Consider the following 227728-nt stretch of genomic DNA (forward strand, 5'->3'; position numbering starts at 1 on the left):
CCGCGCCGTGCACCGTCAGCGGCAGCGCGCCGCGCCCGTCGTCGTCGATCCGGGCGCCCAGGGCCCTGAGCGCGTCGATCACACCGTTCAGGGGGCGCTCGTAGGAACGGGGGTCCCCGTCGAAGTGGACGGATCCGTCCGAGAGGCAGGCCACGGGCGGCAGGAAGCGCATGACCGTTCCCGCGTTGCCGACGTCGACCGAGGCGGGGCCGTGCAGCCCGGCCGGGATGACCCGCCATGCTTCACCCGAGCCGTCGGGACCGACGCCCTCCTCGATCCCGACGCCCATCGCGCGGAGCGCCTGGGCCATCAGCAGGGTGTCGCGCGAGCGCAGGGGGCGCCGCAGCCAGCCCGGCTCGGAGGAGAGGGAGGCCAGGACGAGGGCGCGGTTGGTGACCGACTTCGATCCGGGCACGGTGACGGTCGCGTCGACGGCTCCGGTCGCACGGGGAGCGGGCCAGAGGGCGGGGTGCACGGAACTTTCGGTCATGCCCCTCACTTTAGTGGCTCAGCGCAAACCTGGATCCTGAACAAATAGCCCGAAATAGGGGCGTAATACAAGGGTGGTAAGGGGCGCCGTGAGCCGTCACAGCCCGAGCAGCCAGCGTCCGCCGCCGATCAGCGCGCAGAGCGACACCGAGTGGAAGAGGAACAGCCAGAGCGCGGCCGGAGCCTGCGTCAGCCGGGCGAGCTGATCGGCGTCGGAGTCGGGCGCACCGCCGTGGCGCCGCTTGGACTGGAGCTCGAACGCCGGACGGACCCCGCCCAGCAGCAGGAACCACACCACCGTGTAGGCGAACGCCGACTGGACCTCCGCCGAGGTCAGCCAGGAGACCAGCAGGAAGGCCGTACCCGTGAGGATGACCGTCAGTGCCCCGTAGAGATTGCGGATCATCACCAGCATCACGGCGAGCAGAGCGGTCGACAGCCACAGGAGGAGCGTGATCCGGCCGTTGGTCAGCAGCCAGGCGCCGCCGAGGCCGAGCAGGGGAGGCGCCGTGTAGCCGGCCGCCGCCGTGAGGATCATGCCGACGCCGGTCGGCTTGCCGCGGCTGACGGTCAGGCCGCTGGTGTCCGAGTGCAGCCGGATGCCGGAGAGCTGCCGTCCGGTGAGCAGGGCGACGAGGCCGTGGCCGCCCTCGTGCGCGATGGTGATGGCGTTGCGGGAGAGCCGCCATATGAAGTTCGGCACGACGGCGATCAGCGCGACGGTGGCCGTCACGACCACCAGCCACTGCTCGGGTGCGGGCTGGGTCCCGAAGACGCGATCCCACAGATCGCCCAGATCGGTGCTGTCCATGGTGCGGGCTGCTCCTTGCGGTACTTGAGGGATCGGCGCCCACTCGACGTGGGGGTCGTGGCAGTCTGGCACTTATGTGCGGACGGTATGCAGCGAGTCGGCGGCCGGAGGATCTGACCGGGCTCTTCGCGGTGGAGAAGTGGGAACCCACCGAGACACTGGAGCCCGACTGGAACGTGGCGCCGACCAAAGAGGTCTACGCGGTGATGGAGCGTCCTGTGAAGGACGCGGAGGACCAGCGACCGGTTCGCCAGCTGCGCGCCCTGAAGTGGGGGCTCGTGCCGTCCTGGGCGAAGTCGCCGGAGGGCGGCGCCCGCATGATCAACGCCCGTGCCGAGACGGTCCACGAGAAGCCGTCCTTCCGCCGCCCCTTCGTCTCCCGGCGCTGCATCCTGCCCGCCGACGGCTACTACGAGTGGGTCACCGGCGCGGACGAGCGGCAGTTGGAGGAGAAGGGGAAGAGGAAGCGGCCCCGCAAGCAGCCGTACTTCGTGACACCCGCCGACGGTTCGGTCTTCGCGATGGCCGGGCTGTACGAGTTCTGGCGCGACCGGACCCTGCCCGACGACCATCCGCAGGCCTGGTGGGTGACCTGCTCCGTGATCACCACGGAGGCGGAGACGTCCCCGCTCGCCGTCGCCCCCGCCGAGGGCCCGGCGGCCCTCGCCGACATCCACCCCCGGATGCCCCTGATGCTGACCCCCGACCGCTGGGACGACTGGCTCGACCCGTCGCGCACCGACATCGGCGAGCTGAAGGCGCTGCTGGAACCGCCGCCCAACGGGCTGATGCGGGCCTACCCGGTGGCCACCACGGTCAGCAACGTCCGCAACAACGGCCCGGAACTGCTGGAGGAGCTGGCCGCGCCGGAGGTGAGCACGCTGTTCTGACCCGGCAGGATGGGCCCCGTGAGCCGTACAGGGACAGCGCAGAGGACCGAGACCGTCGAGACGGAAGCCGGGGTGGCCAGAATCACCTGGCATCCGGCGCGGGACGCCCGGCTGGTACTCGCCGTCGGCCACGGGGCGGGCGGCGGCATCGAGGCCGGGGATCTCCAGGCGCTCGCCGCGGTGCTGCCGGCGCACCGGGTGACCGTCGCCCTGGTCGAGCAGCCGTGGCGCGTCGCCGGGAAGAGGCTCGCACCGGCGCCCCGGACCCTGGACACCGGCTGGCGGGGCCTGTGGCCCGCACTGACCGTTCCCGGCCTGCCGGTGGTGGCCGGGGGCCGCAGCGCGGGGGCCCGGGTGGCCTGCCGCACGGCGAAGTCCCTGGGCGCCCGCGCGGTGCTCGCGCTGAGCTTTCCCCTGCACCCGCCGGGCAGGCCCGAGAAGTCGCGCGAGGACGAACTGCTCGGCGCCGGTGTGCCCACCCTCGTCGTGCAGGGCGGCCGTGACCCGTTCGGGCGACCGGAGGAGTTCCCCGCGGGCGGGCACGACCTCGTCGAGGTGCCGTACGGAGACCACGGATTCGCGGTGCCGAAGAAGGCCCCGCTGACCCGGGATCAGGCGCTGGAACTGCTCACCGGCGCGGTGGCCGGATGGCTGGACCGGCTCCCGCGTACGTGACGTGCCCCACGTGTCCCGGAGCCCCGTGAAGGGCGCGGGAATGCGGCGTGCGGGGCGGCTGTTGTTCGGGACGTCGGTACAACAACGTCGTACGTGGAGAGGGAGTCCGTCGCATGGGTTCGACCATCTGCCCGCAGCGCTCGAACACCGCTGACCTGGAGTGGACGGTGCTGCACGCGGGCAAGACCACTCCCGAGCGTGCCCTGAGCGGACCGGATCGACAGCCCGCGAAGAAGCCGGGTCGACTATTCTCCAAGGCGAGCGGGTCCGGTTTCGGCTCCGCCGCATCGTTGGAGGAGGTGGGTCCGGTCACTGGGACCGACACAGGGACCGACGACGGCCGTGCCGAGGAGACGACCGCGGAGCGCAACGCGCGCTTCGAGCGGGACGCCCTCGGATTTCTGGACCAGATGTACTCGGCGGCGCTGCGCATGACGCGCAACCCGGCCGATGCCGAGGACCTGGTGCAGGAGACGTATGCCAAGGCGTACGGCTCCTTCCACCAGTTCCGTGAGGGTACGAACCTCAAGGCGTGGATGTACCGCATCCTCACCAACACTTTCATCAACTCGTACCGCAAGAAGCAGCGCGAACCCCAGCGGAGTGCCGCCGAGGAGATCGAGGACTGGCAGCTGGCGCGTGCCGAGTCGCACATGTCCACGGGTCTGCGCTCGGCGGAGTCCCAGGCGCTCGACCACCTGCCGGACTCCGACGTGAAGTCGGCGCTGCAGTCGATCCCCGAAGAGTTCCGCATCGCCGTGTATCTCGCCGACGTAGAGGGCTTTGCCTACAAGGAGATCGCGGACATCATGGGGACACCCATCGGTACGGTGATGTCCCGCCTGCACCGGGGACGTCGCCAGCTGCGCGGCATGCTCGAGGACTACGCGCGCGAGCGCGGGCTCGTCCCGGCCGGAGCCGGTGAGTCGGACGACAGGAAAGGCACGACCTCATGAGCTGCGGAGAGCCGCACGAGACGGACTGCTCAGAGGTTCTCGATCATCTCTACGAGTTTCTCGACCGGGAGATGCCCGAGGGCGACTGCACCAAGTTCGAGGTGCATTTCGAGGAGTGCTCCCCGTGCCTGGAGAAGTACGGCCTGGAGCAGGCCGTGAAGAAACTGGTGAAGCGCTGCTGCGGCCAGGACGACGTCCCGACCGATCTGCGCTCCAAGGTGATGGGACGGATCGATCTGATCCGTTCGGGGCAGGCCGTTCCGGAACAGGACGTCGCCCTGGGCGGCGCCGACCGGCCGGCCGCCGCCGCCGAGTGACGGCTGCCGCCTCCGTCCCGGCAGCCGGAACCCCGGTCATGTCACCCGAATGTGCTAATCCGGCGCAGCTGGACCCCCGCCGCCCTCCCACTCGCTAGCCTGGCGCCCTCATTGACCAGGCTGGGGGCGGGCGGTACGGGTGAGGACCACACCGAGGGCTGCGCGCGCCTACATCCTGTGCGTGGCGCTCTGCGCGACTGTCTGCGCCCTCCCCGCACCGACCCCCGGGGCCGCCACGCCCTGGGGGACGCTCGCGCTCCTTGCCGCGCTCTACCTGGCCTGTGAACTTCCGGGCCGCTGTTCCTTCTTCGCCCGTTCCGTGCCGGTCGGTGCGGGATCGTTCTTCCCCCTGCTGCTGGCCGCGGCCTTCCTGCTGCCGCCGGCTGCCGCCGTCCTGGTGTCGGTCCCCGGCTCGCTGGCCGGCCGGGTCGAGCAGCAGCCCGTCGCGGCCCGCCGCGTCTGGCGGACCGCGCAGCTCGCCCTGACCGTGGGCGCGGCCTCGTGGACCTACGCGTTCCTGGGGGGTCCGGCCACTTTGGGCGGCGCCGGGGGAGGAGCCGTCCCCGACCTCCCGTACGCCCTTCTTCCCGCCGGTGCCACGGCGCTCGTGTTCAGCCTCGTCCTGGCGGTCCTGGACGGCGGCATCCTCGCCACGGCCGAACGCGTCGCCGTCCGGCACGCCTGGCGGGGGCTGCTGGCGCGTTCCGTGGGGCCGCACCTGGTGCACGCACTCGCGGGGCTGATGATGGCGATCCTCTGGCGCAGCTCCTACGGGCCGGTGTCCGCGCTGGTCGTCGTGCTCCCGATGTACATCTCCTGCTGGGTGTTCGCCCAGTACCACCGTCAGCACGCGGCGCACCGGGCCACCATCAGGGCGCTGGTGCAGGCCGTCGACATCAAGGACGGATACACCCGGGGCCACAGCGAGCGGGTGGGCCGCGCCTCCGAGCTGATCGCCCGCGAACTCGGCATGGAGGAGGAGCGGATGGAAGCGCTCCGGTTCGCCGGCATTCTGCACGACGTCGGCAAGCTCGGCGTCCCGACGCGGATCCTGCGCAAGGACGGGCCGCTCACCCCCGAGGAACGCAGGGTCATCGAGCTGCACCCCGAGTACGGGCACGAGATCGTCCGGGGCATCGGTTTCCTCGACGAGGCGCGCGCCGCGATCCTGCACCATCACGAGCGGCTCGACGGCAGCGGGTATCCGTACGGGCTCGCCGGTGACACGATCCCCGAGTTCGCCCGCGTCGTGGCCGTCGCGGACGCCTTCGACGCGATGACCTCGACGCGTTCGTACCGGCGGGGGCGCCCCGTTCCGGCGGCGGTGGCGGAGCTCGAACGCTGCGCGGGCAGCCAGTTCGATCCGCAGATGGTGAGGGCCCTCGCCCGGGCCCTGGACCGGCACGGCTGGTCCGCCGCGGCCAACACGGTCACCTCGGAGGAGCAGCCGCCCGGGCTGCCGCGCCCGCGGCCGGGGAAGCGGCCGTCCACAGCGGCCGGGACCACGCACCGGCCGGGCCGGCGGCGACGGTGACCCTCAGGTACGCCCCCGCGCCGCCTCCGGCCGTGCTCGCGGTGCGCGGCGCCGCGATGCTCCTCGCGGTCGTCGCGTTCGGTCACACCCTGTGGAACGGTGTCGCCGAACCCGGGCACGCCCTCGCCTTCGGGGTCCTCGTCACCGTCGGCGAGCTGGCCCGCTGGGGTTCCCTGCCCGGCGAGCGCGAGCCGGCGCCCCTCGGCGCGGCCGGCGCCCTGGCGTACGCGCTGCTCGGGCGCAGCGGGGGAGAGGCAACCACGCACGGTGTCCTTCAGGTGGTCACCGTCGTTGCGGCGGCGCAGCTGCTCGCCTCCGTCCCCCACACGGCCCGCGGCAGCGGCCCGGGGCCCGACCTGGTCGCGCGCCGCGTCCTGGCCGTGGGCTTCGCCGCCGTGTGCTTCCAGCCGCTCTCCCACTCGGGAAGGTCGGAGCGCTGGTTCGGTGAGGGGCTGTACTTCGCCCTCTTCCTCGTCCTGCTGCTGGCGCTCACCGCCCTGTGCGAGGCGGTGCTCGCCGCCCTCACGGCAACGACGCCCCGGCCGTTCGGGCCCCTGCTCCGGGACGAGCTCCGGGCGCTCATCGGCATCGGCTCGGCCGTCTGCGCGACCGGTGCCGTGATGGCGCTCGGGGTTGCCGTGGCGGGGCTGTGGGCGCTGCCCCTGCTGTGTGTGCCGCTGCTGCTCACCCAGGTCTCCTTCCGCCGCTACGCGGCCGTCCGCACGACCTACCGGCAGACCATCGCCTCGCTGGCCCGGTCCACGGAGATCGCCGGCTACACCCCGCACGGGCACGCCCGCAGGGTGGCCGAACTCTCCACCGCCGTCGGCAGGGAGCTCGGCCTCGCGGGTCCCGAGCTGTCCGTCCTGGAGTACGCGGCGCTGATGCACGACATCGGCCAGCTCTCGCTCGTGGACCCGGTGCCCGACGGGGCGACCGCCCGCCTCCCGGCGGCCGAGCAGCGCCGGATCGCGCTGCTCGGGGGCGCGGTGGTCCGGCAGACCGGGGTGGACACCGCGGTGGCGGTGGTGGTGGAGCAGCAGGCCGATCCGTACCGGGAACAGCCGACCGCCGCCAGGATCGTCCGTGCGGTCAATGCGTACGACGACCTGCGCGGGGAAGGCGCAGGAGGGCCTCTGGGGGCGCTGGAGCAGCTCAGGCTCGGCACCGGCCGCGACTACCAGCCGCTGGTCGTGGAAGCGCTGGCCAGAGTCCTGGCGCGTGGCGGTCTGACCTCGGTCGGGTCTGGGTAACCCATGGGTAATGAGCGGGCGTCCGGCCGGGCATGGTTGGATGCGAAGAGAGCGGCAGACGAGGGTGTCCAGTCGGGACAGGCGGGAATCGTGAGGATCTTCGGGAAGGTACGGCATCGGCCGTCCGCCTCTTGGCGGCAGGCCACGGACCGCGCGTTCACGCTGATCGGCGACGGCCGGTACGAGGACGCGGGGGCGTTGCTGACGCGCGCGGCGGACCTGGAGCCCTGGCTCTCCGAGTCCTGGTTCAATCTGGCGCTGCTGCACAAGTTCCGGCACGACTGGGAGCAGGCGAGGGCCGCGGGACTGCGGGCCGTCGCCCTGCTCGACCGGGAGTCCGGAGCGCCGGACTGGTGGAACGTCGGAATCGCGGCCACCGCGCTGCAGGACTGGCCGCTGGCGCGCCGGGCCTGGCAGGCGTACGGGCTGAAGGTGCCGGGCAGCGGCCAGCACAATGCCGCGTCCAACAGCGAGCCGACGGGCATGGAGCTCGGCAGCGCGGCCGTGCGGCTCTCGCCCGAGGGCGAGGCCGAGGTGGTCTGGGGCCGCAGGCTGGATCCGGCGCGGATGGAAGTGCTGTCGATCCCGCTGCCGTCGTCCGGCCGGCGCTGGGGCGAGGTCGTCCTGCACGACGGGGTTCCGAACGGCGAGCGCGTCACGGCGGCCGGGCCGTCCTACCCGGTCTTCGACGAGATCGAGCTGTGGGCGCCTTCTCCCGTACCCACCTGGGTGGTGCTCCTGGAGGCGGCCACCGAGGCGGACCGGGACGCGCTGGAGCAGCTCGCGTCCGATGCGGGCTTCGCCGCCGAGGACTGGTCGTCCTCCGTGCGGCTGCTCTGCCGGGCCTGTTCGGAGAGCCGTATGGAGAGCGACGAGGGCGATGGGGAGCACCTGGACCCGCACGACCACAGCGAGCCGGGGCATCCCGGGCCGCTGGGGCACCGCACCGCCGGTGACCTGTGGGTTCCGGAGCGGGAGTGCGGCATAGCGGCGCCGGCCGGGCTGGTGCGGGGGCTGTTGGACGGCTGGGTCGCCGACAGCCCGGACAGCCGCGAGTGGCGGGATCTGGAAGAAGTCTGCTGACCGGTGCCCGTAGGCTGTACGGGCACCGATTCCGGTGCGGTCCTCACGGGTTTCAGGTTTGCAGGAAGGCGTACGGCGGACATGTCGCAGCAGGAGACGGACGAGCAGGTCGGCGTGGACGACGAGGGATTCCTCGTGGACACCGAGGACTGTGAGGCGCGCGAGGCGGCGTACCGCGAGCGCGGCACCTCCCGCCCGATCACGGTCGTGGGCAACCCGGTTCTGCACAAGGAGTGCAAGGACGTCACGGACTTCGGCGCCGACCTCGCGCAGCTGATCGACGACATGTTCGCCAGCCAGCGGACCGCGGAGGGCGTCGGCCTCGCCGCCAACCAGATCGGCGTGGACCTCAAGGTCTTCGTCTACGACTGCATGGACGACGACGGGGTGCGGCACGTCGGCGTGATCTGCAACCCGGTGCTGGAGGAGCTGGCGCCCGAGCAGCGCCACCTCGACGACTCCAACGAGGGCTGCCTCTCGGTCCCCACGGCCTATGCCGCACTCGCCCGGCCCGACTACGCGGTGGTGCGGGGCCAGGACGCCGAGGGCAAGCCGGTGAAGGTGCGGGGCGACGGGTACTTCGCGCGCTGCCTCCAGCACGAGACGGACCACCTGTACGGCTACCTGTACATCGACCGGCTGTCGAAGCGGGACCGCAAGGACGCGCTGAAGCAGATGGCCGAGGGCACGCCCCGCTACGAGGTCGTCGCGCACGCCTGATCTTCTTCCGGACGGGGCCCTGCCGGCTTGCCGGAGCGGGGCCCCGTCCGTGTGCAAGCCGCTTCGGAGGTTTCGGCGGTGGGGCAACGGGTGTTTCCAGTGGGGTGGTTGACGCGCGTCGACTCGTCCGACAGGCTCACTCCGACACCTCACCGTGGTTGGGAGACCCCCATGCTCAGACGTTCCGCACACCTCCTGCTCGGCCTTGTCATGACCATGGCATTCGCCCTGGGTGGGGCCCTGGTCACCGCGGGTACCGCGCAGGCGGACGGGTGCTACACATGGAGCCGTACCCTGTCGCCCGGTGCCACCGGCAATGACGTCACCCAGTTGCAGATCCGGGTCGCCGGCTACCCGGGATACAACTCCGTGCTCGCCGTGGACGGCTCCTACGGCCCCGCCACCACGGCCGCGGTCAAGCGCTTCCAGGCCGCGTACGGCCTCGCCGCGGACGGCGTCGCGGGCCCGGCCACGCAGTCCAAGCTCTACGCGCTCCAGGACGACGACTGCACGCCGATCCACTTCACCTACCCCGAGCTGAACACGTGCAACAGCACCTGGGCCGGGGGCGCCGTCGCCGCGGGAACGGCCAAGGCCAACGCCCTGACCTCCATGTGGAAGCTGGAGGCGCTCAGGCACGCGCTCGGCGACCAGTCCCTCCGCGTCACCAGCGGGTTCCGGTCCGCCTCCTGCAACTCCGCGGTGGGCGGGGCGGCGAACAGCCGCCATCTGTACGGTGACGCCGTGGACCTGGGCTCCGGACCGCACTCCCTGTGCACCATCGCCAAGCAGGCCCGCAACCACGGGTTCAACGGGATCCTCGGCCCGGGCTACGCCGGGCACGGCGACCACATCCACGTGAACCAGGGGCCGAGCCACTTCTGGTCGGCCTCGCAGTGCGGCATCTGACCGCGGGCCCTCCGCGGATCCGGCCCGGCCGGGGTGATCACATGACCACCCCGGCCGGGCCGTGCCGTCAGGCGGCCTCGGTCAGCCCGGCCGGCCCCCTGAAGGTGCGGCGGTAAGCCTGCGGAGTCGTGCCGAGCGCGCGTACGAACTGGTGGCGCAGTGCCGCCGCGTTCCCGAAACCGGTCTGTCCCGCGATCATGTCCATGGTCTCGTCCGAGCTCTCCAGCAGATGCTGCGCCAGCAGGACGCGCTGCCGGAGCAGCCAGCGGTACGGGGTGGTGCCCGTCTCCTGCTGGAAGCGGCGGGCGAAGGTCCGGGGTGACATGTGGGTCTGGGCGGCCAGCTGCTCGACGGTCATCTCCTCGTCGAGGTGGCGTTCCATCCAGGCGAGCGTGTCGCCGACCGTGTCGCACGGGGTGCGCGGCAGCGGTCGCTTGATGTACTGCGCCTGGCCGCCGTCCCGGTGCGGGGGGACGACCATGCGGCGCGCGACGGCGTTCGCCACGGCCGGTCCGTGCGCCTGGCGGACCAGGTGCAGGGCGGCGTCGATGCCCGCGGCCGTGCCTGCCGAGGTGATGACGGAGCCCTCGTCCACGTAGAGCACGTCCGGCTCGACGCGGGCCTTCGGGAAGCGCCGGGCCAGCTCGTCGGAGTGCCGCCAGTGGGTGGTGCAGCGACGGCCGTCCAGTAGTCCGGCCGCGCCGAGGACGAAGGAACCGGAGCAGACGCTCAGCACGCGTGCGCCGCGCTCCACGGCCCGGCGCAGGGCGTCGAGGGCCTCCTGGGGGTACTCCCGGTCGATGAAGTGGCTCCCCGCGGGTACGGCGATGAGATCGGCCTCCTCCAGGCGGTCCAGCCCGTAGGGGGTGCTGATGGAGAACCCGGCGTGTGTCCGCAGGACCGGTCCCTCCGCCGACACGACGGCGAAGTCGTAGACCGGCAGCCCGTCCTCGGAGCGGTCGAGCCCGAACACCTCGCACACGACGCCGAGTTCGAAGGGGTGGATCTCGTCCAGCAGCAGGGCGGCGACATTCTTCAGCATGACGCCAGTGTGGCAGTAATTCGATGCTGTGTGACAGTCCTGCCACTGCCGGAATCCCGGCGCAGGGACGACAGTGGAGTCATGAACACATTCCTGAGCTACCTGGTCATAGCCGCACTTGTCGCCCTTATCCTGCTTCCCGCCCTCGTCGGGCACGCACAGGAGCGCCGGATCGACCGCCAACTGAGGGAGGCGGAGCGCGGCAGGACCCCGGCGCCACGGGGAACGGCAGGTGCCGCGCAGCCGGTCGTGGCCACGCGGCACCTGTTCGCCGGGAGTTGGGCGAGGGTCTAGAAGTCGTCGTCGAAGCCGACCGAGCCCTCCACCGCCACCTGGTAGGCGGACGGCCGGCGCTCGAAGAAGTTCGTGAGCTCCTGGACCCCCTGCAGCTCCATGAACGAGAAGGGGTTCTCGGATCCGTAGAGCGGCGGGAAGCCGAGCCGGGTGAGCCGCTGGTCGGCGACGCACTCCAGGTACTGGCGCATCGACTCGGTGTTCATACCGGGCAGGCCCTCGCCGCACAGGTCACGCCCGAACTGCAGCTCCGCCGCGACGGCCTCCTTCAGCATGTCGGTGACCTGCTGCTGGAGGGCGTCGTCGAAGAGCTCGGGCTCCTCCTTGCGGACGGTGTCCACGACCTCGAACGCGAAGTTCATGTGCATCGTCTCGTCACGGAACACCCAGTTGGTGCCGGTGGCCAGACCGTGCAGCAGACCGCGCGAGCGGAACCAGTACACGTACGCGAAGGCGCCGTAGAAGAACAGCCCCTCGATGCAGGCCGCGAAGCAGATCAGATTCAGCAGGAACCTGCGGCGGTCGGCCTGCGTCTCCAGCTGGTCGATCTTCTCGACGGAGTCCATCCACCGGAAGCAGAACTGCGCCTTCTCGCGGATCGAGGGGATCTCCTCGACCGCGTCGAAGGCCGCCGCGCGGTCCGCCGGATCGGGGAGGTACGTGTCGAGCAGCGTCAGGTAGAACTGGACGTGCACGGCCTCCTCGAACAGCTGACGCGACAGGTACAGCCGCGCCTCCGGGGAGTTGATGTGCTTGTAGAGCGTCAGCACCAGGTTGTTGGAGACGATCGAGTCACCCGTGGCGAAGAACGCCACCAGCCGTCCGATCATGTGCTGCTCGCCGGGGGAGAGCTTGGCGAGATCGGCGACGTCGGAGTGGAGGTCGACCTCCTCGACCGTCCAGGTGTTCTTGATCGCGTCCCGGTAGCGCTCGTAGAAGTCCGGGTAGCGCATGGGGCGCAGGGTCAGTTCGAAACCCGGGTCGAGCAGGTTCTTGTTCTCGTGGGAGCTCATTACTGGCAGGCCTCGCAGGACTCGGGGTTTTCGAGCGAGCAGGCGAGGGCGTCCGCGTCGGGTGCCGAGGCCTGCTGTACGGGAATGGGTGCGGCCGCGGGTGCCGTCCCGGACGCGGCACGGGCGATCCGGGTGGCGGGACGCGAGCGCAGGTAGTACGTCGTCTTCAGCCCCTGCTTCCAGGCGTACGCGTACATGGAGGAGAGCTTGCCGATCGTCGGCGTCTCCAGGAACAGGTTCAGGGACTGGCTCTGGTCGAGGAACGGCGTACGGGCCGCCGCCATGTCGATCAGCCCGCGCTGGGGGATCTCCCACGCCGTGCGGTACAGCGCCCGCACGTCCGCGGGGATCCAGGCGAAGCCCTGTACGGAGCCGCTGGCCTCGCGCAGTGCCTCACGGGTCCGCGCGTCCCACACGCCGAGCTTCTTCAGCTCGTCCACCAGGTAGGCGTTGACCTGGAGGAACTCACCGCTGAGCGTCTCGCGCTTGAAGAGGTTGGAGACCTGGGGCTCGATGCACTCGTACACGCCGGCGATCGAGGCGATCGTCGCCGTGGGCGCGATGGCGAGCAGCAGGGAGTTGCGCATCCCGGTCCTGGCGACCCGGGCGCGCAGCGCGTCCCAGCGCTCCGGCCAGTTCAGCTCGGTGTCGTAGTGGTCGGGGTGCAGCACACCGCGGGCCGCGCGCGTCTCGGACCAGGCGGGGAGCGGGCCGGACCGCTCGGCGAGGTCGCAGGACGCCTCGTACGCGGCGAGCATGATCCGCTCGGAGATCTTCGTGGAGAGTGCGCGGGCCTCCGGCGAGTCGAAGGGCAGCCGCAGCTGGAAGAAGACGTCCTGCAGACCCATCGCGCCCAGGCCCACCGGGCGCCAGCGGGCGTTGGACCGGCCGGCCTGCTCGGTCGGGTAGAAGTTGATGTCCACCACCCGGTCGAGGAAGGTCACGGCGGTGCGCACGGTGGCGTCCAGCCGCTCCCAGTCCATCTCCCCGCCGGCGACGAACGCGCCGAGGTTGACGGACCCCAGGTTGCAGACGGCCGTCTCGCCGTCGTCGGTGACCTCGAGGATCTCGGTGCAGAGATTGGAGGAGTGCACGACCCGGCCCGGCTCCGCGGTCTGGTTCGCCGTACGGTTGGAGGCGTCCTTGAACGTCATCCAGCCCTGCCCCGTCTGGGCCAGCGTGCGCATCATCCGGCCGTACAGCTCACGCGCGGGCATCGTCTTGCGGGCCAGGCCGGCCGCCTCCGCCTCGCGGTAGGCGGTGTCGAACGCGTCGCCCCACAGGTCGACCAGCCCGGGCACGTCCGCAGGCGAGAACAGCGACCACTCGGTGTCCGCGTCGACGCGCCGCATGAACTCGTCCGGAATCCAGTGCGCGAGGTTCAGGTTGTGCGTGCGCCGCTGGTCCTCGCCCGTGTTGTCGCGCAGCTCCAGGAACTCCTCGATGTCCGCGTGCCAGGTCTCCAGGTAGACGGCGGCGGCGCCCTTGCGGCGGCCCCCCTGGTTGACCGCGGCGACCGAGGCGTCGAGCGTCTTCAGGAACGGCACGATGCCGTTCGAGTGCCCGTTGGTGCCCCGGATCAGTGAACCGCGCGCGCGGATGCGGGAGTACGAGAGACCGATGCCACCCGCGTGCTTGGAGAGGCGCGCCACCTGGTGGTAGCGGTCGTAGATCGAGTCGAGCTCGTCCATGGGCGAGTCCAGCAGGTAGCAGGAGGACATCTGCGGGTGCCGGGTGCCGGAGTTGAAGAGCGTGGGGGAGGAAGGGAGGTAGTCGAGCCGGCTCATCAGGCCGTACAGCGAGGCCACTTCGTCCAGGGCGTGCGCGGAGGTGTTCTCGGCGAGGCCGGCGGCGACCCGCAGCATGAAGTGCTGCGGGGTCTCGATGACCTGGCGGGTGAGCGGATGGCGCAGCAGATAGCGGCTGTGCAGCGTCCGCAGGCCGAAGTATCCGAAGCGGTCGTCGGCACGGTCGGCGAGCGCCTGCTCGACCAGCACGTCGAGGGCCGCCGCGTGCAGCGTGACGAACTCGGCCGTGCGGTCGGCAATCAGACCCTCACGGTGACCGGTGGCGACCGAGGCGGAGAAGGAGACCGCGCCCTGGCCGGCCGCCTCGTCCGCGATCGAGCGGGTGAGGAGCCGGGCGGCGAGCCGGGAGTAGGCGGGGTCCTCGGAGATCAGCCCCGCGGCTGCCTCGGTGGCCAGCGTGCGCAGCTCCGCCTCGTCCGACCGGGCGCTGCGGCCGCGCAGCGCGGCGGCGGCGACCCGTCCGGGGTCGGTGTCGGGCAGATCGACGGTGAGGTCGGTCAGGGTCCGCAGCAGTGCGGTCCCGGGCCCGTCGGGCGTGGACTCGGCTGAATCGATCGCTGAAACCGGATCGGCTGGCGCGATGGTCACTGGGGCTATCCCTCGCTCGGCTCGGGGCCGGCGGGAGCGGGGGAGCCGGGCAGGACGGTGCCCGGGTGGGGGCAGCCCTGTGTACGGCGTCCACCGGCCCTCCGCGAGGCCCGGACGTGTGGCTTCCGGCTCGGTCGAGCCGGAAGCGCTGTCGGCAGGTCTTCGGACTCCCGGGTGCACAGAAGCACACCGATCACACCGTTGCGGGACAGTTCCGGATTCGCACCGGATTCCCCTGCGGCGACAGCGAGCACGAGCATACATGTGGGGGCCGTCCCGGGAGACAGCCCCCACATGTTGTGTCGCGCTTCGTCGGGGGTCGGGTGAAACGTCCGGAGCGGGATGTCGGCAATGGGCTTCCGTACCCGTTCCGGAGCCGGTGCGAGGCACGGAAAGAGGGGCCGGCGGCCGGCGTGCAAGGGGTGCGGCGCGCGCGGAACCGGCCCGGAGGCCCGGCGCGCGGGAAGTGCCCGGGCGGGTGTCCGCGGGGGTGGGGCCGCCGTCGACGGGCGCGGCGGGGGGTGCTCAGGACGACCGGGAACGCAGCGGGCCGCCGCCCCTGGGGAGGACGCGGCGGCCCGGACCGGAAGCCTGTGCCGGGGCGGGGTCAGTGGCCGCCCGGGGCGCCCACCGTGGCCGGCGGGAGCTTCTCCTGGACGCCGGGGTCGCCCACGTCCGCCGTGTAGTCGGACGGAGACGTCTCGTCGATGCCTGCCGGTGCCTTCAGCGCGTTGAGGACGAACGTCAGGACGACGACCACGACGACGTTGAGCACGAACGCGGTGAGACCGATGTAGCCGATCTCGCCGATACCGGGGATCTCCTTCGACGATCCGCCGAAGTGCTTCTGGGTGGGGCTCGCGACGCCGTACGCGGCCACGGTGCCGTACAGCATGCCGACCGCCCAGCCCGCGATCAGGGCCCAGCGGTGGAACCAGCGGGTGAACAGGCCGCCGACCAGGGCCGGCATCGTCTGGAGGATCCAGATCCCGCCGAGCAGCTGGAAGTTGATCGCGACCGTCTTGTCCATGGTGAGGACGAAGGCGAGCGCTCCGACCTTGACGAAGAGCGAGACCAGCTTGGAGACCTTGGTCTCCTGGGCGGGTGTGGCGTCGGGTTTGATGAAGTCCTTGTAAATGTTACGGGTGAAGAGGTTTGCCGCCGCGATCGACATGATCGCCGCAGGCACCAGTGCGCCGATTCCGATGGCGGCGAATGCCACACCGGCGAACCAGGCGGGGAACATGTTCTCGAACAGCTGCGGAATGGCCAACTGGCCGTTGTCCACCTTCACCCCGGCCGCGATCGCCATGAATCCGAGCAGGGCCAGCAGGCCCAGCATCAGCGAATAGAGCGGCAGGATCGTGGTGTTGCGCCGGATCACCTCACGGCTGCGGCTGGAGAGCGTCGCCGTGATGGAGTGCGGGTACATGAAGAGCGCGAGCGCCGAACCCAGCGCCAGGGTGGCATATCCCCACTGGCCCATCTCGCCCGGGACGAGACCCGATACGGGCTTTCCCGCAGCCTCGTTCTTGGCCGAGAACGCCTCACCGGCCTTGGCGAAGATGTCGTCGAAGCCGCCGAGCTTGATCGGGATGTAGATGATCGCCACCGCGATGACCAGATAGATCAGGCCATCCTTGACGAACGCGATCAGCGCGGGCGCGCGGAGCCCCGACGAGTAGGTGTACGCGGCGAGCACGGCGAACGCGATCAGCAGCGGCAGGTCCTTGATGAACCAGTGCGTGGTCTCGCCGCCGCCGACGCCCATCACGTCCAGCACGGCCTGGATGCCGACCAGCTGGAGCGCGATGTAGGGCATCGTGGCGAGGATGCCGGTGACGGCGACCGCCAGCGAGAGCCCCTTCGAGCCGAAGCGGCCGCGGACGAAGTCCGAGGTGGTGACGTACCCGTGCTTGTGCGAGACGGACCACAGGCGGGGGAGGAAGGTGAAGATCAGCGGGTAGACGAGAATCGTGTAGGGGACGGCGAAGAAGCCGGCCGCGCCCGCCGCGTAGATCGCCGCGGGGACCGCGACGAAGGTGTACGCCGTGTAGAGGTCGCCGCCGAGCAGGAACCAGGTGACCCAGGTACCGAACGACCGGCCGCCCAGGCCCCATTCGTCCAGGCTGGCCTCGTTCTCGGCCTTGCGCCAGCGCGCCGCCATGAATCCGATGACCGTGACGGCCACGAAGAAGAAGATGAATACGGCTAGTGCCACGCCGTTCACGCCGTCCTTCATGCCGACGCACCCCCCTTGCGGGCGCGCTGGTCACGCTGCCACAGCACGTACGCGACCATGGTGAGTGCGGTCGAGAGGAGCACCCAGAGCATTTGGTACCAATAGAAGAACGGGATACCGATAAAGGTCGGTTCAACCCTCGCGTACGAACTCACCCAGAGCATCGCGACGAACGGTGCGATCAGACAGAGTGCGATGACCACCCTCGCTGGTGTCACTGTCGGCGGTTTCACTTCGGTATCTTCTGACATGTGGCGACTCCGTCCCCTCGCTGATCACCTGTAGTAATGCGCAGGAAATCTAAGCGCGAGAAACGGGCAGCGTCACCCCCCGTCCGCATTGCGGTCCTGCAACGGTCCGGCGTCGCCCGAAATGACTGATCCCCCTGCGGGCGCAAGGGGATCGGTCCTACGTGACGGTCAGTCGGTCGGCCGTTTCAGGCGGGCCACGAACTTGTACCGGTCGCCCCGGTACACCGAGCGCACCCACTCCACCGGCTCGCCGTGTCCGTCGATCGAGTGCCTGGACAGCATGAGCATCGGCAGGCCCACGTCCGTACCGAGCAGTCCCGCCTCACGCGGGGTGGCGAGTGAGGTCTCGATGGTCTCCTCGGCCTCCGCCAGGCGGACGTCGTACACCTCGGCCAGTGCGGTGTAGAGCGAGGTGTACTTCACCAGCGAGCGGCGCAGTGCGGGAAAGCGCTTGGCCGACAGGTGGGTGGTCTCGATGGCCATGGGCTCACCGCTGGCGAGCCGGAGCCGCTCGATCCGCAGCACCCGCCCGCCCGTCGTGATGTCCAGCAGTCCGGCGAGCGTGTCGTCCGCTGTGACGTAACCGATGTCCAGCAGCTGAGATGTCGGCTCCAGGCCCTGGGCGCGCATGTCCTCGGTGTAGGAGGTGAGCTGCAGCGCCTGGGAGACCTTCGGTTTGGCGACGAAGGTGCCCTTGCCCTGGATGCGTTCCAGCCTGCCCTCCACGACCAGTTCCTGGAGCGCCTGGCGCACGGTGGTGCGCGAGGTGTCGAACTCGGCTGCCAGGGTCCGCTCGGGCGGCACCGGGGTGCCGGGCGGCAGGGTGTCGGTCATGTCCAGGAGGTGGCGCTTGAGCCGGTAGTACTTGGGGACGCGCGCCGTCCGCGCACCCGCACCCGCACCCGTCTCGCCCGTACTGCTGGCCCCGTCGGTACCCATGGCCCGCCTTCCCGACTGCTGCGTTGCTGCCGTCACCGGCTCCTCCGTCTGTCGCGGCTCACATGGTGGCACGGTCCGGTCACGGGTCGTCGCCCTCCCTTAGATGTCGGTCCTATAACGGACGCGAGTGCACTTCTTATACACCCTTGACACCCCTAAAGGTCTAGGCCAAGCTCCCGGTACTGGTCTAAACCATTAAAGACCAGGTCCCAGCCCCACAGGCAGTACTGGTCGTACATTTCCGCGGTGGGCGGGGGGTTGCTGGTATCCCTGAGGAGGGTGTGGCATGAAGCGCAAGCTCATAGCGGCAGTAGGCGTCGCAGCGATGATGACCGGTATCGCGGCGTGTGGTGGGGACAGTGGTGACAACGCTTCGAAGGACCCGAAGGACCGTACCGAGAGCCTGACGGTCTGGCTCATGGTCGACGCGCAGAGCACCTGGCCGGAGCTGGTCAAGGACGTCAACGCGCAGTTCAAGAAGAAGTACCCGAAGGTCAAGGTCGACGTCCAGTACCAGCAGTGGGCGGACAAGGCCAAGAAGCTCGACACCGCGCTCGGTGGTGACAAGTTCCCGGACGTCGTCGAGCTCGGCAACACCGAGACGATGCAGTACATCCTCAACGGCGCGCTCGCCGAGATCGACCCCGCGAAGTACGACAACTCGGACACCTGGATCAAGGGTCTCAAGGACACCTGTACGTTCGAGGGCAAGCAGTTCTGCGTGCCTTACTACGCAGGCGCCCGTGTCGCCCTCTACAACAAGGACATGTTCAAGAAGGGCACCGGCAGCGACGCGCTTCCGGAGACCGAGGCCGAGATGCTCACGGCGCTCGACAAGGTCTCGGCCGAGTACAACAAGAAGGACAAGCGCTTCTCGTCCCTCTACCTGCCGGGCCGTTACTGGTACGCGGCCATGTCCTACGTCGCGGGCTACGGCGGCTCCATCGCCGAGTACGACGAGGGCGCGAAGGAGTGGAAGGGCAACCTCTCCTCCGCCGAGTCCCAGAAGGGCATCGAGCACTTCGTCAACCTGGTCAAGAAGTACAACAAGGCCGACCTGACGAAGGACGAGCAGGACCACGCCAACGTCATGGCCAACGAGAAGGCGGCCCTGATCTACGGCAACGGCTGGGAGGCCGGCTCGGTCGTCGACGGTGCCAACAACGGCAACCCGAAGCTCGAGGGCAAGATCGGCACGGCCGGCATGCCCGGCCCGAACGGCAAGGCCCTCCCCTCCTTCATCGGCGGCTCGGACCTCGCGGTGACCGCGAAGTCCAAGGTTACCGACCTGGGCGAGGAGTGGGTCTCGCTCTTCACCAGCGAGAAGTCGCAGGAGGTGCTCACCTCCAAGAACATCCTCCCGAACAACGAGAAGCAGCTCGAGCCGCTGAAGGCGAAGCCCGAGACGGCCGCCGTCGCCAACGCGGTGCCGGACGCCTGGTTCACGCCGATCGCGCCGGGCTGGACCTCCATCGAGAAGGAGGAGGTCCTGGAGAACATGCTCCTCGAGATCCTCAAGGGCACCTCGGTGGCCGACGCCGCCAAGACGGCCGACGAGAAGATCAACGAGCTCATCAACAAGTAGTCCCGAGCCTTCGGCTCTCCAGGCGGGGGCCCGGCGAAATCCGGGCCCCCGCCCCCTTTTCTTAGGTTGAGAACGCCGTGATTCCCGGGTGCAGATCCCCGGAATCCCGATGGAAGGTCAGTCACGTGACTGCTGCCGACACCCAGGCCGCCGGTCCACCGGTCCCCGTACCGCGTGTCCCGGAGAAGACCGGGACCTCGCCCTCCAAGCAGGAAACCGCCGGGCCACGCCCGAAGAAGCGGCGGAAGAAGGGGGAGCTCCTCCCCTACTTCCTGATCCTGCCGGCGATCCTGGCGATCGCCGCCGTCTACGTCTACCCGCTGATCAAGACCGTGATCATGTCCTTCCAGGACCTGGGGCGGGCGGCTCTCTGGGGCAACGGCGAGACCCCCTGGGTCGGCTTCGAGCAGTTCACCAACATCCTCGGCGACCCGGAGTTCTGGTCGGTCGTCGGACGGACCGTCGTCTTCATGACCGTCTGCGTCGTGCTGACCATGGGCATCGGCCTGCTGATCGCCCTCATGATGCTGAGGCTGTCCACCTGGGTGCGGCTCGTCCTCACCGTGGCGCTGATCGCCGCCTGGTCCATGCCGCTCATGGTCGCCGCGTCGGTCTTCCGATGGCTCTCCGACTCCGACTACGGTCTGATCAACACCCTGCTCGCCGACCTCACCGGCAACGAGGACAGGTGGCTCGGCCACAACTGGTTCCTCAACCCCTGGCAGGGCTTCGGCATCATCACGCTCCTGGTCGTCTGGGGGGCCATCCCGTTCGTCGTGATCACGATGTACGCCGCCCTCACCCAGGTCCCCAAGGAGCTGGAGGAGGCGGCGTCCCTCGACGGTGCCTCCGCCTTCGGCGTCTACCGCTTCGTGACCTGGCCCGTCATCAAGCCGGTCTTCACGATGGTCGCCACACTCTCGGTCATCTGGGACTTCAACGTCTTCGGCCAGATCTGGCTGCTGCGCGGCAACAAGCCCGAGCCCGACTACGAGACCCTCGGCCTCTACTCCTTCTCCAAGGCCTTCGAGTCCACTTCCTTCAGCCAGGGCAGTGCGATCGCTCTGATCACCGTCCTGATGCTCTCCGGTGTCGCCGTGTACTACCTGCGCCAGCTGATCAAGACGGGAGAGGTCGAATGAGCGCCTCCACGCCCACGAACGCGCCGGCCCAGGTCCTGAGGCCCGACCGCAAGAGGAACCGCCTCGGCTACAACATCCTGGCGCTGGTCACAGCCGCGATCATGGCCTTCCCGGTCTACTGGCTGATCGTCAGCTCACTGCGCCCCAACCACGAGATCCGGTCGTACGACCAGACCCTGTGGCCGTCCTCCCTCACCTTCGACAACTTCGCGCGTGCGGTGAAGCAGGACAACTTCGCCACGGCGATCCAGTCGAGCCTCATCGTCTCGGTCACCGCGGTGGTCGGCGGCATGATCATCGCGACGCTCGCCGCGCTCGCCATCGGACGCTTCCGCTTCTTCGGGCGCAAGGCACTCATGATGATCATGATCCTGGTCCAGATGCTGCCGCCGACCGCGATGCTGATCCCCATCTACCTCCAGCTCAACGCCCTGGGCGGCATCGACGAGTACTGGGGACTCATCGTCGTCTACCTGGTGTCCACACTGCCCTTCGCGACCATCATGATCCGCGGGTTCGTGATCAACATCCCGGTGGAGCTCGAGGAGTCCGCGATGGTGGACGGCTGCACGCGCATGGGGGCGTTCCGCCGGGTCATCTTCCCGCTGCTCGCCCCGGGACTCGCGGCCGCTTCCATCTTCGCCCTGGTCAACGCGTGGAACGAGTACCTCTTCGCGTACATCCTGATCAACGACAACTCCAAGTACACGCTCAACGTCTGGCTGATGACCTTCACCACCGAGCGGGGTACGGACTACGGCGCCCTGATGGCCGCCTCCACGCTCATCTCCATCCCTGTCGTCATCTTCTTCATGATCATCCAGGGGAAGATGGCCACGGGTCTTACCTCCGGCGCAGTGAAGGGATGACCCGCGCCATGACCACCCTCGTATCCACCACGGACACCGTCACGCGCGACGCGCTCGCCGTCCTCCAGCCCGGGTTCACCGGGACGACCGCCCCCGACTGGCTGCTGCGCAGACTCGGCGAGGGCCTGGCCTCCGTCGGGCTGTTCGGCCGCAACATCGAATCGCCGGCCCAGCTGGCCGCGCTCACCGCCCAGCTGCGGGCGGTGCGGGACGACGTGCTCGTCGCGATCGACGAGGAGGGCGGCGACGTCACGCGGCTGGAGGTCCGGCACGGGTCCTCCTTCCCCGGGAACTTCGCCCTCGGCTCCGTCGACGACGTGGACCTCACCAGGGAGGTCGCCCGGGAGCTCGGCCGCCGGCTGGCCGAGTGCGGCGTCAACCTCAACTGGGCGCCGTCCGCGGACGTCAACTCCAACCCGGGCAATCCGGTCATCGGCGTACGGTCCTTCGGTGCCGACACCGCGCTCGTCGCCCGGCACACCGCGGCCTACGTCGAGGGCCTCCAGTCCGCGGGCGTCGCCGCCTGCACCAAGCACTTCCCCGGGCACGGCGACACCGAGGTCGACTCGCACCACGCGCTGCCGCGCATCGATGTGGACCTGGACACCCTGCACGCCCGTGAGCTGGTGCCCTTCCGTGCGGCCATCGCCGCGGGTTCCCAGTGCGTGATGAGTGCACATATCCTGCTTCCCGCGCTCGACCCGGCGCGGCCCGCGACGCTGAGCCCGCAGATCCTCACCGGTCTGCTGCGCCAGGAGCTGGGCTACGAGGGGCTGATCGTCACCGACGGCATGGAGATGGACGCCATCGCCGGCACGTACGGCATCGAGCGCGGATCGGTCCTCGCCATCGCCGCGGGTGCCGACGCCATCTGCGTCGGCGGCGGGCTGGCGGACGAGGACACCGTGCTGCGGCTGCGCGACGCGCTCGTGGAGGCGGTCAGGACCGGTGAACTGGCCGAGGAACGGCTGGCCGACGCGGCCGCACGGGTACGGGCCCTCGCGTCCTGGACGCAGCGGGCCAGGGGGGCGGCTCCGGCGCCGGGCGCGGACACGCAGGAGGGGACCGCGCCCGGCATCGGGCTCGTGGCGGCCCGCCGCGCCGTGACCGTCACGGGCCACGCCGCGCCGCTGGGCGAGCCCGCGTACGTCGCCGCCTTCACCCCGGTGGCGAACATCGCCGTCGGCGACGAGACCCCCTGGGGCGTCGCGGCCGAGCTTTCCCGGGTGCTGCCCGGCACCGGGACGGACACCTACGGCAACGGGAGCGGGGACCCCGCGGCCGAGGTACTGAGGGCGGCGGGGGAGCGGCGCATCGTCGCGGTCGTCCGTGACGAGCACCGGCACGCGTGGATGAGCGCGGCCCTGGACGCGCTGGTGGCGGCACGCCCCGACACGATCGTGGTCGAGATGGGGCTCTCCGAGGCGCCGCCCCGGGGAGCGCCGCACATCGCCACACACGGTGCGGCGCGTGTGTGCGGGGTCGCGGCGGCGGAGGCGATCATGGGAGCGCGTGACGCGTGAGTGTGCGGGGAGGTGTGGCCGGGGCGTCCGCCCCGGCCACACCTCCCCTTCACACGACCGGCTCGAGGCCGGCGACACGAAGGCCGGGCACCCCGCGGGGGGATGCCCGGCCTTCGTGTCGCGGAAGTCCTACAGGCCCTGCCACCGCGGCTTCGCAGCATAGGTGGCGCGGAAGTAGTCCGCGAGCTTCAGCTTCGACGCGGCGGCCTCGTCGACCACCACCGTGGCGTGCGGGTGCAGCTGCAGTGCGGACGCCGGCACGATCGAGGCGATCGGGCCCTCGACGGTCTGGGCCACGGCGTCGGCCTTGCCCTCGCCCGTGGCCAGCAGGATCGGGTGGCGGGATTCCAGGATCGTCCCGATCCCCTGGGTGATGACGTGGCGCGGCACCTGTTCGATGTCGTCGTCGAAGAAGCGGGCGTTGTCGACCCGGGTCTGCTCGGTCAGCGTCTTGATCCGGGTACGGGAGGCGAGCGAGGAGCACGGCTCGTTGAAGCCGATGTGTCCGTCGGTCCCGATGCCGAGCAGCTGCAGGTCCACCCCGCCGGCCTCGGCGAGCGCCTTGTCGTACGCCTCGCAGGCCGCCTGGACGTCCTCGGCGGTGCCGTCCGGGCCCATGAAGGACGCCTCGGAGAGACCGAGGGGGTCGATGACCTCGCGCAGGACCACCGACCGGTAGGACTCGGGGTGCCCGGCGGGCAGTCCGACGTACTCGTCGAGCTGGCAGATGCGGGCACGCGACGCGTCCACGGCGCCGGAGCGGACCTTCGCCGCCAGGGCCTGGTAGACGGGCAGCGGGGTCGAGCCGGTGGCAACGCCGAGCAGGGCGTCGGGCCTGCGGCTCAGCAGGGCGCCGATGGCCTCCGCGATGAGCTCGCCGCCTGCCGTGGCGTCCGGGACGATGACAACTTCCACGCTGTGCCTGCCGATCTGGAGAGTGGCGTCATGTGGTATAGACCAATATGGGATTCAATCTAGCAGACCGGGGCGTCGCGGGGGTGAACCGTTCGTGCGTGTGCGGCCCCTGTCGCCCCGTCGGCGGGCGCCCGGCCCGGCGGACGCGAACGGGCGGAGCCGGGGCGGCGGGGGGAGCTGCCCCGGCGGGGTCCGGCCGGCGGGAAAGGTCGCCGCGGTGACGGGAGCGGCCCCCGGAAACACCCGCGGGCCGCGGCGCCGGGACGGGACCCTCGGCCCGTCCGGCACCGCAGCCCGGAGCTACCTGGCCGGCGGTGTGCGGTGCCCCCGGCCACTGGAGGCACCGGCGCAGTCAGGGCAGAGAGCGCCGGTTGCCTCGGTCCGCTCTCCTGTGCGGGGAGAGCGGAGGTCTGTCTTGTACATGATGCTCGTACAGAGTGATGTTCGTACAGGATGCATTGTGGACTAGACCAATAGTCCGTGTCCATCCTCGGTCGCCCGCATCCGGCGTGCGACGCACCACGCGGCGTCGCCGCGGGGTCGCTCCTCCCAGTGTCACGCATGCGCGGGCCGATCGGTTCGGAACCTCACGGTATCCACAGGTACGCTCGCACACGTGCCCTCCATGAACGACCTTGTCCGCCAGCACACAGCCCTGAGTGACACCGACCTCGAGTGGCTCCATCTGCTGGTCTCGGAGTGGCAGCTGCTCTCCGACCTGTCCTTCGCCGACCTCGTCCTGTGGGTGCCCACCCGCGACGGGACCCGCTATGTGTCCGTGGCGCAGATGCGGCCCAACACCGGCCCCACCTCCTACCAGGACGACATGGTCGGCCATCTCGTACCGCGCGGCCGGCGTCCGCTGCTGGACGCCGCCCTGGACGAGGGCCGGATCGTGCGCGAGGGGGACCCGGAGTGGCGGGAGGAGGTCCCCGTGCGGGTCGAGTCGATTCCCGTACGCAGGGAGGGGCGCATCCTCGGTGTCATCGCCCGCAACACCAACCTCCTCACCGTGCGCACGCCGTCCCGGCTGGAGCTCACCTACCTCCAGTCCGCCTCCGACCTGGCCCAGATGATCGCCGCCGGGTCCTTCCCGTTCCCGGGGCAGCAGGTCGACATGGACGCGTCCCCGCGCGTGGGCGACGGGCTGATCAGGCTCGATGCCGACGGCGTCGTCCAGTACGCCAGCCCCAACGGCCTCTCCGCCTACCACCGCCTCGGCCTCGCCTCCGATCTGGTCGGCCACCACCTCGGCGCGACCACCGCCGAGCTCGCACCCTCGCGCGGGCCGGTGGACGAGGCCCTGGTCAAGGTGGCCAGTGGCTACGCGCCCCGGGAGTTCGAGGTCGAGGGCGCCGGCGGGGTGATCCAGCTGCGGGCGATTCCGCTCAAGCCCAAGGGCGTCCGCATCGGATCGCTGGTCCTGCTCCGTGACGTCACGGAACTGCGCCGCCGTGAGCGGGAGTTGATCACGAAGGATGCCACCATCCGGGAGATCCACCACCGGGTGAAGAACAACCTCCAGACGGTGGCTGCCCTGTTGCGGCTCCAGGCCCGGCGGATGGATTCGGAGCAGGGCCGCGAGGCGCTCAACGAGGCGGTGCGGCGCGTCGGTTCGATCGCGATCGTGCATGAGACGCTGTCCCAGAATCTGGACGAGCGGGTGGAGTTCGACGAGATCGCCGACCGGGTCATCGCCATGGTCTCCGAGATCTCCCCCGGCAAGGTCACCTGCCGCCGCACGGGCCGCTTCGGGGTCCTGGACGCGGAAGTGGCCACTCCGCTCTCGATGGTGCTCACGGAGGTGCTGCAGAACGCGCTGGAGCACGCGTTCACTCCGGCCGAGCGCGGCACGGTCGAAGTGTCCGCGGTGCGTGGCGGATCCCCGACCGAGGGGCGACTGCTCATCACCGTTGCGGACGACGGATGCGGCCTTCCCGAAGGCTTCGATCCGCAGCGGGCCGGCAATCTGGGTCTGCAGATCGTGCGGACGCTGGTGGAGGGCGAGCTGGGCGGCACCTTCGGCATGGTCCCGGCACCCGAGCGCGGCACGCAGGTCGTGCTCGACATCCCGGTCCGGAACGACAAGTAGCCGATCCGCATGCCGGCACCTCGCGGCATCAAGTGGCCTCAGCGCACAGCACAGTGGGCCCGGACCGTGGTGACGGTCCGGGCCCACTGTGCTGTGCTCACGTTGCTATGCGCTTCGGGGGTACTGCGCGCTGCGACTCGAAGGCGGGGCTGTGCGTACGCTCTGTACGCGCCGCCTGGCTGAGGCTCGTCATGCGGGGGGCGTCGGTCAGGCGCTGGCGTTACGCGCCCGGTTGCGAGCGGCGCGGCGCTTCATTGCGCGGCGCTCGTCCTCGCTGAGGCCACCCCAGACGCCGGAGTCCTGGCCGGACTCGAGCGCCCACTGCAGGCACTGCTCCATGACGGGGCAGCGACGGCAGACGGCCTTGGCTTCCTCGATCTGCAGCAGCGCAGGACCGGTGTTGCCGATGGGGAAGAACAGCTCCGGGTCTTCCTCACGACAAACGGCGTTGTGACGCCAGTCCATGGCTGCTACCTCTCCTTGGTATTACATGCTGATGCTTGTGAATGTGAACGCTTTCACGAATCCCCCCGCAGACGAAGGTCCGACGCCCAGATGAACTGGTTGTGGTCCTGTTGTGGTGAGGAGGGGTTCTGGCTCTCAGTGGATGCCGGTGTTGCGGGCTGTCCCGATCGCCATGTAGAGATTCGCAAACCTCGGCGGCGGATACAACCCCTTCTGGAAAGTTTTTTTTGATTCCTCGGTGTCGACTAGGTCACAGCCGTACTTCTAAGGGGTGCGGGCCAGCCCAAACGTTCGAGTCAAAGGACTTTGGGCCCTTCCACTCACACAATCACACGCAGTGCACGGCGTACGCCTGTGAACGTCACGCTCGTACGCAGTCCCAGGTGGTCGCCGTCCATCTGAAAGGGCAGTGGCGCCTTTGAATGCAAGGTGAAGTCGCTGAGGTCGTGGAGGGAGACGGCGTGCTTGCCGTGCGGGCCCTTCCGGGGGCTCGAAGTGAGCAGCTGGGTGGCGTACCGGGCCACCGCGGGGGTGGTGAGGCGCTTCAGTCCGAGGATGTCCAGGCCGGTGTCGAAGGACGCCCTGGGAGCGGCGTACATCGGGCGATTCCCCAGGTAGGTCCAGGGTGCGGTGTTGCAGACGATGGACAGCGCGAGGTCCGTGACCGGGTCCTGCCCCGGCACGTCCAGGGTGATCAGGCCGTTGCGCCGGTGCGGCTCCTCCAGGAACTGTCGCAGCACCTGGCGCACGTACAGCGGGTGGGTCGAGCGCTTGCCGCGCTCGCGCTTCTGTTCGACCCGGCCGAGGACGCCGGCGTCGAATCCGAGTCCGGCGCAGAAGGTGAACCAGCGTTCGGGGACGGCCTCGTCCGCCGTGCCCGGGGTGCCGGCCGCGAGGCCCAGGCCCACAGTGCGCTCGCTGCGGTCGGCGAGGGCGTCCAGGATGGCGCCGGTCGCTTCCACGGCGTCGTTGGGGATGCCCAGGGCGCGTGCGAACACGTTGGTGGAGCCGCCGGGAACCACGGCGAGGCTCGGCAGGCTGTCTATGTCGGGCCCGCGGTGCAGCAGGCCGTTGACCACCTCGTTGACCGTGCCGTCGCCGCCGAGGGCGACGACCAGGTCGATGTCGTCGGAGTCCGCAGCCCGTCGTCCCAGGTCCCGGGCGTGCCCGCGGTACTCCGTGGTCACGGCCTCGAGCTTCATCTCGCTCGCCAGGGCGTGGATCAGCACGTCACGGGTCCGCGCACTGGTAGTGGTGGCAGCTGGGTTGACCACGAGAAGTGCGCGCATGTCCGCCAGGGTACCTACCGTGCGGTACCGCTCCGACGCCGTGATCCACCGGTGCCCCGACAGTGACGGAGAGTGATCGGCGCCCCAGGGGGTGGCGGCGTCGGCCCCGGCTTCGCGTCGGGCGGGCCGGGATGCCAGTCTGAAGGGCGTGAGTACTCAGCAGAACACGCCGTCTTCGTCGCCCTCGGCCGGTCCGGAGAAGCCGGGCCGGATCGCCCTCGTGGCCGCGCTCAACGCCCTCGAGGGCGCGGCGCTCGTCATCGGCGGGATCTACATGCTGGTCATGGGGCTGCTCGGCAGCCCCGACAGCCCCCAGCAGGCGGAGATGGGCGGTCTCACCCTGCTGGTGCTCGGCCTGATTCCGCTGTTCGCCGCCCGGGGGCTGCTGCTGCGTCGCAGCTGGAGTCGCGGCCCGGCCCTGATCACACAGATCATGGCGCTGCCGGTGGCCTGGACCCTGCTGCGGGCGCAGGGCGCGCTGATCCCCGTGGGGATCGCTCTCGCCGTGGTCGCCGTGACGGCCCTGGTGCTGCTGCTGAGCCCCGCGACCACGCAGGCGCTGGGCATCCGGGGGCCGCGGACGACCCCCGGGGCCTGACCGCCGCGGCCCGGGGCTCCGCGTGCGCCCCGGAGGCTTCCCGGGCCGTCTACTCCTCGACGAGCAGCCGCTCGCGCAGCTGCGCGAGCGTGCGGGCCAGGAGGCGGGAGACGTGCATCTGGGAGATGCCGACCTCCTGCGCGATCTGCGACTGGGTCATGTTGCCGAAGAAGCGCAGCAGCAGGATCCGCTTCTCGCGCGGCGGGAGGTCCTCCAGCAGCGGCTTGAGCGACTCCCGGTACTCGACCCCTTCCAGCGCCTCGTCCTCGGATCCCAGCGTGTCCGCGACGGCCGGCGACTCGTCGTCCGTGTCCGGCACGTCCAGGGAGAGCGTGCTGTAGGCATTGGCCGATTCCAGCCCCTCCAGGACCTCTTCCTCGGAGATGCCCAGGCGCTCCGCCAGCTCGTGCACCGTCGGCGAACGGCCGTGCTGCTGAGAGAGCTCCGCGGTCGCCGTGGTCAGTGACAGCCGCAGCTCCTGAAGCCTGCGCGGTACCCGCACCGCCCAGCCCTTGTCGCGGAAGTGGCGCTTGATCTCACCGACGACCGTGGGGGTGGCGTACGTCGAGAACTCGACACCGCGGTCGGGGTCGAACCGGTCCACCGACTTGATCAGCCCGATGGTGGCCACCTGGGTGAGGTCGTCCAGCGGCTCGCCGCGGTTGCGGAATCTGCGGGCCAGGTGCTCCACCAGCGGCAGGTGCATGCGGACCAGCCGGTTGCGCAGCTCCGCCTTCTCCGTGGACCCGTCGGGGAGCTCCCGGAGCTCGATGAAGAGCGCCCGCGCCCCGCTGCGGTCATGTGGATCGTGGTGCCTGTGCTCGCTCATCTGGCCCGCCCGCTCTGCCTGCGGCTGCTCCACCGCGACCGTACGACCTTGCGTCCCGTCCGTACCGTCCGCACTGCCCGTACCGTCCGCGCCGTCCACCGGATGCGGCCGGGCCTGCTGCTCCGGGACCGCTGGTGGGCGCACCGCCCCGGACCGGATCGTTTCGTCCCGCACAGGACCGTCCCCGTTCCCGTCGCTCACGCCGGACCGGGTCCCGCGCCGCGCTGTTTGTAGAGGCTGATGCTGACCGTACGGTCGTCGGCGACCGTGGAGTCGACCTTCCCGGCCAGTGCGGAGAGCACCGTCCAGGCGAAGGTGTCGCGCTCGGGAGCGCGGCCGTCCGTCGTGGGCGCCGACACGGTCACCTCGAGGGAATCGTCGACGAGACGGAAGACGCAGCTGAGGACGGAGCCCGGCACGGCCTGCTGAAGCAGGATCGCGCAGGCCTCGTCGACCGCGATGCGAAGATCCTCGATCTCGTCGAGAGTGAAGTCCAAACGCGCTGCGAGGCCGGCCGTGGCCGTACGCAGCACCGACAGGTAGGCACCCGCAGCGGGCAGTCGGACCTCTACGAAGTCCTGATTACCGGGCTCGCCTGCGATCTGGGACACCCTCACCTCCAAGGTGGCACAAACTCGTTCGAGGCTCCGGGACGAGTGCCCGGAGCCATGCGGTCCGTCGTCGGTTCTGTGGTTCGGCGACGCTATCGCGCCCCATGATGCCGTGTCGCCGAGACCCCATCCCCGACCGTCACTCATGGTAGGCCCATGAGCACGCACAGTGGCTAGTGGTCTGCGGCGGTCAATTGCGAAGAACCGGCGCCGGTTTGACGTACCCAGACGTCAGACGATCGAACCGTCCGCGAAGCACCAGCGCCAGCTCTCGTCGCAATCGAAACTGCGCATGACCGGATGACCCGTGTCCTCGAAGTGTGCCGTGGCGTGTTTCAGCGGCGAAGAATCGCAGCAGCCGACGTGTCCGCAGACCAGGCAGAGCCGCAGTTGCACGGGATGGCTGCCCGCCGCCAGGCATTCCACGCAGGTCTCGCTGAGCGGGCCGGGCTCGGGGCGCGGCAGTTCGAGAAGATGCAGGCACTCACTCATGATGGCCACGTTACGTCGGATGTGAGGACAGTGAGATGGACGCATTGCAGCTGGTGGCACTCGTCGCGGTCAGCGCGGCGGTCGCCGGTGCCGCACGCAGGACCCCGGTGCCCGCCCCCCTGCTGCTGGTGGCCGTGGGCCTGCTGGCCTCCTACCTGCCGGGCGTGCCCGACTACACGCTGGACGCGCACATCGTGCTGCCGCTTCTGCTGCCGCCGCTGCTGTACACGGCCGCGGTGGACAGCTCCTACCTCGACCTGCGGGCCAATCTGCGGCCCGTCGCGCTGCTCTCCGTGGGGTACGTGCTCTTCGCGACCGTCGCCGTGGGCTGGCTGGCCTACCTGCTCGTGCCGGACCTGCCGCTCACCGCCGCACTGGTGCTCGGCGCGGTGATCGCCCCGCCGGACGCCGTCACGGCCGCCGCGATCGCCCGCCGGGTGGGCCTGCCCGCCCGGGTCACCACGATCCTCCAGGGCGAGTCCCTGGTGAACGACGCCACCGCGATCACGGCCTTCAAGGTGGCCCTCGCCGCCGCCGTCGGCGAGGGCATGAGCTGGAGCGCGGGCATCGGCGAGTTCCTGCTGGCCGCCGTCGGCGGCGTCGGCGTCGGCCTGGTGCTGATGGTGCCGCTGCACTGGCTGCGCACCCACCTCAAGGAGGCGCTGCTGCAGAACACCCTGTCGCTGCTGATCCCCTTCGTGGCCTACGCGGCGGCGGAGCGGGTGCACGCCTCCGGGGTGCTCGCCGTGGTCGTCGTCGCGCTGTACCTGGGGCACCGCTCCTGGCAGGTCGACTTCGCGACGCGGCTCCAGGAGGCCGCGGTCTGGAAGATGGTGGCGTTCGTTCTGGAGTCGGCGGTCTTCGCGCTCATCGGACTGCAGCTGCCCTTCGTGCTCAAGGGCCTCGGCACGTACGGCGTCGGCGAGGCCCTCCGGTACGCGGTCGCGGTCTTCGTCGCCGTGGTCGTGGTCCGCTTCGTCTGGGTGTATCCGGCGACCTATCTGCCGTTGTGGCTCTCCAGGCGCATCAGGGAACGCGAACCTGCGATGCCCTGGACCTCGCCGCTGATCGTCGGCTGGGCCGGGATGCGGGGCGTCGTCTCCCTCGCCATCGCCTTCTCCATCCCGCTGGTCATGCACGACGGGGAGGACTTCCCGGCCCGCAACCTGGTGCTCTTCCTGACCTTCACGACCGTCATCGGGACCCTGGTCGTCCAGGGCCTCAGCCTGCCGCTCCTGGTGCGTGTGCTGAAGCTCCCCGGGCGTGACGTGCGGGCCGAGACGCTGGCCGAGGCGCAGGCCCAGAGCGAGGCGTCCACGGCGGCGGAGCAGCGACTGGAGGAGCTGCTGTCCGATCGGCGCAACGCACTGCCCGGCCCCCTCGCCGACCGGCTCCGCACGGTTCTGGAACGGCGCCGCAACGCGGTCTGGGAGCGGCTCGGCGCGGCCAATCCGGTCACCGGGGAGTCGGCGGACGACACCTACCGGCGGCTGGCCAGGGAGATGATCGACGCCGAGCGCGAGGTCTTCGTCCGCCTGCGGGACGAGCGGCGGATCGACGACGAGATGCTGCGGGCCCTGCTGCGCCGGCTGGACCTGGAAGAGGCCGCGGCCTACCGGGAGTCGGACGGGGCGTAGGGGGACGGGCCGCGGTCGCCGTCCGGCGGCCAGGGCCGCCCGGTGACGACGGCGGCGACCGCCGACCCCCGGGGGAAGGCGCCCTCCCCGGCCAGCACGGTCAGCGCGTACAGCAGTTTGGCGACGTAGATCCGCTCGACGGGCAGGCCGTGCCGCTCCTCGAAGTCGTCCGCGAAGGCATGCAGTTCCGGGGGTGTGCGGGCGTATCCGCCGAAATGGAAGCGCTCGTCCAGGGACCAGCGTCCGGACGGTCCGCCGAAGGCCTCCCGCTGCAGGTCGCGGACCGCCTCTCCCAGGAAGCCGCCGAGCAGCACCGGTATGCCCAGGGCCCGCTGTTCCGGGCCGAGTCCGGCTGCCAGGCCCGCCAGGGTGCCGCCGGTGCCACACGCGACCGCGACCGTCGCGACCGTCCCGGGCAGCTCGCCGCCGAGGGCCGTGCAGCCCTGTGCGGCAAGAGCGTTGCTGCCGCCCTCGGGGACGACCGCGCAGTCTCCGAAGACGCTCAGCAGGCCGTCCAGGACCTCTGGGGAGGCCTTCGCGCGGTACGTCGCGCGGTCGACGAAGTGCAAGCGCATGCCGTCGGCCGCGCACTGCGCGAGGGAGGGGTTGAGGGGGCGGCGGGCCAGTTCGTCGCCGCGCACGACCCCCACCGTCGGGAACCCGAGCAGTCGTCCCGCGGAGGCCGTGGCGCGCAGGTGGTTGGAGTAGGCCCCGCCGAAGGTCAGCACGGTACGGCCGGCCGCCGCCCGCAGATTCGGGGCGAGCTTGCGCCACTTGTTGCCGGGCAGATGGGGGTGGATGAGGTCGTCCCGCTTGAGCAGCAGGGTCACACCGTGGCGCGCGAAGCGCTCGTCCTCGGCCGGCTGCAGGGGCGAGGGGAGGGCCGGCTGCAGCCGGGAGAGGTCGAGCGCTTCGTGGTGCATGCGTTCATTGTGGGCCGTCGGGTCGGCCGTCGCGCGCGGCGGTTACTTCAGCCGGTTGTGGATCCGCGTGCGCATGCCGGCCATCGAGAAGCCGCGCGGGTCGGCCTTGCCCGGTTGCCATTCCCGGTGGCCGATGACCGAGGGGGCGTTCCAGCCGTGGAATCGGCAGACCGCTGCCGCGGCCCTCTCGACGGCTTCGAGCTGGACGGCGGGCCAGGGGTCCTCCCCGTCCCCGACGTTCTCGCACTCGAACCCGTAGAAGTGCCGGTTCCCGTCGGTGTTGGCCTGGTGGTCCGCCGGGAGACGCTTCTCGGCGATGACGGCGCGCATCACGTCGTCGTCGCCGAGTCCGGCGTGGTTGGTCCGGCCGTAGCCGACCAGGTGGACCCGCCCGTCCTTGGCGATCACGCCGTGGCAGAGCGGCCCGGGGAGGTCCTCGTGGCCGTCACGGCAGAGGTCGACGGTGAGGCCGGTTCCCCTGGTGACGGTGTGATGGATCATCACCCCGTGCACCGGCCCCCAGGGGCCCTGCTGGTTGCGGTTGTGTGTGCGCCAGTCGCCCACCTGGACGACGATGAGTCCTTCGTCCTTCAGGGCCTTGAGGAAACTGCTCGCGGACATGGGTGAGGACATGGCCGACTCCTTTGGTACGTGGGGAGTGTGTCCGTACTGCGCTTGTACCGGAACGCGGGGTTCCGGTCCATCTGTTCGGACCGTGTGCGAGCCGATCCGGACACCTCGCCGCGTGCGGGAGCGGTGGCCGGTCTCAGTCCTGCGCGAGCCACAGGTCGGGGCCGAACACCTCGTAGTGGATGTCGGCCGCGGCCACGCCCTTCGTGAGCAGCTGGGAACGGACGGCACGCATGAACGGCAGCGGGCCGCAGAGGTAGGCGCGGGTCCCCGGTGCGACGACGAGCTCCGTCAGGTCGACCGTGCCGGTGCGCTCCGAGGGGTGCCCGGGCCCGGGGGTCTCGTACCAGAAGTGCGCGACGGCGTCGTGCAGCTTGCCGGTGAGCAGCGCGTGGTCGGCGCGGAGGGCGTGGTCGGCGGGCGACCGGTCGCCGTGCACGACGGTGACGGGGGAGCGGTGGCCCTCGTCCGCCAGGTGTTCCAGCATCGACAGCATCGGCGTGCAGCCGATGCCCGCGGAGGCCAGGAGCAGCGGTGCGTCCCCGTCCTCGATCACCAGGTCGCCGTACGGGGCGGAGACGCGCAGCCGGTCGCCCTCCCGGACGTGTGCGTGCAGGTGCCGGGAGACCTCGCCGTCGGGAGTGCCCTCGCCCCGTACCCGCTTGACGATGAAGGAGCGGAGGGTGGATCCGGGTGCGCCGGTGAGGCTGTACTGGCGTATCTGACGTGCTCCGTCGGCGAGTTCCACCTGTACGGAGACGTACTGGCCCGGGCTGAAGCCGGGAGCGGGGGCGCCGTCGGAGGGGGCGATGCGGAAGGTGGCGACGTCCTCGCCCTCCTCGGTCCGCGAGGCCACCGTCCACTCGCGCCACACGTCGCCGGCCATGACGCCCTGCTGTGCGTACAGGCGGTCCTCGATGGAGACCAGGGCGTTGGCCATCAGCCAGTAGACCTCGTCCCAGGCGGCGGCGACCTCGGGGGTGACCGCGTCGCCGAGCACCTCGGCGATGGCGGCGAAGAGGTGCGTGTGCACGATCTCGTACTGCGGTGCGGTGATGCCCAGGGAGGCGTGCTTGTTGGCTATGCGGTTCAGCATCACGTCGGGGCGCGTGTCCGGGTGTGCGACCAGATGTGCGGCGAAGGCCGCGATCGAGCCGGCGAGTGCCTGACGCTGGGTCCCGGAGGCCTGGTTGCCCCGGTTGAAGAGGTCGCGGAGCAGCTCCGGGTGGGCGTCGAAGAGCTTCTGGTAGAAGAGGTCCGCTATGTCGCCGATGGCCGCTCCGACAGCGGGCAGGGTGGCTCGGACAGTGGCGGTCGACGTCTCGGAGAGCATCGATGACTCCTCGGGTGTGGAGAGGGGCGGAAGGACATCTGAAACTTGCATTTCGCATGCATGTTTTTGGGCGGCCGGGACCGCGCGCCGTGGGCGTGCGGGGATCAGCCGGGTGCGGGGCGGCCTGCGCTGATGCCGATCAGCAGCGGGCCGGTGGGCGAGGAGACGAGATCCGCGACCGTGATGGGGTCGAGCGAGGCGTAGAACGCCTCCTCGGCCAGCCGGAGCGCCGAGCGCAGCCGGCACGCGGAGCGCAGGGGGCAGGGGGTGTCGCCGTCGCAGTCGACGACCTCGCCCGGCCCCTCCAGCTGCCGTACGAGTCCGCCGATCGACGCGGACCGGCCGGCGCCGGTGAGGGTGAGGCCGCCTCCGCGGCCCCGGCGCGCGTCGACCAGGCCGAGGTGCTGGAGGCGGGCGACGACCTTGGCCGCGTGGGTGTACGGCACCTGCATCGTGGCCGCCACCTCCCGGGTGGTCGGCGGGTCCTCGCTCTCCGACGCGACGGCCAGGCGCATGAGCACGCGGAGTGCCACGTCGGTGAATCTCGTCAGCCGCATGCACGCAGACTAGATAAGTTGCATGAGGGATGCAAATTAAACGGTGCGCGCGGCGACGCTGGGCAGCATGCCCCGAACGCAGCCCGATTAGTCACACTCTTTTGTGTAATAGCGCGCCGAGTCCTCCTGCTGAAAGGCTTCTTCCGCAGGTCAGCCCGTGATCGAGAGGATGTCGGATGTCCGTTGGTGAAGAGGTTCGCGACACGCAGCAGCCGCCGCAGCAGAGTCTCGGTACGGCAGCTGCGAGGAACCTCGCGACGACGACCAAGTCGGCCCCGCAGATGCAGGAGATCACCTCCCGGTGGCTGCTGCGCATGCTGCCGTGGGTGCAGGTGCAGGGCGGTGCGTACCGGGTGAACCGCCGGCTGAGCCACTCGGTCGGGGACGGCCGGGTGACGTTCGTCCAGACGGGCGACCAGGTGACGGTCATTCCCGCGGAGCTCGGCGAACTGCCCGCCCTGCGGGACTTCGGGGACGAGGAGGTGCTGGCCGAGCTGGCACGCAGGTGCGAGCAGAGCGAGGTGGCCCCCGGGGAGGTCCTCGCCACCTCGGGCGATGCGGCGGACCGCGTCTACCTGCTGGCCCACGGCAAGGTGGAGAAGGTCGGCACCGGGCCGTACGGGGACGAGACGGTGCTCGGAGTCCTCGCCGACGGCGCCTACTTCGGTGACCACGCACTGGTCGACGGCGACGCGGCCTGGGAGTACACGGCCCGTGCCGTGACCGCCTGCACCCTGCTGACACTGCGGCGTTCGGATGTGCTCAACCTCGCCGAACGCGCCGACTCGCTCCGGGACCACCTGGCCCGGCTGCTCGCCATCCCGCACCAGCGCACCAACCGCTACGGCGAGGCGGAGATCGACCTGTCGGCGGGACATGTGGGGGAGGCCGTCGTCCCGCACACCTTCGTCGACTACGAGTCGGCCCCGCGTGAATACGAGCTGAGCGTCGCCCAGACGGTGTTGAAGGTCCACAGCAGGGTCTCCGACCTCTACAACCAGCCGATGAACCAGACAGAGCAGCAGTTGCGGCTCACGGTCGAGGCGCTGCGCGAGCGCCAGGAGCACGAGCTGATCAACAACCGCGAGTTCGGGCTCCTCAACAACTGCGACTACGGGCAGCGCCTCCAGCCCCACGACGGGGTGCCCGGCCCCGACGACATGGACGAACTGCTCTCGCGCCGGCGCGGGTCGAAGCTGTTCCTCGCCCATCCGCGGGCCATCGCCGCTTTCGGCCGCGAGTGCAACAGGCGCGGTCTGGTGCCGGAGAGCGTGGAGGTCGCCGGTCACCACGTGCCCGCCTGGCGAGGGGTCCCGATCTTCCCGTGCAACAAGATCCCGGTCACCGAATCCCGCACCACGTCGATCATCTGCATGAGGACCGGTGAGGCGGACCAGGGCGTCATCGGGCTCCAGCAGAGCGGCATCCCCGACGAGATCGAGCCGAGCCTGTCGGTCCGCTTCATGGGGATCGACGAGCAGGCGATCATCTCCTACCTCGTGACGGCCTACTACTCCGCGGCCGTCCTGGTGCCCGACGCCCTCGGAGTCCTGGAGAACGTCGAGGTCAGCCGCTGGAGGTGACCCTCCCTGGCCCGGGTGGCGGCGGACGCCGCCCGGGCCCGTACGCGCAGGCCGCCACCAAGGTGCCTCCGTGGCGCCCGGAAGGAGTGACCGTGACCATGACGAGTACGGACGCCGCGACGGAAGGACACGAGGCCGCGGCGCTCCTCGAGCGCACCCGTGACCTCGTCGATCCTCATCTCCGGGCGGCCGTGGAGTCGCTGCCCGGGGGCATGCGCCGGGTCGCCATGTACCACTTCGGCTGGCAGAACGCCGACGGAAGCCCCGCCTCCGGACAGGCCGGCAAGGCCATCAGACCCGCGCTCGTCCTGGCCGCGGCCCGTGCGCTCGGCGGCGATCGTGAAACGGCGATGCGGGCGGCCGTCGCCGTGGAGCTGGCGCACAACTTCACCCTGCTCCACGACGACGTCATCGACGAGGACGCCACCCGCAGGCACCGGCCCACGGCCTGGGCGGTGTTCGGTGTGCCGGACGCGGTCATCACGGGTGACGCCATGCTCGCCCTCGCACAGCGACTGCTGGCGGACGACACGCACCCCGCGTCCGGGCGCGCTTCGGCGCGTCTGTCCACCTGCGTCATCGAGCTGTGCGCGGGGCAACAGGCCGACTGCGCCATGGAGGAGCGCGGCCCCGACGACGTGACGCTCGACGAGTGCCTCACGATGGCCACGGCCAAGACCGGTGCTCTGCTGGGCTGCGCCTGCGCGCTCGGTGCCCTCTACGCGGGCGCGGACGAGCGGGAGGTCGGTGCCATGGACGGCTTCGGCAGGGAGGCGGGACTCGCCTTCCAGCTCATCGACGATCTGATCGGTATCTGGGGGGACACCGCGCGTACGGGCAAGCCGGTGGGGGCGGATCTGGCGGCCCACAAGAAGTCCTTGCCCGTCGTGGCAGCCCTCACGTCGGGCACCGCCGCGGCGGCCGAGCTCGCCGCGCTCTACCGGGGTGCCATGAACACCCCGGACGAGGTGAACCGGGCCGCTGCCGCGGTCGACAGGGCCGGCGGCCGTGACTGGGCGCAGGTATGCGCGGCGGACCGGATGGCCCGCGCGGTCCACCACCTGTCCCGGGCGGTTCCCGATCCGGCCGCCGCCGGCGACCTGTTGGCCCTGGCGGAGTTTGTGACCCGCAGAACGCACTGAGTGCCACCCGCCCATGACCGGCGATCCGCCGCAACTCTAGGATCCCGTAAGTCGGTTGGGATCACCGCGGACGAAGGGGTGGGACGCGTGGGCGTACGCATACGGCAGGCGGACGAGCGGGACAGGGATCGGGTCGTACGGATTCTGGACGAGGCGTTCCACGATGATCCGGTCAGCACCTGGATCTTCCCGGACGAGGACCACCGGCGCGCGGTGCACGGCGCGTTCCTCGGTGTCTTCGCCGACATCACACTGGCGGGAGGCCGTATCGACCTCCTGGAGGACGGTACGGCCGCGGCTCTCTGGTTCTCCGTGCCCGCGGGAGCGCCCGAGGGGACCGACGACACACCCGCACTCATGCGGGAGACCGCGGATCCCGACAACGAACGGGCGGAGCTGGTGGGGAGGCTGACGGGAGCGGTCCACCCGCACGACCGTGCGCACGAATACCTGCTGATGATCGGTGTCTCCCCGCAGTGTCAGGGTGAAGGCATCGGGGAAGCGCTGATCAGCGGGGTCCTGGAGCGCTGCGACCGCGAGGGGATCCCCGCCTACCTGGAGGCGAGCAGCATGCGCAGTCGCGGCCTCTACGAACGGCTCGGCTTCACCTTCACGGGGCGGACCGTTGACCTGCCGGACGGGCCCGCCATGTGGCCCATGTGGCGTGAACCGCGGATCGGCTGATCGACCCCCTGGGCGGGGGCGCGGAAGGGGAGGGCGCCACGGGGCGGGCGCCGGCCACGGGCTACAGTCCCTGCTCATGACAGATGAGTCGTGGGCAGGCTGGTACCGGGACCGTCATGGCTCCGAGGCCGTCATTCTCACCACGGACGGACAGCAGCTCAGCATCCGGGTCAGAGGCAGCGACTTCGAGGGTGTGAGCTTCGACGGTCTGGGTCCCGTGGCCGGCGCTCCGCCCGCGGAGGGCGTGTTCGACCTGGTGGACGGCGTGCTCAGCGACTGCGTACTGGAATGGGACCTTCCGATCCCGGTCCTGGTCTCCGGCACGGTCCGCCAGGCCACGCTCAGCTGCCTGTTGTCCCTGCGCCGTGCCGACCCGGATCTGTACCTCGCCCTCCACCTGGACGGGGCGGTGTACGAATCGAACCGCGCCGAGGGCGACTTCGCGGCAGCGCTGGCCACGGTCCAGCGCATCCTGCCGCCGGGCATACAGCTGCAGACCTGCATAGCCTGCGCCTTCTCCGACTACTTCCCCACGCCGCTCCGCGGCCTCTCCGGCGGACTCGCGTGCTTCCGCGGCGTGAAGGACGCGTACCGCGGCGCGGCGGGCGGTGGCGACGTCGCCGACCTGTGGGAGCGGCGCACGGGCTTCGTCCAGGAGATCTGGAGCTGCCGGGAGTTCGAGCCGCGTCCGGCGGAGGGAGCGGGCACCGGCCACCGTGGCGCCTTCCCGCTGGAGCTCGCCTGACCACGTGCCTGCCGGGCCGGTGGGGACCGGTCCGCGTTCTTCCGGGCGGGCGGGGCCGGGCCCTTCACCAGCCGGGCCGGTGAGGGACGGGCCCGTGTGCTCCGGTCATGCCCGTGGGGCCGCTCCTCGCGCGGAGCGGCCCCACGGGGTGTTACGGGGATCAGGAAGTGGCGCGGGCGAGTGCGGCCGCGAAGCCGTTGCGCCAGAGGGTGTTCACCCGCGAGCGCTCGGTGGCGTTCGGATAGGCGTTGGTGCAGGACGTGCCGGGACCGCCGCCCGACATGAGCTCGCTGCACGGGCCCGTGTAGTGGTCCGGCAGACCGAGCACGTGCCCGGTCTCGTGAGCGGTGACCCGGGTCGAGTTGTACTGCCTGTTCTGGGCGTAGTCGAGGAAGATGTAGCCGCTGCCGTGCCCGTTCGTGCTCGCGTACGATCCCCGGGAGTCGTTGCCCTCGTAGTAGGCGAAGTCCGCGTTCGAGCCCTCCTGCAGCTTGACGTTGCTGACGGAGCTGTTCCAGATGCTGGTGCTGCTCGCTATCTGGCTGCGGAAGCTGGGGGCGTTCGCGGTGCTGTAGACCACGGTGACGGCCAGGGCGCCCGGCTTGGCGGCACGCTTCTCGGCGACCGACTTCATCACGGCCTCGAAGAAGGCCTTGTTCGAGGCGGCGTTCTCGCTCGAACCGGCGTACGCGGCATAGCCGGCCTGTGCGGTGGCGACGGGGGCGGAGGGTGCGACAGGTGCCGGTGCGGCGACTGCCGGGGTGGTGCCCAGCGCGGCGGCGAGGCCGAGACCGAGACCTGCCACGGCCGACATGATGGCTGTCCTGGGGTGTCTCATGGGGGGTTCTCCTACCTGTCCGAGGAACCCCGTCCGGGAGACCGGACGGGGAACGGGTGGGCGGTACGGAGAGAGTGTCGGGCCCGGCGGGGCCCCGGCGGATGATGTCAACCGGTGATAGCGCCGCCCTATCGCCCCCACAGGAACCGCACAGCACCAGCACGTGCATCTCGCCCCAACACCCGCTGAATAGAGCCCGTTTAATGGGGTTGGGCCATCTGGTGCCCGTAGCGCGAACAGTCATACGCTCGGCTCATGGAGCTGGAGGTGAGACACCTCAGGGCGCTCTGCGCCATCGCCGACACGGGCAGCCTGCACCAGGCCGCCCGGCGGCTCGGCGTCAGCCAGCCCTCGCTGACCACCCAGCTCCAGCGCATCGAGAAGTCGATGGGCGCGGAGCTCTTCCGCCGCGAACGGACCGGCTGCCGGCCGACCCTGCTCGGACGCGCCGTCCTGAGCCGGGCCCGCCCTCTGCTGGACGGCATGTCCGCCCTCGTCGGCGCGGCGGTCGCGGAGGCCGAGGCGGCCGGATCCGGTGGCCCCCGCCTTCGCATCGGGTCCACCGCCAGCCGGGTCATAGGCGGCTGGCTGCGCCGGCTTCGGCTGCGGCTGCCCGGGACCGACATCTCGCTGCGGGTCGATGTCTCGGCCCGCACGCTGCTGGACACCGTGGCGGCCGGCCGGCTCGACGTGGCCTTCGTGCACGAGGTGGAGGGCTGTCCGCTGACCGTCCCGGACGGCCTGCAGCAGCGTGTACTGCTGGACCGCGAGCCGCAGTTCATCTCGCTGTCCCGCGACCACCCCGCGGCGGGCCGCCCCGTGGTGGACCTCGACGACCTGGCCACCGACCGCTGGATGGTCGACCCGTCGGTGGACGGCGAGTGGGACGGGGTCCGCCGGGTCCTGGGCGCTGCCGGTCTCGACCCGCCCGTCCTGCACGGCGACTACCTCACGGCGGCCTCCCTGGTGGTGCTGGGCGAGGCGGTGGCCCCCTGCCAGCCCACGTCCGGCCCGCGCGACGACATGGCGATCCGTCCCCTGCGCGGCGATCCGCTGGCCGTGCGGCTGCTGCTGGTCTCCCGGCCGGGCGCCGACATGGACGCGGTGTACGGGGAACTGGAGGCGGCCTACCGCGAGGCGGCACAGCGGGCGGCGGACTACCACCAGTGGCTGGTGCGCCACCACAGCCCACTCGCGCAACTGGCCTGAACGCGCTGGCCCGACCGCGCTGGCCCGACCGCGCTGGCCCGATCGCGCGGACGTGACCGCGCGGACGTGACCGTGCTGACGTGACAGGACCGGACCTGGCGCGCGATCCGTCCGCCCTGCGCCTACCGGCCCTCCCACATCTCCGGGGCTCACCGGTGCCGGGGGCCGGGGAGCCCCGCGCCGAACTCCTTCCGGCCTCCGCGAAGGCTCGCCGCCCTCGAATAGTTCCCGGTTCTGCCGACAGCGAGGGACCGTTTCCGGCGCAGGTCGGCACGGGCAGGATCAGCCCATGAAGATCTTGATGCTGGGTGGCACCGAGTTCGTCGGACGGGCCGTCACCGAAGCGGCGCTCAGCCGGGGATCGCAGGTCACCGTGTTCCACCGGGGTCGTCACGCACCTCCGCCGGGGGCGCGCGCCCTGATCGGTGACCGCACGACGGGCGCGGCGGGCCTCGCCGCCCTGACCGAGGGCACCTGGGACCTGGTCGTCGACACGTGGAGCGGCGCTCCCTCGGCCGTTCGGGACGCCGCCGGGCTGCTGGCGGGCCGGGCCGGCCATTTCACCTACGTCTCCAGCCGCTCCGTGTACGCGCACCCCGCTGCGCCGGGACTGACGGAGGAGGGACCACTCGTGGCCGGTGCCTCACCGGACGCGGGAGCAGGCGTCTCGTACGCCTTGGCCAAGCGGGGCGGAGAGCTCGCGGCGCTGGAGGCCTTCGGCGACCGTGCGCTGCTGGCCCGGGCCGGCCTGATCCTCGGTCCCGGCGAGAACGTGGGCCGCCTGCCGTGGTGGCTGAACCGGACGGCCCGCGGCGGTCCGGTGATCGCGCCGGGACCGCGGGACTCGGGGCTCCAGTTCATCGACGCCCGGGACCTGGCGGACTGGCTGCTGGACGCCGCGGCGGAGGGGCTGGGCGGCGCGTACAACACGGTCAGCCCTCCCGGGCACGCCAGCATGGGGGAGCTGCTCGACGCCTGCGTCCAGGTCACCGGCTCCCGGGCGGAGCTCCGCTGGACTGATCCTGACGACCTGCTCGCAGCCGGTGTCGAGCCCTGGACCGATCTTCCGGTCTGGCTGCCGGCGGGCGAGCTCCGCGACACCCTGTACCGGGGAGACACCCGGAAGGCGCATGCCGCGGGACTGCGGTGCAGACCCGTCGGTGAGACGGTCGCCGACACGTGGGCCTGGCTGTGCGAGAGGGGTGGCGTGGCGCCTCGGAGACCGGACCGGCCCGCGCTCGGCCTGGACACGCTGACCGAGGCGAAGCTCCTCGCGGCGGCCGCCAGCGCTTAGCGTGGCCCGATGATCCGAGAACTGCTGCACCTCACCGAAGCGCCCCTGTGGGAGGCCGCCCGCGCGACCGGGACGTACGAGATGTCCACGCGTGGCCGCACCGTGCACGAGGAGGGGTTCATCCACTGCTCCCTGCCGCACCAACTGCCCGGCGTGGCCCGAGCCGTGTACGGGGACGACGAGGGCGGTCTGGTGGTGCTGGTCATCGACTCCGATCGGCTCCGGGTCCCCGTACGGTACGAGGCACTGGCGCCCGGCGGCGAGGAGTTCCCTCACATCTACGGACCGCTGCCGGTGGATGCCGTGGTGGAGGTGCGCCCATGGACCTCCCCCGTCACCTCCACGACCGTGACAGGGACCACGACCCGAGAGGACGACGGGGCACTGTGAACGGCCCACTCATCGCGGTGACCGGAGCTGCCGGCGCGGTCGGCGGCCGGGTGGCCGCGAGGCTCGCCCGGGTCGGCGTCCCCGTGCGGCTCCTCGGCCGAGACCCCTCCCGGCTGCCCACGCTGCCCGGCGCGGTATCCGCACCGCCTGCCCCGTACGGCGACGGGGAGGCGATGCGGCGAGCCCTGGACGGCGCGCACACCCTGTTCCTCGTCTCCGCGCACGAGAGCCCCGACCGGGTGCGCGAGCACATCACGGCGGTGGACGCGGCCGTCGCCGCGGGTGTCGAGCGGATCGTGTACGTGTCCTTCCTCGGCGCCGCCCCGGACGCCACGTTCACCTTCGCCCGAGACCACTGGCACACCGAGGCACACCTACGGACGGTGGACGTGCGCCACACCTTTCTGCGTGACGGCTGGTACCTGGCAGGGCTCCCGGCTATGACGGGTGCCGACGGCGCCCTGCGTGGTCCGGGCGGCGACGGCCGGATCTCGGCCGTCGCGCACGAGGACATCGCCGACGCGGCGTCAGCCGTCCTCCTGGACGAAGGAACCGGCCACGACGGTGCGACGTACGACCTCACCGGGCCCGAAGCGTTCACCCTCGCGGAGGCGGCCGAGGAGCTGAGCCGCCGCACCGGCCGCACCATCCGCTACGTCCCCGAGACCAGGGAGGAGGCCTACGCCTCCCGCGCCCACTACGGCGCCCAGGACTGGGAAGTGGCCGGCTGGGTAACGTCGTACGAGGCCATCGCGGCGGGTGAGCTGGCCGTGGTCTCGGACGCCGTACCCGCTCTCACGGGTCATCCGGCCAAGAGCCTGGCCACCTACCTGCGGGAGAACCCGGACAGCTACCGCCACCTTCTCCCGGGACCCTGATCGGGCCGGGCCCGTGGCCTGCGTTACCGGGCGGGGCCCGCTGGTACCAGACGTCGAGGCGGGCCCCGCGACCCGGCAGGCGCTGGTCGGCCGACGGGCCGGCTGTCCGAACCCTGGGCCACGTGGCGGCCGTGGCGCACTTCGCAGGGGCGGCAGGAGCGTCGCTCGGGGCCCGGGCGTGGGGCGACGTGGTTACCGAGCAGCGTGCGGCCGGGGACGGCGCCCACCCGGTGACGCCGACCGGCCTGGACGCCCGGAAGGCTTTGCCAGCCGGGCAGATCCTCACCGTGGACGCGGTCCGGAGCCGGGATCTCGGCACGACGGCCTGAAACAGGTCGTGGCTTCCGGGCGGGAGCGTGGCCGTGCTGTAGGGCCGGCGCGGCGTGGAAGAGCGGAAAAGCAGACCGCACCCGGTCCGTCGGTGACGCCGTGGCCGGCGGCCTCCGGACCGGGTGCGGACAGTCGGGCTGTCCGACCCGTGAAAGCTCGGGTCGGACAGCCCGGACAGGCGTCAGGCCTTCTTGGTCTCCCAGAAGATCTTGTCGATCTGGGCGATCAGGTCGAGAGCCTTCTGGCCCGTCGCCGGGTCGTTCGAGCCCTTGGCCGCGGAGAGCGCCTTCAGGGTGTCGTTGACCAGCTGGTGCAGCTCCGGGTACTTCTCGAAGTGCGGGGGCTTGAAGTAGTCGCTCCAGAGCACCGAGACGTGGTGCTTCGCGAGCTCGGCGCGCTGTTCCTTGATCAGAACGGCGCGCGTGCGGAAGTCCGCGTCCTCGTTGGCCTGGTACTTCTCCTGGACGGCCTTGACGGACTCCGCCTCGATGCGGGCCTGGGCCGGGTCGTACACGCCGCAGGGCAGGTCGCAGTGGGCGCTGACCTTCACCTTGGGGGCAAACAGGCGGGAAAGCATGGAGCTGTCCTTCCTCGTGATCGTCTTCTCAGGTGGGACATTACTCCGTGGGGGGCCGCTTTCAGCGGCTGCCCCATGGGCTTAGGACAAAAGTCCGGGGTGAGGATGGGCCGACGGCCGAATGCGCGGAGCGGCGCACACGGCGGTGTACTGGAGGATGGACCGGGAGGTGCCACGGATGCCGGAGGCGACGCAGGGCCCGGGGAGCGGGCGGGCGCGAGGAGCGTTCCAGGTGGTGGAGGTGACGGGCCCGTCGATGGTGCCCACGCTCTACCACGGGGACTGGTTGCTCGTGCAGCACGGGGCGCCGGTGCGCCCGGGGGACGTGGTGATCCTCCGCCACCCCTTCCAGCAGGACCTGCTGGTCGTGAAGCGGGCCGCCGAGCGGCGCGGCAGTGGCTGGTGGGTGCTCGGCGACAACTCGTTCGCGGGCGGGGACAGCACGGACTACGGGGCCGTCCCCGAGGAGCTCGTGCTGGCCCGGGTGCGGGTCCGCTACCGGCCGCTGAACAAGGATCAGCGGTCGGTGCTCGGCGTGCTGGGCTGGGTGGTGTCCGCGCTGCGCCCCGTGTCCTCGGTCCGCAGCGTCTCCTGGCGCTTGCGGGCCCGGTAGGCCGCCACGTTGGCCCGGGTCGCGCATCGGTCCGAGCAGTAGCGCCGCGAGCGGTTGGTGGAGGTGTCGAGGTAGGCGTTGCGGCACGGTGCCGCCTCGCACAGGCCCAGCCGGTCCACGCCGTGCGAGGTGAGGTGGAAGGCGAGGCCCATGGCCGCGATGGCGGCGAATCCCGCCGTCGCGTTCGACGGATGGTCGGCGAGGTGCATGTGCCAGTCCGGTTTGCCGTCCGCGTCGCGGGTGTCGTGCCCGGACACCTGGGGACTCACCGGGAACTCCAGCAGCAGTGAGTTGAGCAGGTCCACCGCCAGGGTCTCGTCACCGCTGTCGGCCGCCTGGAAGACCGCCCGGAGCCGGGCCCGCACGGACCGGAAGCGGGTCACGTCGGCGTCGGTCGCGCGGCGGGCGGCCTGGGCGTTGGCGCCGAAGAGGTCGCGCACGGACTCGACCGTGGTGAGGGAGTCCTTGTTGCGGGCCGGCTCCTCGGTGTTGACCAGACGCACGGCGTAGTCCGAGTAATAGGCCAGTTCCACTTGTAGTCCTTACGGCGTCGGTCTATGGTCGTCGTGCGGCCAGTGTAATAGGTGGTCGCCATCAACAGGTATTACTTGGAGGTTCGGGTGACGGAGACGGCGACGGGCACCGACTGGCAGTCCTGGCAGCAGAGCTGGGACCGTCAGCAGGAGTGGTACATGCCGGACCGCGAGGAGCGGTTCCGGGTGATGCTGGACATGGTCGAGGCCGTCGTGGGGCCCGAGCCGAGGGTGCTCGACCTGGCATGCGGTACGGGCAGTATCACGGACAGGCTCCTCACGCGGTTCCCGAGGGCGAGCAGCACCGGGGTCGACCTCGACCCCGCCCTCCTCGCCATCGCCCGCGGCACCTTCGACGGTGACGACCGGGTCACGTTCGTCACCGCCGACCTGAAGGACCCCGCCTGGCCCGGGAAGCTCCCGCACACCTCGTACGACGCCGTCCTGACCGCCACGGCCCTGCACTGGCTGCACAGCGAACCGCTCGCCGCGCTCTACGGTCAACTCGGACAGCTGGTCCGGGAAGGCGGTGTGTTCATGAACGCCGATCACATGATCGATACCGACACCCCCCGCATCAACGCCGCCGAACGCGCCCAGCGGCACGCCGCCATGGACCGTGCCAGGGCCGACGGAGCGCTCGACTGGGCGCAGTGGTGGGCCCTCGCCGCCAAGGACCCGGTCCTCGCGGCACCGACCGCCGAGCGCTTCAGGATCTACGGCGAGCACGCGGACGGCGACATGCCCTCCCCGCGGTGGCACGCCCGCACCCTCCGCGAGGCGGGCTTCGGGGAGGCGCGCACGGTCTGGTCCTCGCCGTCGGACAGCCTGGTGCTCGCGGTGAAGTAGACGGGCGGCGCGCTGTGGTGGGAGACGGTGGTACGGACTCGCTCCGTACCGCTGTCTCCCTTCCGCCGTCGCCGGCCGTACGCACCTCGCCGGGTCCGGCGATCGGAGGAGGGCGGCCGCTCGGAGGAGGGAGGCGTCCCGCGCCCGCGGGTCGGCGGGAGGGTGCTGCTCAGGCGGTGGTGTCCTGCCCTTTCGCGTCCTCGGCCGCCGGTTTCCCACCCGTGGGAAACAGTGCGGGAGGAGTGATGTTCTCCGGACAGAACGTGCGCCACGATGTCCCTCTGCGGAACGCGTCCGGCCCCGGAGGCAGGGTGGATTCCCCCGAGGGCGGAAGATCATGTGGCGCGACTGAGGAGCCTGCGGCTCTCAGGGATCAGTACTCACCGAGACTCCAGGCCGGTGCGAAACGCAATCACGGCGTCGGTGACAGTGGCGGCCTCAGCGGCTGCGATCCTTCCTCGGCGGGCCGGCCCATGCAGCGACGCACACGTTCCGGCCGGCCTCGGGCCGGTGATCGGAGATCTGCGGACGCGCCCCGGGCCGGTTCGGCCCGGGGCGCGTTTCGCATCCGCTCACAGCACCTTGGACAGGAACGACTTCGTCCGGTCGTGCTGCGGGTTCGTCAGTACGTCGCGCGGATGACCCGACTCGACCACGACACCGTCGTCCATGAAGACCAGGGCGTCGCCGACCTCGCGGGCGAAGCCCATCTCGTGCGTGACGACGATCATCGTCATACCGTCCTCCGCCAGCCCCCGCATGACGTCCAGGACGTCGCCGACCAGCTCAGGGTCGAGCGCCGAGGTGGGCTCGTCGAAGAGCATCAGCTTCGGCTCCATGGCCAGGGCACGGGCGATGGCCACCCGCTGCTGCTGTCCGCCGGAGAGCTGGGAGGGGTAGTTCCTCGCCTTGTCGGACAGGCCGACCCGGTCCAGGAGCTGTTCGGCGCGTGCCCGGGCGACGGCCCTGGCCTCACCCTTGACCTGGATGGGGGCCTCCATGACGTTCTCGAGAGCCGTCATGTGCGGGAACAGGTTGAAGCGCTGGAAGACCATGCCGATGTCCCGGCGCTGCAGGGCGACTTCGCTGTCCTTGAGCTCGTAGAGCCGGTCGCCCTTCTGGCGGTAGCCGACCAGGTCGCCGTCGACGTACAGCCGCCCGGCGTTGATCTGCTCCAGGTGGTTGATGCACCGCAGGAACGTCGACTTGCCGGAACCGGACGGGCCGATCAGGCAGAAGACCTCACGCGGGGCGACCTCCAGGTCTATGCCCTTGAGGATGTGTGCGGCGCCGAAGGACTTGTGTACGCCCTCGGCCTTCACCATGGCGGTCATGCGGAGACACCCCCCGAGGGACGGTTGCTGAAGGCGGCGAGGTTGACCTTGACCCGCTGCCAGGGGGTGAGCGGAAGGCTGCGCAGACTGCCCCGGGCGTAACGGCGCTCCAGGTAGTACTGGCCCACGCTGAACACACTGGTCATCACGATGTACCAGATGGAGGCGACGAAGAGCATCTCCATCACCGCGTACGAGGTGGAGCCGATCTGCGAGGTGGAGCGCAGCAGTTCGTTGTAGGTGACCGCGTACACCAGCGACGAGGTCTTGAGCATGTTGATGAACTCGTTGCCGGTCGGCGGGATGATCACCCGCAGCGCCTGCGGAAGCACCACACGGCGCATGGTCTTCGCCTGGGTCATGCCCAGTGCGTGCGAGGCCTCGGTCTGGCCCTCGTCCACCGACTGGATGCCCGCGCGGACGATCTCCGCCATGTACGCGGCCTCGTTCAGTGCGAGCCCCAGCAGGGCGCACATGAACGGGGTCATCACGTCCGTCATCTCGTCCTTGTAGATGAACGGGATGTTGAGGACCGGGAAGATCAGCGCCAGGTTGAACCAGAGCAGCAGCTGCACATAGACCGGAGTGCCGCGGAAGAACCAGATGTAGAGCCACGCGACCCAGCTGGTCACCGGGTTCTTCGAGAGGCGCATGACGGCGAGGATCACGCCGAGCGCCACACCGAGGATCATCGCCAGCACGCTGATCAGCAGGGTGCGGCCGGCTCCCGCCAGGACGGTGTCGTCGAACACCTTGTCCTGGACCGCCTGCCACTGGATGTTGCCCTGCGAGAAGGCATACACGAGGGCGGCGAGCAGACCCACCACGACCACGCCGCTGATCCAGCGGCCGTAGTGGCGTACGGGAATGGCCTTGATGGTCTCCGGTGCGACGGTGGTGGCCGTGGAGACGGGTGCGGCGGCGGCCGATGGGCCGCCGGGCACCTTGTCGAACTTGTCAGTCACGGTGACTGCCCTTCGGTGGTGCGCCGGTCACTTGCCGCCGTTGACGGCGGCCTTGTCGATCGCTCCGGTGCCGGCGCCCCACTTGTCGAGCACCTTCTGGTAGGAACCGTCGGCGATGATCGCGTCGACGGCCTCCTTGAGGACGTCACGCAGCTCGGTGTTGTCCTTGTTCACGGCGATACCGAACGGTCCGGCGTCGACCTGCTCGCCGACGACCTCGAAGTCGTTGCCTCCGCCGGCCTTGCGGGCCAGGTCGACCGCGACCGGGTAGTCGTTGACACCGGCTACGGCGCCGCCCGACTTCACGCGGGTCTGGGCCTCTGTGTCGTTCTCGAAGGACTCGATCTTGACGGCCTTCTCGCCGCCGTCCGTGCAGGCCGCGGACTGCTTCTTCAGGGCCTCTTCGTACGTGGTGCCGCGCTGGACCGCCGCCACCTTGCCGCACAGGTCCTCGATGGACTTGATGCCCTCGGGGTTGCCCTTCTTGGTGTACACGGCGGTGCCGGCCAGGAAGTAGTCGACGAAGTCGACACCCTTGCCGAGCTTCTTGCCCTTGTCGTCCAGGCCTTCCTGACGCTGCTTGTTGTCCGTGATGGACGACATGGCGATGTCGTGGCGGCCGGTGTTCAGGGCGGTGATCAGGCCGTCGAACGAACCGGAGGTGAACTCGAACTTCACACCCAGCTGCTTGCCGAGGGCCGCGGCGATGTCGGGGTCGACACCGACGATCTTGCCGTTCTCGACGGACTCCATCGGTGCGTACTCGGCGTTCGTCCCGACCTTGATGACGCCGGACTTCTGGTACTTCGCCGGGAGCTTGTCGAAGAGCGGGGCGTCGCTCTTGGACGCGGTGCTGTCACCGGTCTTCGTCGCCCCGCTGTCGGTCTGGTCGCCGCACGCGGTCAGCAGCAGGGTGCCCGCGACCGCGACTGCGCAGACCGCGGCAATCCGGGACTTCGCGGTCTTACGACAGATCGTGCTTGCGGTCATGATCGGAATCCTCCGGCAGTGAGGGAACGCTGGGCAGATGGTTACGCACGCATCTTCGAGTGCTGCCACTCTGTGTGATTAGGGCATCTTGCCATTCGGACTAGCCCAATCAGGGGCCACGGCATGTCAAAATCGGGTAACGGGCGACCCCCGATCCCCAACGGGCCGGTACTGCAAGGCCGGACCATCTGTTGGAACTCGAGCTTTACTCCGGAGAATCTCCGGTGCGCCACGAGTCGCGGCCGACCTTTATGTCTCTTAGTGGACTTGTCCGAATATTCAGCTATGAGTCATGTCACCGCGTCGATATGGACTCGTCCGGGGCACAGTCCGTCGGGTAAAAAAGACCTTTACACCCCTCATCAGGGGCTCAGGGCGCGTGTGCGGCGCGCCCGCGCGTACGTACATCCCCTGCCGGGCGGGCCAACCTGCCCAGTGCCGGGAACGTACGCGGTGCCCGCCCACCCCTCCTCAACCAGGAGTGGCCACCCTCAAACGATGAAGACTTAAGGGGTCAACACAATGGCAGCGGAGATCGTCAATCCTCGCAGCGACAGCAAGACGCACGGTGCGGCCGGTGCGGACGGCATCAGCGGTGCGGAAGAGCCCTTCGATCCGGCCTTCGCCCTCCACCGCGGCGGGAAGATGGCCGTGCAGGCCACCGTTCCGATCCGCGACAAGGACGACCTGTCCCTCGCGTACACGCCCGGCGTGGCCAAGGTGTGCAGTGCCATCGCCGAGAATCCCGAGCTGGTCCACGACTACACCTGGAAGTCGCAGGTCGTCGCGGTCGTCACGGACGGCACCGCCGTGCTCGGCCTGGGGGACATCGGTCCCGAGGCGTCCCTCCCGGTGATGGAGGGCAAGGCGATCCTCTTCAAGCAGTTCGGCGGAGTCGACGCGGTGCCGATCGCGCTCGCCACGACCGACGTGGACGAGATCATCGAGACCGTCGTGCGGCTGGCGCCGTCCTTCGGCGGCGTGAACCTGGAGGACATCTCGGCCCCCCGGTGCTTCGAGATCGAGCGACGGCTCCAGGAGCGCCTCGACATCCCGGTCTTCCACGACGACCAGCACGGAACGGCCGTCGTGACGCTCGCGGCCCTGCGCAACGCCGCGAAGCTGTCCGGCCGCACGCTCGGCGATCTGCGCGGTGTCATCTCCGGCGCCGGCGCGGCCGGTGTGGCCATCGCGAAGTTCCTGCTGGAGGCGGGCATCGGAGACGTCGCCGTCGCCGACCGCAAGGGCATCGTCAGCCGGGACCGGGACGACCTCACGGACGTCAAGCGCGAACTGGCCGAACTCACGAACAGGGCGGGCATCTCCGGCCCGCTGGAGACGGCTCTCGCGGGCGCCGACGTCTTCATCGGTGTCTCCGGCGGTACGGTCCCCGAGCCGGCGGTCGCCTCGATGGCGCCCGGCGCGTTCGTCTTCGCCATGGCCAACCCGAACCCCGAGGTCCACCCCGATGTCGCGCACAAGTACGCGGCCGTCGTGGCGACCGGGCGGTCGGACTACCCGAACCAGATCAACAACGTGCTGGCGTTCCCCGGCATCTTCGCCGGTGCGCTGCAGGTCCGGGCCTCCCGGATCACCGAGGGCATGAAGATCGCCGCGGCGAACGCGCTGGCCGACGTCGTCGGGGACGAACTGGCCGCGGACTACGTGATCCCGTCGCCGTTCGACGAGCGGGTCGCTCCGGCGGTCACCGCCGCGGTGGCCGCCGCCGCGCGGGCCGAGGGCGTGGCACGGCGCTGATGCCGTGAGGTGGGGGCGGGACGGGGTCGGCAGGTCCGCGGTGCGGAGCCGAACCCCCGGCCCGCCCCTTTCCTCTGCCCGGGCTCCGCTCGGGCCTCGGCCGCCGTCGGCCCACTTCCCTCGAGGACGCTGGGGTGTGTGTCACACCACCGGACGGTTACGTCACGGGGCGTCACGGCCTATCGTCATGGCCATGTTCGCCGCCTACGCCGCACGCATCGACCGTGACCAGCCCCTCGACGGCCTCGAGCTGGGCGAGCGCCCCGCACCCGGGGCGCGGCCCGGCTGGACCACCGTCCGGGTCAGGGCCGCGTCGCTCAATCACCACGACCTCTGGTCCCTGCGCGGTGTGGGCCTCGGTGAGGACAAGCTGCCCATGATCCTCGGGTGCGACGCCTCGGGGATCGACCAGGACGGCAACGAGGTCGTCCTGCACTCCGTCATCGGGCAGACGGGGCACGGTGTCGGCCCGGACGAGCCGCGTTCCATCCTCACCGAGCGCTATCAGGGCACCTTCGCCGAGCAGGTCACCGTCCCCAGCTGGAATGTGCTGCCCAAGCCGAAGGAGCTCACCTTCGAGCAGGCCGCCTGCCTGCCGACCGCCTGGCTCACTGCGTACCGGATGCTGTTCACCAACGCGGGAGTGCGCCCCGGCGACTCGGTCCTCGTACAGGGGGCAGGCGGTGGTGTCGCGACCGCCGCGATCGTGCTCGGCAAGGCCGCCGGGCTCAGGATGTTCGCGACGAGCCGGGACGAGGCCAAGCGGAAGCGGGCGGTCGAACTGGGTGCCGTCGAGGCGTACGAGCCCGGGGCGAGGCTGCCGCAGCGCGTCGATGCCGTGATCGAGACCGTCGGGGCCGCCACCTGGTCCCATTCGGTGAAGTCGCTGCGGCCCGGAGGCACGCTGGTGATCTCGGGGGCCACCAGCGGTGACCGCCCCGCGCACGCCGAACTGACCCGGATCTTCTTCCTGGAGCTCAAGGTCGTCGGCTCCACCATGGGCTCCAGGGACGAGCTGGAGGATCTGCTGTCGTTCTGTGCGGCCACCGGTGTGCGGCCCGTCATCGACGAGACGCTGCCGCTGGACCGGGCCCGCGAAGGGTTCGAACGGCTCGCCGCCGGCGACCTCTTCGGGAAGATCGTGCTCACCGTCTCGTGACGACGGTGCCGGACCTGCGGACACCGGAAGGACTGACGCTGCGTCCCTGGCGGCCGTCCGACGCCCCCGCGGTGCTCCGCGCCTTCGCGTCGGCCGAGATGGCACGCCAGGCGGGGCGCCCGGTCACGAACCGGGCCGAGGCGCTGGAGTGGATCGCCGAACGGGAGAGCGCGCGAACGGCCGGCACCGGGCACGCGCGGGCCGTCGTCCGGGAAGGTGCGGTGCTCGGCTGCGTGGCCGTCACCGCGGTGAACCACGTCCACGACACCGGCTGGATCTCGTACTGGACCGTCGAGGCGGCGCGCGGCACGGGCGTCGCGGCTGCGGCGGTACGGGCACTGTCCCGCTGGGCCTTCGACGATCTGGGGCTGTACCGGCTGGAGCTGGGACATCGGACGAACAATCCGGCGTCCTGCGCGGTCGCCCGACGGGCCGGGTTCGCCGTGGAGGGCATCGAGCGGGCGAAGCTCCGTTACGGGGAGGTGCGGTACGACGTCGAGCGCCATGCCCGTCTGGCCACCGATCCTGTCAACATCGGTTGACGCGTGTCGAGTGTCAACGTAGATTGACACCATGACCGAAGCGACGGATCTTGCCGCACGTGCCGGTGACCGTGACCCGCGTGTCGGGCTGCGGGCCGTTGCCGCGCTGCGGCGGCTGCTGGAACAACTCGAAGCCGTACAGGTCAGGAGCGCCCGCGCCCAGGGATGGTCCTGGCAGGAGATCGCTGCCGAGCTGGGTGTCAGCCGGCAGGCCGTGCACAAGAAGTACGGGAGGCATTGATGTTCGAGCGATTCACGAAGGGCGCCCGGGCTGCCGTGACCGGCGCGGTGACCCACGCCGAGCGGGCGGGGGCGGACTCGGTGACCGAGGAGCATCTGCTGCTCTCTCTCCTGGACCAGAAGGGCGGTCGGTCCTCCTTCGCGGTCGTCGCCCTGGGTCTCACCGACCGCCGCGCCTCGATGGAGTCGGCGTTCGCCGAAGCCCGGCGCCGCGGAGGGCTTACCAAGGCGGACGCGGAGGCGCTGGCCGGCATCGGCATCGACGTCACCGAGATCGTCGCCAAGGTCGAGGGCGCGCACGGTGAGGGAGCACTGGCAGGTGACCGCAGGAGCCGCCGGTGGTGGTCGGCGCACCGTCCGTTCACGGCCGGAGCGAAGGGCATCCTGGAGAAGTCCCTGCGCGTCGCACTGGGGCGCGGTGACCGTTTCATCGGTGAGGAGCATGTGCTGCTGGCCCTGACCGCCTGTCCGGGTGTGGTCGCCGATGTGCTCGCGGACCACGGCGCGACGTACGCGACCGTGGAGCGGGCGCTGTACGGAGCCGGTGAAGAAGGCCAGGCCAGGGCGAGCTGATCGTCAGGCCCGTCGGGCCGGGGGCCGGTTCCGCCCCGGACCGGGCGGAACCGGCCCCCGGCCCGACGGGCCGCGCGGCCTTCGTTGCCGCAGCCCGCGCGGTCCGGTGGGCCGGGACCGCACGGGCCGCACGGCATCAGGGCTTCTTCGGTGGCGTGCTGCCCTCCGCCGCGTCGTCGGCGCCCCGCAGCAGCCTGTCCATCCGGACCGCGGCCGCGGCCAGGTGCTGCCGGGCCTCCTTCAGCTGGGTCTCGGTGACACCGCGGTCCCGGGCCGCGTCCCGCACGTCGTCGCGGAAGCGGTCCAGCAAGCGGTCGAGATCGCGGGCCGGGTCGCCCGTGGCTGCTGTGTCGGCGGCCCACTCGACGTCCGGAGCGGCTGGGTCCGGCCTGGTGTAGGTGGGCCAGCTACCGGTCCTGGCGAAGCCGCCGAGCTGGCCCGTGATCTCGGCCAGCCCTTCCCGCACGCCCGTGGGCCAGTCACCCCGAGCGAAATGCTCCTGGACCTGACGGGCGGCGTTCTGCATCTGCTCGCGCGCCTTCTCGTGGGCTTCCCGGGCCTGACGACGGGCCTGCTCCGCGTCCTCGCGGGCACGGCGGGACTCGTCCTTCGCCCGGCGGGCCTGTTCCTTCCACTCCTGCTGGGCCTTGCGGAGCTCCTCCTTCGCCGTACGCCACGCGTCGCCGTCCCCCAGGGGGGACTCCCAGCCGCTCTTCCCGCTGCTCCCGTCGTGACGGGACTCGGAGGCCGCGGCCCGCATGTCGCTGCGCAGCTTGCCCGCAGCGCCGCGTACGTCGTCGCGGATCTCGGCGGCCAGCTCCGAGACCGACTCGCGGATCTCCAGCTCCAGATCGGCGAGCTCACCACTCCTGCCCGCCAGCTCGGCCCGGCCGGCGTCGGTGATCGAGTAGACCTTGCGGCCGCCCTCGGTGGCGTGGGTGACCAGGCCTTCGGCCTCCAGCTTGGCCAGGCGGGGGTAGACGGTGCCGGCCGAGGGCGCGTAGAGGCCCTGGAAGCGTTCCTCCAGGAGCCGGATCACCTCGTAGCCGTGGCGCGGGGCCTCGTCCAGCAGCTTGAGGAGGTACAGGCGGAGGCGTCCATGGGCGAATACGGGAGGCATGTCAGAGCACCTTTCCGGTCGGCTCGGCGGCGTGCGGGGCATCCTCGGCCGGTGGCCGGCGCAGGAGCGCGATCGAGCCGGAGACGGTCGTCGCCCTCAGCTTCCCCGTGCCCGCGCCGAGCGTGCCCGTGATCTTCTTCGCGCCCCACTGGCCGCCGACACGCAGATCCTCGAAGGCGTTGGAGACGGCGCCACTCGCGGTGTTCGCCTCGACCTTCGCGTCGGCAGGGTGCGGCAGCCGGATGGCGATCTCGCCGGAGACCGTCGTCAGCCGGATGTCGGTCGGCTTGGGAGAGGTGTCGAGGTCCAGCACCATGTGGCCGCTGACGGACTCCGCGCGCACCGACGTGCCCGCACCCTCGACGACCGTCAGGTCGCCCGAGACCGACTGGAAGTGGAGGGCGCCGGTGACGGCCTGGGCCTCCAGGCTTCCTGCGACGGTCTCCGCGCGGACCACGCCCGAGAGCCCCACCAGAGTGGTGTCACCCGTGATGCCGCGCAGTTCCGTCCGCCCCTGGATCCCCGAGACGACGGCGCCGGCGCCGATCACGCCGACCTCCACCGCGGAACCGGCGGGCACGGAGAGCGAGACGACCGCGCTCCGGCGTGCACTCTTGCGGTCGAGCCAGGTGAGGAAACCGTTCCAGGGGAGATCCTCGTAGGCGACGGTGAGGGTGCCGTCCCGCTGGGTCACGATCAGCGGCGGGCCCGTGACGTCGGAGACCTCCAGCCGGGCGCTCGCCTCATCGGTACCGACGACGTTGACCGTGCCGTTGACGATGCGCACGTTGAGCGATGTCACGGGTGCATCGAAGGTGAGCTTCCGGGGCTCGGCGACGGTCCATGTGGACTCGGACATGCGATCTGACCTCCGCGACAGCATGGGCACGACGCAATATATCGCGTCTCGTAAGAACACGATATATCGCGGATTGGGGAAGTCAAGGGGAATCTGGGAGGGGGTGTAAGTGGTGGGAGGCGGTCATACGGTGATGAATTGCCCTAGCGTGTGCAGCATGACCGCTGCATCCGTGGGTGCTCTGCTGCTGTGCCGGGCCGACCCCGAGACCGTACGGCCCGTGGCCCGTCTACTGCAGGAGCGCATGCTGCTGACCCCGGCCGGGGACGGCTGGAGTGCCCTCGTCCCCGATCGGAAGCCCTGGCGTCATGACGGCCACGACGGCAACGGCGGTGCGGGCCACGGCAGCGGCGGGCCGGGCCACACGGGCGCCGAGCCCGTCGACCGGGTCCTCGGCGGCTGGGCCACCGCGCTCGCGGTGGGGTCCACCTGGCCGGTGCTCGCGCTCTGGTGGGACGGCGAGCGGTCCGGCTTCACCCTCGCCGCGGGCTTCCGCCGCCCGGTCGGCTACATCTGGCTGGCGGACGGCACCCCGGCGGGCGAGGACGAGGCCATGCGTACGTTCGCCGCCCGGCTGGGCCTCGACCCGGTCCTCGACCTCCAGGCACTGGAGGCCCTCACCCAGCAGGACCCGGAAGCGGACGCCGACGCGCGGCTGCGCGGTCTGCTCGCCGTCCTCACACGGGCCGGGGTGTCCATGCCGCCCGGCCTCACCCCGGGCGAACCGGCCGACCGGCTCCGCGCGGCCGCCGGGGCGCACCGGGAAGCGGAGGTGATCGAGTGGGCCGGCTGGCGCGACGCCGTACGGGTGGAGCTCGATGCCGTGGAGAGCGGCAGCCTCGGCCCCTGGATCATCGGCCCGCGGGCCCGGGCGGTCGCAGCCGTACAGGTCGCCGCCGGGCTGCCGCTCGCCCTGTGGGGTGCCCGCAGGCGCAGCGGGGGCTGGATCGCGGCGGGGCTGGTCCTGCTGGCGCAGGGTGCCCTGGGGTTCGCGTACAACCGGTTCAGGCACGAAGCGGGTGACGCGGGGGGCGGGCGGTGACTACTCGTCCTCGTCCTCGTCGTCCAGCCGGGCAAGCCAGGTCGCCAGCCGCTCGACCGGTACCTCGAAGTCGGGGTTGAGGTCGACGAACGTACGCAGCTGCTCGGCGAGCCACTCGAAGGTGACCTCCTCCTCGCCGCGCCGCTTCTCCAGTTCCTCGATACCACGGTCCGTGAAATACATGCCTGTGCTCGCTCCGGGTGGGGACGTCGGTTGCTCCCGCCAGGGTATGCCGTGCGCCGGGGCGTTCGTCCGTGGCCTCCGGAGCGGGCCACCGGAAACCGGGCGCGCATGCGGTGTCGGGCTTCATCAGCCTCCACCGTCGCCTGTACATCGCTTCCGCACAGGCGCGACAGGCGCGACAGGCCGTTCCGGGGCTTCGGGCGGCGGATGATCCGCCCGCGCATGACGGGGGAGACGCCCCGCGACGCCGGAGGGCCCGGTCCCGCGAGATTTGACTCGCGGGACCGGGCCCTCCGGTGCGTACAACGGCTGATCAGGCCTCGAAGACCTCGGTGACCAGCTGCGCCTGCTCGGCCTGGTGACGCTTGGCCGAGCCGACCGCCGGGGACGAGCCGTGGCGTCGCGAGATGCGGCGCAGGCGCTCACCGTGCGGCACGTCGGCGCCGACGGCGAGGTCCAGGTGGTCGATCAGGTTGAGCGCGATGAACGGCCACGCACCCTGGTTGGCCGGCTCCTCCTGGGCCCAGAGGTACTTCTCGGCGTTCGGGTACTTGGCGATCTCGGCCTGGATCTCCGCGCCCGGCAGCGGGTACAGACGCTCCAGACGGATGATCGCCGTCTCCGTGTCACCGCGCTTCTCGCGCTCGGCGTCCAGGTCGTAGTAGAGCTTGCCCGCGCAGAAGACGACCTTGCGGACCGCCTCGGCGCTGACCGACTCGTCGCCGATGACCGGACGGAAGCCGCCGGTGGTGAACTCCTCCACCTTCGAGGCCGCCGCCTTGAGGCGCAGCATCGACTTCGGCGTGAAGACGATCAGCGGCTTGTGGTGCGGGTTGTGCACCTGCCACCGCAGGAGGTGGAAGTAGTTGGACGGGAGGGTGGGCATCGCGACCGTCATGTTGTCCTGCGCGCACATCTGCAGGAAACGCTCCGGACGGGCGGACGAGTGGTCCGGCCCCTGGCCCTCGTAGCCGTGCGGAAGCAGCAGGGTGACGCCGGACGTCTGACCCCACTTCTGCTCGGCGGAGGAGATGAACTCGTCGACGACGGTCTGCGCGCCGTTGACGAAGTCACCGAACTGGGCCTCCCAGATGACCAGCGACTCCGGACGGGCCAGCGAGTAGCCGTACTCGAAGCCCATCGCCGCGTACTCGCTGAGCAGCGAGTCGTAGACGTTGTAACGGGCCTGGTCGTCGGAGAGGTAGAGCAGCGGGGTGTAGTCCTCGCCGGTCTTCTGGTCGACGAGAACGGCGTGGCGCTGGCCGAACGTGCCGCGGCGGGTGTCCTGTCCGGCGAGCCGGACCGGGGTGCCCTCCATCAGCAGCGAACCGATGGCCAGGGTCTCGCCCATGCCCCAGTCGATCGTGCCGTTCTCCACCGACGCGGCACGACGCTGCATCTGCGGCATCAGACGCGGGTGGACGGTGATCTCGTCCGGGATGTTCACCTGGGACTCGGCGATCAGCTTCACGACCTCCGAGGAGACCGCTGTGCCCACCGCCACCGGGAACTCGGCCTGGACGTCCGGGACATGCGGCTGGGCCGGCGCAGAGGTGGCCTCGCGGACCTCCGCGAAGACCTTCTCCAGCTGTCCCTGGAAGTCCTGGAGCGCCTGCTCGGCCTCTTCCAGCGTGATGTCGCCGCGACCGATGAGGGACTCGGTGTAGAGCTTGCGCACCGAGCGCTTCTTGTCGATCAGCGTGTACATCTGCGGGTTGGTGAACTCCGGGTTGTCGCCCTCGTTGTGACCGCGGCGGCGGTAGCAGATGAGGTCGATCACGACGTCCTTGTTGAACGTCTGCCGGTACTCGAAGGCGAGCCGCGCGACGCGGACCACGGCCTCCGGGTCGTCACCGTTGACGTGGATGATCGGCGCCTCGATCATGCGTGCCACGTCCGTGGCGTACATCGAGGAGCGCGAGGACTCCGGGGCGGCGGTGAAGCCGACCTGGTTGTTGATCACCACGTGCACGGTGCCGCCGGTGCGGTAGCCGCGCAGCTGCGACATGTTGAGCGTCTCGGCGACGACGCCCTGGCCGGCGAAGGCCGCGTCGCCGTGGAGCGCGACGGGCAGGACCGTGAAGTCCGTGCCGCCCTTGTTGATGATGTCCTGCTTGGCGCGGGCGATGCCCTCGAGGACCGGGTCGACCGCCTCCAGGTGCGAGGGGTTGGCGGCCAGCGAGACCTTGATCTGCTCGCCGTCCAGACCGGTGAAGGTGCCCTCGGCGCCCAGGTGGTACTTGACGTCGCCGGAACCGTGCATCGACCGCGGGTCGAGATTGCCCTCGAACTCCCGGAAGATCTGCGCGTAGGACTTGCCGACGATGTTCGCCAGGACGTTCAGCCGGCCGCGGTGGGCCATACCGATGACGACCTCGTCGAGGCGGGCCTCGGCGGCGGAGTCGATGACCGCGTCGAGCAGCGGGATGACGGACTCGCCGCCCTCCAGCGAGAACCGCTTCTGGCCGACGTACTTGGTCTGCAGGAACGTCTCGAACGCTTCGGCGGCGTTGAGGCGGCGCAGGATCCGCAGCTGCTCCTCGCGCTCCGGGGCCGGACGCGGACGCTCCACCCGGTCCTGGAGCCACTTGCGCTCCTTCGGCTCCTGGATGTGCATGAACTCGATGCCGGTGGTGCGGCAGTACGACTCACGCAGGACGCCGAGGATGTCGCGGAGCTTCATCATCGTCTTGCCGGCGAAACCGCCGACCGCGAAGTCGCGTTCCAGGTCCCACAGGGTGAGGCCGTGCTCGGTGATGTCCAGGTCGGGGTGCTTGCGCTGGCGGTACTCCAGCGGGTCGGTGTCGGCCATGACGTGGCCGCGGACCCGGTAGGAGTGGATCAGCTCGAAGACCCGTGCGGCCTTGGTGACGTCGTCGTCGTGCGAGGCGTCGATGTCCTTGAGCCAGCGGACCGGCTCGTAAGGGATGCGCAGCGCCTTGAAGATCTCGTCGTAGAACTCGTTCTCGCCGAGCAGGAGCTGGGCCAGGACACGCAGGAACTCGCCGGACGCGGCACCCTGGATGACCCGGTGGTCGTACGTCGAGGTCAGCGTCATGACCTTCGAGATGCCCAGCTTGTTCAGGGTGTCCTGCGAGGTCCCCTGGAACTCGGCCGGGTAGTCCATCGCGCCGACGCCCATGATGAGGCCCTGTCCGGGCATCAGGCGGGGCACCGAGTGGACGGTGCCGATGCCGCCGGGGTTGGTCAGCGAGGCGGTGACTCCGGAGAAGTCGTCCATGCCGAGCTTGCCGACGCGGGCACGTCGGACGATGTCCTCGTACGCCTGCCAGAACTCGAAGAAGTTGAGCGTCTCGGCCTTCTTGATGGCCGCGACGACCAGCTGGCGGTCGCCGTTCGGCTTCACCAGGTCGATGGCCAGGCCGAGGTTGATGTGCTCCGGCTTGACCAGGGTCGGCTTGCCGTCCTTGACCGTGAAGGAGTAGTTCATCGACGGCATGGCCTTGAGGGCCTGCACCATCGCGTACCCGATGAGGTGCGTGAAGGAGATCTTCCCGCCGCGGGCGCGCTTCAGGTGGTTGTTGATGACGATGCGGTTGTCGAAGAGCAGCTTCACCGGGACGGCACGGACGGACGTGGCCGTCGGCAGCTCCAGCGAGGCGTTCATGTTCTTCGCGACAGCGGCCGAAGGGCCGCGCAGCGTCACGTACTCCGGACCCGCCGGGGCTTCGGCCGGAGCCGGGGCCTTGGCGGCTGCCGGAGCCGGGGCCTTGGCGGCTGCCGGGGCGGCCTTGGCGGGTGCGGCCGGAGCCGCCGCCGCCTTCGCCGGAGCGGCGGGTGCGGCCTGGGCGGGAGCCGCGGCCTTCGCCGGAGCGGCAGCCGCGGGCGCCGCCGCCGGTGCCGGCGCGGTGGCCTGGGCCGGTGCGGAGTTGTTGACCGTGCTCGGAGCGGCGGCGGCCGGGGCCGGGGTCACCGCTCCCGCATCTGTGGGGACGGGCTTGTCCGCCGTGCCGGACGTACCCGGCTTGTAGTCGGCGAAGAAGTCCCACCAGGCGCGATCGACCGAATTGGGGTCCTGGAGGTACTGCTGGTAGATCTCGTCGACAAGCCACTCGTTGGGGCCGAAAGCGGCTGCGGGGTTGGACCCGGAACCAGCTTCTTGATCGGTCGAGATGCTCGAGTTACTGGGGGACTGAGACGACACGGCGTGAACCGCCCTCTTCCGCTTCACAAGGTGATGGACAGCGGAAATCAAGGCTACGCCTCCCCAGCCGTAACGTGCAGGCCGGGCCGGTCTTCGTCGTGCACATCACATCGGAAACCGGGTTTCGGCGCATGAAATGGCGGGAAACAAGCGGGGTTCCGCTGCACTTCGGGTACGCAGGGCCGGTGTTGCGGCCCACCTGGACCGTATCGCGTTCCCGGTCGCGACGTAGAATGTGACCTTCCGCACGCGCAGTGTGACGCTCCGGGGTGGACCTCGGGTCAACCCCGGAAGCCGGGAGTGCCCGGAAGAGTGACCCGGATCCGGCAGCCACGGACCGATTCGGCCACGCCGATGTGGCCGCCGTGCATGTCCACCGCCCAGCGGGCGATGGCCAGCCCCAGTCCCGTACCCCCGTCGCTCCCGGGGCCGTGCGGAGACGGGATCTGACCGCGGTTGAAGCGCTCGAAGACCCGGTGGCGCTCCGCCTCCGGGATTCCGGGACCCTCGTCGATGATCTCCAGCTCGAGCGATTCGGGCTGGGCGCCCCGTCGCGCCAGCACCGTGACGCGGCCGTGCGGGGGACTGTGTTTGACCGCGTTGTCGATGAGGTTGGCGACCACCTGGTGCAGTCGTTCCGCGTCCGCGTGCGCCGTCAGTTCGGGCGGCGACACGTCGAGGTGCAGATGGACGTCCGTACGGGAGTGGTTCCCGGAGCCGGACGAGAGCTGCCGGCGCGAGGCCGCGAGATTGGCCTCCTTGAGCACGCCGGAGAGATAGGGCCACACCTCGAAGCGCCGCGCCTTCAGCGTCACCACCCCGTTGTCCAGCCGGGAGAGGTCCAGCAGGGTCTCCACCAGCCGGCCCAGGCGTTCGGTCTGCTTCAGCGCGGTGCGCATGGTCTCGGGATCGGCGGCGGACACCCCGTCCACCACGTTCTCCAGAACGGCTCTGAGTGCGGCGATGGGCGTGCGCAACTCGTGGGAGACGTTGGCCACCAGCTCCTTGCGGTGCCGGTCCTCCGCCTCCAGGTCGTCCGCCATGCGGTTGATCGTCTGCGCGAGGTCGCCGAGCTCGTCGCGCCGGCCGGCGCCGCTCACCCGTCCGGTGTAGTCGCCGTGCGAGATGGACCGGGCCACGGCCCGCATCTCGTCCAGCGGTGCGGTCAGCCCGTGCGCCACGAACTGCGTGATCAGCAGCGTGGCGATCACGGAGAAGACCGTGATGAACCGGAATTCGGTCCTGGTCCGCAGGGCCACGATCAGCAGTCCGGTCGTGATGAACACGGAGACGACGACGAGCGTGCCCAGCTTGGCCTTGATCGAGAACGGCCGCAGTCCGGAGCCGGGCCGCGTCATGGCGCGGGGGTCTCCAGGGCGTAACCGACTCCGTGGACGGTGCGGATCCGCTCCGCGCCGATCTTCCGGCGCAGGGCCTTGATGTGGCTGTCGACCGTGCGGGTCCCGGAGGCGTCCGCCCAGTCCCAGACCTCGGCCAGCAACTGCTCCCGGGAGAGCACCGCCCGGGGCGTGTTGGCCAGGCAGACCAGCAGGTCGAACTCGGTCGGCGTCAGGTGGACGTCGTCGGCGCGCACCCGGACACGGCGCTGCGCGTGGTCGATCTCCAGCTCGCCGAGACGCAGGATGCCGCTCCGCGGGGTCACGGCGGCCAGCGCGGCCCGCTCCACCCGGCGCAGCAGGACGTGCACCCGTGCCGCCAGCTCGCGCATGGAGAACGGCTTGGTCATGTAGTCGTCGGCGCCGACCCCGAGCCCGACCAGCATGTCGGTCTCGTCGTCGCGCGCGGTGAGCATCAGCACCGGCACGGGGCGCTGGGCCTGCACGCGGCGGCAGACCTCCAGGCCGTCGAAGCCCGGAAGCATGATGTCGAGCACCATCAGGTCGGGCTGCCAGGCCTCGGCCGCGTCCACGGCCGCCGGCCCGTCCAGTGCGGTCTGCACCAGGAAGCCCTCGGCCCGCAGCCGGGCGGAGATGGCGTCGACGATCGTCGGGTCGTCCTCGACCACCAGAACCCGGCGCTGAGCCCCTGGGGTGGCCGCGACGCCGTTGTGGGTGGTGTGTGTCTGTTCCATCGCCCCGCCCCTGCCCGTTCTCGCGGGGGCCATTCCCCCGGAGGCACGGTTATCGCTTGTGGATGTCGTCGGTGATCCCTTGTGCCGGTCAGCAGCGTAGAGGCAGAAGACGGCTCCCGGCTACGCAGGGTGTTGTCCGACGTGAAGGTGTTACCCCCGCGGAGGAGGCGGATCGTCGGCCTTGTGCCACTTGGCCCGTGGCCCGCCGGGGCCGTGCATACCGGGTGGGGGTTCAACGGCCCCGCAGTGCGAGATGGACCACGTCCGGCACACCTCGGGCAACCGCTACTTCTTCGGCCCGTACCGCGCGGAATCCGGCATTCCGCAGTGCCTCGCCGAAGGCCGCGGACGGCTGCGCGGACCACACGGCGAGGACCCCGCCGGGCGTCAGCCGGGCCCGGCAGGCCGCCAGACCGGCGGGTGAGTACAGCCCTTCGTTGTCCTCGGTGACGGTCCAGTCGGGCCCGTTGTCGATGTCCAGGCACAGGGCGTCGTAACGCTCCGTGGTCGTCCGGAGGTGCTCGACGAGGTCCTCCCGCAGGATCGCGGTCCGCGGATCGGCGAGGGCCGCGGCGGAGATCCTGCCGAGCGGCCCCTCCAGGTGCCAGTCCACGACGGCCGGCTCGCGCTCGACGACGGCGATCCGTCCCCAGCGCGGGTCCGCGGCGGCGCGGACGAGTGAGAATCCGACGCCGAGACCTCCGATGAGCAGGGCGGGATCCCGTCGGCCGGCCGGCAGTGCGGCGAGCGCCGCGTCGATCAGCAGCCGCTCGGAGCGGCCGTCCGAGGTGTCCATGAGGAAGCAGCCGTTGGCGATGATCTCGAAGTCGTCGCCGCGTTCACGGAGGACGACCTCGCCGAACGGCCCCTCGCGCCGGTCGAGTACCACGGGGCGGGCTTCTGCGCTGGGCATGGGCGAGGTCTCCGGTCTCCGGGCGGCGGCGCTCCTGATCCGGCCCATCCTTCCCGCAGCCGGCCCGCCGGGACCAGTGGATTCCCGCAGACTCACCCTCAGGGGCGGGGTGCCTTCACCCCGTGGACCGCGGTGTACTCGGCCGCCAGCCAGGGCCCCAGGCTCTCGATGAGCATCGCCAGTACAGCCGGATCCGGCGAAGGGGTGCGTGCTGTCCCGGCGGCGGCCCGGACCTGCGCCGCGCGTTCCGGGTGGTCCGGACAGAACCGTGCGAACAGCTCGGCGGACCGGCGCAGATCGCTCGTCCAGCCGCCCCAGCGGGGCATGACCAGCGTGAACGCCGTCCGGACGAGACGGCGGGCGACGCCGCGGCTCAGCCGCAGGCGTGCCTCGTCCGTGACGGCCTCGGCGGCCATGGTGCGCCACCGGGGGAGCGCGAGTGCCAGGTCGCCGTTCGTCTCGCGGGCGAGCAGTGAGGTGGGCCGGTAGCGCGGCAGCTGCGCGGCGAGGTCCGGGCCGATCAGCGGGGTGCAGAGGCAGGCGACGAAGAATCCTCCGTCGTGGCGCTCCACCTCGCCGAGCAGGGCGCCGGCGGAGTCGAGGAGCAGGCCGACCCCGTCGATCACCGGGAAGGCGGCGTCCAGGGCGGCCCCCGCCTCCTCGCCCACCGTCCGTTCCGCGCCGGTGGGGGCGTCGTGCAGGGCGACGAGGAGATCGAGGTCGGAGACACCGGGAATGGCCGTGCCCCGCGGAATGCTGCCGTAGAGGTAGGCGCTGTGCAGCCGGGTCGCGCCGAACGTACCGACGATGCGGTCGCGGGCCGCCTCGACCACCGGGACGAACGGCCCGGGCACGCGGTCGAGGGCGCCTTCGCGGAGGATCGTCCCGTCCGGCGCGAGGCCCTTGTCCGTGTCTTCGCACGCAGTCGCTTCGTTCATCTGCGGATTCTCGCAGGCGCTGCCCCTCGAAGTGGGTGATCGCTCAGAGCGAACGCGACGGGGGGAACATCCGGCGGCTCCCTGGCATTGAGTCCGTATAGCTCAACTTACCTGCCGAAGGGGAGATCATGACTGCCGAGTCCCATGCGTCCGAGGCCTTCACGCCGGTCGACCTGCCCGTGCTGCCCCTCGACGACGAGGTCGTGCTGCCCGGAATGGTGGTGCCGCTCGACCTGTCGGATGCCGAGGTGCGCGCCGCCGTCGAGGCGGCACAGGCCGTCGCGCGACAGGGCGGCGGCAAGCCCGAGGTGCTGCTCGTGCCGCGCATCGACGGCAACTACACGGGGACGGGTGTCCTGGGGACCGTCGAACAGGTCGGCCGGCTCTCGGACGGGGACCCGGGCGCCCTCATCCGGGCCCGCGACCGGGTGCGCATCGGGGCCGGCACCAGTGGCCCCGGGAACGCGCTGTGGGTCGAGGGCACCAGGATCGACGTGTCCGTCCCGGACCCCCTGCCGGGCTCCGCCGCCGAGCTCGCCAAGGAGTACAAGGCGCTCGCCACCAGCTGGCTGAAGAAGCGGGGCGCCTGGCAGGTCGTGGACCGGGTGCAGCAGATCGATGACATCTCCGCGCTGGCGGACAACTCCGGATACTCGCCCTTCCTCACCACCGCGCAGAAGGTGCAGCTGCTGGAGACCGTGGACGCGGTCGCCCGTCTGAAGCTCGCCATCCAGTGGCTCGGCGAACACCTCGCGGAGCAGGACGTCGCCGAGTCCATCGCCAAGGACGTCCAGGAGGGCGTCGACAAGCAGCAGCGCGAATTCCTGCTGCGGCGCCAGCTCGACGCCGTACGCAAGGAGCTCTCCGAACTCAACGGGGAAGCCGGTTCCGGCGACGAGTCCGACGACTACCGGGCACGCGTCGAGGCCGCCGATCTTCCGGAGAGCGTCCGCGAGGCCGCCCTCAAGGAGGTCGAGAAGCTCGAGCGCGCGTCGGATCAGAGCCCCGAGGGCTCGTGGATCCGCACCTGGCTGGACACCGTCCTGGAACTGCCGTGGACCGAGCGGACCGAGGACGCGTACGACATCAGGGGCGCCCGGGAGATCCTCGACGCCGAGCACGCCGGCCTGCACGACGTGAAGGAGCGCATCACCGAGTACCTCGCGGTGCGCAAGCGGCGTGCCGACCGCGGACTGGGTGTGGTCGGAGGCCGGCGCGGCGGTGCCGTGCTGGCCCTGGTCGGGCCGCCCGGCGTGGGCAAGACCTCGCTCGGCGAGTCCGTCGCGCACGCCATGGGCCGCAAGTTCGTCCGCGTGGCGCTCGGCGGTGTCCGCGACGAGGCGGAGATCCGCGGCCACCGGCGTACGTACGTCGGCGCGCTCCCCGGACGCATCGTCCGCGCCATCAAGGAGGCCGGTTCGATGAACCCGGTGGTCCTGCTCGACGAGATCGACAAGGTCGGCTCGGACTTCCGGGGCGACCCGGCCGCCGCTCTGCTCGAAGTGCTCGACCCGGCGCAGAACCACACCTTCCGCGACCACTACCTGGAGGTGGAACTCGACCTCAGCGACGTGGTGTTCCTGGCCACCGCCAACGTCCTCGAAGCCATCCCGGAGGCACTGCTCGACCGCATGGAGCTGGTCCGGCTGGACGGCTACACCGAGGACGAGAAGGTCGTCATCGCCCGCGACCACCTGCTCCCGCGCCAGCTGGAGCGGGCCGGCCTGGAGGGCGACGAGGTCGGCCTCGACGAGTCCGCGCTGCGCAAGCTCGCCGGTGAGTACACGAGGGAGGCCGGCGTACGGAACCTGGAGCGGGCCGTCGCCCGGCTGCTCCGCAAGGTCGCGGCCCAGCACGAACTGGGCGACCGCGAGCTCCCGTTCACGGTGACCGACGAGGACCTGCGGGGCCTCATCGGGCGGCCCCACCACGTTCCCGAGTCCGCCCAGGAACCGGCCGAGCGCCGTACCGCGGTGCCCGGCGTGGCCACCGGCCTCGCGGTGACCGGGGCGGGCGGCGACGTGCTGTTCGTCGAGGCGTCGCTGGCAGACCCGGAGACCGGGGCGTCCGGACTGACCCTCACCGGCCAGCTCGGCGACGTGATGAAGGAGTCCGCGCAGATCGCGCTGAGCTTCCTGCGGTCGCACGGGGCGGAGCTGGAGCTGCCGGTCGCGGACCTGAAGGACCGCGGCGCGCACATCCACTTCCCGGCGGGCGCCGTCCCCAAGGACGGTCCGAGTGCGGGCATCACGATGACGACGGCACTGGCCTCGCTGCTCTCCGGGCGGCTCGTCCGCACGGACGTGGCGATGACGGGTGAGGTGTCGCTGACCGGACGTGTGCTGCCGATCGGCGGTCTCAAGCAGAAGCTGCTGGCCGCGCACCGGGCCGGCATCACCACCGTGGTGATCCCCAAGAGGAACGAGGCCGACCTGGACGACGTCCCGGCCGAGGTTCTCGACACCCTGGAGGTCCACCCGGTGACCGATGTCCGCCAGGTCCTCGAGATCGCCCTCGCTCCGGCCACGGCCACGGCCAGGACCGGGGACAGGATCCCGGCCGCGGCGTAGGCGCCACGCAGTGACGGGCGCGGCACCACGGACACGGCCGGTACGGACGGCCCGTCCCTCCCTCGCGGGAGGGGTGGGCCGTTCCGCGTACCCGTGCGGAGCGGGTCACGGGCGGTAGACGGTCCCCGGCTCCGGCTCGGCGGGGGCCATCAGCTGAGGCACGGTCACGAAGGTGTAGCCGCGCTCCTTGAGGGTGTCGATGATGCCCGGTACGGCGGGGACCGTGCCCTTGTAGATGTCGTGCAGCAGGATGATCCCGTCCTTGCCCGCCTGGTCCAGGATCCGCTTTCTTATCAGCGCGGAATCGTTGGTCGAGTAGTCCTTGGCGGTCGCGCTCCACAGGATCTGCGCCAGCCCGAGCTCCTTGCTGATCGTGGAGACGGTGTCGTCGGTACGGCCCTGCGGCGGGCGCATCAGCCGGGGCCTCTTCCCCGTGATCTCCTCGATGGCGAGCTGGGTCCGCTCCAGCTCGGCGCGTATCTCGTCGGGCTCCTTGTCCGTCAGGATGCCGTGTGTCCAGGTGTGGTTGGCGACCTCGTGCCCCTCGGCAGCGATCCGGCGCACCGTGTCCGGGTGCTTCAGGACATGGTTCTTGCCCAGCAGGAAGAAGGTGGCCGGCACCTTCTTCTCCTTGAGGACGTCCAGGAGGCGCGGGGTGTCCTCGGCCGGGCCGGCGTCGAAGGTCAGCGCGATGCACTTCGCCTTCCGGCAGTCGACCGGGCCGAACGATCCCTTGGCGTCGGCGGCGGCGCCGCCGCGGGCCGTCGCGGGGGCCGTGGTCTCCGTGGAGCAGCCGCTCAGCGTCAGAGTGAGCACGGTCACAAGAGCGGCGGCCAACCCCGCACCGGACGACGTCGTCTTTCCATGCACAGCAGGTCACTCCCCAGGGCCGGGCCGCACACCGGCGGTGCGGAACGGTGTGACTATACATAGCGCGTATACGCTCAGTGCATAGCGGGGTCGGGGCGGAGCTCCGCCGGGCGCGGGGCTCGCCTCCGGGGGCCGGTCGTCACAGGGGGGATAAGCCGTTCGCGAGCGCCTGCGCGCGGTCGAGGGCGTCGTTGATGTGGTTGTGGTCGCCGGCCGTCGGGCCGGACGACGTGTACTGGCACATCGCACGGCGGTCCCAGCCGGCCGGGAGTTCGCCGACCGTGCTGCTGTAGCGCGCCACCCGGAGGGGTTTTTCGACGTCCGTGCCACGGCGTCCGTGGTGTCAGCGACGCCACGCGCGTAAACCCCTGCTCCGGAAGGGGCCCGGCACCTGCCGGAGGTCTGATCCTGCGAAATACTGGCGGAGCTGCGGTGATGGCCGGAGTTGAAAGAGACTTTCATCGGCAGGAAAGCGTATGAGGAGTGCTGACGTGCACGGGAGCGGAATCGGGAGTGGGCCCGGTGCGGCGGCCGGGAGCGGTGTGGACCACGAGTTCCTCGCGCTGGAGCGGGAATTGGCGGTCTTCCTGCGCCGGGCGCGTGCCAACTCCGGTGAGATGGCGCGTGAGGTCCACCCGGACCTGGAGTCCGCGGCCTACGGCCTTCTCGTCCGGCTGGAGTCGGCCGGGCGGCAGCGTGCCACGGATCTCGCCGCCTACTTCGGTGTCGGCAAGGCGACCATGAGCCGTCAGCTGCGGGCCCTGGAGGTCCTCGGCCTGGTGGCGCGCGAGGACGATCCGGCGGACGGCCGCGCCTCACTGGTCCACCTGACCGGCGAAGGCCTCGTGCGCTTCCGCAGTGTGCGTGACGCCCGCCGCGGACGCTATGCCCGCAAACTGGCGGACTGGGACCGGGCCGAGGTCGCCGAGCTGGCGAGACTGCTGCACCACCTGAACGAACGCGCCGAGGGCTGACGGCCGGCTGCGCGGGGCGGCCGGAGGCCGGTGGCAGCGGGGCCCGACGGCCTCCGGTCGGACCGGGTCAGAGCTCGACGAGGACCGCTGTCGCGTCGTCGTGCGTCTTTCCGCGGCGCAGGTACCTGCGGTCCGTGTCGGCCCGCTCCAGCTCCCGGACGCGGTCGATCAGCCCCTGTGGCCCCGCCTTGCGCAGCAGCCCCAGGGTGGCCGTCCAGTCGCCCTCCCCGAACGTCTCCGTCCAGCGGGACGCACCGTCGGTCAGCGCCGCGAGCGCCCGGACGTCCGCACGCGGAGTTTCGCCCGTCACCGCGCGTGAGACGACCAGGGGGTCGGCGGCGGCCGTGAAGAAACCGCCCTCCTTGTTCCGCGCGCGGGCGTCCGCGACGGCCTCGGAGGCGAGGGAGCCGGGCGGAAGCCGGTCGAGACGGTCGTCGACCACCGGCAGGACCGCTCCGTCGGGGGCCTCGAGCAGCAGGACCGAGTCGGAGAGCACCAGGTGCTCGACCACCCGTTCGTCCCACCGTGCCAGGACCACTGTCGCCTGGGGCGTTCGCACGTGAGAAAGGTCACACACCGAACGGTGGGCGGCGGCGGTGCGCCCGATGGACTCCGCGAGGACCTCCGTCAGAGTCAGATCCCGTCGCGAAGCGGACAGTTCGATCAGTGATCCGCCCAGTCGCGCGGTGAACCAGGGGACCGAGTGCACACACCCGTCATCGCCTGCCGGCGGCGTGACACCGTCGAGCAGGGCGAGGACACCGCCCTGGCCGGCGGCCGGGGCCGCAGTCGATGCCCAGTCCTCGTTGGGGCGTTGAGGGGTGCCCGGCTCAGTGGCGAGTTCGATGCGCATCCGGTCAGTCTGCACGATGGCTTCACGGACCCTCCATGATCCGGCCGTTGGCTCGAACCAGCAGGTCAGCAGGGTCCACGGGTAGGGAGGGTGGGGCTCCGTGCATATGCGGGCGGGCATCTTGCCAAAGCCTGGGCCGAACTTCCACCCGGCGGTCCAGGCATGCCAGGGGGCGCCCGTGGGGAGACTTGTTCGCCAACTCCGGAGTGATGTTCACTCCTTCGAGTGGCGGAGCGGTTGATGCGCGCCCCCCTCTCAAAAGCGCTGGAATGGTCGGAAGCCATACCAGGGGGGTCGGGGGCGCCCTTTCACATGACCGTGCGTCACCTCTGCTTCATGGGTGGACGAGTCAAGATTGCGAGCACCGGTGCAGAAGAAGCGGCCTCGGAGCAAGGACAGCACGCGTGAGGAGTCCGGGGCCATGCCTCCGGCAGCGGGTGCCGGAAAGCGGACCGTACGGGTGCGCAGCCGGCTCGTCGCCGGTGTCGCCGTCGTCGGCATCACCGTCGTCGCCGCGGGAGCCCCGGCGGCCCTCGGCGCGTCCTCCGACCTCAACGAGTCCCAGCGGCTGGTCACGCTCGCCGAGCTGAACCAGCAGGCGATCACGCTCGCGCACTCCCTCGCGGACGAGCGCGACAGGGTCACGGCGCACATCGCGGCCGGCCGTGACGACGACGACAAGGGCGGCAAGGACGGCGAAGGCGATCCCGCGGCCCGTGTGGACCAGCAGGTGGACGAGATCCGGGAGGCCGCTCCCGCCGCGCTGCGCCGCGACCTCTCCACCATCCCTGCGCTGCGCCGCACCGCCCTCACCGGCGAGGGCACGGCGATGGAGGCCCACCAGGCGTACTCAGAGGTCATCGCCAAGCTCCACGACCTCGCCGACGAGCTGGCCGAGAAGACACCGCCGCGGGCCGCTGAGGCCACCCGCGCACCGCTCGCCCTCGGTGGCGCCGTCGAGCAGGCGTCCGCCACCAGGGGCCTGCTCCTGGCCGCGCTCGCCGTGCCCGGCACGCAGCAGGCCGAGCCGCAGATCGACCCGTTCACCGGTCTGCCCGTCCAGAACCAGGACGAGGGCGGCAGCGAGGACGACCGCAACCGTGACGAGCTGAGCGCCGCCGCCCAGCAGACGCGCGTGCAGGAGCTCGCGTCCCTCGCCGAATTCGACCAGGCCGCCGCGCCCGCCGCCCGCGACAAGCTCGCCTCCACGGTCACCGGCCCCGAGATCAACAGCGCGGAGAAGTACCTCACCCGGCTCACCGACCGCCCCGAGCTCTCCGACACGGACCGTGCCGTGGACGCCGGGAAGGTGAGCGCGGCACTCTCCGCCCGTATCGACCGGATGCGCAGCGTCGAGTCCGCTCTGGGCACCGCCCAGGTCAAGCGCTTGGAGCAGTTGCGCGACGACGACGTCACCGCGCTGGAGCTCCGGCTCGCGCTGCTCGGGGGCTGTCTGCTGATCGCCGTCGGCGTCTCCACCGCCGTCGCCCGCACGCTCACCCAGCCGCTCGCCGTCCTGCGGATCGGTGCCGGCCGGATCGCCGCCGAACCGGAGACCGCCGAACCGGTCCGCTACACCGGGCGCAACGACGAGTTCGCCCAGGTCGTACGGTCGATCAACGCCGTGCACGGCAAGCTGCACGCGCTGCAGCAGGACGTCACCGGCCGCTCCGAGGGCCTGCGGACCGAGCGGTCCGGACTGGTCGCGGACCGCGAGACCCTCACGCTCCAGCGCGACGAACTCCAGGTCCAGGTCGTCGAGCTGACCAAGCAGCTCAGGAAGCTGCGGAACACGGTCAACCACACCTTCGTCAACCTCTCCCTGCGCAATCTCGGTCTCGTCGAGCGCCAGCTCGGGGTCATCGAGGGCATGGAGGAGCGCGAGCAGGACCCGGAGCGCCTCGCGACGCTCTTCAAGCTGGACCACATGGCCACCGTCATGCGGCGCCACAGCGAGAACATGCTGGTCCTGGCGGGAACCGAGCACGGTCAGGGACACCCGGACCCGATCCCGCTGGTCGACGTGCTGCGCGCAGCGGTCAGCGAGATCGAACGGTACGAGCGGGTCACCATCCAGTCCCTGCCGCCGCACGCCCGGATCGCGGGCTTCGCCGCCGACGACCTGAGCCACCTGGTCGCCGAACTCCTGGAGAACGCGACGTCCTTCTCCCCGCCCGACTCCCATGTCGAGCTCTCCGGCTGGGTGCTGGAGACCGGTGAGGTGATGCTCTCCGTGCAGGACGAGGGCATCGGCATGTCGGCGGTCCGGATGGGTGAGCTCAATGCCAGGCTGGCGGACCCGGCATCGTTCGAGGCGGGTGAACAGGCCGCGGACGGGGCAGGACTGGGACTTCAGGTGACCTCGCTGCTGGCCGCGCGCCACGGCATCCGGGTGGAGTTGCGCGAGCAGAAGGGAAGCGGGGTGGCCGCGGTGGTCGTACTTCCCGGAGCCCTGCTGCCGAAGGCTCCGCCGACGGCGTCCCCGCCGCCCGTGCAGCTGCCCGGCGACGCGCCCACGCTGAATCTTCCGGGTTCGGTGGCCGAGGCGAACTCCAACGCGCTGCCCGCCCGTTCGGCCGACGGCACGGACCCGCTGATCGAGGCCGCCGAACGGACGCTCAGGGAATCGGGTACGGACCCGGCGCCTTCCCCGGAGGCCGTGCCCGCCGAGCCCGCCGTCGAGGATCCTGCCGCACAGGAGCCCACCGCGCCCGCCCTCGAAGGGCCTGCCGCGGAGGAGCCCACCGTGCCGGCCCCCGAAGGGCCTGCCGCGGGAGAGCTCACCCCGCCCGCCCCCGAGGGACCTGCCGCGGAGGAGCCGGCCGAGCCCGTCGTCGAGGGACCGGTGCAGGAGTCCGCTGCCGAGGAGGCCACGCACGCGGCGGCCGCCCCCGTGACGGCGACCCCCCGGACGCCTTCCCCGGACACGGCAGCCCCCGGGACGACGGCGGTCCCCGCCGAGTCCGAGGCCGAGACCACGATGCAGGTGCGGCTGCCGAGGCCGCAGGACGCGCCGGGCCCGTACGCCATCGGCCCCGACCGCCACGAGCGTGCCGCCGACACGAGTCCCGCCGCGCCGGGCCCCTCGTCGGTCGCCGACGCGCTGCCCGGGCCCAGGCAGCCCTTGACCGGCACCCCTTCGCAGGGCCTGGGCGAGGAGGTGCCCGATCCGGCCCCCGTGCCGGAGCGCCTCACCGACAAGGGGCTGCCCAAGCGCACCCCCGGCATCGCTTCCCCCGCCGCCGCCCCGGCGGCCGAGCGCACGGGCGGCCTGGACAAGGACGACCTGCGCCGCAGGCTCGGCGGCTTCCACCAGGGGGCCGAGGACGGCCGGCGCGATGTCGAGGCCGAGATCGCCGAGGGCGCACCAGAGACCGACAACACGGAGCTGACCGACCGGACCGAAGGTCGCATCGATGAGACGGGGGATACAGTCGAGGAGGCACGCAGTTGACTGCGCCCAGCACATTGGGACTGAGTACCGAGGCCCGGAATCTTCACTGGCTGCTGAGCAACCTGGTGGAGGAGGTGCCAGGGGTCCACTCCGTGACCGTCGTCTCGTCCGACGGCCTGATGCTGCTCTCCTCCGACCCCGGTCTCGCGCTCGCCCCGGAGGGCCGACGGCAGCATGACGGCCCGAAGGGCCCCAGGGGCTCCAGCGCCGACCTCGCCACCATCGTCTCCGGCATCGGCTCCCTCACGATCGGTGCCGCGAAGCTGATGGACGGCGGCGGCGTCAAGCAGACGATGGTCGCGATGGACGAGGGCAGCGTCTTCGTCATGTCGATCAGCGACGGTTCGCTGCTCGGCGTGCACGCCACCCCCGACTGCGACATGAGCGTCATCGCCTACCACATGGCGCTCTTCGTCGGCCGTGCCGGACACGTACTCACCCCCGAACTCCGCAGTGAGCTGCGCAAATCGATGGAGAGCGCCCAGTGACGTCTGCTGCTGAACCCGTACGCAAGCTCCCCGTCCGGGGTTCCGACCGCAAGGCCGCACGGGTCCGTCCGTACTCCCTCACCGGCGGCCGTACCCGCTTCGGCCACGTGCTGCTCGTCGAGACGTTCGTCGCCGCGCTGGAGGCTCCCGAGGAGCGCCGCGAGCTCACGAACGGAAACCTCGCCTCCCGCGTCATGCCGGAGCTCCGCGCCATCGTCGAACTCTGCCGCCGTATGCGGACGGTCGCCGAGATCTCGGCCCTCCTGAAGATGCCGCTCGGCGTCGTCAGGGTGCTGCTCAGCGACTTGGCCGACCAGGGAAAGATCCGCGTGTACGGAAGCGGTCACGGCACCGGCCAGCCCGACCGCGCACTGCTCGAAAGGGTGCTCAATGGACTCCGCCGTCTCTGAGGCGCCGCTCTTCGCCCCGCGTCAGCCGGGGCCGCAGGACCAGACCGAGGGTCCGGCGCAGCCCTGGCAGCTCGACCACACCCGTGCGCCGACCGCGACCAAGATCGTGGTCGCGGGCGGCTTCGGCGTCGGCAAGACGACCTTCGTCACAGCCGTCTCCGAGATACCCCCGCTGCAGACCGAAGCGCTGATGACGCGGGCCAGCGAGGAGACCGACGACCTCAGCGCCACGCCCGACAAGGTCACCACGACCGTCGCGATGGACTTCGGCCGTCTCACGCTCGACGACGACCTCGTCCTGTACGTCTTCGGCACCCCCGGTCAGCAGCGCTTCTGGTTCATGTGGGACGACCTGGTGCGCGGCGCGATCGGCGCGGTCGTGCTCGCCGACACCCGCCGCCTCGCCGACTGCTTCCCGGCCCTCGACTACTTCGAGAGCTGCGGGCTCCCGTACATCGTGGCCGTCAACCACTTCGAGGGAACGCCCGGTTACGAGGAGCAGGACGTCAGGGAGGCACTGACCGTGCCACCGCACGTACCTGTCGTGATCATGGATGCGCGTCAGAGGATCACGGTCGTCGAGGCGCTGCTCGCCCTGGTGGGGCACGCGCTCGAGGTGGCACCCGCGTAACCGCCCACGCACACACAACGGAGTAGCGCCATGCGGAAGATGCTCATAGTCGGAGCCGGCCAGTCCGGTCTCCAGCTGGCTCTCGGACTGCAGTCCAAGGGCTACGAAGTCACCCTCATGTCCAACCGCACGGCGGACGAGATCCGGTCCGGCCGGGTCATGTCGACGCAGTGCATGTTCCACACGGCTCTCCAGCACGAGCGCGACCTCCAGCTCAACTTCTGGGAGTCGCAGGCTCCGCGCATCGAGGGCCTCGGCGTCTCGGTCGCCGCCCCCGACTCCTCGCGGGCCGTCGACTGGGTCGGCAGGTTCGACGGTCACGCGCAGTCCGTCGACCAGCGTGTGAAGATGGCCGGCTGGATGGAGACCTTCGTGCAGCGGGGCGGTCAGCTGGTCATCCACGGTGCGGCCGTCTCCGACCTGGACTACTTCTCCCGCACCTACGACCTGGTGATGGTGTCGGCCGGCAAGGGCGAACTCGTCTCCATGTTCGGCCGGGACGCGTCCCGTTCGCCGTACGACGCCCCGCAGCGCGCCCTGGCCGTCGCGTACGTCCACGGCCTGGGCCCGCGTCCCGAGCACCCGGACTTCGACGCGGTCCGCTGCAATCTGGTCCCCGGTGTGGGCGAGCTCTTCGTGATGCCGACCCTGACGACGTCGGGCCGTGCGGACATCCTGTTCTGGGAAGGCGTTCCCGGCGGCCCGCTCGACGCCTTCCAGGGCGTCAAGGACCCCTCGGAGCACCTGGCCAGGACACTGGAGCTCATGGAGCGGTTCACCCCGTGGGAGTACGCACGCGCCACCAAGGTCGAACTGACCGACGCCAACGCCACGCTGGCCGGCCGGTACGCCCCGACCGTACGCCGTCCGGTCGGCCGGCTGCCCGGTGGCGGCCTGGTCCTGGGCGTCGGGGACGTGGTCGTCGCCAACGACCCGATCACCGGGCAGGGCTCGAACACCGCCTCCAAGTGCGCCCACTCCTACCTGGACTCGATCGTCGAGCACGGCGAGCGGGAGTTCGACGAGAAGTGGATGCAGGCCACGTTCGACCGGCACTGGGAGGACACCCGGCACGCCGTGAAGTGGACGAACGCGATGCTCGCCCCGCCGCCGGAGCACGTGCTCAACCTGATCGGCGCGGCCGGTCAGCTCCCGCCGGTCGCCGACCGGTTCGCCAACGCGTTCAACGACCCGGCGGACCTGGACCACTTCTTCTTCGAGCCGGAGAAGACGAACGCGTACCTGGCCGAGGTGTCGGGCGCACAGGCCTGACACCCGCACCCCACGGCAGCCGGGGCGCCGCGCCCGTCACGAAGGCGCGGCGCCCCGGTCCCGGGGGCCGAGTGCCCTATGTCTGCGGGGCGTCGTACCCCGTGTCCGATCCAAAGGACGCTCCCTCCGGCAGCTCGGGGAGCGTGTAGGAGGACAGCGGCTCACCGTCCGGGTCCGGACGGACCGCGCCCAGCAGCGGGTTCGACGCCAGGGGCGAGACCTTCACGGAGGCTCCGGGCCGGGGCGCCTGCACCACCAGGCCGTCCCCGATGTACAGCGCCACATGGGTCGCCTTCGGGAAGTAGACCACCAGGTCACCGGGGCGCAGCGACGCGACCGGTACCTTCGGCAACCGCGCCCACTGCTCCTGCGAGGTGCGCGGAATGGTCAGGCCCGCCGTCGACCAGGCCCGGGAGGTGAGTCCGGAGCAGTCGTACGCGTCCGGGCCCTCCGCCCCCCAGGCGTACGGCTTGCCGATCTGACCGATCGCGTACCGGACCGCTTCGCTGCCGGGCCCGGACGGGAGTCGCGTCGAGCTCAGCGCCCCCGAGGCGACCAGTTTCTTCTGGGCCGCGGCGGTGTTCCGCTGCTCCAGCTCCGACAGTTCCGCCAGCTGTTCCGGGGAGAGCGAGGCCAGCAGTGCCTCGACGTCCCTGAGCCGGGACCGTGCGGTGTCCCGCTGCTCCTTCTGCTGTGCCGCCAGCTTCCGCTGCCGGGCCAGCACCGCGCGGGACCTGGACGCGAGGGCGTCCGCGTGCCGCTCGGCGCCGGTGAGCCGGTCGACCGTCGCAGCCCGTCCCGCCTGCGCGCGTTCGATCACATGGCTCTGTTCCAGGGCGCGCTGGGGGTCGGGCGCGAGCAGGAGCCGCAGGTACACGGAGAAGTCGGTGTGCCCCTGGTACTGGGCACGGGCCAGGCGGCCGGCGTCCCGGCGGCTGCTGTCCAGGGCCGAGCGGGCCGCGGTGAGCTCGGTGCCGAGCTTCGCAGCCCGTGCGGTCTGCCTCTTCAGCTCCTCCTCGGCGCCGGTGAAGAGCTCGCCGGCCTCCTCGGCCTCCTGGTAGAGGGTCTGCAGCCGCGTCAGCATCCCGGCGATGGTCTGCGGGGCACCGGCGGCGGGAACGGGGTCCGGGGCGGCCGGCTCCGCGGTGGCCGGGGAGACGGCGGCGACCGCGGCCAGGGCCGCGGTGCAGAGGGTACGCGCGAGTCTGCCTGACACGACATCACCTCCGGTGACGGGGGCGGGGTGTCATCCTTAAATCGGACTACCCCACAAGTGCTCGGATCTTGTCCATCCGGTCACTCGGTGCCGGGCGAAGCAAGGACCGTCCCGCGTGGCGCCCCGGGCACCCCCGAACGGCGGAGGGAGGGGACGGCCGCCCCACGGCGAATGCGGGAGGCCGGGTTCCGTCGCGCCGCGTCGCTCCACGGCGAGCGCGGGACGGCGGTGGGCCCGCTCCGCGTCACTCCACGGGGAACGCGTAGAAGACCCGGTCCCGCTGCACGACCGCCGTCCTCCCGGCGGCCAGCACCCGGTACGGGACCTGGACGGTCGCGCCCCCGGGTTCCTGCACCCCGACGTCCTGGAACTTCCACAGCCGCCGCCCGTCCGCCGCCGCGAACGCGGTCACCTGCGAGAGGTCCGCGGCGAGCAGGGTCTTTCCTCCGCCGCTGAGCGCGAGGGCCGGCGCGTTGCCGCCGAGCGGGACCTCGGTGGACCGCCGCCACAGCACCTTGCCGGTGGCCCGCTCGACCGCGCCGACCTCCTGGTTGCGGTTCGTCGTGTGGAGGAGTTCCCCGGCCCGCACCGGGGTGCCGAACACGGAGGCGGCGGTGCCGTGCAGCGTCCACGCCGGCTTCCCGGTGGCCGTCTCGAAGGCCTGCAGATCGTCGCCCACCGCGCCGTACAGCCGGCCCTCCTCGTCACCGAGCGCCGCCCCGCCCGGAGTGACCGCTCCGAACTGCCGGTTCCACAACAGCTTGCCGGTGGCGCGGTCGAAGCAGCGGAAGAACGCCTTGCCCTTTCCGGCCGTGACGTCGGCGGGGGTGAGGGTCGCGGCGTCCTGGCGTACGACGACGTCGGTCTCCCGGACGGCCGTGAGCCGGTACGCGGGAGTGCCGGGGGCCCGCCCCGCGGGCACGGCGATCCGCCAGAGCTCCTTGCGCCGCACGATGTCGTAGGCGAAGAAGTACGCCCTGGCGACCTGCGTGTCCTTGCCGGCCTTCTTGCCCTTCTTCGGCTTCGGCGCCTTCACGGTGACCGTGTGGGAGCCGGCGAACCAGACGACGGACGCGGACCGGCCGGTGAGCGTCGCCACCCTGAGGTTCGGCACGCCGGGGAACTGGTCCGCATACCGGACCCGGTGCCGGACCGTCCCGTCCCCGGGCGCCAGCCAGAGGAATTCGGTCGGGCTCGCCAGGAAGCAGAGCCCGTCGCCCGCGGGCAGCACGGCCTGGGCCCCGGCGGCGTCCGGCTGCTGCCAGACCTTCCGCCCGGTGCGCAGGCCGACTCCGGTGGCCCCGGCCGCTGTGGTCAGCACCAGCAGTTCGTCCTGCCAGACGCCGGCGGTGAGCGGGGCGGGCTCGGTGACCGGGTGGGTGTACATCCACCGCGGTTCCGGTGCCCGGCCGGGGACGGTCGTACGCGCTTTCGGCGTGGGCTTGTCGTCGGAGGCGGAGGCCGTGTCCTCGGATCCGAGGGCGAACACGGCGCCCCCTCCGACGACGAGTCCGGCCGCCCCCGCGGCGACAGCGGTGAGCAGGGCCCGCCGGCCGGGAGCCGGAGGGGCGGGGGGAGCGGGCTCCGGCGCCGGTGCGGGCAGGGCAGGCGCGGCCGGGTAGGCGTACGCGGGGTACGGCTGGGCGGGCGCGGTGGGCGACCCGGGTACGGCGGGATGCGGAGGCAGGGCGCCGGCCGGTTCGCGGGGGACGGCCAGCTGGGTCGTCGCCCGGTCGGCGGGCGGGGTGCGTGGCGGGGTGCGCAGAAGACGGGCGGTGCCGGTGTCCCAGCCGCCGCCCGGGTCCGTGCCGCCGGACCCGTCGCCGGGACCGTCCTGGCCCCCCGGCGACCGCGTGCCGGGGTCCGCGTGTGCCGGGTCGCCGGGGGCCCCCGGCGACCCGGCCTCCGGTCCCGCACCCGACGGTCCCCGGTCCGGACGGGCGTCGTCCGGCTCCGCACGCCTCGGCTCTTCCTCCACCGCCGGTCCGGCTTCCGCCGCGACGGCCGGGCTCCGGTCCACCGGTGTTTCCAGCGCCCGTGCCCGTGCCGCCTGGTCCGTGACCGCCGCCGCCAGGACGTCCGGGAGCCAGCCGCCCTTGGCGAGACCCGCGGCACCCTCCAGCGCCAGCTCCGCCGCCACCGATCCCGCACTCGGCCGCTCGGCCGGATCCTTCACCAGGCAGCCAGCGATCAGCGCGCGCAACTCGGCCGGTACGGAGCCGAGTTCAGCCGGTGCGTGGGCGATCCGGGCGGCAGCCTCGTCCGCCGGTCCGTCCGCGAGCGGGGTCGTCCCGGTCGCCGCGTACGCCAGCAGCAGCCCCAGGACGAAGAGATCGGAAGCGGGCCCCACGTCCTTGCCCTCGACCTGCTCGGGCGTCAGGTAGTTCAGCCGTACGGACAACTGCCCGCCCGCCCTGGCCTCGGCGGAGGCGGCGGCGCCCAGCGGTCCGAACGCCGTCAGCCGGGGGCCGTCCTCGGCCAGCAGCACCGTCCCCGGCGCCAGCCCCTGGAGCACGGCCCCGGTGGCGTGCACCCGGGAGAGGGTCTCGGCGAGGCCCGCGCCCAGTATCCGTACGGCACGCTCGGGCAGCGGGCCCGCGAGGGCGATCGCCTCGGCCAGCGTCAGAGCGGGCACGTACGCCGCCGCCGTCCACATGTCACCGTCGCCCGGGGTGTCGAGCGGTGGCTGTACCCAGCCCCCGGACAGGCGTTCGGCGGTCAGGGACTCGGTCCGGAAGCGCCGCCGGAACGCGGGCACCACGGCAAGGGCCGGCCGCGCGGCCGTCACCACCGCGAGGTCGCCACCGTCCGAGTCCCTGACCAGGTACTGCACCGCACTCGCGGTCTCACGGAAGCGTGTCAGCACGGTGTACGGGCCGAAGTGGCGTGGATCGTCCTGACGCAGCGCCTCCATGGCGCACCCCCCTCATGACCGTGCCCTCGGCACCTGACCGACGATCCTAGAGGGTGCGGCGCGTCGGGGCGGGGTGCCGCTCAGGTGCCGCTGCGGGGCTTCGTCCAGGGCCACTTGAGCGTCCGGCGCTCCCGTCCTCCGGGGACGTACTCGTACACCCAGCCACGCTGCAGCCCGAGCCGTTTGGTGTAGCCGGACGGGGCGCGCCGGTAGGCGTGCACCGTGGCGGGGCCGCCGCCGGCGTCCGGCACGGGGACCTCGTACCACTTGGGCGGATGCCCGGTCGGGCCGAGGAGCACGGGCAGGACCCGGCCGTCCAGGGGCCCGCCGGTGAAGGGGGTGTTCTCGCTTTTCACCAGGTCAGTCTGACCCAGGCGGGAGCCGGAGCGCCTTCCCGGCCCCGCGCCGGGTCAGCCGAGCGGGTTGTCCCGCTCGCGCAGTGCGGCGAGGGCGGGGGCGTACATGCGGGCCTTGATGGTGGCGATGGTGGCACCGGCGCGCTCCGCCCGGGACTGCGCGATCCCGATGGCGGTGGAAAGGACCGCCTCCTCGTCGACCGCCTGGTCGACGATCCCGGCAGCAGCGGCGTCACCGCCTCCGAAGCGGCGGGCGGTGAGCATGGCCTCGTGCGCGGTCCGCGGGGTCAGCCGTGCCTGGATCAGCGCGGACATGCCCGGGGTGAACGGGATGTCGATGTCGGCCTCGGGCAGACACCAGTAGCCCCGGTCGGCGCGCATCACACGGAAGTCGTGGGCCAGGGACAGCATCGCACCGGCTGCGAAGGTGTGTCCCTGCAGCGCGGCCACGGTGATCACCGGGAGGGACAGCATCCGCGCCAGGAGTCCGTGGACGGAGACGACGTAGTCCTGGTGCTGGTCGGCATGGGCGAACAGCCATTCCAGGTCGAGGCCGTTGGAGTAGAACTTGCCCGTCGCCGAGGTCACCAGGGCCCGGGGCCCCTCCGCCTTCTCCACCTCGTCCAGTGCGGCGCCGACGGCGGCGATCCAGTCGGGGTGGAAGCGGTTCTCGCCGTCCCCGAGGTGGAGGACGAAGACGCTGTCCCGGCGTTCGAGTGTGGGCACGGTGACTCCTTCGGGCGGACGGACCGGAGCGGTGACGGGCGAGGGGCGGGCCCGTGGGGACCCGGCGCCTACTGGTTGGTAACTTACGTCGCCGGGTGCGAGGCGCACAAGGGAGCGGCCGGACGGACCCTCACGCACCCGGGGCCCTTCCTCCGGACCGGCCCGGCCGGGCGAGGGGGCGGGGAACGCGTGCCCGCAGGGGTCCTACGGGTTCAACAGCTCGGCCATCGGGGTCACCAGTGCCGCCAGCCGCCCGACGGGCCCCTCCGCGGTCTCCTGGCCCACCAGCTCAGCCACCACGGACGCGGTCTCCTCGTCCGAGGTGGCGGTCGCCGCGAGCAGGGCGATCAGATGGTCGACCAGCCAGCCGCGCAGGTCGGGGGCCGGGGGCTGCTTGCCCTCGTCCAGCCAGATCAGGGAAGCCGCTTCGACGGCCGCGATCCAGGTGCGCACCATCATCCGCAGCCGGGGGCCGGCGGGCACCTGGTCCGGCCCGGGGCCCCTGCCCAGGTGCAGCAGGATCTGCTCGGCCGCGTCCCGGCGCACGCCGTCCACGATCGTGGACGTGCGCGAGGTCTCGGCGGCACTGCCCCCGCGCAGCAGTGCGCTGAAGCCTGCGTCGTGCTCGTCGACGAAGCCGAGGTAGCGGTCCAGGACCCGGCCCACCCGCTCGGTGGGCGGACCGGTCGTGGGTTCGGCGAAGCAGAGCGTCAGCTGCTCGGCGGCCGACCCGAGGGCGGCCTCGTACAACTGCTGCCGGCCGCCCGGGAAGTAGCGGTAGACCAGGGGTCTGGAGACGCCGGCCGCGACCGCGACCTCGTCGATCGACACGTCGTCCGGCGCCCGGTGGGCGAAGAGGGTGAGCGCCGCGCCGAGGAGTTGCGCGCGGCGCTCCTCGACACCGAGCCGTCGGTAGGCGCGGGAAGGAGGTGCTGCGGGGACGGAGGTCATACTCCGAAGCCTAAGACCGAGCGTCGCACGACGTGGAGCGTCCAGCGGTCCGCCGCGCACCCGCCCCGGGGCCGGCGGACTCCGTCATGCCTCGGCCCTCCGCCCCGGGCCGGCCCGTACGCGTGTCCGGTCCCGGCCGGCCGGGACGCTCCCGCCCCGCCCGACCGCCCCGCCCGACCGCCCCGTCCGTCCGCCCGGGCCCCGTCATCCCCGTGGGCGTCGGCTCACGCCAGCAGGCCCGAGCGCCGCCACAGCCTTCGCCCGACACCGTTCAGCACCCCGATGTCGTCGAAGAAGTCCGTCAGGCGCTTCGCTCCCGTCTGCATCACCTCGGTCCGGTGGCCGCTCGCCTTCACCTGGGCGACGGCCTCGCGGCTGTCCAGGCCGACGCTCTCGTACACCCGCGGGTTGACGAAGCAGACGGAGAAGACGCGTGCGGCCTCCCCGCAGCTCAGCCGGGTCAGCTCACGCTCCCAGGCGGGCGCGGTCACCATCTGACGGCGCAGCTCCTCGCGGGCGTAGCGGACGTGCCGGGCCTCCTCGACGACGTGGATGCGGGTTACGCCGCGTACGAGCGTCTGGACGCGCTCGTCGGGGAAGGTGAGCCGCTGCATCCAGTCCAGGATCTCCTCGCCGAGCAGTGTCGCGGCGAAGGAGCCCGGGGTGGTGGAGACCGCCTTCAGGATCCTCGCCATGTTGTGGTAGACCCGCGGGACCGGGTACGCGGGTGCTCCGCCCCACTGGATCATGCGGCTGAACATCATCGAGTGCCGGCATTCGTCCGCTATCTCGGTGAGGGCGTAGCGGACGTGGTTGCTGGTCACGGACTTGTCGTAGACGTGCCGGACCAGCAGCTGCATCAGGATGATCTCGAACCAGATGCCCAGCGAGGCCAGTGACGCCGCCTCGTGCCTGGCCAGGTCCATCCGCTGCTCCTCGGACATCTTCCGCCAGAGCGGGGTGTCGTAGAGGGAGACGAGCTCGGGCGGCCAGAACCACTTGCCCTCCTCGACGGCCGCGTCCCAGTCGAGCTCGGTGTCGGGGTCGAAGGAGTGCTTGGCCGAGGCTTCGAGCAGGCGGGCGGCGATCTGTTCGCGGTCCCTGAGCGGGCCGAGTGCATCGCGCAGCACCTGGACGTCCTCTTCGGGCACTGTCGTCATGGCTGAAGGCACCTCGCACATGGGTTACCGGCGGTCATGCTTTATGAGACGGCCTGTCAGCAAGACCGTCAATCCCCTGCGCACGACTTGTTGACTGCGCGTCTACCAGCGTGTGAACCTGCCAACTGACGCCAGCACCACGGAACGTACGATCCTCGCCACGCGAAGGAGCTGTCCGTGTCGACACACGACCTCTACATCACCGCCCCCGAAGCACCGTCGTGGCAGGTTCCCGCCACCGGCGCGGCCCGCTTCAGCTGGGACTACGACGACGGCCGCGAACGCCTCCTCGCCCTCTACCAGAAGGGCAAGGACAAGCAGTGGGACGGCAACAAGCGCATCGACTGGAGCCTGGAGGTCGACCCCGCCGACCCGCTGGGCACCCCGGACGAGGCCCTCACGCTCTACGGCACCCCGCACTGGGCCAAGATGACCGAGCGGGACCGGGGTGAACTGCGCAAGCACTACGCCTCCTGGCAGTTCAGCCAGTTCCTTCACGGTGAACAGGGCGCGATGGTCTGCGCGGCCCGCATCGTGGAGTCCGTCCCCGACCTGGACGCGAAGTTCTACTCCGCGACGCAGACGATGGACGAGGCCCGGCACGCGGAGGTCTACGGGCGCTTCCTGCACGAGAAGGTCGGGATGCTCTACCCGATCAACGACAACCTCCAGGGGCTGCTCGGGGACACCCTGCGCGACTCCCGCTGGGACATGCCCTACCTCGGCATGCAGGTCCTCATCGAGGGCCTGGCGCTCGCCGCGTTCGGCCTGATCCGCGACATGACGGCCAAGCCGCTGCCCAAGCAGATCCTCGCCTACATCATGCAGGACGAGGCCCGGCACGTGGCCTTCGGGCGGATGGCGCTGCGGGACTACTACAAGCAGCTCAGCGACGCGGAACTACGCGAACGCGAGGAGTTCGTGATCGAGGGCTGCTACCTGATGCGCGACCGGCTCAGCGGGGTCGAGGTGCTGGAGAACTTCGGCATCGGCAAGCAGGAGGCCAAGGACCTCTCCGAGCACTCGGAGTACCTGCAGCTGTTCCGCAAGCTGCTGTTCAGCCGCATCGTCCCGTGCGTCAAGGACATCGGCCTGTGGGGTCCGCGCCTGCAGAAGGCGTACGTCGACATGGGCGTCCTCGAGTTCGGCGACTCCAGCCTCGACGCGCTGATGGCCCAGGACGAGGAGGTGGCCGAGCAGTTGGACAGGGACCGCTTCGCGGCGGAGGAGCAGGCACGGGTGGCGGAGGTCGCGGATGCGATCGCGGCGGGAGGGGCCGGCGGCTGACCCGTGCCCGCCCGACCGACCCGCGCCCGCCCTGCTGACCCCTGCCCGCCCGCTAGTTCTCGTCGGGGAGCTCGATCGTCCTGCCGTTCTCGTCGAGCGTCCGGGTGCTCCAGTAGGTCGACCACGTGTCGTCCTCGTGCTGGGGAACCTTGCCCTCCGGGTAGCGGGCGTAGCCCTTGGGAGGCTCCTCGTCGTGGGACACACAGGCGTTTCCGGGGGCTCCCACGGACAGGACCGGGTACTCGTCGCCCCCGCAGGTCGCCTGCTGTGTGGAGCAGGCGCCGGTGAGCAGGGCGACCGTGGCGGCCGCCAGGGCGAGCCCGATCGTGGTGCGGAACGGGGGGCGGAGTCTGGTGGCCGTGCTCATGGTCGGGCTCCCTCTGGTGTGTGGCTGACGGGGTTCAGCCTGCCGTGGCCATGGGTGCGGATCTTGAGCACGCGTACTCATATCCGGTGTACGTACCGCGTGCGCGGGCGGAGGATGAAGGGCATGAACTCCGCTTCAGGCACAGGTGATTCGGCAGCCGCCCGCCGCAGTCTCGAGGCGCTCGCCCTCGGCGACGCGTTCGGGGAGCGGTGGTTCCCCCTCTTCCGTCCGCCCCGGCAGGCGTACGGCGAGGTGCGGGCCCGCCGGACCCCGCACGAGCCCGTCTGGCACTGGACCGACGACACGGCCCTGGCGCGCGCCCTGCACCGGGTGCTCGACGAGTGCGGGCAGGTCGATCAGGACCGGCTCGCCCTCTTCTTCGCCCTGGCCTTCGAGGCGGACCGTGCCCGGGGGTACGGGCACGGCATGCACATGCTGCTGCCGGAGCTGCTGACGTCGCCGGGCGACTGGCGCACCCTGGCCCCCGGGCTGTTCGAGGGCGGCAGCCTCGGCAACGGCGCCGCGATGCGGGTCGCGCCGCTCGGGGCCCGCTTCCACCAGGACATCGACCACGTGGTCGAGCAGGCCGTGCTGTCTGCCGAGGTCACCCACGCTCACCCGGAGGGGATCGCCGGCGCGGTGGCCGTCGCCGTCGCGGCGGCCCTGTCGGTGCGCGGGGAGTTCACGCTGGCCGCGGTCGCAGGGCGCACGCCCGGAGGGCTCGTGCGGGAGGGGCTGCGGCGTGCCGGGGAGGTGCCGTTCACCACGGAGCCGTGGAAGGCGGCCGATCTCCTGGGCAACGGGCAGCGCATCCGGGCCGACGACACGGTGCCCTTCGCGCTGTGGACCGCTGCCCGGCACCCGGGTGACCTGGAAGAGGCGCTGTGGGCGACGGCGGAGGGCTTCGGCGACGTGGACACGACCTGTGCGATCACGGGGGGAGTGGTCGGAGCGGTGACCGGGGTGGACGGGGTGCCGGCCGAGTGGCGTCAGCGGCGCGAGCCGCTGGGCTGACGGGGACGTACCTCCGGCCTCGCGTCACCGGCCCGAGGTATCGAATATACGTTCACTGAGGTGACGTAACGTGAGCACATGACCATGCCGCCGCAGCCGCCCCAGGGCCCGTACGGGCCCCCTCCGCCTGAGCAGAACCCGTACGGGCAGCAGCCCTCCGGCACCCCCTACCCGCAGCAGCCGCCCGCCTACGGCTACCCGGCCCCGCCCCCGGCGTACGGTTACCCGGCGCAACCGCCCCAGGGTGCGACCGGCGGGTGGGGGCAGCCGGGCCCGGCGCAGCCGGGCCCGCAGGCCGGGTGGGGGCAGCCGGGGACGCAGGCCGGGTGGCCGCAACAGCCGCCGCAGGCGCCCCGGAAGAAGCGCACCGGGCTCGTCGTCGGCATCGTCGCCGGGTCGCTCGTCGCCGTCATGGCCATCGGCTTCGGCGTCCACGAGCTGATCGACAAGGGTGCCGACACCGTGTTCCCCGAGGCCACGCACAGGCTGGTGGTGGAGAAGGCGGTGCTGGACGGGGAGTTCACCCTCAACAAGGACATGTCCGGCACCGAGGGCAAGAAGATCGAGGACACCCCCGACGCGAGCATCCGGAACGGCAAGGCAGTCGTCGCGCAGTACGGTTCGGAGGAGAACGGCATGCTCGTGCTCTCCGGCATGTACGGGCGGCTCGCCGCCCCGGACCTCATGCGGAGCAAGATGCTGGAGGGCGCGGCCGGGGCGGAGGGTGCGACGGTCGCCGTGCCCCCGAAGGAGTTCACGCCCGACGGCTACGACATCACTGTGGAGTGCCAGGTCGTGCAGTCCAAGGAGATAGGCCTGACCGTCAACTCGCCCATGTGCGCGTGGAGCGACGGCAACACCGCCGGAATGGTCGCCGTGCTCCGGCCGGACGATCTCAGCAAGGACGCGAAGTCCCTCGACCTGGCGCGGACGGCGGAGGACACCGCCAAGGTCCGGTCCGAGATCCGCAAGCCGATCAGCTGAGGCGTGGCGGCGGCAGGACGCGCTCGACGGCCATGGCCGTGCCCAGCAGCTCCGCGTCCGTCCCCCGGTCGGTCACCAGTTGGAGACCGGCCGGGCAGCCGTCCGGGGTGAATCCGGCCGGCACGCTCGCCGCCGGGTGCCCGCTGAGGTTGAACGCCCAGGTGAGGGCCGTGGAGTAGACGTCCCCCGGGCCCTCGTGCCCGTGCGGCGTGTTGGGCGTGACCGGGGTGAGGAGCAGGGGCGTACGGGCGAAGAAGGCGTCGAGGGCCCGGTCGTTCGCGGCGCGGAGCGCCCGGGCGGCGGGGCTCGTCGATCCCCCGCGCACCGCCATCCAGGTGTCCGCCGGGTCGAGCAGCGTGACGGGATCCCGGACGAGACGGATCACTCCGGCGTCGGCCAGCCGCTCCACCGCGCCGCGCGTCACCTCCGCCACCACCGGGTCGACGGACGCGAAGCCCAGGTCCGGGCTGTAGGCGGCCGGGACCGGGAGCGTGGCCGGCCGGGGCGCGTACCCGTCCAGGACGTGGCGCAGATACGTCTCCGCCCGCGCCGCCGAGCTCGCGAGCACGCCGGGGGAGGCGAGGCCCGTGCGGTCCGGGGAGGGCAGCAGGCCCGTCGTCGTCTTCAGGCCGAACACCCCGCACCAGGCCGCCGGGACACGAACCGACCCCGCCCCGTCGTTCCCCGTGGCCAGCTCCACCATGCCCGCCGCGACGGCCACCGCCGAGCCCGCCGACGAGCCGCCCGGGGTCCGGTCGTGCCGCCAGGGGTTGACCGTACGGCCGTGCGCGCCCTGCCCCCAGGTCTGCCAGGGGGTGCCGGGACCGGGGACGGATGTGGCGCCGACCGGGACGGCGCCGGCGTCGCTCAGACGGCGGGCCGCATACGAGCGCAGTCCCGTGCGGCCCTTCACCGCGAAGGGCAGCCCGGCGAGCGGGAGGTCCCGGGCGGCCCGCTCACGGGCGAGCGCGTTCTCGTGCCAGACCTCCGTGAAGGCGCACAGCGCCGGGTCCAGTTCACCGATCCGGGCCAGGGCCGCGGCCACCTCCGACGTCATGGGAGCAGTGTGGGCCCTCCGTCGTCGCCGGGGGCACGGGTCAGCCCCGGCTCTTCAGCGCCGCCTCCATCACCGCCCGCGCGATCGGCGCCGCACTGCCGCCCCCGCTGATGTCGGCCCGGTTCGCCGATGCGTCCTCGACCACCACGGCCACGGCGACCGCGGGCCGTCCCGAACCGGGCTCCTGCGCCCAGGAGATGAACCAGGCGTACGGCGTACCGGAGTTGTCGACGCCGTGCTGCGCGGTGCCCGTCTTGCCGCCGACCGTGACCCCGTCGATCGCCGCGTTCGTGCCCGTACCGTTCTCCACGACGTCGACCATCATCCGCCGCAGCTGCATGGCCGTTGCCGGGTTCATCGCCCGGTGGTACGTCTCGGCGCCCCGCTGGCGCACCGTGTCCCCGTCGGCCGTGGTCACCCGGTTCACCAGGTGGGGGCGGCTGAGGTCGCCGCCGTTGGCCACGGCCGAGGCCACCATCGCCATCTGGAGCGGGGTCGCCGTCGTGTCGTACTGCCCGATCGAGGACAGGGCCAGCTGGTCGTCGCTCATGTCCGAGTCGAAGTTGCTGCGCGCCACCCCGGAGGGGATCCTCAGATCGTCGTCGTTGAAGCCGAACCTGCCCACCGCCTTCAGCATGCCTTCCAGGCCCACCTCCACCCCCAGATGTGCCATCACCGTGTTGCAGGAGACCCGGATCGCCTCGGCGAGCGACGCCTTCCCGCAGCCGCGCGCCTCGTTGGGGAGCGTCGTCGAGGTGCCCGGCAGCAGGTACGGGGAGGGCGTGTCCGTCGCCGCGTCCGGATCGGTCACCACGCGGGCGTCCAGGGCTGCCGCGGCTGTCACGATCTTGAAGGCGGAGCCGGGCGGGTAGGTCTGCCGGATGGCACGGTTGAGCATCGGCAGGCCTGCGGCCCCGTTGAGCCGCGCCCAGGCGTCGGTGACGGAGGATCCGGTGCCGGAGAGGACCTCGGGGTCGTACGAGGGCGAGGAGACCAGCGCCAGGATCTTTCCGGTGGCCGGGTCGAGGGCCGCGACCGCGCCGCGCCGGCCGGCCAGGCCGTCGTACGCGGCCCGCTGCATCGAGTCCTCGACGGTCGTGACGACATCGCCGCCCGGCTGCCGGCTGCGGGTGATGTCGCCCCACAGGGGAAGCGGCGCCAGGATCGGGGCCGTGCCGGACAGGATGGCGTCCTCGGCGTTCTCCAGCAGCGTGGTGCCGTACGTCTGCGAGGCGTATCCCGTGACCGGTGCGTACAGCGGGCCGTGGCGGTAGGTGCGTTCGTAGGCGAGCTGCTCGCCGGTGTCCTTCGAGCCCGTCACGGACTTGCCGTCGACCAGGATGTCGCCGCGCGGCTGGTCGTAACGGTCGATCGTGGTGCGGCGGTTGGCCGAGCTGCTGTTGAGCTCGTCGGCCTCGAAGAGCTGGACGCGGGCGGCGTTCGCCAGCAGCGCCACGAGGAGGAGCAGGCAGAAGGCGGCGGCCCGCCGGATGTACGGGATCACGAGGCGCCCCCGGGGCTGCCGGCCTTCACCGCTCGTCCTCGGCGACCGGGCCGACGGCACCGGCCGCCGACCGGTCGGGCGACGGGGTGCGGGCCACGTCGCTGACCCGGATCAGCAGCGCCACGATGATCCAGTTGGTGACGACGGACGAACCGCCCTGGGCCAGGAACGGCATCGCCATGCCCGTCAGCGGGATCAGCCCCATGACTCCGCCCGCGATCACGAAGACCTGGAGGGCCAGGATCGAGGCGAGACCGATCGACAGCAGCCGCCCGAAGGGGTCCCGCAGGGCCAGGCCCGCCCGGTAGCCGCGGGCCACCAGCAGGGCGTACAGCAGGAAGATCGCGGTGAGCCCGGCCAGGCCGAGCTCCTCGCCCGCCGTCGCCAGGATGAAGTCGGACTTGGCGGCGAAGCCGATGAGGATGGAGTGGCCGAGCCCGAGGCCGGTGCCGAGCATGCCGCCCGCCGCGAACGCGAAGAGCGACTGGGCGAGCTGACTGGGGCCCTCACCGGCGTTGATGGTGGCGTACGGGTCCAGCCAGTCCTCCACCCGGCTGTGGACATGGGGTTCGAACGACCCCACGACGAAGGCACCCGCGGCGGCGAGGAGCAGCCCGACCGCGATCCAGCCGGTCCGGCCCGTGGCCACGTAGAGCAGGATGACGAAGAGGCCGAAGAAGAGCAGTGAGGTGCCGAGGTCCCGTTCCAGGACGAGTACCCCGACGCTGATCAGCCAGATCGCGACGATGGGGCCCAGCACCCGGCCGGTGGGGAACTGGAACTTCCAGACCCTGCGGCCGGTGTACGCGAGGGCGTTGCGGTTCGCCGCCAGGTACGCGGCGAAGAAGACGGCGAGCAGGATCTTGGCGAACTCGCCCGGCTGGAAGGAGAGTCCGCCGAACCGGATCCAGATCTTGGCCCCGTTCACGGCGGGGAAGAAGATCGGCACGATCATCAGGACCAGCGCCACGGCGACCGAGAGGTACGCGTAGCGCTGGAGCACCCGGTGGTCCCGCAGCAGGACCACGACGGCGATGAAGAGCGCGACCCCGAGGGTGGACCAGATCAGCTGCGTCGTCGCCGCCTGGTCCCTCGGGGTCTCCAGATCGAGCCGGTAGATCAGCACCAGGCCCAGTCCGTTGAGTAGGACGGCGATGGGCAGCAGCAGCGGATCGGCGTACGGGGCGCGGAACCGGACCGCGAGGTGGGCGAGCAGGGCGAGGAGGCCGAGACCGGCGCCGTAACCGGCGGCGTCGGGAGGTACGGCGTTGTTCCTCGCCAGGCCGACGGAGGCGTAGCCGTAGACGGAGATGAGCACCGCTCCGATCAGGAGCGAGAGCTCGACCCCGCGCCGCTTGGGCAGGCGTAGCTCGGGCGGGCGCGCCTCCGCGGTCGTTGCGGTCATGCCCCGCAACGTAGCAAGAGGCAGGTGTTATTTCCTTTATGTCGGCTTCGTGGCCTGCGCTCTCAGTTCTGGTACGGGTTCTGGCCGGGAGGCGCGTACCCGGGCTGCTGCTGCGCGGTGCCGTGCGGATTGCCGTCCTGCCCCGCGTGGGCCTGGGCGAGCAGCTGGTCGGCCTGCTCCTTGGGTATCTGCCGTTCGCCGCCGCAGAAGGTGCACTGCGTCGCGTACTTCGTGGAGAACGGGAACAGGGGGATGAAGAACAGCGTGAACTTCGTGACCCGCTTGCGCAGCGTGTGCGCGGCGGGATTGCCGCACCAGCCGCAGACCATCGTGAGGATGGCCAGCTGATGCAGATAGCCCCGCGTGCCGAAAATGATCATGATGTGGTTCCTTTGCCCGTGGTGCCCAGTAGTGCCCGTCGGCAGAGTGCCAGCAGGTTCTCGTCCTCATAAGTGTCGTGACTGCCGTAGCCGCCGTCCATCGCGTTGTGGCGGCGTACGGCGAGGAGCTCGGCGCGCAGCACCTGCGTGGCCTCCGCGCCCGCACCGGCCGCACCCATCCGCGCCAGGCACTCCGCGACCCTGACCCTGACGTGACGGTTCTTCTCCCAGGCCGCGAGGAGCACCGGCACCGTCCCGCCGGTCTGCCCGGTGACCTCCCACAGGGCGATCGCCGCGTCCACCCGCAGCCACAGCTCGTCGTGCGCCAGCAGGGCGCGCAGCCGGGGCGCGGCCACCGCGGCCCGTTCCCCGAGCCCGCCCAGCGCGCTCGCCGCCGCCCGGGAGTCGTGCACCTGTTCCGCCCGCAGCCCTTCGATCAGCACCGGCAGGACCGCTTCCGCGTCCCCGTCTATCGCCCACAGGGCCTCGGCGGCCTCCGTGGCCGCCGCCGTGCCCGGACGCCGGATCAGTGCCCGCAGCTCGGGCACGGCGCACCCGGCCGCCGTCCCGAACGAGCCCAGGGCGCGCAGCGCCGCCGACCGCAGCCACTCGCCCCGGTACTCGGGTGCCCCCCGCAGCACCCGCAGTACCTCCGGCGCGGCCTCGCCCGCGCGCAGCGCCGTCAGCCCGGCGAGCAGCGGGCTCGCCCGGTCGTAGGCGCCCTCGTCCAGGCCGACCTCACCGAGCCTGCGCCGCAGCGCCCCGGCGAGCGGGGCGGCCGTGCCGCCCAGATACCCGATCGTGAAACCCACGTCGTGCGGCACCTCCGGCCGCTCCAGCGCCGCCGCCAGCGCGGGCAGCACCCGGGCGTCGCCCAGTCTGGCCAGCGCCTTCACCGAGGAACCCAGCCCGGGCGGCCCGCTCGCCCACTCCCGCACCCAGCCGCCGGGATCGGCGGCCACCCGCTCGGCCAGGGCGTCGGCGGCCGGCGCGGCCAGGCCGAACAGCTCCTCCAGCACGTGCGAGGCGGCCTCCGCCAGCCTGGGCTCCGGATCCGTCAGCTGGACGCCGACGAGCCGCACCAGCCCCTCGTACGAACCGCGCCAGGCCCGTATCAGCCCGCCGCTCATCCGCACGGCGTCGATGCGCTGCCAGGGATCCGGACTGCGCAGCTGGTCCATGAGCAGCTCCGTGCGGTCGTCCACGCGGTCGTCCAGGCCGACGTGCAGCGTCCGCAGCAGATCGGCCGCCCAGGGGGTGCTGCGCCCGGCCGTCTCCTCGGCGGACAGGGCCCGCAACTGCCCCACCAGGGTCGGCGCGGCGGTCCGCTCCGTCACCTGCGCGTCGGGGCCGGACGCCTCGACGGGCTGCGGCTCCGGCCGGGCGGGCCCGGAACGCAGCTCCCGCAGCAGCCCTGCCACCACCCGGACGACGTCGCCGGGCAGGGCGTCCGGGGTGCACCGGGCCAGCTGCGCGAGGGCCGCGAGCCGCAGCCCCGGCGCGTACGCCTCCGCGGCGAGCCGGCCCAGCCAGTCCGCGGCCTGCCCGGCCAGCGGACGGTGGCGCAGCGCCACCCGCCCCGCCGCCTCGACGAGCGCCAGCCGCACCTCGTCGTCCGCCTCCACCGGAAGGCGCTCCCGCAGGAGTGCCAACACCCTGACCGGGTGGCTGTGGAGCGTGGCGAGGGCCAGGGGGGCCGCCAGCCGCACACCCGGGTCCTCGTCGGCGATCAGCTCGAAGAAGACCCCCGCGCCCGCGGTGACGGCGGCTGCTGCCATCGCGTAGTTCGCGGCGCCCTCGATCTCGTCCTCGTCCAGGTCGTCCTCGTCGTCCTCGTCCAGATCGATGCCGCCGATGCTGGTGAGCAGTTCGACGACGGAGCCCCGGTCCTGGATGCCGGGATCCACGACCAGCTCGAAGAGGAACGGGATGCAGGCGAGCGTGCACGCGTACACGTCGCCCTGGTGGTGCACCGCGCCGTACATCCCGTCGAGCGCGCTCTCGCGTTCCGCCGGGTCGGCGGAGGCGAGTCCTTGCAGGAGCCCCGGCACATCGTCGGCCGGCCCGTAGGCATGCTCCATCGAGGCCCAGTCGACCTCGTCGATCCCCGCGAACACGCCATTCCCTCCCCGTGTCGTCTTCTGCTCCGAACCCGGCCGATACCGTGTTCATGAAGCAGTGTCTGCGCAGAGTGTGCACCACCACCAGGACAATCCACCGTCCACTTGTGGCCTTTCCTGTTGTCGGGTCGGCACAGTCGCGGCCCGGCTGTGCTCCCGCCGTCCGCCTCAGCCGGCGGGGAGGGGGTGTGCCCGCCGGGGGTCGTTCAGCGGAGCGAGCAGATCCCCGTGGGCGGCGATCCGGCCTTCCATGTCCCCGGCGAGGAAGACCAGCTCCGAGGGCGCCCCGCACGCCTCGATCTCGTCCCAGGTGACCGGTGCGGAGACGGCGGGGCTGCCCTTCGCCCGCAGGGTGTAGGGGGCGGCGGTCGTCTTCGCCGCCGCGTTCTGGCTGAAGTCGACGAACACCTTCCCGGGGCGCAGAGCCCTCGTCATCCGGTACACGGCCAGTTCGGGCTGTGCCCCGTGGGCCTCCACGGCCAGCGCCTTCGCGTACGTCGTCACGTCGTCGGACGGGCTGGGCTCCAGGGGGACGAGCAGGTGCAGGCCCTTGGACCCGGAGGTCTTCCCGTACGCGGACAGCCCGTCGGCCGCCAGTCGCTCGCGCAGCCAGAGGGCCACCGCGCAGCACTCCACGATGCTCGCGGGCGGTCCGGGGTCCAGGTCGAACACCAGCCGGTCGGCGACCGCCGGTGTGTCCTGCCGCCACTGATGGGTGTGGAACTCCACCACCAGATTCGCCGCCCACATCAGCGAGGGCAGGTCCTGCACGAGCACCTGGCGGGCCTCCGGCTCGTCGCGGCGGGGCACCGGCGCCGTCCGCACCCAGTCGGGCGTACCGGGCGGCGGATTCTTGGTGAAGAAGCGCAGCCCCTCCGGGCCGTCCGGGTACCGGAGGAAGGAGAGCGGCCGGTCGCGCAGGTGCGCGAGCATCACGTCCGCCGCCGTGGCCGCGTAGTAGTGCAGCACCTCGCCCTTGGTGGTGCCGGTCGCCGGGTACAGCACCTTGTCGAGGTTGCTGAGCGCCAGGCGCCGCCCCTCCACCACTGTGATCGGCGTCATACGATAAGAATCACATGAAATCGGACGTATGGGTTCCTTGCGTGAGTAAGGGGTGAACGGTGAGGTCCATCTGGAACGGAGCCATCTCGTTCGGGCTGGTCAGCATCCCGGTGAAGCTGATGAACGCCACCGAGAACCACTCGATCTCCTTCCGCCAGATCCACACCGCCGACGGTGGCCGGATCAGGTACCGCAAGGTCTGCGAACTCGACGAGCAGGAGGTCACGAGCGCCGAGACCGGCAAGGCCTTCGAGGACGCCGACGGCACGGTGGTCCCCGTGACCGACGAGGACCTCGCCTCGCTCCCGCTGCCCACGGCCAGGACGATCGAGATCGAGGGCTTCGTACCCGCCTCCGCGATCGACCCGCTCCAGCTGGACTCGGCCTACTACCTCTCGGCCAACGGAGTCCCGGCGGCCAAGCCGTACGCCCTGCTGCGCGAGGCGCTGAAGCGCAGCGGGAAGGTCGCCGTGGCCAAGTACGCGCTGCGCGGGCGGGAACGGCTCGGCATGCTGCGGGTGGTCGACGACGTCATCGCGATGCACGGCCTGCTGTGGCCGGACGAGATCCGCGCCCCGGAGGACATCGCCCCGGACTCGGGCGTCACGATCCGCGATGCCGAACTCGACCTGGCCGACGCCCTGATGAACACCCTCGGCGAGGCCGACCTGGACACGCTCCACGACGACTACCGCGAGGCGGTCGAGGAGCTCGTCGCTGCGAAGGCCGCGGGGGAGCCCGTGGAGGCGGAGGCGGACGAGGGTGACGGGGGCGGCCAGGTCATCGACCTCATGGCGGCGCTGGAGAGCAGCGTGCGGGCGGCGAAGGAGGCCCACGGGGAGGGCGGGGGCGCCGGGGGAGGGATGGCGGAGGTCCACGCCATCGAGTCCGGCAGGAGTGGCGGCACGACGAAGACCGGGACGGCTTCGAAGCGGCCCGCTTCGAAGCGGGCGGCACCGAAGAAGGAAGCCGCCGGCGAGCACACTTCTCCGGGTGAGGCGCCCGCGAAGAAGGCCACGGCGAAGAGGGCCACGGCGAAACGGGCCCCGGGGAAGAAGCCCGCTGCGAAGAAGACGACGGCGAAGAAGGCGACGGCCAAGAGGACGACGGCGGGGAAGTCCGCCGCCGAGAAGACGTCGGCGCGGAAGACGGCGACGAAGGACGCCGCAGCCACGAAGCAGGCTCCGGCGTCGCGCAGGCGCACCTCGGCCTGAGGCGCGTTTCCCGCCCGGACGGCATGCCCGTCCGGGCGGCGCGCCACCGATGAGCGGTCCCGTCCCGTCCGCCGCGGCGGGAACGGCAGGCGGGCGAGGCAGTCCGCCGCGGAGCACCCGGCTACCCCTCACCGGCTGTTCCGCGACCGCGCGACGTCCGCCGCCGCTCTCACCGGTCGAAGGACGAGGGCTTCAGCAGGTCCGACAGGGACGGGAGGTCCAGGCCGTACTTGTCCCGTTCGATGAGATAGGTGCAACTCGTGTACGAGTAACCGGGCTTGACGCTGGAACCGGACGCATAGCTGTCCACGTCCGACGTCGCTCCCGTGCCGTGCTTGTAGAGGAAGTGGTACTCACCCGCCGGGAGCCGGAGGCGTGCCTTCGGATACGACGTGCCACTCGCCCTGCAGGCCCGTGCGGCGCCTGCGGACTCGCCGCTGTACCGCTCGCAGCTGCCGCAGGCCTTCAGCTTCACCGTGCCGGTGACCGGACCGGTGTACAGCACCTCGACGTCGTTCGGTGCGTCGTTGCTGATGACGAGCTCCATGCGGGCGCCGCCCGGCCTGCCGCTCCCGGGCAGCCGCTTGCCGGCCGAGGGCCTCTCCTCGGCGATCTCGGCGGCTATGACGATGTCGCGGGCCTGCCGCCCCCGACGGTCGTCCTTGTAGGTGTCGGCGAAGTCCGTCAGCGTCTGCCGCGCCTCCGGGAAACGCTTCTCCTTGAACTCGTCCACACCGCAGGCGTACACGCCGTCACGCACCCCCGCGTCGGCCTGCGCGCCCAGCGAGGGCACGGAGGTCGGAGGGAGGCCCGTGACCAGGGTGCTCATCCGGCGCAGCCCTGCCGTGACCGTGCAGGGGTCCGCGCCCTTCAGGGCGGCGACCCGCTGCCGTATCTCCCCGCTGACGGCCGGGCCCACCTGCCCGGCCTGCGAGGACTCGGGGAACGTGCGCAGCAGTGTCTCCAGCTCCTTGCTGCCGGACTCCGTGCCCGTGCCGCTCAGCCGGGAGACGCCGCAGGTGTACAGCGACTCCGCGAGCGGGGTGTCGGGACGGCCGGCGAGGTCACCCAGCAGTTTCCGGTCCACGGTGCCGGGCACGGTCCGCAGATAGGTCAGGGGGTCGACGGCCGAGCAGTACTCCTTCTCGCTGTACGGCGTGGAGACGGCGTCGTAATAGGCCTTGAGGCGGGCGGGAACGAGCGCGGCGGCACGCGAGCCGGGATGGTCCTCGCCCAGCTCCCGGTACAGGGTGAGCGCGTACCGGTAGTCCGGCGCCGAGAGGGCGAACGGGTGCTTCGACGCCTTCTCGACCAGGCCGTCGCCCTCCTCCAGTCTGCCGAGCAGTTCCTGTTCGACGGCCTCGTCCCGCGCCGACGCGTGGACCACGGTGCCGGTCACCGGGACGGCCAGCAGCACCAGACCGAGCGCCGCGGCCAGGACCGGCCGGACCCCGCGGGCGAAGTCCGCACGCAGCGCGAGCCGCGCCGCGTCCGCGCCGGCGAGGAGGAGCACGAGGAGATAGGCGGCGACGAGCAGGGCGGGCACCCCGTCCGGGTCCGCGGGCAGCGCGACGACCAGCAGCACCGCGGTCGCGGCCCAGCTCACCGCGGCCCTGCGCCACCGGCGCAGCAGGACGTGGCCGAGCCCCAGCCCGGAGAGGCTGAGCAGACCGGCGGCGACGGCACGCAGCGCGGCCCCCTGCGGGGGCGGACCGATCGTGGGCGGACCGGCCGGGGGAGGGGGAGGCGGCACCCCGTCGTACCTGGGTCCGGGCTGCGGCCCCGACCCCGGTCCGGGCTCGGGCACACTCCACCGGTCGCGCTCATCCATACGGTCCCCCCACCGTTGAACTTCATCAGTCCCCGGGAAGTTGCCCCGTTTCGCGCTCGTCCACGCGCGTGTTCCGGACTTTCGCGGAACGCCGGACCGCACCCGTCAAGGCGGCCGGCGCGTCCGTCCGTCCAGCCGTCGCCCACGCCCTGCCCTCGGGGTGACCGGCCGGCACGGGGGCCTCGCTCTCGTGGCCGACGCCGCTCGTACAGGTGACGCGCACACCGTTTCCCAGGTGGGGGAGGAGGCGCGGACGATGATGGACGTCCGTCCGGCGCCCGGCCTCCCCCGGTCCGACCGGGGACGCCGTCGCGGTCCGGGGCACTCCGGCCCCGGCCGGATACGGAACGCCGTGCCCTCGACTCCGCGCGCCCGCTCTGCGCCCTGTCCGGTGGCCGCACCGCCCCACAGGCTGGGGGAGCAGGACGTCGAAGGGCGAACACGAGGGGGCACGATGCAGGATCTGAAGGTCACGTCATGGCAGCTCTTCGGGTACGACCGGCTCTATGTGAACCTGCCGGACGGCACCGCGATCGGATGGGCGGACCTGGGCAGCGGCACGATAACGGTCCTGCACCCGCGCTACCGCGACGCCGTCACCGACGCGCTCGCGCGCCAGGTGCCGGACATCCCCGCGCTCGGTGAGGTCGCCCCTCCGGGACCGCCCGCGCCGTCGGCGCCCCCGCCGGTCCCGCGGATCCCGCCGCTGCGACGGATGCGGAAGCGGGGCGCGGACCGGGACGCGGCGCCCCCCGAAGCGCTCCCGGTGCCGGACGCGCCCCCCGGAGCGCTCCCGGGGGCGGCCTCGGTACCGGACCGGGCCGTGGTGCAGGCGCCGAGGCAGCGAGGAGCGTCACCGGAAGCGGAAGCCGGGCCCCGGCCGGGGCGGGCCCCGCGCACGCGTGCGGACGCGGCCGGGCACGCCGGTGAGCGGAGCGGGGGTGGAGGGCAGGCCCCTGCCGCGGATCCCTACCTGGCAGGGGTGCCGAAGCAGGGACGGGCGCCGCAGCGGACGCGGACGGCCGAGCAGGCGCCGCCACCGCCGCGGTCGCGGGCGCCCGAGCAGGAGCCGGCTCCGGTGACGCGGCGGGACCGGCGGGACGGGCTGCCCGCCCTCACTCCCGCGAGCGATCTCTCCACGCGGCGGCCCGGTGCCGCCCTCAGGGAGCAGCTCGACGCGTCCGGGCCGGGTGCGCTCGTACGTGCCGCGACCGGGGCGCTGCGGCGGCACCGGGACGCGGATCCTCGCCGGACCGCGCTGACCGGGGAGCGGCGGGTCGGGGCCGAGCTGAAGCGTCTGACCCGGCACGGCTGGCGGGTGCTGCACTCCGTGCCGCTGCCGGACGGCACGGAGATCGGGCACCTGCTCATCGGGCCCGGTGGTGTGTTCGCCGTGCGGACCGAGCACCACCCGCAGACAGCCGTACGGCTCGGGGACGGCACCCTGCAGATCGGGGACGGCGCCCCGGAGCCGTACGTACTGGACGACCGCCCCGAGTCCCGTCGCGTCCAGGCGGTGCTGGAGGCGCACTGCACCTTCGCCGTGCCCGTCCAGACCGTGCTGGTGTTCGTCGGAGTCACCACCCTGGACGTACTCGCCACCCCGCCAGGGGTCCGCGTCTGCCGGGAACGCCACGTGTCCGCCCTCGCCCCGCTGACCGGCGTGCTCACCGCCACCCAGGTGGAACGCGTCTACGACATCGCACGCAACCGGGAGGCCTGGCTGGACGCGTGAGCCCGGCGCGGCACCGGTAGGTTTCCGGTGCCGCCACCGAGGGAGAAGACAGATGAGGCTTCGCTGTGCCGTGCTCGACGACTACCAGTCCGTCGCGACGACCGCCGCCGACTGGTCGCCGGTCGCCGACGACGTCGACGTCGTGAGTTTCGCCGGGCACTTCGCCACCGAGGACGAACTGGCCGGGGCGCTCGCCGGCTTCGACATCGTCGTCACGCTCCGGGAACGCGTGGCCTTCCCCGCGCGGCTGATCGAACGGCTGCCCCGGCTGCGGCTCCTCATCGCCTCCGGCATGCGCAATTCCGTCATCGACTACGCCGCGGCCGAGCGGCACGGCGTCACCGTCTGCGGTACGGCCGGCACGTCCACCCCGCCCGTGGAGCTCACCTGGGCGCTGCTGCTCGCGCTGGCGCGCGGGATCGTGCCCGAGGCCAACGCCCTGCGGAGCGGCGGCCCCTGGCAGTCCACCGTCGGGGCCGACCTGGCCGGGCGGAGGCTCGGACTCCTCGGACTGGGGAAGATCGGCAGCAGGGTCGCCCGGGTCGGGCTCGCCTTCGGTATGGACGTGGTGGCCTGGAGCGAGAACCTGACCCGGGAGCGCGCCGAGGAGGCCGGGGCGGTCCTGGCCCCGTCGCTGGAGGAACTGCTGGCGACCAGCGACTTCGTCTCCGTCCACCTGGTGCTGAGCGACCGCACCCGGGGACTGCTGGGGGCCGGGGAGCTCGGACTGATGAGGGCCGGCAGCTATCTGATCAACACGTCCAGGGCGGCGATCGTCGACCAGGACGCCCTGCTCGACGTACTCGGCAGAGGGGCCATCGCGGGCGCCGGGCTAGACGTGTTCGACACCGAGCCCCTGCCGGCGGACCACCCGATGCGGACCGCGCCGCGCCTGCTGGCCACCCCGCACCTGGGCTATGTGTCGCAGTCCAACTACGCGACGTACTACCGGCACGCCGTCGAGGACATCCGGGCCTTCCTCGACGGTGCGCCCGTCCGCCTGCTCGGCTGACGCCCGGCGTCCCGGGCCGGGGACGGGGCCCGAAGCGAGCGCGTCTCCAGTGGGGCTGCAGCCGCGCCCGGCAGGCTGGTGGTGACGGCGCAGCCATGAGGGCGGCCGTCGCGAAGGGAGTTGCCATGTCTCAGCCGGTCGGGACCCTCCGTCAGCAGGTCACGGGTGACCTGTATGCCGAGGTGCAGACCTTCTACGCTCAGCAGATGCGACGGGTCGACGCCCTCGACATCGAGGGATTCGCCGATACGTTCACGGACGACGGTGAGGTCGTGCACGCGGGCGGCCACCGGCAGAGCGGCCGGGAGGAGATGATCGCCGGGATGCGGGCCAGCCTGCCCCGCTACCGGGACATCGCCGTGCGGCACTGGTTCGGGCATCTGATCATCGAGCCGGACGCGGCCGACGAGGACACCCTGCGCGTCTCGTACTACTCGCTGGTCACGCAGACCGACCGCGAGGGGAAGGTCGCCTTCCAACCGACCTTCACCGTGGACGACGTGCTGGTGCGCCGCGACGGCCGGCTGATGACCCGGTCCCGGGTCATCCACCGCGACACCCCGGTCGCCCCGCCCGCTTCCTGAGCGTCGCATCCGGTACGTGGACGAGGGGCCCTGCGCGCAGGGCCCCTCGTCCACGTACCGGATGCCGTCCGGCCGCCGGTCAGTCGATGCCCCGGCAGATGTGCGGTTCGCTCCCGTCGTCGTCGTGGTCCCCGGCCAGCAGCAGGGGAACCCAGTGCGGAACGTCGGTCAGTGGCGGGGGTGGCAGCGGTTCCCGGTCCACCGTCTCGCGGTCCAGCAGCATCGTCTCCATCGACGAATCCTCCTTCGGGATGCGCGGGGTGCGCAGTCAGGCATGACAGGCCGGCAGCCCGCCGTGGAAGGCGACCATCTCCTTGAACGAGGCCGCCACATCGATGCGGGCACCGGGGGCCAGGCCCTCGATTTCCGCGTAGGCACGGTGCAGATTGCCGACGAGCCGCTCGGAGTCCAGCAGGGAGGCGAAGGCGCCGAGGTCCGCCTCCCTCGCGGCCCGCAGCGGGCTCAGGCCGCGGCGCACGCCGTCCTGTGCCAGCGCCTGGAGCAGGTGGAGGTACGACTCCGTCGCGTCGATGAGCTCCGGCCCGCCGACCGGGCCGTGCCCGGGGACCACCACCTCCGGCCGCAGCGCCCGCATCCGCTCCAGGGCGCGCAGCGAACCGGTGACCGACCCCATCAGGATGTACGGAGTCACCCCCGACCAGACCACGTCCCCGGTGAACAGGACCGCGCGCTCCGGGACCCAGGCCACCACGTCGTTCGCCGTGTGGGCGGGGCCGACATGGAGCAGCTCGGTGCGCAACCGGTCGCCGTACAGGGTCAGTTCGTCCCGGAAGGTCAGGGTGGGCAGGGTCAGCGGTGTCTCGCCCCAGTCCACGTCCGGCCACAGCCCGCGCAGCCCCAGGCCCGCCTCCCGCGTGTCCGCCCGGGTCCCCGCGTGGGCCACGACCACCGCGCGCGGGGCGAACTGGCCGTTGCCGAAGGTGTGGTCGCCGTGGAAGTGCGTGTTGACGACGTAGTCCGGACCGTCGGGCACGATCCGGGCCACCTCCTCCCGCAGCCGCCGCGTGCGTGACTCGGTCGCCGCCGTGTCCACCAGGACGGACCGGTCGCCGCCGGCGACCAGGCCCGCGTTGTTCAGGCACCAGCCGCCCTCCGGCTGGACGAAGGCGTACACCCCGTCGGCGACCGGCACCAGGGAACCCGGTCCCGCGGTCCGCGCGGCCTGCGGAGCCGCCGTGCGCACCTCGTGCGTACCGGTCGCCATCAGTAGTTCCCGAGCCCGCCGCAGACGTTCAGCGCCTGCGCCGTGATCGACCCGGCGGTGTCGGAGGCGAGGTAGCCGACGAGGCCCGCCACCTCCTCGGGGGTCGAGTAGCGGCCCAGTGGGATCTTCGCGTTGAACTTGTCCTGGATCTCCTGCTCGGTCACCCCGTAGTGGCCCGCGTAGCCCTGCCGCACCCGCTGGGCCATCGGCGTCTCGACATAGCCCGGGCAGACCGCGTTCACGGTGATCCCGGTCGGGGCGAGCTCCTTGCCGACGGCCTTGGTGAAGCCGATGACCCCGTGCTTGGAGGCCGAGTAGGGCGCGGCCAGCTCGACGCCCTGCTTGCCCCCGGTGGACGCGATGTTGATGATCCGCCCCCAGTCGCCCTCCCGCATGAGGCCGGTGCTCAGGACCTCCCGGGTCACCCGGAACGTGCCGTTCAGGTTGGTCTCGATGACGTCGTCCCAGAGGGAGTCCTCCATCTCGGCGGTCACGCCGCCGCCGCCGCGGCCCGCGTTGTTGACGAGGATGTCGATGCGCCCGTACTCGGCGACCGCGGCCCGCACGGCCTCCCGGATCTGCTCCACGGACGTCACGTCGCACACCGTGCCCGCCACTTCGAGCCCCTGCTCCCGGAGTTCCTTGACCACCGTGCGCACGCTCTCCGCGCTGCGCGCCACACCGAACACCGCGACACCCTGCCGGGCGAGAAGTTCGGTCACGGCCAGGCCGATCCCGCTGGTCGCCCCGGTGACGAAGGCCACTCGCCGTCCTGCGTCTGTCATCGTGCTCTCCCCATCGTTCGTGCCGGCGGATCCCGGACCCATCGGCTCGACGGTGGGCCCGCCGCCTTGCGGGGATCTCGTACGGCGGTGGAGCGGGGCCGGAGCACGGGGTGTCGAGCGGGACTCGACACGCGGCCTAGCGCGGCCGGTCAGCGTGGGCGCATTCGATGCGGCGACCGGGCGGACGCCCGGCTGGAGCGAGGAGACCCCGTGCCCGAGCAGACGCAGACCCTGCCCGATGTCAGGAAGTCGGTCACCGTGGCGGCGACGCCCGATGAGTGCTTCAAGGTCTTCACCGAGCGTCCCGTGGACTGGTGGCCGCCGAGCCACGTCCTGGTGCGCAAGGAGCGGGCCGGCCTGGCCTTCGAGCCGGGTGTGGGCGGGCGTTACTACGAGTGGGACGTGGACGGCACCCAGATCGCCTGGGGCCGCGTGCTGGAGTGGGTGCCCGGCCGTCGCGTCGCCATGACCTGGCGCGTCGACCCCAACTGGCAGTCGATCCCCACGGACGACCGGGCCAGCCGGATCGAGGTCGACTTCGAGGCCGTCGACGGCGGGCGCACCCGGGTGTCGCTGGCCCATGTGGACCTGGACCGGCACGGGCCCGGCGCCGAGCGGATCTTCAAGGCGCTGGACGGACCGAGCCCGGGCGAGACGCTGGAGCGCTTCGCGCAGGCGGTCGCCGACGGGTCGGGGGCGTGAGCGTCGGCCGTGGCGTCCTGGACGCTCCGGCCGCCACGGGGACGGAGCCGGCCCCGGAGCCGGCTGCCGTCCCGGCCGCGGGCGCGGCAGCGGCCCGGGGGGCCGCGTCGCTCCCCGGCACCGGGCAGGCCCCCGCGGCCGGCCGCCTGCGCGCCCTCGCCGCGCTGCACGCCGCCGAAGCGGACACCCGGCGCGGCCTGGCCCGGGAGGTCACCGACGCGATCCGCGAGGACGGGTTCGCCCGGCACTTCGTGGCCGCGCGCTTCGGCGGCGCGGAGGGGACCTTCGAGGACCTCACCCGTGCCGTCCTCCCGGTCGGCGAGAGCTGCGCGGCGACGGCGTGGTGCGCCTCGCTCGCCGCGTACGCGGCCCGACTGGCGTCCCATCTGCCCGAGGAGGGGCACCAGGAGCTGTGGGGCGCCGGCCCCGACACGCTGCTGGCGACCGGTCTGATGCCCGCCGGACGGGCGAGGCCGGCGGACGGCGGATGGCGGGTCACCGGCTGCTGGGCGTACGTCAGCGGCATCGCCTTCGCGGACTGGGCCGTCGTCTGCGCCGCGGCGGCGGGCGGCGACGAGCCGGCCGGGCTGCGCTTCTTCGCCGTGCCCCGGGGCGCGTACACCGTGCGCGAGACGTGGGACAGCGTCGGGATGCGGGCCACCGGCAGCCACACCGTCGTCGTCGACGACGTGTTCGTACCGCGGCACCTGTCCTTCGAGCGCGCCGCCACCCTCACCGGACGCAATCCCACCTCCCGCGTGGCCTCGCACAACGTGCCGTTCCGGGGTGTCGGCGGTCTGACCTTCGTCGCCCCGGTCGTGGGCGCCGCCGCCGGGGCCCTGGCGGCCTGCGCCGCCACGCTCACCGGCCGCAGGCGCAGCCCGACGGCCGAACTGGACGTCGTCCGCGCGTCCGGGCGGATCGACGCCGCACGGCACCTCGTCGAGGAGAGCGCACGCGCGCTGGACCGGCGGCTGTTCGCCCCGCGGGAGCTCGCACGGAACGAGCGCAACGCCGCCTTCGCCGCCGAGACCCTGCGGGAGGCGGTCACGCTGCTCGTCGGCGCGGCCGGTACCTCCGGCCTCGGTGAGGGGCACTCCCTGCAGCGGTTCTGGCGGGACGTCACCTCGGCCACCAGCCATGTGGCACTCCAGTACGACACGGCCGCGCGCGAGAACTACGCGGCCGTACTGCTCGGCCCGAAGGACTGAGCGGGGACCGGGGCGCGGGATCGGCGAAGAGGCGCGGGAACGGCGAAGAGGCGCGGGAGCGGCGAAGGGGCGTCCGGGACGAGAGGTCCCGGACGCCCTTTTGCGCGCGCCTCAGGCGGGTACGGACTGCCGTCCGCCCGCGGCCGCCGCGGACCGCGGGGCGGTGCGGGGCAGCTTCTTGAGGTCGAACCCCGGCTGCCGCACCGTCGCGGGCGTCAGGTCCGTGCCCGCCGTCAGCAGCCGCCGGGCGATGCCGTGGTCCGCGGGGCGGTTCACCGACTCGACGCCCGTCAGCCGGCCGTCCCGGAAGCAGAAGACGGAGAACCGCCCGCCCTCGGGGTCGCCGACGGTCACCGTCGTGTCGTGGCCCGCCGTCAGCCCGGCGATCTGCAGGCGCAGGGCGTACTGCTCCGACCAGAACCACGGGACGGAGGTGTACGCGTAGGGCTCGCCGCAGATGGCCGCGGCGACGCACCGCGCCTGGTCGGAGGCGTTCTGCACGGACTCCAGGCGGATGTGCCGGCCGGCCTGCGGGCCGGGGAAGCGGGCGCAGTCGCCGAGCGCGTAGATGTCCGGGTCCTCGGTCCGCAGCCGTTCGTCCACGACGACGCCGTCACCGACGAGCAGCCCCGCGGAGAGCGCGGGCGCGGTGTTGGGAAGCACCCCGATGCCGACCACGACCAGGTCCGCGGCGATCCGCTCGCCGCCGTCCAGTTCCACGACGTGCACCCGGCCCCCGCCGTCGCCGTGCAGTGCCGCCACCTCGCGGCCGAGCAGCAGCCGGACCCCCTGGGCGCGGTGCTCCGCGACGAGCCGGTCCGACATCACGGGTGTCAGGGCGCGGGCCAGGGCCCGTGGCTGCGCCTCCACCACCGTCACCTCGTGGCCGAGTCCGCGAGCGGTGGCCGCGACCTCGAGGCCGATGAACCCCGCCCCGACCACGACGAGCTGCCGCGGCGGCCCGGTCAGGCGGACCCGGAGGTCCTCGGCGTCCGCGAGCCCGCGCAGCGAGAGCACCCCGGTCAGCGAGGCCCCGGGCACCGGCAGGGTGCGCGGCCTGCATCCGGTCGCCAGGACCAGCGAACCGTACGGGAGGCGGAGACCCGACTCCAGCAGCACGGTGTGCCGGTCCCGGTCGACGGAGGCGACCCGGTCGCCCGTCAGCAGCTCGATGTCCTGCTCGGCGAAGAACGACGCGGGCCGCAGCAGGACCTCGTCGGCCGTCACCGAGCCCGTGAGGTAGCCCTTCGACAGCGGGGGACGGTGGCAGGGGCCCGGCGGTTCGTCGCCGACGAGTGTGATCCGCCCCTGGAATCCGCGGCTGCGCAGGGCGCACGCGGTGTCGAAGCCCGCCTGGCCCGCTCCGGCGACGACCACCGGGTGCGCGGCCATCAGCTCTGCGCCTCGGGCAGGTGGACCAGCAGTCCGTCGAGCTCCTCGGAGATGGGCAGCTGGCAGCTCAGCCGGCTGAACTCGTTGCGCTCGCAGGCGGTGCCGTACAGCACGTCGTCCTCGACGGAGTCCATCGCGGGCAGCGGCAGCGTGTTCGCCTCGTCGACGTACACGTGGCAGGTGCCGCACTGGGCGGAGCCGCCGCACTGCGCCTCGATGCCGTCGATGTTGTTGAGCTTCGCACCGCGCATGACCGTGCCGGGCGCCCGGACGTCGACGACGGTGACGGTACCGTTCGGATGCTTGTAGGTGATCTTGGCCATGGCGTGCTCTCCTCGTGGAATGTCGGTCGGCCGTGGGGGTGTGCTGTTTCCGCGGGATCCCGGTGATCCCCGCCCCGCCGGCCGCCGTCGTGCGGGCCGGCCCGGGGGCGGGGATCACCGGGCCGGGGTCACCAGGTGACCGGCAGCTCCCACAGGCCGTAGATGACGGCGCCCTCCTTGCGCGGGATCTCCAGGAAGGGCTTGGCGAGCCGGAGCGTCGGAATCCGCTGGAAGAGCTTGCTCCACACGATCTCCAGTTCGAGGCGGGCCAGGTCCGCGCCGATGCAGTGGTGCACGCCGTGTCCGAAGCCCAGGTGCTTGCGGCTGCCGCGGCGGATGTCGAGCTTCTCCGGCTCGGGGAAGACCTCCGGGTCGCGGTTGGCGGCCAGGCCGAGGCAGAGGATGCCGTCGCCCTTGCGGATGACCTGGCCGGCCACCTCGATGTCCTCCAGCGCGACCCGCGGCACGGCGGTGTCGCCGATGGTCGCGAACCGCACCAGCTCCTCCACGGCCGGCTTGACCAGGGAGGGGTCGTTCAGCAGGAGTTCCAGCTGGTCGGGGTTCTCCAGCAGGCAGGCCGTGCCCAGCGAGATCTGGCTGGCGGTCGTCTCGTGCCCGCCGTTCATCAGCAGCCGGACCATGTTGAAGAGGTCGCGGTCGGTGTACTCCTCGCCGGAGGCCTCGTAGTCGGCCATCGCCCGGCTGAGCAGGTCCTCGCCCGGCTCCTCCTTCTTCTGCTTGATCAGCTCGCTGATGTACGCGTTCACCTCGACGATCGCGGCCTGCCGCTCCTCCGTGGAGCTGTGGCCGCCCAGCAGGGCCGTGCCGTGCTTGATGAAGAACTCGTGCTGGTCCTGCGGGATGCCCAGCAGCTCGCAGATCACGGTCATCGGCACGGCCAGCGAGAAGACCCGGTGGAAGTCGGCCGGGGCCTCCATCGCCAGCAGCTTGTCCAGGTGCTCGTCGACGATCTCCTCGATGCGCGGACGCAGCCGCTGGACCTGCCGGTGGGTGAAGGTGAGCGCGGCCTTGCGCCGGGTGCTGCTGTGCGCGGCCCCGTCGTAGCCGATGAACGAGGTCTCGGTCCGGTACTCCGGCGGCGCGACGAAGTAGAACGGGAAGTTGTCGTGCCTGCGCGACGCGCTCAACCGGGGGTCGGTGAGCAGCGTCCGTATGGTCTCGTAGCCCGTGACCGTCCAGATGCGCAGGCCGGAGCCGTCCAGCGTGACCTCCGAGACATCCTTCTCGATCATGTCGGCGTACTGGGCCGGCGGGGTGAACGGGCACGTGCGCTTGTACGGAAACGTCGCCGCCTCCGCCTCGGCAGGGGCAGCTGACTCCAGATCACTGATGGTCACAGCGGATCGATCCTCTCCGGGGTACGTCGGGGCAGCGGGAGCGGCCGGGCAGCAGTACACCCAACGGGGCTGGGGCCCCGGTCGAGCGGACGCGGAGCGGTACCGGGTCCGGGGGAGCCGTGGTCCGGCCCGCCTCATGCCGGGCGCGAGCCGGGGCGCGCAGGCTTGCCGGGGCCGCGACCCAGGAGGACCCGGAGGACCAGCGATGACCACACCCCCCGCAGGACCGGAGCCGGACGGAACCGGGAACGGGCCGGGCGCGAGGCGCGCGGACGGGCCCGGCGGGCGGCCCGGGAACGGCCCCCTGCACGGCCTGAGGGTCCTCGAACTCGCCGCGATAGGCCCCGCCCCGTTCGCCTGCATGATGTTCGCCGACCTGGGCGCCGACGTGGTCCGGGTGGACCGGGCGGACGGCAGGCGCTCCTTCACCGACTGGCACCGGGAGCTGGACCGGGGCCGCCGCACGGTGGCCCTCGACCTGAAGGACCCGTCCGGCGTCGCGGACCTCCTGCGCCTGATGGACGGCGCCGACGTACTCGTGGAGGGGTTCCGGCCCGGGGTCGCGGAGCGGCTGGGCATCGGCCCGGACGTCTGCCGGGAGCGCAACCCCGGACTCGTCTACGCCCGGATGACCGGATGGGGGCAGGACGGCCCGCTGGCCGACACCCCCGGCCACGACATCAACTACCTCGCCCTGACCGGGGCGCTGTACGCGATCGGCGAGGCGGGCGGCCCTCCGGTGCCGCCCGTCAACCTGCTCGGTGACTTCGGCGGCGGCGCGATGTTCCTGGTCACCGGCGTCCTCGCCGCGCTCCACGAGCGCCGCTCCTCCGGCCTCGGACAGGTCGTCGACGCGGCGATCGTCGACGGGGTCAACACCTTGCTGGCCATGGCCACGGGCATGGCCGACGCCGGCCACTGGCGGCACGAGCGCGGGGCGAACCTGCTCGACGGAGGCGCTCCCTACTACACCTGCTACGTGTGCGCCGACGGAGGCCATGTCGCGGTGGGCGCCCTGGAGGAACGGTTCTACGGCGCCCTGCTGGCCGGACTCGGGATCGGCCCCGACCGGCTCCCGGACCGCGCCGACCCCGCCAACTGGCCCGCCCTGCGACGGGAGTTCGCCGGCCGGTTCCTGCTCCACGACCGGGACACCTGGGCCCGGCTGTTCGACGGAACGGAGGCCTGCGTCACCCCCGTGCTGCGCATCGACGAGGCCCCGGCGCACCCGCACCAGCGGGCCCGCGGCGGCGGGCCGGCCGCTCCCGCGCCCCGCTTCAGCCGTACTCCGGCACTGCGCCGGAGGTCCACCTGGGCTCCAGCGGTCCTCCGTGCACCCGCCCGAACCTGGGGCGAACAGCCGGACCTGTCGGCCGGTGCCGTCGGAACATCCGCCGGCCGGTCGGCACCAGACCAAGGGAGCGGCGATGGCTGAGCAGTTCCAGCTCTACGACACGACCCTGCGCGACGGCACCCAGCAGGAAGGCATGGTGCTGACGGTCGAGGACAAACTCGCCGTCGCCCGCCGGCTCGACGACCTCGGGGTGGGATTCATCGAGGGCGGCTGGCCCGGAGCCGTACCGAAGGACACCGAGTTCTTCCGCCGGGCCCGTACCGAACTCGACCTGGGGAACGCCGTGCTCGCGGCCTTCGGCGCCACCCGCCGCCCAGGGGTGCCCGCCTCCCTGGACCCGCAGGTGCGCGCGCTGCTGGAGGCCGAGACCCCGGTGGTGACCCTGGTCGCCAAGAGCCACACCGGCCATGTGCGCAACGCCCTGCGCACCACGCTCGCCGAGAACCTGGCCATGATCAGCGGCACGGTACGCCACCTGGTGCACGCCGGCCGGCGGGTCTTCGTCGACGCCGAGCACTACTTCGACGGATACCAGCTCAACCGCGAGTACGCGCTGGCCGTCGTCCGCGCGGCGGCCGAGGCCGGTGCGGAGACCGTCGTCCTGTGCGACACGAACGGCGGGTCGCTGCCCGACGAGGTGCGGACCGTCGTCACCGAGACGCTCGACCTCACCGGCGTACCGCTCGGCATCCACGCCCACAACGACAGCGGCTGCGCCGTGGCCAACACCATGGCGGCGGTCGACGCCGGCGCGGTCCAGGCCCAGGGCACCGCGCACGGCTACGGCGAACGGTGCGGCAACGCCGACCTGTTCACCGTCATCGCCAATCTGGTGCTCAAGCGAGGCCGCGAGGTGATCCCGCTGGAGAAGCTGCGGGAACTGGCCCGGACCGGCCGGGCGGTCACCGAGCTGACCCAGGTGCCCGGCAGTGCCGCCGCACCGTACATCGGCGGCTCCGCCTTCACCCACAAGGCCGGCCTGCACGCCTCCGCGCTGCGCGTCGACCCCGACCTCTACCAGCACACCACCCCCGAGTTCGTCGGCAACACCATGCGCACCCTCGTCTCCGACATGGGCGGGCGCTCGTCGATCGAGCTCAAGGCACGCGAACTGGGATACGCCGTCGAAGCGGGCTCCGACGAAGTGGCCCGCGCCGCGACCCGGGTCAAGGAGATGGAGAGCGACGGCTACAGCTTCGAGTCCGCCGACGCCTCCTTCGAGCTGCTCCTGCGCGAGGAACTCGACGGCGGACCCCGGCCCCGCCCGTTCGACGTCGAGTCCTGGTCCGTCGGAGTGACCGGGACCGGTGACGAGGTGCGTACCGAGGCCACCGTACGACTGACCGTCCAGGGGCGGTCCGTCACCGCCACCGGCCACGGGAACGGTCCCGTCAACGCCATGGACACCGCGCTGCACACGGCGCTGGACCCCTGCTTCCCCGCCCTGTCCCGCCTCGAACTGACCGACTACCGGGTGCGGGTGCTCAGCGGCGAGACCGGCAGCGGTGCCGCCGCCCGGGTGCTCATCTCCTACCGGGACGGGGAGCGCAGCTGGGGCACCGTCGGCGTGGACGGCAACACGACGGCGGCCAGCTGGCAGGCGCTCCTCGACGCCGTCCACTACGTCCTGCTCGACGGGCCGCCCGGCCGGGTCGAGGACGCCCCGCCCCTGGCCGCCGCCGTACCGGGCTGAGCCCCGAACCTCTCTGGAGTGACAGTGCGTCTGGAAGACGTCTACATACGGGGGACCTCCACACGGCTTCCCTCCCGCCTGGCGGTAGCCGACGCCGTCGCCTCGGGGGCCTGCCCGCCCCGGGTGGCAGCGGCCACCGGCATGGAGTCGGTGGCGTACTCACCCGACGAGTCCGCCGCCGAGATGGCCGCGGCCGCGGCCAGGACCGCCCTGCACCGGGCGGACAGCCACGGTGGCGACGTCGATCTGCTGCTGCACGCCGACACCTACCACCAGGGCCAGGACCTGTGGCCGGTCGCCTCGTACATCCAGCGCGAGGCGCTCGGCAACACCTGCCAGGCCGTCGAGATCCGGCAGATGTCCAACGGCGGACTCGCCGCACTCGACCTCGCCACCGCCTACCTCACCGCGGGGCACGGCCACGGCGACGCACTGATCACCACCGCCGACCGGTTCTGCGCCCCCGGCATCGACCGCTGGAACACCGACCCGGGCACCCCGTACGCCGACGGTGCCACCTCCCTCGTACTGTCCCGGCGCGGCGGCTTCGCCCGGCTGGTCTCGCTCGCCCTGTACGCGGACCCCGAGCTGGAGCCGCTGCACCGCGGGGACGACCCGTTCACCCCCGCACCCTTCGCCCACCGGATGCCCGTCGACTTCGACGAGGCCAAGCGCGCCTTCGTCGGCCGCACCGGCATCTCGTACGCGATCACCCGGGCCCACAACGGCCAGCAGACGGTGATCAAGCAGGCGCTGGCCGACGCCGGGTCCGAGCTGGGCGAGGCGGACTGGGTCGTGCTGCCGCACTTCGGCCGCCGGCGTCTGCAGGCCATCTACTACAAGCCGTTCGGCATCGATCCCGACCGCACCACCTGGGACTACAGCCGGACGGTCGGTCACCTCGGGGCCGGCGACCAGTTCGCCGGACTCGACCACCTGCTGGTCTCGGGCCGCGCCTCGCCCGGCGACCGGTGCGTCCTCGTCAGCGTCGGTGCCGGATACAGCTGGGGCTGCGCCGTCGTGGACATCCTGCGACGCCCGGACTGGGCGGCCCCGTAACGGTCCACCGGTTCTCAAGTTCCGCTTGAGCACTTCATGTCAGCCTTGTGATCCGCCCTGCTGCGGACTGTCCGAAGGGAAGGTTTGCCGTGGCGCCCACCGCTACGTCCGAGACCCGAGCACTGCATGTCACGGAGCACTCCATCACCGTGGCCGCGTCACCCGCCGCCGTCTACGCGCTGGTGGCCGACGTCGCCGAGTGGCCGCAGGTGTTCGGCCCCACCGTGCACGTCGAGGTGCTGGAGGAGGCCCCCGAAGGCGGCGGCGAGCAGCTCCTGCGCATCTGGGCGATCGCCGGCGACAAGGTCCGCACCTGGACCTCACGCCGCGTACTGGACCCGGCCGCCCGCACCATCACCTTCCGCCAGGTCGTCACGGCGCCGCCCGTCGAGTCGATGGGCGGCGAGTGGCGCGTCCAGGAGCTGGAGGACGGCACTACCCGGGTCACGCTGCTGCACGACTACCGCGCCGTCGACGACGCCCCGGACGCCGAGGCGCTGATCGAGCAGGCCGTCGACCGCAACAGCCGTGCCGAGCTCCTCGCCCTGAAGAACACCGCCGAGCAGGGCGAGGCCCGCGAGGAGCTCCACTTCACCTTCAGCGACTCGGAGACCGTCTTCGGCGCGGCCGGCGACGTCTTCGCCTTCCTGGACCGGGCCGACCTGTGGCCGCAGCGGCTGCCGCACGTGGCCCGGCTGGACCTCAGCGAGGACGAACAGGGCATCCAGCAGATGGACATGGACACCCGCAGCCCGGACGGCTCCACCCACAACACCACCTCGGTCCGCGTCTGCTTCGAGGACCGCAAGGTCATCGTCTACAAGCAGCTCCGGGTGCCGGTCGCGATGAGCGGTCACACCGGGCGCTGGGTCATCGAGTCACTGGGGGACGGGACGGTCCGGGCCACCTCGTGGCACACCGTGACCCTGGACCCGGCCGGTGTCCGCACCGCGCTCGGCCCCGGGGCCACGCTCGCCGACGCCCGTGCCCTGGTACGCAAGGCACTCGGTACCAACAGCTCCACCACACTGCGCCATGCCAAGAAGTTCGCGGAGGAAGTACGTGCCGAAGCGTAGTCACGACGCCCCGATCACGGTGGTCAACCGGTTCGACGTCAAGGGGGACACCGAGCGCTTCGAGCGCGCGTTCCGGGACCACTCGCAGTACCTGCGCACCCGCGAGGACTTCCACTTCCTGGTGACCGTGCAGCTCGTCGAGCACCCGCAGGTGTACGTGCACCTCGGGCACTGGCGGACCATGCGGGGTTTCCTCGACACCGTCCACGACGACACCTTCCAGGCCCAGGTCCGCAAGCTCGCCCCCATGGTGGACACCGAGGCCGACCAGGCGGTGAGCGTGGTCCGGACGGTCACGGAGGACGCCGTGGTCGGGGCGGCGAACGTCGTGCTGACCCGGGCGACGGTGCACGGGGACCCGCACGTGTTCGAGCGGCAGTTCGCCGAGACGAACCAGCACCTGGCACGGCTGGGCGGATTCGGCGGGAGCGATCTCCTGCGCTCCACGCTGCGCCCCGACGTCTACACGGCCATCCAGTGGTGGCGTGACAGCGACGCGTGCGAACGTGCCCTCGACGACAGCGGCCACCGCGCCGCGGCGCGGATGCTGGCACGGAACGCCGAACTCTCCGTGGAACGCACCCGGCACGTGGCGTACGAGCGCGTCCTGAGCTGACACGCCGGGGCGTGCCGCCGCTCCACCCGCACAGGAGCCGAGGACCACGGGTCCTCGGCTCCCGTGCGTCCCGGGCACGAGTCCGCTGCGAGCGGCGTGGAGCACGCTGGTCCCATGGCGAATCCGATGCGCATCACCGTGGTCCGCGGCAGGCCCGACGAGGCCGAGCTGGCGGCCGTCACCGCCGTCCTGCTGGCCCTCGTCCGCCGTACCGGCGAACCGGACGGCGACGTCGCAACGGCCTACGCCGGCTGGACCGTGAAGAACGGCGGCCACCGGACCCCGGTGGCCTGGTCCGGACGATGAGCGGGCGTTCGCACGACGGCCGCACGACATGCGAGGGGGAGGCATGACAGGACACCGGACGCTCACCGCACACATCCGGGCCCGGGCCGCCGAGACACCGGACCGGGAAGCGCTGATCCTCCTCACCGAGCGGGACGGCGGCCTCCGGCCGGAGACGGTCACGTACGCGGAGCTCGACCGGGCCGCGCGCACCCTCGCCGGCCGGCTGCGCCGGCACGTGCGGCCGGGAGACCGGGTGCTGATCGCGCCGGGATCCCGGGCCCTGTTCGTCACCGGCTTCCTCGCCTGCCTGTACACCGGTGCGGTCGCCGTACCCGTCGCGCCGCCCGGTGGCCGCGGGCACCACGACGAGCGCATCGCGGGGATCGTCAAGGACGCCGCCGCCGCGTGCCTGATCACCTCCGTGGCAGAGGCCGCCGAGGCCTCGCAACTGCTCGCCCGCACCGGACACGGCGACGTCGTCTGCCTGCTCGCCGACGGGCCCGCCCCGGCGGGCGCCGCACCCGGGGAGGACGTGGAGCCCCACGCGGCCGAGCCCGACGAGCCCGTGTACCTCCAGTACACCTCCGGCTCCACCCGCGAACCCCGCGGCGTGGTCGTCACCCACCGCAGCCTGCTCGCCAACCAGCGCGCCATCCGCGAGGCGCTCGGCACCCGCCCCGGCATCCGGATGGGCGGCTGGCTGCCCCTCCACCACGACATGGGCCTGGCCGGCCAGCTGCTCCACGCCCTGTGGCTGGGCGGTACCGCCGTCCTGCTCTCCCCGGCCGCGTTCGTCAAGCGGCCGGCGAACTGGCTGGAGACGGTCTCGCGGTACGGACTGACCGTCAGCGGGGCCCCGGACTTCGCGTACGACCTGTGCGTACGCCGGATCAACGACTCCCAGATCGCCGCTCTGGACCTGTCCCGCTGGGAGGTCGCCGTCAGCGGCGGCGAACCCGTGGACGCAGCCACCCTGAAGGCCTTCGCCGAGAGGTTCGCGCCCGCCGGTCTGCGCCCCGGAGCACTGGCCCCCTGCTACGGGCTGGCCGAGGCGACCCTGCTCGTCTCGGGCACCCGCACCGCGCCGGCCGCCGCGTCGCGCACCGTGGACGCCGCCGCCCTGGAGGCGGGCCGGCTGGTGCCCGCACCCGCGGGCACCGGCCGGGTCCTCACCCACTGCGGCCCGCCCGCCTCGGCCGACGTACGCATCGTGGACCCCGAGACCCGCCGGGAACTGCCCGACGGACGGATCGGCGAGATCTGGGTCCGCGGCGAGAGCATCGGCCCCGGCTACCGGGGCCGCCCGGCGGAGACCGCCGCGTCCTTCGGCTGCCGCATCGAGGGCGGCGGCTCCGGATACCTGCGCACCGGTGACCTGGGCGCCCTGGACGACGGGCTGCTGTACGTGACCGGCCGGATCAAGGACATGATCATCTTTGCCGGGCGCAACCTCTACCCACAGGACCTGGAACGCACCGTCCAGCAGGTCAGCGGGCTGTTCGGGGCCGCCACCGCCTTCGCCGTGCCCGACTCCCGCGAGCGCATCGTCATCGTGCAGGAGCTGCGAGCCCGCAGCCGTTACGACATCGACCTGGCCGCACTCGCCGCCGCCGTCCAGCAGCGCCTCAGCCAGGAGTACGAGGTGAAGGCCGGGGCCGTGCTGCTCGTGCGCCCGGGCACGGTCCGCAGGACGACCAGCGGCAAGGTGGAACGGGCGGCGATGCGGCGGCTCTTCCTGCGCGGCGAGCTCACGCCCCTGCACCAGCGCCTCGACAGCGACGTCGAGCGGCTGCTCGCGGCCGGGAGAGCGCGATGACACCGCCCGAGGAGCGCATCGACGCCCTGGAGCGGGCGTTCGGTCCGTTCGACGACCCCGCCAACCCCCTCGGTGCCGAGGCCCTGCTGGCCGCAGACGCGGCCGGAGAGGTACTGCCCGGCGCCGAGAAGGTCCTGGACGCGTACGACCTCAACGCGGAGTTCGTCCCCGCGAGCCTCGGCGGCCGGCTGGAGCGGATGGACCTGCTCGGGCGGATCCTGCGCCCCGTCTTCCGCCGGGACGCCTCCCTCGGCTTCGGCTACGGGCTCAACTGCTTCTTCGCCGCCACCCCGGTGTGGACCGCGGGGAACACAGCGCAGCAGCAGCAGGCCGCCCGGCTGCTCCTGAACGGCCGCAGGATCGCCGTCGCCCGGCACGAGGTCGCCCACGGGAACGACTTCGTCCGCGACGAGTTCACCGCCCTCCCCGTCCCCGGCGGACTGCGGCTCGACGGCAGCAAGTCCGCGATCGCCAACGCCTCCCGCGCCACCGGCCTGGTGGTCTTCGCCCGCACGGAGGCCGCCGCCCGCGGCCGCAGCCACACGGTGCTGCTGCTCGACCGCGACGAACTGCCCGCGGACCGGGTCGAGGACCTGGCCCGGCGCACCACCCACGGCATGCGCAGCGCCGAATTCGGCGGCCTGCGGATCACCGACTGCCATGTTCCCGACAGTGCGGTGCTCGGCGCCGCCGGGGACGGCTACGAACTGTCGCTGCGCTCCTCGCTGCTCATCCGCGGGCTCATCCCGTCCATCGTCCTCGCCGGAGCCGACACCGCCCTGCGCACCGTCACCCGGTTCGCCGGCCGTACCCGGGCCGACGGCCGGTCCTCGATGGACGTGCAGCACGTACGGGACGTGCTGACGGGCGGCTTCCTGGACCTGCTGCTCATCGACTGCCTCGCCCTCGTCGCGACACGGGCACTGCACCTGCTGCCCCGGCAGATGAGCGCCTACGCGGCGGCCGCCGCCTATCTGGCGCCCAGGCTCGTCTCCGAGAGCATGGACGAGATGTCGGCGGTCCTGGGCGAGGAGACCTTCGCCCAGGACGGGGCGTACGGCATGTTCCAGAAGCAGCGCCGCGACCTGCCGGTCACCTCGCTGGGCCACGCCGGCAGCGCGGGCCGCCAGGTGAGCATCCTGCCGCAGCTGCCCTTCTTCGCCCGGCACGCCTGGTTCGCCGACCCCGAACCGCCGCCCGGACTGTTCCGGCCCCATGAGCCGCTGCCCCCGCTGGACCTGACCCTCCCGGCCCTGCTCGGCGACGGCGACCCGCTGGCCGCGACCCTGGTCGCCTGCACCGACCGGCTCGAGTCGGCCGGGCCGCCGGGACCGGCCGGCCACGCACTGCGCTTCCTGGCCCGCTCCCTCACCGGTGAACTCGCGCAACTCAAGAAGGCGTTCGAGGCGATTGGGCAGGGCGACCGGGAGGCACTGTCGAGCCCCCACAGCTTCGGCCTGGCCGACCGCTACACCCTGGTGCTCGCCGCGGCGGCCTGCCTCGGGGTGTGGCGCGAGCAGCAGTCCGCGCCCGCGGGCGCCACCGACCCGTTCCTCGCGGACCCGGCCTGGGCCACGGCGGTCCTCTACCGGCTCGCGAGACGGCTCGGACTGCCCCTGCCGGACCGGCCGGCAGCCTGCGAGCGCCAGGTGCTGGACGAGGCCGTCGCCCGACTGCACGACCGCCGCAGCTATGACCTCTACAGCTCGCCGCTCGCCTGAGGAGCCGACCATGCAGGAACACCCGAGCTCCGCCGACGACGACTTCGCCGTGGCCCACCGGGAATGGCTGCGCGAGCGGGTCGCCCACTACCTCGGCCGACCGGTACCGGACACGGCACCGCTGGACGAGGAGGGTTTCGACTCGGTGGCCGCGCTCAGCCTCTACGGGGACATCGAGGACGAGTTCGGCACGCTCATCGACCCCGAGGACATCTGGACGTACCCCACCGTGCGCGAGCTCGCCGGCTTCCTGGCCATGCGGGACTCGCGGCGGGAGCCCGGCCGGGTCCGGGCCGCCTTCGTCTTCACCGGACAGGGCTCCCAGCACCCCGGCATGACCGCCGGCCTCCATCTGCACTCCACCGGCTACCGCACCTTCCTGGAGGAGGCCGACGCGGCGCTGCTGCCCCACACCCGGCAGTCCATGGCCGAGCTGATCCTCGGCGACGACCCGCGCATCCACCGCACCGCGCTCGCCCAGCCCGCCCTCTTCGCCGTCGGGTACGCCCTGGCGCGGACCCTCCAGGAGGCCGGCGTGCAGCCCGTCGCGGTGCTCGGTCACGGCATCGGGGAGTTCGCCGCCGCCACCGTCGCCGGTGCGCTCACGCTCGACGACGCCGCCGGGCTGGTGTCGCTGCGCGGCGCCTCCATGCAGCGCCTGCCACCGGGCGGCGGGATGATGGCCACCTGCATCACCCCCCAGGAGGCGGCCGAGCTCGTCGCCGGCGAACCGGACGTGGGCATCGGCGCCGTCAACGCCGCCAAGTCGGTCGTGCTCTCCGGCGACCGTGCCGCACTGGAGCGCATCGAGGCGGTCCTCGCGGAACGGCACGTGCGCTGCCGGTACCTGGCCGTGGCCCACGCCTTCCACTCGCCGCTGATGCGGTCGATGGTGCCCGGGTTCGAAGCGGTGCTGCGCCGCCTGCCCGGCGGGGCCGCCCGCCTGCCGTTCTACTCGACCGTGTACGGCAGGCTCGCCACCGAGCCGCTCTACGCCCCGTACTGGGCCGAGCAGATCACCTCGCCCGTCCGGTTCGCGGACGCCGCCCGCAGCATGCTGGCGCAGCAGGCCCCCACCCACGTCGTCGAGATCGGACCGCGGGCCGTGCTCACCCCGTACCTGCGGCGGATGGGCGGGGGCCGGCGGGGCCCCGTCTGCCTGCCGGTCTGCCAGGGCCCGGGGAGCGATGCCGTCGATCTGGCGGGAGTCATCTCCGCGCTGGACGCCGGACCGCTGACCGCGGCCTTCCCAGGGGTCCGGGACAGCGGAGTCCGGGACAGCGGCGCCCGCGACGGCGGGGCCTGACGTGCGGACGGGGATCGGGCAGCCGCTGCACGCGGACGGGCCCGGCGGACCCTGGGACGCCGTCCACGCCCAACTGCTCCGCACCGGGACCGCCCTTATCCACGGGACGATGCCGGCCTGGCTGCCGTCCGGTGGCACCGACGAGGAGCTGCGACGCCGGCTGGGCCGGGACTGGCAGCGCTACGAGACCCTCACCCGGCCCCTGATGCGCGACCGGTTCGTCGCGTCCCGGCTGCTGCTGCGGCACGCCGCCGCCGCGGTGCTGCACACCGCCCCGGAGCTGGTCGACCTGGCCTACCAGCCGGGCGGCCGCCCCTATGTGCGCGGCTGCGACCAGATCGACATCAGCCTCAGTCACACCGAGGAGATGATGGTCGTCGGCATCACCCGTCTCGGCCGGATCGGGGTGGACGTGGAGCGCGCCGACCGGCGGCTCGCGCACACCGGTTCGGAGAACCAGGCCTGCACCCCGTACGAGAAGGCGCTGCTGGACGCGGGCGGTGAAGGGGCGCGCAACGACGCGATGATCCGGCTGTGGACTCTTAAGGAGGCCTACAGCAAGGCGCTGGGGCAGGGGCTGAGGTTCCGGTTCACCGGGTTCGGCTTCTCCACGGAGGACGGGGTCACCCGGCTGGTCAGGCCGGACGGCTCGCCCGTGCAGGGAGGTGAGTGGCAGTTCGCGACCTTCCCGGCCGGGGACGGCTACGTCGTGAGCGTCGCGGTGTGCGACACCGGATTCGGGGAGCTGTCCGACCTGTCGGTCGCGACGACCCTGGACGCCGGGATGCTCGACACCCTGCTGGGCGCACCCGGGGCCGGGTCAGGGGAGCCAGCCCGCGTCCTCGGCGATCCGGATCGCGTCGATGCGGTTGCGCGCGCCGAGCTTGCCGACGATGGCCGTGAGGTAGTTGCGCACCGTGCCCTTCGACAGGTACAGGCAGCCGGCGATCTCGGCGGCGTCGGCCCCGCGGGCCGCCAGTCGTAGTACTTCGAGCTCGCGCGGTGACAGCGGGTTCTCCGGCGAGTCCCAGGCCGTCAGGGCCAGCTGGGGGTCGACGACCCGGCGTCCGGTGGCCACCGACCGTACCGCGAGGGCGAGCTGGTCCGGTGGCGAGTCCTTGAGCAGGAAGCCCGAGACGTGCGCGGACAGGGCGCGCCGCAGGGTGCCGGGACGCCCGAGGCTGGTGAGGATCAGGGTGCGGCAACTGGGCAGCTGCTCGTGCAGTTCGGCCGCGGCGGTGAGACCGTCGATCCCCGGGAGATCGATGTCTATCACCGCCACGTCGGGTCTGGACGTCAGCGCGGTCGGCACGATGGTGTCACCGCGGTCCACCGCGGCCACCACGTGCAGATCCGGTTCCAGTTGGAGCAGTGCCACCAGCGCGCCACGGATCATGTGGACGTCCTCGGCGAGGAGGATTCTCACGGACAGCATCGTTACCCCCGGTCGGATGATGTGTGGCTCTGTGCGTACGGGCCTGCGGCTAGGCCACGGCCGTTCTCTCCGGGCCCGCGGGCCCGGCCACCGGTGACTCGTTGTCGTTCCGGGGCCTGGCCGGCGCCCAGACCTCCAGGTGGAACCTGCCGTCCCCGCCCAGACCCGCGCTGAGTCCACCGCCGATGGCGGCGAAACGGGCGCGCAGGTTGTCCAGTCCGCTCCCGCCGGTCCGCGCGGAGAAGACGTCGGGCAGTTCGTACGGGTGGTCGTTGGTCAGACCGAGGCGGACCGTTTCTCCGTCGGTCTCGGCCTTGATGGAACAGACCCGGACACCGCTGTGGCGGAGGATGTTGGTGACTCCCTCCCGGAGTGCGGTGGCCAGAACGGTGTCGACGACCGGGTGCAGCCGTCCGCACGCCACGTCCACATCCGCACGGACGTCCGCGGCCGCGAGTACGGTTCCCGCCGATTCGGCCTCCTCGGACAACGACATGTCGCGGTACCCGCTGGAGACCAGGCGCACGTCGGACAGCGCCTGGCGCGCCACCTGGAGCAGCGACGCCGTCTCCTCACGGGCCTTTTCCGGCCGACTGCTGATGAGCCGTTGGATCAGTTCGCCCTTGAGCGCGATCGCGGAGAGGCTGTATCCGAGCAGATCGTGAAGATCACGGGCGAACCGCAGCCGTTCCTGTGTCACGGCCATTCTGGCCAGTTCCTCCCTCGTCGCGTGCACCTCGTGCACCAGGTCCGTCAGCCGGGTCAGGCCGTAGATGACGAGACCGGTCAGGGTGCCCGCGATGGTGAAGTACAGGACCAGGTCGACCGACGCCCCGGCGAGCAGGTTGTAGACCGGGATGAACGCGATGAGCGTCCCGTAGGCCGGCCAGGCGTACCGTGCCGGCAGCGTGAGCAGCAGGGTGGCGGCCAACGGGCCCTGCAGACTGCCCCAGTTGGTCCCGAACCACACGAGCGGTGCGAAGGTGAGCACCGCCTGGACGCCCACCGCGGTGGCCTTCCAGCGGGTCGGCCAGCGCCGGGCGCCGCCCGACGACACCGCCACCTGGACGCCGAACAGCGCGACCACCAGGGCGACGCACACGACGAGCTGCGTGGTGCCGGGCCTGGTCCTGACGACGTTCAGGACGGTCATGGTGCAGTAACAGGCGAGCGCGACCAGGATCACCGCCCGCGCGAGCCGCGGGGCCGGCGGCTGCGAACGCGGCGAGATCGGGGCGGCGGAGGGCGTGGCCCCCGGCGTGCCGTGGTGCGTGGACGACATCTTCGTGACGGACCCCCCGGTCGTCGCCCCTTGATCCAAGGGTGCTTTCACGCCATCACGACTCGTCGGCACTGCCGCCTCCTTGCCAGGACCAGTAGTGGCGGACCGCATGCTATGTCGTTCGGTCAGCCGTCAGCCACTGGTTGCCGACGCCGTCCGGATTCAGACGAAGAGTGGTACGGGGTTGATTTCTTCGTACCGGACAGGGTGCCGGTGACGTCCCAGCCGCACCGGTACGTCGAAGAGCCGGCCGGGGGCGAATCGGGCCCAGAAGTGCCGCATTCCCGGAACGATCACTTTCACTACGGGAAGTCCCACGTCGGGGCGGGTCTGGTCGAGGACGAGCAACTCCATTCCGTGGGCACGTACCAGCGAGTCCGCCGCTTCGACGTCGTCCCGCAGGTCACCTCGGGCCGTATACGAATAGTGCCCCGGGGTGCGCGGACCTTCGGCTGGATCCGGGCGTAGGTATGGCTGGTTATCCACCGTCCCCGAGCGCCACCAGTGTGCCAGGCCGGGGTCCGCCGAACGGAGCTCCGGCGAGTCCTCCTCGGGGGGGAGCAGTTGAGCCATCTCCGTCACGGCCCGGCGCAGGGCCAGCCGCGGGTCGAAGTGCGCCCCGAATCCGAAGGAGATGCCCTGGGCGCCCCCGTCCGTGCGCCGGGACAGCGCGGCCATCACGGGGATGCCGAAGTCCGCGGTGAGGTCGAGCACCCACATCTCGCGGTGCAGCCGGGTGTAGGCCTCCCGGGTCCGCGTCAGCCACGGCTCGTCGAACGCGTCCAGGTCGACCGCGGGCTGACGGGTGCGGTTGTACCACCAGAGGGCGACCGCGTCCCGTTCCACCACTTCCAGGAAGCCCTGCACGACGGCGTCCTCCGGACTGCTGCCCGCCGCGTTGCCGTTGGAGTCGGCCCAGGGCGCCGCGGGCACGCCGCCCGGCCCGGCGCCGAAGTACAGCATGGAGGTGGGGAGCAGCCGGTGCGCGCCCGCGGTGAGTGACCACACGGGGGTCCAGTCGGCCGGCGCCAGTGGGTCGAACGGCGGGGGCACCTGCTGGAAGCGCGAGTTCCGCGCGTTCCAGCCGTCCCGCTCGCGGAACTGCCGGTCGGCGAACAGCTGGCAGTCGTTGGGGTGCAGGGCCGCCGCGCCGAGCCCCGCGAGGGTGTCGCGGACGGTGGGCTCATCTCCCTGGCGGGTTCCGCAGTAACGTTCCAGCGCCTCGCACAGCGCACCCACCTCGGCCTCCTGCGGAGTGGTTCCCTTGCCCCCGCTCTGCCCCCGCAGCCCGCCGCGCAGTCCGGCGAGCGAACGGCTCTCGCCCAGGGCCATGTTGCGCCCGGCGACGTACCGGTTCAGGCCCTCGGGGGAGCCGGGCGCGGGACGCAGCTCCGACACGATCCCGGTGACCGGGTCGGCCAGGTGCCGGTAGCGCTCCAGGACCGACGAGGCGCTGCCGGACCGGTGGTTGCCGCCGACCGTGTGCGTCTTGGGGCTGGACCGCGGGACGAAGGGGCTGCGCACCCGCGCCGCGACGAGCCCGGGGTCCCCGCACGTCGTGCACTGCGGGCGCCGCCGCACCGGATGCTGCCGGGTGCGCAGGCTACGGGAGTCCAGTGTGCGCACGGCCCGCTGCCCCTCGTACCGCAGTCCCGCCACCCACTTCGACGTCTCCAGCACCGCGGTGTGCAGCCCCATGGCCCGCACGGACGCGAGTGCGGCCTCGGGGACCGGAACCGTGCCCGCCAGGCCGAGGGCGTGCATGACCGGGGCCCGGGAGGCCCGGTGTCCGCGCAGCCGGTGCGCCAGACATTCCCAGCAGGCCCCGTCGGCGTCACCGAACACCGGACCCACCCAGGTCTCCGCCCCCCACGGCTTGGCCAGCAGCCAGGGCCGGCCCGCCGCGCGGTGGCGCGCCGCGGTCTCCGCCAGGCGCGGGTCGAGATAGTCGTCGCACAGGACGAGGGAGAGCGCCGCCGGGTCCCCGGGGCCCGCCGTCAGCCGCAGCCCGGCGGCCTCGCACTCCGTCCGGGCCGCGGCGGCGTCCACCCGCCCCAGCACGACCAGCTCCACCTCCGTCGTCAGCAGCGACGCGGTGGCACTCGGGCCGTCGAGGCCGGAGTATTCCCAGTAGGCGGCCGTCGGGGCGTCCGCCGCCGGATCGTGATAGCCGATCAGGTCGGCCCTCGCCAGCTCGGCGATCATCCGGGCCGTGGTGGACGGGGCCAGCGAGGCCGCCGCCTCCTCCAGCACCCCGGACAGGGTCCGGGTGCCGTCCAGCAGGGCCGCCAGCTCCTGGACCTCACGGCCCTGCAGTGCGGTCGTCCCCCGCTCGGACAGCAGGTAGACGGCGTCGCCCTCGATCGCCTCGACCCGCAGATGTCTCTTGAATCCCACCGGCAGCTCGCTGCCCGTCCCCCCGGAAGCGATCACGCACGGGCCGCCGGCGCCTCTTCCCCGGGCAGCGGCGTCATGCCGCTGTAGCAGCCGTAGAGCGTGGTGGTGCCGGGACGGTCCAGCTCGTCGATCAGCAGGCCGCCAGCGGTGCCCCTGCCACCGTGGGCGCCCACGAACAGGTCCCCGTACACCGGTTCGGTCGCCGCGAGGCCGAACTCGGCGAGGACGGAGACGGGGTCGCTGGTGTAGCGCTGGGCCAGCTCGGGCTCCAGACCGGCACGGGCGGTCAGCAGGGCGAAGCGGTGGTCGCAGGACATCGGGGCGGCGCCGTGGCCGGCCGCCTGCGGGGCGAGCGGTGTGACGGTGGCGGTGTGCGTGGAGACGGTCATGGGGATTCCCTCCCGGGTCGGTAGGTACGAGTTCGAGTTCGTTGCACCGAGTGCCAGGATTCTGCGACGTGCCGCCGACCCCGGCACAGTGCCGGGGTCACCACTGGGGCATGACATTTTCATGTGCGCGCTCATGACCACCTCACTGGGACTCGAACGCCACCGGTGCGAGGCTCGCCCAAGACTCCAGAGCCTGTGCCGGCCCGGTACCGGGCCGGCCTCACAGCGCATGAAGGGGAGGGCACCACTATGGAGATCAAAGTCCTGGGACCACTGACGGCCCGTGAGAACGGGGTGTCCGTCGTGCCCACCGCGGCCAAGCCGCGCCAGATCCTGTCCCTGCTCGCCCTGCACTCCGACCGGGTCGTGACCGTCGCGACCCTGATGGAGGAGATCTGGGGCGAGGACATCCCGCGCAGCGCGGCCACCACGCTGCAGACCTACATCCTGCAGCTCCGCCGAAAGATCGCGGCGGCCCTCGACGGCGACCCGGCCCGTCAGGCCAAGGACGTCCTGGTCACCCAGCACGGCGGCTACCTGCTCCAGGTGCAGCCGGGCCAGGTGGACGCCCACGAGTTCACGCAGCTCACCGCGTCGGGGCGGGCCGCACACGAGGCCGGCGACTACCTCGCGGCATCCGACCTGCTGGGCCGCTCCCTGCGGATGTGGCAGGGCGCCGCACTCGTCGACGTTCGCATCGGCACCGTGCTGGAGCTCGAGGTGCTCCGCATGGAGGAGGACCGCATGGCGGCCCTGGAGCGGCGCATCGACGCCGACCTCATCCTCGGCCGGCACACCGAGATCGTGCCGGAACTGCGGGTCCTGGCCGCCCGGCACCCGATGCACGAGAACTTCTGTGCCCAGCTGATGACCGCGCTGCACCGCGCGGGCGGGGCCTGGCGCGCACTGGAGGCGTACCAGCGTCTGCGGGGGACGCTCGTCGACGAGCTGGGCCTGGAACCCTCGGCCCGGCTCCAGCGCCTCCACCAGGCCGTGCTCTCCGCCGACCCGGCCCTGGACCTGCAGGTCCCGGCCTCCGGCTGACGCCGTCCCGCCGTCGGTGCCGTCGCACGGCACCGGCCGGGGAGCGTGCCGCGGCAGGCTCTCCAGCACGTCTCTAGCCGCCGTTCCTACGTTCGGCCGATGACGATCCTCGACGACCTCACGGTGACCCAGGCCGCCCCCGACCTCCGGCGTGCCGCCGCCGAACTGCGACGGCTCAAGGAGGAGGTGAGCCGTGGACCCGATCCGGAGGCCACCCGGCGGCAGCACGACAAGAACAAGCTCACCGCACACGAGCGGCTGGAACTCCTCTTCGACGAGGGGACGTTCACGGAGATCGAGCCGCTGCGCAGGCACCGGGCGTCCGGCTTCGGGCTGGAGGACCGCAAGCCGCACGGCGACGGTGTCGTGATCGGCTGGGGCCTGGTCCACGGCCGGACGGTGTTCGCCTACGCGCACGACTTCCGGGTCTTCGCCGGAGCGCTCGGCGAGGCGCACGCCGAGAAGGTGCACAAGGTGATGGACCTGGCGGCGGACGCCGGCGCCCCGCTGGTCAGCCTCAACGACGGGGCGGGCGCCCGTATCCAGGAAGGCGTCACCGCGCTCGCGGGCTACGGCGGGATCTTCCGCCGCAACGTCGCGGCCTCGGGCGTCATCCCGCAGATCAGCGTGATGCTGGGCCCGTGCGCGGGCGGCGCGGCGTACTCCCCGGCCCTCACGGACTACGTCTTCATGGTCCGGGACACGGCGCAGATGTTCATCACCGGGCCCGACGTGGTGCAGGCCGTGACCGGCGAGAAGATCACCCACAACGGCCTGGGCGGCGCCGACGTCCACGCCACCACCTCCGGCGTCTGCCACTTCGCCTACGACGACGAGGCCGAGTGCCTGGAGGACGTGCGCTTCCTCATCGCGCTGCTGCCGTCCAACAACCGGGAGATGCCTCCCGCGGTGCCCTGCGACGACCCGGCCGACCGGCTGACCGAGGGCCTCGCCGACCTGGTGCCGGCCGACCCGGGGCGCAGCTACGACATCCGCGCGGTGATCGAGGAGATCGTCGACGACGGGGAGACCTTCGAGGTCCACGAGGCGTGGGCGCCCAACATCGTGTGCGCGCTGGCCCGTCTCGACGGCCACACGGTGGGCATCGTCGCCAACCAGCCGGCCGCACTCGCCGGTGTGCTCGACATCCACGCCAGTGAGAAGGCCGCACGCTTCGTCTCCACGTGCGACTCCTTCAACATCCCGCTCGTCACCCTCGTCGACGTGCCCGGCTTCCTGCCCGGCGTCGACCAGGAGCACAACGGGATCATCAGGCACGGGGCCAAGCTCCTCTACGCGTACTGCAACGCGACCGTGCCCCGGATCTCCCTCGTCCTGCGCAAGGCGTACGGCGGCGCCTACATCGTCATGGACTCCCGTTCCATCGGCGCCGACCTGGCGTTCGCCTGGCCCACCAACGAGATCGCCGTGATGGGGGCCGAAGGCGCCGCCAACGTCATCTTCCGCCGCGAGATCGCCGCGTCCGACGACCCGGAGGCGGTGCGCGCCCGGCGCATCGACGAGTACCGGACCGAGCTGATGCACCCCTACTACGCGGCCGAGCGGGGCCTCGTCGACGACGTCGTCGAGCCCGCGGAGACCCGCCGCATCCTCATCCGCTCCCTGGCCATGCTGCGTGCCAAACGGGCCGAAGTGCCGTCGCGCAAGCATGGAAATGTCCCTACCTAACGGGGCGAAAAGGCAGGTCCACGCGCACACGAGTCCGGGTCTAGGGCGCGGACGTTCCATAGCTGCACCGGAAGCGGCGGCTCGTTACGAGCGTGCTGCCGCCCGGTCCGGCCGGCCGGAGGGGTTCACACCCCGGACACCCTCCGGCCGCCGATACCGACTCACGACCCAGCAGTGACACGGACGAAGGGATCGACAGTGACCCCCACAAAGCCGGCCGGCAGGTGCGCCCAGCCGCACCCGGCCCCGTCGAAGGCCAGGTAGACCATGCGCAGAGTCGCCATCACCGGCCTGGGCGTCGTGGCCCCCGGTGGGGTCGGTGTCAAGGAGTACTGGAACCTGCTCACGGCGGGACGCACCGCCACCCGCAGGATCTCCTTCTACGACCCCTCGCCGTTCCGTTCGCAGGTCGCCGCCGAGTGCGACTTCGACGCCCTCGCCGCCGGCCTCTCCCACCAGGAGATACGCCGTCTCGACCGGGCCGCCCAGTTCGCGGTCGTCTCCACCAGGGAGGCCATCGCCGACAGCGGCCTCGACCTCTCCGCCCTCGACCCCGGCAGGGTCGGCACGGCCGTGGGCAGCGCGGTCGGCTGCACCACCAGCCTGGAGCGCGAGTACGCGGTCGTCAGCGACGGCGGCCGCAAGTGGAACGTGGACCACGAGTACGCCGTACCCGAGCTGTACCGCCACTTCGTACCCAGCTCCATCGCCGCCGAAGTCGGCCTGGCGGCCGGCGCGGAGGGACCGGCGGCCGTGGTCTCCACCGGATGCACCTCCGGTCTCGACTCGCTGGGCCACGCCGTGGAGCTCATCCGCGAAGGCACCACCGACATCATGATCGCCGGTGCCACCGAGGCGCCCATCTCGCCCATCACCTCGGCCTGCTTCGACGCCATCCACGCCACCACCCCGCGCAACGACACCCCCGAAAGCTCCTGCCGGCCCTTCGACCGGACCCGCAGCGGCCTCGTCCTCGGCGAGGGCGCGGCCATCCTGGTCCTGGAGGAGCTGGAGAGCGCCCGGCGGCGCGGCGCGCACATCTACGCCGAGATCGCCGGCTTCGCCTCCCGCTGCAACGCGTACCACATGACCGGTCTCAAGCCGGAGGGCCTCGAAATGGCGGAGGCCATCGACGCCGCCCTGGCCGAGGCCCGCCTCGCACCGGACACCCTCGACTACATCAACGCCCACGGCTCCGGCACCAAGATGAACGACCGCCACGAGACCGGAGCCTTCAAGCGCAGCCTCGGGGACCACGCGTACCGCACCCCGGTCAGCTCCATCAAGTCGATGATCGGGCACTCCCTCGGCGCCATCGGCTCCCTGGAGATCGCCGCCTGCGCCCTCGCGATGGAGCACGGCATCCTGCCGCCCACCGCGAACCTCCACGAGCCCGATCCCGAGCTCGACCTCGACTACATCCCGCTGGTCGCCCGAGAGAAGAAGACCGACGCGGTCCTCAGCGTGGGCAGCGGATTCGGCGGATTCCAGAGCGCCATGGTGCTGGCCCGCCCGGAGAGGAGCACCTCATGACCACCGCAGTGGTGACCGGCCTGGGCATCACCGCCCCCAACGGCCTGGGAACCGAGGACTACTGGAAGGCCACGCTGGCCGGCGAGTCCGGTCTCGGACCCGTCACCCGCTTCGACGCCGGCCAGTACCCCTCCCGGATCGCCGGGGAGGTGTCCGACTACGTCGCCGAGGACCACATCCCCAGCCGGCTGATGCCGCAGACCGACCACATGACGCGCCTCGCGCTGACCGCGGCCGACTGGGCACTGGCCGACGCGGGCATCGACACCACCGACATGCCCGAGTACGGCATCGGCGTGGTCACCGCGGCGTCCGGCGGCGCCGTCGAGTTCGGCCAGCGGGAGCTGCAGAACCTCTGGAGCAAGGGCAAGGAGTACGTCAGCGCCTACCAGTCGTTCGCCTGGTTCTACGCCGTCAACACCGGCCAGATCTCCATCCGGCACAAGCTGCGCGGCCCCAGCGGCGTCCTGCTCACCGAGCAGGCCGGCGGCATCGACTCCCTCGGCCACGCCCGACGCCACATCCGCAAGGGCTTCCCGGCCGTCATCTCCGGCGGCATCGACGCCGCGATCTGCCCCTGGGGCTGGGTCCCGCAGATCGCCTCCGGCCTGATGAGCACCGTGAACGACCCGGCCCGCGCCTACCTGCCCTTCTCGGAGGAGGCGGGCGGATACGTACCCGGCGAGGGCGGCGCGATCCTCCTCGTCGAGGACGCCGAGTCGGCCCGCACCCGCGGCGCCGCCACGGTCTACGGCGAGATCGCCGGATACGCGGCCACCCTCGACCCGGCCCCCGGCACCGGCCGCCCGCCCGGCCTGCGCCGAGCCGCCGAGAACGCCCTCGCCGACGCCGGGATCACCGCCGGGGACATCGACGTCGTCTTCGCCGACGCCGCCGGCGTACCCGATTTGGACCGGGCGGAGGCACAGACCCTCACCGCGCTGTTCGGCGCCCACGGGGTCCCCGTCACCGCGCCCAAGACGATGACGGGACGCCTGCTCGCCGGCGGTGCCGCCCTCGACGTGGCCACCGCGCTGCTCGCCCTGCGCGACGGCGTCGTCCCGCCGACCGCCAACGTCGGCGCGGCCGACCCCGGTCACACCATCGACCTGGTCACCGAGGCACGCGAGGCGAACCTGCGCCACGCACTCGTCCTCGCCCGGGGCCACGGCGGCTTCAACGCGGCACTCGTCGTACGCCGCTGAACCGCCACGCGCACACCCCACAGCCCCCCACCGCACCACCGCCACACCGGAACCACCCATACGCCCAACCGAGAGGACGGCACCGACCATGAGCACCACGACCGCCACAGTGACCCTGGCCGACCTGACCCGCATGCTGCGTGAGAGCGCGGGCGAGGAGGAGGGCATCGACCTCGACGGTGACGTCATCGACACCCCTTTCATGGAGCTCGGCTACGACTCCCTCGCCCTGCTGCAGGTCATCGGGCAGATCCAGCGCGAGTACGGCATCGAGATCCCGGACGACGCCGTCGTCGACGCGGAGACCCCGGGCGCCCTGCTCGCCCTCATCAACTCCGGCCGGGCCACCGCGGCCTGACCGGCGACCGGACGGCCGCCCCGCCCCGCGTCCCCCCGTGGGCGGGGCGGCCGTCACCGACCGGCCTTCACCACACCCGACCGACGGGGGCCCGAGCCGCGGCCCGCGAGGAGGAACCATGTCGCTCACGCAACGGAGTGCGGTGGTCCGCCGGCTGATCGTCAGCCCCGGCTCCGCGCCGCAGCACAGCACCGCCCCGGCCGTGGCCTCGGCCGCCGCCGTATCAGCCGTACTGCGCGCCTTCGGCCGCCCTCCCGAGGACCTGCCCGCCCGGACCGTCGTGCTCCTCGGCGCGACCGCCTTCGACGGCGTCGGGCCCGCACACGAGGGCTTCACCGTCCGCACCGAGGCCACACCCGGCCGCGCCCTGCGCCGGGCCCACCGGGAACTCCACGAAGGCACCGCCGACCTCGCCCTGGTCGCGGGCTTCGGCGAACCCGACCCCTGGACCATCACCGTGTACGCCGTGAAGCGGGCCGCCGAAGCCGTGGCGGACGGGGACGCGGTCCTGGGCGTACTCGACGTCACCACACCCGCGGACGAGGACACCGTCCCGCCGCTGCGCCCCCTGCGCGGGAACCCACGCGGAACCGACCCCGACCGGCACCGGCTGGTCTGCTGGTCCGGACGGAACGCCGACGACGAGATGCGGGTACGCGACGAACTCCTGCCGATGCTCAGCGGCGTCCACCGGGAGGTCTTCCCCGCCCTGCCGGCAACCGTCCCCTGCGGCACCCCGCCCGGTCCGGTGCGCGGCGCCGCCGTCACCGTCTCCGCGCTAGCCGCCCGCTCCGTGCACAAGGCCCGCACCACCGACGCCTCGCACCCCCGGCCGGTGGCCCTGCTCTTCCCGGGCCAGGGCTCCCAGCACGCGGGCATGGCGGCCGGCCTCTACCGCCGCGAACCCGTCTTCACCGCCGCCGTCGACGCGGCCCTCTCCCACATGGGCGAGGAGGGCCCCCGCATCCGCGCCGACTGGCTCGACCCGGCACGGGCCGCCATCGACATCGACGACGTACGGCGCGCCCAGCCCCTCCTGTTCGCCATCGACTACGCACTCGGCCGGCTCGTCCTGAGCTGGGGCGTCCGCCCGACCGCCCTGCTCGGCCACAGCGCCGGCGAGCTCGTCGCGGCCACCTTCGCCGGAGTCGTGTCGCTGCGCGACGCGGTCGCGATGGTGATGGCCCGGGTCCGCGAGGCCGTGAAGATCCCGGCGGGCGGCATGCTCGCCGTCGCCGCGAGCGAGGAGCGGGTGCTCCCGTATCTGACCGACGACGTCGCCGTCGCGGCCGTCAACGCCAACCAGCAGGTGATGCTGGCCGGTTCGAAGGGCCCGCTCACCGAGATCGCCGCCCGCCTCAAGGCGGACGGGCACACGGTGGTGACGGTCCCCGCCACCAGTCCCTTCCACTCCCCGGCCATGGCCCCCGCCTCCGACGCGGTGGAGGTCGCCTACCGCGCGATCCCCCTGCGCGAGCCGAAGATGCCCCTCTACTCCGGCTACACCGGCGCCCTGATGAGTCCGGAGGAGGCCCGCAGCCCCCGCTTCTGGGCCCGCCAGATCACCGACACGGTCTACTTCCGCAAGGCTCTGGACGAGCTCCTCGCCGCCGACGACGTCCTGCTGATCGAGGTGGGACCCCGCCAGACGCTCACCGCGTTCGCCCGACGGCACCGCTCGGTCCGGCTGGGCGCGGGCGCGGTCAGCCCGATCCTCCCCGCACGGGCGGGAACACCCGAGGCCGACCGCCAGTCGGTCCTCACGGCAGCGGCCCGCCTCTGGACCGAGGGCCACGACCTGGACCTGAACGCGGTGGCCAGGCTCTGGACATGGAGCGAGGAGGAGACGGCCCCGGCGGCACCCCGTGTCCCCGCGCAGGCGCAGGCGCAGCTCGCATGAGACTCGTGAGCCGGGCCCTGTACGAGATACGCATGTCGCTGACGGTGGCGGGCTGGACCTGGCTCGGCCTCTCCGTCACGGGCCCGCCCCCGCCGACGGCGGACCCGCCCCTGACCGGGCCGCCCGAGGGCCATCCGGAGCGGCTCCGCCCCGACGTCCCCCTGACACCCGGGGAGGCGGCGCTCCAACGGCAGCTCACGGGCGGGTCCGGGGGCCCCGGACCCTCTCGCGCGCAGCACGGGTGACGGCCGATCACCCCCTCCCGGTCCACCGGTCGGGACTACGTGGACGGGCGGGTGACCACGCTGATGTTGAACGTGTGGGATCCCAGGCCGTTCGCGATGCCCATGAAGAGCAGCGCGAAGTGCTCCTGGCCGCGCGAGGTGGTGATGCCGCCGATGTCCAGCTGGGACGACGAGGGCCAGCCGAGGTCGGTGAGCAGGCGTCCGGTGGTTCGCTTGGCCTCGGCGTCGTCCCCGGAGAGGAAGACGGTGCTCGGACCGACGAGACCGTCCGGGGCGGTCATCACGGTGGAGTCCATGGTGCACAGCGTCTTGACGACGGGGGTCAGAGGGAAGGCTTCCTGGATCTGTTCCCCCAGGCTGCTGTTGGGGTGCGAAAGCTCGGTGAAGTCGTCGGAGAGGCCGACCCCGACATCGATCAGCAGGGTGCCGGCCAGCGCCGGTGCCCCGATGGAGTGCAGCAGTTCCACGGAGACGGCCCCCGGTGTGGCATTGACCAGCACGTCCGCGTGGGCCGCCGTCTCACTCAGTCCCGCCACCGGGAGACCTGACCCCGTCCGCTCCCGCGGTCGGCGCGAACCGAGGAGCACATCGTGTCCTGCGGCGTCCCAGCCTCGACCAAGTGCCCGGGCGACATTGCCTGTTCCGAGTAGTCCTATACGCATGGTGCGAAGCTAACCGCCCCCGGGATTCGGCGAATCGGACTCCGGGCCGAGTCGGACCGGTACCAAAGGCGTAGTTCCGCGGTCTCTCGGAACGGCTGCGACAGGGCCGCCTCCGGTCCCGCCTACTTGGAGTCGACCCGTCCGAGCGGTGCGGGGCCGGCCGCCAGGGCGTCCTGCGCCTCCTGCCAGGCACCGTCCCCGGGGTAGAGCTCCGTGCGGAGGTACGCCCAGGTGAGCCGCTGGACCGCGGCCACCCGCTCGGGGCTCTCGTCCGTGGTCTCGGCGACGTCGTAGCCGGAGATCCCGCCGAGCCCGTGCTCGGCGTCGAACAGCGTGAGCAGGGACTTCCGGCCGGGTGAGAGGACGTACGGATCGGCGTGCCAGGCCGGGCCCGCGACCGTCAGGTGCGTGGAGGAGTCCTTGTCGCCGGCGACCACCAGGGCGGGCGTCGTCATCCCGGAGAAGTCCGTGGTCAGGAAGAAGGGGAGGTTCGTCGCCGCTGATGCGCTGAGGGCGTCGCCGCCCCGTCCGGGCGCGGCGAGCAGCACACCCGCCGTTATCCGGGAATCGGCCAGGTCCACCACCGTGCCGTCCTCGGGATCGGTGAGCCGGGCGCCCAGCAGCAGGCTCGCGGTGTGCCCGCCCATCGAGTGCCCGGCCACGGCGACCCTGCTCCGGTCCAGGCGGCCCAGGAGCTGGGGGACGGCGGCCTCGACGAGGTCCAGTCCGTCGAGGATGCGGGTCATGTCCTCGGCCCGCGACCGCCAGAACAGAGGTGCGCCGGGGGTTGCGGGATCCAGGCTCAGTGTCCGCGAGCTCAGGTGCGTGGGCTGGATCACGACGAAGCCGCGCGCCGCCCAGAAGTGGGCGAGGGGGGCGTAGCCGTTCAGCGAGGAGAGGTGGTTCGAGTAGCCCTGACCGTGCGACAGGAGGATGACCGGAAGGCCGCTCCCGGTCGCGGGAGCGGACACCCGCATCTCCAGATCCACGGCCCGGCCGGGAGCCGGGAGCACGAGAGGCCCGAAGGAGAGGACCGGAACGGGTGAGCCGGGGGCGCCTGCGGTGACGTCGGAGTGTTCGCTCATGGTGCGTGTGTCCCTTCAATGGCCTCTGTCGTCCGGCCTGTTCGGCCGACGGTGAGACGGTCGGCAGCGTCCTGCTTCGCCAGGAACCAAAGCGGATCGTTGTTCCGATTACGATACGGAGCAAGGTTCCGCTTTGTCAAAGGGGGGCGGGAGGACCGGCACGGTGTCCCTCGCGCCCCGTCGCACCGGCCGGAATTCGTCGTCGGTCCACGGCCGCGGCCGTATCGTGGGCGGGCGAGCGGCCTGCCGGCCGCCGCCCCGGACGGAGAGGCCCCGCGTGCACCCGCTCACCGATGACCCGCTGGTCGCCTCGATGGTCCGGATCCCCGGCGGCACGGTGGATCTGCGGGACGACCGCCGCGGCACCCGCTGGCAGACGCGGATCGACCCGTTCCTGCTCGGCAGGCACCCCGTCACGGCCGGACTTCACCGGACGGTCACGGGCTCCGACCCGTCACCCGCCGCGAGCGGCGCCGTGCCCCTCACGAACATCAGCTGGCTCGACGCCGTCGACCTGTGCAACCGGATCTCGGCCGGGGCCGGTCTGGGCCCCGCCTACTCCCACGACGTGCGGTCCGACGAGGTGACCTGGGACCGGGCGTCCGACGGGTACCGCCTGCCGACCGAGGCCGAATGGCAGTACGCCTGCAAGGCGGGCACCACCGGATACCGGTACGGGGAGATCGACGCCATCGCCTGGTACGACGGCAACTCGGGAGGCCGCGTCCACGACGTCGGCGCCAAGGAGCCCAACGCCTGGGGGCTGCACGACATGCTGGGCAACGTCTGGGAATGGTGCTGGGACGTCTACGACGAGGAGGTCTACGGCGCCTACCGCATCTTCCGCGGCGGCGGCTGGGCCGAGTCGGAGCGAGGCTGCGGCGCCACCGTACGCCGCCGCAGCCACCCCACCTTCGCCATCGACGACCTGGGCCTCCGCCTGGCCCGGGGCCCGCTGCGGCCCGCGTCGGACTGAGGCGAGGGCCCGGGCGAGGTGCGGGCGGGCGCCGGCCCGGGGGAAAACCATACGAAGGTTCGACCTCCGCTGAGGTACGTTCCTCTCGTCCGAAGGGGGGCGAAGTGGCGAAGCTCAACCAGATCATCGCCGTGGAAAAGGGTGTCAAGAGCAAGTCGCTCCAGGACATCACCGCGGCGCACCACAAGGTGCAGAAGCCCGTACCGCTGGCCGGTATCTCGCGTACGTACCAGCCGAAGGACGAGGAGGGGGAGCAGCTGCCCCCCGAGTCCACACGCGTACAGGTCCAGGCGGAGGACGTGCTGCGTGAGATGTCCGCGACGCTGACCCGGCTGTTCGACGTGACCGCCACCAAGGACTGGGCCAACTGCTCCGCCCGCGCGGACGTCACCGTCGACGGACGGACGATCGTCGGCGAAGTGCCGGTGAGCTACCTGCTCTTCCTGGAGAAGCAGCTCACCGACCTGCACACCTTCGTGAAGAAGCTCCCCGTGCTCGACGCCTCCGAGTCCTGGTCGCTCGACCCGTCGACGGACTGGTGGAAGACGGACCCGGTCCGCACGATCCGGACGAAGAAGGTCCCCCGCAACCACGTCAAGGCCGAGGCGACCGAGAAGCACCCGGCGCAGGTCGACGTGTACTACGAGGACGTCCCGATCGGGTACTGGACGACCGTGAAGTTCTCCGGAGCGCTTCCGGCGAAGCGGGTGAACGAGCTGCTGGAGCGGGTCGAGAAGCTGCAGCACGCGGTCAAGTTCGCCCGCGAGGAGGCCAACGGTGCCGAGGTCACCGACCAGCGGGTCGGCGGCGCGGTGTTCGGCTACCTGTTCGGCTAGTACCCGACGCGGGTAGCATCCCAAGTCGCCCCCACGCGATGTCGTGGGGGTGCGTGACATCGCTCGGTCGGTTGAGGACCGGTCCGGGTGACGAGCGCAGACTGAAACTGACGTTCAGCCTGAAGACGCGGCACAGGTGAAGGTTCGAGTCCTTCCCCCGGCACCACTGGCCGGGGTGGCCCAACATGGCAGAGGCAACCGCGATCACACTCAGACTCTCGCTCAAGCTTCAGTATCGCCACCGACTGCCAGATCGACCGAGTACGGACGAACACCGTTGAATGCTGGTTCGAATCCGGCCTGCACCTCTCCGTGGTGCGGTAGTTCAAGGGAAGAACGCGACGGTCTGACGACTGATCCGCACTCTTAAACGGCGCTGGCACGCGCAATTGGGTGGCATCCCCAGGGGCCCGGGAGCTGGATACGACTCCCGGGCTCCGCCACGTCCGCGGTGCGCTTCCCGCCCGCTCACGGCCCGGGTCCGTTCACCTTCGCGCCCTGACCGTCCGGCGCGGGCGGGTGACTCCGGTCCGGGCCGGGACCGCCTGGTGAGCGTGACCGTCCGGGGTCAGCCCAGCTCGCCGACGAACGCACGCCAGGCGCCGTGACCGAAGGCGAGGACGGGGCCGGCGGGACGCTTGCTGTCGCGTACGGGGACGAGGCGGGGGAGGTTGGGGGCGACCTCGACGCACTCGCCCTGCCCCCCGCTGTAACTGCTCGTCCGCCAGGTGGCGTTGGCGAGGTCCGGAGGCACGCAGCGTTCCTGGCTCATGGTCTGTACTCCTTGGCGATGCGTCGGATCAGGCTGAGTGAGTCCGTCGGCGGCAACGCTGAGGTGCGAGCGTCGTCGAAGAGATCGCGGTATCGCGAGACTTCGGACTCCCGCTCCATCCAGATGTTGCCAGTTGGAGTCTCAGTCAGTACGAGATCGAGCGCTGACACCCGCGGAAAGCTCAACAGTAGGTACGGACCGAACATACCCGGATGCGCGCCGCGGGAGAACGGCAGCACCTGGACGGTGACATTGGGGCGTTCGGCGAGACTGGCCAGGTGGTCCAGCTGGGCACGCATCACGGAACGGCCACCGACCTGCTGGTGCAGGACGCCTTCTGCGAGGACTGCCCAGAGTTCCAGCGGGTCGGCACCGGTCAGACGTTCCTGCCTGGCCAGTCGAACTTGCACGAACTGTTCGATCTCCTCCGGTGTTTGCCATGCCCGGGAAGCGACGGTCACCGCTCTCCCGTACTCCGGTGTCTGGAGCAGCCCGGGAACCAGCTGAACCTGGTATGTCCTGATGCTGTCGCAGATCGTTTCCATCTCGATGTAGTCGCGATAGGTGTCTGCGAGCACCGAGCCGTACTGATGCCACCAGCCTTCGCGTCGGCGCCTGTTGGCCGTGCGAGCAAGCGACGCCAGCCGCTCGCGGGCGTCCGGATCGGCAACCCCGTAAGCGTGCATCAGGGCGATGAGGTCGGGCGTGCGAACAGGTACGTGGCCGTTTTCAATGCGGCTGATCTTGCCCTTCGTGCAGTCGAGGACATCGGCCGCCTCTGCTGTGGACAACCCCGCTTGCTCGCGGAATCGGCGTAGTTCGTCGCCGAGTTGGCGCCCGAGGACGGTGGATGGCTTAACGGATGGCATGAAGCCCTCCCTATCAGCGGCCAAGGCATCGCGTCTCCGAAACGCACGAAGGGATGAATTGAGAGACAGGAACCCATTCAACGTTGCGCCAATACGAGATGCGCATGCAGTCTGTAGTGGTCAGGGCACTGAACGTCACCGGCGTGAGGTGCCCGAGCCCCTGCACTCGCGAATTTTCAAGGAGCGTCATGGCAGAGCCCTCCGCCTACCCCGAATTCGGCTTCCGGCTGGTACGCAGTCGCAGCAGTGTTGCGAGAGCGCGGGCAGCTCTCCGGGCCAGGCTCGGCGAGTGGCGGGCAGGCCAAGCGCTGGCCGAAGCGGGCGAGGTGGTGCTGTCCGAGCTCGTGACCAACGCGCTGCGCGCTCCCGCGTCCGACGATCGGATGGTGGGCGTACGCATCGAGTGCAGGGAGCGGGGCGGGCTGCTGCGGCTGGAGGTGAGTGACGCGGGGGAGGGGCGACCCGTGGTGCGAAGGGTCGGTGCGCTGGATACGGCCGGGCGTGGGCTGGTGCTCGTGGAAGCCCTGGCGCACCGCTGGGGGGTGGACGAGCGGCGGGGCGGTATCGGTAAGACGGTGTGGGCGGAGCTGCTGGCCCCGGGCGTCGTCCCCGGGCCGGGCGAAGCCGACGTGGCGGCGGTGACCGTCCGGGCCGGCCAGAGCGTACGAGTCGACGGAGCCTGGCGAACGGTCTGCGGTGTGCGGAGTGAGCGGTACGCCTCGGGAGGGCTCTTCGTCGTCATCGGCCTGGAGGAGGGCCCTGCCCTGCGGCTGCAAGCAGGAGAGGCGGTGACGGTGCGGACCGGCGGATCGAGTGCCTCGCGCGCCACGGAGGCGCGGGTCCGTTCCGTGGCGGGTCCGGTGAGCTCGTCATGAGGTGGCTGTGGGGAAGGCTCCGCCATCGCCGGTGCCGTGCGGAGGTTGCCGGGCCCAGGTTCTCCGGCACGTTGACGCAGGTGGTCGGCGGCTCCCTGGTCGTGATCAGCAGGGCGGGTGTGCCCGTACCGGAGGTGCCGCCGATGAGACCGGTGTGCCGGCCGGGCCGTGGTGCGCTTCGCGGGCGGATTCGTCTCCCCGCGACCTTCGACGACCCGCGCGGCGGCATCGCCGAGGCGTTCGGGGTGCGGTGATGACGTATCTGCTCGATACCCGCGTCGTCCTGTGGTGGATGGCCGACGACCCGCAACTGACCGACCGCGTCAAGGGCCTGATCGACACCGAACCCGCCGTCCATGTCAGCGCGGTGTCTCCGTGGGAGATCACCGTCAAGCAGTTCCTCGGCGCGTTCGAGGGGCCGGGCGACCTGGCCGAGCAGGTGCGTGACCTGCCCTTCACCAGTGTGCCGGTCACCGCCGCCCACGGGGTGCGGGCGGGGCGGCTGCCCATGCTGCACACCGATCCCTTCGACCGGATGCTCGTCGCGCAGGCGCAGGCCGAGCACCTGGTCCTGGTCACCCGGAACGCCTGGATTCCTCAGTACGACGTGCCTGTCATGCGGGCCTGACCCCGGACGGCGGCCGTCCGGGCGCCGGGGGCGAGCACCCGACGGGCCGCCTTGCGCAGCGGAAGGGCCCGTCCGTCCACCGCGCGGTGGACGGACGGGCCCTTGCGGGCGGGGGATCAGTGCGTCGGAGCGGTGGCCGCTGCCTTGGCCGCGGCGGCGTTCTCCTCCGCGAGCCGTTCCAGGCCGCTCTGCGTCTTGAGCGGCTTCTCCTTGATGAACAGCACCGCGATCAGCGCCAGGAACGCGAAAGGCGCTCCGATCAGGAAGACGTCGGCGGTCGCGACCCCGTACGCCTGCTCGACGACCTCCCGGACCGGTGCGGGAAGGGTGGTGAGGTCGGGCACGCTGTGCCCGGCGCCCCCGCTGCCCGTCGAGCCGGGCAGGCCCTTCTCCATCTCGCTGGAGACCCGGTGGGCGAGCACGGCGCCCAGGGCGCTCGTACCGATCGCGCCGCCGAGGCTGCGGAAGAACGACAGGACCGACGTCGCGGCGCCGAGTTCCGACGCCGGTACGTCGTTCTGGGCCGCCAGCACCAGGTTCTGCATCAGCATGCCGACGCCGACGCCGAGGACCAGCATGTAGACGCTGAGCACCCCGAACGAGGAGTCCGCGCTGATCGTGGACAGCAGGCACATGCCCGCCGTCATGGTGATGCCACCGGCGATCAGGAAGCCCTTCCACTTGCCCCGGGAGGAGATGATCTGCCCGGCGATGGTCGTGGAGAGCATCAGACCGAGGATCATCGGCAGGCTCATCAGACCGGCGGCGGTCGGCGACTTGCCGAGCGAGGTCTGGAAGTACTGCGAGAGGAAGACCGTGCCGCCGAACATGGCCACGCCGACCAGCATGCTCGCCACCGTCGTCAGCGCGACGGTGCGGTTGCGGAAGATGTCCAGCGGGATCATCGGCTCCTCGACCCTGGCCTCGACCAGGACCGCGGCGACCAGCAGGATCACACCGGCGCCGACCAGGGCGGCGGTCTGCCACGACAGCCAGTCGAACTGGTTGCCCGCCAGGGTCACCCACAGCAGCAGTGCGCTGACACCGCTCATGATGAGGACGGCACCCACGTAGTCGATCTTCACTTCCCTGCGGACCGTGGGCAGCTTCAGCGTCAGCTGGAGCAGCACGATCGCCAGCAGGGCGAACGGCACGCCGATGAAGAAGCACCAGCGCCAGCCCAGCCAGGAGGTGTCGACGAGGACACCGCCGATGAGGGGCCCGGCGACGGTGCCGACGGCGAAGACGGCTCCGAAGATGCCGCTGTAGCGCCCGAGTTCACGCGGCGGGATGATCGAGGCCATCACGACCTGGGCGAGTGCGGTGAGACCGCCCGCACCGATGCCCTGGAGCACCCGGCTGATGATGAGCACGGTGACGTTCTCGGAGAATCCGGCGACGAGCGAGCCCACGACGAACATCGCGAGCGAGAGCTGGATGAGCAGCTTCTTGTCGTACAGGTCGGACAGCTTGCCCCAGATCGGGACGGTGGCCGTCATCGCCAGGAGCTCCGACGTGACGACCCAGGTGTAGGCCGACTGGCTCCCGTTCAGGTCGGAGATGATCCTGGGAAGGGCGTTGGCGACGACGGTGGAGGCCAGGATGGCCACGAACATGCCGGCCATGAGGCCGGACATCGCCTGGAGTATCTGGCGGCGCGTCATGGCCGGTGGGGCCGCTTCGAACGCACCGGGGGGACCGGTCTCGGGTGTGACGGCAGCGGACATCGGCTGACGTTCCTCATTCTCTGGTGAAAGGTGAAGGGGCCCCGTCGGGGGCCTCGGATCTGCTTCAGTCGCTCAGGCCGGCAGCCAACATGGCGAAGGCCTGCCGGTAGATGCTCTGGAACGTGCGGGTGCGCCCGGAGGCCACCCAGAGCTCCACGGAGGCACGCACGGCGGCGTTCGACACGTGTGCGAGGAGCCGGGGGGAGAGGTCGGAGTCGGGGTCCTTGCCGAGACGCTCGGCCAGGACGGCCACCAGCGCGCGTTCGTCCGCGCACCGGGCGGTCACGAATCCGTTCATCAGCGACGGGCTCTTCCGGAGCGCGGCCGTCTGTAGTTCCCAGCGTTCGTGGTCCTGGTCGATGTGGGCGAGCTCCTGACCGATGGCCTCGCGCAGGGCGTTGAGCGCCGAGAGCTCCTGCGGCGCGTTGAGCACCGCCTGCCGCATCCGCTCGGCGCTGCCCTGGTCGGGACGGGTGATCGCGTCCTCCAGGCACGAGAAGTAGTTGAAGAAGGTACGCACGGAGACGCCGACCTCATCGGTGACCGCTTCCACGGTCACACCCTCCATCCCGCGCTCCGCGGCGAAGCGCAGCGCGACGTCCGCGAGGGCGTCGCGCGTCGCGCGCTTCTTGCGTTCACGCAGCCCGAGGGGCGCGTCGTCGGAACTCATGAAGATGCATACTATGCAATTTTGCGCACCGTGCAAAACGTTTGCTGGGGTGCCGTTGGGAGGCTGCGGGCAGGAATCGGCTCGAAATGTCAGGTTTGGCTGTCTGTAAACACCCAGTGACGCTGGTCAGCGGGTCGGGGGCATGGAAAAGGCCTTCTGTCCAACGTGATGTTGGTCAGAAGGCCTTTCGGCACTTCCTGCGAAGTGCCCCCGGCAGGATTCGAACCTGCGCACCCGGCTCCGGAGGCCGATGCTCTATCCCCTGAGCTACGGGGGCGTTGTCGCCGCACTTGGCGGCGACGAGTGAAACCCTACCAGCTCCGACGGGGTGTCCGGGAACGGGTATTTCACGCGGCAGGGCCCCCGGTCCGGGGCGGTCGGGCAGCCCCGCGGAGAACCGGGCGCCGAGTCCGTTCCGGGTGGCCGCCGGCCGGCCCCCGGGGTCGGAAGTGTGCGAAAGCCGGACGCGGCCCCTCCGGCCGACCTACCCTCGAAGGGTGTCAGGGGCGAACGGCCGCGTGCTTGTTGTCGATGACAACAAGGTCATCCGGCAGCTGATCAGGGTCAATCTCGAGCTGGAGGGCTTCGAGGTCGTGACCGCGGCCGACGGTGCCGAGTGCCTGGACCTGGTGCACCAGGTCTGCCCGGACGTCATCACGCTCGACGTCGTGATGCCCCGGCTCGACGGGATCCAGACCGCGATCCGGCTCCGCGCCGACCCGAGGACCTGCGACCTGCCCGTCGCCGTCGTCAGTGCCTGCACACCGTACGAGGTGGATTCCGGGGTGGCCGCAGGGGTCGACGCGTTCCTGGCCAAGCCGTTCGAGCCGAGCGAACTGGTGCGGATCGTCCACCGGCTGATGCGCAGGGAGGACCCGCCGTCGCTCGACGGCAGACACGGCGCCGGGAGGGCCGGAAGCACGGCCGGGTGACCGACGCCACCCACCGCACGGCCCGTACGGATGACCGCATGGCGAAACAGGGTCGCGAAGTGCCCCCCTTTCTCCCATACGCTGGTCCCGTGACCCCCGCAGATCTCTCCCGAACCGTGCTGCACGCTGTGCGCCGCGCGGTCGACGAGGACGCTCTGCGCGCGCCCGTGCCCGCGCGCGTGCGAGTGGAGCGGACACGGCCCGGCGGCAGCGGCGACTACGCCTGCGCCGTCGCCCTGCAGTTGGCGGGCCCCGCCGGGATCCCGGCGCGAGGCGTGGCCGCGATCCTCCGGGAGCGGGTCATGAGTGAGCCCGGGATCGGCCGGGTCGAGATCACCGGGCCCGGATTCCTGAACTTCCACCTCGACGCCTCGGCCGACGCGGCCGCCCACACCGCGCTCGTGCGCGAGGTGCTGGAGCAAGGGCTCCGGTACGGCTGGGCACCCGCGTCCCCCGGCCGGCCCCACCAGCTCCACCACCGTCGCGAGGTCCGGGCCGCCGTGACGGCCGACTCGGTGGAGCGACTGCTGCGGTCCCAGGGCGCCCCGGTGCGCACCAGCTGTGCGGAGGAGCCCGACCCCGACTGGGTGCGTCTGGGTGTCACCGTCGACGCGTCCGGGCCGCCCTCCGTTCCGGTGACCGAGACCCGGCCCGTCCCTGCCGGAGCCACGGCGGGCGAACTGCTGGAGCGGCTGGGCGCCGACGCCGCCCGGTGGGGTCTGCTGAGGCCCGCCGGGCACGACCGCGCCGCCCTCGGTGACGAACTCCTCGTCCAGGGTGAGGGCAACGCCCTCTTCCTCGTCCGCTACGCCCACGCACGCGCCCGCGCGCTCACCCGGGAGGGAGCGCGGCTCGGTCTCACCGGCGCGTACGAGCACCCCGTCGACGCGCCCGCACTGCACGCCGCGCTCGCCGACCACCCCGGCGTCCTCGCCGCGGCGGCCCGTCACCAGGCACCCGACCGGCTCGCGAGGCACCTCGAGACGGTGGCCGACGCCTTCTTCGACCTCCTCGACGCCACTGGGCCGCTGCCCGCCGGCGACGAGAAACCCTCGGCCGCCCACCGCTCCCGGCTGGCCCTTGCCGAAGCCGCCGGGACGGTGCTGGCAGGCGGCCTGTCCCTGCTCGGCATCAGTGCGCCCGAACACCTCTGAGAACCTGAGAGAACAGAACCATGAGCCGATCCGCACACCCCGCCGGGCCCCGTTACGCCGATGTCCTCCCCGAGGGCCACTACAGCGCCCCGGCGCCCGACCTGAACGTGCTGGACGAGAAGGTGTGGTCCCGTACCGTCTCCCGGGACGCGGACGGTGCGCTCACCGTCGGCGGGATCGAAGTCGCCCGGCTGGCCGAGGAGTTCGGCACCCCGGCGTACTTCCTCGACGAGAGCGACTTCCGGGCCCGCTGCCGCGCCTGGGCCGACGCCTTCGGGCGGGACGCCGACGTCTTCTACGCAGGCAAGGCCTTCCTGTCGCGCGCCGTCGTGCGCTGGCTCCAGGAAGAAGGGCTGAACCTCGACGTCTGCTCCGGCGGTGAGCTCACCACCGCGCTGGACGCGGGAATGCCCGCCGAGCGCATCGCCTTCCACGGCAACAACAAGACGGTCGCCGAGATCGAGCGGGCCGTCGACGTGGGCGTCGGCCGGATCGTGCTCGACTCCTTCCAGGAGATCGTCCGCGTCGCGCACATCGCCCAGCAACGCGGAAAGCGCCAGCGCGTGCAGATCCGCGTCACCGTGGGCGTCGAGGCGCACACCCACGAGTTCATCGCGACCGCGCACGAGGACCAGAAGTTCGGCATCGCGCTGGCCGACGGACAGGCCGCCGAGGCGGTCCGCAGGGCGCTCACCCTGGACGGCCTCGAACTGGTCGGCATCCACTCGCACATCGGTTCGCAGATCTTCGACATGGCCGGCTTCGAGGTCTCCGCCCGGCGCGTGGTGCAGCTGCTCGCCGAGGTCCGCGACGAGCATGGCGTCGAGCTCCCCGAGATCGACCTCGGCGGTGGCCTCGGGATCGCGTACACCTCCGCGGACGACCCCCGCGAACCGCACGAGATCGCCAAGGCGCTCGGCGACATCGTGACCCGGGAGTGCGAGTCGGCCGGCCTGCGCACCCCGCGCATCTCGGTCGAGCCCGGCCGGGCGATCGTCGGACCCACCGCGTTCACGCTGTACGAGGTGGGCACCATCAAGCCGCTGGAGGGCCTGCGCACGTACGTCAGCGTCGACGGCGGCATGTCGGACAACATCCGCACCGCGCTGTACGACGCCGAGTACAGCGTCGCCCTCGTCTCGCGCAGCTCCGACGCCGAGCCCATGCTCGTACGCGTCGTCGGCAAGCACTGCGAGAGCGGGGACATCGTGGTCAAGGACGCGTTCCTGCCGTCCGACCTGGCCCCCGGCGACCTGATCGCCGTGCCCGCCACCGGCGCCTACTGCCGCTCCATGGCGAGCAACTACAACCACGCCCTGCGCCCGCCCGTCGTCGCCGTGCGTGACGGGCAGGCCCGGGTGATCGTCCGGCGCGAGACGGAGGAAGATCTCCTGCGTCTCGATGTCGGTTGATGAAATAAGGGTCTCAGGATCCGGACGGGTGGCAGAAACCCCCGTCCGGTGAGTGAGACTGGTCCACACATCAGAAGTATGAGAAACGAGGTCGGATGATGCGTACGCGTCCGCTGAAGGTGGCGCTGCTGGGCTGTGGAGTGGTCGGCTCAGAGGTGGCGCGCATCATGACGACGCACGCCGACGACCTCGCCGCGCGCATCGGTGCGCCGGTCGAGCTCGCGGGCGTCGCCGTCCGCCGGCCCTCCAAGGTGCGGGAGGGCATCGACCCCGCGCTGATCACCACCGACGCGACCGCCCTGGTCAAACGGGGTGACATCGACGTCGTCGTCGAGGTGATCGGGGGGATCGAGCCCGCCCGGACGCTCATCACGACCGCCTTCGAGCACGGCGCGAGTGTCGTCTCGGCCAACAAGGCACTGCTCGCCGAGGACGGCTCCGCCCTCCACGCCGCCGCCGGGAAGCACGGCCGCGACCTCTACTACGAGGCGGCCGTGGCCGGTGCCATCCCGCTCGTACGCCCGCTGCGCGAGTCCCTCGCGGGCGACAAGGTCAACCGGGTGCTCGGCATCGTCAACGGCACGACCAACTTCATCCTCGACAAGATGGACTCGAGTGGAGCCGGTTACTCGGAGGCGCTCGACGAGGCCACCGCGCTCGGGTACGCCGAGGCCGACCCCACCGCCGACGTCGAGGGCTTCGACGCCGCCGCGAAGGCCGCCATCCTCGCGGGGATCGCCTTCCACACCCGGGTGAAGATCGGTGAGGTGCACCGCGAGGGCATCACCGAGGTCACCGCGGCCGACATCGCCTCCGCCCGCCGCATGGGCTGCACGGTCAAGCTGCTCGCCATCTGCGAGCGTGCCGCCGACGGCAAGTCCGTCACCGCCCGCGTGCACCCCGCGATGATCCCGCTCAGCCACCCGCTGGCCTCCGTCCGCGAGGCGTACAACGCGGTCTTCGTCGAGGCGGAGGCCGCCGGGCAACTGATGTTCTACGGCCCCGGCGCCGGTGGCGCCCCCACCGCGTCCGCGGTCCTGGGCGACCTGGTCGCGGTCTGCCGCAACAAGATCGGCGGGACCACCGGACCCGGTGAGTCCGCGTACACGCGCCTGCCGGTCAGCCCCATGGGCGAGGTCGTCACGCGCTACCACATCAGTCTCGACGTGGCCGACAAGCCTGGCGTGCTCGCCCAGGTCGCGACGGTCTTCGCCGAACAGGGCGTATCCATCGATACGGTCCGCCAGCAGAGCCGACATTCGAGCAGCGGCGACGAAGTTGCCATCGAGCAGGGTGGCGGCGGGCGACGTGTGGGCGGAGACGGCGAGGCATCCCTCGTCGTCGTCACCCACCGCGCGCCCGACGCCGCCCTCTCCGGGACCGTCGAAGCGCTGCGCAAGCTGGACACCGTGCGCGGTGTCGCCAGCATCATGCGTGTTGAAGGGGAGTAAGGACCCATGACCAGCAAGGGCACCCACCAGTGGCGCGGCATCATCGAGGAGTACCGGGACCGTCTTCCGGTCACGAGCACCACGCCCGTCGTCACACTCCGTGAGGGTGGCACGCCGCTCGTCCCGGCGCAGGTCCTCTCCGAGCGCACGGGCTGCGAGGTGCACCTCAAGGTCGAGGGCGCCAACCCCACCGGTTCGTTCAAGGACCGCGGCATGACGATGGCGATCACCCGGGCCAAGGAGGAGGGCGCGCAGGCCGTCATCTGCGCCTCCACGGGCAACACCTCCGCCTCCGCCGCCGCGTACGCGGTGCGGGCCGGCATGGTCTGCGCCGTCCTCGTCCCGCAGGGCAAGATCGCGCTCGGCAAGATGGGGCAGGCACTCGTCCACGGAGCGAAGATCCTCCAGGTCGACGGCAACTTCGACGACTGCCTGACCCTGGCCCGCAGCCTCTCGGACAACTACCCGGTGGCGCTGGTCAATTCGGTCAACCCGGTCCGGATCGAGGGCCAGAAGACCGCCGCGTTCGAGATCGTCGACGCGCTCGGCGACGCCCCCGACATCCACGTCCTCCCGGTCGGCAACGCGGGCAACATCACGGCCTACTGGAAGGGCTACAAGGAGTACGCGGTGGACGGGCTGTCCACCCACAGCCCGCGCATGTGGGGCTTCCAGGCCTCCGGCTCCGCGCCCATCGTGCGCGGCGAGATCGTCAAGGACCCGGCCACCATCGCCACCGCGATCCGCATCGGGAACCCGGCGTCCTGGCAGTTCGCGCTGGACGCCCGGGACGAGTCGGGTGGCTTCATCGATGAGGTGACGGACCGCCAGATCCTGTCCGCCTATCGGCTGTTGGCCTCCCAGGAGGGCGTGTTCGTCGAGCCCGCCTCGGCCGCCTCCGTGGCCGGTCTCCTCAAGGCCGCCGAAGACGGCAGGCTCGACCGCGGCCAGAAGATCGTCTGCACCGTCACCGGCAACGGCCTCAAGGACCCCGACTGGGCCGTCGCGGGTGCGCCGCAGCCCGTCACGGTCCCCGTCGACGCCGCCACCGCGGCGGAGAAGCTGGGCCTCGCGTAGAGGCCGCGCCGCTCCGCCGCCCGGCACCGCCGGGCGGCGGAGCGGTCCGTTCGCCCCTTCCGGGGCGGAGAGCGCATGGGCCGGATGCGACACGCATCGTGCGCCTCCTGTGCGCCCTATGTCGCCACGGAACCTTCCTTCGATAAGCTGTACACAACCCGCCCCGCCGCACAGGCCGCGGAGCAGTCGCCGTAGTGACTGCCGGGTCCCCCGATCCCGGCACAACGGCACCCCCACGCATGTCGCACCACCTCGCACAACATCCCCGCCGCCGTACAGGAAGAGTCGTCCAACCGATGGCCGGTCCCGCGTTCCGAGCCGCCGCCGTCCGGGTGCGCGTCCCCGCAACCAGTGCCAATCTGGGCCCGGGTTTCGACGCCCTCGGCCTGTCCCTGGGGCTCTACGACGACATCGTCGTCCGCGTCGCCGACTCCGGGCTGCACATCGACATCGCGGGTGAGGGCGCCGAGACGCTGCCCCGCGACGAGAGCCACCTGCTCGTGCGCTCCCTGCGCACGGCCTTCGACCTGCTCGGCGGACAGCCCCACGGCCTGGAGATCGTCTGTGCCAACCGGATTCCGCACGGTCGCGGTCTCGGCTCCTCCTCCGCGGCCATCTGCGCCGGGATCGTCGCGGCCCGCGCCGTGACGACGGGGGGCGAGGCCCGTCTCGATGACGCCGCCCTGCTGGAGCTGGCCACCGAGATCGAAGGCCACCCCGACAACGTCGCGGCCTGCCTCCTCGGCGGTTTCACGCTCGCCTGGATGGACGGCGGAGCGGCGCGGGCGATCAGGATGGACGCCGCCGATTCCGTCGTTCCGGTGGTCTTCGTGCCGGCGACGCCGGTGCTCACCGAGACCGCCCGCGGTCTGCTGCCGCGCAGCGTCCCCCATGTGGACGCCGCGGCCAACGCCGGTCGTGCGGCCCTCCTCGTGGAGGCCCTGACCAGGCGTCCCGAGCTGCTGCTCGCCGCCACCGAGGACCGGATCCACCAGGAGTACCGGGGGCCGGCGATGCCGCAGAGCGTGGAGCTGGTGGCCCGGCTGCGCGCCGACGGCGTCCCCGCCGTCATCTCCGGCGCGGGGCCCACGGTGCTCGCACTGACCGATGAGGGTTCGGCCGACAAGGTCGCCCGGCTGGCGGGCGAGGGATGGGCCGCGAACCGGCTCGCCCTCGACGCCGCGGGGGCGAGCGTGCTGCCGCTCGCCGCGTAGTCGCACGTGATTGCCGGTGCTCGAGAGGGGGAATGTTTGTTGGAGCCGGTAGTGTTAACCTCAAGTCAGCAATCGACGTCTTTGTGGCGCGTTGCTTCGTGTCCCCCTTCGGGACCACCACTCTTCCGGGAGCCTCCCCGACTGCCTGAGCAGCCTGCCTGAGCTTTCGAGCACGCTCCGGAACCGGCACGACACCCTCTTGCTCGTCCAGGAGTGGGCCGAGCAGGGGGATCTCGCGCCGGAACCCCGCACATTCGTCTCTCCGCCGTACCCGGCGGACCACCGCCCCGGCACGGTCCGCGATCGACACGATCAACAGACCGCAGTCGGACAGCACAACCGGTCGCCGAGCCAGAAGGCCGACGTCCGCTCCAGGGAAGGACCCTTCGTGAGCGACACCACCGATCTGATGGGCGTGACTGCCGACAAGAGCGTCGACAGCTCCGCGTCCGCCGAAGGTGCTGCCACTGGCACCACCGCACGGCGCCGCCGCTCCGGCACCGGCCTCGAGGGCATGGTCCTGGCCGAGCTGCAGCAGGTCGCGTCCGGCCTCGGCATCAGGGGGACTGCGCGGATGCGCAAGAGCCAGCTGATCGAGGTCATCAAGGAGGCGCAGGCCGGAGGATCCTCCGCGCCCAAGGCCTCCTCCAAGGCTGCCGCGGCCCCCGCCGGTACGGACGCCGAGAGCAAGCCCAAGAGGCGTGCCACGTCCAAGACGCGCACCGGGGACGAGTCCGCCGCCGAGCCCGCCGAGAAGGCCGCGGCCCAGCAGCAGATCGACATTCCCGGCCAGCCGGCCAGCGACGACCAGCCTCAGGTCGAGCGGCGTCGCCGCCGTGCGACCGCGCAGGCGGGCAGCCCCGACACCAAGACCGAGGCGAAGTCCGAGCCGCAGGCCGAGGCCCGTCAGGACCGCGCCGAGGAGCGCGGCGAGACGAAGAGCGAGGCCAAGGGCGACGCGAAGGCGGAGTCCGCCGCCGACACCGCCGAGGGCCGTCGCGGTGACCGCCAGGACCGTCAGCGCGGCGACCGCGGTGACCGCCAGGACCGCGGTGACCGCCGTGACCGCCAGCGCGACCGGCGCGGCAAGGGCGACGACCAGGGCCAGCAGGGCGGCGGACGCCGTCAGGGCCAGCAGGGCGGCGGCCAGGGGCAGGGTCAGAGCCAGGGGCAGGGTCAGGGCCAGCAGGGCGGTGGCCAGGGCCAGAGCCAGGGCCCGCAGGGCGGCCAGCACGACGACGGTTACGACGACGAGGGCGGCCGTCGCGGCCGTCGGGGCCGCTACCGCGACCGCCGTGGCCGTCGTGGCCGCGACGACTTCGCGACCGACGTCCAGGTGGCCGACGACGATGTCCTGATCCCCGTCGCGGGCATTCTCGACATCCTCGACAACTACGCGTTCATCCGGACCTCCGGCTACCTGCCGGGACCGAACGACGTGTACGTCTCGCTCGCCCAGGTCCGCAAGAACGGCCTGCGCAAGGGTGACCACGTCACCGGTGCGGTGCGCCAGCCCAAGGACGGCGAGCGCCGCGAGAAGTTCAACGCGCTGGTCCGCCTCGACTCGGTGAACGGCATGGCGCCGGAGTCCGGCCGCGGCCGCCCCGAGTTCCAGAAGCTGACCCCGCTGTACCCGCAGGACAGGCTCCGTCTGGAGACCGACTCCAACGTCCTGACCACCCGGATCATCGACCTGGTCGCCCCGATCGGCAAGGGCCAGCGAGGCCTGATCGTGGCCCCGCCGAAGACCGGTAAGACCATGATCCTGCAGGCCATCGCCAACGCGATCACGGTCAACAGCCCCGAGTGCCACCTGATGGTCGTCCTGGTCGACGAGCGTCCGGAAGAGGTCACCGACATGCAGCGGTCGGTGAAGGGCGAGGTCATCTCCTCGACCTTCGACCGTCCCGCCGAGGACCACACCACGGTCGCCGAGCTCGCCATCGAGCGCGCGAAGCGCCTCGTGGAGCTGGGTCACGACGTGGTCGTCCTGCTGGACTCGATCACCCGTCTGGGCCGTGCGTACAACCTGGCGGCGCCGGCCTCCGGCCGCATCCTGTCCGGTGGTGTCGACTCGACCGCGCTGTACCCGCCGAAGCGCTTCTTCGGTGCCGCGCGCAACATCGAGGACGGCGGCTCGCTGACCATCCTGGCGACCGCGCTCGTCGAGACCGGTTCGCGCATGGACGAGGTGATCTTCGAGGAGTTCAAGGGCACCGGCAACATGGAGCTCAAGCTCGACCGGAAGCTCTCGGACAAGCGGATCTTCCCGGCGGTGGACGTCGACGCGTCCAGCACCCGTAAGGAAGAAATCCTCCTCGGCACCGATGAATTGGCCGTCACCTGGAAGCTGCGCCGGGTGCTTCACGCACTCGACCAGCAGCAGGCCATCGAACTGCTCCTGGACCGCATGAAGAAGACGCAGTCGAATGCGGAGTTCCTGCTTCAGATCCAGAAGACGACTCCCGGCAGCGGCAATGGGAATGACTGACTGAACGCCTGAACCGGGACAGTTCAACCGTCTCTGGAATCCGCCTCGTTACTTCGGTGACGGGGCGGATTTCTGCATGTACCATTCAACTCGCCGTCACTCTCCCCCCACATACGGCACCACATTCCGAAAAGCTTTGGACAACGGGAGACTTGTGTGCGCATGTCGCGTCGTGGCATACCGGTAGGAAGACTCAGCAGATACCTCGCTGCCGGGGTCGCCGCGCTGGCACTTCTGGGGGGCGGCCTGACGGCCACCGCCCAGGCCGATGACCGTGGCGAGCAGTTCCTGCCGCCCAAGGGCGCCAAGGTGGTCAGCCCGAAGAACATGTCGCCGAAGATAATCGGCGGCACCAACACCTCGTTCAGTAGCGCTCCCTGGATGGTGCAGCTCCTGTTCGAGTACGACAACGACGGCCTTTTCTACTTCACCTGCGGCGGCACGCTCGTAGCCCCCAACAAGGTGATGACGGCGGCGCACTGCGTCACCGACGAGAACGGCAAAGCACTCGACATGGTCGGGCGTGGAATGGTGCTCGCCGGCACCGCCAAGCTCGCGGGCGGTCCCAATGACGAGGGAACCGCCGTCGGAATCACCCGCTCCTATTTCGCGGGCACGTACAACGCGGATGCGATCGACAACGACATCGCCCTGCTGACGCTTTCCAAGCCGCTGTCCTACACGCCGGCCCAGCCCGCCTCGTACGGCGACACCGCCCGCTACCAGCCGGGCACCGTGGCCACCACGTACGGCTGGGGCATGACGGGTTCCGACTGGGACTTCTCCCCGCTGTCGGACACCCTCCTGCGCCTGGAGCAGCCGCTGCGCTCGGACGCCGAGTGCTCGGAGAACCTCGACACCGCGGTCAACGTCCCGGGCGCCTACAAGCCCGGTCACATGATCTGCGCGGGCATCGGCGGCACCGGCAACGACACCACGGGCAAGGCGACCTGCCCCGGCGACTCGGGCAGCCCGATGTTCGTCAGCGGCCGGGTCATCGGCATCACCTCCTGGGGGCCGGCCAGCGACTTCGAGGCCTGCAACATCCAGGGCACGTACGACGCCTACACCAAGGTCGCGACGTACTACCGCTCGATCCAGCCGCGGATCGACGACACCAGTTTCAGCCGCGACCACCGCGCCGACCTCTTCGCCCGCACCACCGGGGCGACGGGCTACACCATGAACTCCACCGGTGAGGCGCTCGCCGCGCGCAAGGCCTTCGCGGGCTCGTACAGCGCGTACAACCTGATCATCCAGACGGACCTCAACCGTGACGGTTACGAGGACCTCGTCGCCCGCCAGAGCTCCACGGGCGACGTCTACTGGCTGCACCGCTCGGCGAGCAGCTCGACGTACGCGAAGACGAAGATCTTCAGCGGCTGGAAGACCGTGCGGGCCATCGTCGCCCCGGGTGACGTCAACAACGACGGCAAGGGCGACATCCTGGCTGTCACCTCGACCGGCGACCTGATGGTGTACCCGAGCTACGGCAACGGGAAGTTCAACACCGCGGTCAAGGCGGCCACCGGATACCAGGTCTACAACCAGGTCCGCGGCCACGGCGACTTCACCTACGACGGCAAGAACGACCTGCTTCTTCGTCGCGGCGGCACCGACGACCTCTACCTCGCCAAGGGCACCGGCAAGTCCACCGCCCCGTTCGAGACCCCGGTCAAGGTCAGGAGCAACTGGTCCTCCTACAACCTCCTGGTCACGCCGGGTGACGTGAACGGCGATGCCAAGTCCGACCTCGTGGCGCGTTCCACCACGGGCGACCTGTACCTCCTCAAGGGCACGGGCCAGGGCACGTCCGAGATCTTCGCCACACAGGTGAAGCTCGGAACCGGCTGGAACAGCTACTACACCATCGGCTGAAACCCCAGGTGAGCGCCGGGTGAACCGGACCACCGCCCACCTTCGCTGTGGCCCCCGTCCCCGGACGGGGGCCACAGCACGTTGTGCAACGCTTCTCGCTGCTCCGGCGTCCCCCCGCACGACGCCGGACCGTGCGGGCGCCACGGCAGGGGGTACCAGCGAGGAACGGACGAGGGAGACGCATGAGCGGACAGAGCAGGAGCACCGGCCGCATACGTGGCACCGGCAGCCGCCGCAGGAAGCCCTCGACAGGCCGCCGGATGAAGACCGCGGCCCTGTGGACCGCCGCCGCGGTGGTCGTCGCCGGAGGATCCGGGCTCGGTTACGCCTACGTCACGCTCAACGGAAACCTCAAGGCCGTCGACATCAACGCAGCCCTGGGCACGGAACGCCCCGACGACGTCGACAACGGCTCGCAGGACGTCCTGGTGCTCGGCTCGGACTCCCGCTCCGGCGCCAATTCCGCCTACGGCGTCGACGAGGGCGCGGCCCGCTCGGACACCGCGATGATCGTGCACGTCGACAAGGGCCACACGTCCGCGAGCGTGGTCTCCGTCCCCCGCGACACCCTCGTCGACCGCCCCGCCTGCACGAGCGACACCACCGGCGAACAGGTCGGCGCGGAACGGCGGGCCATGTTCAACACGGCGTACGAGGTCGGCGGCCCCGCCTGCGCGGTGAAGACCGTCGAGGCGATGTCCGGTATCCGCATGGACCACTACGTCGAGGTCGACTTCACGGGGTTCACCAAGGTCGTCGACGAGCTCGGCGGTGTGGAGATCACCACCGCGCAGGCGATCGACGACCCCAAGAGCCACCTGCATCTGAAGCCGGGCACCCACACCCTCGGCGGGGAGCAGTCGCTCGGCCTCGTCCGCACCCGCAAGAGCGTCGGCGACGGCAGTGACCTGGGCAGGATCCAGCTCCAGCAGGCGTTCGTGAAGGCGCTGATGGACCAGGCGAAGAGCGTCGGGGTGTTCTCGAACCCCAAGACGCTCTTCGGGCTGGCCGACACCGCCACCAAGTCCGTCACCACCGACTCCGAACTGGCGTCCGTCAAGAAGCTCACCGCCTTCGCGAACGGTCTCAAGGGCCTCGGTTCGTCGGGCGTGGACATGGTCACGCTGCCCGTGGAGTACGACCCCGCCGACCCCAACCGGGTGCTGCCCCAGGAGGAGGCCGGCCGGGAGGTCTGGGCGGCGCTCAAGCAGGACAAGCCGATTCCGGCGTCCGCCACCGCGAAGTCGGCCGGCGACAAGGGCGAGGCGGGCGAGGTCGTGCGGTGACGGCACCTTCCGGCATGCGGTGGCCGCCCCGTCCGGCGCGCGGCACCGGCACCTTCCGTCCGTGGTGAGCGGCACCCCGCGGCCGCGGTAGCCGCACCTTCCGTCACCGTACGGACGCGAAGCGTTCCCCGTACCGTGCGGGAATACCCGCGGCCCACCTCTCGTTTTGGGAGATACGGCCGGTCCTGGCAGACTGGTACGTCGGCCCCGGTTCACGGACGCGCAATCCGCGCGTGCGACCCGGAGCCCTCCCGAAACTAGGAGACACCTTGAAGCGCGAGATTCACCCCCAGTACGTCGAGACGCAGGTCAGCTGCACCTGCGGTGCGTCGTTCACCACCCGGAGCACCCTTGAGGGCGGCGCGATCCGCGCCGACGTCTGCTCCGAGTGCCACCCGTTCTACACGGGCAAGCAGAAGATCCTCGACACCGGTGGCCGTGTGGCCCGCTTCGAGGCCCGCTTCGGCAAGGCCGCAGGCTCCGCCAGCAAGTAGCGAGCCACTGCGCCGGTTCCCGGCGCCCTCTTGCGGGGGCGTCGGGGCCGGCGTTTTTTCCGGCTGTGCGGCCGGGTGCCCACCGGGGCACGTACCGGCTGCACGTCGTCCAGCAGGCCCGCAGACGTATCACGCACGGAACCAGGAGCCCCCGATGTTCGAGGCGGTCGAGGAACTGATCGGCGAACACGCCGATCTCGAGAAGAAGCTCGCCGACCCGTCGGTCCACGCCGACCAGGCCAACGCGCGCAAGCTCAACAAGCGCTACGCGGAGCTGACCCCGATCGTCTCCACGTACCGGTCCTGGAAGCGGACCGGTGACGACATCGGCACCGCCCGCGAATTCGCCGCGGACGACCCGGACTTCGCCGCCGAGGTCAAGGTCCTGGAGAAGCAGCGCGAGGAGATCACCGAGAAGCTCCGGCTCCTGCTGGTCCCGCGCGACCCCAGTGACGACAAGGACGTGCTCCTGGAGATCAAGGCGGGCGCGGGCGGCGACGAGTCCGCCCTGTTCGCCGGTGACCTGCTGCGCATGTACCTGCGCTACGCCGAGCGCGTCGGCTGGAAGACCGAGATCATCGACTCCACCGAGTCCGAGCTCGGCGGCTACAAGGACGTCCAGGTCGCCGTGAAGACCAAGGGCGGCAACGGCGCCACCGAGCCTGGCCAGGGCGTCTGGGCGCGGATGAAGTACGAGGGCGGCGTGCACCGTGTGCAGCGCGTGCCCTCCACCGAGTCCCAGGGCCGCATCCACACCTCCGCCGCCGGCGTGCTCGTCACGCCCGAGGCGGAGGAGGTCGAAGTCGAGATCCACGCCAACGACCTGCGCATCGACGTGTACCGCTCCTCGGGACCCGGCGGCCAGTCCGTCAACACCACCGACTCCGCCGTGCGCATCACGCACCTGCCGACCGGCGTCGTCGCCTCCTGCCAGAACGAGAAGAGCCAGCTCCAGAACAAGGAGCAGGCCATGCGCATCCTGCGGTCCCGGCTGCTGGCAGCCGCCCAGGAGGCCGCCGAGCAGGAAGCCTCCGACGTCCGCCGCAGCCAGGTCCGCACCGTCGACCGTTCCGAGAAGATCCGCACGTACAACTTCCCGGAAAACCGGATCTCGGACCACCGCGTCGGCTTCAAGGCGTACAACTTGGACCAGGTGCTCGACGGCGACCTCGACGCCGTCATCCAGGCCTGCGTGGACGCCGACTCCGCCGCCAAGCTTGCCGCCGCGTAAGCCGCCACGATCCGCCCCGCCCCGCTCGTAACCTGTACGGAGAACCGCGATGAACCTGCTGCTCGCCGAGGTGGCCCAGGCCACCCAGCGGCTGGCCGACGCCGGTGTCCCCTCACCGCGATTCGACGCCGAGGAACTCGCCGCGTTCGTGCACGGCGTCAAGCGGGGCGAACTGCACCATGTGCCGGACGCCGACTTCGACGCCCGCTACTGGGAGACGATCGCCCGGCGTGAGGCCCGCGAGCCGCTCCAGCACATCACCGGACGCGCCTTCTTCCGCTACCTGGAGCTCCAGGTCGGCCCCGGCGTCTTCGTGCCCCGCCCGGAGACCGAGTCGGTCGTCGGCTGGGCGATAGACGCCGTCCGCGCGATGGACGTCGTCGAACCACTGATCGTCGACCTCTGCACCGGGTCCGGCGCCATCGCCCTCGCCATGGCCCAGGAGGTGCCGCGCTCGCGCGTGCACGGCGTGGAGCTGTCCGAGGACGCCCTGCGGTGGACCCGGAAGAACGCCGAGGGCTCCAGGGTCACCGTCCACCGAGGAGACGCGCTGAGCGCCCTTCCCGAGCTCGACGGCCAGGTCGACCTGGTGATCTCCAACCCGCCGTACATCCCGCTCACCGAGTGGGAGTACGTCGCACCCGAGGCCCGCGACCACGACCCGCAGATGGCGCTGTTCTCGGGCGAGGACGGCCTCGACACGATCCGGGGCATCGAACGCACCGCGCACCGCCTGTTGCGGCCCGGCGGGCTCGTCGTCATCGAGCACGCCGACACCCAGGGCGGGCAGGTGCCGTGGATCTTCACCGAGGAGCGGGGCTGGGCCGACGCGGCCGACCACCCCGACCTGAACAACCGGCCCCGGTTCGCGACGGCCCGCAAGGCCATGCCGTGACCACCGGGACACCGGAACCGCACGACCCCCGCCCGTCATACCCGTACATGTCCCAGGAGGCCGGCTGATGGCACGGCGATACGACTGCAACGACGCGACCGACCGTACGACCGGCCTGCGTGAAGCCGCGTCCGCCGTCCGCCGCGGCGAACTGGTCGTGCTGCCCACCGACACCGTGTACGGGATCGGTGCGGACGCCTTCAGCACCGAGGGCGTCACCGATCTGCTCGACGCCAAGGGCCGCGGCCGGAACATGCCGACCCCCGTCCTCATCGGCTCCCCGAACACCCTGCACGGCCTGGTCACCGACTTCTCGGAGCAGGCCTGGGAGCTCGTCGACGCCTTCTGGCCGGGCGCCCTCACGCTCGTCGCCAAGCACCAGCCCTCGCTGCAGTGGGACCTCGGCGACACCCGGGGCACCGTCGCCATCCGCATGCCCCTGCACCCGGTCGCCATCGAGCTCCTCACGGAGGTCGGCCCGATGGCCGTCTCCAGTGCCAACCTCTCGGGACACCCCTCACCCGAGGACTGCGACGCCGCCCAGGAGATGCTCGGAGACTCGGTCTCCGTCTACCTCGACGGCGGACCGACCCCGGGCATCGTCCCGTCCTCCATCGTCGACGTCACCGGCACGGTCCCGGTGCTGCTGCGGGCCGGCGCCCTCTCGGTCGAGGACCTCCGCAAGGTGGTACCCGACCTCGAGGTGGCCAATTGACCGCCCCTGAGGGGCGTGGCATAGCGGGGCAGCACGACACTTTCCGCATCCTCCACGTCAGCACCGGCAACGTCTGCCGCTCGCCCATCACCGAGCGGCTGACCCGCCATGCCCTGGTGGACCGCCTCGGCGACCCGCTCAGCCGCGGCGTGATCGTGGAGAGCGCGGGCACCTGGGGGCACGAGGGCGCACCCATGGAGGCCAACGCGGAGGTCGTCCTCGCGGACTTCGGCGCCGACGCCACCGGCTTCGTCGGCCGGGAACTGCTCGACGAGCACGTCATCCGTGCGGACCTGGTCCTCACCGCCACCCGGGACCACCGCGCCCAGGTGATCTCGATGGGCCACTCGGCGGGACTGCGGACCTTCACGCTGAAGGAGTTCACCCGGCTCGTCCGGGCGATCGACCCCGCCACGCTGCCCGACGCCCGTGAGGAGGGCGTCGTCGAACGCGCCCGCACACTGGTGCGCGCCGCGGCGGCCCTGCGGGGCTGGCTGCTGGCTCCCACCGCCGAGGCGGACGAGGTCTACGACCCGTACGGCGCCCCGATCACCTTCTTCCGCTCCATCGGCGACGAGATCAACCAGGCACTCGACCCGGTCGTCACGGCGCTGACGGGCGTACGCGACCCGCACTGACACCGTCCGCACCGGCCGGCCCCGTGCGCCGACCGGCGTACGGGGCCGCACGGCAGCGGGCAGGGCGCGCGGTGCGGGCCTACATTGGTGCTGACACCAGCGCACGCACCCCTCCCCAGGCCCGGAGCCGTCAGATGCCGGTCACCACTCCAGCCGCGCCCGCAGCCGTCCCTTCCCCCGACGCCGCCATGCCCCAGGACTTCGGCGCCCTGCTGCGCCAGGACCCGGAGATCGCCGGCGTCCTGACGGCCGAGGCCGGCCGCCAGTCGAGCACGCTGCAGCTCATCGCCGCCGAGAACTTCACCTCGCCCGCGGTCCTCGCCGCCCTCGGCTCGCCCCTCGCGAACAAGTACGCCGAGGGCTACCCCGGCGCCCGCCACCACGGCGGCTGCGAGCACGCCGACGCGGCCGAACGCATCGCGGTCCGGCGGGCCATGGCGCTGTTCGGCGCCGAACACGCCAACGTGCAGCCGCACTCCGGCTCCTCCGCCGTCCTCGCCGCCTACGCCGCCCTGCTGCGCCCCGGCGACACGGTGCTCGCCATGGGGCTCCCGTACGGCGGACACCTCACCCACGGCGCTCCGGGGAACTTCTCCGGGCGCTGGTTCGAGTTCGTCGGCTACGGCGTCGACCCCGACAGCGGGCTCATCGACCCCGACCAGGTGCGCGCCCTGGCCCGCGCCCGCCGGCCCAAGGCGATCGTCTGCGGCTCCATCTCCTACCCCCGGCACCCGGACTACGAGACGTTCCGCGCCATCGCCGACGAGGTGGGCGCCTATCTGATCGCCGACGCCGCCCACCCCATGGGCCTGATCGCCGGGGGAGCGGCGCCCAGCCCCGTCCCGTACGCGGACGTGGTGTGCGCGACGACGCACAAGGTGCTGCGCGGGCCGCGCGGCGGCATGATCCTGTGCGGCGTCGAGCTGGCGGAGCGGATCGACCGCGCGGTGTTCCCGTTCACCCAGGGCGGCGCCCAGATGCACACCGTCGCGGCGAAGGCCGTCGCGTTCGGCGAGGCGGCGACCCCGGCCTTCGCGCTGTACGCCCACCAGGTGGTCGCCCACGCGCGCGTCCTGGCGGCCGGACTGGAGGCCGAGGGCTTCGACGTCACCACGGACGGTACGGACACCCACATCGTCGTCGCGGACCCCGGACCGCTCGGCGTGGACGGCCGCACCGCCAGGGAGCGGCTGATGGCCGCCGGCATGGTGCTGGACACCTGCGCCCTGCCGTACGGGGACGCCCGCGGGATCCGGCTCGGCACGGCTGCCGTCACCACCCAGGGCATGGACGAGGCCGACATGGCACGGATCGCCGCGCTGTTCGGAGCGGCGGTCAGGAACGAGGGCGACCCCGGGCGGCTGCGGACAGAGGTCCGCGAACTGGCCGAGCGGAATCCGCCGTACCCGGGGTAGGCGAAGGGTGTGCAACCATCACCCGTACCTTTGTGTCCTTGCTCATGAGACTAGGGTGTGGGGCTGAGATGGCCGGCGAATTCTGTGGGGCAGCCCGTGCGTGATTACCTGCTGACGCTCTGTGTCACGGCAGCGGTTACCTATCTGCTGACCGGACCGGTGCGGAAGTTCGCCATCGCGATCGGGGCGATGCCCGCGATCCGTGCGCGTGACGTACACCGAGAACCGACACCGCGGCTCGGTGGCATCGCCATGTTCGGCGGACTGTGCGCGGGGCTGATCGTCGCGGACCACCTGTTCAACCTGAACGGGGTCTTCGAGCTCTCCAACGAACCACGGGCCCTGCTCTCCGGCGCGGCCCTGATCTGGCTGATCGGCGTCCTGGACGACAAGTTCGAGCTGGACGCCCTGATCAAGCTCGGCGGCCAGATGATCGCCGCCGCCGTCATGGTCATCCAGGGTCTGACGATCCTGTGGCTGCCCATCCCCGGCGTCGGCACCGTCGCCCTCACCCAGTGGCAGGGCACGCTGCTGACGGTGGCGCTGGTCGTGATCACGATCAACGCGGTCAACTTCGTGGACGGCCTGGACGGTCTCGCGTCCGGCATGGTCTGCATCGCCTCCGCGGCGTTCTTCCTGTACGCCTACCGGCTCTGGTACGGGTACGGCATCGAGGCCGCGGCCCCCGCGACGCTCTTCGCGGCGATCCTGATGGGCATGTGCCTCGGCTTCCTGCCGCACAACATGCACCCCGCCCGGATCTTCATGGGCGACTCCGGGTCGATGCTGATCGGCCTGGTGCTGGCCGCGGGCGCGATCTCCGTCACCGGGCAGGTCGACCCGGACCTGATGAAGATCTTCGAGGGCGGCGAGCGCGAGGCCACCCACGCGATGCTGCCGGTCTTCATCCCGCTGCTGCTGCCGCTCACGATCATCGCGATCCCGGCGGCCGACCTGGTGCTCGCGATCGTGCGGCGCACCTGGAACGGCCAGTCGCCGTTCGCGGCCGACCGCGGGCACCTGCACCACCGGCTGCTGGAGATCGGGCACTCGCACAGCAGGTCCGTGCTGATCATGTACTTCTGGTCCGCGCTGATCGCGTTCGGCGCCGTGGGCTACTCCGTGCACTCGGCGTCGCTGTGGATCGTCCTGGTGATCGTGGGGCTCAGCGCCGTCGGCCTGATCCTGCTGCTGATGCCGCGGTTCACCCCGCGCGCCCCGCGGTGGGCCGAGGCGTTCGTGCCGCCGCGCTACCGGCGCCGGCGCCGGATGGGGGAGCCTGCAGGCGGGGAGGCCCTCCAGGAGCCCTCACAGGCCCAACAGGAGCCTCGTGAGGGGCAGATGAGGGATGAGGCGGACGACGGCGTGCGCGCCCCGGTGGCCGTGGGAGTCTCCGGCGCCAACGGGGCCACCGCGATCGGAGCGAGCGTGCACCACCCGGACCGCCGGAAGGCGGGTTCTCCACGCTGACGGAGGGCTCTCGTGGCACGCCTGCGCGGCCCCGCGCAGGGGGGTCATACAGCACGTCGCGTGCACACTGCTCGTAGACGCGCGGAGATTAGGCCGCACGTGTGACGGCTGCCACACTTTTTGAGTAAAGACCTCATCAAATAGTTTGTGATAGCGTTCACGAGAGTCAGCTGAGAGCTCGGTATTCCGTAGCGTCATGGACGTGCACCGGTGCGCATCGCGCCTCCGGATACGCTCATCAGTGATCACCCCAAGTCTTTTTGCCCCCTTGCTGGAGAAGCATTCATGCAGTCGAACGACGCCCGAATCCTCCGAGGCGCCGCGATTCCCACAGCATGCGCCGGTCTGATCGGTGTTGTGGTGGGCGCGGTCACGGTGGGATCCGCCGGCGCCATCGGCGCGGTCATCGGTACCGTCCTGGTCCTGGCGTTCTTCGCCGCGGGCCTGTACGGGATGAGCGCGGTGGGACGGCGGATGCCCGAGCTGTTCCTCGGCGCGGGCCTCCTCGTGTACACCACGCAGATCCTGGTGCTGCTGCTTCTCCTGCGGGTCTTCCGGGATGTGACGTTCATGGACGGCCGGGTGTTCGGCATCACGATGCTCGGCTGCGTGCTCGTGTGGGTCGCCGGTCAAGCCAGGTCGAACATGCGGGTCAAGACCCCCTATGTCGTGCCCGATTCCGACAAGTCCTCGACCGGAACGGAGCATCGTTCGTGATGTCCGGCTGCCCGCCCGTCCTCGGTAGGGGTCGGATAAGGGCCCGGTCCGAGGGCTGCTATCGTCCGACTTCGAGAGCGCGTCGTGTGAAGCAGCGGATGCTGTGCGGGACAGCACCGCGTATTCACCACCTTTCTTCGGACGGCCCTGGCGTTGCGCCGGCCGTGCCGTCCTCCCGCGATATCCAGTCCAGTGCCGCTACGTGGCCGCGTGCCACGCCGACACATCGAGGAAGCCGTACCTATGCGTCATATCGAAGGAGCTCGCGGTGAGTGCTGACCAGTTGCTCGCCTTCGAGACCGATTGCCACCTTTTCAAGGGGTGCGGCTTCCCGGCTCCCAGCGTGTGGTCGTTCATCTTCGAACCCATCGCCACAGTCGGACCGGTCGAGATCAACAAGCCGATGCTGCTCGCCGTCATCGGCAGCATTGTCATCATGGGTTTCTTCTGGGCCGCCTTCGCCAAGCCGAAGGTGGTGCCGGGCAAGCTGCAGATGGTCGCGGAGACCCTCTACGACTTCGTGCACCGCGGTGTCGCCCGCGAGATCATGGGCAAGAAGGGGGAGCCGTTCGTCCCCCTGCTGGTCTCCCTCTTCTTCTTCGTCTGGATGCTCAACCTCTGGGCCGTGATCCCGCTGGCGCAGTTCCCGGCGAGCTCGATCATCGCCTACCCGGTCGGCCTGGCCCTGATCGTCTGGGTCACCTACATGACGGTGACCTTCAGGACGAACGGTTTCGTCGGTGGTATCCGGAACCTCTGCGTGCCCAGTGGCCTGCCGAAGCCGATCTACGCCATCCTGACGCCGATCGAGTTCATCTCGAACATCTTCGTACGGCCCTTCACGCTCGCCGTCCGACTCTTCGCCAACATGTTCGCCGGTCACATCCTGATCCTCATCTTCACGATCGCGACCTGGTACATGCTCGGCACCGTGCTCGGCACGGTCTACGCCTCCGCATCGTTCGTCCTGACGCTGGTCCTGACGGTCTTCGAGCTGTTCATCCAGGCGCTCCAGGCGTACGTCTTCACCGTGCTGACCGCCACGTACCTCTCCCAGGCGCTCGAAGAAGCGCACTGAGAGCCCGAAGCCCTCTTTCCGCCCCACCCCAAGACGCCCGGTGGACACACCTCCACCGGCCCATGAAGAGAAGGAACCAAGGACATGTCTGCTCTTGAGACCCTTGCGGCCATCGAAGGCAACGTCGGCACCATCGGTTACGGCCTCGCCGCGATCGGCCCCGGTATCGGTATCGGCATCATCTTCGGTAACGGTGTGCAGGCCATCGCCCGCCAGCCCGAGGCCGCCGGCCTCATCCGCCAGAACATGCTGCTCGGCTTCGCCGTCGTCGAGGCGCTTGCCCTCATCGGCTTCGTCGTTCCGTTCATCCTCTGATCGTTTGCGGCTGTAGCCCGATTCGACGGAAAGGTCCACCATGATGTACCTGGCAGCCGAGGAAGCGCAGAACCCTCTGCTCCCGGTGTGGCCCGAGATCGTCATCGGCCTGATCTGCTTCTCCATCGTCTTCTTCGTCTTCGCGAAGAAGCTCCTCCCGAACATCAACCAGGTTCTGGAAGAGCGTCGCGAGGCCATCGAAGGCGGTATCGAGAAGGCCGATGCGGCCCAGACCGAGGCCCAGAGCGTTCTTGAGCAGTACAAGGCTCAGCTCGCCGAGGCCCGGCACGAGGCCGCACGTCTGCGCCAGGAGGCGCAGGAGCAGGGTGCTGTCATCATCCAGGAGATGAGGGCGGAAGGTCAGCGGCAGCGCGAGGAGATCATCGCCGCAGGCCACACCCAGATCGAGGCCGACCGCAAGGCCGCGGCGTCCGCACTGCGTCAGGACGTGGGCTCACTCGCCACCGTCCTGGCCGGCAAGCTGGTCGGCGAGTCCCTCGAGGACCACGCCCGCCAGAGCGGCACCGTCGACCGTTTCCTCGACGAGCTCGAGGCGAAGGCCGAGGCCGTCCGATGAACAGCGCGAGCCGCGAGGCACTGGCTGCCGCACGTGAGCGTCTCGACGCGCTGACCGACAACACGTCGGTCGACGCGGCGAAGCTCGCCGAGGAGCTCGCCTCCGTCACGTCGCTGCTCCACCGCGAGGTCTCACTGCGACGGGTCCTCACCGACCCCGCGCGCAGTGGCGAGTCCAAGGCCGAGCTGGCCGGGCGACTGCTGGGCGGACAGGTGGGCGGCGAAGCCGTGGACCTGGTCTCCGGCATGGTCCGTTCCCGCTGGTCGTACTCGCGTGACCTGGTCGACTCGGTCGAGGAGCTGGCGGACACCGCCGACCTCACCGCGGCGCAGCGCGGCGGCGCGCTCGACGACGTCGAGGACGAGCTGTTCCGGTTCGGCCGGATCGTGGGTTCCGCCAAGGAACTGCGCTCCGCGCTCACCGAGCGGGCGGCCACCCCCGCCGCCAAGGGCGAGCTGCTTCGCAGTCTGCTCGGCGGCAAGGCACAGCCCGTCACCGAGCGGCTCATCGTGCGCCTGGTCACCCAGCCCCGAGGACGTAGCCTGGAGTCGGGACTCGAGTCCCTGTCCAAGCTCGCCGCGGAGCGCCGGGACCGGACGGTCGCCGTCGTCACCTCGGCGGTGCCGCTGTCCGACCGGCAGAAGCAGCGCCTCGGCGCAGCTCTGGCGAAGATCTACGGCCGGCAGATGCACCTGAACCTTGACGTGGACCCCGCGGTCCTCGGCGGGATCTCGGTGCGCGTCGGTGACGAGGTCATCAACGGCACGATCGCGGACCGTCTCGACGAGGCGACCCGGCGCATGGCCGGCTGACAGCGTCCGACGCAGCACCCGCACCAACTGAACGAGCAAGTACTGCGGCCCGGTTGGGCCGTGCAGAAATTGCAGAAGATTCCTGGGGGTCGCCCCCAGACCCCCTTAGAAACTTCGGGCCCAACAAGGAGAGCAGGGAACCCAGATGGCGGAGCTCACGATCCGGCCGGAGGAGATCCGGGACGCACTGGAGAACTTCGTCCAGTCGTACCAGCCGGACGCGGCCTCGCGCGAGGAGGTCGGTACGGTCAGCGTTGCCGGCGACGGCATCGCGAAGGTGGAGGGTCTTCCCTCCGCCATGGCGAACGAACTGCTGAAGTTCGAGGACGGGACCCTCGGTCTCGCACTCAACCTCGAAGAGCGCGAGATCGGTGCGATCGTCCTCGGCGAGTTCAGCGGAATCGAGGAGGGCCAGCCGGTGCAGCGCACCGGTGAGGTGCTCTCCGTCGGCGTCGGCGAGGGTTACCTCGGCCGCGTCGTCGACCCGCTCGGCAACCCGATCGACGGTCTCGGCGAGATCGCGACCGAAGGCCGTCGCGCCCTCGAGCTGCAGGCCCCCGGCGTCATGGTCCGCAAGTCGGTCCACGAGCCGATGCAGACCGGCTACAAGGCCGTCGACGCCATGGTGCCGATCGGCCGTGGCCAGCGTCAGCTGATCATCGGCGACCGTCAGACGGGTAAGACCGCTCTGGCCGTCGACACGATCATCAACCAGCGCGACAACTGGCGCTCGGGCGACGTGAACAAGCAGGTGCGCTGCATCTACGTCGCCATCGGTCAGAAGGGTTCCACCATCGCCTCCGTGCGAGGTGCCCTGGAAGAGGCCGGCGCGCTCGAGTACACGACCATCGTCGCCGCCCCGGCGTCCGACCCGGCCGGCTTCAAGTACCTGGCGCCGTACACCGGTTCGGCCATCGGCCAGCACTGGATGTACGACGGCAAGCACGTCCTGATCATCTTCGACGACCTCTCGAAGCAGGCCGACGCCTACCGCGCCGTGTCGCTTCTGCTGCGCCGTCCGCCGGGCCGAGAGGCCTACCCGGGCGACGTCTTCTACCTGCACTCGCGTCTGCTGGAGCGCTGCGCCAAGCTCTCCGACGACATGGGCGCCGGTTCGATGACGGGCCTCCCGATCGTCGAGACCAAGGCGAACGACGTGTCGGCGTTCATCCCGACCAACGTCATCTCCATCACCGACGGCCAGTGCTTCCTGGAGTCCGACCTGTTCAACGCGGGTCAGCGTCCGGCGCTCAACGTCGGTATCTCGGTCTCCCGAGTCGGTGGCTCCGCCCAGCACAAGGCCATGAAGCAGGTTTCCGGCCGTCTGCGCGTGGACCTCGCCCAGTACCGCGAGCTGGAGGCCTTCGCCGCCTTCGGTTCCGACCTGGACGCGGCCTCCAAGGCGTCGCTGGAGCGCGGCAAGCGCATGGTCGAGCTGCTGAAGCAGCCGCAGTACGCCCCGTTCCCGATGGAGGAGCAGGTCGTCTCCGTCTGGGCCGGCACCACGGGCAAGATGGACGACGTCCCGGTCGAGGACATCCGCCGCTTCGAGGGTGAGCTGCTGGAGTACCTGCGCCGTGAGCGCAAGGACCTCCTGACCGGCATCGCCGAGGGCGGCAAGATGTCCGACGACACGCTGCAGTCGGTCGCCGACGCGATCGCCGCCTTCAAGCAGCAGTTCGAGACCTCGGACGGCAAGCTCCTGGGCGAGGGCTGATCGATGGGCGCTCAGCTTCGCGTTTACAAGCGCCGCATCCAAGCCGTCACCGCGACCAAGAAGATCACCAAGGCGATGGAGATGATCGCCGCCTCGCGCATCGTCAAGGCGCAGCGCAAGGTGACGGCGTCGATGCCGTACGCGACCGAGCTCACCCGCGCGGTGACCGCGGTGGCGACCGGCTCCACCACCAAGCACCCGCTCACCACCGAGGCCGACGCCCCGGCGCGGGCCGCGGTCCTGCTCCTCACGAGCGACCGCGGTCTGGCCGGCGGCTACTCCTCCAACGCCATCAAGGCTGCGGAGCGGCTGCGGGAGCGGCTGGCTGCCGAGGGCAAGGAGGTCGACACGTACATCGTCGGCCGCAAGGGTGTCGCCTACTACGGGTTCCGTGAGCGCAAGGTCGCGGAGTCGTGGACCGGCTTCACCGACAGCCCGGAGTACGGGGACGCCAAGAAGATCGCCGCGCCCCTGATCGAGTCCATCACGAAGGACACGGCCGAGGGTGGCGTCGACGAGCTGCACATCGTCTACACCGAGTTCGTGTCGATGATGACGCAGAACGCGGTCGACGGCCGGATGCTGCCGCTCTCGCTCGACCAGGTCGTGGAGGAGAGCGGCGCGAAGGACGAGATCCTTCCGCTGTTCGACTTCGAGCCGTCGGCCGAGGACGTCCTCGACGCCCTTCTGCCGCGCTACGTCGAGAGCCGCATCTACAACGCACTGCTGCAGGCAGCCGCTTCCGAGCACGCTGCCCGCCGCCGCGCGATGAAGTCGGCGACCGACAACGCCGGGGATCTGATCAAGAGCCTCTCCCGGCTTGCCAACGCGGCCCGCCAGGCCGAAATCACCCAGGAAATCAGCGAGATCGTCGGCGGTGCAGGTGCGCTGGCCGACGCGTCCGCGGGGAGTGACAAGTAATGACGACGACAGTTGAGACGGCCGTTGCCACGGGCCGCGTCGCCCGGGTCATCGGCCCGGTCGTCGACGTGGAGTTCCCCGTCGACGCGATGCCGGAGATCTACAACGCCCTGCACGTCGAGGTCGACGACCCGGCCGAGGCCGGCGCTCGTAAGACGCTGACCCTCGAGGTCGCCCAGCACCTGGGTGACGGCGTGGTCCGCGCGATCTCGATGCAGCCCACCGACGGTCTGGTCCGCCAGGCCCCGGTGACCGACACCGGCAAGGGCATCATGGTGCCGGTCGGTGACATCACCAAGGGCAAGGTGTTCAACACCCTCGGTCAGATCCTGAACGAGCCCGAGGCCGAGGCGCAGATCACCGAGCGCTGGCCGATCCACCGCAAGGCCCCGGCCTTCGACCAGCTCGAGTCCAAGACCGAGATGTTCGAGACCGGCCTGAAGGTCGTCGACCTGCTGACCCCGTACGTCAAGGGCGGCAAGATCGGTCTGTTCGGTGGTGCGGGCGTCGGCAAGACGGTCCTCATCCAGGAAATGATCATGCGTGTGGCGAAGCTGCACGACGGTGTGTCGGTGTTCGCCGGTGTCGGCGAGCGCACCCGTGAGGGCAACGACCTCATCGACGAGATGACCGAGTCGGGCGTCCTGGAGAAGACCGCGCTGGTCTTCGGCCAGATGGACGAGCCGCCGGGCACCCGTCTGCGGGTCGCGCTGTCCGCCCTGACCATGGCGGAGTACTTCCGCGATGTGCAGAAGCAGGACGTGCTGCTCTTCATCGACAACATCTTCCGCTTCACGCAGGCCGGTTCCGAGGTCTCCACGCTGCTCGGCCGTATGCCGTCCGCAGTGGGTTACCAGCCGACCCTGGCCGACGAGATGGGTGTGCTCCAGGAGCGCATCACCTCGACGCGTGGTCACTCGATCACCTCGATGCAGGCGATCTACGTCCCCGCGGACGACCTGACCGACCCGGCCCCGGCCACCACGTTCGCCCACCTCGACGCGACGACGGTTCTCTCCCGTCCGATCTCCGAGAAGGGCATCTACCCGGCCGTGGACCCGCTGGACTCCACGTCCCGCATCCTGGACCCGCGCTACATCGCGCAGGACCACTACGACACGGCCAGCCGCGTCAAGGGGATCCTGCAGAAGTACAAGGACCTCCAGGACATCATCGCGATCCTCGGTATCGACGAGCTGGGCGAGGAGGACAAGCTCGTTGTCCACCGTGCCCGTCGCGTCGAGCGCTTCCTGTCGCAGAACACCCACGCCGCCAAGCAGTTCACCGGCCTGGACGGTTCGGACGTGCCGCTCGACGAGTCGATCACCGCGTTCAACGCGATCTGCGACGGGGACTACGACCACTTCCCCGAGCAGGCGTTCTTCATGTGCGGTGGCATCGAGGACCTCAAGGCCAACGCCAAGGAGCTCGGCGTCTCCTGAGCCTCCGGCTCACCGAGGGGGGTGGGTGCGTCCCACCCCCCTCACCACGCCCCGTAGAATTGAACCGACACCCGGCACGACCGCCGGGTGGTGACCCGAGGAGCCACCCTTGGCTGCTGAGCTGCATGTCGAGCTGGTCGCCGCGGACCGCAGTGTCTGGTCCGGCGAGGCCACCCTCGTTGTCGCACGTACCACGTCGGGCGACATCGGCGTCATGCCCGGTCACCAGCCGCTCCTGGGTGTGCTGGAATCGGGCCCCGTGACGATCCGTACGGGTGACGGCCGCACTGTCGTGGCCGCTGTGCACGGCGGATTCATCTCGTTCGCGGACAACAAGCTCTCGCTGCTGGCGGAGATTGCTGAACTCGCGGTCGAGATCGACGTCCAGCGCGCCGAGCGTGCGCTGGAGCGTGCCAAGTCGGACACGGACGGTGCCGCCGAGCGGCGCGCGGACGTGCGACTGCGTGCGGTGGCGGTGCACTAGCGCACCCCACGAAGTGTTTTTTACTCAGCCGCGGCCCGAGCTGGAATCATCCAGACCGTGTCGCGGCTGAGGCGATGCAGGTGCAGTTCGGTTCGGCTCGGTTCGGTATCCGTTACTCGACGTTGCGAGGAGGTCGGTGGAGATGGTCCTCGCTTTGTGGGTCGGCGGTCTGGTCGTCGTACTGGTCGCGGTGGGTCTGTTCGTCTTCGGTCTGCGCAGGCGGCTGATCCAGCGTTCCGGTGGAACCTTCGACTGCAGCCTGCGCTGGGACGTGTCGCAGGAGCCGGACCCGTCCGGCAAGGGCTGGGTGTACGGGGTCGCCCGCTACAGCGGTGACCGCGTCGACTGGTTCCGGGTCTTCTCCTACGCGCCCCGCCCGCGCCGCGGTCTGGAGCGCTCCGCCATCGAGGTGGTCGCCCGCCGGCTGCCCGAGGGCGAGGAGGAGCTGGCACTCCTGTCCGACTCCGTCGTGCTCGGATGCCTCCACCAGGGGATCCGCCTGGAGCTGGCGATGAGCGAGGACGCCCTGACCGGCTTCCTCGCCTGGCTGGAGGCGGCTCCGCCCGGCCAGCGGGTGAACGTGGCCTGAGGGCCCGCAGACGTGCGAAACCGGGGAGACGGGGGGCGTACCCGTCTCCCCGGCGCTTTGTGCGGGGACGTGCCTGCCGCGTGGGGATCCGCGGCCTCTCGTCCGGGTCACGCCGGCCCGGCGTGACCCGGTGCCCGATCCGGGCCGTAAGGCTCTAGTTGAGTCCGCTGTTCATGGCGCTCACGAGCTCACCGTTCGCGGTGTCACCGCTGAACTCCCAGAAGAACGCGCCTCCCAGGCCCTGGTTGTTCGCCCAGGCCATCTTGGACGTGATGGTGGCCGGGGTGTCGTAGCTCCACCAGTTGGTGCCGCAGTGCGCGTACGCGGTGCCGGCGACCGTGCCGGTGGCCGGGCAGCTGTTCTTCAGGACCTTGTAGTCCTCGATGCCCGCCTCGTACGTGCCCTGGGCCGCTCCGGTCGCCGTGCCGCCCGGTGCCGCCTGGGTGACGCCGGTCCAGCCGCGGCCGTAGAAGCCGATGCCGAGCAGCAGCTTCTTCGCCGGGACGCCCTTGGCCTTCAGCTTGGCGATGGCCGCGGCGGAGTTGAAGCCCTCCTTCGGTACGCCGCTGTACGAGGTCAGCGGGGAGTGCGGGGCCGTCGGACCCTTGGCCTCCCAGGCGCCGAAGAAGTCGTAGGTCATCACATTGTACCAGTCGAAGTACGTCGCGGCGCCCGCGTAGTCCGCGGCGTCGATCTTGCCGCCGTCGGTGCCGTCCGCGGTGATCGCGGCCGTGACCAGGTTGTTCGTCCCGAACTTGGTGCGCAGCGCGGAGGAGAGGTTCTTCAGCGCGGCGGGGCCGCTGGTGTCGCAGGTGAGGCCGCAGGCGTTCGGGTACTCCCAGTCGATGTCGATGCCGTCGAACACGTCGGCCCAGCGGGGGTCCTCGACCAGGTCGTAGCAGGACTGGGCGAAGGCGGCCGGGTTCTGCGCCGCGGCACCGAAGCCGCCGGACCAGGTCCAGCCGCCGAAGGACCAGATGACCTTGATGTTCGGGTACTTCGCCTTGAGCTTGCGCAGCTGGTTGAAGTTGCCGCGCAGCGGCTGGTCCCAGGTGTCGGCGACGCCGTCGACCGACTGGTCGGCGGTGTAGGCCTTGTCGTAGTCGGCGTAGGCGTCACCGATGGTGCACTTGCCGCCCTGGACGTTGCCGAACGCGTAGTTGATGTGTGTGATCTTGGCGGCGGAACCGGACGTCACCAGGTTCTTGACGTGGTAGTTGCGCCCGTAGACGCCCCACTCGGTGAAGTAGCCGAGGTTGACCTTGCCACCGGGGCCGGGGCCCGGGTCGGTGGTGCCGGTGGTGCGTACCGCGACCGAGGAGCTGACCGGACCGGTCTGGTCGGCGGTGTCGCGGGCCTGCACCGTGTAGGAGTAGTCGGTGCCCTTGGTGAGACCCGTGTCGGTGTACGTCGTCGTGGTGACGGTCGCGACCTTGGCACCGTCCCGCAGGACGTCGTAGTTCTTGATGCCCTTGTCGTCGGTGGCGGCGCTCCAGGTGAGCTTCGCCGACGTGTCGGTGACGTTGCTCGCGGTGGGGGTGCCGGGCTTGGACGGGGCGTTGTCGCCGGGGACGCTGCCGCCGTCACAGGAGGCGCCGTTCAGCTTGCAGCCGGTGGGGGAGCCGGTACCGGTGCCGTTGAAGCCGAAGCTGACGCTGGCGCCGGGGGCGACCGTACCGTTCCAGCCGAGGTTCTTGGCGGTCCAGTGGGTACCGGAGCTGGTGACGGTGGCGTCCCAGGCGGAGCCGACCGCGGTGCCGGAGGGGAAGTCCCACTCGATGGCCCAGGAGGACAGGGCGGTGGTGCCGGTGTTCTTGACCGTCCACTGCCCCTCGAAGCCGGTGCCCCAGTCGGACTTCTTCACATAGGTGGCGGTCGCCGACGTGGCTGCCTCGGCTGGGGAGGCGAGTCCGACCATCGCGGCGAGCGGCAGAAGCAGCGCGGTGAAGCCCGCGACCGCCTTGGATCTGGTGGCCCCACCGGCTCCGAGTCTCCATCTGAGTCCGGATCGGCGTTGGGGGGTTTCAGTGCTCAACGGTGCTCCTCGGGTGAGGTCCGACAAACGGGGGGTGGTCCGTGGACTGCAAACCCTGCGTCGCCCTGAGCGCGCTTTGTCATGGCGTACTCACCGCAGCGTGCGTGTCCGGTGAGATTAGGAAGGTCTGGACCAATCGTCAAGAGGTCCAGACCAAAGTCCATGACCTGTTTCAGAGACCCAACTCCTGAGCCAGCACCGCCGCTTGGACCCTGCTGCGCAGTTCCAGCTTCCCCAGCAGCCTGCTGACGTGCGTCTTCACCGTGGCCTCCGCCATCGAGAGCCTCACCGCGATCCCGGCGTTCGACAGCCCCTCGGCCAGGCAGCTCAGCACCTCCCGCTCCCGCCGGGTCAGGGCCTCCAGCACCGCCGGATCGGCGGTCCGCGCCGGCGTGGTCCCGGCGAACTCCGCGATCAGCCGGCGCGTCACGGCGGGGGCGATCATGCCCTCGCCGCGCGCCACCGTGCGCACCGCCTCCAGCAGATCGCGCGCTTCGGTGTGCTTCAGCAGGAAGCCCGCCGCACCCGCGCGAAGCGCCCCGAAGACGTACTCGTCCAGATCGAACGTCGTCAGCACCAGCACGTCCGCCAGCCCTTCCGCCACGACCTGCCGTGTCGCCGACACCCCGTCGAGCCGGGGCATCTGCACATCCATCAGCACGACGTCCGGGCGCAGCGCGCGGGCGAGGCGGACGGCGGCCTCGCCGTCCTCCGCCTCGCCCACGACCTCGATGTCCGGTGCGCTGCGCAGGATCAGCACCAGTCCCGCCCGTACGGCCGCCTGGTCCTCGGCGACCAGTACCCGGATCGTCATCTCCTCGAAATCCTCTCCTCCACGGGCAGTTCCGCCCGCACCAGCCAGCTCTCCGTGCCGTCGCCCCCGGAGACGGGCCCCGCGCCGATCGTCCCGCCGAGCAGGGCCACCCGCTCCCGCATCCCCACCAGTCCGGCCCCCGAGCCCGGTGCGCGCGGGCCGGCCCGGTCGCCGAGCACGCTGCTCACCTCGACCGTCAGCAGGTTCCCCGACCGCCCCAGCCGCACCGCCACCGGCCCGGGCGCGGCATGCTTCAGCGCGTTCGTCAGGGACTCCTGGACGATGCGGTACGCCGCCAGCTCCACCGGCGCCGGCAGTGCCGCCGTCTCCTCGCGGCTGTCGGCCAGGGAGACGGTCAGCCCGCTGGCCGCGGAATTCGCGCCCGCCTGTCCGACGAGGGCGTCCAGGGAGGCGAGGGTCGGTGCCGCTCTCGGCGGCCCGCCCGCACCGTTCTCCCGCAGCAGCCCGATCAGCCGCCGCATCTCGGCCAGCCCGTCGACACTGTTCCGCCGGATCACCCCGAGGGCCTCCCGGGAGGTGTCGGGGTCGTCGATGGAGAGCGCGGCGGTGGAGTGGATGGCGATGGCGGAGAGGTGGTTGGCCACCATGTCGTGCAACTCGCGGGCCATCCGCGACCGCTCGGCCGTCACCGCCTGGGCCCGGTCCATCTCGGCCAGCAGCGCGGTCTGGTCGGCGCGCAGCCGGGCCGCCTCGGCCGCGTCGCGATGGTTGCGCACACTGGCACCGGTGAGGGAGGGCCCGAAGAAGACCATGCCGGTGACGATGCCGATCAGCAGGGCGTCCGCCGACGGGATCCAGGCGGCGAAGACGACCGTGGTGGCGGCCGTGAGCAGCAGGGCGATCACCGGGATGCGGCGCGCCGCGGCGGGCCGCCCGTACAGCACGGCGGCGTACACGAGGTCGGTGAACATCAGCAGGGTCGCCAGGCTGCCCACGGTGAACTGGTCGGCCACCAGCGCGAGCGTGCCGACGGCCAGGGCGGTCTGCGGGGCGCTGCGGCGCAGCAGTTCCAGCGCGGACATCACCGCGAGGGGCAGCAGGGACACCCAGGGGCTGTCGAACAGCCGGCCGTTCTGGATGTGGATGCCGACCAGCCAGAGGATCACACCGCCGGCCAGCCCGGCGGCCGAGAGCAGTACGTCGTCGCGATGCGGGCGCGCAAGGGAGAACACCCTTCCATCCAACACGGCGGACGGCCGCGGGACGTCCGTACGGGGAGTGAGGCACGGCTACATCGAAGGATGCAGTCCCGTTTCGTCACTGCCGACGACGATCCGGCGGCCCGTGGACGGGAGCCTGGAAGGGACGGAAGGAAGAATGCCGTGATCGTCACTCTGATCGTGCTCTGCGAGGTCGGCTTCTGGGTCCTGCTGGCCGCCGGACTCGCACTGCGGTACGTCGCGAAGAAGCCGCGGCTGGGCGCTGCCGTACTGCTGTGCGAGCCACTGCTGGAGGTCGTGCTGCTGGTGGTGACGGCCATCGATCTGAAGAACGGCGCCGAGCCGGGCCTGAGGCACGGTCTGGCAGCCGTCTACATCGGTTTCACCGTCGGACTCGGCCACTCCACCGTCAAGTGGGTCGACGCCAGGGTCGCCCACCGCTTCGCCGGCGGGCCGCCGCCGGTGAAGCCCCCGAAGTACGGGATGGCGCGGGCCGCACACGAATGGCGCACCGCGGCCCGGTGGATCGTGGCCGCGCTGACCGCCGCGGCCCTGCTGCAGGCCGCGGTCTGGTACGTCGGCGGGGACGGCGACACCGGCTCGCTGCGGATGTGGCAGCAGAAGATGCTCTGGCTGATCGGCATCAACCTGGTCATCGCCGCCGGCTACACGCTGTTCCCCAAGCAGGAGCCCAAGGACCGGGTCGGGGCGGGCCGGTGAGCCGGCGCCCCGCACCGGCCGGCCCGCCGTCACGCGCCGCCTGGCTCAGCGCTCGCCGCCCGGTACCCACAGCACGTCGCCGACCTCCTTGTTCGCCGTCCGGGCGAGGATGAACAGGAGGTCGGAGAGGCGGTTGAGGTACGTCGCCGTCAGCGCGTTCATCACGTCCCCGTGCACCTCCAGCGCCGCCCAGGTGGACCGCTCCGCCCGCCGCACCACCGTGCAGGCCTGGTGCAGCAGGGCCGCCCCCGGCGTCCCGCCCGGAAGGATGAAGCTGCGGAGCTTCTCCAGCTCCTCCAGGAAGGTGTCGCAGTCCGCCTCCAGCTTGTCGATGTAGGACTGCTCCACCCGCAGCGGCGGGTACTCCGGGTCCTCCACCACCGGCGTGGAGAGGTCCGCACCCACGTCGAACAGGTCGTTCTGCACACGGACGAGGACCTTCACGACGTCCTCGGAGAGGTTCCCGAGCGCGACGGCCGTGCCGATGACGGCGTTGGCCTCGTTGGCGTCGGCGTAGGCCGAGATCCGCAGATCGGTCTTGGCGGTCCGGCTCATGTCGCCGAGGGCGGTCGTGCCCTTGTCGCCGGTACGGGTGTAGATGCGCGTCAGATTGACCATGGGGCCAGCGTAGTTAAGCTCCGGCCCCGCGGAGGACCCGCGTGCCCGTCGCGGCGCACGCGGGTCCTCCGGCTCCGCGCCGGCCGGTCCTCGGGCGGCGCGGAGGTCCGGCCGGCGCTCGGCGTCGCCCGGCGGCGGCGAGGGCCTTCCCGGCGGGACGGCCCCCAACTGCGCGCGGCACGCCGCCGGGTGACGCCCGCGGGTGTGATGTCCGTCATGTGAGACGTGACGCGCATCTCTTCGAGGCCCCAGTGCCCCTCACGGCGACTAATCTCCGCCGGAGAGCATGTGGAAGAACCGACGAGAATGCATAGGGGTGCCAACGTGGCCAGGAAGCTCGCCGTCATCGGCGCCGGACTCATGGGGTCCGGTATCGCGCAGGTCTCCGCCCAGGCGGGCTGGGACGTCGTGCTGCGTGACGTCACCGACGAGGCCCTGACCCGCGGCCGCGACGGCATCAGGGCCAGCTACGACAGGTTCGTCTCCAAGGGCAGGCTGGAGGCGTCCGAGGCCGAGGCCGCGCTCGCCCGCATCACCACGACCACCGACCTCGACGCCGTGGCCGACGCCGACGTCGTCGTCGAGGCGGTGTTCGAGAAGCTCGAGGTCAAGCACGAGATCTTCCGGACGCTCGACAAGGTCGTACGGGAGGACGCCGTCCTCGCCTCCAACACCTCCGCCATCCCGATCACCAAGATCGCGGCGGTGACGGAGCGCCCGGAGCGCGTCGTCGGCGTGCACTTCTTCTCGCCGGTGCCGATGATGCAGCTCTGCGAGCTGGTGCGCGGCTACAAGACCAGCGACGAAACCCTCGCCACCGCACGGGAGTTCGCCGAGTCCGTGGGCAAGACCTGCATCGTCGTCAACCGCGACGTCGCGGGCTTCGTCACCACCCGGCTGATCTCGGCGCTCGTCGTCGAGGCCGCCAAGCTGTACGAGTCGGGCGTCGCCTCGGCCGAGGACATCGACACCGCCTGCAAGCTGGGCTTCGGCCACGCCATGGGCCCCCTCGCCACGGCGGACCTGACCGGCGTCGACATCCTGCTGCACGCCACGGGCAACATCTACACCGAGTCGCAGGACGAGAAGTTCGCCGCTCCCGAGCTGATGCGCCGGATGGTCGACGCAGGTGACATCGGACGCAAGAGCGGGCAGGGCTTCTACACCTACTGATCGCTTCCGTGTCCCCGTGCGCCCGGCCCGCCGTCGGCCGGGTACGCGGGGGCCGGTGGGTCCGACGCCGCCAGGCGCCCCGGACCAGCGGTTCCCGCGGACCTCTATCACTCCTCAGGGTGAATTCGGTATCGGTTCGCCCATAGGCGGCAACTTCTCCGTCGCTGCGGCAGTCAGTGGTTGCAGAGGCAGAAGAGATCCAGACAGACCGTCCGAATTGCTACGGAGCACTTCCGGGGAGCGCATATGCACATCAGGGGCGACCACGCCGAGCTGGTCGTCGGGGGCCGCCTCGATGTCCGAAGCGCGGCGGACGCCCGTACGGTTCTGCACGCGGCCATCGACGACGGCGCCGACGACCTCGTGCTGAACCTGACCGAGCTGGACTCGTGGGACGCCACCGGACTCGGCGTCATCATGGGCGCGCACCGCAGGGCCGGCCGGGCCGGCCGGCGGCTGGTGCTGCGCGGTGTGCCGCCGCAGATGCAGCGCCTGCTGGTGGCCACGCGGCTGCACCGCATTCTGGCCATCGAGGGTGGAATCGCCGCAGACTCGCTGCCGCGCGTATAAGGGCGACCGACCGGCAGTTCACTCACAATCCTCACGAGACCGTGACGTCCGGGGCGGCGCGGCCCCCCGCTGGTTCGTAGATACTGTGCGAAGGTTTAGGGTTCGGCCGTCTGCCGATCACGGACCCACTGGGCGGACACCGGACCGGAAACGACAGCGGGGCGTGCGAGGCCGGGAGGGACAACCGTGCGCTACGCGTCTGGGGGACTTTGACGATGGACCCGACCAACCGGGAACCGGAAGAGTACGACCGTTCCGATGAGGACGCCGGGCGGCGACGCCAGTCCCGCGATCCGCTGACGCCCGAGTACGGGCACCAGGCCCGCACCGTGCAGCTGATATCGGGCGACTTCGTACTCACCGTGAATCCGGTCGACGGCAGCGAGATCGAGCCCTGCCGGCCCGGGGCGCGGCCCGCCGCGCCGGTACGGCACACCGCCGCGGAACGCACCGAGCGTGAGCGCGCCACCGCGCCTCCGGTGCCTCCGGGGCCCCCCGGCCCGCCGCTGCCCCTCCTGGAGCGCCAGGAGGAGCGTGAGCGGCTCGTACGGCTGCTGGCGCGGGGCCGCTCGGTCCGGGTCACGGGCCCCGCGGGCTCGGGCCGCACGGCCCTGCTGAACGCCGTCGGCGACGACTGCGCGGACCTCGCGCCCGACGGCGTCGTACGGCTCTCGGGATACAAGCGGACCACCACGGACCTGCTGTACGGGCTCTTCGAAGCCGTCTACCGGGCTCCGCTGTACCGGCCGGACCGCGAAGGGCTCCTGGCCCTCGTCCACGGCATCGGCGCGGTCGTCGTCCTCGACGACCTGGAGATCGGCGGCACCGCGCTCCAGGAGCTGCTCGACGCGACGCCCGAGTGCGCCTTCCTGTTCGGGACCACCCCCGACGTGGCCGCTCCCACCGCCGACTCCGGCATCGAGGAGGTCTTCCTCGCCGGTCTCGGCCGCAGCTCCTCGATCGAACTGCTGGAACGCGTCGTGGAGCGCACGCTCACCGACGAGGAGGCGAACTGGGCGGGCGACCTCTGGTTCGAGTCCGAAGGGCTCCCGCTGCGCTTCGTCCAGGCCGGCGCCCTGCTGCGCCAGCGCGACCAGCTGCGCACCGACCCGGAGGCCTTCGACGGCTACGACGACGAGGCGGCCGACGCGCCCTTCGGCAAGCCCGGGCCGGCCGACGTGCCCCTGCCCAGCCTCGGCGAGGGAGCGGCGCCCGCGGCGCTGCTCGCCTCCCGGGTGAGCGAAGCCGCCCGTGACACCCTGCGCTTCGCCGTCGCGCTCGGCGGCGAGCTGCCGCACCAGGCGCACCTGCCGGCGCTCGTGGGGGACACCCATGCCGATGCCGCACTGGGTGAGCTGTTCCTGTGCGGCCTGCTCTCCCCGGCGGGCCCCCGCTACCGGCTCGCCGCAGGTGTCCTGGCCCAGCTCGAGGCGAGCGGATACGGGGCGGACGCGGCGGCGCACGCCCTCACCGCCGCCCAGCACTACGCCTGGTGGTCCGGGCACCCGTCGGTCACCCCCGAGCGGGCGGTCGCCGAGGCGGACGCCGTCCTCGCCTCGATGACGCTCCTCGTGCCGGGCGACCAGGCCGGCCGGACCAGCGCCGCCGTCCTGCTGGCACGCAGCGCCGCTCCCGCCTTCGCGGCGGGGCTCCAGTGGGGCGCCTGGGAGAAGGTCCTCAGGACCGGCCAGGAGGCTGCCAGGATCGCCGGCGAGGTGGCGGAAGAGGCCTACTTCCACCACGAGTTGGGCGTCCTCGCTCTGTGCGCCGGAAATCTGGACCGGGCCAGGGCCGAGCTGGAGACCTCCATCGGCATGCGCGGCGCGCTCGCCGACAAGGCCGGCGCGGTGGCCGGACGCCGGGCACTCGCCCTGGTCGCGGACCGCTCGGGCGGACCGGTGCCGGGCGGCCGCGCCCCGTCCGGCGAGCTCGTCCCGATGGCCCGCCACGAGGAACCGGCCCCGCCGCCCGGAGGCGTACCGGCGGCCATGCCGCTGTTCCCCCGGCAGACCGAGGAGCAGCCCACCCTGGTCTCCCGCCAGGGAGTGCCCGCCGCGAGGGCCGCCCACGTCCTCGGCGGTCGCGCGGCCGTGTTCCGGGGGGCCAGGCGCAACATGGTCGCCGTGGGCGCGGGCGCGCTGCTGGCCGCCGTACTCGGCACGGTGGTCACGCTCGGCGCGACCTCCGGCAGCGAGGACCCCGAGGGCCGCAACGTCACGACGGAGCAGTCGGCGGACGAGGACGACAGCGAGAGCGGCCTCTCCGCGGACGAGCCGACCGACGACGCCTCCGGTGGCGGCGAGCCCGGCGGGCCCCCGGCCCCGGGCACCTCGGGCCGGGCCACCCCGTCGGGCAGCGAGACCCCCTCCCCGGGTACGTCGGGCCCCGATGCGAGCCCGACGTCGGGTGCCCCGTCGAGCGGCAGCCCCAGCAGCCGGCCGACCTCCGGGGACCCGTCGTCGACGGGCAAGCCGACGAAGCCGACTCCCACGCGCCCGACGCCCACGGAGACCACGACGGAGCCGTCGCCCACGGAGACCACGACGGAGCCGTCGCCGTCGGAGACCACGACGGAGCCGGAGACCTCCAACTCGGCGAGCGGCCCGGCCGAGTCGGCGACCGCCTCGGCGACCACCACGGGATCCGGCCCGGAGAGCTCGGACGGCCCACCGGTGGCCTGAACGCGGAAACCCCTCGACGGCCCGGATCCGGGCCGTCGAGGGGTTTCGCATGTCCGCGGCGGGCCGGGGGAGCCGGCCGGTCCGCCGCCGCGGGTCAGAACAGCCGCAGCTTGTCGTCCTCGATGCCCCGCATCGCGTTGTAGTCCAGGACCAGACACCCGATCCCGCGGTCCGTCGCCAGCACACGGGCCTGCGGCTTGATCTCCTGAGCGGCGAACACACCCCTGACCGGCGCCAGATGCGGATCCCGGTTGAGCAGTTCCAGGTAGCGGGTCAGCTGCTCCACACCGTCGATGTCACCGCGCCGCTTCAGCTCCACGGCCACCGTCCTCCCGTCCGCGTCCCGGCACAGGATGTCCACCGGGCCGATCGCGGTGGGGTACTCGCGGCGGATCAGGGTGTACCCCTCGCCGATCGTCTCGATCCGGTCGGCGAGCAGTTCCTGGAGGTGCGCCTCCACACCGTCCTTGATCAGCCCCGGGTCGACGCCCAGCTCGTGGGACGAGTCGTGGAGGACCTCCTCCATCGTGATGATCAGTTTCTCGCCCGCTTTGTTCACCACGGTCCAGACGCCTTCGCTGTCGTCGGCGCCCTCCTTCAGGGTGCACGGCGGCGACATCCAGTTGAGGGGTTTGTACGCCCGGTCGTCGGCGTGGATCGAGACGCTGCCGTCCGCCTTCACCAGGATCAGACGGGGGGCTGAGGGCAGGTGGGCGGTGAGCCGGCCCGCGTAGTCGACGGAGCAACGGGCGATGACGAGACGCATGGTCGGCAACGCTACTCGACGACCCGCCCCCCACGCGATTCCCGGACCGGGTGCCCCGGGCCCCTTGACGGACACCATGCTGGCTTGCCCCTCTTTGCGACCGTTCGTTATTGGCCGGTTGTGTTCCCAATCTCCTGGTGCGGCCCGGACTGCGCCCTTACCGTGGAAGCAGGAGGTCGCCGTCTGTGTACACAGCGTCGCCGTCCTCCTTCCCTGCCCGTAAGGCCCCGGCCACCTGCCGGGGTCGCGAGAGGAGAACCCATGTCGCTCGACGTCTCACCGGCCCTGTTGGAACAGGCCGAGCGAGGCGAGGTCGACGAAGCCGACTTCGTCGACTGCGTCCGGACCTCCCTGCCCTTCGCATGGGAGATGATCAGCTCTCTGGTGGCACAGCTGAAGGTCGACGGCGGAGAGTTCGCCGACAACCAGACGCCGCCGCCGGACGAGCAGGCACGTGGTCAGCTGCTGCGTGCGCTCGCGAGTGATGCGATACGCGGCGCGCTGCAGCGGCACTTCGGAGTGCGTCTCGCATTCCAGAACTGCCACCGCGTCGCGGTGTTCCCGCTGGACGCCTCGGTCGACGAGCGCTTGGCCCGATTCACCTCGGTGAGAGGCCAGTTGCTCAACCAGTCGCCCGAACTCCGGGACTGCTGAGCGCTTCTGCTGCCGCTTCGGGCCGCGGGAGGTGCAACTGGCTCCGGGGCGGCAGCTCCCGTACCACCGCACCACCAGGACTTCCTGTATGCACGGGTCATTTCAGCAACGGCAGCACGTCCGTGCCCAGCCGCTGCACGTTCTCCTCCGTAGCCGCGAGATCGCCCGAACCCTCCACCAGGAGGGCGAAGCGGGTGATGCCCGTGCGCTCCGCCGTGGCGGCGAGCCGGTCGGCCGCGAGGCGGGGCGGGCCCACCGGATGCAGGCCGCAGAGGAACTCCGTGTACGCGACGGGGTCGCGCATCACCCGGTGCCTGCCGTCGACCGTCACATGGGCGCCGAGCCCCTGCCGAAGCCACCCCGGCATCGCCTTCACGAGCGTCTCCACCGCGTCCGCCGGCCGGTGCGAGATCTGGGCCACCCCCGCGGACACATGTTCGTTTCGTTCCACGACGTCCGCCGGCCGGCCCGCCTCCCGGGCGGCCGTTCGCCACAGAGCGACCATGTCGGCCTTCTCCTCGTCGCCGCAGTGCATCCCGAGAAGCATCGGCAAACCCTTCTCGGCGGCGAGTTTCACGCTTTTCGGGGAGGTGCACGCAACGATCACCTCGGGACCCGGGGGGCCGTCGCCGAGCAGCTCGTCCGCCCGGGGCACCACCGCCACCTCGCGGAACCCGTAGCGCTCCCCGCGGCCCGTCACCCGGGGCTTGCCCAGCCAGTCGAGCAGCAGCCCCAGCGACTCGGGGAAGCTGTTCTCGTATGCCGCGAGACCTCCTCCGAACACCTCCAGATCCACCCATGGACCACCGCGCCCCACGCCCAGGGAGAACCGGCCTCCGCTGGTCAGGTGCAGCAGGGCCGCCTGCTCGCCGAGCGCGACGGGATGCTGGGTGGGCAGCACGCTGACCGCCGTGCCGACGCGGATCCTGCGGGTGCGGCCGAGCAGCAGCGCGGCCAGCGTCACGGCCGAGGGGCACACCCCGTACGGCACGAAATGATGTTCTGCCAGCCAGACCGAATCGAGCCCGGACTCCTCCGCGACCTCGGCGGACCGGACGGCCCGGTGGAGGGCCTCACCCTGCCCCTGACCGGGAAACTGCGCTGCCAGTACGAACGTTCCTACGCGCATCGCCTTCTACCTCCTTGCGGCCGACGCGGCTCTCCCCCTACCGGCAACAACGTCTGACACGTGCCAAAGGCACGGTCCACCGCGAAGTTGTTGCGATTTTCCGGTAACCCACCCGTCCCGCGGGCGCTCACCCGTCACCGTGCGACGCCTGCCCGCTGCCGATGGCTCTAGGCTGGACGGAAACTGCCCGTACCCCCGTGAGGTGTCACGTGTCCCCGCGCCGCAACCGCCCCCGAGCCGGCGAGAGCCCTGCCGGCAACGCACGAGAGGCTGCGGAGCGCTACGGCGGGGGCGGTGCCACGGAGGGCTGGCAGGGCGAGGAGTGGTCGGTGCGCCCCGTGAGCGGCGCCCATGCGGCGGGCAAGCGCTACCGCTGCCCCGGCTGCGACCAGGAGATCGCGTCCGGCGTCCCGCACCTGGTCGCCTGGCCGGAATACGGCGGGGTCGACGACCGCAGGCACTGGCACAAGGCCTGCTGGAACGCGAAGGACCGCCGCACCACACGGGTGCAGCGGTCCAGGAACGCACCGCGCTACTGAGTCAGACGTCGCGTCGGTCCAGCGAGACGAAGGCACCGGCCATCGCCACGGCGGTCACGCCGAGAATGACCCACAGCGGCTCCCAGCCGGACGGCCCCGACGTGGTCATCGACGCGTCGTACAGCGCGCCGAGCTGGTTGGGGATCGAGTACTCGAAGAGCGCCTGCTGCACGCGGGCCAACGACTGCGAGAACATGAACATCGCCAGCACGAGCGGCAGCAGCACCACCGCGATCATGATCGTGATCGCTCCCGCCGAGTGCCGGATGAGTGCACCGAGCGCGAGCGAGAGCAGCCCGAGCATGGCGACGTAGAGACCCACGCCCACCGTGGAGCGCAGCCAGTCGTCGGCGGACGGTGTCCCGCCGTCCAGCATGGCCGTCTGCAGGACGCCGACGACTCCGGTGGTCACCGTGGTGATGGTGAAGGAGAGCAGGAAGAAGACGACCGACTTCGCGATCAGCATCCGCGCCCTGCTGGGGCAGGCGGTCAGGGTCGTACGGATCATGCCGGTGCCGTACTCGGACGCGATGGTCAGCACGCCCAGGGTGATCACACAGATCGAGCCGAGCAGCACACCGAAGAAACCGAGGCTGAGCACCGGGGTGCCGTCCATCTCGGCGTCCGACTTGCTCACGGCGAACGCGGCGAGCAGGCCGACGCCGAGCAGCAGCACGACCATCACGCCCAGGGTCCACATCGTGGAACGCACCGAGCGGATCTTCGTCCATTCGGAGGCGATCGCGTCACCGAGGCCGGGGGTGCGCACCGGGATGGGGGAGGCGTACAGGCCGGGGCCCCCGCCCTCCCAGCTCTGCGGAGGGTGCTGGTGGGGCGCCCGGGGGGCCTGCGGGAGAGGCGGCGGAGTGGCCGGCGTCGTCATCGGGGGTCCTCGCTGGTCTGGCGCGCGGTCGGGTCTGCGGGGACGGCCGCGGGGGCCGCCGGTGCAGGGGCTGCGGGGGGCACCGGCGCCGGTGCGGCGGGCGCGGGGGCCACCGGTGCGGCGGCGTACGGGTTCTGTCCGGGCGGCGGCGGGGCGTACCAGCCCTGCTGCGGCACCTCGGCGGGAAGCCGGGGCTGCTGCGCAGGATCCCCGTAGCCCGGATGGGGTCCGTAACCGGGCGGAGGCGGCTGGAGCCCCGCCTTGGCGTCCGCCGTCGAGCGGTAGTCCACGGCGCCCTGCGTCATCCGCATGTACGCCTCCTCCAGCGACGCCTGGTGCGGCGAGAGCTCCCACAGCCGGACGTCCGACGCATGGGCCAGATCGCTGATCCGGGGGAGCGGCAGCCCGGTGACGCGCAGGGCGCCGTCCGGCTCCGGCATGACCCCGCCGCCCGCCTCCGTCAGCGAGGCCGTCAGCTTCTCCCGCTGCTCCGGCCGGTCGGCGGGGATGCGCACCCGGGCGAAGTCCGCGGAGTTGGCGGAGATGAAGTCCTTGATGCTCATGTCGGACAGCAGCTGCCCGCGCCCGATCACGATCAGGTGGTCGGCGGTGAGCGCCATCTCGCTCATCAGGTGGCTGGAGACGAAGACCGTGCGGCCCTCGGACGCCAGCTGCTTCATCAGATTGCGGACCCAGAGGATGCCCTCGGGGTCGAGCCCGTTGACCGGCTCGTCGAAGAGCAGCACCTGCGGGTCGCCGAGCAGTGCCGCGGCGATGCCGAGCCGCTGCCCCATGCCGAGCGAGAAGCCGTTGGAGCGCTTCTTCGCGACGTCCTGGAGGCCGACGACCCCGAGCACCTCGTCCACCCGGGCCGCCGGGATGCCCGCCAGCTGCGCCAGGCACAGCAGGTGGTTGCGGGCGCTGCGCCCGCCGTGCACCGCCTTGGCGTCCAGCAGCGCGCCCACCTGGCGCGGCGCGTTCGGAAGACTGCGGAAGGCGTGCCCGCCGATCGTCACATGCCCCGCGGTCGGCCGGTCGAGGCCGAGCATCATGCGCATGGTGGTGGACTTGCCCGACCCGTTGGGGCCGAGGAACCCCGTGACGGCCCCCGGCCGCACCTGGAAGGAAAGGTTGTACACGGCCGTTTTCGCGCCGTAGCGCTTCGTCAGGCCGACTGCCTCGATCATTCTCCAGAGCCCCATCGACTTGTCTGCCGTCGGGGCCCAGGCCACCCGGCCGCACGCCCCCGTAAGAGTTAGGAGGATAACCAGCCCGTGACGGTTCCGGCCAAGCCGTCGCGGTGAGCGCCCGTACCTGCCGCACGGCCGCGGGTACCGCTCCCCGGGGTCAGGCGTCCCGTTCCTTCAGGACGAGGTAGCCGCCGATCAGCGCCGCCACCACCCACAGGGCCATGATGCCGAGCCCGGACCACGGCCCGTACGGTGCCGGATCGCTGTTCATGGCGTCCGGGACCACCTGCATGATCTTGGATCCGGCCTGGTCCGGGAAGTAGCGGGCGACGCTCTTGGCACCCGGGACCGCCGAGAGGATCTGCGAGACCAGGAAGAAGAACGGCATCAGGATGCCGAGCGACAGCATGGAGCTGCGCAGCATCGTGGCCACGCCCATGGAGAAGACCGCGATCAGGCCCATGTAGACGCCGCCGCCGAAGACCGCGCGCAGCACGTTGTCCGCACCGATGTCCGTGCTGTGGTCGCCCAGCAGGGCCTGGCTGAGGAAGAAGGTCACGAAGCTGGTGGCGAGGCCGACCAGGAGGGCCAGGGCGCCCGCCACCGCGATCTTGCTGAAGAGGAACGAACCGCGTTGGGGCACGGCCGCGAGCGAGGTGCGGATCATGCCGGAGCTGTACTCGGTACCGACCACCAGGACGCCGAACACCACCATGGCCAGCTGACCCAGGATCATCCCGGAGAATCCGACGTACGTGGGGTCGAAGGTGGCCCTCTCCGCGTCCGAGAGGTCGTCGAACTGGGCGTTCAGCAGGGCGCTGAGCGCCGCACCCATCGCGACGGTGACGACGAAGGCGGCGACCAGGGTCCAGGTGGTGGAGGAGACCGTACGGATCTTGGTCCATTCGGAGTTCAGGACCGCGGGCACCGATGCCATCGCCGTCACACCCCCTTCGGGTCGTCGCCGGGCGCCGTGCCGGCCTGCTGGTTCCACTGGTCGCCCCAGTGGGGGCCCACCGGCGGCGGCTGCCGTCCGTCGCTGTCGGAGTGCGCGTGGTACTCCACGGAGCCCGCCGTCATCTGCATGAAGGCCTCCTCCAGGGAGGCCCGCTGGGAACTGAGCTCGTGCAGCACGATCCCGTGCCCCGCCGCGAACTCGCCCAGCTGCTCCGTGGCGGCCGCGTCGATCTCCAGGGTGCCGTTGCCCGCCTCGACCGCCACGATGCCCGCGGAATGCAGCGCGTCGCGCAGCCGCTCCTGTTCCGGGGAGCGCATCCGCACATAACTGCGGGAGTTCTCCTGGATGAAATCCGCCATCGAGGTGTCGGCGAGCAGTCTTCCCTGCCCGATCACAATCAAATGATCGGCGGTCAGGGCCATTTCACTCATCAGATGCGAGGAAACGAAGATCGTCCGCCCGTCGGAGGCGAGTGCCTTCATCAGATTGCGGATCCAGTGGATTCCCTCGGGGTCCAGACCATTGACGGGTTCGTCGAACATCAGGATCTCGGGATCACCGAGCAGCGCGGCCGCGATTCCCAGCCGCTGGCCCATACCGAGGGAGAACCCCTTGGACTTCTTCCCGGCGACCGCGCTCAGCCCGACGGTGTCGAGTACGTGCGAGACCCGGCTCGCCGGAATGCGGTTGCTCTGCGCGAGGCAGAGGAGGTTGTTGTACGCGCTGCGCCCGCCGTGCATCGACTTCGCGTCCAGCAGGGCCCCGATGTGCTTGAGCGGCTCCTGCAGCTCCCGGTAGTGCTTGCCGTCGATGCGCACCGATCCGCCGGTCGGATTGTCGAGGTCGAGCATCATGCGCATGGTGGTGGACTTGCCCGCCCCGTTCGGGCCCAGGAAACCCGTCACCATGCCCGGTCTGATCCGGCATGACAGATGGTCGACGGCAACCTTGTTGCCGAAGCGTTTGGTGAGACCGTCGAGCTCGATCATGCGTTCACGCTAGAACGGCCGCGCGCCCGGCGCCACCACAGGGGCGGAACCGGGCGCGCAACGGGTACGGCTGAGGTACGGACGTGTCAGCGGCCCTGCTGGGCCGGGACCCCGCGGGTGGCGGGCTCGTCGTCCACCGGGGAGCTCGCGGCGGCCACCGCGGCACCCGTCAGCGTCGCCAGCATCTCGCGGACGTTGGTCAGCTGGGCGTTGATCGAGTCGCGGCGGTTGGTGAGCGCCGCCAGCTCGCGCTCCGACTCGCTGCGGATCCGGTCGGCCTTGGCGTTCGCGTCGGCCACGATGTCCTCGGCCTGGCGCTGCGCGGTCTCCACCGTCTGGCGGGCACGGCGCTCCGCGTCCGTACGGAGCTTCTCGGCCTCCAGGCGGAGCTGCTCGGCGCGGTGCTCGATCTCCGCGAGACGCTTCTCGGCCTTCGCCTGACGGGACGCGAGGTCGCGCTCCGACTGCTCGCGGCGCTTGGCGAGGTTCGTCTCGAAGTCCGCGGCGGCCTGGGCGGCCTTGGCGCGGGTCTCCTCGAAGAGGGCGTCCGCCTCCTCGCGCTTCTGCTGAGCGTCCTTCTGGGCCTCGGAGCGCAGCGTGCCCGCTTCGCCCTTGGCCTTCTCGACGATGCGAATGCCCTCGTCCTCGGCCTTCGCCTTGCGCTCGGAAGCGAACGACTCCGCGTCGTTGCGCACCTGCTGGGCGGCCGACTCGGCCAGCTCGCGGTGCTGCTCGGCCGCGCGACGGGCCTCCTCACGCAGGTCCTTCGCCTCCTCCTCGGCGAGGCGGAGGATCTTCTCGACGCGGGCACCGAGCCCGGCGTACGACGGCTCGGCCTCGTTGACCTGGGCCTGGGCGTTCTGCGTCTCGAGGTGGAGCTCCTCGATCCGCTTCTCCAGAGAGGTGATACGGGCGAGGGCACTGTCACGGTCGGCGACGATTTTGTTAATGCGGTCGTCCACCTGACCGCGGTCGTATCCACGTCGCACGAGCTCGAAGCCGAAGGGGGAGGAAGGGTCGCTCATGGGGTTCCTGTCGAATGAGACCGGTGAGGTGTTAGAGGGAATCCTAGGGGCCTGAGCGGCGTGTCCACGTGAAGATGCCGCTTTGGTATGGAGAATGACCCCCCTTTTGAGTGGCCGGCCCCCGCAGCGCTTGCCACGCGAAGGGCCGAATGGTCACGCCGGAACAGGCGGCGGTGCCGGATCCGCTACCCATCCGACGCCTTTCCGCCGGACCGGTTGCCCGCTGCCGCGCCTGCCTTGACGGCCCCCGTGCCGCCGTTGGCAGCCTTGCCGCCGCCCGGAGCCTCGAACGACTCCAACGCCTCCAGCACGTCCTGGACACGGGAGATCTCCGAGTTGATGTCCTCACGCCGGCGGACCAGCAGATCCAGCTCGCGACGGCCCTCGTCGACCATCTGCTTCGCCTCGGCCTCGGCGTCGGCGCGCAGTTTCTCGGCGACGCGCGTCAGTTCGGCCTTCTTGGTCTCGGCCTCCTTGAGGAGCGACTCGGCGCGCCGCACCGCGGCGATACGCACCTTGCTCGCCTCGGAATTGGCGTCGGCCAGCAGCTCCTTGGCCTTCTCCTCGGCCTCGGTGCGCTGCTCCGTCGCCGCCTTCATCAGCTTGTCGACGCGCTCGCCCGCCGTCTTCATCTGCTCGGACGTCTCCCGGCGGGCCCGCTGGTGCAGCTCCTCGATCTCGCTCTCCAGCCGGGTCCTGAGCTCCTCCGCCCGCTCCCGCGTCGCCGTGGCGTCCCGCCGGGCGCCGACGAGCAGCTCGTCCGCGTCCGTACGGGCCCGCTCGACCAGGGTGTTGCCCTCCACGGTCGCGTCCGAAGTGATCCGTACGGCCTCGTTGCGCGCGGCGCCGACCATTCTGTCGGCCTGCTCCTCGGCCTCGGTGGCGGCGCGCAGCGCCTCCTCCTGAGCCTTCTCGACGAGCTGGTCGGCCTGCTCGGCGGCGTCGGCGCGGCGCTTCGCCGCGGCCTCGCGCGCCTCGTCCAGCATCCGGTCCGCCTCCTGGCGGGCCTCCGCACGCATCTGCTCGGCCGCGGACTCCGCGTCGGCGCGCAGCCGCTCCGACTCCTCGCGGGTGCGGGCCGCGTGCTCCTGCGCCGACCCGACCGCCTGCGCGGCCTCGGCGCGCAGCCGCTCCGCCTCGCCGGTCGCCTCGCCGAGGAACCGCTCCGACTGCTCGGTGGCCTCGGAACGGATCCGCTCGCTCTCGCTCGTGGCCTCGCCGACGAGCCGGTCGGCCTGGGCCGCCGCCTCGGAACGGATGCGGTTGGCGTCCTCGCGGGCCTCGCCCCGGGCACGCGCCGCGTCGCGCTCCGCCGACGCGAGGGCGTCGGACGCCTCCGTACGGACCCGCTGGCTGTACTCCGAGGTGTCCGAGCGCAGCTTCTCCGACTCGGTGATCGCCTCGGACACGGTCCGCTCGGCGAGGGCCTTCGCGGCCTCCGACTCCTCGTGCGCGACCTGATGGATGCGGTTGGCGTCCTGGGCGGCCCGCTCGCGCTCGGCGTAGGCGTCGGCGCGGACCCGGTCCGCCTCCTCCTGCGCCTCCGTGCGCGTCCGCTCCGCGGACTGCTCGGCGGCCGACCGCAGGCCGGTGATCTCCTCCTCGGCCTGCTCCTGGAGGCCGGCGACGGCGTCCCTGACCTGCTGCGCGGTCTGCTCGGCCGCGGCGACCAGCTCGGTCGCCCGGCTGTCCGCCTCCTCGACCAGGCGCTGTGCCTCCGTCTGCGCGTCCTCGACCCGCTTGCGGGCGGAGGCGAGGAGCTCCTCGCTCTGCTCGCGGGCGCGCTCGCGCTCCTGCTCCGCCTCGGCGCGCGCGGCGCCGAGCGTCTCCTCGGCCTCCCGGCGGCGGCGGTTCGCCTCCTCCTGGGCGGCGGCGAGGGCCTCGGCGGCCTCCGTGCCGACCCGCTCGGCGGCCGCGGCGGCCTCGGAGCGCACCCGGTCGGCGCTCTCCTGGGCCTCGGTCTTGAGCCGCTCCGCCTCGGTGGCGGCCTCGGTGCGCAGCCGTACGGCCACGGACTCGCCCTCGGCACGGGACCGGGCGGCGTCGGCGGCGGCCTCGGTGCGCAGCCTCTCGGCCTCCGTCGCGGCCTGCTCCTGGAGTGTGCGCAGGCGCTCGGCGGCCTCGGTGCGCAGCCGCTCGGTCTCCTCGCTCGTCTCACGGCGGATCCGCTCCGCCTCGGTGCGTGCCTCTCCGAGCGCCGTCTCGGCGGCAGTGACCCGGGACTCGGCCTCGGTGTGCAGCCGGGTCAGCTCGTCGGCCGCCTCGGCCCTGCGGGCCTCTATGGCCCGCTCGGTCTCCTCGCGGAGGACCGCGGAGGCCTGCTCGGCCGCGGCCGTCAGCGCGGAGGCCTGCTCCTCGGCCTCGGCGCGCAGCTTCTCCGCCTCGCCGCGGCTGCGCTCCAGCGCCTCCTCGGCCTGCTTGCGCAGCGTGCCGGCGCGCTCGGCGGCCTCGGCCCGGACACGCTCACCCTCCGTGCTCGCGGAGGTCCGCAGCTCCTCGGCATCCGCCTTCGCCTTGGTCAGCAGCTCCTCGGCGGTGCGGGCACCCTCCTCCAGCTGCTGGACGGCCTCGCGGCGGGCCTCGCCGCGGATGCGCTCACCCTCGGCGACGGCCTCGGAGCGCAGCTGCTCGGCCTCGCCGCGCAGCCTGCGCGCCTCCTCCTGCAGCTCGACGGTCTTGGCCCGGTACTCCTTGGTGTCGTCCTTGGCCGCGCCCTTGAGCTGGTCGGCCTGCTCGGCGGCCTCGCCGCGCAGCCGGTCCGCCTCGGCCTCGGCCTCCCGGCGGATCCGGTCGGCCTCCTCGCCGGCCGCCCTGGTGGTCGACCTGGCGTCCTCGGACGCCTTGGTCAGGACCTCCTCGGCACTGCGGGCCGCCTTGGCGAGCTGGGCCGCGGCGTCCTCGGCGGCCAGGGTGCGGGCGTTCTCGGAGGCCTCGGCGACCAGCCGCTCGGCCTTCGCCCGGGCGTCCGCGAGTGCCTGCTCGGCCTCTTCCTTGAGCGTCTCGGCCTGCTTCGTGGCCTCGCCGACCAGCCGGGCGATCTCGGACTTCGCGGTCCGGGTGCGCTGCTCGTTCTGCGACTCGGCACCGGCCAGCCGCTTGGCGGCGGCCTCATTGGCCTCGGAGACGACCTTCTCGGCCTCCAGCCGTGCCTCGCGCAGCCGGGTCTCGGCCTCCTGCATGCGCTGTTCGGCGGCGCGGCCGAGCTCCGCGGTCTGCTGCCGGGCCTGGTCGGTCTCCGCCGTGGCCGTCGAGCGCAGCCGCTCGGCGTGGCCGGCGGCCTCCTGGGCCTGGGTGGAGGCGGCGTCGAGCAGCCGCTCGGCGTCCCTGCGGGCCCGCAGCAACGTGTTCTCGGCCTCGGAACGGGCCGCCTCCGCCTCGGCGTTGACGCGCCGACCGGTCTCGTCGGCGAGCCTGGCCGCCTCGGCGCGGGCGGCGGCCAGCGACTGCTCCGCCTCGGCACGCGACTCGTCCAGGAGCCGGCGGGCCTGCGATTCGGTCCGGGCCCGCAACTGCTCGGCCCAGGCGACGTTCTCGTTGACGTGGGACTCGACGGTCTGGCGGCGTTCCGCCAGTTCCTGGTCGAGCCGCTGCCTGCGCTGCACGGCCTCGGTGTGCAACTCCGCCTGCAGACGGGCCTGGTGCTCCGCGTGCTCCTGCAGGATCCGCTGCGTCTGGGCCCTGGCCTCGCGCAGCTCGCGCTCGGCGTCGTTACGCATCTGGTCGGCCTGGACCTGGGCGTTGCGGAGCATCTGTTCGGCCTGGTAGCCGATGTCCGCGCTGTCGTGTGCGGGACGGGTCGCGAGATTGCGCCGAGCCTCGTGCAGCTTGGCGCGCAAGACCTCGACCTGGTAGCCGAGGTCCTCGGCGTGCTGGACGGCCTTCTCCCGGTCGGTCTTCAGCCGGTCCATCTCGGCTTCGAACCGCGAGAGATGGTCGTCGTCAGCTCGGTGGCTCTGCTGGCTTTCGTAGCCCCGCACTGCGCGGTCCCATCCTTCCCCGAGCTCTGAACTTCTTCCCCAAGCTCGCAACTTCGTTCGAGCAGGGGATGCCCCACTGAGCAGGGGAGGCCCCAACCCTGGTCGCAATTCTCCATGCGAGTACCGCTCGCGGGCGAGCGGTCTCCCGGGGAATGGTGACAGATCAACGGCGGGGACGCGGCACGCCCCCGGCCCGGCCCCGGCCCGGAACCGCCCACTCTACCGGGCCGGGTATCCGTCGGGTCAGTGCTCCGTTGCGGACGTGACCAGTTCCGTCAGTACGCCGTGGCAGTCCTTGGGGTGCAGGAACGTGATCCGGGACCCCATGGACCCGGTCCTGGGCTCGTCGTACAGCACCCGGACGCCCTTCCCCCCGATGTCCGCGGCGTCCTCGTCGACGTTCGCGGTCCCGAAGGCGATGTGGTGGACGCCCTCGCCGTTCTTCGCCAGCCACTTCCCCACGGCCGAGTCCTCGCGGGTCGGTTCGAGCAGCTGGAGGTACGAGGCCCCGCCGTCCGAGGTGTCGTTGATCTTCAGCATGGCCTCCCGCACGCCCTGCTCCTCGTTGACCTCGGAGTGGTACACCTCGAAGCCGTAGGTCGCGCGGTAGAACTCCACCGTCGTGTCGAGGTCGAAACAGGCGATTCCGATGTGGTCGATTCGCGTCAGCATGGAACCAGTGCAGCGCTCCGGGGATGGTTACGCAACGTGCGCGCGATCACACCCGCTGCCGGATGACGGGCGCGGTACCGCTCAGTACATTCAGGTAAACCCTCGTTCACAACCAATCCAAGGGGCTGCGCCTCATGTCAGGAACGACCGGTACCACCTCAGTGATCGTCGCGGGCGCGCGGACGCCCATGGGCCGGCTCCTCGGCTCGCTGAAGACCTTCTCCGGAGCCGACCTCGGAGGCTTCGCGATCAAGGCCGCGCTGGACCGGGCCGGGATCGGCGGCGACCAGGTCGAGTACGTGATCATGGGCCAGGTGCTCCAGGCCGGGGCGGGGCAGATCCCGGCGCGCCAGGCGGCGGTCAAGGCCGGGATCCCGATGAACGTTCCGGCGCTCACCGTCAACAAGGTGTGCCTGTCCGGGCTGGACGCGATCGCGCTCGCCGACCAGCTGATCCGCGCGGGTGAGTTCGACGTCGTGGTGGCGGGCGGCCAGGAGTCGATGACCAACGCCCCGCACCTGCTGCCGAAGTCCCGCGAGGGCTACAAGTACGGCGCGATCGAGATGCTGGACTCGATGGCGTACGACGGCCTGACGGACGCCTACGAGAACATTCCGATGGGTGAGTCCACCGAGAAGCACAACAGCCGCCTCGGCCTGGACCGCGGTGCCCAGGACGAGATCGGCGCCCTGTCCCACCAGCGCGCCGCCGCCGCCCGGAAGAACGGCCTCTTCGAGGCCGAGATCACCCCGGTCGAGATCCCGCAGCGCAAGGGCGACCCGGTCCTGTTCTCCCAGGACGAGGGGATCCGCCCCGAGACGACCACGGAGTCGCTCGGCAAGCTGCGTCCCGCGTTCGCCAAGGACGGCACGATCACCGCGGGCACCTCCTCGCAGATCTCCGACGGTGCCGCCGCGGTCGTCGTCATGAGCAAGGCCAAGGCGGAGGCCCTGGGCCTGGACTGGATCGCCGAGATCGGTGCCCACGGCAATGTGGCCGGCCCGGACAACTCGCTCCAGTCGCAGCCGTCCAACGCCATCCGCCACGCCCTGAAGAAGGAGGGCATCGGCGTCGAGGACCTCGACCTGATCGAGATCAACGAGGCCTTCGCGGCCGTCGCGGTCCAGTCGATGAAGGACCTCGGCGTCACCTCGGACAAGGTCAACGTGAACGGCGGCGCCATCGCGCTCGGCCACCCGATCGGCATGTCCGGCGCCCGTGTGGTGCTGCACCTGGCGCTGGAGCTGAAGCGCCGGGGCGGTGGCACCGGAGCGGCGGCGCTGTGCGGCGGCGGCGGTCAGGGCGACGCGTTGATCATCCGCGTTCCGGGCAAGTAGTCCACCGCAGGTACGAGCGAGCGAGGAGACCGAGCGTGAAGGTGGACGTCCCCACCCTGGTCGAGCAGGCGCGCCTGGGCAGGCCACGTGCGGTGGCCCGGCTCATCTCCCTGGTGGAGGGGGCCTCGCCCCAGCTGCGCGAGGTGATGGCGGCCCTGGCACCGCTCGCGGGCCACGCGTACGTCGTCGGGCTCACCGGATCACCGGGTGTCGGGAAGTCGACCTCGACCTCGGCGCTGGTCTCGGCCTACCGGAAGGCCGGCAAGCGGGTCGCGGTCCTGGCCGTCGACCCGTCCTCGCCGTTCTCCGGGGGCGCGCTCCTCGGGGACCGGATCCGGATGTCGGAGCACGCCTCCGACCCCGGGGTCTACATCCGGTCCATGGCCACCCGCGGCCACCTGGGCGGTCTCGCATGGTCGGCACCGCAGGCGATCCGGGTGCTGGACGCGGCCGGCTTCGACGTGGTCCTCGTGGAGACGGTCGGTGTCGGGCAGTCGGAGGTGGAGATCGCCTCCCAGGCCGACACCTCCGTCGTACTGCTGGCCCCGGGCATGGGTGACGGCATCCAGGCGGCGAAGGCCGGGATCCTGGAGATCGGTGACGTGTACGTCGTCAACAAGGCCGACCGGGACGGCGCGGACGCCACCGCCCGCGAGCTCAACCACATGCTGGGCCTCGGGGAGTCCCGGGAGCCCGGCGACTGGCGGCCGCCGATCGTGAAGACGGTCGCGGCCCGGGGCGAGGGCGTCGACGAGGTCGTCGAGGCTCTGGAGAAGCACCGGGCGTGGATGGAGGAGCACGGCGTCCTGGCACAGCGGCGCACGGCCCGGGCGGCCCGCGAGGTCGAGACCATCGCCGTCACCGCGCTCCGCGAGCGGATCGCCGACCTGCACGGCGACCGCCGGCTCGACGCGCTCGCCGAGCGCATCGTGTCCGGCGGTCTCGACCCGTACGCCGCGGCGGACGAGCTGGTGGCGGGACTCACCGGGCTCCCGGGTGACAGCCAGGGTCCCCCGTCCGGACCGGGCCGGGGGTACGCGAGCCCGGCGTGATCCGGACGGGGGACCTCCCGGGCGGCGTGCGGACCGCCCGGGAACCGCTGCGGCGGGGCGCCCGGCCACCGGAGGATCAGTTGTCGTCGTCGCGGTCGTCCCGGTCGTCGTCGCTCCGGTCGTCGTCGCGGTCGTCGTTCCGGTCGTCGCGGTCCACCGACACCTTGCCGTTCTTCGCGTCGACGTGCAGCTCGTGCCGGGTGCCGTCCTTGCCGGCCACCTCGACGTCCCAGCGCAGGACGCCGTCCCGGCGGTCGTCGTCATCGTCGTCGTCCAGGTCGATGGACGTCACGCTGCCCGGCACGCTCTGCAGTGCCGCCCGGGCCGCCGCGTCCAGGGAGACGGAGGCGGAGCGGGGCGCGTGCCGGTCGCGGTCGTCGTTGTCGTCGTCCTCGCGGTCGGACACGACCTTCGCCGTGCGCGCGTCCACCTCCACGTCGTGCCACTTCTTGTCGGAGCCGTACACGTTCAGCTCCCAGACCGTCCGACCGTCATCGTCATCGGCGTCGTCCAGCTCGGCCTCGGTGACCGTGCCCGGCACCGCCTTCAGTGCGGCCGCGACGGCCCGGTCGAGGGAGACCGTGGTGCCGGCACCCCGGGCGGCCTCCCTGCCCCCGTCGTCGTCCCGCCCGTCGTCGTCCCGGCCGCCGGCCGGCTCGGCCGCCGTCCCGGAGGTCCGGCGGCTGCTGTCGTCGTCCGCGAAGGCGACCGTGGCCGCGGCGCCGCCGCCGACGAGGACGGCTGCGGTGAAGGCCGCGATGGCGATGTTGCGCTTCATGGGGTTCCTCCGAGTGGTTGTGCGGTGCGACCGAGTGGTTGTGCGGTGCGATGGGAACCACCATGCCGAGGTGATGCTGAACCCAGCCTGAAGGCGGCTGAAGGCGCCTTCAGGTTCGGTTTGCGACGCTGTGCACATGCGTCTGCTGATCGTTGAGGACGAGAAGCGCCTCGCGGTGTCCCTGGCGAAGGGACTCACCGCCGAGGGCTTCGCCGTCGATGTCGTGCACGACGGCCTGGAAGGGCTGCACCGGGCCGGGGAGGGGCGGTACGACCTCGTCGTCCTGGACATCATGCTGCCCGGGATGAACGGCTACCGCGTGTGCGCCGCGCTGCGTGCCGCGGGCCATGACGTCCCCATCCTCATGCTGACGGCGAAGGACGGGGAGTACGACGAGGCCGAAGGGCTCGACACCGGTGCCGACGACTACCTGACCAAGCCGTTCAGCTACGTCGTGCTCGTCGCCCGGGTCCGTGCCCTGCTACGCCGCCGGTCCACCGGGTCCGGCTCGCCCGTACTCGCCGTCGGCACCCTGCGGATGGACACCGCCGCCCGGCGCGTGCACCGGGGAGAGGAGGAGTTCTTCCTGACGGCGAAGGAGTTCGCCGTCCTGGAGCAGCTCGCCCTGCGCGCCGGCCAGGTGGTGAGCAAGGCGGAGATCCTGGAGCACGTCTGGGACTTCGCGTACGACGGCGACCCCAACATCGTCGAGGTCTACATCAGCACCCTGCGGCGCAAACTCGGCGCCGCGTCCATCCGTACGGTGCGCGGTGCCGGCTACCGGCTGGAGGCGCTGTGAGGTCCGTACGGGCCAGGGCCGCGATCGGGGCGACGCTGGTCGTCGCCCTCGCCCTCGTCGGCGCGGGGCTCGCCGTCCTCATGGTCCTGCGGGCCAATCTCATCGACCAGGCGGGTCTGGAGGCCGAGGTGGCGGCGCGCGAGGTGGCCGGCCAGCTCGCCCTGGACGTGCCGTACGCCTCCCTGGACCTCGGCGACGAGGACCTCCACCCGGTCCAGGTGACCGACGGGGAGGGGCGGGTGGTGGCCGTCTCGGAGGACCTGGAGGCGGTCACGGGGACCGCCACGCCGCGGGTCACCCCCGTGCCCCCGGCACCGGTCGCGAGTCCCGGTGACGACGACGATGACGACGGCGGTGACGATGACGACGGGGGCGTCGACCCGGCGCGCGGCAAGGTCTCCACCGACGACCCGGACTTCTCCAACGGCACGGCCACGATCGACGGAGAGACGGCCGACTACCGCTTCGCCCGCGTCGAGGGGACCACGTCGGACGGGGTCACCCTGACGGTCCACGCGGGTGCTCCGCTCGCGACCGAGCAGGAGGCCGTGGGCACGGTGCGCGGCGCCATGCTGACCGGGCTGCCGGTCCTGCTGGCCGTCGTGGCCGGGGTGACCTGGCTGGTGACCCGCAGGGCCCTGCGGCCCGTGGAGGGCATCCGACGGGAGCTGGCCGCGATCACCGCGTCCGAGGACCTCCGCCGCCGGGTGCCCGAACCGGACTCGCGCGACGAGATCGCCCGGCTGGCGCGGACGACCAACGAGACCCTGACCGTGCTGGAGGCGTCGGTGGAGCGGCAGCGGCGCTTCGTCGCGGACGCCTCGCACGAGCTGCGCAGCCCGATCGCCTCGCTGCGCACGCAGCTGGAGGTGGGGGCCGCCCACCCGGACCTGCTGGACGTGCCGGGGGCGGTCGCCGACACCGTACGGCTGCAGGGGCTGGCCGCCGATCTGCTGCTGCTGGCCCGGCTGGACGCGGGGGAGCGGCCGGGGCGGACGGCGGTCGACCTGGGCGCCCTGGTCCGCGAGGAGGTGTCGCAGCGGGCCGGCGGCCGGATTCCGGTGGAGGTGTCCGTGGCGGACGGCGCCCTCGGAGTCACCGGATCCCGGGGCCAGCTGGCCCGGGTGATCGGCAATCTGCTGGACAACGCCGAGCGCCACGCGGAGAGCGCCGTCGCCGTCGCGGTGACGCGGGACCGGGCGGACGTCCTGGTGGAGGTGACCGACGACGGTGCGGGTGTCCCGGCGGACGAACGGGAGCGGATCTTCGAGCGCTTCGTGCGCCTCGACGACGCCCGTAGCCGGGACGACGGCGGGGCGGGCCTGGGCCTCGCCATCGCCCGCGACGTGGCGGGCCGTCACGGCGGCACGCTCGACGTGGGCAGGGCACCGCAGGGCGGGGCGCGCTTCACGCTGCGGCTGCCCGCACCGGCGGAGGGACGGGCCGGGGGCTGAGAGCCGAACGGGGACCGAGAGCCGGCGGGGCTGCAGGCCGGACACGGCCCGCGGACCTACGGCTTGCCGCGCCGTCCGCGCAGGTGGTCGGCGATCGGGGTCAGCGCCGCGTGCAGCTCGGCGAGCGCCTCGGGCGACAGCAGGTCCATGAAGTGCCTGCGCACCGAATCGACATGGTGCGGCGCGACCTTCCGCATGGTGTCCGCACCGGGGCCGGTGAGCACCGCGTACAGCCCGCGGCGGTCCGACTCGCAGTGCTCGCGCCGCACGAGGCCCGCGTTCTCCATGCGGGTGATCTGGTGCGAGAGCCTGCTCTTGGACTGCAGGGTGGCGGCGGCGAGGTCGCTCATCCGCATGCGCTGGTCGTCCGACTCCGAGAGATTGACCAGGATCTCGTAGTCGTTCATGGTCAGCCCGAACGGCTGCAGGTCTTTCTCCAGCTGGTGGGTCAGCAGCCTGCTGACGTCCAGGTGGGTGCGCCAGGCGCACTGCTCCGCATCGGTCAGCCAGCTGGTGGCCGTCTCGGTCTCCATGTATGGATTCTACCTAAGAAGTTGAAAGACGGACGAAAAAGGGGCGTGTGACGCCGCGCACGCACGGACCGGCGTCACACTCCGCAGGGTACCGTTCACAATCCGAAGCGACGCTGGAGGTCCCCCAGCTGACCGGGCATGCGGGGTGCGGAGCCGGGTTGACCCGCACCGGCGGAGCCGCCCGGGACGCCCGGCTCGTGCGGGGTCGCTCCCGTCGCCTGTTCGGGCATCAGCACCTCGGTCGACTGGAGCAGCACCGTGCCCGCCCCGACGAACTCGAACTGGTGCTCCTCGCCCGACGTGCCGCCCATCCCGGTCAGTGACCGAAGCCCGCCCAGCACGCCCGTCATGTAGCCGTGGTCGTAGTGGTGGCAGGGCGAGGGGCAGTCCGCCCAGCCCACCAGGGCCTGCGGGTCGACCCGCAGCGGCGGTTCCATGAAGACGACGGGGCCGTTGGACGCCGCCACGAACTTCCCCGTACCGATCAGGGTCAGGAAGCCCGGCACGATCGACTGCTTCAGTGCCAGCGTCGGCTGGTACGCCAGCAGGTTCCCGGAGCGGATCGTCAGATTCCCGTTCTCCAGGTCGAAGGAGTTCACGTCGAAGGCGCGGTCCGCCAGCAGCATCTTGCCGCTGCCCTCGGCCACCACCCAGTCGCTCGCGTGCAGCGGGGAGTGGAAGCTCGTGCGGATCAGCCGGTCGAAACGGCCGTGCCCGATGCCGTTGAAGTCGATCTGCCCGTAGTAGGCGATCATCTTGCCCTTCTGCAGGAACCACTGGCTCCCCTTGAGCTCCACGCAGAAGGTGTACGCGTTGACGTTGTCGTCCGACGGCAGCGTCGTCGGATCGTGGATCACGGGCGTGCTCACAGCTTCTCCTCCGACGCCTGGACGTACACCGCGCCATTGCCGCTGAGCTCCAGCTGGAACGCCTCGCCGGAGCCCCGCCCCACCATGTCGCGCCAGCCGAGCGCGGTGGACAGCTTGTTGCGTACGTCACCGTGGTGGGCGACGTACGCCTGCGGGTCAACGTGGACCGGGCGGCCCGGCGTGATCGGCAGCTCGACGACCCCGCCGTGCGCCATCACGGCGACCGCGCCGTGGCCCTTGAGCGTCGTGGTGAACAGTCCCTGCCCGGTCACCTGGCCGCGCACCATGCCCATCACCCCGCCCTGCGAGCCCATGAACATGGTGCCCTGCTGGAGCGTCCCGTCGAAGGCGAGCAGCCGGTCGGCCTCCACGTAGAGGGTGTCGCCGGACAGGCCGATCACCTGGATGTGGTGGCCGCCGTGGCCGAACATCACCGTGCCGCTGCCCTCGACCGTCATCAGGGGGGTCGCCTCGTTGGCCACCCGCCGGCCGATCATCGACGCCAGGCCGCCCTGGCCGCCCTGGATGTTCGGCGTGAACGACACGTCGCCGCGGTACGCGAGCATCGCGCCCCGCTGGCTGTACATCTTCTGGCCGGGAACCACCGTGGCCTCGACCATCTTCGAGTTGATCTCACGGAACGGCATCAGACATCCCCTCCGACGGTGTTCCGCTCGCTCGGCTGCACGTAGACGAGGCCGTCGCCCTCGAAGCGGATCTGGAAGGACTCGCCTGAGCCCTCCCCCATGAGGGTCCGGAAGTTCACCCCTGACTGGAAGTGCTGCTGCAGGCTGCCCTGGTGGGCGATGTAGGCGCCCGGGTCGACGACCAGCGGGTACTGGCGCGTCACCCGCAGCACCACGGCCGAACCGTCCGACATGATCGCCGCCTGGCCGGTGCCCTCGACGGTCGTGGTGAACAGGCCGTTGCCGCTCGTCCCGCCGCGGAGCCCGGTGAAGGTGGTGCCGGTGCGCAGCCCGGCGTCCGTCGCCAGCAGATTGCTGGCCTCGACGTACAGCTTGTCGCCGTGCAGCGAGACCAGGTTGATCTCGCTCGCCCGGTCGGCGAAGTAGCAGGTGCCCTGCCCCTTCACCTCCATCATCGTCATCTGCTCGCCGGTCAGCCGGCGGGTCACCATGCCGCGGATGCCCTCACCGCCGCCGGACATCTTCTTGAAGGTCATCTGGCCGTCGTACGCGACCATCGAGCCGTTCTTCGCCTTGACGGCGTCGCCCGTCAGGTCGACGGCGAGCGTCTTGCTGCCTTGGAGCCGGAACATTGCCACGGACCGACGGTAGTCGCAGCGGCGCCCGGCGGACAGGGCCCGGGGGAGGATCCGGACCCCGGCCGGACCCTGATATGGGCCGATACGTGCCCACGGGGTCCGGGTGGCGGCCAACGGGCCCCGCTATCGGAGCCGGACGCGGACGATGCCACAATGGCCGTGCTTGTGCCTGCGTTCACAAGCCGAACCGCCCCCTCCCACCGAAGGTGCCCTCGTGGACATCAAGACCGCTTCCGCCCTGCACCGGCTGCGCCTCATCTCGGTTCCCGAGGCGCTCTCCTTCCCGGCGCTGCTCATTTTCGGCTCCCTCCTGATGCGGGTCTCGGACATCGACTTCCTGATGCCGCCCCTGGGTGCCCTGCACGGCCTGCTCTTCACGATCTACGTGGTGTTCCTGCTGGACGTGTGGGTCAAGGCGAAGTGGCCGCTCAAGCGCGTCGCGCTGTTCTTCCTCCTCGCGGTCGTGCCCTTCGGCGGTTTCTACGGCGACAAGCTGCTCAAGAAGTACGAGGCGGACGGCGTCATCGCGGCCCGTGCCCGCGCCGAAGGCACGGTCAGCGCATGATCGTCGCCTTCTCCGTCAGCCCGCTGGGTGTCGGCGAGGACGTCGGTGAGTACGTCGCCGACGCCGTCCGGGTCGTCCGGGAGTCCGGGCTGCCCAACCGCACGGACGCGATGTTCACCTCCGTCGAAGGGGAGTGGGACGAGGTCATGGACGTCGTCAAGCGCGCCGTGGCCGCGGTCGAGGCCCGCGCGGGCCGCGTCTCCCTGGTGCTGAAGGCCGACATCAGGCCCGGGGTCACCGACGGGCTGACCTCCAAGGTCGAGACGGTGGAACGCCACCTGGCGGGCTGACGCACCATCAGCCCCCGTTCGTGCGCAACACGGACCCCCGGAGCCAATCGGCCCGGGGGTCCGTTCCGTTCGGGGGAGGAAAGGCCCCTGCCCGGGCCTGTCGGTCGACACGTGACCGGATATCACCTTGTGTGGTGATATCCACCCGTTCGACCGTTGGAGGTGCGGTGCCTTCGGAGGACTACGACTACGACCGCTACAGCAGGCTCGCGGGGCCGCTCACGCAGCCGCCCGCGACGGGGTACCGAGTCGGCTACCGCAGCCTCCTCTCCACCGAGAAGCACCGGACACGAGCCGTCCTCCTGATGACGCTCGCCCCCGCCCTCACCGGCCTGCTGCTCGCCTACCTGGTCTGGCCCACGCACTGGACCTCGCGTGAGAACGGTGAGGCGTGGCTGGTCGCCGCGGACACGGCGATGCTGCTGTCCATCGGCCTCGTCGAGCTGTTCATGCTGGTCAACGTGGTCTCCGTCGCGCACGCCGCGATGGTGGCCAGGGACCCCGTCCCCGTCACGGCCGAGCCCGGAACCCGGGTCGCCTTCCTCACCACGTACGTACCGGGCAAGGAACCCCTCGCCATGGTGCGGGCCACCCTGGAGGGCGCCGTACGGGTGCGCCACCCGGGAGCGCTGGACGTCTGGCTCCTCGACGAGGGCGACGATCCGGAGGCCAGGAGGCTCTGCGCCGAACTGGGCGTGCGCCACTTCACCCGCAGAGGGGTGCCCGAGTGGAACCTGGCCGGGGGCCGGCACAAGGCCCGGACCAAGCACGGCAACTACAACGCCTGGATGGCCGGGCACGGGGACGCCTACGGCTACGTCGCCTCCGTCGACACCGACCACGTACCGCAGCCCAACTTCCTGGAGCGGACGATGGGCTACTTCCGCGACCCGGACACCGCCTTCGTCGTCGGGCCGCAGGTCTACGGGAACTACGACGCAGCCGTCACCAAGGCGGCCGAGTCCCAGCAGTTCCTCTTCCACGCCCTGATCCAGCGCGCCGGCAACCGCTACGGCGCGCCCATGTTCGTCGGGACCAACAACGTCATACGCGTCGCGGCGCTGCGCCAGGCCGGCGGGCTCTACGACTCGATCACGGAGGACATGGCCACCGGCTTCGAGATCCACCGCCGCCGCAACCCGCTGACCGGGCGGTTCTGGCGATCCGTCTACACCCCGGACGTGCTGGCCGTCGGCGAGGGCCCCGCGTCCTGGGCCGACTTCTTCACCCAACAGCTCCGCTGGTCGCGGGGGACGTACGAGACGCTGCTGCGGCAGTACGGCAGGGCCCTGTTCCGGATGCCGCCCGGCCGTCTCCTCAGCTACACGCTGATGCTCGTCTACTACCCCATGACCGCTGTCAACTGGCTGCTCGGCGTGCTGAGCTGCCTGCTGTTCCTCTGGCTCGGCGCCTCCGGGACCCAGGTCGCCGCCTCGCTCTGGCTCATGCTCTACAGCGATGCCGCGGCCCTCCAGATCGGGCTCTACCTGTGGAACCGCCGCCACAACGTCTCCCCGCACGAACCCGAGGGCTCGGGCGGGCTGGCCGGCATGGGGATGTCGGCGCTCTGCGCGCCGATCTACCTGAAGTCGCTGGGCGCCGCGGTGCTGCGCACCGAAGGGCGGTTCGTCGTCACCCCCAAGGGCGGTGCGACCAGTCCCGACCGGCTGCTCACCTTCCGCGTGCACCTCGCCTGGGCCGCCCTGCTGCTGATCTCGCTGGCCGCGTCGGTGGTGCTCGGCCACACCCACGCGGCGATGCGCACATGGGCGGTGCTGGCCCTGGCCGTCGCCCTCTCACCGGTCGCGGTCTGGTCCGTCACACGGCTCCGCGGACAGCGCGTCCGCCCGGTCCGCACCGTGCCCGCCGCCCGTGTGGAGGGCACGCCGGCCGCCGTCACCACCACCATGAGCACCCCCGCAGGAGGGAACTGACCGTGCGCATGTCCTACCGGCCCACGCAACGCATGAGGAAGACCCTGCTCGGAGGCGGGGCGATGGTGGTGCTGGCCGGACTCAACGCGCCGGCCGCCCTGTCGTTCGCGGAGAGCACGTACCACGCGTACAAGATCGACCAGCCCGCCTACAAGGCGCGGTACGGCTCCTGGGGCACGGTGCGCATCCCCGAGGAGTTCCGTACGAACGCCGTTCACGCGGCCCTCCTGCGCACCGGGAAGGTGCTGATCGTCGCCGGCTCCGGCAACGACGAGGAGCACTTCGGCGCGGGCACCTTCGACACGGTGCTGTGGGACCCGGAGGCCGGCACCTTCAAGAGGATCGACACCCCCGAGGACTTCTTCTGCGGCGGCCACGCGGCCCTTCCCGACGGCCGCCTCCTGATCGCGGGCGGTACCGCCCGCTACGAGGTCCTCGACGGCGAGGTGCGGCACGCGGGCGGCGGGATGCGGGTGAAGAACGAGGACCCGGACAGACCTCTCACCCTCCGCAGGGGCACCGTCTTCAGGTCTCCGGCCGGTACCGCGTACGTGTCCCGGTTCGACGTGACCGTGCCGAAGGCGAAGCGCACGTTCGAGGTGGACCGCTTCAGGAACGGGGCGATGAAGCCGTGGAGGACGAAGGTGACCGCCTCCGAGCAGCGCGTCTTCGTGGAGGCGGTCGAGGAGGGGCCGCAGGCGGTGACCGGGAGGGCCGCCCAGTACCGGATCGAGGGACTCACGGGCAGGGCCGCGGACAACGCCTACGGCCTCGCCGAGAGGATCACCCTGGACAAGCAGGACTTCCAGGGGATCAGGGCGGCCTACGAATTCGACCCGGTCGCCGAGAAGTACGTCCCGGTCGCCCCCATGAAGGACGCCCGCTGGTACCCGACGCTCGTCGGCCTCGACGACGGCCGAGTGCTCGCGGTGTCCGGCCTCGACGACGTCGGCGAGATCCTCGCGGGCGGCAACGAGATCTACGACCCGAAGGCGAAGAAGTGGTCCGAGGGGCCCTTCCGCTACTTCCCGACCTACCCCGCGCTCTTCCTGACCAAGGGCGGCAAGCTCTTCTACCCGGGGGCGAACGCCGGCTACGGGCCCGCGGACAAGGGCCGGGTCCCCGGGCTGTGGGATCCGGAGAAGAACACCTTCACCGAGGTCGGCGGGCTGGCCGACGCCGACGAACTGGAGACCGCGGCCGCCCTGATGCTGCCGCCCGCGCAGGACCAGAAGGTGATGGTCCTCGGCGGCGGCGGGGTGGGCGAGTCCGGGAAGTCGACCGCCCGGACCGCCGTCGTCGACCTGACGGAGGACCGTCCCGTCTTCGAACGGGGACCCGACCTCCCGCAGGGCACGCGCTATCTGAACAGCGTGCTCATGCCGGACGACACCGTCTTCACCACCGGCGGCTCCAGGGACTACCGGGGGCGCGGCGCCAGCAACGTCCTCAAGGCGCAGTCCTACGACCCGGCGACCGGCGCGTTCACCGCGGCGGCCGCCCCGACCGTCGGCCGCAACTACCACTCGGAGGCGCTCCTGCTGCCCGACGGGCGGGTGGCGACCTTCGGCTCCGACTCGCTGTACGGCGACCGGGCCAACACCCGGCTCGGCAGGTTCGAGCAGCGGATGGAGGTCTACACACCGCCCGCGCTGCACCGGAGCGGGGGGACGCGGCCCGTGATCGGGAAGGGACCGGAGACGGTCACCCGCGGCGGCTCGGCGACGTACGCCGCGGAGGGCTCCGGGCGGATCGCGACGGCGCGGCTGATGCGGCCGAGCGCGGTCACGCACACCACCGACGTCGAGCAGCGCTCGATCGAGCTCGGCCTGAGGAAGACCCCGGGCAGGGTGACGGTCGCGGTCCCGGAGGATCCGGCGCTGGTACCGCCCGGCTGGTACATGCTCTTCCTCACGGATACGGAGGGGACACCGTCCGTGGCGAAGTGGGTCAGGGTGGGCTGAGGCCGTTCACGGGTCCGCGACCCCGGCGTGACGCGCCTTCCCCCGGAGCGCCAGGTGGTCGCGGCCCCCGGCGCCGTGGGCGGCGTGTGCCGGCCACCGTGGCCGAGGCCCCTGGAACAGAGGGGCGGTACCGAAGTGCGAGACAGGGCGGACCAGTATGTGACCAGTGGGTAAGGTCGTCCCGTGCCGAAGCCGCTCAGTCTTCCCTTCGATCCCATCGCCCGCGCCGAGGAACTCTGGAACCGGCGCTGGGGCCCGGTGCCCTCCATGGGCGCGATCACCTCGATCATGCGGGCGCAGCAGATCCTGCTCGCCGAGGTGGACGCGGTGGTGAAACCGTACGGGCTGACCTTCGCCCGGTACGAGGCGCTCGTCCTGCTCACCTTCTCGCAGGCCGGTGAGCTGCCGATGTCCAAGATCGGCGAGCGGCTGATGGTGCACCCCACCTCCGTGACCAACACCGTCGACCGGCTGGTGCGGTCGGGACTGGTCGACAAACGCCCCAACCCCAACGACGGACGCGGAACCCTCGCCTCCATCACGGAGAAGGGCCGCGAGGTCGTCGAGTCCGCCACCCAGGACCTGATGGCGATGGACTTCGGGCTCGGGGCCTACGACGCCGAGGAATGCGCCGAGATCTTCGCCATGCTGCGCCCCCTGCGGGTGGCCGCCCAGGACTTCGAGGACCGGTAGCCGCAGGGGCAGGGCGCTGCAAGATCGCCCGGACCGGCCGGATACGCTCGACGGCATGAAACGCAGCGTGCTGACCCGCTATCGGGTGATGGCCTACGTCACCGCCGTCATGTTGATGATCCTGTGCGTGTGCATGGTCTTCAAGTACGGATTCGACACCGGTGAGAGCGTGACCTTCGCGGTCTCGCAGCTCCACGGCGTCCTGTTCATCATCTACCTGGTCTTCGCCTTCGACCTGGGCTCCAAGGCGAAGTGGCCGATCGGCAAGCTGCTGTGGGTGCTGATCTCCGGCACCATCCCGACGGCCGCGTTCTTCGTCGAGCGCAAGGTCGTCCGCGAGGTCGAGCCGCTGATCACGGACGGCGCCGCGCGGCCCGTCAAGGTCTGACGCCCAGGCGTGACCGCGCCGCCACGGTCCGGCCGTACGGCGCAACCGCATCACCCCGAACCGCCCCGCGCACAAGCGCCGGGCGGTTTGCCATCGACATTTACTAGGACGTCCTAGTAAATTTGAACCATGGACGCTCACGCGATCGAGGAAGGCCGCCGCCGCTGGCAGGCCCGTTACGACAAGGCCCGCAAGCGCGACGCGGACTTCAGCACGCTCTCCGGGGACCCGGTGGAGCCCGCGTACGGGCCCCGCCCCGGTGACACGTACGAGGGCTTCGAGCGGATCGGATGGCCCGGCGAGTACCCGTTCACCCGGGGGCTCCACCCGACCGGCTACCGCGGCCGGACCTGGACCATCCGCCAGTTCGCCGGCTTCGGCAACGCGGAGCAGACCAACGAGCGGTACAAGACCATCCTGGCCAACGGCGGCGGCGGGCTCAGCGTCGCCTTCGACATGCCGACCCTGATGGGCCGCGACTCCGACGACCCCCGCGCACTCGGCGAGGTCGGCCACTGCGGGGTCGCCATCGACTCCGCCGCCGACATGGAGGTCCTCTTCAAGGACATCCCCCTCGGCGACGTCACCACCTCGATGACGATCAGCGGACCCGCCGTTCCCGTCTTCTGCATGTACCTGGTCGCCGCCGAGCGCCAGGGCGTCGACCCGGGCGTGCTCAACGGCACCCTGCAGACCGACATCTTCAAGGAGTACATCGCGCAGAAGGAGTGGCTCTTCCAGCCCGAGCCGCACCTGCGCCTCATCGGCGACCTGATGGAGCACTGCGCGCGGGACATCCCCGCCTACAAGCCGCTCTCGGTCTCGGGCTACCACATCCGTGAGGCCGGGGCGACGGCCGCGCAGGAGCTCGCCTACACCCTGGCCGACGGCTTCGGCTACGTGGAGCTCGGCCTCTCCCGCGGCCTGGAGGTCGACACCTTCGCCCCGGGGCTCTCCTTCTTCTTCGACGCGCACCTCGACTTCTTCGAGGAGATCGCCAAGTTCCGTGCGGCCCGGCGCATCTGGGCCCGCTGGATGAAGGAGACGTACGGCGCGCGCACCGACAAGGCGCAGTGGCTCCGCTTCCACACCCAGACCGCCGGGGTCTCGCTGACCGCCCAGCAGCCGTACAACAACGTCGTGCGCACGGCCGTGGAGGCCCTGTCCGCCGTCCTCGGCGGAACCAACTCCCTGCACACCAACGCCCTGGACGAGACGCTCGCCCTCCCGTCCGAGCAGGCGGCGGAGATCGCCCTGCGCACCCAGCAGGTGCTCATGGAGGAGACCGGCGTCGCCAACGTCGCGGACCCGCTGGGCGGTTCCTGGTACGTCGAGCAGCTCACCGACCGCATCGAGGCCGAGGCCGAGAAGATCTTCGATCAGATCAAGGAGCGCGGCACCCGGGCCCACCCCGACGGCAAGCACCCGATCGGCCCGATGACCTCCGGCATCCTGCGCGGCATCGAGGACGGCTGGTTCACCGGTGAGATCGCCGAATCCGCCTTCCAGTACCAGCAGTCGCTGGAGAAGGGCGACAAGCGGGTCGTGGGCGTCAACGTCCACCACGGGTCCGTCACCGGCGACCTGGAGATCCTGCGGGTCAGCCACGAGGTCGAGCGCGATCAGGTGCGCGAGCTCGCGGGTCGCAAGGAGGGCCGCGACGACGTACGGGTGCGCACCGCGCTCGACGCGATGCTGGCCTCCGCGCGCGACGGCTCCAACATGATCGCGCCGATGCTGGAGGCCGTACGGGCCGAGGCGACCCTCGGGGAGATCTGCGGCGTCCTGCGCGACGAGTGGGGCACCTACACGGAGCCGCCCGGCTTCTGACCTGTCGTCAGCGCCGGCTGGGCCGCGGCTCCCAGCCCCGAGAGCAGCAGCAGGGTGAAGCGCCGGGCCCAGTCGGTGTCGACGGGTTCGGCGCTCACCAGCGCCCGGTGCACCACCGCGCCGGCGATCACGTCGAAGACCAGATCAGCCGTACGGGCGGCCATCGCCGGGTCCGGTTCGGCGGGCAGTTCGCCTCGGTCCTGTGCGCGCTCGCGCCCCCGCAGGACCAGCCGCTTCTGCCGGGCCACGATCGAATCCCTGATCCGGCCCCGCAGTGCCTCGTCGCGTGTCGACTCCGCGACCACCGCCATCAGCGACGTCTTGGTCTCCGGCCGTTCCAGCAGCGCCGCGAACTGCAGCACCACGGCCTGCACGTCGGCCGCCAGGCTGCCGAGGTCGGGCAGTTCCAACTCGTCGAACAGGACCGCGACCGCGTCCACGACCAGCTCGTTCTTGCCGGCCCAGCGGCGGTAGAGAGTCGTCTTGGCGACCCCCGCCCGCGTCGCCACGTCCCCCATCGTCAGCTTCGACCAGCCGAGGTCGACCAGCGACGCACGGGTCGCCTCCAGGATCGCGGCGTCGGCCGCGGCGCTGCGGGGACGTCCGGATCGGGTGGGTTCGGCAGGGGGGCGGCTCGGCATGCGGCGACCATACCGGCCGGTAAGTACCGCTGACCGGCCCCGGGACCCGTGAGACAGATCACCGGGCGCTCTTGCCCGGGAGGGGGTCCGGACAGTTACGCTACGGGTCGTAGCGTAAGGACGACGGTCCGCCGGTCGTCCTCGCCACGACTGATCGACAACCACGTGCCGGGTGGGGACCCGGCATCGAGTACGGGGTTTTTCAGGGCCCCGGTGACCGTGTCCGTCCGTCCGCCCCGCACACCGGCGTGGCTGTGGACGGGGACGGTTCGCGGATCGCTTTCCGGAACGGTGCGCCCAGGGGGGAGGATGTACGTATGCAGCCTAGGAACATGTCCATGAGCGGCGTCGTCGACCTCGCCGCTGTCAAGGCGGCCGGCGAGGCCAAGGTGAAGGCGGAGCAGGCCCGCGCGGAGTCCGCCCGGCAGGGTGGCGGCGGCGCCGTCGCCCCTGCCTCCCTGGTGATCGACGTCGACGAGGCCGGCTTCGAGACCGACGTCCTCCAGCGCTCCACCGAAGTCCCCGTCGTGATCGACTTCTGGGCCGAGTGGTGCGAGCCGTGCAAACAGCTCGGCCCCCTCCTGGAGCGCCTCGCCGCCGAGTACAACGGCCGCTTCGTGCTGGCCAAGGTCGATGTCGACGCCAACCAGATGCTGATGCAGCAGTTCGGGATCCAGGGCATCCCCGCGGTCTTCGCCGTGGTGGCGGGGCAGGCCCTCCCGCTCTTCCAGGGGGCCGCCCCCGAGAGTCAGATCCGCGAGACGCTGGACCAGCTGATCCAGGTCGGTGAGGAGCGCTTCGGCCTCACCGGGATCGTGGTCGACCCGGACGCCGCCGTCGCCGGAGCCGAGGACGCCGTCCCGGCCGAGGTGCCCGCGGGGCCCTACGACGCGCTCCTGGAGACCGCCGCGGCGGCACTGGACGCCAATGACTTCGACGGTGCCGTGCAGGCGTACCGGAGTGTCCTCGCCGACGATCCGGGCAACACCGAGGCCAAGCTGGGCCTGGCCCAGGCGGACCTGCTCGGCAGGGTCGCGGGCCTGGACCCGCAGCAGGTCCGCAAGGACGCCGCGGAGAATCCGGCCGACCCGGCGGCGCAGATGACCGCCGCGGACCTGGATCTGGTGGGCGGTCACGTCGAGGACGCCTTCGGACGGCTGGTCGAGACGGTCCGCCGCAATTTCGGTGACGACCGGGACGCGGTGCGGGTGCGCCTCCTGGAGCTCTTCGAGGTGATCGGCCCCGAGGACCCCAGGGTCACCGCCGCGAGGACCGCCCTGGCGCGGGTCTTGTTCTGATGTGACAACACGGCCGTGGTGCCCCCCGGGGCGCCGCGGCCGTTTTCGCGGGCGGACGACAAGGGACGCCTGTGCTTTACCAAAACTTGACAAAAGTACGCGCTGTTACTGGCAGTAAAGCGCACCCTGGGATCTGTCCGCTTTCGGACCCCAATTTGCCCATTCGAGCGCACCTTTGGCGCCACCCTGTGTGGCCGGGCGGTATCCGCCTGTCGCACCCCGGTTATCGGGTCGTTACTAGCGAGTAACGACCCCCCTTGTGTCACGGGCGGGAATGCACCACGATCGGCCACGCCCGGTCCGACGCCCGCCAGCCCGACAGCCAGTCGGCTCCGGTGGCCTGTTGGGTCCCCACCGGGTGGTCGGCGGCAGTGCCGCCGATCGCGGACAGGGGGGTTCCTGCCCTCGGCAGGGCCTGTCCGAACCGGTTGCGCAGACGCGCGGCCAGTGGTTGTCGCTCGGGGGTGATCGCCGGTGACTCGGATGCGGTACGCGCCTCCGGTCCGGGCGCTCTCCTTCCCGAGGACGTAGCACTTCTCCCATCCCAGGACGGGCACGATGCCCGTACCGGAGATGTACGTCCGAGAAGGAGGAAATTTATGAGTTCCCAGGTTCGCGGTGGCACCAGATGGAAGCGTTTCGCTCTGGTCATGGTGCCGAGCGTCGTCGCGACCGCCGCAGTCGGCGTCGGTCTGGCGCAGGGTGCGCTGGCCGCGTCGTTCAGCGTGTCGGGTCAGAGCTTCAAGGTCCGCACCGACAGTCTCGTCGGCAAGGACTTCGTCCAGTACGGCAGCGTCGCTGTCGGCACGGACATGAAGGGTGAGAAGGCGGCGCACGCGGTGGCGGTGTCGGGCTTCAGCAGCGCGACGATCACCAACATGTGCCAGTCGGTCGTCACGCCGAACCTTCCGTTCGACCTTGGCAGCGTCACGCTGAGGCTGGAGGCCGGTACCAACGCGAAGAAGCCGGTCGAGGCGACGAATCTGTACCTGGACGTCGCTCAGCTCGACGCCGACGCGTCGTTCAAGAACATCGACATCGGTGTCGCGGCGGGTTCCCTCAAGAACCCGAACAGGCCCGGATCGATCGGCATCCAGCCGGGCACGCAGGCGAATGCGAACGGATTCGCGCAGCGTGCGGAGGAGGCCGTCCTGACCGACGTCAAGCAGACGGCGTGGGCGACCACCGCCGGCACCTTCAAGCTCAGCGACCTGAAGCTGCGGCTGCACAGCGGTACCGACGAGCAGTGCTTCTGAGGCACGTGACCGGGTGGCCGGAGTGCTCTCCCAGGGCCTTCGGCCGCCCACCCCTTCTTCTCACCGCAGTACCGGTTCCAGGGAGCTGTTTTCCATGAGCCCCGAGTCCACAGGGCAGAACGAGCACTACCTCACCGTCTTCCGGCGGGGATTCCGCACCTGGCGGGGTAACCGGCCGTTCTGGGCGGGCCTGTTCACCATGGTCGGTGGTGTACCCATCGCCTACTTCCCGTACGCCAACATGCACCTCGGCAACATGACGCTGGCGATGTCCACCACGGCCGGTGCGGGGTCGCTGATCATCGGGGTCCTGCTCATCACGCTGGGCCTGACCATGTGGTTCCAGCCCATCGTCAGGGTGTTCGCCGGAGTCGCGGCGATCCTGCTGGCGCTGATCTCCATCCCCGTCGCCAACATCGGCGGATTCCTGATCGGCTTCGTCTTCGCCCTCCTGGGCGGAGCCCTGTCCGTCTCCTGGGCCCCGGGCGGTCCCGAGGCCGCCGCAGACCTCGACGCCGCCCGCCCGAGGGCGCAGACCGCCGAAGGCGTACCCGGGACGGAGGGGACCGCGCCGCAGTACTACGACCCGACCGCGGTCCCGCAGCAGCCGTCGCCGTACGACAAGTCGCTCGAGGTCGACAGCGGGGGGCATCGTGCGGGGTGACGAGACAGGGACGGGCGACTTCGGGCCCGAGAACGTCCGCGAGCCGAAAGGGCCCCGCCACGCGGCGCCCAGGAAGTCGCTGCTGACGAAGCTGCACATGCCCGCGGGCAAGAAGGCGTTCGCGCTCGCCGCGATGCCCACGGCGGTGTTCGTCGGCATGGGACTCACTCCCAGGTTCGCGCTGGCCGACGACAACGACATCCCCTTCGCCCCCGGTCCCTGTGTGACGCGCTCCGACGAACCGAGCGAATCCGAGGAGCCGAAGGCGACGCCGACACCCGGCGCCACGTCCACCGGCGATGCCGAGGACACGGGCGAGAAGCCGGACACGGGCGAGGAGCCGGACACGGGCGGGACCGAGGCCCCGAAGCCGTCGGCGAGTGCGAGTGCGCCCGCGGAGGCCCCGACGTCCGAGGACAAGGCAGCGGCGACGCCCAGCGCGACCCCGACGCCCACCAAGCCGGTGAACCCGCTCGACCCGCTCGGTGTCGGTGACGCCCTCAAGGACCTGCTCGACGGACCGGACAAGGAGACGGCGAGCCCGTCCCCGAGCGCCACCACCGGGGCCCCGGATCCGAAGCCTACGGAGACCGCGACCACCGATCCGGTCGAGGAGGCCACCGACGGCGCGAAGGACGAGGCCGACGAGACCGCCGACGCCATCCGGGACGCGGCCGACAAGGCCGGCAAGGACGTCGAGGAGCTCGACGAGGACGTCAAGGGTCTCGACCCCGTCAAGGACGAGGACGTGCCGGACGGCGCCAAGGAGCGCTTCCCCTGCCCGACCGCTGACCCCGAGGCGCTCGCCGCCGCCGATCTGGAGCAGGGCCTTCCGCTGCTCCCGGACGACCCGTGGATCCTGGAGTCGTCGCGGCTCACGCTCAACGGGCTCGACTACGCGGGCATCGTCGAGGTGAAGACGTACAACGGCACCGTCAAGAAGGCGCTGAAGTTCACCGCCGGCAGCATCGACATCAAGGACCTGCACCAGCTGACGACGGGCCCGGCCGGTGCGACCGGTCACGTCAAGGCGCGCGGCGGCTCCACGTCGACGATCCGCGACGGTGAGGTGACGATGTACACGGAGGAGCTGAAGGGCAACCTCTTCGGCCTCATCCCGATCACCTTCAGCCCGGAGACCCCGCCGCCGCTGAACGTACCGTTCGCCTTCTTCACCGACGTGAAGGTGACCCAGGCCGGCCAGTTCGGCGGCACGCTCACGGTGCCCGGCCTGCAGAACTACTTCACCGGCGGCAACAGCTAGACCCCACCGACCCGTTCGGGAGCCGCACAGCACCGCGGGCCGCCCCCCTCACCGAGGGGGGCGGCCCGCAGCCGTGTCGCGCCGGGGAGCCGGTCACCGCGTGCGAACGCGGCGCCCTCGCGGACGCGGCCGGCTCCCGGGCCGGCTACGTACACTGACGGGCATGGCATGCCGCATCAGTGAACTGGTCCTGGACGCAGCCGATCCCGACCGGCTCGCCGCCTTCTGGAGCGAGGTCCTCGGCTACGTCGAACTCGGCCGGGAGGACGACGGGAGCATCGAGATCGGGCCGCCGGACCTGGGTTTCGGAGGCCCGCAGCCCACCCTCGTCCTCAGCCCCGGCAGCGACCCGAGGCCCGGGAAGCTGCCCCTGCACATCGACGTCAACGCCACCGACCGCGATCAGGACGCCGAGCTGGAGCGACTGCTCGCCCTCGGCGCCAGGCCCGCCGACGTCGGCCAGACCGGCACCGAGGGCTGGCACGTCCTGGCCGACCCGGAAGGCAACGAGTTCTGCCTCCTCCGTGCCCGGATCCAGCCCGTCTGACCCCGCGCATCCCGGCGTCCGGGACCGATCCCCTGGGCGCCGTCCGACTTCGCTGTTGGACCGGATCGCCGGGACGTGCGGCCCGGAGCGTTCGGCCACCGCCGCGCGCACCGTCCGGCGTCCCCGGCCTGTTCCCGGAGGCCGGGCCCTCTCGCAGGACCGCGGAAGACATGGCGGGGCGGGCGGACCGGTCCCGGCGCGGACGCTCGCGCCGGGTACGGCTGTGGCCCGCACCCCCGGCACATGCCGATCGGGGGTGCGGGCCACAGCCGCAGGAGGGGGGAGCGTCAGTCGCGCTTCTCGCCGCCCAGGTGGTGGACCCGGACCATGTTCGTGGTGCCGGCGACACCGGGGGGCGAGCCGGCGGTCATCACCATGACGTCGCCGGTGCTGTAGCGGTTCAGCTTCAGGAGCTCCTCGTCGACCAGGGCGACCATCGCGTCCGTGTTGTTCACGTGCGGCACCACGTGGGACTCGACGCCCCAGCTCAGCGCGAGCTGGTTGCGCGTGGACTCGTCCGTGGTGAAGGCCAGGATCGGCTGGGCAGCGCGGTAGCGGGAGAGACGGCGGGCGGTGTCACCGGACGAGGTGAACGCGACCAGCGCCTTGCCGTCCAGGAAGTCCGCGATCTCGGCGGCCGCGCGGGCCACCGAACCGCCCTGCGTACGGGGCTTCTTGCCCGGGACGAGGGGCTGGAGGCCCTTGGACAGGAGCTCCTCCTCGGCGGCGACGACGATCTTCGACATCGTCTTGACCGTCTCGATCGGATACGCGCCCACGGAGGACTCCGCGGACAGCATGACCGCGTCCGCGCCGTCCAGGATCGCGTTGGCGACGTCGGACGCCTCGGCGCGGGTGGGCCGCGAGTTGGTGATCATCGACTCCATCATCTGGGTCGCCACGATCACCGGCTTGGCGTTGCGGCGGCACAGCTCGATGAGGCGCTTCTGCACCATCGGGACCTTCTCGAGCGGATACTCGACGGCGAGGTCACCGCGGGCGACCATCACACCGTCGAAGGCGGCGACGACGCCCTCCATGTGCTCGACGGCCTGCGGCTTCTCGACCTTGGCGATGACGGGGACCCGGCGGCCCTCCTCGTCCATCACCTTGTGCACGTCCTTGACGTCCTCGGCGTCCCGCACGAAGGACAGGGCGACCATGTCGCAGCCCATCCGCAGGGCGAACCGCAGGTCGTCGACGTCCTTCTCGGACAGTGCGGGCACGTTCACCGCGGCACCGGGCAGGTTGATGCCCTTGTGGTCGGAGATGACACCGCCCTCGATGACGATGCTCGTCACCCGGGGGCCGTCGACGGAGACGACCTTGAGCTCGACGTTGCCGTCGTTGATCAGGATCGGGTCGCCCTTGGTGACGTCTCCCGGCAGCCCCTTGTAGGTCGTACCGCAGATCGACTTGTCGCCCGGGACGTCCTCGGAGGTGATGATGAACTCGTCCCCGCGGACCAGCTCGACGGGGCCCTCGGCGAACTTCGCCAGGCGGATCTTCGGGCCCTGGAGGTCGGCGAGCACCCCGACCGCGCGGCCGGTCTCGGCGGCGGCCTGGCGGACCCGGTCGTAACGGCCTTGGTGCTCCTCGTGGGAGCCGTGACTGAAGTTGAAGCGGGCCACACTCATGCCGGCCTCGATCAGAGCGACGAGCTGCTCATGGGAGTCGACGGCGGGACCGAGGGTGCAGACGATTTTGGAACGGCGCATGAGGCGGATCCTATCGGTTTGTTTCGCTGCGGAATATTCCGTCTGGTGGAAGATACAAAGGGGCGCGGGTCCGCTCAGTTGTGGACCAGTGCGAAGGTCTGGCCGGCGATCTCCAGTTCCTCGTCCGTGGGCACCACGGCGACGGCCACCCGGGCGTCATCGGGGGAGATCAGCCGTGGTTCGCCGGACCGAACGGCGTTGCGGTCCGGGTCCACCGCGAGGCCGAATCCCTCCAGTCCCGCGATCGCAGCCTCCCGCACCGGCGCCGAGTTCTCCCCGACCCCCGCCGTGAACACCACGGCGTCCACCCGGCCGAGGACCGCCGAATAGGCGCCGATGTACTTCTTCAGCCGGTGGACGTAGACGTCGAAGGCGAGTGCGGCACGCTCGTCGCCCTCCTCCACCCGGCGCCGGATCTCCCGCATGTCGTTGTCACCGCAGAGGCCGACCAGGCCGCTCCGCTTGTTCAGCAGGTCGTCGATCTCGTCCACCGACATGCCCGCCACGCGCTTGAGGTGGAAGGTGACGGCCGGGTCGACGTCCCCCGAACGCGTACCCATGACCAGCCCCTCCAAGGGGGTCAGTCCCATGGACGTCTCCACGCACCGGCCGCCGGCCACCGCGGAGGCGGACGCGCCGTTGCCCAGGTGCAGCACGATGACGTTCACGTCCGCCACCGGGCGGCCCAGCAGCTCGGCCGTCCGGCGGGACACGTACGCGTGCGAGGTGCCGTGGAAGCCGTAGCGGCGGATCCGGTGCGCGTCGGCGGTCTCCACGTCGATCGCGTACCGCGCCGCGTGCTCCGGCATCGTCGTGTGGAACGCCGTGTCGAAGACCGCCACCTGCGGAAGGTCGGGCCGCAGCGCCTGTGCCGTACGGATCCCTGTGATGTTCGCCGGGTTGTGCAGGGGGGCCACCGGGACCAGCCGCTCGATCTCCTGGAGCACCTCGTCGGTGACCACGGTGGGCTCGCTGAACCTCAGCCCTCCGTGCACCACCCGGTGGCCGATCGCCGCCAGCTCCGGTGAGTCCAGGCCGAGGCCGTCGGCCGCCAGCTCCTCGGCCGCCGCCTTCAGCGCCTGCTCGTGATCGGCGATCCGGCCGGTGCGCTCGCGGGGCGCGCCGCCGCCGGCCGACGGCGTGTGCACCAGCCGGGAGGTCTCCTCGCCGATCCGTTCGACCAGGCCGGTCGCCAGCCGGGAGCGGTCGCGCATGTCCAGGAGCTGGTACTTCACCGAGGAGGACCCCGAGTTGAGGACCAGCACCCGGCTCGCCCGGCCGTCGGTGGTGTGCGTGGGGGTCATCCGGTCTGCTCCTCGTCCTGCGCCTGGATCGCCGTGATGGCCACGGTGTTCACGATGTCCTGCACGAGGGCGCCGCGTGAGAGGTCGTTGACCGGCTTGCGCAGCCCCTGCAGGACCGGGCCGACCGCGACGGCGCCCGCCGAACGCTGGACGGCCTTGTAGGTGTTGTTGCCGGTGTTGAGGTCCGGGAAGATCAGCACGGTCGCCCGGCCCGCCACCTCCGACGCCGGCAGCTTGGTCGCGGCGACGGAGGGCTCGACCGCCGCGTCGTACTGGATGGGCCCCTCGATCCTCAGGTCCGGCCTGGACGCGCGCACCCCCTCCGTGGCCTTCCGCACCTTGTCGACGTCCGCACCCGTGCCCGAGGTGCCCGTCGAGTACGACAGCATCGCGATCCGGGGGTCCACACCGAAGCGTGCGGCCGTGACCGCCGACTGCACCGCGATGTCCGCGAGCTGCTCCGCGTCCGGATCGGGATTGACCGCGCAGTCGCCGTACACCAGGACCTTGTCGGCGAGGCACATGAAGAAGACCGAGGAGACGATCGAGGCGTCCGGCTTCGTCTTGATGATCTCGAAGGCGGGGCGGATGGTCGCCGCGGTGGAGTGCACCGACCCGGAGACCATGCCGTCGGCCAGACCCTCCTGGACCATCAGCGTGCCGAAGTAGTTCACGTCCGCCACGACGTCGTACGCGAGCTCCACCGTCACCCCGCGGTGCGCGCGCAGCAGGGCGTACTGCTCGGCGAAGCTCTGACGCAGCTCGGAGGTCTGCGGGTCGATCAGCTGCGTGTCGGCGAGATCGATGCCGAGGTCGGCGGCCTTCTTGCGGATGACGTCCACATCGCCGAGGAGGGTCAGGTCGCACACGTCGCGGCGCAGCAGCACGTCGGCGGCGCGCAGGACGCGTTCCTCCGTACCCTCGGGCAGGACGACCCTGCGCCGGTTCGAGCGGGCCTGTTCCAGCAGCTCGTGTTCGAACATCATGGGGGTGACACGGCCACTGCGCGCCACGGAGATCCGCTCCAGCAGGGCGCCGGTGTCCACGTGCCGTTTGAAGAGGCCCAGCGCGGTCTCCGCCTTGCGGGGCGTGGCCGCGTTCAACTTTCCTTCCAGGGCGAAGAGTTCGGCCGCCGTGGGGAAGGAGCCGCCGGACACCGCGACGACCGGGGTGCCGGGGGCGAGGCGGGCGGCCAGCCTGAGTATCTCCTCGCCGGGGCGCTCGTCCAGGGTCAGCAGGAGACCGGCGATGGGCGGGGTCCCCGCACTGTGCGCGGCGAGCGAACCGATGACCAGGTCCGCGCGGTCGCCGGGGGTCACGACCATGCAGCCCGGGGTCAGGGCCTTCAAGAGGTTGGGCAGCATCGCGCCGCCGAAGACGAAGTCCAGCGCGTCCCTGGCCAGGCCCGAGTCGTCGCCGAGGAGGACCGTTCCGCCCAGCGCCGTGGTGATCTGGGCGACGGTCGGTGCGGAGAGCGCCGGATCGTCCGGCAGCACCGAGCAGGGGACCGGCAGCCGGGCCGCCAGCCGTTCGGCGATCTCCGCACGGTCCTCGGACGCCACCCGGTTCACGATCATCGCCAGCACGTCGCAGCCCAGGCCCGCGTACGCCCGGTAGGCGTTGCGCGTCTCGGCCCGGACGGACTCCGCGTCCTGTCCCTTGCCGCCCACCACCGCGATCACGGAGGCGCCGAACTCGTTGGCGAGCCGGGCGTTCAGCGCCAGCTCGTCCGGAAGCTGGGTGGCGGCGAAGTCGCTGCCGAGGACCAGGACGACCTCGTAGTCGCGGGCCACCCGGTGGAATCGCTCCACGAGCCGCGAGACCAGCTCGTCGGTACCCTGCTCCGCCTGGATCGTCGAGGCCTCGTGGTAGTCCAGGCCGAAGACGGTCTCCGGACTCTGCGAGAGCCGGTAACGGGCCCGCAGCAGCTCGAACAGCCGGTCCGGTCCGTCGTGGACCAGTGGCCGGAAGACACCGACCCGGTCCACCTGACGCGTCAGTAGCTCCATGACTCCCAGATCGACGACCTGTCGGCCGTCTCCCCGGTCGATACCGGTCACGTACACGCTGCGCGCCACGCGTGCTCTCCCGTCCTGTTCGGCTGGTAATGCCCCCTTGACGATACCTACGGGGGCAGGTACGCCGCCCGCCGGGAGGAGGCCGCCGCGCGCGCTGCTCCGGCGGGTGCCGGAGCAGCCGGGAGCGCGGTGGCGGGACCCGGCGTGGGACAATCGTGATGGCTCACGGTACGGGGGTTCCCGAGAGGCACCCTGAGCGGACCGGACCTAGCGAGCAGGAGACAGAGCACGATGCGCATCGGAATTCTCACCGCAGGCGGCGACTGCCCCGGCCTGAACGCCGTGATCCGGTCGGTCGTCCACCGTGCCGTGGTGGGGCACGGCGATGAGGTCATCGGCTTCGAGGACGGCTTCAAGGGGCTGCTCGACGGCCACTTCCGGCCTCTCGACCTCAACGCGGTCAGCGGCATCCTGGCCCGCGGCGGCACGATCCTGGGCTCGGCCAGGCTGGAGCGCGACCGCCTGCGCGAGGCCGCGGAGAACTGCGAGGAGCTGTCCCGCCGTTACGGCATCGACGCCCTCATCCCGATCGGCGGCGAGGGCACCCTCACGGCGGCCCGGATGCTCTCGGACGCGGGAATGCCCGTCGTCGGCGTCCCGAAGACGATCGACAACGACATCTCCGCCACCGACCGGACGTTCGGCTTCGACACCGCGGTGGGCGTCGCCACCGAGGCCATAGACCGTCTCAAGACCACCGCCGAATCGCACCAGCGCGTGATGGTGGTCGAGGTCATGGGCCGCCACGCGGGCTGGATCGCTCTGGAGTCCGGCATGGCCGGCGGTGCCCACGGCATCTGTCTTCCGGAGCGGCCCTTCCAGGTCGACGACCTGGTCAAGATGGTCGAGGAGCGCTTCGCGCGCGGCAAGAAGTTCGCCGTCATCTGCGTCGCCGAGGGTGCGCACCCGGCCGAGGGCTCCATGACCTACGCCAAGGGCGAGATCGACCAGTTCGGCCACGAGCGCTTCCAGGGCATCGGCAACCAGCTGGCCGGCGAGCTCGAACGCCGGCTCGGTAAGGAGGCCCGGCCCGTCATCCTCGGCCATGTCCAGCGAGGCGGCACCCCGACGGCGTACGACCGCGTCCTCGCGACCCGCTTCGGCTGGAACGCGGTGGAGGCCGTGCACCGGGGTGACTTCGGCCGGATGACGGCCCTGCGCGGCACCGAGATCGCCATGGTCCCGCTGGCGGACGCCGTGACCCGGCTGAAGACCGTGCCCGGCGACCGGATGTACGAGGCCGAGTCGGTCTTCTGACCGGAGCGGCGCGCGGCGCCCCTTCCCCGCCGGCCGGAAGGCCCGCGAGTGGCCCCGGCCGTCCCTCGCGGTCGGCCGGGGCCACTCGTCGTCTCCTCGGACGATCGGGTTCACGTGCCGATTTCCCGGACGGTCGGGGCACGCGTTGCCCCCGCGGACGATCGGGGGCGCGCGTTCCTCCCGCGGACGGCCACTCGCCGGCCCCCGCGGGAGGATCGGAGCCGCCCCCGGGAGGCCGGAGCAGGCGCCCCCGGGTGGCCGGATCAGATCCCCGCGGTCCGCCAGAACTGCTCGACGACCCGCACCAGGAACTCCCGCGCGTCGATCTCCGCCTCGGTCCGCTCGCGGCCGGCGCTGTTCCACGCCTGCGTCGACACGATCAGCGCCTGGTAGTCGGTGTGCAGCTGTTCCAGCACGTTCTGGACCAGGACCCGGTCCAGCGGCACGATCTTGGCCACCGGCTTGACGTATGCCTGCCAGCGCGTCGCCACGGCCTTGCTCAGCAGCTCCGCCAGCTCCTCGTTGCGGCCGGTCGCGGTGAGGAACTGGGCGGCCGACATGTCCAGCGTCTGGCAGAGGGCCACGGCCTGGCGCTCGTTGCCGCGCCAGCGGCCCGAATCCTCGATCCGCTGGTACGCGGCGGCCGTCATCCCGAGCGTCCGCGCCAGGTCCTCCACCCCGATGTCGCGGGACTGCCGGTGCTCGCGCAACGTGCTCGCGGCAGCCAGCAGTTCGCCGGGGGCGCACCACAGCACACCTGCGAGGGCCGTCAGTTCGCGTTCGCCCGGCAGGGCCACACCACGCTCCCAGGCCATGACGGTCTCGGCGGTTATCTGCAGTCCGTACTGGGCGCCCAGGCCGTACGCAACATGTCCGGGAGCCATTCCCAGCGCTTCGCGAAGTCGGCGTGCGGCGGGAGCATTGAAGGGCGGAGTCGTGTGCACGGCTTCACCGTATGAGCACAAGAAGCGCCTGGCTACAGGCTGTTCCTAACAGTTCACCCTTCGTATGATCCTCCTAGGGGGAGTTTCGCCCGACGTCGTCGCCTAGGGGCGGGTTTCGGCCACCCATGTGTAGTGCAGCTCGGGCCGGCCGACCTGACCGTAGCTCGGCCGCCGCACGGCGCGGCCCGCCGTCACCAGATGCTCCAGATAGCGGCGCGCGGTGATCCGGGAGATCCCCAGCCCCTCCCCGGCGGCCGACGCCGTCACCCCGTCCGGGGACTCCCGCAGGGTCCGTGTCACGGCCGCCAGCGTCGGGCCGCTCAGCCCCTTGGGCAGGCTGGCCGGGTCCGCCACCCGCAGGGCGCCCAGCGCCCGGTCCACCTCTTCCTGGCCGCTCGCCTCGCCCGCCGCCGCCCGGAACGCGGCATAGCGCAGGAGCCGGTCCCGCAGGGTGGGGTAGGTGAAGGGCTTCAGCACGTACTGGACGACGCCGAGCGACACGCCTTCCCGCACCACCGCCAGATCGCGCGCCGACGTCACCGCGATGACGTCGGCACCGTGTCCGGCGGCCCGCAGCGAGCGCAGCAGCTGGAGGCCGTGTCCGTCGGGCAGGTACAGGTCGAGCAGCAGGAGGTCCACCGGCATGCGGTCCAGGGCCCGCACGGCCGCCGCCCTGGTGTGGGCGACGGCGGCCACCTCGAAACCCGGCACCCGGCCCACGTACAGCTGATGGGCGTCCGCCGCCACCGGGTCGTCCTCCACGACCAGCACCCGGATCACGCCGTCCGCACCCGTGATGCCGTCTCTGCCGGGTGCGTCGCCCCGGCCGCCCGGGTCGCTCACGCCCTTTGTCCCGCTCATGCCGTGGCCACCTCCGCCGTACGGCCCGCGAGCGGTAGCCGCACCGTGAACTCCGCGCCGCCGACCGGACCCCGGTCCAGGGTGACCGTCCCCCCGTTGCGGTGGACCGCCTGGCGCACCAGGGCCAGCCCCAGCCCGCGCCCCGTGCCGTGCGTCGTCCAGCCGCGCCGGAACACCTCGTCCGCGTCGTCCGGACCGATCCCCCCGCCGGTGTCCGCGACCCGCAGCAACAGCTCCCCGCCTTCGGTGAGCGCGGTCACGGTCACCAGGGCCCGCGTCGCGGTGCGCTGCGCGGGCAGCGGCGCCTCGCCGCCCGTCCCCGCCTCCGAAGCGGCGTCCACCGCGTTGTCGATCAGGTTGCCGAGGATCGTCACCAGGTCGCGCGGTGCCATGGACCGCGGCAGCGCCCCGTCGTCGATCAGGCTGTCCTCCGCGAGCACCAGCTCCACACCACGCTCGTTGGCCTGCGCCGCCTTGCCGAGCAGCAGCGCGGCCAGGACCGGCTCGGCCACCGCCCCCACGACCCGGTCGGTGAGGACCTGCGCCAGCTCCAGCTCCGCCGTCGCGAACTCCACCGCCTCCTCGACCCGGTCCAGCTCGATCAGCGAGACCACGGTGTGCAGCCTGTTCGCCGCCTCGTGGGCCTGCGAGCGCAGGGCCATGGTGAAACCCCGCTCCGAGTCGAGCTCGCCCGACAGGGCCTGCAGCTCCGTGTGGTCCCGCAGGGTCACCACGGTGCCGCGCTGCTCGCCGCCGACCACGGGGCTGGTGTTGACGACGATCACCCGGTCCGACGTCAGGTGCACCTCGTCGACCCGGGGCTCGGCCGCCAGCAGGGCCCCGGTGAGCGGCGCCGGGAGGGCGAGCTCGTCGACCTTGCGGCCCACCGACGCGTGCGTCAGGCCGAGGAGCTCCCGGCCCGCATCGTTGATCAGCGCGATCCGGCGCTGCCCGTCCAGCATCAGCAGTCCTTCGCGCACCGCGTGCAGGGTGGCCTCGTGGTAGTCGTGCATCCGGCCCAGCTCGCGGGCGTTCATCCCGTGCGTGTGCCGGCGCAGCCTGGCGTTGATCACGTACGTCCCGAGCCCGCCGAGCGCCAGCGCCGCACCCGCCGCCATCCCCAGGGCGCCGAGCTGTTCGCGCACCTGGGTGGAGACCCGCTCGACGGTGATGCCGGCGCTCACCAGGCCGACGATCCTGTCCCCGTCGCGGATCGGCGTGACGACCCGTATCGACGGCCCCAGGGTGCCGGTGTACGTCTCCGTGAAGGTCTCGCCGCGCAGGGCCGGGGCGGTGTTCCCGATGAAGGTCCGGCCGATCTCCGAGGGGTGCGGGTGGGTCCAGCGCACGCGGTCCGGATCCATGATCGTGACGAACGCGATGCCGGTGTCCGCACGGACCCGCTCCGCGTACGGCTGGAGTACGGCGGACGGATCCGGGGTACGGATCGCCTCCCGCACGGTCGGAGATCCGGCCAGGGCGAGGGCCGCGGTCCGCACCTGCCGGTCCGCGGTCTCCTCCGCCTGCGCCCTGCCGGAGGCGTACGCGAAGAAGGCGCACCCGGCCACGACCGCGGCCACGAGCAGGGCCTGCATCGCGAAGAGCTGGCCGGCCAGACTGCGGGGGAGCGTGCGGGACAGGCGCATGGCCCCAGTCTGCCTGCCGCGGCCCACCGGCCCAAGGTGGCTCGAAAGCGTCCGTGAACGATATGAACGCAAGGGTGACCGCCGTCACAGGGAAGTGAATAGTCACCGGGGCCCCCAGGGACGGGGAGCGACCGCAACCCCGAGGAGACCCCCGTGGCAGAGAAAGCCGCACGACGGGACCGTACGCACTATCTCTACCTGGCCGTGATCGCCGCCGTGGTGCTGGGCATCACGGTGGGCTTCGTCGCCCCGGGTGTCGCCGTGGAGCTCAAGCCCATCGGCGCCGGCTTCGTCAACCTCATCAAGATGATGATCTCGCCGATCATCTTCTGCACGATCGTGCTGGGCGTCGGCTCCGTGCGCAAGGCCGCCAAGGTCGGCGCCGTCGGCGGCCTCGCCCTCGGCTACTTCCTGGTGATGTCGACCGTGGCCCTGGCCATCGGCCTCGTCGTCGGCAACCTGCTGGAGCCCGGCTCCAGCCTCCACCTCACCGAGGCGGCCCGTGCCGCCGGCGAGAAGCAGGCGTCGGGAGCCAGCGAGTCCACCGTGGACTTCCTGCTCGGCATCATCCCGACGACCATGGTCTCGGCCTTCACCGAGGGTGAGGTCCTGCAGACCCTGCTCATCGCCCTGCTCGCGGGCTTCGCCCTGCAGGCCATGGGCTCGGCCGGTGAGCCGATCCTGCGCGGCATCGGACACATCCAGCGCCTCGTCTTCCGCATCCTCGCCATGATCATGTGGGCGGCCCCGGTCGGCGCCTTCGGAGCGATCGCGGCGGTGGTCGGCGAGACCGGCCTGGACGCGCTGAAGTCCCTCGCGGTCATCATGATCGGCTTCTACGTCACCTGTGCGCTCTTCGTGTTCGTGATCCTGGGCGCGATCCTGCGACTGGTGGCCGGGGTCAACATCCTCGCCCTGCTGAAGTACCTGGGCCGTGAGTTCCTGCTCATCCTCTCCACCTCCTCCTCCGAGTCGGCCCTGCCGCGGCTGATCGCGAAGATGGAGCACATGGGCGTCAGCAAGCCCGTCGTCGGCATCACCGTGCCGACCGGCTACTCCTTCAACCTCGACGGCACCGCGATCTACCTCACGATGGCCTCGCTCTTCATCGCCAACGCGACGGGCGACCCGCTGAGCATCAGCGAGCAGATCTCGCTGCTGATCTTCATGGTGATCGCCTCGAAGGGCGCAGCCGGCGTCACCGGCGCCGGACTGGCCACCCTGGCGGGCGGCCTGCAGTCCCACCGCCCCGACCTGGTCGACGGCGTCGGCCTGATCGTCGGCATCGACCGCTTCATGAGCGAGGCCCGCGCCCTGACGAACTTCGCGGGCAACGCGGTCGCCACGGTGCTGGTCGGCACCTGGACCAAGGAGATCGACCGGGCCCGGGTGGACCAGGTCCTCTCCGGCGCCCTCCCGTTCGACGAGAAGACGATGACGGACGACCACCACCCCGCCGAGGCGGACGCCGACGCGGACGTCCCGGAGGCCAGGGACAGCGGCGAGGACAAGCCGTCGCTCGCGAAGGTCTGAGGCACGGAAGGCCCGGCCCCGGGACGCTCTCGGGCCCCGGGAGGTTCTAGCGGCGCCCCGGGAATCCAGAGGCCTGCAACTCCGGCCAGAGGGTCTCCGGCCCCACGACGGCCCGAGGCTCCTGTGGGGCCCGGGGCCCTGGGCCCCACAGTCCGCGAGGCACCCCGCCGAGGGCTTCCCCCCGGACCTCGGCCGCCTCGCCCCGAACCGCCCGCACCGTCACGGTGCGGGCGGTTCGCGCTCCGCAGGGCGGGGCTCCGCCGGGCACCCGCACGGCCCGGCCCTTGCCTTGACGCCGACGGTCGGCGCCCGCCCGAAGCGCCGCCTCCTCCAGGACCTTGAGGACGTCTTCGCGGCACCGTAGGAAGGTCGTTGGGGGATCGCGGACACCCCTACGTGCCGTATGCCCCAGTGTGTCCGTCCGTAGCTTCCCGCCGACCTGGCGCTTGGGTAGGTTGGCGGGTTCGGGGCGGGATGGGTGGGGGTTTTTGTGGGTGAGGGTGCTCGGTTGTGTCCGGAGTGTGGGGCCGGGATGCCGGTGGACAGCCGGTTCGCGGCCTGGTGCGGCGTCTGCGACTGGAACGTGGACCCCGCTGAACCGGCGGAGGAACCGGGCCGGCTCGCGAGGGTGCGCCGCACACTGGCCCGCCGGCACGGCGAGCGGCTGCTCGCCGAGGTGAGTGCCGGCGGGGCACTCCGTCCGGGCAAGGACACCTCCGCCCTGCTGGCCCACGGGATCGCGCTCGCGGTTCACGGAGTGACCGTCGCCCTGGTGGCGGGGGGCGTCTGGTGTGTGGTGGGCGGATGGGGCAACCCCGTCGTGGTGGTGGCGGGGCTCTTCCTCGTCGCGCTGGGATGGAGCCTCAGGCCGCGGTTGCCGCGGCTGCCCAAGGACGCGCTCCTGCTGTACCGCGCCGATGCGCCCGCCCTGTACGGACTGATCGACGAGATCGCCCGGGTGGCCGGTACCAGGAGTGTGGACGTGATCGCGGTCGACGCCGATGTCAACGCGAGCGTGACGACCTGCGGTGTGCGCGGCCACCGTCTCCTGACGCTGGGGCTGCCCCTGTGGGAGACACTCGAACACCGGCAGCGGATCGCCCTGCTGGGCCACGAGCTGGGGCACTACAGCAACGGTGACACCCGACGCGGAGCCGTCTTCGGCACCGCGTACCGCTCGTTGACCATCTGGCACTACTACCTGGAGCCGACCGAGGACCCC

210 protein-coding genes, 1 tRNA gene, 2 pseudogenes and 1 riboswitch (2 of these 214 only partly in view) are annotated in these 227728 nt (G+C 71.3%); of the genes and pseudogenes, 122 read left to right on the forward strand and 91 right to left on the reverse strand.

The features are described from left to right. Window positions 1-490: the start of a 3-phosphoshikimate 1-carboxyvinyltransferase gene (gene aroA, locus OG927_RS21915; protein ID WP_209469770.1), read on the reverse strand. 890 nt of this gene lie to the left of the window's left edge; the window shows 490 of its 1380 coding nt (coding positions 1-490); its start codon is at window positions 488-490; its stop codon lies off the left edge, out of view. Between the two features lie 96 nt (window positions 491-586). Then, the gene (locus OG927_RS21920) at window positions 587-1300 is read right to left on the reverse strand and encodes a M50 family metallopeptidase (RefSeq protein WP_056794080.1); all 714 of its coding nucleotides are present in this window, start codon (window positions 1298-1300) and stop codon (window positions 587-589) included. Window positions 1301-1374: 74 nt separating this feature from the next. Between OG927_RS21920 and OG927_RS21925 the strand changes: the two genes are divergently transcribed. The 9 genes from OG927_RS21925 to OG927_RS21965 all read left to right on the forward strand — a co-directional run bounded on the left by OG927_RS21925 (window position 1375) and on the right by OG927_RS21965 (window position 9637). After that, on the forward strand, window positions 1375-2190 hold the full coding sequence (locus OG927_RS21925; protein WP_056794082.1) for an SOS response-associated peptidase: 816 nt from the start codon (window positions 1375-1377) through the stop codon (window positions 2188-2190). Between the two features lie 18 nt (window positions 2191-2208). Further along, entirely contained in the window at window positions 2209-2865 is a 657-nt protein-coding gene (locus OG927_RS21930; protein ID WP_330320665.1) for an alpha/beta hydrolase family protein, read from the forward strand. Window positions 2866-3164: 299 nt separating this feature from the next. Next, window positions 3165-3821, forward strand: a complete 657-nt coding sequence (locus OG927_RS21935) for a sigma-70 family RNA polymerase sigma factor (RefSeq protein ID WP_056794770.1) — start codon at window positions 3165-3167, stop codon at window positions 3819-3821. Further along, a complete protein-coding gene (gene rsrA / locus OG927_RS21940; RefSeq protein ID WP_124281221.1) occupies window positions 3818-4138 on the forward strand; it encodes a mycothiol system anti-sigma-R factor in 321 nt (106 codons plus the stop codon). The genes OG927_RS21935 and rsrA overlap by 4 nt, the downstream gene beginning before the upstream one ends. Window positions 4139-4277: 139 nt before the next feature. Next, window positions 4278-5672, forward strand: a complete 1395-nt coding sequence (locus OG927_RS21945) for an HD-GYP domain-containing protein (RefSeq protein WP_056794088.1) — start codon at window positions 4278-4280, stop codon at window positions 5670-5672. Window positions 5673-5728: 56 nt separating this feature from the next. Further along, window positions 5729-6925, forward strand: coding sequence for an HD-GYP domain-containing protein (locus OG927_RS21950; protein ID WP_209471265.1), 1197 nt, complete (start codon window positions 5729-5731; stop codon window positions 6923-6925). A 90-nt stretch (window positions 6926-7015) separates the two neighbouring features. Beyond that, complete coding sequence (locus tag OG927_RS21955) at window positions 7016-8008, forward strand: tetratricopeptide repeat protein (protein ID WP_056794090.1); 993 nt, start codon at window positions 7016-7018, stop codon at window positions 8006-8008. Window positions 8009-8089: 81 nt separating this feature from the next. Next, on the forward strand, window positions 8090-8728 hold the full coding sequence (def, locus tag OG927_RS21960) for a peptide deformylase (protein ID WP_056794092.1): 639 nt from the start codon (window positions 8090-8092) through the stop codon (window positions 8726-8728). 171 nt (window positions 8729-8899) lie between these two features. Continuing rightward, entirely contained in the window at window positions 8900-9637 is a 738-nt protein-coding gene (locus tag OG927_RS21965) for a D-Ala-D-Ala carboxypeptidase family metallohydrolase (RefSeq protein ID WP_056794093.1), read from the forward strand. Between the two features lie 67 nt (window positions 9638-9704). Here the strand turns inward: OG927_RS21965 and OG927_RS21970 are convergent, their stop codons facing one another. Then, window positions 9705-10679 (reverse strand): helix-turn-helix domain-containing protein, encoded by a 975-nt coding sequence (locus OG927_RS21970; RefSeq protein WP_330320666.1) that lies wholly within the window; start codon window positions 10677-10679, stop codon window positions 9705-9707. A gap of 81 nt (window positions 10680-10760) precedes the next feature. Between OG927_RS21970 and OG927_RS21975 the strand changes: the two genes are divergently transcribed. Beyond that, window positions 10761-10973 (forward strand): hypothetical protein, encoded by a 213-nt coding sequence (locus OG927_RS21975; protein ID WP_330320667.1) that lies wholly within the window; start codon window positions 10761-10763, stop codon window positions 10971-10973. Here OG927_RS21975 and OG927_RS21980 read toward each other — a convergent pair. The 5 genes from OG927_RS21980 to OG927_RS22000 all read right to left on the reverse strand — a co-directional run bounded on the left by OG927_RS21980 (window position 10970) and on the right by OG927_RS22000 (window position 17814). Next, a complete protein-coding gene (locus tag OG927_RS21980; RefSeq protein WP_330320668.1) occupies window positions 10970-11986 on the reverse strand; it encodes a ribonucleotide-diphosphate reductase subunit beta in 1017 nt (338 codons plus the stop codon). The genes OG927_RS21975 and OG927_RS21980 overlap by 4 nt on opposite strands. After that, window positions 11986-14382, reverse strand: a complete 2397-nt coding sequence (locus OG927_RS21985) for a ribonucleoside-diphosphate reductase subunit alpha (protein WP_330320669.1) — start codon at window positions 14380-14382, stop codon at window positions 11986-11988. The genes OG927_RS21980 and OG927_RS21985 overlap by 1 nt, the downstream gene beginning before the upstream one ends. A 136-nt stretch (window positions 14383-14518) precedes the next feature. Continuing rightward, window positions 14519-14642, reverse strand: a riboswitch (cobalamin riboswitch). 347 nt (window positions 14643-14989) lie between these two features. Then, the gene (mctP, locus tag OG927_RS21990; protein ID WP_056794103.1) at window positions 14990-16624 is read right to left on the reverse strand and encodes a monocarboxylate uptake permease MctP; all 1635 of its coding nucleotides are present in this window, start codon (window positions 16622-16624) and stop codon (window positions 14990-14992) included. Beyond that, complete coding sequence (locus OG927_RS21995) at window positions 16621-16875, reverse strand: DUF3311 domain-containing protein (RefSeq protein ID WP_056794104.1); 255 nt, start codon at window positions 16873-16875, stop codon at window positions 16621-16623. The genes mctP and OG927_RS21995 overlap by 4 nt, the downstream gene beginning before the upstream one ends. 168 nt (window positions 16876-17043) lie before the next feature. After that, the gene (locus tag OG927_RS22000; RefSeq protein ID WP_056794107.1) at window positions 17044-17814 is read right to left on the reverse strand and encodes a GntR family transcriptional regulator; all 771 of its coding nucleotides are present in this window, start codon (window positions 17812-17814) and stop codon (window positions 17044-17046) included. A gap of 286 nt (window positions 17815-18100) precedes the next feature. Between OG927_RS22000 and OG927_RS22005 the strand changes: the two genes are divergently transcribed. The 4 genes from OG927_RS22005 (at window position 18101) to OG927_RS22020 (ending at window position 22933) form a co-directional block, all read left to right on the forward strand. Then, a complete protein-coding gene (locus OG927_RS22005) occupies window positions 18101-19399 on the forward strand; it encodes a sugar ABC transporter substrate-binding protein (RefSeq protein WP_056794109.1) in 1299 nt (432 codons plus the stop codon). 125 nt (window positions 19400-19524) lie between these two features. After that, complete coding sequence (locus OG927_RS22010; protein ID WP_056794111.1) at window positions 19525-20541, forward strand: carbohydrate ABC transporter permease; 1017 nt, start codon at window positions 19525-19527, stop codon at window positions 20539-20541. Beyond that, window positions 20538-21410: a carbohydrate ABC transporter permease gene (locus OG927_RS22015; RefSeq protein WP_056794113.1), complete on the forward strand. Its 873-nt coding sequence runs from the start codon at window positions 20538-20540 to the stop codon at window positions 21408-21410. Before OG927_RS22010 ends, OG927_RS22015 begins: the two co-directional genes overlap by 4 nt. A gap of 8 nt (window positions 21411-21418) precedes the next feature. Continuing rightward, window positions 21419-22933, forward strand: a complete 1515-nt coding sequence (locus tag OG927_RS22020) for a glycoside hydrolase family 3 protein (protein ID WP_330320670.1) — start codon at window positions 21419-21421, stop codon at window positions 22931-22933. Between the two features lie 129 nt (window positions 22934-23062). On the opposite strand, the gene nagB is transcribed toward OG927_RS22020, so the two are convergent. Continuing rightward, window positions 23063-23848: a glucosamine-6-phosphate deaminase gene (gene nagB, locus OG927_RS22025; protein WP_124281217.1), complete on the reverse strand. Its 786-nt coding sequence runs from the start codon at window positions 23846-23848 to the stop codon at window positions 23063-23065. Window positions 23849-24473: 625 nt separating this feature from the next. On the opposite strand from nagB, the gene OG927_RS22030 reads away from it, so the two are divergent. After that, complete coding sequence (locus OG927_RS22030; RefSeq protein WP_056794776.1) at window positions 24474-25940, forward strand: sensor histidine kinase; 1467 nt, start codon at window positions 24474-24476, stop codon at window positions 25938-25940. Between the two features lie 207 nt (window positions 25941-26147). Here OG927_RS22030 and OG927_RS22035 read toward each other — a convergent pair whose 3' ends face one another. Then, complete coding sequence (locus tag OG927_RS22035; RefSeq protein WP_003953983.1) at window positions 26148-26405, reverse strand: WhiB family transcriptional regulator; 258 nt, start codon at window positions 26403-26405, stop codon at window positions 26148-26150. 320 nt (window positions 26406-26725) lie between these two features. Then, window positions 26726-27694: a diacylglycerol/lipid kinase family protein gene (locus OG927_RS22040; RefSeq protein WP_056794121.1), complete on the reverse strand. Its 969-nt coding sequence runs from the start codon at window positions 27692-27694 to the stop codon at window positions 26726-26728. Between the two features lie 148 nt (window positions 27695-27842). Between OG927_RS22040 and OG927_RS22045 the strand changes: the two genes are divergently transcribed. Beyond that, entirely contained in the window at window positions 27843-28292 is a 450-nt protein-coding gene (locus OG927_RS22045; protein WP_199862794.1) for a hypothetical protein, read from the forward strand. Window positions 28293-28341: 49 nt separating this feature from the next. Here OG927_RS22045 and OG927_RS22050 read toward each other — a convergent pair whose 3' ends face one another. The 3 genes from OG927_RS22050 to OG927_RS22060 form a co-directional block, all read right to left on the reverse strand. Beyond that, window positions 28342-29295 (reverse strand): RNA polymerase sigma factor SigF, encoded by a 954-nt coding sequence (locus tag OG927_RS22050; protein ID WP_124281216.1) that lies wholly within the window; start codon window positions 29293-29295, stop codon window positions 28342-28344. Window positions 29296-29318: 23 nt separating this feature from the next. Beyond that, a complete protein-coding gene (locus OG927_RS22055) occupies window positions 29319-29732 on the reverse strand; it encodes an ATP-binding protein (RefSeq protein ID WP_003966375.1) in 414 nt (137 codons plus the stop codon). Window positions 29733-29963: 231 nt separating this feature from the next. After that, on the reverse strand, window positions 29964-30224 hold the full coding sequence (locus OG927_RS22060) for a UBP-type zinc finger domain-containing protein (RefSeq protein ID WP_056794129.1): 261 nt from the start codon (window positions 30222-30224) through the stop codon (window positions 29964-29966). A gap of 35 nt (window positions 30225-30259) precedes the next feature. Between OG927_RS22060 and OG927_RS22065 the strand changes: the two genes are divergently transcribed. After that, window positions 30260-31861: a Na+/H+ antiporter gene (locus OG927_RS22065; RefSeq protein WP_056794132.1), complete on the forward strand. Its 1602-nt coding sequence runs from the start codon at window positions 30260-30262 to the stop codon at window positions 31859-31861. On the opposite strand, the gene OG927_RS22070 is transcribed toward OG927_RS22065, so the two are convergent. The 4 genes from OG927_RS22070 to OG927_RS22085 all read right to left on the reverse strand — a co-directional run bounded on the left by OG927_RS22070 (window position 31837) and on the right by OG927_RS22085 (window position 35304). Further along, the gene (locus tag OG927_RS22070) at window positions 31837-32784 is read right to left on the reverse strand and encodes a 1-aminocyclopropane-1-carboxylate deaminase/D-cysteine desulfhydrase (protein WP_319100397.1); all 948 of its coding nucleotides are present in this window, start codon (window positions 32782-32784) and stop codon (window positions 31837-31839) included. The two genes, OG927_RS22065 and OG927_RS22070, sit on opposite strands and share 25 nt — an antisense overlap. Before the next feature lie 42 nt (window positions 32785-32826). Beyond that, entirely contained in the window at window positions 32827-33417 is a 591-nt protein-coding gene (locus tag OG927_RS22075) for a peptidoglycan recognition protein family protein (RefSeq protein ID WP_056794136.1), read from the reverse strand. 133 nt (window positions 33418-33550) lie between these two features. Then, window positions 33551-34747 carry a globin domain-containing protein gene (locus OG927_RS22080; protein ID WP_209469762.1) on the reverse strand — a complete coding sequence of 399 codons (1197 nt, stop codon included), beginning with the start codon at window positions 34745-34747 and terminating at the stop codon, window positions 33551-33553. Between the two features lie 104 nt (window positions 34748-34851). Beyond that, window positions 34852-35304: an RrF2 family transcriptional regulator gene (locus tag OG927_RS22085; RefSeq protein ID WP_056794141.1), complete on the reverse strand. Its 453-nt coding sequence runs from the start codon at window positions 35302-35304 to the stop codon at window positions 34852-34854. A gap of 176 nt (window positions 35305-35480) precedes the next feature. Between OG927_RS22085 and OG927_RS22090 the strand changes: the two genes are divergently transcribed. From OG927_RS22090 to OG927_RS22105, 4 genes are all read left to right on the forward strand, one after another. Next, window positions 35481-36887 carry a family 2B encapsulin nanocompartment shell protein gene (locus tag OG927_RS22090; RefSeq protein ID WP_209469760.1) on the forward strand — a complete coding sequence of 469 codons (1407 nt, stop codon included), beginning with the start codon at window positions 35481-35483 and terminating at the stop codon, window positions 36885-36887. A gap of 98 nt (window positions 36888-36985) precedes the next feature. After that, entirely contained in the window at window positions 36986-38029 is a 1044-nt protein-coding gene (locus tag OG927_RS22095) for a family 2 encapsulin nanocompartment cargo protein polyprenyl transferase (RefSeq protein WP_209471264.1), read from the forward strand. Window positions 38030-38116: 87 nt separating this feature from the next. Then, entirely contained in the window at window positions 38117-38713 is a 597-nt protein-coding gene (locus OG927_RS22100) for a GNAT family N-acetyltransferase (RefSeq protein ID WP_209469759.1), read from the forward strand. Window positions 38714-38789: 76 nt separating this feature from the next. Beyond that, window positions 38790-39458, forward strand: coding sequence for a DUF6304 family protein (locus OG927_RS22105; protein ID WP_330320671.1), 669 nt, complete (start codon window positions 38790-38792; stop codon window positions 39456-39458). A 160-nt stretch (window positions 39459-39618) separates the two neighbouring features. Here the strand turns inward: OG927_RS22105 and snpA are convergent, their stop codons facing one another. Next, window positions 39619-40296 carry a snapalysin gene (gene snpA, locus OG927_RS22110; protein ID WP_438817088.1) on the reverse strand — a complete coding sequence of 226 codons (678 nt, stop codon included), beginning with the start codon at window positions 40294-40296 and terminating at the stop codon, window positions 39619-39621. 255 nt (window positions 40297-40551) lie between these two features. Here snpA and OG927_RS22115 point away from each other — a divergent pair, with 255 nt between their 5' ends. The 5 genes from OG927_RS22115 (at window position 40552) to OG927_RS22135 (ending at window position 44396) form a co-directional block, all read left to right on the forward strand. Then, window positions 40552-41505 carry a LysR family transcriptional regulator gene (locus OG927_RS22115; protein WP_056794156.1) on the forward strand — a complete coding sequence of 318 codons (954 nt, stop codon included), beginning with the start codon at window positions 40552-40554 and terminating at the stop codon, window positions 41503-41505. 289 nt (window positions 41506-41794) lie between these two features. Next, window positions 41795-42799 (forward strand): NAD-dependent epimerase/dehydratase family protein, encoded by a 1005-nt coding sequence (locus OG927_RS22120; RefSeq protein ID WP_242413135.1) that lies wholly within the window; start codon window positions 41795-41797, stop codon window positions 42797-42799. Window positions 42800-42808: 9 nt separating this feature from the next. Continuing rightward, window positions 42809-43189: a DUF952 domain-containing protein gene (locus OG927_RS22125; protein WP_079099453.1), complete on the forward strand. Its 381-nt coding sequence runs from the start codon at window positions 42809-42811 to the stop codon at window positions 43187-43189. Further along, the gene (locus OG927_RS22130) at window positions 43186-44067 is read left to right on the forward strand and encodes an SDR family oxidoreductase (RefSeq protein WP_124281210.1); all 882 of its coding nucleotides are present in this window, start codon (window positions 43186-43188) and stop codon (window positions 44065-44067) included. The genes OG927_RS22125 and OG927_RS22130 overlap by 4 nt, the downstream gene beginning before the upstream one ends. Window positions 44068-44189: 122 nt before the next feature. Continuing rightward, on the forward strand, window positions 44190-44396 hold the full coding sequence (locus OG927_RS22135; protein WP_124281209.1) for a hypothetical protein: 207 nt from the start codon (window positions 44190-44192) through the stop codon (window positions 44394-44396). Window positions 44397-44578: 182 nt separating this feature from the next. Here the strand turns inward: OG927_RS22135 and sodN are convergent, their stop codons facing one another. Beyond that, on the reverse strand, window positions 44579-44974 hold the full coding sequence (gene sodN / locus OG927_RS22140; protein WP_033298259.1) for a superoxide dismutase, Ni: 396 nt from the start codon (window positions 44972-44974) through the stop codon (window positions 44579-44581). A 178-nt stretch (window positions 44975-45152) separates the two neighbouring features. Here sodN and sodX point away from each other — a divergent pair, with 178 nt between their 5' ends. Then, the gene (sodX, locus tag OG927_RS22145) at window positions 45153-45587 is read left to right on the forward strand and encodes a nickel-type superoxide dismutase maturation protease (RefSeq protein ID WP_107103307.1); all 435 of its coding nucleotides are present in this window, start codon (window positions 45153-45155) and stop codon (window positions 45585-45587) included. Here the strand turns inward: sodX and OG927_RS22150 are convergent. Then, window positions 45491-46120 carry a CGNR zinc finger domain-containing protein gene (locus OG927_RS22150; RefSeq protein ID WP_056794161.1) on the reverse strand — a complete coding sequence of 210 codons (630 nt, stop codon included), beginning with the start codon at window positions 46118-46120 and terminating at the stop codon, window positions 45491-45493. The genes sodX and OG927_RS22150 overlap by 97 nt on opposite strands. A gap of 87 nt (window positions 46121-46207) precedes the next feature. On the opposite strand from OG927_RS22150, the gene OG927_RS22155 reads away from it, so the two are divergent. Continuing rightward, the gene (locus tag OG927_RS22155; RefSeq protein ID WP_319100391.1) at window positions 46208-46969 is read left to right on the forward strand and encodes a class I SAM-dependent methyltransferase; all 762 of its coding nucleotides are present in this window, start codon (window positions 46208-46210) and stop codon (window positions 46967-46969) included. 572 nt (window positions 46970-47541) lie between these two features. On the opposite strand, the gene OG927_RS22160 is transcribed toward OG927_RS22155, so the two are convergent. From OG927_RS22160 to OG927_RS22170, 3 genes are read right to left on the reverse strand one after another with little or no spacing between them, the layout of a single operon-like run. Next, window positions 47542-48303, reverse strand: coding sequence for an amino acid ABC transporter ATP-binding protein (locus OG927_RS22160; RefSeq protein ID WP_056794165.1), 762 nt, complete (start codon window positions 48301-48303; stop codon window positions 47542-47544). Continuing rightward, window positions 48300-49268, reverse strand: coding sequence for an amino acid ABC transporter permease (locus tag OG927_RS22165; protein ID WP_056794167.1), 969 nt, complete (start codon window positions 49266-49268; stop codon window positions 48300-48302). The genes OG927_RS22160 and OG927_RS22165 overlap by 4 nt, the downstream gene beginning before the upstream one ends. 27 nt (window positions 49269-49295) lie before the next feature. Then, window positions 49296-50258: an ABC transporter substrate-binding protein gene (locus OG927_RS22170; protein WP_056794169.1), complete on the reverse strand. Its 963-nt coding sequence runs from the start codon at window positions 50256-50258 to the stop codon at window positions 49296-49298. Window positions 50259-50780: 522 nt separating this feature from the next. On the opposite strand from OG927_RS22170, the gene OG927_RS22175 reads away from it, so the two are divergent. The 5 genes from OG927_RS22175 to OG927_RS22195 all read left to right on the forward strand — a co-directional run bounded on the left by OG927_RS22175 (window position 50781) and on the right by OG927_RS22195 (window position 54530). Then, the gene (locus OG927_RS22175; RefSeq protein ID WP_056794171.1) at window positions 50781-52016 is read left to right on the forward strand and encodes an NAD(P)-dependent malic enzyme; all 1236 of its coding nucleotides are present in this window, start codon (window positions 50781-50783) and stop codon (window positions 52014-52016) included. Between the two features lie 193 nt (window positions 52017-52209). After that, window positions 52210-53175: a zinc-binding dehydrogenase gene (locus OG927_RS22180; protein ID WP_056794782.1), complete on the forward strand. Its 966-nt coding sequence runs from the start codon at window positions 52210-52212 to the stop codon at window positions 53173-53175. A 5-nt stretch (window positions 53176-53180) separates the two neighbouring features. Further along, a complete protein-coding gene (locus OG927_RS22185) occupies window positions 53181-53717 on the forward strand; it encodes a GNAT family N-acetyltransferase (RefSeq protein WP_124281668.1) in 537 nt (178 codons plus the stop codon). A 31-nt stretch (window positions 53718-53748) separates the two neighbouring features. Further along, entirely contained in the window at window positions 53749-53958 is a 210-nt protein-coding gene (locus OG927_RS22190) for a helix-turn-helix domain-containing protein (protein ID WP_056794174.1), read from the forward strand. After that, the gene (locus OG927_RS22195; RefSeq protein WP_330320672.1) at window positions 53958-54530 is read left to right on the forward strand and encodes a Clp protease N-terminal domain-containing protein; all 573 of its coding nucleotides are present in this window, start codon (window positions 53958-53960) and stop codon (window positions 54528-54530) included. The genes OG927_RS22190 and OG927_RS22195 overlap by 1 nt, the downstream gene beginning before the upstream one ends. Window positions 54531-54666: 136 nt before the next feature. On the opposite strand, the gene OG927_RS22200 is transcribed toward OG927_RS22195, so the two are convergent. Both OG927_RS22200 and OG927_RS22205 read right to left on the reverse strand, forming a co-directional pair. After that, the gene (locus OG927_RS22200; RefSeq protein ID WP_056794177.1) at window positions 54667-55650 is read right to left on the reverse strand and encodes a PadR family transcriptional regulator; all 984 of its coding nucleotides are present in this window, start codon (window positions 55648-55650) and stop codon (window positions 54667-54669) included. 1 nt (window position 55651) lies between these two features. After that, window positions 55652-56509, reverse strand: a complete 858-nt coding sequence (locus OG927_RS22205) for a DUF4097 family beta strand repeat-containing protein (RefSeq protein WP_056794179.1) — start codon at window positions 56507-56509, stop codon at window positions 55652-55654. Between the two features lie 157 nt (window positions 56510-56666). Between OG927_RS22205 and OG927_RS22210 the strand changes: the two genes are divergently transcribed. Next, window positions 56667-57551, forward strand: coding sequence for a hypothetical protein (locus tag OG927_RS22210; RefSeq protein WP_206431742.1), 885 nt, complete (start codon window positions 56667-56669; stop codon window positions 57549-57551). Here OG927_RS22210 and OG927_RS22215 read toward each other — a convergent pair whose 3' ends face one another. The 6 genes from OG927_RS22215 to OG927_RS22240 form a co-directional block, all read right to left on the reverse strand. Further along, window positions 57552-57734, reverse strand: coding sequence for a DUF6104 family protein (locus OG927_RS22215; RefSeq protein WP_003961784.1), 183 nt, complete (start codon window positions 57732-57734; stop codon window positions 57552-57554). Between the two features lie 313 nt (window positions 57735-58047). Next, window positions 58048-61899: a multifunctional oxoglutarate decarboxylase/oxoglutarate dehydrogenase thiamine pyrophosphate-binding subunit/dihydrolipoyllysine-residue succinyltransferase subunit gene (locus OG927_RS22220; RefSeq protein ID WP_408058083.1), complete on the reverse strand. Its 3852-nt coding sequence runs from the start codon at window positions 61897-61899 to the stop codon at window positions 58048-58050. A gap of 281 nt (window positions 61900-62180) precedes the next feature. Beyond that, window positions 62181-63257, reverse strand: a complete 1077-nt coding sequence (locus tag OG927_RS22225) for a HAMP domain-containing sensor histidine kinase (protein WP_330320673.1) — start codon at window positions 63255-63257, stop codon at window positions 62181-62183. After that, window positions 63254-63991, reverse strand: coding sequence for a response regulator transcription factor (locus OG927_RS22230; protein WP_056794186.1), 738 nt, complete (start codon window positions 63989-63991; stop codon window positions 63254-63256). Before OG927_RS22230 ends, OG927_RS22225 begins: the two co-directional genes overlap by 4 nt. A gap of 232 nt (window positions 63992-64223) precedes the next feature. Continuing rightward, window positions 64224-64904: a spermidine synthase family protein gene (locus tag OG927_RS22235; protein ID WP_056794188.1), complete on the reverse strand. Its 681-nt coding sequence runs from the start codon at window positions 64902-64904 to the stop codon at window positions 64224-64226. A 98-nt stretch (window positions 64905-65002) separates the two neighbouring features. Then, window positions 65003-65842: a nucleotidyltransferase family protein gene (locus OG927_RS22240; RefSeq protein ID WP_124281203.1), complete on the reverse strand. Its 840-nt coding sequence runs from the start codon at window positions 65840-65842 to the stop codon at window positions 65003-65005. Between the two features lie 128 nt (window positions 65843-65970). Here OG927_RS22240 and lon point away from each other — a divergent pair, with 128 nt between their 5' ends. After that, window positions 65971-68412: an endopeptidase La gene (lon, locus tag OG927_RS22245; protein ID WP_330320674.1), complete on the forward strand. Its 2442-nt coding sequence runs from the start codon at window positions 65971-65973 to the stop codon at window positions 68410-68412. A gap of 105 nt (window positions 68413-68517) precedes the next feature. Here lon and OG927_RS22250 read toward each other — a convergent pair whose 3' ends face one another. Next, window positions 68518-69282, reverse strand: coding sequence for a polysaccharide deacetylase family protein (locus OG927_RS22250; RefSeq protein ID WP_330320675.1), 765 nt, complete (start codon window positions 69280-69282; stop codon window positions 68518-68520). Window positions 69283-69421: 139 nt separating this feature from the next. Then, a pseudogene (locus tag OG927_RS22255) lies at window positions 69422-69592 on the reverse strand (lysozyme); the annotation flags it as partial. Between the two features lie 166 nt (window positions 69593-69758). On the opposite strand from OG927_RS22255, the gene OG927_RS22260 reads away from it, so the two are divergent. Beyond that, window positions 69759-70256: a MarR family winged helix-turn-helix transcriptional regulator gene (locus OG927_RS22260; protein ID WP_330320676.1), complete on the forward strand. Its 498-nt coding sequence runs from the start codon at window positions 69759-69761 to the stop codon at window positions 70254-70256. Between the two features lie 67 nt (window positions 70257-70323). Here the strand turns inward: OG927_RS22260 and OG927_RS22265 are convergent, their stop codons facing one another. After that, entirely contained in the window at window positions 70324-71109 is a 786-nt protein-coding gene (locus OG927_RS22265) for a hypothetical protein (RefSeq protein WP_056794198.1), read from the reverse strand. A gap of 367 nt (window positions 71110-71476) precedes the next feature. Here OG927_RS22265 and OG927_RS22270 point away from each other — a divergent pair, with 367 nt between their 5' ends. From OG927_RS22270 to OG927_RS22290, 5 genes are read left to right on the forward strand one after another with little or no spacing between them, the layout of a single operon-like run. Beyond that, complete coding sequence (locus tag OG927_RS22270) at window positions 71477-74563, forward strand: sensor histidine kinase (protein WP_330321342.1); 3087 nt, start codon at window positions 71477-71479, stop codon at window positions 74561-74563. Next, complete coding sequence (locus OG927_RS22275) at window positions 74560-75051, forward strand: roadblock/LC7 domain-containing protein (RefSeq protein WP_056794201.1); 492 nt, start codon at window positions 74560-74562, stop codon at window positions 75049-75051. Before OG927_RS22270 ends, OG927_RS22275 begins: the two co-directional genes overlap by 4 nt. Beyond that, the gene (locus OG927_RS22280; RefSeq protein WP_330320677.1) at window positions 75048-75461 is read left to right on the forward strand and encodes a DUF742 domain-containing protein; all 414 of its coding nucleotides are present in this window, start codon (window positions 75048-75050) and stop codon (window positions 75459-75461) included. Before OG927_RS22275 ends, OG927_RS22280 begins: the two co-directional genes overlap by 4 nt. Beyond that, window positions 75442-76092: a GTP-binding protein gene (locus tag OG927_RS22285; RefSeq protein ID WP_056794206.1), complete on the forward strand. Its 651-nt coding sequence runs from the start codon at window positions 75442-75444 to the stop codon at window positions 76090-76092. Before OG927_RS22280 ends, OG927_RS22285 begins: the two co-directional genes overlap by 20 nt. A 30-nt stretch (window positions 76093-76122) precedes the next feature. Beyond that, the gene (locus OG927_RS22290; protein ID WP_056794207.1) at window positions 76123-77364 is read left to right on the forward strand and encodes a styrene monooxygenase/indole monooxygenase family protein; all 1242 of its coding nucleotides are present in this window, start codon (window positions 76123-76125) and stop codon (window positions 77362-77364) included. A 76-nt stretch (window positions 77365-77440) separates the two neighbouring features. Here the strand turns inward: OG927_RS22290 and OG927_RS22295 are convergent, their stop codons facing one another. From OG927_RS22295 to OG927_RS22320, 6 genes are all read right to left on the reverse strand, one after another. Then, a complete protein-coding gene (locus OG927_RS22295) occupies window positions 77441-78580 on the reverse strand; it encodes a C40 family peptidase (RefSeq protein WP_330320678.1) in 1140 nt (379 codons plus the stop codon). Between the two features lie 244 nt (window positions 78581-78824). Continuing rightward, window positions 78825-81494: an outer membrane protein assembly factor BamB family protein gene (locus tag OG927_RS22300; protein ID WP_330320679.1), complete on the reverse strand. Its 2670-nt coding sequence runs from the start codon at window positions 81492-81494 to the stop codon at window positions 78825-78827. A gap of 80 nt (window positions 81495-81574) precedes the next feature. Further along, a complete protein-coding gene (locus tag OG927_RS22305) occupies window positions 81575-81850 on the reverse strand; it encodes a hypothetical protein (RefSeq protein ID WP_209469749.1) in 276 nt (91 codons plus the stop codon). A gap of 54 nt (window positions 81851-81904) precedes the next feature. Continuing rightward, on the reverse strand, window positions 81905-82576 hold the full coding sequence (locus OG927_RS22310; protein WP_209469748.1) for an enoyl-CoA hydratase-related protein: 672 nt from the start codon (window positions 82574-82576) through the stop codon (window positions 81905-81907). A 204-nt stretch (window positions 82577-82780) separates the two neighbouring features. Continuing rightward, a complete protein-coding gene (locus OG927_RS22315; protein ID WP_209469747.1) occupies window positions 82781-83527 on the reverse strand; it encodes a TetR/AcrR family transcriptional regulator in 747 nt (248 codons plus the stop codon). Between the two features lie 224 nt (window positions 83528-83751). Further along, a complete protein-coding gene (locus tag OG927_RS22320; RefSeq protein ID WP_056794220.1) occupies window positions 83752-84687 on the reverse strand; it encodes an AurF N-oxygenase family protein in 936 nt (311 codons plus the stop codon). 177 nt (window positions 84688-84864) lie between these two features. Between OG927_RS22320 and OG927_RS22325 the strand changes: the two genes are divergently transcribed. Next, window positions 84865-85974, forward strand: a complete 1110-nt coding sequence (locus OG927_RS22325) for a ferritin-like domain-containing protein (protein WP_209469746.1) — start codon at window positions 84865-84867, stop codon at window positions 85972-85974. Window positions 85975-86026: 52 nt separating this feature from the next. On the opposite strand, the gene OG927_RS22330 is transcribed toward OG927_RS22325, so the two are convergent. Next, window positions 86027-86341, reverse strand: coding sequence for an SCO0607 family lipoprotein (locus OG927_RS22330; protein ID WP_330320680.1), 315 nt, complete (start codon window positions 86339-86341; stop codon window positions 86027-86029). 123 nt (window positions 86342-86464) lie between these two features. Between OG927_RS22330 and OG927_RS22335 the strand changes: the two genes are divergently transcribed. Beyond that, the gene (locus tag OG927_RS22335) at window positions 86465-87355 is read left to right on the forward strand and encodes an ADP-ribosylglycohydrolase family protein (RefSeq protein ID WP_079099480.1); all 891 of its coding nucleotides are present in this window, start codon (window positions 86465-86467) and stop codon (window positions 87353-87355) included. A gap of 78 nt (window positions 87356-87433) precedes the next feature. Continuing rightward, window positions 87434-88339, forward strand: a complete 906-nt coding sequence (locus tag OG927_RS22340) for a hypothetical protein (protein WP_209469744.1) — start codon at window positions 87434-87436, stop codon at window positions 88337-88339. On the opposite strand, the gene OG927_RS22345 is transcribed toward OG927_RS22340, so the two are convergent. The 6 genes from OG927_RS22345 to ligD form a co-directional block, all read right to left on the reverse strand. Continuing rightward, window positions 88332-89396, reverse strand: a complete 1065-nt coding sequence (locus tag OG927_RS22345) for an amidase family protein (RefSeq protein WP_209469743.1) — start codon at window positions 89394-89396, stop codon at window positions 88332-88334. The two genes, OG927_RS22340 and OG927_RS22345, sit on opposite strands and share 8 nt — an antisense overlap. A gap of 40 nt (window positions 89397-89436) precedes the next feature. Next, window positions 89437-90900 carry a peptidoglycan D,D-transpeptidase FtsI family protein gene (locus OG927_RS22350; protein ID WP_209469742.1) on the reverse strand — a complete coding sequence of 488 codons (1464 nt, stop codon included), beginning with the start codon at window positions 90898-90900 and terminating at the stop codon, window positions 89437-89439. A 25-nt stretch (window positions 90901-90925) separates the two neighbouring features. Then, the gene (locus OG927_RS22355) at window positions 90926-92305 is read right to left on the reverse strand and encodes an FtsW/RodA/SpoVE family cell cycle protein (RefSeq protein WP_056794230.1); all 1380 of its coding nucleotides are present in this window, start codon (window positions 92303-92305) and stop codon (window positions 90926-90928) included. 62 nt (window positions 92306-92367) lie between these two features. Next, complete coding sequence (locus tag OG927_RS22360) at window positions 92368-92685, reverse strand: zinc-ribbon domain-containing protein (RefSeq protein ID WP_056794232.1); 318 nt, start codon at window positions 92683-92685, stop codon at window positions 92368-92370. Then, window positions 92682-94802 (reverse strand): HEAT repeat domain-containing protein, encoded by a 2121-nt coding sequence (locus OG927_RS22365; RefSeq protein WP_056794234.1) that lies wholly within the window; start codon window positions 94800-94802, stop codon window positions 92682-92684. The genes OG927_RS22360 and OG927_RS22365 overlap by 4 nt, the downstream gene beginning before the upstream one ends. Before the next feature lie 171 nt (window positions 94803-94973). Continuing rightward, the gene (gene ligD / locus OG927_RS22370) at window positions 94974-95867 is read right to left on the reverse strand and encodes a non-homologous end-joining DNA ligase (protein WP_056794236.1); all 894 of its coding nucleotides are present in this window, start codon (window positions 95865-95867) and stop codon (window positions 94974-94976) included. 59 nt (window positions 95868-95926) lie between these two features. Here ligD and ku point away from each other — a divergent pair, with 59 nt between their 5' ends. Then, on the forward strand, window positions 95927-97081 hold the full coding sequence (ku, locus tag OG927_RS22375) for a non-homologous end joining protein Ku (protein WP_330320681.1): 1155 nt from the start codon (window positions 95927-95929) through the stop codon (window positions 97079-97081). Between the two features lie 169 nt (window positions 97082-97250). Here ku and OG927_RS22380 read toward each other — a convergent pair whose 3' ends face one another. Further along, window positions 97251-98912, reverse strand: coding sequence for a hypothetical protein (locus tag OG927_RS22380; RefSeq protein ID WP_330320682.1), 1662 nt, complete (start codon window positions 98910-98912; stop codon window positions 97251-97253). 454 nt (window positions 98913-99366) lie between these two features. On the opposite strand from OG927_RS22380, the gene OG927_RS22385 reads away from it, so the two are divergent. The 3 genes from OG927_RS22385 to OG927_RS22395 all read left to right on the forward strand — a co-directional run bounded on the left by OG927_RS22385 (window position 99367) and on the right by OG927_RS22395 (window position 102243). Then, complete coding sequence (locus OG927_RS22385; protein WP_056794240.1) at window positions 99367-100647, forward strand: nuclease-related domain-containing protein; 1281 nt, start codon at window positions 99367-99369, stop codon at window positions 100645-100647. A gap of 52 nt (window positions 100648-100699) precedes the next feature. After that, window positions 100700-101659, forward strand: a complete 960-nt coding sequence (locus OG927_RS22390; protein ID WP_056794242.1) for a D-2-hydroxyacid dehydrogenase family protein — start codon at window positions 100700-100702, stop codon at window positions 101657-101659. Window positions 101660-101784: 125 nt separating this feature from the next. Then, the gene (locus tag OG927_RS22395; protein ID WP_056794244.1) at window positions 101785-102243 is read left to right on the forward strand and encodes a nuclear transport factor 2 family protein; all 459 of its coding nucleotides are present in this window, start codon (window positions 101785-101787) and stop codon (window positions 102241-102243) included. 79 nt (window positions 102244-102322) lie between these two features. Here OG927_RS22395 and OG927_RS22400 read toward each other — a convergent pair whose 3' ends face one another. The 3 genes from OG927_RS22400 to OG927_RS22410 are packed head-to-tail and all read right to left on the reverse strand — an operon-like array spanning window position 102323 to window position 104253. Beyond that, window positions 102323-102475, reverse strand: coding sequence for a hypothetical protein (locus OG927_RS22400; protein WP_157862922.1), 153 nt, complete (start codon window positions 102473-102475; stop codon window positions 102323-102325). Between the two features lie 36 nt (window positions 102476-102511). Continuing rightward, window positions 102512-103468, reverse strand: coding sequence for an MBL fold metallo-hydrolase (locus OG927_RS22405; protein WP_319100686.1), 957 nt, complete (start codon window positions 103466-103468; stop codon window positions 102512-102514). Beyond that, window positions 103468-104253: an SDR family NAD(P)-dependent oxidoreductase gene (locus OG927_RS22410; protein WP_056794246.1), complete on the reverse strand. Its 786-nt coding sequence runs from the start codon at window positions 104251-104253 to the stop codon at window positions 103468-103470. The genes OG927_RS22405 and OG927_RS22410 overlap by 1 nt, the downstream gene beginning before the upstream one ends. Window positions 104254-104463: 210 nt before the next feature. Here OG927_RS22410 and OG927_RS22415 point away from each other — a divergent pair, with 210 nt between their 5' ends. Beyond that, the gene (locus OG927_RS22415) at window positions 104464-104955 is read left to right on the forward strand and encodes an SRPBCC family protein (RefSeq protein ID WP_164494123.1); all 492 of its coding nucleotides are present in this window, start codon (window positions 104464-104466) and stop codon (window positions 104953-104955) included. Then, window positions 104952-106166 (forward strand): acyl-CoA dehydrogenase family protein, encoded by a 1215-nt coding sequence (locus tag OG927_RS22420; RefSeq protein ID WP_330320683.1) that lies wholly within the window; start codon window positions 104952-104954, stop codon window positions 106164-106166. Before OG927_RS22415 ends, OG927_RS22420 begins: the two co-directional genes overlap by 4 nt. A 111-nt stretch (window positions 106167-106277) precedes the next feature. Here the strand turns inward: OG927_RS22420 and OG927_RS22425 are convergent, their stop codons facing one another. From OG927_RS22425 to OG927_RS22435, 3 genes are all read right to left on the reverse strand, one after another. Then, window positions 106278-107558 (reverse strand): NAD(P)/FAD-dependent oxidoreductase, encoded by a 1281-nt coding sequence (locus OG927_RS22425; protein ID WP_330320684.1) that lies wholly within the window; start codon window positions 107556-107558, stop codon window positions 106278-106280. Continuing rightward, the gene (locus OG927_RS22430) at window positions 107558-107881 is read right to left on the reverse strand and encodes a 2Fe-2S iron-sulfur cluster-binding protein (RefSeq protein ID WP_056794254.1); all 324 of its coding nucleotides are present in this window, start codon (window positions 107879-107881) and stop codon (window positions 107558-107560) included. Before OG927_RS22430 ends, OG927_RS22425 begins: the two co-directional genes overlap by 1 nt. Before the next feature lie 128 nt (window positions 107882-108009). After that, on the reverse strand, window positions 108010-109239 hold the full coding sequence (locus OG927_RS22435) for a cytochrome P450 (protein WP_063887949.1): 1230 nt from the start codon (window positions 109237-109239) through the stop codon (window positions 108010-108012). A 205-nt stretch (window positions 109240-109444) separates the two neighbouring features. Between OG927_RS22435 and OG927_RS22440 the strand changes: the two genes are divergently transcribed. The 10 genes and pseudogenes from OG927_RS22440 to OG927_RS22485 all read left to right on the forward strand — a co-directional run. Further along, window positions 109445-110674: a CaiB/BaiF CoA transferase family protein gene (locus OG927_RS22440; RefSeq protein ID WP_319100694.1), complete on the forward strand. Its 1230-nt coding sequence runs from the start codon at window positions 109445-109447 to the stop codon at window positions 110672-110674. Then, window positions 110667-112286 carry a citramalate synthase gene (cimA, locus tag OG927_RS22445; protein ID WP_056794256.1) on the forward strand — a complete coding sequence of 540 codons (1620 nt, stop codon included), beginning with the start codon at window positions 110667-110669 and terminating at the stop codon, window positions 112284-112286. The genes OG927_RS22440 and cimA overlap by 8 nt, the downstream gene beginning before the upstream one ends. A gap of 24 nt (window positions 112287-112310) precedes the next feature. After that, complete coding sequence (locus OG927_RS22450; protein WP_056794258.1) at window positions 112311-113345, forward strand: ketoacyl-ACP synthase III family protein; 1035 nt, start codon at window positions 112311-112313, stop codon at window positions 113343-113345. Window positions 113346-113434: 89 nt separating this feature from the next. Then, entirely contained in the window at window positions 113435-114421 is a 987-nt protein-coding gene (locus tag OG927_RS22455) for an aromatase/cyclase (protein ID WP_056794260.1), read from the forward strand. Then, window positions 114408-115037, forward strand: coding sequence for an antibiotic biosynthesis monooxygenase family protein (locus OG927_RS22460; protein WP_056794262.1), 630 nt, complete (start codon window positions 114408-114410; stop codon window positions 115035-115037). Before OG927_RS22455 ends, OG927_RS22460 begins: the two co-directional genes overlap by 14 nt. 114 nt (window positions 115038-115151) lie before the next feature. Further along, window positions 115152-115343, forward strand: a complete 192-nt coding sequence (locus tag OG927_RS22465) for an acyl-CoA carboxylase subunit epsilon (RefSeq protein ID WP_330320685.1) — start codon at window positions 115152-115154, stop codon at window positions 115341-115343. A gap of 43 nt (window positions 115344-115386) precedes the next feature. After that, window positions 115387-117141, forward strand: coding sequence for a fatty acyl-AMP ligase (locus OG927_RS22470; RefSeq protein ID WP_319100700.1), 1755 nt, complete (start codon window positions 115387-115389; stop codon window positions 117139-117141). Then, entirely contained in the window at window positions 117138-118862 is a 1725-nt protein-coding gene (locus tag OG927_RS22475) for an acyl-CoA dehydrogenase (RefSeq protein ID WP_330320686.1), read from the forward strand. The genes OG927_RS22470 and OG927_RS22475 overlap by 4 nt, the downstream gene beginning before the upstream one ends. 10 nt (window positions 118863-118872) lie before the next feature. Further along, complete coding sequence (locus OG927_RS22480; RefSeq protein ID WP_164494122.1) at window positions 118873-120168, forward strand: acyltransferase domain-containing protein; 1296 nt, start codon at window positions 118873-118875, stop codon at window positions 120166-120168. 370 nt (window positions 120169-120538) lie between these two features. Next, window positions 120539-120874, forward strand: a pseudogene (locus tag OG927_RS22485) (4'-phosphopantetheinyl transferase family protein); the annotation flags it as partial. A 114-nt stretch (window positions 120875-120988) separates the two neighbouring features. Here the strand turns inward: OG927_RS22485 and OG927_RS22490 are convergent. The 4 genes from OG927_RS22490 to OG927_RS22505 form a co-directional block, all read right to left on the reverse strand. Next, complete coding sequence (locus OG927_RS22490) at window positions 120989-121603, reverse strand: response regulator transcription factor (protein WP_057573620.1); 615 nt, start codon at window positions 121601-121603, stop codon at window positions 120989-120991. Between the two features lie 49 nt (window positions 121604-121652). Continuing rightward, the gene (locus OG927_RS22495) at window positions 121653-122885 is read right to left on the reverse strand and encodes a sensor histidine kinase (protein WP_063887950.1); all 1233 of its coding nucleotides are present in this window, start codon (window positions 122883-122885) and stop codon (window positions 121653-121655) included. 162 nt (window positions 122886-123047) lie between these two features. Further along, the gene (locus OG927_RS22500) at window positions 123048-125282 is read right to left on the reverse strand and encodes a TOMM precursor leader peptide-binding protein (RefSeq protein WP_330320687.1); all 2235 of its coding nucleotides are present in this window, start codon (window positions 125280-125282) and stop codon (window positions 123048-123050) included. Window positions 125283-125314: 32 nt separating this feature from the next. Beyond that, window positions 125315-125671 carry a hypothetical protein gene (locus OG927_RS22505; protein WP_330320688.1) on the reverse strand — a complete coding sequence of 119 codons (357 nt, stop codon included), beginning with the start codon at window positions 125669-125671 and terminating at the stop codon, window positions 125315-125317. A gap of 249 nt (window positions 125672-125920) precedes the next feature. Here OG927_RS22505 and OG927_RS22510 point away from each other — a divergent pair, with 249 nt between their 5' ends. From OG927_RS22510 to OG927_RS22540, 7 genes are all read left to right on the forward strand, one after another. After that, window positions 125921-126715 (forward strand): AfsR/SARP family transcriptional regulator, encoded by a 795-nt coding sequence (locus OG927_RS22510; protein WP_124281184.1) that lies wholly within the window; start codon window positions 125921-125923, stop codon window positions 126713-126715. A gap of 99 nt (window positions 126716-126814) precedes the next feature. Further along, a complete protein-coding gene (locus OG927_RS22515; RefSeq protein ID WP_056794280.1) occupies window positions 126815-128404 on the forward strand; it encodes an acyl-CoA carboxylase subunit beta in 1590 nt (529 codons plus the stop codon). Window positions 128405-128671: 267 nt separating this feature from the next. Further along, complete coding sequence (locus tag OG927_RS22520; RefSeq protein WP_056794282.1) at window positions 128672-129937, forward strand: beta-ketoacyl-[acyl-carrier-protein] synthase family protein; 1266 nt, start codon at window positions 128672-128674, stop codon at window positions 129935-129937. After that, window positions 129934-131142, forward strand: coding sequence for a ketosynthase chain-length factor (locus tag OG927_RS22525; protein ID WP_056794284.1), 1209 nt, complete (start codon window positions 129934-129936; stop codon window positions 131140-131142). Before OG927_RS22520 ends, OG927_RS22525 begins: the two co-directional genes overlap by 4 nt. Window positions 131143-131230: 88 nt before the next feature. After that, a complete protein-coding gene (locus OG927_RS22530; protein ID WP_056794286.1) occupies window positions 131231-131500 on the forward strand; it encodes an acyl carrier protein in 270 nt (89 codons plus the stop codon). 118 nt (window positions 131501-131618) lie between these two features. After that, window positions 131619-133400 carry an acyltransferase domain-containing protein gene (locus OG927_RS22535; protein WP_063887951.1) on the forward strand — a complete coding sequence of 594 codons (1782 nt, stop codon included), beginning with the start codon at window positions 131619-131621 and terminating at the stop codon, window positions 133398-133400. Continuing rightward, window positions 133397-133645 (forward strand): DUF6059 family protein, encoded by a 249-nt coding sequence (locus OG927_RS22540; RefSeq protein WP_124281182.1) that lies wholly within the window; start codon window positions 133397-133399, stop codon window positions 133643-133645. Before OG927_RS22535 ends, OG927_RS22540 begins: the two co-directional genes overlap by 4 nt. A gap of 35 nt (window positions 133646-133680) precedes the next feature. Here the strand turns inward: OG927_RS22540 and OG927_RS22545 are convergent, their stop codons facing one another. Then, window positions 133681-134307, reverse strand: coding sequence for an NADPH-dependent F420 reductase (locus OG927_RS22545; RefSeq protein WP_056794290.1), 627 nt, complete (start codon window positions 134305-134307; stop codon window positions 133681-133683). A 122-nt stretch (window positions 134308-134429) separates the two neighbouring features. Continuing rightward, a complete protein-coding gene (locus OG927_RS22550) occupies window positions 134430-135392 on the reverse strand; it encodes an alpha/beta hydrolase family protein (RefSeq protein WP_330320689.1) in 963 nt (320 codons plus the stop codon). A 313-nt stretch (window positions 135393-135705) separates the two neighbouring features. Here OG927_RS22550 and OG927_RS22555 point away from each other — a divergent pair, with 313 nt between their 5' ends. Both OG927_RS22555 and OG927_RS22560 read left to right on the forward strand, forming a co-directional pair. Further along, window positions 135706-136368, forward strand: a complete 663-nt coding sequence (locus tag OG927_RS22555; RefSeq protein WP_124281659.1) for a formylglycine-generating enzyme family protein — start codon at window positions 135706-135708, stop codon at window positions 136366-136368. Between the two features lie 104 nt (window positions 136369-136472). Then, a complete protein-coding gene (locus tag OG927_RS22560) occupies window positions 136473-137204 on the forward strand; it encodes a DUF7873 family protein (protein WP_056794294.1) in 732 nt (243 codons plus the stop codon). Between the two features lie 568 nt (window positions 137205-137772). On the opposite strand, the gene OG927_RS22565 is transcribed toward OG927_RS22560, so the two are convergent. Beyond that, the gene (locus tag OG927_RS22565) at window positions 137773-137976 is read right to left on the reverse strand and encodes a DUF397 domain-containing protein (RefSeq protein ID WP_209469728.1); all 204 of its coding nucleotides are present in this window, start codon (window positions 137974-137976) and stop codon (window positions 137773-137775) included. Then, the gene (locus OG927_RS22570) at window positions 137973-138845 is read right to left on the reverse strand and encodes a helix-turn-helix domain-containing protein (protein ID WP_330320690.1); all 873 of its coding nucleotides are present in this window, start codon (window positions 138843-138845) and stop codon (window positions 137973-137975) included. The genes OG927_RS22565 and OG927_RS22570 overlap by 4 nt, the downstream gene beginning before the upstream one ends. 188 nt (window positions 138846-139033) lie before the next feature. Here OG927_RS22570 and OG927_RS22575 point away from each other — a divergent pair, with 188 nt between their 5' ends. Together OG927_RS22575 and OG927_RS22580 are read left to right on the forward strand one after the other, a co-directional pair. Beyond that, window positions 139034-139720 (forward strand): ATP-binding protein, encoded by a 687-nt coding sequence (locus OG927_RS22575; RefSeq protein WP_330320691.1) that lies wholly within the window; start codon window positions 139034-139036, stop codon window positions 139718-139720. Between the two features lie 253 nt (window positions 139721-139973). Further along, window positions 139974-140348, forward strand: coding sequence for a type II toxin-antitoxin system VapC family toxin (locus OG927_RS22580; protein WP_056794304.1), 375 nt, complete (start codon window positions 139974-139976; stop codon window positions 140346-140348). Window positions 140349-140464: 116 nt separating this feature from the next. Here OG927_RS22580 and OG927_RS22585 read toward each other — a convergent pair whose 3' ends face one another. From OG927_RS22585 to OG927_RS22595, 3 genes are all read right to left on the reverse strand, one after another. Further along, on the reverse strand, window positions 140465-142075 hold the full coding sequence (locus OG927_RS22585; protein ID WP_056794306.1) for an MDR family MFS transporter: 1611 nt from the start codon (window positions 142073-142075) through the stop codon (window positions 140465-140467). Between the two features lie 64 nt (window positions 142076-142139). Continuing rightward, the gene (locus OG927_RS22590) at window positions 142140-142745 is read right to left on the reverse strand and encodes a TetR/AcrR family transcriptional regulator (protein WP_056794308.1); all 606 of its coding nucleotides are present in this window, start codon (window positions 142743-142745) and stop codon (window positions 142140-142142) included. Window positions 142746-142950: 205 nt separating this feature from the next. Further along, window positions 142951-143022 (reverse strand) — tRNA-Arg (locus tag OG927_RS22595). A gap of 172 nt (window positions 143023-143194) precedes the next feature. Between OG927_RS22595 and OG927_RS22600 the strand changes: the two genes are divergently transcribed. The 26 genes from OG927_RS22600 to OG927_RS22725 all read left to right on the forward strand — a co-directional run bounded on the left by OG927_RS22600 (window position 143195) and on the right by OG927_RS22725 (window position 171150). Next, window positions 143195-143677, forward strand: a complete 483-nt coding sequence (locus tag OG927_RS22600; RefSeq protein ID WP_079099475.1) for a response regulator — start codon at window positions 143195-143197, stop codon at window positions 143675-143677. Window positions 143678-143766: 89 nt separating this feature from the next. Then, window positions 143767-144831 carry an ArgS-related anticodon-binding protein NrtL gene (gene nrtL, locus OG927_RS22605; RefSeq protein WP_124281174.1) on the forward strand — a complete coding sequence of 355 codons (1065 nt, stop codon included), beginning with the start codon at window positions 143767-143769 and terminating at the stop codon, window positions 144829-144831. A 20-nt stretch (window positions 144832-144851) separates the two neighbouring features. After that, the gene (lysA, locus tag OG927_RS22610) at window positions 144852-146243 is read left to right on the forward strand and encodes a diaminopimelate decarboxylase (RefSeq protein ID WP_056794316.1); all 1392 of its coding nucleotides are present in this window, start codon (window positions 144852-144854) and stop codon (window positions 146241-146243) included. A gap of 95 nt (window positions 146244-146338) precedes the next feature. Next, complete coding sequence (locus OG927_RS22615) at window positions 146339-147694, forward strand: homoserine dehydrogenase (protein WP_199862792.1); 1356 nt, start codon at window positions 146339-146341, stop codon at window positions 147692-147694. Window positions 147695-147700: 6 nt separating this feature from the next. After that, entirely contained in the window at window positions 147701-148771 is a 1071-nt protein-coding gene (gene thrC / locus OG927_RS22620) for a threonine synthase (RefSeq protein WP_056794319.1), read from the forward strand. Between the two features lie 296 nt (window positions 148772-149067). Beyond that, a complete protein-coding gene (gene thrB / locus OG927_RS22625) occupies window positions 149068-149985 on the forward strand; it encodes a homoserine kinase (RefSeq protein ID WP_056794321.1) in 918 nt (305 codons plus the stop codon). A gap of 388 nt (window positions 149986-150373) precedes the next feature. Then, window positions 150374-152476, forward strand: a complete 2103-nt coding sequence (rho, locus tag OG927_RS22630; protein ID WP_056794825.1) for a transcription termination factor Rho — start codon at window positions 150374-150376, stop codon at window positions 152474-152476. A 162-nt stretch (window positions 152477-152638) separates the two neighbouring features. Continuing rightward, window positions 152639-154354: a trypsin-like serine protease gene (locus OG927_RS22635; RefSeq protein WP_056794323.1), complete on the forward strand. Its 1716-nt coding sequence runs from the start codon at window positions 152639-152641 to the stop codon at window positions 154352-154354. A gap of 182 nt (window positions 154355-154536) precedes the next feature. After that, window positions 154537-155640 carry an LCP family protein gene (locus OG927_RS22640; RefSeq protein WP_209469722.1) on the forward strand — a complete coding sequence of 368 codons (1104 nt, stop codon included), beginning with the start codon at window positions 154537-154539 and terminating at the stop codon, window positions 155638-155640. A gap of 269 nt (window positions 155641-155909) precedes the next feature. After that, window positions 155910-156134, forward strand: a complete 225-nt coding sequence (rpmE, locus tag OG927_RS22645; protein ID WP_056794327.1) for a 50S ribosomal protein L31 — start codon at window positions 155910-155912, stop codon at window positions 156132-156134. A gap of 154 nt (window positions 156135-156288) precedes the next feature. After that, the gene (gene prfA / locus OG927_RS22650; RefSeq protein WP_056794329.1) at window positions 156289-157365 is read left to right on the forward strand and encodes a peptide chain release factor 1; all 1077 of its coding nucleotides are present in this window, start codon (window positions 156289-156291) and stop codon (window positions 157363-157365) included. A 49-nt stretch (window positions 157366-157414) separates the two neighbouring features. Further along, window positions 157415-158260 carry a peptide chain release factor N(5)-glutamine methyltransferase gene (gene prmC / locus OG927_RS22655; protein WP_056794331.1) on the forward strand — a complete coding sequence of 282 codons (846 nt, stop codon included), beginning with the start codon at window positions 157415-157417 and terminating at the stop codon, window positions 158258-158260. A 67-nt stretch (window positions 158261-158327) separates the two neighbouring features. Further along, window positions 158328-158975, forward strand: coding sequence for an L-threonylcarbamoyladenylate synthase (locus OG927_RS22660; protein WP_056794333.1), 648 nt, complete (start codon window positions 158328-158330; stop codon window positions 158973-158975). After that, a complete protein-coding gene (locus OG927_RS22665) occupies window positions 158972-159613 on the forward strand; it encodes an arsenate reductase/protein-tyrosine-phosphatase family protein (RefSeq protein ID WP_056794336.1) in 642 nt (213 codons plus the stop codon). Before OG927_RS22660 ends, OG927_RS22665 begins: the two co-directional genes overlap by 4 nt. A 134-nt stretch (window positions 159614-159747) precedes the next feature. Next, window positions 159748-161028, forward strand: a complete 1281-nt coding sequence (locus tag OG927_RS22670) for a serine hydroxymethyltransferase (protein WP_330320692.1) — start codon at window positions 159748-159750, stop codon at window positions 161026-161028. Between the two features lie 84 nt (window positions 161029-161112). Further along, window positions 161113-162498 (forward strand): MraY family glycosyltransferase, encoded by a 1386-nt coding sequence (locus OG927_RS22675; RefSeq protein WP_330320693.1) that lies wholly within the window; start codon window positions 161113-161115, stop codon window positions 162496-162498. A gap of 210 nt (window positions 162499-162708) precedes the next feature. Continuing rightward, the gene (locus OG927_RS22680) at window positions 162709-163215 is read left to right on the forward strand and encodes a hypothetical protein (protein WP_241191745.1); all 507 of its coding nucleotides are present in this window, start codon (window positions 162709-162711) and stop codon (window positions 163213-163215) included. A 250-nt stretch (window positions 163216-163465) separates the two neighbouring features. Further along, window positions 163466-164293: a F0F1 ATP synthase subunit A gene (gene atpB, locus OG927_RS22685; RefSeq protein ID WP_056794828.1), complete on the forward strand. Its 828-nt coding sequence runs from the start codon at window positions 163466-163468 to the stop codon at window positions 164291-164293. Between the two features lie 84 nt (window positions 164294-164377). Further along, window positions 164378-164608 carry an ATP synthase F0 subunit C gene (gene atpE, locus OG927_RS22690; protein WP_056794346.1) on the forward strand — a complete coding sequence of 77 codons (231 nt, stop codon included), beginning with the start codon at window positions 164378-164380 and terminating at the stop codon, window positions 164606-164608. A 40-nt stretch (window positions 164609-164648) separates the two neighbouring features. Then, on the forward strand, window positions 164649-165185 hold the full coding sequence (locus tag OG927_RS22695; RefSeq protein WP_056794348.1) for a F0F1 ATP synthase subunit B: 537 nt from the start codon (window positions 164649-164651) through the stop codon (window positions 165183-165185). Beyond that, window positions 165182-165997, forward strand: coding sequence for a F0F1 ATP synthase subunit delta (locus OG927_RS22700; RefSeq protein WP_056794351.1), 816 nt, complete (start codon window positions 165182-165184; stop codon window positions 165995-165997). The genes OG927_RS22695 and OG927_RS22700 overlap by 4 nt, the downstream gene beginning before the upstream one ends. Window positions 165998-166142: 145 nt before the next feature. Continuing rightward, the gene (atpA, locus tag OG927_RS22705) at window positions 166143-167714 is read left to right on the forward strand and encodes a F0F1 ATP synthase subunit alpha (RefSeq protein WP_056794353.1); all 1572 of its coding nucleotides are present in this window, start codon (window positions 166143-166145) and stop codon (window positions 167712-167714) included. Between the two features lie 3 nt (window positions 167715-167717). Continuing rightward, window positions 167718-168635: a F0F1 ATP synthase subunit gamma gene (locus OG927_RS22710; RefSeq protein ID WP_056794357.1), complete on the forward strand. Its 918-nt coding sequence runs from the start codon at window positions 167718-167720 to the stop codon at window positions 168633-168635. Beyond that, the gene (gene atpD, locus OG927_RS22715) at window positions 168635-170077 is read left to right on the forward strand and encodes a F0F1 ATP synthase subunit beta (protein ID WP_056794358.1); all 1443 of its coding nucleotides are present in this window, start codon (window positions 168635-168637) and stop codon (window positions 170075-170077) included. Before OG927_RS22710 ends, atpD begins: the two co-directional genes overlap by 1 nt. Window positions 170078-170186: 109 nt before the next feature. Then, window positions 170187-170561 carry a F0F1 ATP synthase subunit epsilon gene (locus tag OG927_RS22720; RefSeq protein ID WP_056794360.1) on the forward strand — a complete coding sequence of 125 codons (375 nt, stop codon included), beginning with the start codon at window positions 170187-170189 and terminating at the stop codon, window positions 170559-170561. A 142-nt stretch (window positions 170562-170703) separates the two neighbouring features. Further along, window positions 170704-171150, forward strand: coding sequence for a DUF2550 domain-containing protein (locus OG927_RS22725; protein ID WP_056794362.1), 447 nt, complete (start codon window positions 170704-170706; stop codon window positions 171148-171150). 154 nt (window positions 171151-171304) lie between these two features. Here the strand turns inward: OG927_RS22725 and OG927_RS22730 are convergent, their stop codons facing one another. The 3 genes from OG927_RS22730 to OG927_RS22740 all read right to left on the reverse strand — a co-directional run bounded on the left by OG927_RS22730 (window position 171305) and on the right by OG927_RS22740 (window position 175192). Next, window positions 171305-173185, reverse strand: coding sequence for a glycoside hydrolase family 18 chitinase (locus tag OG927_RS22730; RefSeq protein ID WP_056794365.1), 1881 nt, complete (start codon window positions 173183-173185; stop codon window positions 171305-171307). Between the two features lie 172 nt (window positions 173186-173357). Beyond that, window positions 173358-173999: a response regulator gene (locus OG927_RS22735; RefSeq protein ID WP_056794366.1), complete on the reverse strand. Its 642-nt coding sequence runs from the start codon at window positions 173997-173999 to the stop codon at window positions 173358-173360. Beyond that, on the reverse strand, window positions 173996-175192 hold the full coding sequence (locus OG927_RS22740) for a sensor histidine kinase (RefSeq protein ID WP_056794369.1): 1197 nt from the start codon (window positions 175190-175192) through the stop codon (window positions 173996-173998). The genes OG927_RS22735 and OG927_RS22740 overlap by 4 nt, the downstream gene beginning before the upstream one ends. A 150-nt stretch (window positions 175193-175342) precedes the next feature. Between OG927_RS22740 and OG927_RS22745 the strand changes: the two genes are divergently transcribed. Further along, window positions 175343-175900 (forward strand): hypothetical protein, encoded by a 558-nt coding sequence (locus OG927_RS22745; protein ID WP_056794371.1) that lies wholly within the window; start codon window positions 175343-175345, stop codon window positions 175898-175900. Between the two features lie 45 nt (window positions 175901-175945). Here OG927_RS22745 and OG927_RS22750 read toward each other — a convergent pair whose 3' ends face one another. Further along, window positions 175946-176518: a cob(I)yrinic acid a,c-diamide adenosyltransferase gene (locus OG927_RS22750; RefSeq protein ID WP_319100321.1), complete on the reverse strand. Its 573-nt coding sequence runs from the start codon at window positions 176516-176518 to the stop codon at window positions 175946-175948. Between the two features lie 324 nt (window positions 176519-176842). Between OG927_RS22750 and OG927_RS22755 the strand changes: the two genes are divergently transcribed. The 3 genes from OG927_RS22755 to OG927_RS22765 all read left to right on the forward strand — a co-directional run bounded on the left by OG927_RS22755 (window position 176843) and on the right by OG927_RS22765 (window position 180942). After that, entirely contained in the window at window positions 176843-177691 is an 849-nt protein-coding gene (locus OG927_RS22755) for a 3-hydroxyacyl-CoA dehydrogenase family protein (RefSeq protein ID WP_056794374.1), read from the forward strand. Window positions 177692-177937: 246 nt separating this feature from the next. Continuing rightward, entirely contained in the window at window positions 177938-178261 is a 324-nt protein-coding gene (locus OG927_RS22760) for an STAS domain-containing protein (protein ID WP_056794376.1), read from the forward strand. A 215-nt stretch (window positions 178262-178476) separates the two neighbouring features. After that, complete coding sequence (locus OG927_RS22765; RefSeq protein ID WP_319100318.1) at window positions 178477-180942, forward strand: ATP-binding protein; 2466 nt, start codon at window positions 178477-178479, stop codon at window positions 180940-180942. Window positions 180943-181036: 94 nt separating this feature from the next. Here the strand turns inward: OG927_RS22765 and nucS are convergent, their stop codons facing one another. Continuing rightward, the gene (gene nucS / locus OG927_RS22770; RefSeq protein WP_056794382.1) at window positions 181037-181708 is read right to left on the reverse strand and encodes an endonuclease NucS; all 672 of its coding nucleotides are present in this window, start codon (window positions 181706-181708) and stop codon (window positions 181037-181039) included. 261 nt (window positions 181709-181969) lie between these two features. Between nucS and OG927_RS22775 the strand changes: the two genes are divergently transcribed. Beyond that, the gene (locus OG927_RS22775) at window positions 181970-182362 is read left to right on the forward strand and encodes an SCO5389 family protein (RefSeq protein ID WP_030916014.1); all 393 of its coding nucleotides are present in this window, start codon (window positions 181970-181972) and stop codon (window positions 182360-182362) included. A gap of 97 nt (window positions 182363-182459) precedes the next feature. On the opposite strand, the gene OG927_RS22780 is transcribed toward OG927_RS22775, so the two are convergent. Continuing rightward, complete coding sequence (locus OG927_RS22780; RefSeq protein ID WP_330320694.1) at window positions 182460-183491, reverse strand: LLM class flavin-dependent oxidoreductase; 1032 nt, start codon at window positions 183489-183491, stop codon at window positions 182460-182462. Window positions 183492-183700: 209 nt separating this feature from the next. On the opposite strand from OG927_RS22780, the gene OG927_RS22785 reads away from it, so the two are divergent. Next, a complete protein-coding gene (locus tag OG927_RS22785; RefSeq protein ID WP_056794388.1) occupies window positions 183701-184030 on the forward strand; it encodes a hypothetical protein in 330 nt (109 codons plus the stop codon). Window position 184031: 1 nt separating this feature from the next. Here OG927_RS22785 and OG927_RS22790 read toward each other — a convergent pair whose 3' ends face one another. The 7 genes from OG927_RS22790 to mce all read right to left on the reverse strand — a co-directional run bounded on the left by OG927_RS22790 (window position 184032) and on the right by mce (window position 193724). Then, window positions 184032-184913 (reverse strand): ABC transporter permease subunit, encoded by an 882-nt coding sequence (locus OG927_RS22790; RefSeq protein WP_056794391.1) that lies wholly within the window; start codon window positions 184911-184913, stop codon window positions 184032-184034. Next, window positions 184910-186100 (reverse strand): ABC transporter ATP-binding protein, encoded by a 1191-nt coding sequence (locus tag OG927_RS22795; RefSeq protein ID WP_209469714.1) that lies wholly within the window; start codon window positions 186098-186100, stop codon window positions 184910-184912. Before OG927_RS22795 ends, OG927_RS22790 begins: the two co-directional genes overlap by 4 nt. A gap of 160 nt (window positions 186101-186260) precedes the next feature. Further along, window positions 186261-187040 carry an ABC transporter permease subunit gene (locus OG927_RS22800; protein WP_056794831.1) on the reverse strand — a complete coding sequence of 260 codons (780 nt, stop codon included), beginning with the start codon at window positions 187038-187040 and terminating at the stop codon, window positions 186261-186263. A gap of 5 nt (window positions 187041-187045) precedes the next feature. After that, window positions 187046-188050: an ATP-binding cassette domain-containing protein gene (locus tag OG927_RS22805; protein ID WP_330320695.1), complete on the reverse strand. Its 1005-nt coding sequence runs from the start codon at window positions 188048-188050 to the stop codon at window positions 187046-187048. Between the two features lie 86 nt (window positions 188051-188136). Continuing rightward, window positions 188137-189075 carry a coiled-coil domain-containing protein gene (locus OG927_RS22810; RefSeq protein ID WP_056794397.1) on the reverse strand — a complete coding sequence of 313 codons (939 nt, stop codon included), beginning with the start codon at window positions 189073-189075 and terminating at the stop codon, window positions 188137-188139. Between the two features lie 185 nt (window positions 189076-189260). Next, a complete protein-coding gene (gene scy / locus OG927_RS22815; RefSeq protein WP_124281164.1) occupies window positions 189261-193052 on the reverse strand; it encodes a polarized growth protein Scy in 3792 nt (1263 codons plus the stop codon). A gap of 243 nt (window positions 193053-193295) precedes the next feature. Continuing rightward, window positions 193296-193724: a methylmalonyl-CoA epimerase gene (gene mce, locus OG927_RS22820; RefSeq protein ID WP_056794401.1), complete on the reverse strand. Its 429-nt coding sequence runs from the start codon at window positions 193722-193724 to the stop codon at window positions 193296-193298. A 134-nt stretch (window positions 193725-193858) separates the two neighbouring features. Between mce and OG927_RS22825 the strand changes: the two genes are divergently transcribed. Together OG927_RS22825 and meaB are read left to right on the forward strand one after the other, a co-directional pair. Beyond that, entirely contained in the window at window positions 193859-195061 is a 1203-nt protein-coding gene (locus tag OG927_RS22825) for an acetyl-CoA C-acetyltransferase (RefSeq protein ID WP_079099443.1), read from the forward strand. 35 nt (window positions 195062-195096) lie between these two features. After that, window positions 195097-196113 carry a methylmalonyl Co-A mutase-associated GTPase MeaB gene (gene meaB / locus OG927_RS22830; RefSeq protein ID WP_056794404.1) on the forward strand — a complete coding sequence of 339 codons (1017 nt, stop codon included), beginning with the start codon at window positions 195097-195099 and terminating at the stop codon, window positions 196111-196113. A 76-nt stretch (window positions 196114-196189) separates the two neighbouring features. On the opposite strand, the gene OG927_RS22835 is transcribed toward meaB, so the two are convergent. Next, window positions 196190-196891 carry a PepSY domain-containing protein gene (locus OG927_RS22835; protein WP_056794406.1) on the reverse strand — a complete coding sequence of 234 codons (702 nt, stop codon included), beginning with the start codon at window positions 196889-196891 and terminating at the stop codon, window positions 196190-196192. Window positions 196892-197027: 136 nt separating this feature from the next. Here OG927_RS22835 and OG927_RS22840 point away from each other — a divergent pair, with 136 nt between their 5' ends. Further along, window positions 197028-197690 (forward strand): response regulator transcription factor, encoded by a 663-nt coding sequence (locus OG927_RS22840; RefSeq protein ID WP_056794408.1) that lies wholly within the window; start codon window positions 197028-197030, stop codon window positions 197688-197690. Beyond that, window positions 197687-199144, forward strand: coding sequence for a sensor histidine kinase (locus OG927_RS22845; protein WP_056794411.1), 1458 nt, complete (start codon window positions 197687-197689; stop codon window positions 199142-199144). The genes OG927_RS22840 and OG927_RS22845 overlap by 4 nt, the downstream gene beginning before the upstream one ends. A 56-nt stretch (window positions 199145-199200) precedes the next feature. Here OG927_RS22845 and OG927_RS22850 read toward each other — a convergent pair whose 3' ends face one another. The 4 genes from OG927_RS22850 to OG927_RS22865 all read right to left on the reverse strand — a co-directional run bounded on the left by OG927_RS22850 (window position 199201) and on the right by OG927_RS22865 (window position 201825). Beyond that, the gene (locus OG927_RS22850) at window positions 199201-199677 is read right to left on the reverse strand and encodes a MarR family winged helix-turn-helix transcriptional regulator (protein WP_056794413.1); all 477 of its coding nucleotides are present in this window, start codon (window positions 199675-199677) and stop codon (window positions 199201-199203) included. Between the two features lie 95 nt (window positions 199678-199772). After that, window positions 199773-200546, reverse strand: a complete 774-nt coding sequence (locus tag OG927_RS22855; protein ID WP_124281160.1) for an AIM24 family protein — start codon at window positions 200544-200546, stop codon at window positions 199773-199775. After that, a complete protein-coding gene (locus OG927_RS22860) occupies window positions 200543-201193 on the reverse strand; it encodes an AIM24 family protein (RefSeq protein WP_056794417.1) in 651 nt (216 codons plus the stop codon). The genes OG927_RS22855 and OG927_RS22860 overlap by 4 nt, the downstream gene beginning before the upstream one ends. After that, window positions 201193-201825, reverse strand: a complete 633-nt coding sequence (locus OG927_RS22865; RefSeq protein ID WP_056794419.1) for an AIM24 family protein — start codon at window positions 201823-201825, stop codon at window positions 201193-201195. The genes OG927_RS22860 and OG927_RS22865 overlap by 1 nt, the downstream gene beginning before the upstream one ends. 220 nt (window positions 201826-202045) lie before the next feature. Between OG927_RS22865 and OG927_RS22870 the strand changes: the two genes are divergently transcribed. The 7 genes from OG927_RS22870 to OG927_RS22900 all read left to right on the forward strand — a co-directional run bounded on the left by OG927_RS22870 (window position 202046) and on the right by OG927_RS22900 (window position 209495). After that, complete coding sequence (locus OG927_RS22870) at window positions 202046-202396, forward strand: DUF3817 domain-containing protein (RefSeq protein WP_056794421.1); 351 nt, start codon at window positions 202046-202048, stop codon at window positions 202394-202396. Further along, window positions 202393-202686 (forward strand): MTH1187 family thiamine-binding protein, encoded by a 294-nt coding sequence (locus OG927_RS22875; protein ID WP_031091528.1) that lies wholly within the window; start codon window positions 202393-202395, stop codon window positions 202684-202686. The genes OG927_RS22870 and OG927_RS22875 overlap by 4 nt, the downstream gene beginning before the upstream one ends. A 167-nt stretch (window positions 202687-202853) precedes the next feature. Next, window positions 202854-204620, forward strand: a complete 1767-nt coding sequence (locus OG927_RS22880) for a glycosyltransferase family 2 protein (RefSeq protein WP_330320696.1) — start codon at window positions 202854-202856, stop codon at window positions 204618-204620. 8 nt (window positions 204621-204628) lie between these two features. Next, a complete protein-coding gene (glxA, locus tag OG927_RS22885; protein ID WP_209471257.1) occupies window positions 204629-206584 on the forward strand; it encodes a radical copper oxidase GlxA in 1956 nt (651 codons plus the stop codon). A gap of 183 nt (window positions 206585-206767) precedes the next feature. Then, window positions 206768-207277, forward strand: a complete 510-nt coding sequence (locus OG927_RS22890) for a MarR family winged helix-turn-helix transcriptional regulator (RefSeq protein WP_056794426.1) — start codon at window positions 206768-206770, stop codon at window positions 207275-207277. Between the two features lie 55 nt (window positions 207278-207332). Beyond that, the gene (locus OG927_RS22895) at window positions 207333-207665 is read left to right on the forward strand and encodes a DUF3817 domain-containing protein (RefSeq protein ID WP_056794429.1); all 333 of its coding nucleotides are present in this window, start codon (window positions 207333-207335) and stop codon (window positions 207663-207665) included. A gap of 129 nt (window positions 207666-207794) precedes the next feature. Next, window positions 207795-209495 carry an acyl-CoA mutase large subunit family protein gene (locus tag OG927_RS22900; protein ID WP_056794432.1) on the forward strand — a complete coding sequence of 567 codons (1701 nt, stop codon included), beginning with the start codon at window positions 207795-207797 and terminating at the stop codon, window positions 209493-209495. Here the strand turns inward: OG927_RS22900 and OG927_RS22905 are convergent. Next, complete coding sequence (locus OG927_RS22905; protein ID WP_124281158.1) at window positions 209471-210136, reverse strand: TetR/AcrR family transcriptional regulator; 666 nt, start codon at window positions 210134-210136, stop codon at window positions 209471-209473. The two genes, OG927_RS22900 and OG927_RS22905, sit on opposite strands and share 25 nt — an antisense overlap. A 317-nt stretch (window positions 210137-210453) precedes the next feature. Between OG927_RS22905 and OG927_RS22910 the strand changes: the two genes are divergently transcribed. The 5 genes from OG927_RS22910 (at window position 210454) to OG927_RS22930 (ending at window position 215165) form a co-directional block, all read left to right on the forward strand. Then, window positions 210454-211434 (forward strand): tetratricopeptide repeat protein, encoded by a 981-nt coding sequence (locus tag OG927_RS22910; protein WP_124281157.1) that lies wholly within the window; start codon window positions 210454-210456, stop codon window positions 211432-211434. Between the two features lie 599 nt (window positions 211435-212033). Continuing rightward, window positions 212034-212690 (forward strand): DUF6230 family protein, encoded by a 657-nt coding sequence (locus tag OG927_RS22915; protein ID WP_056794438.1) that lies wholly within the window; start codon window positions 212034-212036, stop codon window positions 212688-212690. Between the two features lie 94 nt (window positions 212691-212784). After that, window positions 212785-213354, forward strand: coding sequence for a DUF6114 domain-containing protein (locus OG927_RS22920; RefSeq protein ID WP_056794441.1), 570 nt, complete (start codon window positions 212785-212787; stop codon window positions 213352-213354). Next, entirely contained in the window at window positions 213344-214618 is a 1275-nt protein-coding gene (locus tag OG927_RS22925; protein WP_330320697.1) for a hypothetical protein, read from the forward strand. Before OG927_RS22920 ends, OG927_RS22925 begins: the two co-directional genes overlap by 11 nt. Window positions 214619-214781: 163 nt before the next feature. Continuing rightward, on the forward strand, window positions 214782-215165 hold the full coding sequence (locus tag OG927_RS22930; protein ID WP_330320698.1) for a VOC family protein: 384 nt from the start codon (window positions 214782-214784) through the stop codon (window positions 215163-215165). Between the two features lie 287 nt (window positions 215166-215452). Here OG927_RS22930 and pyk read toward each other — a convergent pair whose 3' ends face one another. The 3 genes from pyk to pta form a co-directional block, all read right to left on the reverse strand. Then, complete coding sequence (gene pyk, locus OG927_RS22935) at window positions 215453-216883, reverse strand: pyruvate kinase (RefSeq protein ID WP_056794448.1); 1431 nt, start codon at window positions 216881-216883, stop codon at window positions 215453-215455. Between the two features lie 74 nt (window positions 216884-216957). Continuing rightward, entirely contained in the window at window positions 216958-218187 is a 1230-nt protein-coding gene (locus OG927_RS22940; protein ID WP_056794450.1) for an acetate kinase, read from the reverse strand. Beyond that, a complete protein-coding gene (gene pta, locus OG927_RS22945; RefSeq protein ID WP_330320699.1) occupies window positions 218184-220265 on the reverse strand; it encodes a phosphate acetyltransferase in 2082 nt (693 codons plus the stop codon). The genes OG927_RS22940 and pta overlap by 4 nt, the downstream gene beginning before the upstream one ends. 231 nt (window positions 220266-220496) lie before the next feature. On the opposite strand from pta, the gene OG927_RS22950 reads away from it, so the two are divergent. Beyond that, complete coding sequence (locus OG927_RS22950) at window positions 220497-221522, forward strand: ATP-dependent 6-phosphofructokinase (protein ID WP_056794456.1); 1026 nt, start codon at window positions 220497-220499, stop codon at window positions 221520-221522. 263 nt (window positions 221523-221785) lie between these two features. Here OG927_RS22950 and OG927_RS22955 read toward each other — a convergent pair whose 3' ends face one another. From OG927_RS22955 to OG927_RS22965, 3 genes are all read right to left on the reverse strand, one after another. Next, window positions 221786-222406 (reverse strand): helix-turn-helix domain-containing protein, encoded by a 621-nt coding sequence (locus tag OG927_RS22955; protein WP_330321343.1) that lies wholly within the window; start codon window positions 222404-222406, stop codon window positions 221786-221788. A 162-nt stretch (window positions 222407-222568) separates the two neighbouring features. After that, window positions 222569-223246, reverse strand: coding sequence for a response regulator (locus OG927_RS22960; protein WP_056794835.1), 678 nt, complete (start codon window positions 223244-223246; stop codon window positions 222569-222571). 77 nt (window positions 223247-223323) lie between these two features. Beyond that, complete coding sequence (locus OG927_RS22965; protein ID WP_056794461.1) at window positions 223324-224973, reverse strand: sensor histidine kinase; 1650 nt, start codon at window positions 224971-224973, stop codon at window positions 223324-223326. 153 nt (window positions 224974-225126) lie between these two features. On the opposite strand from OG927_RS22965, the gene OG927_RS22970 reads away from it, so the two are divergent. Together OG927_RS22970 and OG927_RS22975 are read left to right on the forward strand one after the other, a co-directional pair. Then, window positions 225127-226506, forward strand: coding sequence for a cation:dicarboxylate symporter family transporter (locus OG927_RS22970; RefSeq protein ID WP_330320700.1), 1380 nt, complete (start codon window positions 225127-225129; stop codon window positions 226504-226506). A 532-nt stretch (window positions 226507-227038) separates the two neighbouring features. Next, window positions 227039-227728 carry the 5' portion of a M48 family metallopeptidase gene (locus OG927_RS22975; protein ID WP_056794466.1) on the forward strand. Its footprint extends 543 nt past the window's final position, so 690 of the gene's 1233 nt are visible here — the first part of the coding sequence; the start codon lies at window positions 227039-227041; the stop codon falls past the right edge of the window.

The organism is Streptomyces clavifer (assembly GCF_036345975.1).
In the GTDB taxonomy this organism is placed as follows: domain Bacteria; phylum Actinomycetota; class Actinomycetes; order Streptomycetales; family Streptomycetaceae; genus Streptomyces; species Streptomyces clavifer.

What these genes read in the sequence shown, in the direction of transcription:
- atpD (WP_056794358.1), top strand. Translation starts at nt 168,635, where the DNA reads ATGACGACGACAGTTGAGACGGCCGTTGCCACGGGCCGCGTCGCCCGG.
- OG927_RS22710 (WP_056794357.1), top strand. Translation starts at nt 167,718, where the DNA reads ATGGGCGCTCAGCTTCGCGTTTACAAGCGCCGCATCCAAGCCGTCACC.
- glxA (WP_209471257.1), top strand. Translation starts at nt 204,629, where the DNA reads ATGTCCTACCGGCCCACGCAACGCATGAGGAAGACCCTGCTCGGAGGC.
- OG927_RS22550 (WP_330320689.1), bottom strand. Translation starts at nt 135,392, where the DNA reads ATGAGCGAACACTCCGACGTCACCGCAGGCGCCCCCGGCTCACCCGTT.
- OG927_RS22265 (WP_056794198.1), bottom strand. Translation starts at nt 71,109, where the DNA reads ATGCGCATCGAACTCGCCACTGAGCCGGGCACCCCTCAACGCCCCAAC.
- OG927_RS22160 (WP_056794165.1), bottom strand. Translation starts at nt 48,303, where the DNA reads ATGACCGCCATGGTGAAGGCCGAGGGCGTACACAAGTCCTTCGGCGCC.
- OG927_RS22285 (WP_056794206.1), top strand. Translation starts at nt 75,442, where the DNA reads ATGGACTCCGCCGTCTCTGAGGCGCCGCTCTTCGCCCCGCGTCAGCCG.
- OG927_RS22300 (WP_330320679.1), bottom strand. Translation starts at nt 81,494, where the DNA reads ATGGAGGCGCTGCGTCAGGACGATCCACGCCACTTCGGCCCGTACACC.
- OG927_RS22810 (WP_056794397.1), bottom strand. Translation starts at nt 189,075, where the DNA reads ATGAGCGACCCTTCCTCCCCCTTCGGCTTCGAGCTCGTGCGACGTGGA.
- OG927_RS22115 (WP_056794156.1), top strand. Translation starts at nt 40,552, where the DNA reads ATGGAGCTGGAGGTGAGACACCTCAGGGCGCTCTGCGCCATCGCCGAC.
- OG927_RS21925 (WP_056794082.1), top strand. Translation starts at nt 1,375, where the DNA reads ATGTGCGGACGGTATGCAGCGAGTCGGCGGCCGGAGGATCTGACCGGG.
- OG927_RS22235 (WP_056794188.1), bottom strand. Translation starts at nt 64,904, where the DNA reads ATGCCCAGCGCAGAAGCCCGCCCCGTGGTACTCGACCGGCGCGAGGGG.
- OG927_RS22465 (WP_330320685.1), top strand. Translation starts at nt 115,152, where the DNA reads ATGGCGAATCCGATGCGCATCACCGTGGTCCGCGGCAGGCCCGACGAG.
- cimA (WP_056794256.1), top strand. Translation starts at nt 110,667, where the DNA reads ATGGCTGAGCAGTTCCAGCTCTACGACACGACCCTGCGCGACGGCACC.
- OG927_RS22400 (WP_157862922.1), bottom strand. Translation starts at nt 102,475, where the DNA reads ATGGAGACGATGCTGCTGGACCGCGAGACGGTGGACCGGGAACCGCTG.
- OG927_RS22320 (WP_056794220.1), bottom strand. Translation starts at nt 84,687, where the DNA reads ATGACGACAGTGCCCGAAGAGGACGTCCAGGTGCTGCGCGATGCACTC.
- OG927_RS22080 (WP_209469762.1), bottom strand. Translation starts at nt 34,747, where the DNA reads ATGCTCTCCGAGACGTCGACCGCCACTGTCCGAGCCACCCTGCCCGCT.
- mctP (WP_056794103.1), bottom strand. Translation starts at nt 16,624, where the DNA reads ATGAAGGACGGCGTGAACGGCGTGGCACTAGCCGTATTCATCTTCTTC.
- OG927_RS22795 (WP_209469714.1), bottom strand. Translation starts at nt 186,100, where the DNA reads ATGATCGAGGCAGTCGGCCTGACGAAGCGCTACGGCGCGAAAACGGCC.
- OG927_RS22580 (WP_056794304.1), top strand. Translation starts at nt 139,974, where the DNA reads ATGACGTATCTGCTCGATACCCGCGTCGTCCTGTGGTGGATGGCCGAC.
- pyk (WP_056794448.1), bottom strand. Translation starts at nt 216,883, where the DNA reads ATGCGCCGTTCCAAAATCGTCTGCACCCTCGGTCCCGCCGTCGACTCC.
- OG927_RS22015 (WP_056794113.1), top strand. Translation starts at nt 20,538, where the DNA reads ATGAGCGCCTCCACGCCCACGAACGCGCCGGCCCAGGTCCTGAGGCCC.
- OG927_RS22950 (WP_056794456.1), top strand. Translation starts at nt 220,497, where the DNA reads ATGCGCATCGGAATTCTCACCGCAGGCGGCGACTGCCCCGGCCTGAAC.
- OG927_RS22640 (WP_209469722.1), top strand. Translation starts at nt 154,537, where the DNA reads ATGAGCGGACAGAGCAGGAGCACCGGCCGCATACGTGGCACCGGCAGC.
- OG927_RS22910 (WP_124281157.1), top strand. Translation starts at nt 210,454, where the DNA reads ATGCAGCCTAGGAACATGTCCATGAGCGGCGTCGTCGACCTCGCCGCT.
- OG927_RS22670 (WP_330320692.1), top strand. Translation starts at nt 159,748, where the DNA reads ATGCCGGTCACCACTCCAGCCGCGCCCGCAGCCGTCCCTTCCCCCGAC.
- thrC (WP_056794319.1), top strand. Translation starts at nt 147,701, where the DNA reads ATGACCAGCAAGGGCACCCACCAGTGGCGCGGCATCATCGAGGAGTAC.
- OG927_RS22315 (WP_209469747.1), bottom strand. Translation starts at nt 83,527, where the DNA reads ATGACCTCCGTCCCCGCAGCACCTCCTTCCCGCGCCTACCGACGGCTC.
- OG927_RS22955 (WP_330321343.1), bottom strand. Translation starts at nt 222,406, where the DNA reads ATGGCTCCCGGACATGTTGCGTACGGCCTGGGCGCCCAGTACGGACTG.
- OG927_RS22425 (WP_330320684.1), bottom strand. Translation starts at nt 107,558, where the DNA reads ATGGCCGCGCACCCGGTGGTCGTCGCCGGAGCGGGCCAGGCGGGCTTC.
- OG927_RS22085 (WP_056794141.1), bottom strand. Translation starts at nt 35,304, where the DNA reads ATGCGGCTGACGAGATTCACCGACGTGGCACTCCGCGTGCTCATGCGC.
- OG927_RS22440 (WP_319100694.1), top strand. Translation starts at nt 109,445, where the DNA reads ATGACCACACCCCCCGCAGGACCGGAGCCGGACGGAACCGGGAACGGG.
- OG927_RS22840 (WP_056794408.1), top strand. Translation starts at nt 197,028, where the DNA reads ATGCGTCTGCTGATCGTTGAGGACGAGAAGCGCCTCGCGGTGTCCCTG.
- OG927_RS22215 (WP_003961784.1), bottom strand. Translation starts at nt 57,734, where the DNA reads ATGTATTTCACGGACCGTGGTATCGAGGAACTGGAGAAGCGGCGCGGC.
- OG927_RS22930 (WP_330320698.1), top strand. Translation starts at nt 214,782, where the DNA reads ATGGCATGCCGCATCAGTGAACTGGTCCTGGACGCAGCCGATCCCGAC.
- OG927_RS22865 (WP_056794419.1), bottom strand. Translation starts at nt 201,825, where the DNA reads ATGTTCCGGCTCCAAGGCAGCAAGACGCTCGCCGTCGACCTGACGGGC.
- OG927_RS22635 (WP_056794323.1), top strand. Translation starts at nt 152,639, where the DNA reads ATGTCGCGTCGTGGCATACCGGTAGGAAGACTCAGCAGATACCTCGCT.
- OG927_RS22520 (WP_056794282.1), top strand. Translation starts at nt 128,672, where the DNA reads ATGCGCAGAGTCGCCATCACCGGCCTGGGCGTCGTGGCCCCCGGTGGG.
- OG927_RS22940 (WP_056794450.1), bottom strand. Translation starts at nt 218,187, where the DNA reads ATGACCCCCACGCACACCACCGACGGCCGGGCGAGCCGGGTGCTGGTC.
- atpE (WP_056794346.1), top strand. Translation starts at nt 164,378, where the DNA reads ATGTCTGCTCTTGAGACCCTTGCGGCCATCGAAGGCAACGTCGGCACC.
- OG927_RS22660 (WP_056794333.1), top strand. Translation starts at nt 158,328, where the DNA reads ATGGCACGGCGATACGACTGCAACGACGCGACCGACCGTACGACCGGC.
- OG927_RS21970 (WP_330320666.1), bottom strand. Translation starts at nt 10,679, where the DNA reads ATGCTGAAGAATGTCGCCGCCCTGCTGCTGGACGAGATCCACCCCTTC.
- OG927_RS22390 (WP_056794242.1), top strand. Translation starts at nt 100,700, where the DNA reads ATGAGGCTTCGCTGTGCCGTGCTCGACGACTACCAGTCCGTCGCGACG.
- OG927_RS22570 (WP_330320690.1), bottom strand. Translation starts at nt 138,845, where the DNA reads ATGCCATCCGTTAAGCCATCCACCGTCCTCGGGCGCCAACTCGGCGAC.
- OG927_RS22505 (WP_330320688.1), bottom strand. Translation starts at nt 125,671, where the DNA reads ATGACCGTCTCCACGCACACCGCCACCGTCACACCGCTCGCCCCGCAG.
- OG927_RS22405 (WP_319100686.1), bottom strand. Translation starts at nt 103,468, where the DNA reads ATGGCGACCGGTACGCACGAGGTGCGCACGGCGGCTCCGCAGGCCGCG.
- OG927_RS22330 (WP_330320680.1), bottom strand. Translation starts at nt 86,341, where the DNA reads ATGAGCACGGCCACCAGACTCCGCCCCCCGTTCCGCACCACGATCGGG.
- OG927_RS22260 (WP_330320676.1), top strand. Translation starts at nt 69,759, where the DNA reads ATGAGGAGTGCTGACGTGCACGGGAGCGGAATCGGGAGTGGGCCCGGT.
- OG927_RS22780 (WP_330320694.1), bottom strand. Translation starts at nt 183,491, where the DNA reads ATGCGCGTAGGAACGTTCGTACTGGCAGCGCAGTTTCCCGGTCAGGGG.
- sodX (WP_107103307.1), top strand. Translation starts at nt 45,153, where the DNA reads ATGCCGGAGGCGACGCAGGGCCCGGGGAGCGGGCGGGCGCGAGGAGCG.
- OG927_RS22775 (WP_030916014.1), top strand. Translation starts at nt 181,970, where the DNA reads ATGTCGCTCGACGTCTCACCGGCCCTGTTGGAACAGGCCGAGCGAGGC.
- OG927_RS21980 (WP_330320668.1), bottom strand. Translation starts at nt 11,986, where the DNA reads ATGAGCTCCCACGAGAACAAGAACCTGCTCGACCCGGGTTTCGAACTG.
- OG927_RS22905 (WP_124281158.1), bottom strand. Translation starts at nt 210,136, where the DNA reads ATGCCGAGCCGCCCCCCTGCCGAACCCACCCGATCCGGACGTCCCCGC.
- OG927_RS22545 (WP_056794290.1), bottom strand. Translation starts at nt 134,307, where the DNA reads ATGCGTATAGGACTACTCGGAACAGGCAATGTCGCCCGGGCACTTGGT.
- OG927_RS22480 (WP_164494122.1), top strand. Translation starts at nt 118,873, where the DNA reads ATGCAGGAACACCCGAGCTCCGCCGACGACGACTTCGCCGTGGCCCAC.
- OG927_RS22240 (WP_124281203.1), bottom strand. Translation starts at nt 65,842, where the DNA reads ATGAACGAAGCGACTGCGTGCGAAGACACGGACAAGGGCCTCGCGCCG.
- OG927_RS22395 (WP_056794244.1), top strand. Translation starts at nt 101,785, where the DNA reads ATGTCTCAGCCGGTCGGGACCCTCCGTCAGCAGGTCACGGGTGACCTG.
- OG927_RS22035 (WP_003953983.1), bottom strand. Translation starts at nt 26,405, where the DNA reads ATGGACTGGCGTCACAACGCCGTTTGTCGTGAGGAAGACCCGGAGCTG.
- OG927_RS22835 (WP_056794406.1), bottom strand. Translation starts at nt 196,891, where the DNA reads ATGAAGCGCAACATCGCCATCGCGGCCTTCACCGCAGCCGTCCTCGTC.
- def (WP_056794092.1), top strand. Translation starts at nt 8,090, where the DNA reads ATGTCGCAGCAGGAGACGGACGAGCAGGTCGGCGTGGACGACGAGGGA.
- OG927_RS22790 (WP_056794391.1), bottom strand. Translation starts at nt 184,913, where the DNA reads ATGACGACGCCGGCCACTCCGCCGCCTCTCCCGCAGGCCCCCCGGGCG.
- OG927_RS22800 (WP_056794831.1), bottom strand. Translation starts at nt 187,040, where the DNA reads ATGGCATCGGTGCCCGCGGTCCTGAACTCCGAATGGACCAAGATCCGT.
- OG927_RS21975 (WP_330320667.1), top strand. Translation starts at nt 10,761, where the DNA reads ATGAACACATTCCTGAGCTACCTGGTCATAGCCGCACTTGTCGCCCTT.
- OG927_RS22735 (WP_056794366.1), bottom strand. Translation starts at nt 173,999, where the DNA reads ATGACGATCCGGGTACTGGTCGCCGAGGACCAGGCGGCCGTACGGGCG.
- OG927_RS22340 (WP_209469744.1), top strand. Translation starts at nt 87,434, where the DNA reads ATGACCATGCCGCCGCAGCCGCCCCAGGGCCCGTACGGGCCCCCTCCG.
- OG927_RS22345 (WP_209469743.1), bottom strand. Translation starts at nt 89,396, where the DNA reads ATGACGTCGGAGGTGGCCGCGGCCCTGGCCCGGATCGGTGAACTGGAC.
- thrB (WP_056794321.1), top strand. Translation starts at nt 149,068, where the DNA reads ATGGCCGGTCCCGCGTTCCGAGCCGCCGCCGTCCGGGTGCGCGTCCCC.
- OG927_RS22555 (WP_124281659.1), top strand. Translation starts at nt 135,706, where the DNA reads ATGGTCCGGATCCCCGGCGGCACGGTGGATCTGCGGGACGACCGCCGC.
- OG927_RS22575 (WP_330320691.1), top strand. Translation starts at nt 139,034, where the DNA reads ATGGCAGAGCCCTCCGCCTACCCCGAATTCGGCTTCCGGCTGGTACGC.
- OG927_RS22860 (WP_056794417.1), bottom strand. Translation starts at nt 201,193, where the DNA reads ATGCCGTTCCGTGAGATCAACTCGAAGATGGTCGAGGCCACGGTGGTT.
- OG927_RS22525 (WP_056794284.1), top strand. Translation starts at nt 129,934, where the DNA reads ATGACCACCGCAGTGGTGACCGGCCTGGGCATCACCGCCCCCAACGGC.
- OG927_RS22510 (WP_124281184.1), top strand. Translation starts at nt 125,921, where the DNA reads ATGGAGATCAAAGTCCTGGGACCACTGACGGCCCGTGAGAACGGGGTG.
- OG927_RS22590 (WP_056794308.1), bottom strand. Translation starts at nt 142,745, where the DNA reads ATGAGTTCCGACGACGCGCCCCTCGGGCTGCGTGAACGCAAGAAGCGC.
- snpA (WP_438817088.1), bottom strand. Translation starts at nt 40,296, where the DNA reads ATGAGACACCCCAGGACAGCCATCATGTCGGCCGTGGCAGGTCTCGGT.
- OG927_RS22765 (WP_319100318.1), top strand. Translation starts at nt 178,477, where the DNA reads ATGGACCCGACCAACCGGGAACCGGAAGAGTACGACCGTTCCGATGAG.
- OG927_RS22075 (WP_056794136.1), bottom strand. Translation starts at nt 33,417, where the DNA reads ATGTCCTCACCCATGTCCGCGAGCAGTTTCCTCAAGGCCCTGAAGGAC.
- OG927_RS22020 (WP_330320670.1), top strand. Translation starts at nt 21,419, where the DNA reads ATGACCACCCTCGTATCCACCACGGACACCGTCACGCGCGACGCGCTC.
- OG927_RS22125 (WP_079099453.1), top strand. Translation starts at nt 42,809, where the DNA reads ATGATCCGAGAACTGCTGCACCTCACCGAAGCGCCCCTGTGGGAGGCC.
- OG927_RS22530 (WP_056794286.1), top strand. Translation starts at nt 131,231, where the DNA reads ATGAGCACCACGACCGCCACAGTGACCCTGGCCGACCTGACCCGCATG.
- OG927_RS22360 (WP_056794232.1), bottom strand. Translation starts at nt 92,685, where the DNA reads ATGATCATTTTCGGCACGCGGGGCTATCTGCATCAGCTGGCCATCCTC.
- OG927_RS22170 (WP_056794169.1), bottom strand. Translation starts at nt 50,258, where the DNA reads ATGACCGCAAGCACGATCTGTCGTAAGACCGCGAAGTCCCGGATTGCC.
- OG927_RS22230 (WP_056794186.1), bottom strand. Translation starts at nt 63,991, where the DNA reads ATGGAACAGACACACACCACCCACAACGGCGTCGCGGCCACCCCAGGG.
- OG927_RS22965 (WP_056794461.1), bottom strand. Translation starts at nt 224,973, where the DNA reads ATGCGCCTGTCCCGCACGCTCCCCCGCAGTCTGGCCGGCCAGCTCTTC.
- OG927_RS22695 (WP_056794348.1), top strand. Translation starts at nt 164,649, where the DNA reads ATGATGTACCTGGCAGCCGAGGAAGCGCAGAACCCTCTGCTCCCGGTG.
- OG927_RS22805 (WP_330320695.1), bottom strand. Translation starts at nt 188,050, where the DNA reads ATGATCGAGCTCGACGGTCTCACCAAACGCTTCGGCAACAAGGTTGCC.
- OG927_RS22040 (WP_056794121.1), bottom strand. Translation starts at nt 27,694, where the DNA reads ATGCGCGCACTTCTCGTGGTCAACCCAGCTGCCACCACTACCAGTGCG.
- OG927_RS22495 (WP_063887950.1), bottom strand. Translation starts at nt 122,885, where the DNA reads ATGTCGTCCACGCACCACGGCACGCCGGGGGCCACGCCCTCCGCCGCC.
- OG927_RS22180 (WP_056794782.1), top strand. Translation starts at nt 52,210, where the DNA reads ATGTTCGCCGCCTACGCCGCACGCATCGACCGTGACCAGCCCCTCGAC.
- OG927_RS22060 (WP_056794129.1), bottom strand. Translation starts at nt 30,224, where the DNA reads ATGAGTGAGTGCCTGCATCTTCTCGAACTGCCGCGCCCCGAGCCCGGC.
- OG927_RS22915 (WP_056794438.1), top strand. Translation starts at nt 212,034, where the DNA reads ATGAGTTCCCAGGTTCGCGGTGGCACCAGATGGAAGCGTTTCGCTCTG.
- lon (WP_330320674.1), top strand. Translation starts at nt 65,971, where the DNA reads ATGACTGCCGAGTCCCATGCGTCCGAGGCCTTCACGCCGGTCGACCTG.
- OG927_RS22540 (WP_124281182.1), top strand. Translation starts at nt 133,397, where the DNA reads ATGAGACTCGTGAGCCGGGCCCTGTACGAGATACGCATGTCGCTGACG.
- OG927_RS22850 (WP_056794413.1), bottom strand. Translation starts at nt 199,677, where the DNA reads ATGGAGACCGAGACGGCCACCAGCTGGCTGACCGATGCGGAGCAGTGC.
- OG927_RS22430 (WP_056794254.1), bottom strand. Translation starts at nt 107,881, where the DNA reads ATGGCCAAGATCACCTACAAGCATCCGAACGGTACCGTCACCGTCGTC.
- OG927_RS22385 (WP_056794240.1), top strand. Translation starts at nt 99,367, where the DNA reads ATGCAGGATCTGAAGGTCACGTCATGGCAGCTCTTCGGGTACGACCGG.
- OG927_RS22475 (WP_330320686.1), top strand. Translation starts at nt 117,138, where the DNA reads ATGACACCGCCCGAGGAGCGCATCGACGCCCTGGAGCGGGCGTTCGGT.
- OG927_RS22105 (WP_330320671.1), top strand. Translation starts at nt 38,790, where the DNA reads ATGACAGATGAGTCGTGGGCAGGCTGGTACCGGGACCGTCATGGCTCC.
- OG927_RS22120 (WP_242413135.1), top strand. Translation starts at nt 41,795, where the DNA reads ATGAAGATCTTGATGCTGGGTGGCACCGAGTTCGTCGGACGGGCCGTC.
- mce (WP_056794401.1), bottom strand. Translation starts at nt 193,724, where the DNA reads ATGCTGACGCGAATCGACCACATCGGAATCGCCTGTTTCGACCTCGAC.
- OG927_RS22200 (WP_056794177.1), bottom strand. Translation starts at nt 55,650, where the DNA reads ATGCCTCCCGTATTCGCCCATGGACGCCTCCGCCTGTACCTCCTCAAG.
- OG927_RS22070 (WP_319100397.1), bottom strand. Translation starts at nt 32,784, where the DNA reads ATGCACCACGAAGCGCTCGACCTCTCCCGGCTGCAGCCGGCCCTCCCC.
- OG927_RS22190 (WP_056794174.1), top strand. Translation starts at nt 53,749, where the DNA reads ATGACCGAAGCGACGGATCTTGCCGCACGTGCCGGTGACCGTGACCCG.
- OG927_RS22470 (WP_319100700.1), top strand. Translation starts at nt 115,387, where the DNA reads ATGACAGGACACCGGACGCTCACCGCACACATCCGGGCCCGGGCCGCC.
- OG927_RS22700 (WP_056794351.1), top strand. Translation starts at nt 165,182, where the DNA reads ATGAACAGCGCGAGCCGCGAGGCACTGGCTGCCGCACGTGAGCGTCTC.
- OG927_RS22725 (WP_056794362.1), top strand. Translation starts at nt 170,704, where the DNA reads ATGGTCCTCGCTTTGTGGGTCGGCGGTCTGGTCGTCGTACTGGTCGCG.
- OG927_RS22355 (WP_056794230.1), bottom strand. Translation starts at nt 92,305, where the DNA reads ATGACCGCAACGACCGCGGAGGCGCGCCCGCCCGAGCTACGCCTGCCC.
- OG927_RS21950 (WP_209471265.1), top strand. Translation starts at nt 5,729, where the DNA reads ATGCTCCTCGCGGTCGTCGCGTTCGGTCACACCCTGTGGAACGGTGTC.
- OG927_RS21995 (WP_056794104.1), bottom strand. Translation starts at nt 16,875, where the DNA reads ATGTCAGAAGATACCGAAGTGAAACCGCCGACAGTGACACCAGCGAGG.
- OG927_RS22825 (WP_079099443.1), top strand. Translation starts at nt 193,859, where the DNA reads ATGTCAGGAACGACCGGTACCACCTCAGTGATCGTCGCGGGCGCGCGG.
- OG927_RS22750 (WP_319100321.1), bottom strand. Translation starts at nt 176,518, where the DNA reads ATGGTCAATCTGACGCGCATCTACACCCGTACCGGCGACAAGGGCACG.
- OG927_RS22065 (WP_056794132.1), top strand. Translation starts at nt 30,260, where the DNA reads ATGGACGCATTGCAGCTGGTGGCACTCGTCGCGGTCAGCGCGGCGGTC.
- OG927_RS22535 (WP_063887951.1), top strand. Translation starts at nt 131,619, where the DNA reads ATGTCGCTCACGCAACGGAGTGCGGTGGTCCGCCGGCTGATCGTCAGC.
- prmC (WP_056794331.1), top strand. Translation starts at nt 157,415, where the DNA reads ATGAACCTGCTGCTCGCCGAGGTGGCCCAGGCCACCCAGCGGCTGGCC.
- OG927_RS22760 (WP_056794376.1), top strand. Translation starts at nt 177,938, where the DNA reads ATGCACATCAGGGGCGACCACGCCGAGCTGGTCGTCGGGGGCCGCCTC.
- nucS (WP_056794382.1), bottom strand. Translation starts at nt 181,708, where the DNA reads ATGCGTCTCGTCATCGCCCGTTGCTCCGTCGACTACGCGGGCCGGCTC.
- OG927_RS22615 (WP_199862792.1), top strand. Translation starts at nt 146,339, where the DNA reads ATGATGCGTACGCGTCCGCTGAAGGTGGCGCTGCTGGGCTGTGGAGTG.
- OG927_RS22380 (WP_330320682.1), bottom strand. Translation starts at nt 98,912, where the DNA reads ATGGATGAGCGCGACCGGTGGAGTGTGCCCGAGCCCGGACCGGGGTCG.
- OG927_RS22895 (WP_056794429.1), top strand. Translation starts at nt 207,333, where the DNA reads ATGAAACGCAGCGTGCTGACCCGCTATCGGGTGATGGCCTACGTCACC.
- ligD (WP_056794236.1), bottom strand. Translation starts at nt 95,867, where the DNA reads ATGACGCCGATCACAGTGGTGGAGGGGCGGCGCCTGGCGCTCAGCAAC.
- OG927_RS21920 (WP_056794080.1), bottom strand. Translation starts at nt 1,300, where the DNA reads ATGGACAGCACCGATCTGGGCGATCTGTGGGATCGCGTCTTCGGGACC.
- OG927_RS22920 (WP_056794441.1), top strand. Translation starts at nt 212,785, where the DNA reads ATGAGCCCCGAGTCCACAGGGCAGAACGAGCACTACCTCACCGTCTTC.
- prfA (WP_056794329.1), top strand. Translation starts at nt 156,289, where the DNA reads ATGTTCGAGGCGGTCGAGGAACTGATCGGCGAACACGCCGATCTCGAG.
- OG927_RS22875 (WP_031091528.1), top strand. Translation starts at nt 202,393, where the DNA reads ATGATCGTCGCCTTCTCCGTCAGCCCGCTGGGTGTCGGCGAGGACGTC.
- OG927_RS22900 (WP_056794432.1), top strand. Translation starts at nt 207,795, where the DNA reads ATGGACGCTCACGCGATCGAGGAAGGCCGCCGCCGCTGGCAGGCCCGT.
- atpA (WP_056794353.1), top strand. Translation starts at nt 166,143, where the DNA reads ATGGCGGAGCTCACGATCCGGCCGGAGGAGATCCGGGACGCACTGGAG.
- OG927_RS22195 (WP_330320672.1), top strand. Translation starts at nt 53,958, where the DNA reads ATGTTCGAGCGATTCACGAAGGGCGCCCGGGCTGCCGTGACCGGCGCG.
- OG927_RS22095 (WP_209471264.1), top strand. Translation starts at nt 36,986, where the DNA reads ATGACGAGTACGGACGCCGCGACGGAAGGACACGAGGCCGCGGCGCTC.
- sodN (WP_033298259.1), bottom strand. Translation starts at nt 44,974, where the DNA reads ATGCTTTCCCGCCTGTTTGCCCCCAAGGTGAAGGTCAGCGCCCACTGC.
- OG927_RS22565 (WP_209469728.1), bottom strand. Translation starts at nt 137,976, where the DNA reads ATGAGCCAGGAACGCTGCGTGCCTCCGGACCTCGCCAACGCCACCTGG.
- OG927_RS22515 (WP_056794280.1), top strand. Translation starts at nt 126,815, where the DNA reads ATGACGATCCTCGACGACCTCACGGTGACCCAGGCCGCCCCCGACCTC.
- OG927_RS22410 (WP_056794246.1), bottom strand. Translation starts at nt 104,253, where the DNA reads ATGACAGACGCAGGACGGCGAGTGGCCTTCGTCACCGGGGCGACCAGC.
- OG927_RS22000 (WP_056794107.1), bottom strand. Translation starts at nt 17,814, where the DNA reads ATGGGTACCGACGGGGCCAGCAGTACGGGCGAGACGGGTGCGGGTGCG.
- OG927_RS22210 (WP_206431742.1), top strand. Translation starts at nt 56,667, where the DNA reads ATGACCGCTGCATCCGTGGGTGCTCTGCTGCTGTGCCGGGCCGACCCC.
- OG927_RS22005 (WP_056794109.1), top strand. Translation starts at nt 18,101, where the DNA reads ATGAAGCGCAAGCTCATAGCGGCAGTAGGCGTCGCAGCGATGATGACC.
- OG927_RS22225 (WP_330320673.1), bottom strand. Translation starts at nt 63,257, where the DNA reads ATGACGCGGCCCGGCTCCGGACTGCGGCCGTTCTCGATCAAGGCCAAG.
- OG927_RS22090 (WP_209469760.1), top strand. Translation starts at nt 35,481, where the DNA reads ATGTCCGTTGGTGAAGAGGTTCGCGACACGCAGCAGCCGCCGCAGCAG.
- OG927_RS21965 (WP_056794093.1), top strand. Translation starts at nt 8,900, where the DNA reads ATGCTCAGACGTTCCGCACACCTCCTGCTCGGCCTTGTCATGACCATG.
- OG927_RS22490 (WP_057573620.1), bottom strand. Translation starts at nt 121,603, where the DNA reads ATGCTGTCCGTGAGAATCCTCCTCGCCGAGGACGTCCACATGATCCGT.
- OG927_RS22290 (WP_056794207.1), top strand. Translation starts at nt 76,123, where the DNA reads ATGCGGAAGATGCTCATAGTCGGAGCCGGCCAGTCCGGTCTCCAGCTG.
- rsrA (WP_124281221.1), top strand. Translation starts at nt 3,818, where the DNA reads ATGAGCTGCGGAGAGCCGCACGAGACGGACTGCTCAGAGGTTCTCGAT.
- lysA (WP_056794316.1), top strand. Translation starts at nt 144,852, where the DNA reads ATGAGCCGATCCGCACACCCCGCCGGGCCCCGTTACGCCGATGTCCTC.
- OG927_RS22030 (WP_056794776.1), top strand. Translation starts at nt 24,474, where the DNA reads ATGAACGACCTTGTCCGCCAGCACACAGCCCTGAGTGACACCGACCTC.
- OG927_RS22175 (WP_056794171.1), top strand. Translation starts at nt 50,781, where the DNA reads ATGGCAGCGGAGATCGTCAATCCTCGCAGCGACAGCAAGACGCACGGT.
- OG927_RS22205 (WP_056794179.1), bottom strand. Translation starts at nt 56,509, where the DNA reads ATGTCCGAGTCCACATGGACCGTCGCCGAGCCCCGGAAGCTCACCTTC.
- OG927_RS22335 (WP_079099480.1), top strand. Translation starts at nt 86,465, where the DNA reads ATGAACTCCGCTTCAGGCACAGGTGATTCGGCAGCCGCCCGCCGCAGT.
- OG927_RS22585 (WP_056794306.1), bottom strand. Translation starts at nt 142,075, where the DNA reads ATGTCCGCTGCCGTCACACCCGAGACCGGTCCCCCCGGTGCGTTCGAA.